Origin of the sequence: Ramlibacter monticola (genome assembly GCF_016722785.1) — a bacterium.
Taxonomy (GTDB): domain Bacteria; phylum Pseudomonadota; class Gammaproteobacteria; order Burkholderiales; family Burkholderiaceae_C; genus Ramlibacter; species Ramlibacter monticola.
This window is the reverse complement of the sequence record NZ_JAEQNE010000005.1, coordinates 54,125-275,463: the sequence shown is the minus strand read 5'-3', so window position 1 is coordinate 275,463 and position 221,339 is coordinate 54,125. Positions and strand designations below refer to the sequence as shown.

General features: G+C 69.4%; 220 protein-coding genes and 5 tRNA genes (2 of these 225 running past the window's edge). 146 read left to right on the top strand and 79 right to left on the bottom strand.

Features of this window, described 5'->3' with window-relative positions; all coding sequences use genetic code 11:
- From JJ685_RS20090 to JJ685_RS20035, 12 genes are all read right to left on the bottom strand, one after another.
- Positions 1-995: the 5' portion of an ABC transporter substrate-binding protein gene (locus tag JJ685_RS20090; protein WP_201676109.1), read on the bottom strand. The gene continues 154 nt to the left of window position 1, outside the view; 995 of the gene's 1,149 nt are visible here — the first part of the coding sequence; it begins with the start codon at positions 993-995; its stop codon lies off the left edge, out of view.
- A gap of 32 nt (positions 996-1,027) precedes the next feature.
- The gene (gene paaK, locus JJ685_RS20085; protein ID WP_201676108.1) at positions 1,028-2,362 is read right to left on the bottom strand and encodes a phenylacetate--CoA ligase PaaK; all 1,335 of its coding nucleotides are present in this window, start codon (positions 2,360-2,362) and stop codon (positions 1,028-1,030) included.
- 44 nt (positions 2,363-2,406) lie between these two features.
- A complete protein-coding gene (gene paaG, locus JJ685_RS20080) occupies positions 2,407-3,207 on the bottom strand; it encodes a 2-(1,2-epoxy-1,2-dihydrophenyl)acetyl-CoA isomerase PaaG (RefSeq protein WP_201676107.1) in 801 nt (266 codons plus the stop codon).
- Positions 3,208-3,216: 9 nt separating this feature from the next.
- Positions 3,217-4,293: a 1,2-phenylacetyl-CoA epoxidase subunit PaaE gene (gene paaE, locus JJ685_RS20075; protein ID WP_201676106.1), complete on the bottom strand. Its 1,077-nt coding sequence runs from the start codon at positions 4,291-4,293 to the stop codon at positions 3,217-3,219.
- Between the two features lie 13 nt (positions 4,294-4,306).
- Positions 4,307-4,840: a 1,2-phenylacetyl-CoA epoxidase subunit PaaD gene (gene paaD, locus JJ685_RS20070; protein WP_201676105.1), complete on the bottom strand. Its 534-nt coding sequence runs from the start codon at positions 4,838-4,840 to the stop codon at positions 4,307-4,309.
- On the bottom strand, positions 4,834-5,589 hold the full coding sequence (gene paaC / locus JJ685_RS20065; RefSeq protein ID WP_201676104.1) for a 1,2-phenylacetyl-CoA epoxidase subunit PaaC: 756 nt from the start codon (positions 5,587-5,589) through the stop codon (positions 4,834-4,836). The genes paaD and paaC overlap by 7 nt, the downstream gene beginning before the upstream one ends.
- A 7-nt stretch (positions 5,590-5,596) precedes the next feature.
- The gene (paaB, locus tag JJ685_RS20060) at positions 5,597-5,893 is read right to left on the bottom strand and encodes a 1,2-phenylacetyl-CoA epoxidase subunit PaaB (RefSeq protein ID WP_201676103.1); all 297 of its coding nucleotides are present in this window, start codon (positions 5,891-5,893) and stop codon (positions 5,597-5,599) included.
- A gap of 20 nt (positions 5,894-5,913) precedes the next feature.
- Positions 5,914-6,903: a 1,2-phenylacetyl-CoA epoxidase subunit PaaA gene (gene paaA / locus JJ685_RS20055; RefSeq protein WP_201676102.1), complete on the bottom strand. Its 990-nt coding sequence runs from the start codon at positions 6,901-6,903 to the stop codon at positions 5,914-5,916.
- Positions 6,904-7,038: 135 nt separating this feature from the next.
- Positions 7,039-7,671 carry a response regulator gene (locus JJ685_RS20050; protein ID WP_201676101.1) on the bottom strand — a complete coding sequence of 211 codons (633 nt, stop codon included), beginning with the start codon at positions 7,669-7,671 and terminating at the stop codon, positions 7,039-7,041.
- Positions 7,668-8,747 carry a sensor histidine kinase gene (locus JJ685_RS20045; RefSeq protein ID WP_201676100.1) on the bottom strand — a complete coding sequence of 360 codons (1,080 nt, stop codon included), beginning with the start codon at positions 8,745-8,747 and terminating at the stop codon, positions 7,668-7,670. Before JJ685_RS20045 ends, JJ685_RS20050 begins: the two co-directional genes overlap by 4 nt.
- Positions 8,748-8,865: 118 nt before the next feature.
- Positions 8,866-8,942, bottom strand: a tRNA-Met gene (locus JJ685_RS20040).
- Between the two features lie 52 nt (positions 8,943-8,994).
- The gene (locus tag JJ685_RS20035) at positions 8,995-9,774 is read right to left on the bottom strand and encodes an enoyl-CoA hydratase (protein WP_201676099.1); all 780 of its coding nucleotides are present in this window, start codon (positions 9,772-9,774) and stop codon (positions 8,995-8,997) included.
- A 99-nt stretch (positions 9,775-9,873) separates the two neighbouring features.
- Between JJ685_RS20035 and JJ685_RS20030 the strand changes: the two genes are divergently transcribed.
- The 3 genes from JJ685_RS20030 to paaK (JJ685_RS20020) are packed head-to-tail and all read left to right on the top strand — an operon-like array spanning position 9,874 to position 12,427.
- Complete coding sequence (locus JJ685_RS20030) at positions 9,874-10,677, top strand: enoyl-CoA hydratase-related protein (RefSeq protein ID WP_201676098.1); 804 nt, start codon at positions 9,874-9,876, stop codon at positions 10,675-10,677.
- A 6-nt stretch (positions 10,678-10,683) separates the two neighbouring features.
- Entirely contained in the window at positions 10,684-11,121 is a 438-nt protein-coding gene (gene paaI / locus JJ685_RS20025; RefSeq protein ID WP_201676097.1) for a hydroxyphenylacetyl-CoA thioesterase PaaI, read from the top strand.
- Between the two features lie 10 nt (positions 11,122-11,131).
- Positions 11,132-12,427, top strand: coding sequence for a phenylacetate--CoA ligase PaaK (gene paaK / locus JJ685_RS20020; protein WP_201676096.1), 1,296 nt, complete (start codon positions 11,132-11,134; stop codon positions 12,425-12,427).
- Between the two features lie 135 nt (positions 12,428-12,562).
- On the opposite strand, the gene JJ685_RS20015 is transcribed toward paaK (JJ685_RS20020), so the two are convergent.
- From JJ685_RS20015 to JJ685_RS20000, 4 genes are read right to left on the bottom strand one after another with little or no spacing between them, the layout of a single operon-like run.
- On the bottom strand, positions 12,563-13,681 hold the full coding sequence (locus JJ685_RS20015; RefSeq protein WP_201676095.1) for a DUF3108 domain-containing protein: 1,119 nt from the start codon (positions 13,679-13,681) through the stop codon (positions 12,563-12,565).
- Positions 13,660-15,417 carry a M61 family metallopeptidase gene (locus tag JJ685_RS20010; protein ID WP_201676094.1) on the bottom strand — a complete coding sequence of 586 codons (1,758 nt, stop codon included), beginning with the start codon at positions 15,415-15,417 and terminating at the stop codon, positions 13,660-13,662. The genes JJ685_RS20015 and JJ685_RS20010 overlap by 22 nt, the downstream gene beginning before the upstream one ends.
- On the bottom strand, positions 15,414-16,190 hold the full coding sequence (locus tag JJ685_RS20005) for a DsbC family protein (RefSeq protein WP_201676093.1): 777 nt from the start codon (positions 16,188-16,190) through the stop codon (positions 15,414-15,416). The genes JJ685_RS20010 and JJ685_RS20005 overlap by 4 nt, the downstream gene beginning before the upstream one ends.
- A complete protein-coding gene (locus JJ685_RS20000) occupies positions 16,187-17,317 on the bottom strand; it encodes an FAD-dependent monooxygenase (RefSeq protein ID WP_201676092.1) in 1,131 nt (376 codons plus the stop codon). The genes JJ685_RS20005 and JJ685_RS20000 overlap by 4 nt, the downstream gene beginning before the upstream one ends.
- A 66-nt stretch (positions 17,318-17,383) precedes the next feature.
- On the opposite strand from JJ685_RS20000, the gene JJ685_RS19995 reads away from it, so the two are divergent.
- The 4 genes from JJ685_RS19995 (at position 17,384) to JJ685_RS19980 (ending at position 20,395) form a co-directional block, all read left to right on the top strand.
- Entirely contained in the window at positions 17,384-18,244 is an 861-nt protein-coding gene (locus JJ685_RS19995; protein ID WP_201676091.1) for an MOSC domain-containing protein, read from the top strand.
- Between the two features lie 64 nt (positions 18,245-18,308).
- The gene (gene ychF, locus JJ685_RS19990; RefSeq protein WP_201676090.1) at positions 18,309-19,403 is read left to right on the top strand and encodes a redox-regulated ATPase YchF; all 1,095 of its coding nucleotides are present in this window, start codon (positions 18,309-18,311) and stop codon (positions 19,401-19,403) included.
- A 246-nt stretch (positions 19,404-19,649) separates the two neighbouring features.
- Entirely contained in the window at positions 19,650-19,952 is a 303-nt protein-coding gene (locus JJ685_RS19985; protein ID WP_236599132.1) for a hypothetical protein, read from the top strand.
- Positions 19,949-20,395, top strand: coding sequence for a DUF2846 domain-containing protein (locus JJ685_RS19980; protein WP_201676088.1), 447 nt, complete (start codon positions 19,949-19,951; stop codon positions 20,393-20,395). The genes JJ685_RS19985 and JJ685_RS19980 overlap by 4 nt, the downstream gene beginning before the upstream one ends.
- 638 nt (positions 20,396-21,033) lie before the next feature.
- On the opposite strand, the gene JJ685_RS19975 is transcribed toward JJ685_RS19980, so the two are convergent.
- On the bottom strand, positions 21,034-22,374 hold the full coding sequence (locus JJ685_RS19975) for an anaerobic C4-dicarboxylate transporter (protein ID WP_201676087.1): 1,341 nt from the start codon (positions 22,372-22,374) through the stop codon (positions 21,034-21,036).
- Positions 22,375-22,772: 398 nt separating this feature from the next.
- Here JJ685_RS19975 and JJ685_RS19970 point away from each other — a divergent pair, with 398 nt between their 5' ends.
- Positions 22,773-22,961: a hypothetical protein gene (locus JJ685_RS19970; RefSeq protein WP_201676086.1), complete on the top strand. Its 189-nt coding sequence runs from the start codon at positions 22,773-22,775 to the stop codon at positions 22,959-22,961.
- Here JJ685_RS19970 and JJ685_RS19965 read toward each other — a convergent pair.
- Positions 22,916-23,386 (bottom strand): YqaA family protein, encoded by a 471-nt coding sequence (locus JJ685_RS19965; protein WP_201676085.1) that lies wholly within the window; start codon positions 23,384-23,386, stop codon positions 22,916-22,918. The two genes, JJ685_RS19970 and JJ685_RS19965, sit on opposite strands and share 46 nt — an antisense overlap.
- A gap of 118 nt (positions 23,387-23,504) precedes the next feature.
- On the opposite strand from JJ685_RS19965, the gene dusB reads away from it, so the two are divergent.
- Genes dusB through purH form a run of 3 tightly spaced genes read left to right on the top strand, consistent with a single transcriptional unit; the run spans position 23,505 to position 26,400 of the window.
- Complete coding sequence (gene dusB / locus JJ685_RS19960) at positions 23,505-24,545, top strand: tRNA dihydrouridine synthase DusB (protein ID WP_201676084.1); 1,041 nt, start codon at positions 23,505-23,507, stop codon at positions 24,543-24,545.
- A 50-nt stretch (positions 24,546-24,595) separates the two neighbouring features.
- Positions 24,596-24,832, top strand: coding sequence for a Fis family transcriptional regulator (locus tag JJ685_RS19955; RefSeq protein WP_201676083.1), 237 nt, complete (start codon positions 24,596-24,598; stop codon positions 24,830-24,832).
- Entirely contained in the window at positions 24,829-26,400 is a 1,572-nt protein-coding gene (gene purH, locus JJ685_RS19950; protein WP_201676082.1) for a bifunctional phosphoribosylaminoimidazolecarboxamide formyltransferase/IMP cyclohydrolase, read from the top strand. Before JJ685_RS19955 ends, purH begins: the two co-directional genes overlap by 4 nt.
- A 169-nt stretch (positions 26,401-26,569) precedes the next feature.
- On the opposite strand, the gene hemL is transcribed toward purH, so the two are convergent.
- Positions 26,570-27,877, bottom strand: coding sequence for a glutamate-1-semialdehyde 2,1-aminomutase (gene hemL / locus JJ685_RS19945; protein ID WP_201676081.1), 1,308 nt, complete (start codon positions 27,875-27,877; stop codon positions 26,570-26,572).
- A gap of 12 nt (positions 27,878-27,889) precedes the next feature.
- Positions 27,890-28,810 (bottom strand): bifunctional hydroxymethylpyrimidine kinase/phosphomethylpyrimidine kinase, encoded by a 921-nt coding sequence (gene thiD / locus JJ685_RS19940; RefSeq protein WP_201676080.1) that lies wholly within the window; start codon positions 28,808-28,810, stop codon positions 27,890-27,892.
- Positions 28,811-28,902: 92 nt separating this feature from the next.
- Here thiD and JJ685_RS19935 point away from each other — a divergent pair, with 92 nt between their 5' ends.
- The 12 genes from JJ685_RS19935 (at position 28,903) to JJ685_RS19880 (ending at position 43,540) form a co-directional block, all read left to right on the top strand.
- Positions 28,903-29,076 carry a rubredoxin gene (locus tag JJ685_RS19935; RefSeq protein ID WP_201676079.1) on the top strand — a complete coding sequence of 58 codons (174 nt, stop codon included), beginning with the start codon at positions 28,903-28,905 and terminating at the stop codon, positions 29,074-29,076.
- A 70-nt stretch (positions 29,077-29,146) separates the two neighbouring features.
- On the top strand, positions 29,147-29,527 hold the full coding sequence (locus tag JJ685_RS19930) for a response regulator (protein WP_201676078.1): 381 nt from the start codon (positions 29,147-29,149) through the stop codon (positions 29,525-29,527).
- A 20-nt stretch (positions 29,528-29,547) separates the two neighbouring features.
- The gene (locus tag JJ685_RS19925) at positions 29,548-29,913 is read left to right on the top strand and encodes a response regulator transcription factor (RefSeq protein WP_201676077.1); all 366 of its coding nucleotides are present in this window, start codon (positions 29,548-29,550) and stop codon (positions 29,911-29,913) included.
- A 26-nt stretch (positions 29,914-29,939) separates the two neighbouring features.
- Positions 29,940-30,470, top strand: coding sequence for a chemotaxis protein CheW (locus tag JJ685_RS19920; RefSeq protein ID WP_201676076.1), 531 nt, complete (start codon positions 29,940-29,942; stop codon positions 30,468-30,470).
- Positions 30,471-30,491: 21 nt separating this feature from the next.
- Positions 30,492-32,747: a methyl-accepting chemotaxis protein gene (locus tag JJ685_RS19915; protein WP_201676075.1), complete on the top strand. Its 2,256-nt coding sequence runs from the start codon at positions 30,492-30,494 to the stop codon at positions 32,745-32,747.
- A gap of 100 nt (positions 32,748-32,847) precedes the next feature.
- A complete protein-coding gene (locus JJ685_RS19910) occupies positions 32,848-38,862 on the top strand; it encodes a hybrid sensor histidine kinase/response regulator (RefSeq protein ID WP_201676074.1) in 6,015 nt (2,004 codons plus the stop codon).
- A 122-nt stretch (positions 38,863-38,984) separates the two neighbouring features.
- Positions 38,985-39,581 carry a YqgE/AlgH family protein gene (locus JJ685_RS19905; protein WP_201676073.1) on the top strand — a complete coding sequence of 199 codons (597 nt, stop codon included), beginning with the start codon at positions 38,985-38,987 and terminating at the stop codon, positions 39,579-39,581.
- On the top strand, positions 39,574-39,996 hold the full coding sequence (gene ruvX, locus JJ685_RS19900) for a Holliday junction resolvase RuvX (RefSeq protein WP_201676072.1): 423 nt from the start codon (positions 39,574-39,576) through the stop codon (positions 39,994-39,996). The genes JJ685_RS19905 and ruvX overlap by 8 nt, the downstream gene beginning before the upstream one ends.
- On the top strand, positions 39,993-40,514 hold the full coding sequence (gene pyrR / locus JJ685_RS19895; protein WP_201676071.1) for a bifunctional pyr operon transcriptional regulator/uracil phosphoribosyltransferase PyrR: 522 nt from the start codon (positions 39,993-39,995) through the stop codon (positions 40,512-40,514). Before ruvX ends, pyrR begins: the two co-directional genes overlap by 4 nt.
- 10 nt (positions 40,515-40,524) lie before the next feature.
- On the top strand, positions 40,525-41,496 hold the full coding sequence (locus JJ685_RS19890; RefSeq protein ID WP_201676070.1) for an aspartate carbamoyltransferase catalytic subunit: 972 nt from the start codon (positions 40,525-40,527) through the stop codon (positions 41,494-41,496).
- Complete coding sequence (locus tag JJ685_RS19885) at positions 41,493-42,794, top strand: dihydroorotase (RefSeq protein WP_201676069.1); 1,302 nt, start codon at positions 41,493-41,495, stop codon at positions 42,792-42,794. Before JJ685_RS19890 ends, JJ685_RS19885 begins: the two co-directional genes overlap by 4 nt.
- The gene (locus JJ685_RS19880) at positions 42,791-43,540 is read left to right on the top strand and encodes a lysophospholipid acyltransferase family protein (protein WP_201676068.1); all 750 of its coding nucleotides are present in this window, start codon (positions 42,791-42,793) and stop codon (positions 43,538-43,540) included. The genes JJ685_RS19885 and JJ685_RS19880 overlap by 4 nt, the downstream gene beginning before the upstream one ends.
- A gap of 3 nt (positions 43,541-43,543) precedes the next feature.
- On the opposite strand, the gene JJ685_RS19875 is transcribed toward JJ685_RS19880, so the two are convergent.
- Positions 43,544-44,650, bottom strand: coding sequence for an ABC transporter ATP-binding protein (locus JJ685_RS19875; protein WP_201676067.1), 1,107 nt, complete (start codon positions 44,648-44,650; stop codon positions 43,544-43,546).
- A gap of 85 nt (positions 44,651-44,735) precedes the next feature.
- On the opposite strand from JJ685_RS19875, the gene JJ685_RS19870 reads away from it, so the two are divergent.
- Positions 44,736-46,370, top strand: a complete 1,635-nt coding sequence (locus JJ685_RS19870) for an ABC transporter permease (RefSeq protein WP_201676066.1) — start codon at positions 44,736-44,738, stop codon at positions 46,368-46,370.
- Here the strand turns inward: JJ685_RS19870 and JJ685_RS19865 are convergent, their stop codons facing one another.
- The 3 genes from JJ685_RS19865 to JJ685_RS19855 all read right to left on the bottom strand — a co-directional run bounded on the left by JJ685_RS19865 (position 46,371) and on the right by JJ685_RS19855 (position 49,126).
- Entirely contained in the window at positions 46,371-46,601 is a 231-nt protein-coding gene (locus JJ685_RS19865; RefSeq protein ID WP_201676065.1) for a hypothetical protein, read from the bottom strand.
- A 274-nt stretch (positions 46,602-46,875) separates the two neighbouring features.
- A complete protein-coding gene (locus tag JJ685_RS19860; protein WP_201676064.1) occupies positions 46,876-48,396 on the bottom strand; it encodes an aldehyde dehydrogenase in 1,521 nt (506 codons plus the stop codon).
- A 28-nt stretch (positions 48,397-48,424) separates the two neighbouring features.
- Positions 48,425-49,126: a GntR family transcriptional regulator gene (locus JJ685_RS19855; RefSeq protein ID WP_236599130.1), complete on the bottom strand. Its 702-nt coding sequence runs from the start codon at positions 49,124-49,126 to the stop codon at positions 48,425-48,427.
- 201 nt (positions 49,127-49,327) lie between these two features.
- Here JJ685_RS19855 and JJ685_RS19850 point away from each other — a divergent pair, with 201 nt between their 5' ends.
- From JJ685_RS19850 to JJ685_RS19815, 8 genes are all read left to right on the top strand, one after another.
- The gene (locus JJ685_RS19850) at positions 49,328-50,572 is read left to right on the top strand and encodes an ABC transporter substrate-binding protein (protein ID WP_236599129.1); all 1,245 of its coding nucleotides are present in this window, start codon (positions 49,328-49,330) and stop codon (positions 50,570-50,572) included.
- A gap of 27 nt (positions 50,573-50,599) precedes the next feature.
- Complete coding sequence (locus JJ685_RS19845) at positions 50,600-51,460, top strand: branched-chain amino acid ABC transporter permease (RefSeq protein WP_201676062.1); 861 nt, start codon at positions 50,600-50,602, stop codon at positions 51,458-51,460.
- Entirely contained in the window at positions 51,457-52,449 is a 993-nt protein-coding gene (locus tag JJ685_RS19840; RefSeq protein WP_330901807.1) for a branched-chain amino acid ABC transporter permease, read from the top strand. The genes JJ685_RS19845 and JJ685_RS19840 overlap by 4 nt, the downstream gene beginning before the upstream one ends.
- A 142-nt stretch (positions 52,450-52,591) precedes the next feature.
- A complete protein-coding gene (locus tag JJ685_RS19835) occupies positions 52,592-53,332 on the top strand; it encodes an ABC transporter ATP-binding protein (protein ID WP_201676061.1) in 741 nt (246 codons plus the stop codon).
- The gene (locus JJ685_RS19830) at positions 53,322-54,041 is read left to right on the top strand and encodes an ABC transporter ATP-binding protein (RefSeq protein ID WP_236599128.1); all 720 of its coding nucleotides are present in this window, start codon (positions 53,322-53,324) and stop codon (positions 54,039-54,041) included. Before JJ685_RS19835 ends, JJ685_RS19830 begins: the two co-directional genes overlap by 11 nt.
- Before the next feature lie 11 nt (positions 54,042-54,052).
- Positions 54,053-54,868 carry an alpha/beta fold hydrolase gene (locus tag JJ685_RS19825; RefSeq protein ID WP_201676060.1) on the top strand — a complete coding sequence of 272 codons (816 nt, stop codon included), beginning with the start codon at positions 54,053-54,055 and terminating at the stop codon, positions 54,866-54,868.
- Positions 54,869-54,900: 32 nt separating this feature from the next.
- The gene (locus tag JJ685_RS19820; RefSeq protein ID WP_201676059.1) at positions 54,901-55,719 is read left to right on the top strand and encodes an alpha/beta fold hydrolase; all 819 of its coding nucleotides are present in this window, start codon (positions 54,901-54,903) and stop codon (positions 55,717-55,719) included.
- Positions 55,720-55,879: 160 nt separating this feature from the next.
- Positions 55,880-56,092 (top strand): hypothetical protein, encoded by a 213-nt coding sequence (locus JJ685_RS19815; RefSeq protein WP_201676058.1) that lies wholly within the window; start codon positions 55,880-55,882, stop codon positions 56,090-56,092.
- 152 nt (positions 56,093-56,244) lie between these two features.
- Here JJ685_RS19815 and JJ685_RS19810 read toward each other — a convergent pair.
- Positions 56,245-56,319, bottom strand: a tRNA-Arg gene (locus JJ685_RS19810).
- Positions 56,320-56,572: 253 nt separating this feature from the next.
- Here JJ685_RS19810 and JJ685_RS19805 point away from each other — a divergent pair.
- Positions 56,573-57,268 (top strand): GntR family transcriptional regulator, encoded by a 696-nt coding sequence (locus JJ685_RS19805; RefSeq protein WP_201676243.1) that lies wholly within the window; start codon positions 56,573-56,575, stop codon positions 57,266-57,268.
- 25 nt (positions 57,269-57,293) lie between these two features.
- On the opposite strand, the gene JJ685_RS19800 is transcribed toward JJ685_RS19805, so the two are convergent.
- From JJ685_RS19800 to JJ685_RS19780, 4 genes are read right to left on the bottom strand one after another with little or no spacing between them, the layout of a single operon-like run.
- Positions 57,294-58,208, bottom strand: coding sequence for an ornithine cyclodeaminase family protein (locus JJ685_RS19800; RefSeq protein ID WP_201676057.1), 915 nt, complete (start codon positions 58,206-58,208; stop codon positions 57,294-57,296).
- A gap of 4 nt (positions 58,209-58,212) precedes the next feature.
- Complete coding sequence (locus JJ685_RS19795; RefSeq protein ID WP_330901806.1) at positions 58,213-58,983, bottom strand: sulfite exporter TauE/SafE family protein; 771 nt, start codon at positions 58,981-58,983, stop codon at positions 58,213-58,215.
- The gene (locus JJ685_RS30460) at positions 58,980-59,588 is read right to left on the bottom strand and encodes a 2Fe-2S iron-sulfur cluster-binding protein (protein WP_408015482.1); all 609 of its coding nucleotides are present in this window, start codon (positions 59,586-59,588) and stop codon (positions 58,980-58,982) included. The genes JJ685_RS19795 and JJ685_RS30460 overlap by 4 nt, the downstream gene beginning before the upstream one ends.
- Positions 59,589-59,600: 12 nt before the next feature.
- Entirely contained in the window at positions 59,601-59,909 is a 309-nt protein-coding gene (locus JJ685_RS19780; protein WP_201676056.1) for a 2Fe-2S iron-sulfur cluster-binding protein, read from the bottom strand.
- Between the two features lie 158 nt (positions 59,910-60,067).
- Between JJ685_RS19780 and JJ685_RS19775 the strand changes: the two genes are divergently transcribed.
- From JJ685_RS19775 to JJ685_RS19755, 5 genes are all read left to right on the top strand, one after another.
- A complete protein-coding gene (locus JJ685_RS19775) occupies positions 60,068-60,826 on the top strand; it encodes a TenA family transcriptional regulator (RefSeq protein WP_201676055.1) in 759 nt (252 codons plus the stop codon).
- Positions 60,823-62,271 carry an aldehyde dehydrogenase family protein gene (locus tag JJ685_RS19770; protein ID WP_201676054.1) on the top strand — a complete coding sequence of 483 codons (1,449 nt, stop codon included), beginning with the start codon at positions 60,823-60,825 and terminating at the stop codon, positions 62,269-62,271. Before JJ685_RS19775 ends, JJ685_RS19770 begins: the two co-directional genes overlap by 4 nt.
- An 18-nt stretch (positions 62,272-62,289) precedes the next feature.
- Positions 62,290-62,769, top strand: a complete 480-nt coding sequence (locus JJ685_RS19765; RefSeq protein WP_201676053.1) for a GlcG/HbpS family heme-binding protein — start codon at positions 62,290-62,292, stop codon at positions 62,767-62,769.
- Positions 62,766-63,767, top strand: a complete 1,002-nt coding sequence (locus tag JJ685_RS19760) for a 2Fe-2S iron-sulfur cluster-binding protein (RefSeq protein WP_201676052.1) — start codon at positions 62,766-62,768, stop codon at positions 63,765-63,767. The genes JJ685_RS19765 and JJ685_RS19760 overlap by 4 nt, the downstream gene beginning before the upstream one ends.
- 107 nt (positions 63,768-63,874) lie before the next feature.
- Positions 63,875-64,828 carry a Bug family tripartite tricarboxylate transporter substrate binding protein gene (locus JJ685_RS19755; protein ID WP_236599153.1) on the top strand — a complete coding sequence of 318 codons (954 nt, stop codon included), beginning with the start codon at positions 63,875-63,877 and terminating at the stop codon, positions 64,826-64,828.
- 63 nt (positions 64,829-64,891) lie between these two features.
- On the opposite strand, the gene JJ685_RS19750 is transcribed toward JJ685_RS19755, so the two are convergent.
- From JJ685_RS19750 to JJ685_RS19735, 4 genes are read right to left on the bottom strand one after another with little or no spacing between them, the layout of a single operon-like run.
- A complete protein-coding gene (locus JJ685_RS19750) occupies positions 64,892-66,082 on the bottom strand; it encodes a vWA domain-containing protein (protein WP_201676050.1) in 1,191 nt (396 codons plus the stop codon).
- 1 nt (position 66,083) lies between these two features.
- Positions 66,084-66,683, bottom strand: coding sequence for a GNAT family N-acetyltransferase (locus JJ685_RS19745; protein ID WP_201676049.1), 600 nt, complete (start codon positions 66,681-66,683; stop codon positions 66,084-66,086).
- Between the two features lie 10 nt (positions 66,684-66,693).
- Complete coding sequence (locus JJ685_RS19740; protein ID WP_201676048.1) at positions 66,694-67,602, bottom strand: hypothetical protein; 909 nt, start codon at positions 67,600-67,602, stop codon at positions 66,694-66,696.
- 5 nt (positions 67,603-67,607) lie between these two features.
- A complete protein-coding gene (locus JJ685_RS19735) occupies positions 67,608-68,450 on the bottom strand; it encodes an AAA family ATPase (protein WP_201676047.1) in 843 nt (280 codons plus the stop codon).
- 94 nt (positions 68,451-68,544) lie between these two features.
- On the opposite strand from JJ685_RS19735, the gene JJ685_RS19730 reads away from it, so the two are divergent.
- Complete coding sequence (locus tag JJ685_RS19730; protein ID WP_201676046.1) at positions 68,545-69,288, top strand: c-type cytochrome; 744 nt, start codon at positions 68,545-68,547, stop codon at positions 69,286-69,288.
- 154 nt (positions 69,289-69,442) lie between these two features.
- Here JJ685_RS19730 and JJ685_RS19725 read toward each other — a convergent pair whose 3' ends face one another.
- Positions 69,443-69,874: a DUF1841 family protein gene (locus tag JJ685_RS19725; protein ID WP_201676045.1), complete on the bottom strand. Its 432-nt coding sequence runs from the start codon at positions 69,872-69,874 to the stop codon at positions 69,443-69,445.
- A 137-nt stretch (positions 69,875-70,011) separates the two neighbouring features.
- On the opposite strand from JJ685_RS19725, the gene JJ685_RS19720 reads away from it, so the two are divergent.
- From JJ685_RS19720 to JJ685_RS19660, 13 genes are all read left to right on the top strand, one after another.
- Entirely contained in the window at positions 70,012-70,971 is a 960-nt protein-coding gene (locus JJ685_RS19720) for a TAXI family TRAP transporter solute-binding subunit (protein ID WP_201676044.1), read from the top strand.
- A 7-nt stretch (positions 70,972-70,978) separates the two neighbouring features.
- Complete coding sequence (locus JJ685_RS19715; protein ID WP_201676043.1) at positions 70,979-73,003, top strand: TRAP transporter permease; 2,025 nt, start codon at positions 70,979-70,981, stop codon at positions 73,001-73,003.
- A gap of 61 nt (positions 73,004-73,064) precedes the next feature.
- Complete coding sequence (locus JJ685_RS19710) at positions 73,065-74,000, top strand: dihydrodipicolinate synthase family protein (RefSeq protein WP_330901805.1); 936 nt, start codon at positions 73,065-73,067, stop codon at positions 73,998-74,000.
- A 43-nt stretch (positions 74,001-74,043) separates the two neighbouring features.
- On the top strand, positions 74,044-74,991 hold the full coding sequence (locus JJ685_RS19705) for a LysR family transcriptional regulator (protein WP_201676041.1): 948 nt from the start codon (positions 74,044-74,046) through the stop codon (positions 74,989-74,991).
- A 124-nt stretch (positions 74,992-75,115) separates the two neighbouring features.
- Positions 75,116-75,622, top strand: coding sequence for a cupin domain-containing protein (locus JJ685_RS19700; RefSeq protein WP_201676040.1), 507 nt, complete (start codon positions 75,116-75,118; stop codon positions 75,620-75,622).
- Between the two features lie 17 nt (positions 75,623-75,639).
- Positions 75,640-76,647 (top strand): hydroxyquinol 1,2-dioxygenase, encoded by a 1,008-nt coding sequence (locus JJ685_RS19695; RefSeq protein WP_201676039.1) that lies wholly within the window; start codon positions 75,640-75,642, stop codon positions 76,645-76,647.
- Positions 76,648-76,759: 112 nt separating this feature from the next.
- Positions 76,760-78,232 (top strand): aldehyde dehydrogenase family protein, encoded by a 1,473-nt coding sequence (locus tag JJ685_RS19690; RefSeq protein ID WP_201676038.1) that lies wholly within the window; start codon positions 76,760-76,762, stop codon positions 78,230-78,232.
- 19 nt (positions 78,233-78,251) lie between these two features.
- Entirely contained in the window at positions 78,252-79,508 is a 1,257-nt protein-coding gene (locus tag JJ685_RS19685; protein WP_201676037.1) for an ABC transporter substrate-binding protein, read from the top strand.
- Positions 79,508-80,227 carry an ABC transporter ATP-binding protein gene (locus JJ685_RS19680; protein WP_201676036.1) on the top strand — a complete coding sequence of 240 codons (720 nt, stop codon included), beginning with the start codon at positions 79,508-79,510 and terminating at the stop codon, positions 80,225-80,227. Before JJ685_RS19685 ends, JJ685_RS19680 begins: the two co-directional genes overlap by 1 nt.
- 4 nt (positions 80,228-80,231) lie before the next feature.
- The gene (locus JJ685_RS19675; protein ID WP_201676035.1) at positions 80,232-80,933 is read left to right on the top strand and encodes an ABC transporter ATP-binding protein; all 702 of its coding nucleotides are present in this window, start codon (positions 80,232-80,234) and stop codon (positions 80,931-80,933) included.
- Between the two features lies 1 nt (position 80,934).
- Positions 80,935-81,804: a branched-chain amino acid ABC transporter permease gene (locus JJ685_RS19670; RefSeq protein WP_201676034.1), complete on the top strand. Its 870-nt coding sequence runs from the start codon at positions 80,935-80,937 to the stop codon at positions 81,802-81,804.
- A 31-nt stretch (positions 81,805-81,835) separates the two neighbouring features.
- On the top strand, positions 81,836-82,876 hold the full coding sequence (locus JJ685_RS19665; protein ID WP_236599127.1) for a branched-chain amino acid ABC transporter permease: 1,041 nt from the start codon (positions 81,836-81,838) through the stop codon (positions 82,874-82,876).
- Positions 82,873-83,271, top strand: coding sequence for an OsmC family protein (locus JJ685_RS19660; protein ID WP_201676033.1), 399 nt, complete (start codon positions 82,873-82,875; stop codon positions 83,269-83,271). The genes JJ685_RS19665 and JJ685_RS19660 overlap by 4 nt, the downstream gene beginning before the upstream one ends.
- Here the strand turns inward: JJ685_RS19660 and JJ685_RS19655 are convergent.
- Positions 83,268-84,068, bottom strand: a complete 801-nt coding sequence (locus tag JJ685_RS19655) for an IclR family transcriptional regulator domain-containing protein (protein ID WP_201676032.1) — start codon at positions 84,066-84,068, stop codon at positions 83,268-83,270. The two genes, JJ685_RS19660 and JJ685_RS19655, sit on opposite strands and share 4 nt — an antisense overlap.
- An 88-nt stretch (positions 84,069-84,156) precedes the next feature.
- Here JJ685_RS19655 and JJ685_RS19650 point away from each other — a divergent pair, with 88 nt between their 5' ends.
- From JJ685_RS19650 to JJ685_RS19605, 10 genes are all read left to right on the top strand, one after another.
- Positions 84,157-84,858 (top strand): 3-oxoacid CoA-transferase subunit A, encoded by a 702-nt coding sequence (locus tag JJ685_RS19650; protein ID WP_201676031.1) that lies wholly within the window; start codon positions 84,157-84,159, stop codon positions 84,856-84,858.
- A 1-nt stretch (position 84,859) separates the two neighbouring features.
- Entirely contained in the window at positions 84,860-85,501 is a 642-nt protein-coding gene (locus JJ685_RS19645; RefSeq protein WP_201676030.1) for a 3-oxoacid CoA-transferase subunit B, read from the top strand.
- A 22-nt stretch (positions 85,502-85,523) separates the two neighbouring features.
- Positions 85,524-86,729, top strand: a complete 1,206-nt coding sequence (gene pcaF / locus JJ685_RS19640; RefSeq protein WP_201676029.1) for a 3-oxoadipyl-CoA thiolase — start codon at positions 85,524-85,526, stop codon at positions 86,727-86,729.
- 121 nt (positions 86,730-86,850) lie between these two features.
- Positions 86,851-87,579: an SDR family NAD(P)-dependent oxidoreductase gene (locus JJ685_RS19635; protein ID WP_201676028.1), complete on the top strand. Its 729-nt coding sequence runs from the start codon at positions 86,851-86,853 to the stop codon at positions 87,577-87,579.
- A gap of 32 nt (positions 87,580-87,611) precedes the next feature.
- Positions 87,612-88,604, top strand: a complete 993-nt coding sequence (locus JJ685_RS19630) for a Bug family tripartite tricarboxylate transporter substrate binding protein (RefSeq protein WP_201676027.1) — start codon at positions 87,612-87,614, stop codon at positions 88,602-88,604.
- 46 nt (positions 88,605-88,650) lie between these two features.
- The gene (locus JJ685_RS19625) at positions 88,651-89,667 is read left to right on the top strand and encodes an NAD(P)-dependent oxidoreductase (RefSeq protein WP_269117427.1); all 1,017 of its coding nucleotides are present in this window, start codon (positions 88,651-88,653) and stop codon (positions 89,665-89,667) included.
- Positions 89,668-89,702: 35 nt separating this feature from the next.
- Positions 89,703-90,662, top strand: coding sequence for a tripartite tricarboxylate transporter substrate binding protein (locus JJ685_RS19620; RefSeq protein ID WP_201676025.1), 960 nt, complete (start codon positions 89,703-89,705; stop codon positions 90,660-90,662).
- Positions 90,663-90,667: 5 nt separating this feature from the next.
- Positions 90,668-91,729: a maleylacetate reductase gene (locus JJ685_RS19615; protein WP_201676024.1), complete on the top strand. Its 1,062-nt coding sequence runs from the start codon at positions 90,668-90,670 to the stop codon at positions 91,727-91,729.
- 143 nt (positions 91,730-91,872) lie between these two features.
- On the top strand, positions 91,873-93,060 hold the full coding sequence (locus tag JJ685_RS19610) for an SGNH/GDSL hydrolase family protein (protein WP_201676023.1): 1,188 nt from the start codon (positions 91,873-91,875) through the stop codon (positions 93,058-93,060).
- A gap of 26 nt (positions 93,061-93,086) precedes the next feature.
- Positions 93,087-93,770: an OmpW/AlkL family protein gene (locus JJ685_RS19605; protein WP_201676022.1), complete on the top strand. Its 684-nt coding sequence runs from the start codon at positions 93,087-93,089 to the stop codon at positions 93,768-93,770.
- 13 nt (positions 93,771-93,783) lie between these two features.
- Here the strand turns inward: JJ685_RS19605 and JJ685_RS19600 are convergent, their stop codons facing one another.
- From JJ685_RS19600 to JJ685_RS19590, 3 genes are read right to left on the bottom strand one after another with little or no spacing between them, the layout of a single operon-like run.
- Positions 93,784-94,431: a dihydrofolate reductase family protein gene (locus tag JJ685_RS19600; protein ID WP_201676021.1), complete on the bottom strand. Its 648-nt coding sequence runs from the start codon at positions 94,429-94,431 to the stop codon at positions 93,784-93,786.
- Positions 94,432-94,448: 17 nt separating this feature from the next.
- Positions 94,449-96,125 carry an FAD-dependent oxidoreductase gene (locus tag JJ685_RS19595; RefSeq protein WP_201676020.1) on the bottom strand — a complete coding sequence of 559 codons (1,677 nt, stop codon included), beginning with the start codon at positions 96,123-96,125 and terminating at the stop codon, positions 94,449-94,451.
- Between the two features lie 4 nt (positions 96,126-96,129).
- On the bottom strand, positions 96,130-97,056 hold the full coding sequence (locus JJ685_RS19590; protein WP_201676019.1) for a LysR family transcriptional regulator: 927 nt from the start codon (positions 97,054-97,056) through the stop codon (positions 96,130-96,132).
- 105 nt (positions 97,057-97,161) lie between these two features.
- Here JJ685_RS19590 and JJ685_RS19585 point away from each other — a divergent pair, with 105 nt between their 5' ends.
- The 4 genes from JJ685_RS19585 (at position 97,162) to JJ685_RS19570 (ending at position 100,310) form a co-directional block, all read left to right on the top strand.
- Positions 97,162-98,001: an intradiol ring-cleavage dioxygenase gene (locus tag JJ685_RS19585; RefSeq protein ID WP_201676018.1), complete on the top strand. Its 840-nt coding sequence runs from the start codon at positions 97,162-97,164 to the stop codon at positions 97,999-98,001.
- Positions 97,998-98,342, top strand: coding sequence for a Dabb family protein (locus tag JJ685_RS19580; protein WP_201676017.1), 345 nt, complete (start codon positions 97,998-98,000; stop codon positions 98,340-98,342). The genes JJ685_RS19585 and JJ685_RS19580 overlap by 4 nt, the downstream gene beginning before the upstream one ends.
- The gene (locus JJ685_RS19575) at positions 98,339-99,682 is read left to right on the top strand and encodes an amidohydrolase family protein (protein WP_201676016.1); all 1,344 of its coding nucleotides are present in this window, start codon (positions 98,339-98,341) and stop codon (positions 99,680-99,682) included. The genes JJ685_RS19580 and JJ685_RS19575 overlap by 4 nt, the downstream gene beginning before the upstream one ends.
- Before the next feature lie 61 nt (positions 99,683-99,743).
- Positions 99,744-100,310 (top strand): DUF1439 domain-containing protein, encoded by a 567-nt coding sequence (locus JJ685_RS19570; protein ID WP_201676015.1) that lies wholly within the window; start codon positions 99,744-99,746, stop codon positions 100,308-100,310.
- Here JJ685_RS19570 and JJ685_RS19565 read toward each other — a convergent pair.
- The 3 genes from JJ685_RS19565 to JJ685_RS19555 form a co-directional block, all read right to left on the bottom strand.
- Complete coding sequence (locus JJ685_RS19565) at positions 100,282-100,446, bottom strand: hypothetical protein (protein WP_201676014.1); 165 nt, start codon at positions 100,444-100,446, stop codon at positions 100,282-100,284. The genes JJ685_RS19570 and JJ685_RS19565 overlap by 29 nt on opposite strands.
- 371 nt (positions 100,447-100,817) lie before the next feature.
- Entirely contained in the window at positions 100,818-101,636 is an 819-nt protein-coding gene (locus JJ685_RS19560) for a GntR family transcriptional regulator (RefSeq protein WP_201676013.1), read from the bottom strand.
- Between the two features lie 45 nt (positions 101,637-101,681).
- Positions 101,682-102,800: a CaiB/BaiF CoA transferase family protein gene (locus tag JJ685_RS19555; RefSeq protein WP_201676012.1), complete on the bottom strand. Its 1,119-nt coding sequence runs from the start codon at positions 102,798-102,800 to the stop codon at positions 101,682-101,684.
- An 86-nt stretch (positions 102,801-102,886) separates the two neighbouring features.
- Here JJ685_RS19555 and JJ685_RS19550 point away from each other — a divergent pair, with 86 nt between their 5' ends.
- Positions 102,887-104,137, top strand: a complete 1,251-nt coding sequence (locus tag JJ685_RS19550; RefSeq protein WP_201676011.1) for an acetyl-CoA hydrolase/transferase family protein — start codon at positions 102,887-102,889, stop codon at positions 104,135-104,137.
- Here JJ685_RS19550 and JJ685_RS19545 read toward each other — a convergent pair.
- The gene (locus tag JJ685_RS19545; protein ID WP_201676010.1) at positions 104,127-104,837 is read right to left on the bottom strand and encodes a class I SAM-dependent methyltransferase; all 711 of its coding nucleotides are present in this window, start codon (positions 104,835-104,837) and stop codon (positions 104,127-104,129) included. The genes JJ685_RS19550 and JJ685_RS19545 overlap by 11 nt on opposite strands.
- 139 nt (positions 104,838-104,976) lie before the next feature.
- On the opposite strand from JJ685_RS19545, the gene JJ685_RS19540 reads away from it, so the two are divergent.
- Both JJ685_RS19540 and JJ685_RS19535 read left to right on the top strand, forming a co-directional pair.
- Positions 104,977-105,939: a tripartite tricarboxylate transporter substrate binding protein gene (locus tag JJ685_RS19540; protein WP_201676009.1), complete on the top strand. Its 963-nt coding sequence runs from the start codon at positions 104,977-104,979 to the stop codon at positions 105,937-105,939.
- 42 nt (positions 105,940-105,981) lie between these two features.
- Positions 105,982-106,602, top strand: coding sequence for a DUF938 domain-containing protein (locus tag JJ685_RS19535; RefSeq protein ID WP_201676008.1), 621 nt, complete (start codon positions 105,982-105,984; stop codon positions 106,600-106,602).
- Here the strand turns inward: JJ685_RS19535 and JJ685_RS19530 are convergent.
- The 3 genes from JJ685_RS19530 to JJ685_RS19520 all read right to left on the bottom strand — a co-directional run bounded on the left by JJ685_RS19530 (position 106,599) and on the right by JJ685_RS19520 (position 109,041).
- The gene (locus tag JJ685_RS19530; protein WP_201676007.1) at positions 106,599-107,273 is read right to left on the bottom strand and encodes a helix-turn-helix domain-containing protein; all 675 of its coding nucleotides are present in this window, start codon (positions 107,271-107,273) and stop codon (positions 106,599-106,601) included. The genes JJ685_RS19535 and JJ685_RS19530 overlap by 4 nt on opposite strands.
- A complete protein-coding gene (locus JJ685_RS19525) occupies positions 107,261-107,692 on the bottom strand; it encodes a hemerythrin domain-containing protein (protein WP_201676006.1) in 432 nt (143 codons plus the stop codon). Before JJ685_RS19525 ends, JJ685_RS19530 begins: the two co-directional genes overlap by 13 nt.
- Positions 107,693-107,766: 74 nt before the next feature.
- Positions 107,767-109,041 (bottom strand): MBL fold metallo-hydrolase, encoded by a 1,275-nt coding sequence (locus tag JJ685_RS19520; protein WP_201676005.1) that lies wholly within the window; start codon positions 109,039-109,041, stop codon positions 107,767-107,769.
- A gap of 236 nt (positions 109,042-109,277) precedes the next feature.
- On the opposite strand from JJ685_RS19520, the gene JJ685_RS19515 reads away from it, so the two are divergent.
- Together JJ685_RS19515 and JJ685_RS19510 are read left to right on the top strand one after the other, a co-directional pair.
- The gene (locus tag JJ685_RS19515; RefSeq protein WP_201676004.1) at positions 109,278-109,526 is read left to right on the top strand and encodes a hypothetical protein; all 249 of its coding nucleotides are present in this window, start codon (positions 109,278-109,280) and stop codon (positions 109,524-109,526) included.
- Between the two features lie 16 nt (positions 109,527-109,542).
- The gene (locus JJ685_RS19510) at positions 109,543-110,214 is read left to right on the top strand and encodes a phosphoribosyltransferase (protein WP_201676003.1); all 672 of its coding nucleotides are present in this window, start codon (positions 109,543-109,545) and stop codon (positions 110,212-110,214) included.
- On the opposite strand, the gene JJ685_RS19505 is transcribed toward JJ685_RS19510, so the two are convergent.
- Positions 110,211-111,101: a polysaccharide deacetylase family protein gene (locus JJ685_RS19505; RefSeq protein ID WP_201676002.1), complete on the bottom strand. Its 891-nt coding sequence runs from the start codon at positions 111,099-111,101 to the stop codon at positions 110,211-110,213. The genes JJ685_RS19510 and JJ685_RS19505 overlap by 4 nt on opposite strands.
- A gap of 198 nt (positions 111,102-111,299) precedes the next feature.
- On the opposite strand from JJ685_RS19505, the gene JJ685_RS19500 reads away from it, so the two are divergent.
- Both JJ685_RS19500 and JJ685_RS19495 read left to right on the top strand, forming a co-directional pair.
- Entirely contained in the window at positions 111,300-112,094 is a 795-nt protein-coding gene (locus JJ685_RS19500) for a class I SAM-dependent methyltransferase (protein ID WP_201676001.1), read from the top strand.
- Between the two features lie 256 nt (positions 112,095-112,350).
- On the top strand, positions 112,351-112,737 hold the full coding sequence (locus JJ685_RS19495; RefSeq protein ID WP_201676000.1) for a hypothetical protein: 387 nt from the start codon (positions 112,351-112,353) through the stop codon (positions 112,735-112,737).
- Here the strand turns inward: JJ685_RS19495 and JJ685_RS19490 are convergent.
- Positions 112,734-113,618, bottom strand: coding sequence for a LysR substrate-binding domain-containing protein (locus tag JJ685_RS19490; RefSeq protein ID WP_201675999.1), 885 nt, complete (start codon positions 113,616-113,618; stop codon positions 112,734-112,736). The genes JJ685_RS19495 and JJ685_RS19490 overlap by 4 nt on opposite strands.
- A 10-nt stretch (positions 113,619-113,628) precedes the next feature.
- A complete protein-coding gene (locus tag JJ685_RS19485) occupies positions 113,629-114,201 on the bottom strand; it encodes a hypothetical protein (protein ID WP_201675998.1) in 573 nt (190 codons plus the stop codon).
- A 219-nt stretch (positions 114,202-114,420) separates the two neighbouring features.
- Here JJ685_RS19485 and JJ685_RS19480 point away from each other — a divergent pair, with 219 nt between their 5' ends.
- The 11 genes from JJ685_RS19480 (at position 114,421) to JJ685_RS19430 (ending at position 124,871) form a co-directional block, all read left to right on the top strand.
- The gene (locus tag JJ685_RS19480) at positions 114,421-115,308 is read left to right on the top strand and encodes a dioxygenase family protein (protein WP_201675997.1); all 888 of its coding nucleotides are present in this window, start codon (positions 114,421-114,423) and stop codon (positions 115,306-115,308) included.
- A 12-nt stretch (positions 115,309-115,320) separates the two neighbouring features.
- On the top strand, positions 115,321-116,112 hold the full coding sequence (locus JJ685_RS19475) for a citryl-CoA lyase (RefSeq protein WP_201675996.1): 792 nt from the start codon (positions 115,321-115,323) through the stop codon (positions 116,110-116,112).
- A gap of 10 nt (positions 116,113-116,122) precedes the next feature.
- Positions 116,123-117,271 (top strand): CaiB/BaiF CoA transferase family protein, encoded by a 1,149-nt coding sequence (locus JJ685_RS19470; RefSeq protein ID WP_201675995.1) that lies wholly within the window; start codon positions 116,123-116,125, stop codon positions 117,269-117,271.
- Positions 117,268-118,455, top strand: coding sequence for an amino acid ABC transporter substrate-binding protein (locus JJ685_RS19465; protein ID WP_201675994.1), 1,188 nt, complete (start codon positions 117,268-117,270; stop codon positions 118,453-118,455). The genes JJ685_RS19470 and JJ685_RS19465 overlap by 4 nt, the downstream gene beginning before the upstream one ends.
- A 13-nt stretch (positions 118,456-118,468) precedes the next feature.
- Positions 118,469-119,329, top strand: coding sequence for a branched-chain amino acid ABC transporter permease (locus JJ685_RS19460; protein ID WP_201675993.1), 861 nt, complete (start codon positions 118,469-118,471; stop codon positions 119,327-119,329).
- Positions 119,326-121,095, top strand: a complete 1,770-nt coding sequence (locus tag JJ685_RS19455; RefSeq protein ID WP_201675992.1) for a branched-chain amino acid ABC transporter ATP-binding protein/permease — start codon at positions 119,326-119,328, stop codon at positions 121,093-121,095. Before JJ685_RS19460 ends, JJ685_RS19455 begins: the two co-directional genes overlap by 4 nt.
- Complete coding sequence (locus JJ685_RS19450) at positions 121,088-121,801, top strand: ABC transporter ATP-binding protein (RefSeq protein ID WP_201675991.1); 714 nt, start codon at positions 121,088-121,090, stop codon at positions 121,799-121,801. The genes JJ685_RS19455 and JJ685_RS19450 overlap by 8 nt, the downstream gene beginning before the upstream one ends.
- Positions 121,802-121,925: 124 nt before the next feature.
- The gene (locus tag JJ685_RS19445) at positions 121,926-122,543 is read left to right on the top strand and encodes a nuclear transport factor 2 family protein (protein ID WP_201675990.1); all 618 of its coding nucleotides are present in this window, start codon (positions 121,926-121,928) and stop codon (positions 122,541-122,543) included.
- Between the two features lie 2 nt (positions 122,544-122,545).
- Positions 122,546-123,529 carry a Bug family tripartite tricarboxylate transporter substrate binding protein gene (locus JJ685_RS19440; RefSeq protein ID WP_201675989.1) on the top strand — a complete coding sequence of 328 codons (984 nt, stop codon included), beginning with the start codon at positions 122,546-122,548 and terminating at the stop codon, positions 123,527-123,529.
- Between the two features lie 25 nt (positions 123,530-123,554).
- A complete protein-coding gene (locus JJ685_RS19435; RefSeq protein ID WP_201675988.1) occupies positions 123,555-124,106 on the top strand; it encodes an NADPH-dependent FMN reductase in 552 nt (183 codons plus the stop codon).
- Positions 124,107-124,871, top strand: a complete 765-nt coding sequence (locus tag JJ685_RS19430; protein ID WP_201675987.1) for a sulfite exporter TauE/SafE family protein — start codon at positions 124,107-124,109, stop codon at positions 124,869-124,871.
- Between the two features lie 15 nt (positions 124,872-124,886).
- Here the strand turns inward: JJ685_RS19430 and JJ685_RS19425 are convergent, their stop codons facing one another.
- The 3 genes from JJ685_RS19425 to kefF all read right to left on the bottom strand — a co-directional run bounded on the left by JJ685_RS19425 (position 124,887) and on the right by kefF (position 129,388).
- Positions 124,887-126,821 (bottom strand): FTR1 family protein, encoded by a 1,935-nt coding sequence (locus tag JJ685_RS19425; RefSeq protein WP_201675986.1) that lies wholly within the window; start codon positions 126,819-126,821, stop codon positions 124,887-124,889.
- 92 nt (positions 126,822-126,913) lie between these two features.
- Positions 126,914-128,755 (bottom strand): glutathione-regulated potassium-efflux system protein KefC, encoded by a 1,842-nt coding sequence (gene kefC / locus JJ685_RS19420; protein WP_201675985.1) that lies wholly within the window; start codon positions 128,753-128,755, stop codon positions 126,914-126,916.
- Positions 128,756-129,388, bottom strand: coding sequence for a glutathione-regulated potassium-efflux system oxidoreductase KefF (gene kefF / locus JJ685_RS19415; protein ID WP_201675984.1), 633 nt, complete (start codon positions 129,386-129,388; stop codon positions 128,756-128,758).
- A gap of 58 nt (positions 129,389-129,446) precedes the next feature.
- On the opposite strand from kefF, the gene JJ685_RS19410 reads away from it, so the two are divergent.
- A complete protein-coding gene (locus JJ685_RS19410) occupies positions 129,447-130,067 on the top strand; it encodes a ParA family protein (protein WP_201675983.1) in 621 nt (206 codons plus the stop codon).
- Between the two features lie 13 nt (positions 130,068-130,080).
- Positions 130,081-130,536 carry a MaoC family dehydratase gene (locus JJ685_RS19405; protein ID WP_201675982.1) on the top strand — a complete coding sequence of 152 codons (456 nt, stop codon included), beginning with the start codon at positions 130,081-130,083 and terminating at the stop codon, positions 130,534-130,536.
- 192 nt (positions 130,537-130,728) lie between these two features.
- On the opposite strand, the gene trmL is transcribed toward JJ685_RS19405, so the two are convergent.
- Entirely contained in the window at positions 130,729-131,199 is a 471-nt protein-coding gene (trmL, locus tag JJ685_RS19400) for a tRNA (uridine(34)/cytosine(34)/5-carboxymethylaminomethyluridine(34)-2'-O)-methyltransferase TrmL (RefSeq protein WP_201676239.1), read from the bottom strand.
- A gap of 17 nt (positions 131,200-131,216) precedes the next feature.
- A complete protein-coding gene (locus tag JJ685_RS19395; RefSeq protein WP_201675981.1) occupies positions 131,217-131,921 on the bottom strand; it encodes a ComF family protein in 705 nt (234 codons plus the stop codon).
- 28 nt (positions 131,922-131,949) lie between these two features.
- Between JJ685_RS19395 and JJ685_RS19390 the strand changes: the two genes are divergently transcribed.
- The 8 genes from JJ685_RS19390 (at position 131,950) to JJ685_RS19360 (ending at position 138,168) form a co-directional block, all read left to right on the top strand.
- On the top strand, positions 131,950-132,846 hold the full coding sequence (locus JJ685_RS19390; RefSeq protein ID WP_201675980.1) for a methyltransferase domain-containing protein: 897 nt from the start codon (positions 131,950-131,952) through the stop codon (positions 132,844-132,846).
- A gap of 126 nt (positions 132,847-132,972) precedes the next feature.
- The gene (locus JJ685_RS19385) at positions 132,973-133,449 is read left to right on the top strand and encodes a DUF2244 domain-containing protein (protein ID WP_330901811.1); all 477 of its coding nucleotides are present in this window, start codon (positions 132,973-132,975) and stop codon (positions 133,447-133,449) included.
- Positions 133,450-133,496: 47 nt separating this feature from the next.
- Entirely contained in the window at positions 133,497-134,660 is a 1,164-nt protein-coding gene (gene coxB / locus JJ685_RS19380) for a cytochrome c oxidase subunit II (protein WP_201675979.1), read from the top strand.
- A 25-nt stretch (positions 134,661-134,685) separates the two neighbouring features.
- Positions 134,686-136,359, top strand: a complete 1,674-nt coding sequence (ctaD, locus tag JJ685_RS19375; protein ID WP_201675978.1) for a cytochrome c oxidase subunit I — start codon at positions 134,686-134,688, stop codon at positions 136,357-136,359.
- Between the two features lie 11 nt (positions 136,360-136,370).
- Positions 136,371-136,490: a cytochrome oxidase small assembly protein gene (locus JJ685_RS29885; protein ID WP_236599126.1), complete on the top strand. Its 120-nt coding sequence runs from the start codon at positions 136,371-136,373 to the stop codon at positions 136,488-136,490.
- A gap of 13 nt (positions 136,491-136,503) precedes the next feature.
- Positions 136,504-137,088: a cytochrome c oxidase assembly protein gene (locus tag JJ685_RS19370; protein ID WP_408015484.1), complete on the top strand. Its 585-nt coding sequence runs from the start codon at positions 136,504-136,506 to the stop codon at positions 137,086-137,088.
- Positions 137,085-137,267: a DUF2970 domain-containing protein gene (locus tag JJ685_RS19365; protein ID WP_201675976.1), complete on the top strand. Its 183-nt coding sequence runs from the start codon at positions 137,085-137,087 to the stop codon at positions 137,265-137,267. The genes JJ685_RS19370 and JJ685_RS19365 overlap by 4 nt, the downstream gene beginning before the upstream one ends.
- 19 nt (positions 137,268-137,286) lie before the next feature.
- Complete coding sequence (locus tag JJ685_RS19360; RefSeq protein WP_201675975.1) at positions 137,287-138,168, top strand: cytochrome c oxidase subunit 3; 882 nt, start codon at positions 137,287-137,289, stop codon at positions 138,166-138,168.
- Between the two features lie 73 nt (positions 138,169-138,241).
- On the opposite strand, the gene JJ685_RS19355 is transcribed toward JJ685_RS19360, so the two are convergent.
- Positions 138,242-138,460 (bottom strand): twin transmembrane helix small protein, encoded by a 219-nt coding sequence (locus tag JJ685_RS19355; protein WP_201675974.1) that lies wholly within the window; start codon positions 138,458-138,460, stop codon positions 138,242-138,244.
- A gap of 30 nt (positions 138,461-138,490) precedes the next feature.
- Between JJ685_RS19355 and JJ685_RS19350 the strand changes: the two genes are divergently transcribed.
- Genes JJ685_RS19350 through JJ685_RS19325 form a run of 6 tightly spaced genes read left to right on the top strand, consistent with a single transcriptional unit; the run spans position 138,491 to position 143,401 of the window.
- Positions 138,491-139,207 (top strand): SURF1 family protein, encoded by a 717-nt coding sequence (locus JJ685_RS19350; protein WP_201675973.1) that lies wholly within the window; start codon positions 138,491-138,493, stop codon positions 139,205-139,207.
- Complete coding sequence (locus JJ685_RS19345; protein ID WP_201675972.1) at positions 139,158-139,877, top strand: SCO family protein; 720 nt, start codon at positions 139,158-139,160, stop codon at positions 139,875-139,877. The genes JJ685_RS19350 and JJ685_RS19345 overlap by 50 nt, the downstream gene beginning before the upstream one ends.
- Positions 139,878-139,881: 4 nt before the next feature.
- Positions 139,882-141,030: a COX15/CtaA family protein gene (locus tag JJ685_RS19340; protein WP_201675971.1), complete on the top strand. Its 1,149-nt coding sequence runs from the start codon at positions 139,882-139,884 to the stop codon at positions 141,028-141,030.
- Positions 141,027-141,902: a heme o synthase gene (gene cyoE / locus JJ685_RS19335; RefSeq protein WP_201675970.1), complete on the top strand. Its 876-nt coding sequence runs from the start codon at positions 141,027-141,029 to the stop codon at positions 141,900-141,902. The genes JJ685_RS19340 and cyoE overlap by 4 nt, the downstream gene beginning before the upstream one ends.
- 2 nt (positions 141,903-141,904) lie before the next feature.
- Positions 141,905-142,492, top strand: coding sequence for an SCO family protein (locus tag JJ685_RS19330; RefSeq protein WP_201675969.1), 588 nt, complete (start codon positions 141,905-141,907; stop codon positions 142,490-142,492).
- The gene (locus tag JJ685_RS19325; protein WP_236599125.1) at positions 142,493-143,401 is read left to right on the top strand and encodes a DNA alkylation repair protein; all 909 of its coding nucleotides are present in this window, start codon (positions 142,493-142,495) and stop codon (positions 143,399-143,401) included.
- Here JJ685_RS19325 and JJ685_RS19320 read toward each other — a convergent pair.
- Entirely contained in the window at positions 143,398-145,140 is a 1,743-nt protein-coding gene (locus JJ685_RS19320; RefSeq protein WP_201675968.1) for a sensor domain-containing diguanylate cyclase, read from the bottom strand. The genes JJ685_RS19325 and JJ685_RS19320 overlap by 4 nt on opposite strands.
- 132 nt (positions 145,141-145,272) lie before the next feature.
- Positions 145,273-146,208, bottom strand: coding sequence for an RNA polymerase sigma factor RpoH (rpoH, locus tag JJ685_RS19315; protein ID WP_201675967.1), 936 nt, complete (start codon positions 146,206-146,208; stop codon positions 145,273-145,275).
- A gap of 257 nt (positions 146,209-146,465) precedes the next feature.
- Between rpoH and cutA the strand changes: the two genes are divergently transcribed.
- Complete coding sequence (cutA, locus tag JJ685_RS19310) at positions 146,466-146,828, top strand: divalent-cation tolerance protein CutA (protein ID WP_201675966.1); 363 nt, start codon at positions 146,466-146,468, stop codon at positions 146,826-146,828.
- A gap of 7 nt (positions 146,829-146,835) precedes the next feature.
- Here cutA and ftsY read toward each other — a convergent pair whose 3' ends face one another.
- Complete coding sequence (gene ftsY, locus JJ685_RS19305; RefSeq protein WP_201675965.1) at positions 146,836-148,005, bottom strand: signal recognition particle-docking protein FtsY; 1,170 nt, start codon at positions 148,003-148,005, stop codon at positions 146,836-146,838.
- Positions 148,006-148,034: 29 nt separating this feature from the next.
- Here ftsY and JJ685_RS19300 point away from each other — a divergent pair, with 29 nt between their 5' ends.
- From JJ685_RS19300 to JJ685_RS19280, 5 genes are all read left to right on the top strand, one after another.
- Positions 148,035-149,453, top strand: a complete 1,419-nt coding sequence (locus JJ685_RS19300; protein WP_201675964.1) for a M16 family metallopeptidase — start codon at positions 148,035-148,037, stop codon at positions 149,451-149,453.
- Positions 149,454-149,462: 9 nt separating this feature from the next.
- Positions 149,463-150,815, top strand: coding sequence for a M16 family metallopeptidase (locus JJ685_RS19295; RefSeq protein ID WP_201675963.1), 1,353 nt, complete (start codon positions 149,463-149,465; stop codon positions 150,813-150,815).
- A gap of 195 nt (positions 150,816-151,010) precedes the next feature.
- Positions 151,011-151,601: a 16S rRNA (guanine(966)-N(2))-methyltransferase RsmD gene (gene rsmD, locus JJ685_RS19290; RefSeq protein ID WP_201675962.1), complete on the top strand. Its 591-nt coding sequence runs from the start codon at positions 151,011-151,013 to the stop codon at positions 151,599-151,601.
- Positions 151,602-151,647: 46 nt separating this feature from the next.
- On the top strand, positions 151,648-152,148 hold the full coding sequence (gene coaD / locus JJ685_RS19285) for a pantetheine-phosphate adenylyltransferase (RefSeq protein WP_201675961.1): 501 nt from the start codon (positions 151,648-151,650) through the stop codon (positions 152,146-152,148).
- A gap of 197 nt (positions 152,149-152,345) precedes the next feature.
- On the top strand, positions 152,346-153,026 hold the full coding sequence (locus JJ685_RS19280) for a histidine phosphatase family protein (protein ID WP_201675960.1): 681 nt from the start codon (positions 152,346-152,348) through the stop codon (positions 153,024-153,026).
- Here JJ685_RS19280 and JJ685_RS19275 read toward each other — a convergent pair.
- The 7 genes from JJ685_RS19275 to JJ685_RS19245 form a co-directional block, all read right to left on the bottom strand.
- Positions 152,975-154,318, bottom strand: coding sequence for a tetratricopeptide repeat protein (locus tag JJ685_RS19275; RefSeq protein WP_201675959.1), 1,344 nt, complete (start codon positions 154,316-154,318; stop codon positions 152,975-152,977). The two genes, JJ685_RS19280 and JJ685_RS19275, sit on opposite strands and share 52 nt — an antisense overlap.
- Positions 154,308-155,735, bottom strand: a complete 1,428-nt coding sequence (locus JJ685_RS19270; protein ID WP_201675958.1) for an amidase — start codon at positions 155,733-155,735, stop codon at positions 154,308-154,310. The genes JJ685_RS19275 and JJ685_RS19270 overlap by 11 nt, the downstream gene beginning before the upstream one ends.
- Positions 155,736-155,829: 94 nt before the next feature.
- A complete protein-coding gene (locus tag JJ685_RS19265; RefSeq protein ID WP_201675957.1) occupies positions 155,830-157,323 on the bottom strand; it encodes an ABC transporter substrate-binding protein in 1,494 nt (497 codons plus the stop codon).
- Between the two features lie 43 nt (positions 157,324-157,366).
- A complete protein-coding gene (locus JJ685_RS19260; protein WP_201675956.1) occupies positions 157,367-158,206 on the bottom strand; it encodes an ATP-binding cassette domain-containing protein in 840 nt (279 codons plus the stop codon).
- Positions 158,203-159,240, bottom strand: coding sequence for an ABC transporter ATP-binding protein (locus tag JJ685_RS19255; protein ID WP_201675955.1), 1,038 nt, complete (start codon positions 159,238-159,240; stop codon positions 158,203-158,205). The genes JJ685_RS19260 and JJ685_RS19255 overlap by 4 nt, the downstream gene beginning before the upstream one ends.
- A gap of 85 nt (positions 159,241-159,325) precedes the next feature.
- The gene (locus JJ685_RS19250; protein WP_201675954.1) at positions 159,326-160,204 is read right to left on the bottom strand and encodes an ABC transporter permease; all 879 of its coding nucleotides are present in this window, start codon (positions 160,202-160,204) and stop codon (positions 159,326-159,328) included.
- 100 nt (positions 160,205-160,304) lie between these two features.
- Complete coding sequence (locus tag JJ685_RS19245; RefSeq protein ID WP_201675953.1) at positions 160,305-161,255, bottom strand: ABC transporter permease; 951 nt, start codon at positions 161,253-161,255, stop codon at positions 160,305-160,307.
- Between the two features lie 53 nt (positions 161,256-161,308).
- Between JJ685_RS19245 and JJ685_RS19240 the strand changes: the two genes are divergently transcribed.
- Positions 161,309-161,629: a YfhL family 4Fe-4S dicluster ferredoxin gene (locus JJ685_RS19240; protein WP_201675952.1), complete on the top strand. Its 321-nt coding sequence runs from the start codon at positions 161,309-161,311 to the stop codon at positions 161,627-161,629.
- Here the strand turns inward: JJ685_RS19240 and JJ685_RS19235 are convergent.
- From JJ685_RS19235 to JJ685_RS19200, 8 genes are all read right to left on the bottom strand, one after another.
- Entirely contained in the window at positions 161,626-162,009 is a 384-nt protein-coding gene (locus JJ685_RS19235; protein ID WP_201675951.1) for a hypothetical protein, read from the bottom strand. The two genes, JJ685_RS19240 and JJ685_RS19235, sit on opposite strands and share 4 nt — an antisense overlap.
- Before the next feature lie 29 nt (positions 162,010-162,038).
- Positions 162,039-162,647, bottom strand: coding sequence for an aminoacyl-tRNA hydrolase (pth, locus tag JJ685_RS19230; protein WP_201675950.1), 609 nt, complete (start codon positions 162,645-162,647; stop codon positions 162,039-162,041).
- A gap of 130 nt (positions 162,648-162,777) precedes the next feature.
- The gene (locus JJ685_RS19225; RefSeq protein WP_201675949.1) at positions 162,778-163,455 is read right to left on the bottom strand and encodes a 50S ribosomal protein L25/general stress protein Ctc; all 678 of its coding nucleotides are present in this window, start codon (positions 163,453-163,455) and stop codon (positions 162,778-162,780) included.
- An 81-nt stretch (positions 163,456-163,536) separates the two neighbouring features.
- Complete coding sequence (locus JJ685_RS19220) at positions 163,537-164,520, bottom strand: ribose-phosphate pyrophosphokinase (RefSeq protein ID WP_201675948.1); 984 nt, start codon at positions 164,518-164,520, stop codon at positions 163,537-163,539.
- A gap of 65 nt (positions 164,521-164,585) precedes the next feature.
- Positions 164,586-164,662 (bottom strand) — tRNA-Gln (locus JJ685_RS19215).
- A gap of 19 nt (positions 164,663-164,681) precedes the next feature.
- Entirely contained in the window at positions 164,682-165,554 is an 873-nt protein-coding gene (gene ispE, locus JJ685_RS19210; RefSeq protein WP_201675947.1) for a 4-(cytidine 5'-diphospho)-2-C-methyl-D-erythritol kinase, read from the bottom strand.
- A 174-nt stretch (positions 165,555-165,728) separates the two neighbouring features.
- Entirely contained in the window at positions 165,729-166,223 is a 495-nt protein-coding gene (locus JJ685_RS19205) for a lipoprotein insertase outer membrane protein LolB (RefSeq protein WP_201675946.1), read from the bottom strand.
- Positions 166,220-167,953: a tetratricopeptide repeat protein gene (locus tag JJ685_RS19200; RefSeq protein ID WP_201675945.1), complete on the bottom strand. Its 1,734-nt coding sequence runs from the start codon at positions 167,951-167,953 to the stop codon at positions 166,220-166,222. The genes JJ685_RS19205 and JJ685_RS19200 overlap by 4 nt, the downstream gene beginning before the upstream one ends.
- Positions 167,954-168,047: 94 nt before the next feature.
- Between JJ685_RS19200 and mutM the strand changes: the two genes are divergently transcribed.
- The 4 genes from mutM to JJ685_RS19180 all read left to right on the top strand — a co-directional run bounded on the left by mutM (position 168,048) and on the right by JJ685_RS19180 (position 173,320).
- A complete protein-coding gene (mutM, locus tag JJ685_RS19195; RefSeq protein WP_201675944.1) occupies positions 168,048-168,863 on the top strand; it encodes a bifunctional DNA-formamidopyrimidine glycosylase/DNA-(apurinic or apyrimidinic site) lyase in 816 nt (271 codons plus the stop codon).
- A gap of 49 nt (positions 168,864-168,912) precedes the next feature.
- Positions 168,913-170,877 carry a dynamin family protein gene (locus tag JJ685_RS19190; protein ID WP_201675943.1) on the top strand — a complete coding sequence of 655 codons (1,965 nt, stop codon included), beginning with the start codon at positions 168,913-168,915 and terminating at the stop codon, positions 170,875-170,877.
- Positions 170,874-171,974: an A/G-specific adenine glycosylase gene (gene mutY / locus JJ685_RS19185; RefSeq protein ID WP_201675942.1), complete on the top strand. Its 1,101-nt coding sequence runs from the start codon at positions 170,874-170,876 to the stop codon at positions 171,972-171,974. Before JJ685_RS19190 ends, mutY begins: the two co-directional genes overlap by 4 nt.
- Before the next feature lie 365 nt (positions 171,975-172,339).
- Positions 172,340-173,320: an IS110 family RNA-guided transposase gene (locus JJ685_RS19180; protein ID WP_201675941.1), complete on the top strand. Its 981-nt coding sequence runs from the start codon at positions 172,340-172,342 to the stop codon at positions 173,318-173,320.
- A 133-nt stretch (positions 173,321-173,453) separates the two neighbouring features.
- Here JJ685_RS19180 and rapZ read toward each other — a convergent pair whose 3' ends face one another.
- From rapZ to JJ685_RS19165, 3 genes are read right to left on the bottom strand one after another with little or no spacing between them, the layout of a single operon-like run.
- Complete coding sequence (gene rapZ, locus JJ685_RS19175; RefSeq protein WP_201675940.1) at positions 173,454-174,350, bottom strand: RNase adapter RapZ; 897 nt, start codon at positions 174,348-174,350, stop codon at positions 173,454-173,456.
- A 7-nt stretch (positions 174,351-174,357) separates the two neighbouring features.
- Positions 174,358-176,025: a DNA repair protein RecN gene (recN, locus tag JJ685_RS19170; protein ID WP_201675939.1), complete on the bottom strand. Its 1,668-nt coding sequence runs from the start codon at positions 176,023-176,025 to the stop codon at positions 174,358-174,360.
- Positions 176,026-176,044: 19 nt separating this feature from the next.
- The gene (locus JJ685_RS19165; protein WP_201675938.1) at positions 176,045-176,938 is read right to left on the bottom strand and encodes an NAD kinase; all 894 of its coding nucleotides are present in this window, start codon (positions 176,936-176,938) and stop codon (positions 176,045-176,047) included.
- Positions 176,939-176,988: 50 nt separating this feature from the next.
- On the opposite strand from JJ685_RS19165, the gene hrcA reads away from it, so the two are divergent.
- The 16 genes from hrcA (at position 176,989) to JJ685_RS19085 (ending at position 193,509) form a co-directional block, all read left to right on the top strand.
- Positions 176,989-178,044, top strand: coding sequence for a heat-inducible transcriptional repressor HrcA (gene hrcA / locus JJ685_RS19160; RefSeq protein WP_201676236.1), 1,056 nt, complete (start codon positions 176,989-176,991; stop codon positions 178,042-178,044).
- Positions 178,035-178,111, top strand: a tRNA-Ile gene (locus JJ685_RS19155). Before hrcA ends, JJ685_RS19155 begins: the two co-directional genes overlap by 10 nt.
- Before the next feature lie 421 nt (positions 178,112-178,532).
- Complete coding sequence (locus JJ685_RS30545) at positions 178,533-178,916, top strand: gas vesicle protein (protein WP_201675937.1); 384 nt, start codon at positions 178,533-178,535, stop codon at positions 178,914-178,916.
- 288 nt (positions 178,917-179,204) lie between these two features.
- Positions 179,205-179,636 carry a gas vesicle structural protein GvpA gene (gene gvpA, locus JJ685_RS30540; protein ID WP_201675936.1) on the top strand — a complete coding sequence of 144 codons (432 nt, stop codon included), beginning with the start codon at positions 179,205-179,207 and terminating at the stop codon, positions 179,634-179,636.
- A gap of 25 nt (positions 179,637-179,661) precedes the next feature.
- Positions 179,662-180,303, top strand: coding sequence for a GvpL/GvpF family gas vesicle protein (locus tag JJ685_RS19140; protein ID WP_201675935.1), 642 nt, complete (start codon positions 179,662-179,664; stop codon positions 180,301-180,303).
- A gap of 22 nt (positions 180,304-180,325) precedes the next feature.
- Positions 180,326-180,685 (top strand): gas vesicle protein GvpG, encoded by a 360-nt coding sequence (locus tag JJ685_RS19135; protein ID WP_201675934.1) that lies wholly within the window; start codon positions 180,326-180,328, stop codon positions 180,683-180,685.
- Positions 180,682-181,446 carry a GvpL/GvpF family gas vesicle protein gene (locus tag JJ685_RS19130; protein ID WP_201675933.1) on the top strand — a complete coding sequence of 255 codons (765 nt, stop codon included), beginning with the start codon at positions 180,682-180,684 and terminating at the stop codon, positions 181,444-181,446. Before JJ685_RS19135 ends, JJ685_RS19130 begins: the two co-directional genes overlap by 4 nt.
- The gene (gene gvpJ / locus JJ685_RS19125) at positions 181,446-181,712 is read left to right on the top strand and encodes a gas vesicle protein GvpJ (RefSeq protein WP_201675932.1); all 267 of its coding nucleotides are present in this window, start codon (positions 181,446-181,448) and stop codon (positions 181,710-181,712) included. The genes JJ685_RS19130 and gvpJ overlap by 1 nt, the downstream gene beginning before the upstream one ends.
- Before the next feature lie 12 nt (positions 181,713-181,724).
- Positions 181,725-182,393: a GvpL/GvpF family gas vesicle protein gene (locus JJ685_RS19120; RefSeq protein WP_201675931.1), complete on the top strand. Its 669-nt coding sequence runs from the start codon at positions 181,725-181,727 to the stop codon at positions 182,391-182,393.
- A 2-nt stretch (positions 182,394-182,395) separates the two neighbouring features.
- On the top strand, positions 182,396-182,815 hold the full coding sequence (locus JJ685_RS19115; RefSeq protein WP_201675930.1) for a gas vesicle protein K: 420 nt from the start codon (positions 182,396-182,398) through the stop codon (positions 182,813-182,815).
- A 169-nt stretch (positions 182,816-182,984) separates the two neighbouring features.
- A complete protein-coding gene (locus tag JJ685_RS19110) occupies positions 182,985-183,248 on the top strand; it encodes a hypothetical protein (RefSeq protein WP_201675929.1) in 264 nt (87 codons plus the stop codon).
- A 40-nt stretch (positions 183,249-183,288) separates the two neighbouring features.
- The gene (locus tag JJ685_RS19105; protein ID WP_201675928.1) at positions 183,289-183,597 is read left to right on the top strand and encodes a hypothetical protein; all 309 of its coding nucleotides are present in this window, start codon (positions 183,289-183,291) and stop codon (positions 183,595-183,597) included.
- Between the two features lie 102 nt (positions 183,598-183,699).
- Positions 183,700-187,176: an exodeoxyribonuclease V subunit gamma gene (recC, locus tag JJ685_RS19100; RefSeq protein ID WP_201675927.1), complete on the top strand. Its 3,477-nt coding sequence runs from the start codon at positions 183,700-183,702 to the stop codon at positions 187,174-187,176.
- Positions 187,173-190,814: an exodeoxyribonuclease V subunit beta gene (gene recB / locus JJ685_RS19095; protein ID WP_201675926.1), complete on the top strand. Its 3,642-nt coding sequence runs from the start codon at positions 187,173-187,175 to the stop codon at positions 190,812-190,814. The genes recC and recB overlap by 4 nt, the downstream gene beginning before the upstream one ends.
- Entirely contained in the window at positions 190,811-192,832 is a 2,022-nt protein-coding gene (gene recD / locus JJ685_RS19090) for an exodeoxyribonuclease V subunit alpha (protein WP_201675925.1), read from the top strand. The genes recB and recD overlap by 4 nt, the downstream gene beginning before the upstream one ends.
- Positions 192,829-193,509, top strand: a complete 681-nt coding sequence (locus JJ685_RS19085) for a nitroreductase (RefSeq protein ID WP_201675924.1) — start codon at positions 192,829-192,831, stop codon at positions 193,507-193,509. Before recD ends, JJ685_RS19085 begins: the two co-directional genes overlap by 4 nt.
- 6 nt (positions 193,510-193,515) lie before the next feature.
- Here the strand turns inward: JJ685_RS19085 and JJ685_RS19080 are convergent, their stop codons facing one another.
- Positions 193,516-194,772, bottom strand: coding sequence for an MFS transporter (locus tag JJ685_RS19080; protein ID WP_236599124.1), 1,257 nt, complete (start codon positions 194,770-194,772; stop codon positions 193,516-193,518).
- A 58-nt stretch (positions 194,773-194,830) separates the two neighbouring features.
- Entirely contained in the window at positions 194,831-196,093 is a 1,263-nt protein-coding gene (locus tag JJ685_RS19075; RefSeq protein WP_201675923.1) for an MFS transporter, read from the bottom strand.
- Positions 196,094-196,263: 170 nt separating this feature from the next.
- Here JJ685_RS19075 and JJ685_RS19070 point away from each other — a divergent pair, with 170 nt between their 5' ends.
- The 5 genes from JJ685_RS19070 (at position 196,264) to JJ685_RS19050 (ending at position 201,196) form a co-directional block, all read left to right on the top strand.
- Positions 196,264-197,136: an FAS1-like dehydratase domain-containing protein gene (locus JJ685_RS19070; protein WP_201675922.1), complete on the top strand. Its 873-nt coding sequence runs from the start codon at positions 196,264-196,266 to the stop codon at positions 197,134-197,136.
- A 68-nt stretch (positions 197,137-197,204) separates the two neighbouring features.
- Positions 197,205-198,404 (top strand): CaiB/BaiF CoA transferase family protein, encoded by a 1,200-nt coding sequence (locus tag JJ685_RS19065; RefSeq protein WP_201675921.1) that lies wholly within the window; start codon positions 197,205-197,207, stop codon positions 198,402-198,404.
- A 62-nt stretch (positions 198,405-198,466) separates the two neighbouring features.
- A tRNA-Arg gene (locus JJ685_RS19060) sits at positions 198,467-198,543 on the top strand.
- A gap of 296 nt (positions 198,544-198,839) precedes the next feature.
- Entirely contained in the window at positions 198,840-199,757 is a 918-nt protein-coding gene (gene speB / locus JJ685_RS19055) for an agmatinase (RefSeq protein ID WP_201676234.1), read from the top strand.
- A 41-nt stretch (positions 199,758-199,798) separates the two neighbouring features.
- Positions 199,799-201,196 carry a glutamine synthetase family protein gene (locus tag JJ685_RS19050; RefSeq protein WP_201675920.1) on the top strand — a complete coding sequence of 466 codons (1,398 nt, stop codon included), beginning with the start codon at positions 199,799-199,801 and terminating at the stop codon, positions 201,194-201,196.
- A 3-nt stretch (positions 201,197-201,199) separates the two neighbouring features.
- Here the strand turns inward: JJ685_RS19050 and pdxR are convergent, their stop codons facing one another.
- The gene (pdxR, locus tag JJ685_RS19045; RefSeq protein ID WP_201675919.1) at positions 201,200-202,723 is read right to left on the bottom strand and encodes a MocR-like pyridoxine biosynthesis transcription factor PdxR; all 1,524 of its coding nucleotides are present in this window, start codon (positions 202,721-202,723) and stop codon (positions 201,200-201,202) included.
- Positions 202,724-202,888: 165 nt separating this feature from the next.
- Here pdxR and ald point away from each other — a divergent pair, with 165 nt between their 5' ends.
- From ald to JJ685_RS18975, 14 genes are all read left to right on the top strand, one after another.
- A complete protein-coding gene (gene ald, locus JJ685_RS19040) occupies positions 202,889-203,998 on the top strand; it encodes an alanine dehydrogenase (protein ID WP_201675918.1) in 1,110 nt (369 codons plus the stop codon).
- 2 nt (positions 203,999-204,000) lie between these two features.
- Complete coding sequence (locus tag JJ685_RS19035) at positions 204,001-204,777, top strand: gamma-glutamyl-gamma-aminobutyrate hydrolase family protein (RefSeq protein WP_201675917.1); 777 nt, start codon at positions 204,001-204,003, stop codon at positions 204,775-204,777.
- Positions 204,778-204,830: 53 nt separating this feature from the next.
- Positions 204,831-206,219 carry a glutamine synthetase family protein gene (locus JJ685_RS19030; protein WP_201675916.1) on the top strand — a complete coding sequence of 463 codons (1,389 nt, stop codon included), beginning with the start codon at positions 204,831-204,833 and terminating at the stop codon, positions 206,217-206,219.
- A gap of 24 nt (positions 206,220-206,243) precedes the next feature.
- The gene (locus tag JJ685_RS19025; RefSeq protein WP_201675915.1) at positions 206,244-207,638 is read left to right on the top strand and encodes an aspartate aminotransferase family protein; all 1,395 of its coding nucleotides are present in this window, start codon (positions 206,244-206,246) and stop codon (positions 207,636-207,638) included.
- 72 nt (positions 207,639-207,710) lie between these two features.
- Positions 207,711-208,853 (top strand): extracellular solute-binding protein, encoded by a 1,143-nt coding sequence (locus JJ685_RS19020; RefSeq protein ID WP_236599123.1) that lies wholly within the window; start codon positions 207,711-207,713, stop codon positions 208,851-208,853.
- Between the two features lie 140 nt (positions 208,854-208,993).
- Complete coding sequence (locus JJ685_RS19015) at positions 208,994-210,100, top strand: ABC transporter ATP-binding protein (protein ID WP_408015483.1); 1,107 nt, start codon at positions 208,994-208,996, stop codon at positions 210,098-210,100.
- A gap of 10 nt (positions 210,101-210,110) precedes the next feature.
- Positions 210,111-211,028: an ABC transporter permease subunit gene (locus tag JJ685_RS19010; RefSeq protein WP_201675913.1), complete on the top strand. Its 918-nt coding sequence runs from the start codon at positions 210,111-210,113 to the stop codon at positions 211,026-211,028.
- A gap of 1 nt (position 211,029) precedes the next feature.
- The gene (locus JJ685_RS19005) at positions 211,030-211,878 is read left to right on the top strand and encodes an ABC transporter permease subunit (protein WP_201675912.1); all 849 of its coding nucleotides are present in this window, start codon (positions 211,030-211,032) and stop codon (positions 211,876-211,878) included.
- A gap of 60 nt (positions 211,879-211,938) precedes the next feature.
- Complete coding sequence (locus tag JJ685_RS19000) at positions 211,939-213,336, top strand: DUF3138 family protein (RefSeq protein ID WP_201675911.1); 1,398 nt, start codon at positions 211,939-211,941, stop codon at positions 213,334-213,336.
- Positions 213,337-213,368: 32 nt separating this feature from the next.
- Entirely contained in the window at positions 213,369-214,856 is a 1,488-nt protein-coding gene (locus tag JJ685_RS18995; protein ID WP_201675910.1) for an aldehyde dehydrogenase, read from the top strand.
- A gap of 2 nt (positions 214,857-214,858) precedes the next feature.
- Entirely contained in the window at positions 214,859-216,166 is a 1,308-nt protein-coding gene (locus tag JJ685_RS18990; protein ID WP_201675909.1) for an NAD(P)/FAD-dependent oxidoreductase, read from the top strand.
- Positions 216,167-216,201: 35 nt separating this feature from the next.
- Complete coding sequence (gene gabT, locus JJ685_RS18985) at positions 216,202-217,500, top strand: 4-aminobutyrate--2-oxoglutarate transaminase (RefSeq protein WP_201675908.1); 1,299 nt, start codon at positions 216,202-216,204, stop codon at positions 217,498-217,500.
- Positions 217,500-218,681 (top strand): CaiB/BaiF CoA transferase family protein, encoded by a 1,182-nt coding sequence (locus tag JJ685_RS18980; RefSeq protein ID WP_201675907.1) that lies wholly within the window; start codon positions 217,500-217,502, stop codon positions 218,679-218,681. The genes gabT and JJ685_RS18980 overlap by 1 nt, the downstream gene beginning before the upstream one ends.
- Positions 218,682-218,721: 40 nt before the next feature.
- Positions 218,722-220,200 (top strand): NAD-dependent succinate-semialdehyde dehydrogenase, encoded by a 1,479-nt coding sequence (locus JJ685_RS18975; RefSeq protein WP_201675906.1) that lies wholly within the window; start codon positions 218,722-218,724, stop codon positions 220,198-220,200.
- A 146-nt stretch (positions 220,201-220,346) separates the two neighbouring features.
- Here the strand turns inward: JJ685_RS18975 and JJ685_RS18970 are convergent, their stop codons facing one another.
- A protein-coding gene (locus tag JJ685_RS18970; RefSeq protein ID WP_236599122.1) for a methyl-accepting chemotaxis protein crosses the window boundary here: on the bottom strand, positions 220,347-221,339 show its 3' portion. Its footprint extends 684 nt past the window's final position; only the last 993 of its 1,677 coding nucleotides appear in the window; the start codon falls outside the window, past its right edge; it ends in the stop codon at positions 220,347-220,349.

Sequence of the window (221,339 nt, the reverse complement as noted above, 5' to 3'; positions counted from 1 at the left end):
TCGGTGCCGCCCGCCTTGCGGATCGCCTCCACGGAGAGCATCAGCGCATCCAGGGCATGGCCGCCGAAGGTGGACACGTCCTCCTTGTACTTCTCCTTGTAGGCCTTGGCATAGCCGGTCACGACCGGCTTCTGCGGATCGTTCGCCGGCAGGGTGTCCGCGACCAGCAGCGAAGCCGCCGGCAGGCGCGCGCCCTCGGCGGCCTTGCCCGCCAGCTTGATGAATTCCTCGGAAGCGACGCCGTGCGACTGGTACAGCGGCAGCTTGATGCCCAGTTGCGCGTAGTTCCGCGTCACGACGGCGGGGCCCTGGCCCAGTCCGAAGACGAGCACCGCCTGCACGCCGGGCACGGCCTTGATCTTCGTGAGCTGCGCCGTCATGTCGGCGTCCCTGGCGCCGTAGGTCTCGTCGGCGACCAGCTCGATGCCCATCTTCTGGGCCACGGCCTGCGTCTCCTTGCGGCCCGACTGGCCGAATCCGCTGGTTTCGGACAGCAGCGCCACCTTGGACAAGCCGCGCTTCTTCATGTCGGCGAAGATCTTTTCCGCCGCCATGCGGTCGGTGTGCGGCGTCTTGAATACCCAGCGCTTCACCGGCTCGACGACCGCGACGGCGCCGGCCAGCGAGATGAACGGGACGCCCGCCTTCTCCACCAGGGGCGCCATCGCCATGGTGGCGCCGGTGGTCGTGCCTCCGATGATCAGGTCGACCTGGTCCGACTCGATCAGCCGCTTGCCGAAGCCGTTGGCCTTGTTCGCGTCGCTGGCGTCGTCGTAGTGCACCAGGGCCAGCTTGCGGCCCTGCACGCCGCCGGCGGCATTGATCCTCTCCACGTACATCTGCAGCGTCTTCAGCTCGGGGTCGCCGAGGAAGGCCGCGGGCCCGGTGACGGACAGCACGGCGCCGATGCGGATGTCGCTGGCCTGGGCGACGGCGGGCAGGGTGGCGGACAGCAGCAGGGCCGCCGCCGCCTGCAGCAGGTGGCGTTTGTTCATGGAAGTCTCCTTGGAGTTGGACGGGCGGAAATTCAGGCGGGCTGCGCGATCTTGGGTCGCTTGTCCACGACGCGGCGGGCCTTGCCGGTGGCGGTGCGTTCGATGCTGTGGCTGGCCAGCACGCGGACCTTGGTGCTGACGCCCACATAGGTCTTGACGGCGTGCTCCAGCGCGCGGCCGATGCCTTCCGACTCGGTCGTGGTGAGCTGGTTCGACACCTCCGGGCGGGCTTCCACCAGCACGTCGAGCTTGTCCAGGTGGCCGTCGCGCGTCACCACGAGCTGGTAGATCGGGGCGAGCTTGTCGTTCTTCAGGATCAGTTCCTCGATCTGCGTCGGGAACACGTTGACCCCGCGGATGATCAGCATGTCGTCGCTGCGGCCGGTGATCTTGCCGATGCGGCGCATGGAGCGGGACGTCGGCGGCAGCAGGCGGGTGAGGTCGCGCGTGCGGTAGCGGATCACCGGCATCGCCTCCTTGGTCAGGGAGGTGAACACCAGCTCGCCCTCCTCGCCGTCCGGCAGCACCTCGCCCGTTTCGGGGTCGATGATCTCGGGGTAGAAGTGGTCTTCCCAGATCACCGGGCCGTCCTTGGACTCCACGCATTCGCTCGCCACGCCGGGGCCCATCACTTCGGACAGGCCGTAGATGTCCACCGCGTCGATGCCGGCGCGCGCCTCGATCTCTCCGCGCATGGCATCCGTCCAGGGCTCGGCGCCGAAGATGCCGATGCGCAGCGAGCTCTCGACCGGGTCGAGTCCCTGGCGCAGGAATTCCTCGATCAGGTTCAGCATGTAGCTGGGCGTCACCATGATGATGTCGGGCTTGAAGTCGCAGATCAGCTGGACCTGCTTCTCCGTCTGGCCGCCCGACATCGGCACCACCGTGCAGCCCAGCTTCTCGGCGCCGTAGTGCGCACCGAGGCCGCCGGTGAACAGGCCGTAACCGTAGGCCACGTGGACGATGTCGCCCGGGCGGCCGCCGGCGGCCCGGATCGAGCGCGCCACCACGGTGGCCCAGGTCTCGATGTCGTTGCGGGTGTAGCCCACCACGGTGGGCTTGCCGGTGGTGCCGGAGGAGGCGTGCACCCGCGCCACCTGCTCGCGCGGAACGGCGAACATGCCGTAGGGATAGTTGTCGCGCAGGTCCTTCTTGGTGGTGAAGGGGAAGCGGGCGAGGTCCGCCAGTGAGCGGCAGTCCTCGGGCCGCACGCCGGCGGCGTCGAAGGCGGCGCGGTAGTGGGGAACGTTCTCGTAGGCGCGGCGCAGCGTGGTCCGCAGGCGTTCGAGCTGCAGGGCCTGGATTTCGTCGCGGCTGGCGACTTCGATCGGGTCGAGCCGGCTGCGGAGCGGCGTGGGAGCGAGCATGGGGTTTCCTCTCGGGAATGAATCGGGGTGGGAGTGGCCGGGCCTCAGGCGCCGGTGAAGCGCGGCGGCCGTTTTTCCAGGAAGGCGCTGACGCCTTCGCGGTAGTCGTTGCTGCGCCCGAGTTCGCGCATGAAGTCGCGCTCGAGATCCAGCTGCGCCTCCAGCGTGTTCAGGCCGCTGGCCTGGAGCGCCTGGCGCGTGCGCAGCACGCCCAGGGTGGGCGCTGCGGCGAGGCGGCGCGCCAGCGCATCCGCTTCGGCCGCGAGCTGGGCGTCGTCGACGCATTTCCAGATCAGGCCCCAGGCGGCGGCCTGTTCGGCGCTCAGCTTGTCGCCCAGCATGGCCAGCGCCGTGGCGCGGGCCGGCCCGAGCAGCCGCGGCAGGAAGTACGTCCCGCCGGTATCCGGGATCAGGCCGAGGTTGCAGAAGGCCTCGATGAAATGGGCCGAACGCGCGGCGATGACGATGTCGCAGGCGAGCGGCAGGTTCGCCCCGGCGCCGGCCGCGACGCCGTTGACGACGCACAGCACCGGGACGCTCAGGCGGCGCAGGGCCAGCACCAGGGGGCCGTAGTACAGCTCGATGGAAGCGCCCAGGTCGGGCGCGGCCGCACCCGGGTCCACCGAGCGGTCGGCGAGGTCCTGGCCGGCGCAGAACGCGCGCCCGGCCCCGGTGAGGACCAGCACGCGCACGGTGCGCTCCGCGGCCGCGCTTTCGACGCGCTGCAGCGCGTGGCGCAGTTCTTCGTGCATCGCGACGTTGAACGCATTCAGCCGCTCGGGTCGGTTCAGCGTGATGCGGGCGATCCCGTCCGCGACCGAAAAGAGGATGTTGCGGTAGTCCATGGCCGGGCCTCAGGAGTCCTGGTCGAAGTCGATCACCAGGCGGTCGCTGACCGGGAACGACTGGCAGGAGAGGACGAAGCCGCGGGCGATCTCGTAGTCTTCCAGCGCGAAGTTCGCGTCCATGTCGACCTTGCCCTCGACCACCTTGCAGCGGCAGGTGGCGCACACGCCGCCCTTGCACGAGTAGCGCATGTCGATGCCCTGCGCCAGCGCCGCGTCCAGCACCGAGGTCTTGTCCTTCTCCATGGTGAACTGGCGCTCGGCGCCGTCCATCACCACCACGACCTCGCATTCCTGGCGGCCGACGACGGGCCGCGGGTGCGCCTCCTTGCGGGCCTTCGGGATGCTCGCGGCGAAGAGTTCCATCTTCACCGCTTCCCTGGGCATGCCGTGGGCCTGCAGGGCCTCGCTCACGGCGCGCATCATCGGCTCCGGGCCGCAGATGTAGGCGGCGTCGTGGTCCGCGACGTCGATCCAGCGGGCGAAGAGCGCCTCGCACTTCTCGCGGTCGATGCGGCCGTTGAACAGGTCGGTGTCCTGCTGCTCCCGGCTCATCACGTGGACGAGGTTGAGGCGCTCCGGGAACAGGTCCTTCAGTTCCGCGAGTTCCTCGCGAAAGATCACCGAGGAGGTCGAGCGGTTGCCGTAGACCAGGGTGAAGCTGGACTGCGGCTCGCGCACCAGCGTGGTCTTGAGGATCGACAGGATCGGGGTGATGCCGCTGCCGGCCGCGAACGCCAGGTAGCGCTTGGCCTGCGCGGGATCCAGGGGCAGGTGGAAGTGGCCCATCGGCGGCATCACCTCCAGGGTGACGCCCGGCTTCAGGGTGTCGTTGGCCCAGGTGGAGAACTGGCCGCCGGGCGTGCGCTTGATCGCGATGCGCAGCTCGGGATCGTCCACGGCCGAACAGATCGAATAGGAACGGCGCAGGTCTTCGCCGTTGACCTGGGCGCGCAGCGTCAGGTGCTGGCCCTGCGTGAAGGCGAAGCGTTCGCGCAGCGATTCGGGCACGGCCAGGGTGGCGACGATGGTGTCGCGCGTTTCCTGGCGCACCTGCGCGATCGTGATCGGATGGAACTTGCTCATGGGGGACTCGCCTTCAGTGGCACTTGAAGAGGTCGAAGGGCTCGAGGCAGCTGCGGCACCGGTACAGCGCCTTGCAGGGCGTGGAGCCGAACTGGCTGGTGAGCGCGACATCGGTGGAGTCGCAGTTGGGGCATTGCACGCCCGGAGCGGCGCAGACCCGTCCCCGCCCGATGTCCTCGGGCCGGATGAACTGTTCCGCCGCCGAACCGATGGGCGGGGCGATGCCGTAGGCGCGCAGCTTGCGACGCCCGTCCTCGCTCATCCAGTCGGTCGTCCAGGGCGGAGCGATCCGGCTTTCCAGCCGCACGTGTTCCACGCCGCGGTCCCGCAGGGCGGTCTTCACGCTGTCCGCGATGACGTGCGTCGCGGGGCAGCCGGAGTAGGTGGGGGTGATCGTCACCACGCACTCGCGGCGATCGCCCTCGTCGGCCCACGCGACCTCGCGCACGATCCCGAGGTCGACGATCGAGATCACCGGGATCTCGGGATCCTCCACCTCGGCCAGCCAGGCCCAGACCTCGGCGGTGGTGGGCTCGACGCTCACCATTGCTGCCCCGGATAGGCGCGCTGCAGGAACTGCATCTCGGCCAGCAGGTAGCCCATGTGCTCCGAGTGCCGGCCCTGCTTGCCGCCCTTGTGCATCCAGGCGTTGGCGGGCGGGAGGACGAGCGTGGCGGCCGCCAGTGTGCGGCGCACCTGCGCCAGCCACGGTTCGCGCAGTTCGCAGACGCTGTCGGCGATGCCCTGGGCCGCCATGACCTCGTCGACCGCGTCGGCGACGAACAGCTCGCCGGTGTAGGGCCACAGTTCGTCCAGGGCCTCCTGCATGCGGGCGTGGCTCTCCTGCGTGCCGTCGCCGAGCCGCACGACCAGGTCGGCGCTGCGGCGCAGGTGGTACGTCACCTCCTTGCGCGCCTTCGCCGCGATGGCGGCGATCCGGCCATCCGCGGAGCGTTCGAGTTGCCCGAGCAGCAGCAGGTGCCAGCTGTCGAACAGGTACTGGCGCATGAGCGTGTCGGCGTAGCTGCCGTTGGGGCGCTCCACCAGCAGCAGGTTGCGGAATTGGTGGGCGTCGCGCAGGAAGGCGAGCTGGTCCTCGCCGCGGCCCTGCTCCTCCACCTCCCCCGCATACGCCAGCCACAGCCGCGCCTGCCCCATCAGGTCCAGCGCGGTGTTGGCCAGGGCCATGTCTTCTTCCAGCGCCGGGCCCTTGCCCACCCAGCCGCACAGCCTCTGGCTGAGGACGAGGGCGTTGTCGCCCAGGCGCAGGAGCAGTTCGAACTTGTCGTCCAGCATGGCCGCCTCAGAGGTTCTTCACTTCTTCCGGCATGGGGAAGAAGGTCGGGTGGCGGTACACCTTGCTGTTGGATGGCTCGAACAGCGGCCCCTTGTCCGAGGGACTGCTCGAAACGATCTCCGAGGCCCGCACCACCCAGATGCCGGTGCCTTCGTTGCGGCGCGTGTAGACGTCGCGGGCGTTGGCCACGGCCATTTCCGCGTCCGGCGCGTGCAGGCTGCCGACGTGCTTGTGCGCCAGGCCGTGCTGGCTGCGGACAAAGACTTCCCACAGGGGCCAGTCGCGCCCCTTGCTCTTGCTCATGTTGGCTCCTCGGTGGTGATTCAGGCGGCGCGCGCCTGCTGCTCCTGCTTGTCGGCGTGCGCGACCAGCGCGTCGCGGAACCAGCGGCCGTCCTCGTAGGCCTGCACTCGGGTGCGCAGGCGTTCGCGGTTGCAGGGTCCGTTGCCCTTCAGGACCTCATGGAACTCGGTCCAGTCGATCGCGCCGAAGTCGTAGTGGCCGCGCTCCTCGTTCCAGCGCAGGTCCGGGTCGGGGACGGTGAGGCCCAGGTGCTCGGCCTGGGGGACCGTCTGGTCCACCATGCGCTGGCGCAGTTCGTCGTTCGAGAACAGCTTGATGCGCCACCGGGCGCTCTGGGCGCTGTTGACCGAGTCCGCGTCCGGCGGGCCGAACATCATCAGGGCCGGCCACCACCAGCGGTTCAGGGCGTCCTGCGCCATCTGCTTCTGTTCGGCGCTGCCGCGGCACAGTGCCAGCAGGATGTCGTAGCCCTGGCGGGCGTGGAAGGACTCCTCCTTGCACACGCGGATCATCGCCCGCGAGTACGGGCCGTAGGAGCAGCGGCACAAGGGGATCTGGTTGATGATCGCGGCGCCGTCCACGAGCCAGCCGATCGCGCCCATGTCGGCCCAGGACAGGGTGGGGTAGTTGAAGATGCTCGAATACTTGGCCTTGCCGGCGTGCAGCGCGTCGAGCAGGTCGTCGCGCGAGACGCCCAGCGTCTCGGCCGCGCTGTACAGGTAGAGGCCGTGGCCGGCTTCGTCCTGGATCTTGGCCAGCAGGATGGACTTGCGCTGCAGCGTCGGCGCGCGGGTGACCCAGTTGCCCTCCGGCAGCTGGCCGACGATCTCCGAATGGGCGTGCTGCGAAATCTGGCGGATCAGGGTGCGGCGGTACGCCTCCGGCATCCAGTCCTTGGGTTCGATCTTGATCCCCGCGTCGATGCGCTCCTGGAACGCCCGCTCCTCCTCGGGCATCTCGTCCAGCGCCCGGACCCTCTGCGCGCCGGTGTCGACCAGTTGTGCGTACACGTTGCCGTCTCCTGATGCGATCGCGGATTGCGATCGGTTCGGGAATACTAGGAATCGGCGCGTGTTTGCGGCAGGTGCGGTCTTCTGACAGCGAGTCCGGGTTAGTACTAGGTCCGTGCGTCGGGACTGCGGGATTCAGTCGAGCAGGCCATGGCGCACCGCGTACTGCACGAGTTCCGCGTTGCTCCCGAGGGCCAGCTTCTCCAGGATGCGGCTGCGATGGGTGGCGATGGTCTTGACGCTGACGCACATCTGCACGCCGATCTCGGTGAGCGGCACGCCCCGGGCGATCTTGAGCATCACCTGCATCTCGCGCGGCGAGAGCTGCTCGTGCGCGGGCGCATCGCGGTCGCCGCCCTGGGCGGCAAAGGTTTCGGCGGCGTAGCTGGCCGTGACGTAGACGTTGCCGCGCGCGACGTGTCGGATCGCCCGCAGCAGCTCCTCGTGGCTCACGTCCTTCGACAGGTAGGCGTTGGCGCTCGCCTTGAGCGCGCGGCGTGCGTACTGCGACTCCACGTACATCGACAGCATGATCACGGGCAGGCGCGGCTGCTCGGCGCGAATGGCGGACAAGGTGTCCAGCCCGCTGCGGGCCCCCATGTTGATGTCCAGCAGCACGACGTCGTAGCGATGGGAGCGGATCAGCGCCAGCGCGGTGGGGCCGTCGCTCGCTTCGCCCGTAACGCGGATGTCGTCTTCGTCCTCCATCAGGCGCGCGATGCCCCGGCGGAAGATGGTGTGGTCGTCGACGACGAGCAGTTCGATCATGGCTGCGCGGGCGCCGGGAAGGACAGGACGACTTCGGTGCCGCCTTCGGCGCCGGGGCGCATCTCGAGGCTGGCTCCGATTTCCCGCGCCCGTTCGGCCATGCTGAACAGCCCGATCGAGCCCGGGCGGCGCGGCGCGGCGTCGGGGCCGACGCCGTCGTCGGCGACCTTGAGCTCGAGAACCGGCCCGACGCGCGCGAGCTGCAGCGTCACCCGCGAGGCTTGCGCATGCCGGGAGACGTTGGTGAGCGCCTCCTGCACGATCCGGTAGACCTGCACGGAGACGGCCTGCGGCAACTCGGGCCAATCACCCGCCCCGCCGAAGTGCGTCGCGATCCCGTGCCGGTCCCCGAAGCGCTGCAGGCCGATGGCCAGGGCCGTGCCGAGCCCGAGCACGTCGAGGCTCGCGGGCCGCAGGTCGTCGGAGATGGAGCGCGCCGTATCGATCGTTTCCTGCAGCAGGACCAGGAGCTCCCGGGCCACGCGCTGCAGGTCTTCCTGCCCCGGCTCGCCGGTGCGGCGCAGGATGCGCGCGACTTCGAACTTGGCGGAAGTCAGCATGCCGCCCAGGACATCGTGCACTTCGCGCGCGAGGCGGGCCCGTTCGATCTCGCGCATCTTGTTGATGTGCTGGGCCAGCTCCCGCAGGCTCTCGCGCGAGCTCCGCAATTCCTCCTGCGCCTCGATCCGTTCGGTCACGTCGAGCGCGACGCCCGCCAGCGCCGGCCGGCCGCGGCACTCCACGCGCGAAGCGTGGAGTTCCAGGTGCACGATGCGGCCGTCCTTGCGCACGCCCTTGGTGAAGTAGTGGATGGCCTGCACCTCGCCGTCGATGCGCTTGCGGTAGTTCTCCATTACCTGCGCCGCCGAATCGGGGGTGACGCAGTCGACCATCCGCCGGCCGATGAACTCCTCGCGGGGATAGCCGAACATGGCCGCGAAGGTGTCGTTGGCGTACATGAAGCGCTCGTCCAGCACCACGTAGATCCCGGCCAGCGACTGCTCCACGATGCCCCGGAAAGGAACATCGTCCAGGTCGACGGCTGCGGCTGCGAAAGGTGGGGGCGGCGACGTCATGGGGGGGGTGCCAGGCACAGGCAGGCATTGTGCTCCGGCCGAGATGGCGCCGCGGCGCCGTGCCCGGCCCAAGCGGAGAAGCCTTGCAGGTCGTGGACCGGCAAGGCTTCGTGCGTTCTGGTGGCGCTTCAGGGATTCGAACCCCGGACCTGCGGATTATGATTCCGTCGCTCTAACCGGCTGAGCTAAAGCGCCAAAGGAAAGAGATTATAGAGGATTCCGGAGCCCCTCTGCCGAGCACCGGGCCTCAGCGGTTCCTGAACTGCGCCTTGCGCTTGTTCACGAAGGCGTCCATGCCTTCCTTTTGGTCCTCGGTGGCGAACAGGGCGTGGAACATGCGCCGCTCGAACATCACGCCGTCGGCGAGGCCGCCCTCGTAGGAGCGGTTCACCGATTCCTTGGCCGCGTACACCGCCAGGCGCGAGTATTCGCAGATTTGCAGCGCGGCCCCGAGGACTTCCTCCATCAGCTTGTCCAGCGCCACGACGCGGCTGACCAGGCCGGAGCGCTCCGCCTCGGCGGCGTCCATCATGCGGCCGGTCAGCACCATGTCCATGGCCTTGGCCTTGCCGAGCGCGCGCGGCAGGCGCTGCGTGCCGCCGGCGCCGGGGATGATCCCGAGCTTGATCTCGGGCTGGCCGAACTTCGCGTTGTCCGCCGCGATGATGAAGTCGCACATCATCGCGAGCTCGCAGCCGCCGCCCAGGGCGAAGCCGCTCACGGCGGCGATCACCGGCTTGCGGATGCTGCGGATCGTCTCCCAGTTGCGCGTGATGTAGTCGCCGCCGTAGACGTCGGCGAAACCGTACTTGGCCATCGCGGCGATGTCGGCGCCGGCGGCGAAGGCCTTCTCGCTGCCGGTGATCACCATACAGCCGATCGCGTCGTCGGCGTCGAAGGACTTCAGCGCGGCGCCGAGCTCGTCCATCAGCTGGTTGTTCAGGGCATTGAGCTGCTTGGGGCGGTTCAGCGTGATCACGCCCACCTTGCCCGCTTCGGTGCGTACTTCGATCATTTCGTAGGCCATCGCGATCTCCTCACGTTGCGCGCAACTATAACCAAGGGAAACCGTGCTCCGGCCGCGCGCCGGCCGGATGCTAGATTCGGGCGCCGGGAAGGAGACCCCATGAGCGAAGCCACCGTCCTGTTCGAGGCGCGCGCCAGCGTCGCCCTCGTCACCCTGAACCGCCCGCAGGCGCTCAACAGCTTCACGCGCCAGATGCACGAGGAACTGCGCGCCGCGCTCGATCGCATCGCCGGCGACAAGGGCATCCGCGCCGCGGTGATCACGGGGGCAGGCCGCGGCTTCTGCGCCGGCGCCGACCTCGCGGAGTTCGACGTCAGCCCCGGACCGAACCGCGTGGAGCGGGCCGACCCCGGGCCGGTCATCGACAAGCTGTTCAACCCCACCGTGCGCAAGCTGATGGAGCTGCGCGTGCCGACCATCGCCGCCGTCAACGGCGTGGCGGCCGGCGCGGGCGCCTCGCTGGCCATGACCTGCGACCTCGCCGTGGCGGCCTCGTCCGCGGTGTTCATCCAGGCCTTCAGCCGGATCGGCCTGATTCCCGACGCCGGCGGCTCCTGGTTCCTGGTGAAGAAGCTGGGGCTGGCGCGCGCCATGGGCTGCGCGATGCTGGGCGACAAGGTGGGGGCCCAGGACGCGAAGGAATGGGGAATGATCTGGGACGTTGCGCCCGAGGGCCAGGACTGCGTCGAGGCCGCCATGAAGCTGGCGGAGCGCCTGGCCACGATGCCCACCGCGGCGCTGGTGCAGACGCGCAAGCTGCTGCGCGCGGCCGCCAGCAACGAACTGGACCGGCAGCTCGATCTGGAACGCGACACGCAGTCGGCCCTCGGCCGCACGCACGATTACCTCGAAGGCGTCACCGCCTTCCTCGAAAAACGACCCGCCCAGTTCAAAGGTGAATAGAGAAAGATGCTGACTCCCGCCGCCCTGGCCGCCCGCGTGGGCGAGGCCATGTTCGCCGTCGATACGGCCACCAAGGATTTCCTGCAGATGGAGCTGCTCGCCTGCGAGCCCGGCCGGGCGCGCATGCGCATGACGGTGCGCGAGCCCATGCTCAACGGCCACAAGATCTGCCATGGCGGCCTGATCTTCACGCTGGCCGATTCCACCTTCGCCTACGCCTGCAACAGCCACAACAAGGTGACGGTGGCCGCCGGCTGCAGCATCGAGTTCCTCAAGCCCGCGCACCTGGGCGACGTGCTCACCTGCGAGGGCGTGGAGCAGGTCCTGCAGGGTCGCCACGGCATCTACGACATGCGCGTGAGCAACCAGCGCGGCGAGGTGATCGCGGTGTTCCGGGGCAAGAGCACGAGCATCCAGGGAACGGTGATCCCGGAGGGGACCTGACGGAGGGAACATGGCTTCATTTCCGCTCGAACCGATCGAGAAGGCCAGCGTCGACGAACTGCGCTCGCTGCAGTTCAAGCGGCTGAAGTCCTCCCTGCAGCACGCCTACCGGAACGCGCCCGCCTACCGGCGCAAGTTCGACTCCGCCGGCGTGCATCCGGACGACCTGAAGAGCCTGGCGGACCTGCGCCGGTTCCCCTTCACCACCAAGGCGGACCTGCGCGAGAACTATCCCTTCGGCATGTTCGCGGTGCCGCGCGAGCGCTGCGTGCGCATCCACGCCTCCAGCGGCACCACCGGCAAGCCCACGGTGGTGGGTTACACGCACAACGACATCGAGATGTGGTCGCACGTGATGGCCCGCAGCATCCGGGCGGCCGGCGCGCGCCCGGGCGAGCTGGTGCACGTGAGCTACGGATACGGCCTGTTCACCGGCGGGCTGGGCGCGCACTACGGCGCCGAGAAGCTGGGGCTCACGGTGGTGCCCTTCGGCGGCGGCCAGACCGAGCGCCAGGTGCAGCTCATTCACGACTTCCGGCCCGACATCATCATGGTGACGCCCAGCTACGCGCTGGCGATCGCCGACGAATTCGAGCGCCAGGGGCTGGACCCGCGCGAGTGCAGCCTGCGCCTGGGCATCTTCGGCGCCGAGCCCTGGACCAACGACATGCGGCAGAAGATCCAGCAGCGGCTGGCCATCGACGCCGTCGACATCTACGGCCTGTCGGAGGTGATCGGCCCGGGCGTGGCCAACGAGTGCGTCGAGACCAAGGACGGCCCGACGATCTGGGAGGACCACTTCTACCCCGAGATCGTCGATCCCGAGACGGGCGAGCCGCTGCCGGACGGCGAGTTCGGCGAGCTGGTGTTCACCACGCTCACCAAGGAGGCGCTCCCGGTCATCCGCTACCGCACGCGCGACCTCACGCGCCTGCTGCCCGGCACCGCGCGCACGATGCGGCGCATGGAGAAGATCACCGGCCGCAGCGACGACATGATGATCGTGCGCGGCGTCAACGTGTTCCCGACCCAGATCGAGGAGCTGATCCTGAAGCAGCCGGTGCTGGCGCCGCACTACCAGTGCATCCTCACGCGCGAGGGCCCGCTGGACCACCTGACGGTGGCGGTGGAAGCCGGCGCGGGCCTCCCGCCGGAACACGACGACGTGCGCTCCGCCGCCGACCGCCTGGCGCACGAAATCAAGGTCTACATCGGCACCACGGCCCGCATCGACGTGCGGCCGTCGGGAGGCATCGAGCGGAGCATGGGGAAGGCGAAGCGGGTGGTGGATCAGCGGAGGCTGTAGAAGACCAAAACCAGACAGCCGAACGCAGAGGGCGCAAAGGATTCGCAGAAGACGCAGGAGAAAATCCTTAAGAGGGGATGTCCTTCCGCGCCCTTTGCGAATCCTTTGCGCCCTCTGCGTTCGGTACCTGGTTTACTAGCGCTGCTCGATCTGGTCCACCACCAGGTCCAGCCACGCTTCCGTCCCCATGATCACCCTGATCTTCGCCGGCAGGTACTGCAGGCTCGGCGCGAACCACATTTCGGCGGTGATGTTGCCCCGCGGGTTCGCGATCGGGCGCGGCTTCAGGTGGAAGGTCTCGACCGGGCCCAGCCGCGGCAGGTGCAGCGTCTCGCGTTCCGCCACGTCGTAGGTCCATTCGTCCATGCCGCCCGGGCGCGCCAGCCAGAACTTGACCGTGCGGCCGACCGCCAGCACCTCCTTGCCGGTGGCGAAGCGCTGCGACAGCTCGACGAACTGGCTGGCCGTGTCCTGCACGCCCGGCGGGCGCGGCAGGGTGCCTTTCTCCGTGATCACCACCTCGTCGCCGAATTGCGTGGTGCGGCGCTTGCCGCCGGTGCGCAGCTCCTCGTAGGCGCGCGGAAGCAGTCCGGCCGGCGTGACCTCGCCCTGGCTGGTGAGCGTCTGCGTGATCGGCACGACGATGCGGATCGTGACGTCCAGCCGCACCTGGTAGCGGTTGCCCTCGCGCTGCCACTGCACGTGCGCTTCGCCGTGCACGCGATCCCGGTACTCGCCGGTCACTTCGTAGGTGAGGCGGGTGTCGGTGGGCCATTGGTCCAGCGACGCGGTGTCGGTGGCGGGCGCACTGGCAGCGCCGGCCGGTGCGCTCGCGGCCGCGACCGGTTCCGATGCAGCCGTCAGGGCCGCGGAGGCGGCGGCCAGGGGCTCGGAGGCGGCGGGCTCCGGCGCCTGCGCCACGGCTTCCTCCGGTGGGGGCGGCAGCTCGGGCGGGGGCTCGGCCTGCGCGACGGGCTCCGGCGGTTTCTCCTCTACTTCCTTTGCGCTCGATGCCGGCGGCTTGGGCTTGGGCGCGGCCCGCGCGGGCGGTTTCGCCGGCGCCACCGGCGCCGCGGCGGCGACCACCGGCGACGGGGCCGCCGGCTGCAGCAGGCGCGTGTACATCGGCGGCGTCATCAAGGTCAGGCCGGAGAGCGCATCGGCCTGGCGCGCGAGCCACTCCAGCGAGGCGAAGTGCCCCAGCACGACCAGCACCGCGAGCAGTGCCAGCTTCAGCTTTGGGGGCCGAACCACGCCTGCGCCTGCGCCGGATCGCGCAGCACCAACCGCCAGGTGGTGATGCCCGACGGAATCGTGAGGTCCAGCCGCAGCAGCCGCCGGTCGCGCGCGACGATCGCGGTCACCTTGCGGTGGCTGCCCGCGTACAGCAGGAGGTCGTCCAGCTTGCCCATGCGCCAGCCGGTGCCCGCGACTTCCACCGCGAGCCACTCGTCGTTGGCGGCGAAGCCGGCCTGTTCCGCCGCGCCGCCGCGCAGCACGTTCTTCAGGACGACCGCGCCCTGCGACTCGCCGACGCGCACGCCCAGGCGCTGCTGCATCGGCGCGGGCTCCTCCATCACCGTGATGCCGTGCTGCTCCAGCAGTTCGCGCAGCGGCAGCTCGCGCGTGCCGTGCACCCAGGAGGCGAGCTCGCGGTTGAAGGCGCGGCCGCCGAGTTCCTTCAGCACCGCGGCGAAGTCGGCCTCCGCCATCGGCCCCGCCTTGCAGCGCTGCCACAGGGCGCGCATGACCTCGTCGAGGTTGGCGTGCCCTTCCAGCCGCAGCGTGAGGTCGAAGCACAGGGCCACCAGCGAGCCCTTGGTGTAGTAGCTGACCGTGGCGTTGGCCGTGTTCTCGTCCTGCCGGTAGTACTTGATCCAGGCATCGAAGCTCGCCTGCGCCACGGACTGCACCTCGCGCCCCGGCGTCTGCAACACCTGGTTGGCGGTCTTGGTGAGCAGCTTCAGGTAGGTGGCGTCGTCGATCAGCCCGGCGCGGCGCAGGAACAGGTCGTCGTAGTAGCTGGTGAAGCCCTCGAAGAACCAGAGCAGCTGGGTGTAGTTCTCGCCGCTGTACTCGTAGTGCGCGAACTCCGCCGGCCGCAGGCGCTTGACGTTCCAGGTGTGGAAGTACTCGTGGCTGATCAGCCCCAGCAAGGTCACGTAGCCTTCGGCCGTGCGCGCCTCGCCCTTGCGCGGCAGGTCGCGGCGCGAGCAGATCAGGGCGGTGGAGTTGCGGTGTTCCAGGCCGCCGTAGCCGTCGTCCACCGCGTTGAGCATGAACAGGTAGCTCTTGAAGGGCGGCTTCCGGCGTTCGTGCCAGAAGCGGATCTCGGCTTCGCAGATCTTCTGCGTGTCGGCCACCAGGCGCTCGGCGTCGAGGGACTCGGTGGCGCCGGCGATCACGATGCGGTGCGGCACGCCGGAGGCGCGGAACTCGGCGCTGTAGAAGGGCCCGAGCTCCACCGGGCAGTCCACCAGCTCGTCGTAGTTCTCCGCCGCGTAGGTGCCGAAGCCGCGCTTGCCGGTCTTCAGGGGCTCCAGGCCCGTGGCCGCCTCCCAGTGCGGGTAGGCGCGCGGGGCCACCAGCTCCAGCTGGTGCGGCTCCTGCGCCTGGCCATGCACGCGCAGGCACAGGCTGGTGCCGTTGAAGAAGCCCCGCTGCGTATCGAGCCAGGCCGCCCGCACCGAGTTGTCGAAGGCGTAGACCTCGTAGCTCAGGACCAGCGGGATCGAGGGCACGCAGTCGACCTGCCAGCTGGCCTTGTCGACCTGCTGCACCGGCACCGGCCTGCCGTCCTGGCGCGCGCTGACCTTCTGCAGGTGGCGCGCGAACTCGCGCACCAGGTAACTCCCCGGGATCCAGGCCGGCAGCGAAACCCGCTGCCCCGCCTGGGGCTGCGACACCGTCAGCGTGACGTGGAACAGGTGGGCGGCGGGATCCACCGCCTCGACCCGGTAATGCGGGCCGTCCGCGCGCGCTGCGATCACTTGGCCGCCAGCATCCTCTCGATGTCGGCGGTGCCGATCGCGCCCGGCACCCGCGTGCCGTCGGTGAAGATCAGCGTCGGCGTGCCCGTGATCTTGTGCTTCTTGCCGAATTCGATGTTGCGGCTCAGCGCCTGCAGGTCGCAGCCGGCCTCCGCCTTGGACGGCGCCTCGTTGCGCAGCATGTAGTCCTGCCAGGCCTTCGCCTTGTCCTTCGCGCACCAGATGTTGCGCGACTTGTCGGTCGAATCCGGGCCGAGGATCGGGTACAGGTACATGTAGACCGTGACGTTGTCGACCTTCTGCAGGTCGCGCTCGAACTTCTTGCAGTAGGGGCAGTTCGGGTCCTCGAACACGGCCAGCTTGCGCTTGCCGTTGCCGCGCACCATCACGAAGGCGTCCTTCGTGGGCAGCGTGTCGAAGTCCACCGCCAGCAGCTTGTCCAGGCGCTCCTCGGTGAGGTTCTTGCGCGCCTTGGTGTCGATCAGCTGGCCCTGCAGCAGGTAGGCGCCGTCGGCGTCCGTGTAGAACAGGTCGGTGCCGATGCGGACTTCGAACAGGCCGGGCATGGGCGTGCGGCTGATCTCGTCGATCCTGCCGATGCTGGGCAGGCGCTCGGCCAGGTTCTTGCGCAGCAACTGGTCCTGCTCCTTGCTGACCTGGAGGGCGGCGTTGGCCACCGTGGGGGCCTTGTCGCTGGGCCCGGCGGCGCCGGCGACGAGCGCCAGCGTGGCCAGGACGGCGGCCAGCACGCCGTGGATCGCATTCGGTTTCATGTTCTTCCCGTTCTCAAGAGATTTCCGGCCCGGCCCATGGCCTGCCGCACCACCCAGCGTTTCACGGGCCCGCTGTGGTCGAAGCCCCGCATTCCCCAGTTGCGCAGCAGGGCCCAGGGCTCCGTCGGCTGCGCGAACAATTGCTGCAGCCCGTCCGTCGTCCAGGCCATGGCCAGCACGTCCATCTTGCGCGCCCGCTCGTAGCGGCGCAGCAGCTTCGCGTCGCCCAGGGAGCGCCAGTACTCGCGCTCGTGCAGCACCTGCGCGAGCTTCTCGGCGTCCGCCAGCCCCAGGTTCAGGCCCTGGCCGGCCAGCGGATGCACGTTGTGCGCGGCATCCCCGGCCAGCACCCAGCCCGGGCCGCACCAGCGGTCGGCCTGCGCCCGCTGCAGCGGCCACGCCGTGCGCTCGCTGGTGAGCGTCATGCGCCCCAGCTCGTGGCCCGAGCAGGTCGACAGCCGCGCGGCGAAATCGTCCGGTGTCATCCCCAGAAGCTCGTCCGCACGGGGTTCCTGCACAGACCACACCAGGGCCACCGAGTTCCCCTGCGGTCCGCCGAGCGGCAGCAGCGCCAGCACGTTGCCGGATTCGAACCACTGGTGCGCCACACCGCCATGCGGTTTTTCACAGTCCAGGCGGGCGGCGATGGCGCGCTGCGGATAGGAGGCGACCTCGAAATGGACGCCGAATTCCTCGCGGGTGGCGCTGGCGCGGCCCTCGCACACGACCGTGAGCGCGGCCGGCTGCGGCGCGGGCAGCAGTTCCACCTGGGGCTGGAAGCGGACCGCCTCGTACAGGCGGGCCAGCAGCGGCTCGACGTCGACGATCCAGGCCAGGGCCTCCACGCCCTCGTCGCCGGCGGAGAAGCGGACCCGCCCGCCGTCGTCGCCGCGGATGTCCATGGCGGCGACCGGGGTGGCGTGCTGTTCGTCCGGCCAGGCGCGCAGGCGCAGCAGCAGGTCGCGCGCGGCGGCGTTGAGCGCATAGGCGCGGTTGTCCCGCTGGGGTGTCGCGGCGGGGGCGCCGTTGACCAGCCCCACGCGCAGGCGGTCGCGCGCCAGCAGCAGGGCCAGCGTGCGGCCCACCATGCCCGCGCCGCGGATACAGACATCGAGAGGAGCGGCCATAAGAGGGGATTGTAGGAGGCGGGCACAATCCGGGGCTGCGACGCATCCCACCCGCCATCCCAGCCCATGAGCACCGCCCCCGACCTGAGCGCCACGATCGCCCGCCTGTTCGTCTATCCCGTCAAGTCCTGTGCCGGCGTGGAGCTGCGCGAGGCGCTGCTGACCGAGACCGGGCTGGACCTGGACCGGGCCTGGATGGTGGTGGACGAAAAAGGCGAGTTCGTCAGCCAGCGCGAGCTGCCGCGCATGGCCCTGATCCGGCCGACCATCCGCGTGAACGACGTGGTGCTGCGGGCCCCGGGCATGCTGGCGCTGCACCTGCAGATCGACACGGTGGAGGAGCCGGTGAAGGTGCGGGTCTGGGACGACGAGGTGCAGGCCTACGACATGGGCGCGGTGGCGGCCCAGTGGTTCACGGACTTCCTCGGCCGCCCGCTGCGGCTGGTGCGCTTCGACCCCGAGCACCGGCGCCTCGCCAGCCTGCAGTGGACCGGCGGCGTCGAGGCGCCGACCCAGTTCGCCGACGGCTACCCGCTGCTGCTGGCGAGCACCGCCTCGCTGGACCTGCTGAACGCGAAGCTCGCGGCCGCCGGCCATGCGGCGGTGGGCATCGAGCGCTTCCGGCCCAACATCGTGCTGGCCGGCCTGGAGGCGCACGACGAAGACCGGCTGGAGCTGGTGCGCATCGCGACCGACGACGGCGAGGTCCAGCTGCGGCCGGTCAAGCCGTGCTCCCGCTGCACCATCCCGAACGTGGACCCGGCCACCGCCCAGGTCGACCCGGCCGTCGGCGACGCCCTGCAGGCCTACCGGCGGGACCCGGTGCTGGACGGCGCGGTCAGCTTTGCCATGAACGCGATCGTGGTCGAAGGGGTCGATCGCACCCTGCGCATCGGGCAGCCGGTGGCCGCCGCGATCCGGTTCTAGCCGGGCGATCGGCCGGGTTTCGGTCCACCGAATACAATTTCCGGCTTCGTTTGCGGGAACTGACATGAGTTTGAAGTGCGGGATCGTGGGCTTGCCCAACGTCGGGAAGTCCACCTTGTTCAATGCCTTGACCAAGGCCGGGATCGCCGCCGAGAACTATCCGTTCTGCACGATCGAGCCGAACGTGGGCGTGGTCGAACTGCCGGACCCGCGCCTCTCGGCGCTGGCCGAGATCGTGCAGCCGGAGCGGATCGTCCCGGCCATCGTCGAATTCGTCGACATTGCCGGCCTGGTCGCCGGCGCCAGCAAGGGCGAGGGCCTAGGCAACCAGTTCCTGGCCCACATCCGCGAGACGGACGCGGTGGTGAACGTGGTGCGCTGCTTCGAGGATCCGAACGTGATCCACGTCTCCGGCCGGGTCGACCCGGTTTCCGACATCGAGGTGATCCAGACCGAGCTGTGCCTGGCCGACCTGGGCACGGTGGAGAAGACGCTGGCCCGCTACAGCAAAGCCGCGAAGTCGGGCAACGACAAGGAAGCGGCCCGCATGGTGCAGTTGCTGCCCAAGGTGCAGCAGGCCCTGGACCAGGGCCAACCGGTGCGCACGCTGCAGCTCACCGACGAGGAAAAGGCGCTGCTCCGGCCGCTGTTCCTGATCACCGCCAAGCCCGCCATGTTCGTCGGCAACGTCGACGAGAACGGCTATCACGACAACCCCCACCTCGATCGCCTGCGCGAATACGCGGCGACGCAGAACGCGCCGGTGGTGGTGATCTGCGCCAAGATCGAGTCCGAGATCGCCGACATGGGCGAAGAGGACAAGAAGATGTTCCTGGCCGAGATCGGCCAGGACGAACCGGGCCTCAACCGCCTGATCCGCGCGGCCTTCACGCTGCTGGGGCTGCAGACCTACTTCACGGCGGGCGTGAAGGAAGTGCGCGCCTGGACCGTCCCGATCGGCGCCACCGCGCCGCAGGCCGCCGGCGTGATCCACACCGACTTCGAGCGCGGCTTCATCCGCGCGCAGACCATCGCGTTCGGCGACTTCATCGCCTTCAAGGGCGAGCAGGGCGCCAAGGACGCGGGCAAGATGCGCAGCGAAGGGAAGGAATACGTCGTGAAGGATGGCGACGTGATGAACTTCCTGTTCAACGTTTGACGCACGGCAAGAAACGCGCGCGACGGACCCTGCGTCCGTAGGTCGCGCGCGACGCTTCCCCCATTCGGTGGTTGAGCGCTCGCGCCCCGCTGCCTAAAGTCGCGCGAGCCTGCGCTATCCGGGTGCGGCATGAGAAGGTGGGGGGGGAATATGGGATTGCGCGGCTTCCGCGCGGCGGGCGCGCTCGTCGTCGTTCTGTTTTTCGCGGCGTGCGCTGCCCGGGTTCCGGTTGCGCCCGCATCCCTGATGCCATTGGCCGGCGAAGCGCCGGACTTCGTGGTCCAGAGCGACCTCCCGATCAGCCTGTCCACCGGTTACACGCGCACCGTGCCCGCGAAGAGCCGCTGGCGCGCCGTCGGCGCGCTGCCCCAGGGCACCGTCTACCGGCCCGTCGATTCGGTCTTCGCCATCGAGGGCCGCCAGATCCACGAGGCCTACCTCGTGGTGCGCGGGGCCACGCTGCAGGGCTTCTACCTGCCGGGCGAGGGCAACTACTCGGCGCTCGTGACCACCCTCCAGATACCCATTCACCAAGGAGTCCAACGATGAGAAGAACGATCCTGAAACTCGCATGCGCCGCCGCGGCGGCCGTCCTCGTGAGCGGCTGCGCCACGGGGCCGAAGCACGACGAGATCGCCTCCAGCATCCCGAGCCTGAAGGCCGGCCAGTCGCGGATCTATTTCTTCCGCTCGTCCACCTTCGGCGCCGCCGTGCAGCCCGACATCCGCCTCAATGGGGAGGTGGTCGGCCAATCCAAGCCGAACGGCTTCTTCTTCGTGGACCGGCCCGCCGGCAACTTCCTGGCGAGCGCCTCCACCGAAACCGAAAAGACGCTGTCCTTCGTGACGCAGCCCGGCGAAACGAAGTACATCCGGTCCTTCGTGAGCTTCGGCCTGATGGTGGGGCGCGTCAACCTGGAGCCGGAGACGCCGGAGAAGGCGAAAGCCGACCTCGCCACCCTGAGCTTCACGGGCAAGCTCGCGGGCAAGTGACCCGCGTAGCGCACCCACGCGGCGCTTAGCATGTAGAAAGCGGGGACTGGCGCTGCACCGGTCCCCGCTTTTTTTGGGTTCTTCGCCGATCTGCGGGAGGGGTGAAGCGCGTACGGCGGAGAGCGGTGGTTCGAATTGGCGCGGTCAGCCGCTGGCTCGATTCGTTGCCAGTGGGCCGGACCAGGACGGGCCTGCCCGCCTCGGCGACTGTCCCCCGGCGCGGATGAGAGCCCAGGCCCGTAAGCTCGCCGCGCCCGCGCCTCCTCCTTTATGTCGCCGAGGCGGACAGGCCCGCCCTGGTCCTACGCACTGCGCGAATCAGGCAGTTCCCCTCGCGCACCTGCTTCTGCGGGCGACGGCTTGCGGCACGCGTCAACGGAGCTGCTGCACGCGAACCTGGCGCGGCGCAGGACCAGAGCGGGGCTGTCCGGCTCGGCGACATAAAGGAGGAGGCGCGGGCGCGGCGCTCACCCGGGGCGCGGTTCTCACCCGCGCCGGGGGACAGTCGCAGAGACGGACAGCCCCGCTCTGGTCCGGCAAGAAAGCCACGGCGCACCCGTGGATTTCCCTCACCCGGCGGAAATGAACCTAAGTCCAGCAGCCTCCCCGGAGATCGGCGAAGAACCTTTTCTTCCCCTTCACACCAGCCCGCGCACCGTCGCCAGCAGCAGCCCGAACACGCACGAAGTGAACACGCCGATCAGCCCCGGCAGGATGAAGCTGTGGTTCACCACGAAGCGGCCGATGTGCGTGGTGCCGGAGCGGTCGAACTGGATGGTCGCCAGGTCGCTCGGGTAGGTGGGCAGGATGTAGTAGCCGTAGGCCGCCGCGCCGAAGGCGACCACGTAGCCGGGCGGCACGCCGATCGCCAGCGCCACCGGCACCAGCGCGCTGATCGCCGCGGCCTGCGAGTTGACGAACTTCGACACCAGCAGCAGGGCCAGCGCATAGGCCCAGGGGTGCGCCTTCACGACGTCGGCCAGCGCGGCCTTGAGCTGCGGCAGGTTGCTCTCGAAGACGGTGTCGGCCATCCACGCGATGCCGAACACCGCGATGACGGCGATCATGCCGGCGCGGAACACCTCGCTCCTGCCGATCGCCGCGGGGTCGGTCTTCGTGAACACCACCATCAGCGCGCCGGCCATCAGCATGAACATCTGGATGGTCAGGATCATGGAGATCGGCTTGCCGTTGGCGAGCGGGCGCAGCGATTCGAAGGCGCCGAGCAGCGCGACGACGGCGATGCCGCCCAGGAAGATCCACATCGCGGTCCACTGGTCCCGGGTGAGCTTCTTCTGGAGCAGCGTGGCGGTGTCGCCGTAGACGCGCTTGCGGTTCTCGGGGTCGGCGATGAGGGCCTGGAAGTCGGGATCCTTGTCCAGGTCCTTGCCGCGGAACCAGCTGAAGATGCCGATGGCGAGCACGCCGGCCAGCGTGGCCGGGATCGAGATCGACAGCAGCGTGACGAAGGTGATCACCTGCCCGTCCACTGGCGCCTTGGCGAGGAAGGCGGCGAGCGAGACGATCGCCACCGAGACCGGGCTGGCCATGATGCCCATCTGGCTGGCGATCGAGGCCGCAGCCATGGGGCGCTCGGGCCGGATGTCGTTCTTGATCGCCACGTCGTAGATGATCGGCAGCATCGTGTAGACCACGTGGCCCGTGCCGCACAGCATGGTCAGGATGCAGGTGGTGAAGGGCGCGAGGATCGAGACGTAGCGCGGATTGCGCCGCAGCAGTTTCTCCGCGTACTGCAGCATCACGTCGAGTCCGCCGGAGGCCTGCAGGGTGGCCGACGCGGCCACCACCGCCACGATCGTGAGCATCACGTCGACCGGCGGCTTGCCGGGCGGCAGCTTGAACGCGAAGGCGAGGATGACGAGGCCGAGGCCGCCGAGCAGGCCCAGGGCGATGCCGCCCTTGCGCGCGCCGTAGAACAGGCAGGCCAGGACGATGGCGAGTTCAAGTGTGAAGAGCATGGCGATGCCCACCTCCCGGCTGTGGCCGGAAGGACCTCCGTTGTGGTCGGTTCTTCGGTCCGGCCAGCCCGCGGACCGGGGCAGGTAGCTGCCCGCTTCCGCCGGACGCGCCGGGCGTCCGGTTGGCCGGGAGAACATCGGCGCTGACTTCGGGTCTGCAGCCCGTCAGGGCGGCGTCGACGTGCTGGTCGGCGGCAGGGGCCGCCAGCCAGCGATTTCATTCTGGACCTGCCTAGGGTAATCCCGGTTGACACGTATCAACAGGGCCCGAGGTATCGCTCGCCGGCGGTCGCGCGACGGGATGCACAGCGGCGCGGTGGACCAATTCACTGCAAGTGCGCGCCGGGCCACGCACCATGCGCGCTTCACGCCATGGATGCGTGCCCGCGGAGTTGCCCATGACCCACCCTCCCGGCCTTGCCTGGCGCCTGCGCCGCGGCCTCCTGCGTTCGTACGAGGTCACCCTGTACGTGCTGCTGCTTGCCCTCGGCCTCGCGGTGGCGCTGCCGCCATTCCCCGGCGAAGCCGAGGAGGCGCCCCTTCAGTGCGGGAACATCCAGAGCAGGGCGGTGGTCATCACCAGGTAGCGCAGGAACTTGCCCACCAGCATGTAGCAGGTGCAGGGCCAGAAGGGCAGGCGCAGCCAGCCCGCCACGGCGCACAGCGGGTCGCCGACGATCGGCAGCCACGCCAGCAGGCAGGCCTTGGGGCCCAGCCGCTCCAGGAAATCGAGCGCCTTCATGTGGTGCTTCGACTTGCGGTACTTGTCGACGACGTGGTGCGCCTCGTAGCCCATCCACCAGTCGACCATGCCGCCCAGCGTGTTGCCCGCCGTGGCGACGAAGAGGGCGCTCCAGAACAGCTCGGGATTGAGCTTGAGCAGGCCGAACAACGCCGGCTCCGATCCCATGGGCAACAAGGTCGCCGAGACGAAGGCGGCGACGAAGAGCGTGCTCAGCCCGTACTGCGGCAGCGCGAGCAGCGCCAGCAGTGATTCCAGCCAGGGTTGCATGCGGGCGCATCTTAGCGACTCGAGCGCGACCGGAGCCGCCTGGCCCTGCAATTCGATTTCAAGCGGTGGAACGGCCGGGGCCTACAATCGTGCCTCTTTTTTCGGCAGCACCCTTTCCATGCGCATCGGCTCCCACACCCTGGCGAACAACGTGTTCGTGGCGCCGATGGCAGGCGTCACGGACCGGCCGTTCCGCCAGTTGTGCCGCGCCTTCGGGGCCGGCCATGCGGTGAGCGAGATGGTCACCTCGCGCAGGGACCTGTGGAGCAGCCTCAAGACTTCGCGCCGCGCCGATCACCGGGGCGAGCCGGGGCCGATCGCCGTGCAGATCGCCGGCACCGACGCGCAGATGATGGCGGAGGCCGCCGTCTACAACGTCGAACGCGGCGCGCAGATCATCGACATCAACATGGGCTGCCCGGCCAAGAAGGTGTGCAACAAGTGGGCGGGTTCGGCGCTGATGCAGGACGAGCCGCTCGCCGTCGCCATCGCCGATGCCGTGGTGCGCGCCTGCGAGCCGCTGGGCGTGCCGGTCACGCTGAAGATGCGCACGGGCTGGTCGCGGGAGCACCGCAACGCCGTGGCGCTGGCGCGGGCCTTCGAGGACTGCGGCGTGCGCATGCTCACCGTGCACGGCCGCACGCGCGAGCAGGGCTACCAGGGCGAGGCCGAATACGACACCATCGCCGCGGTGAAATCCGCCGTGCGCGTGCCCGTGGTGGCCAACGGGGACATCGTCTCGCCGCGCAAGGCGCGCGACGTGCTCGCGGCCACCGGCGCCGACGCCATCATGATCGGCCGCGCGGCCCAGGGGCGGCCCTGGATCTTCCGCGAGATCGTGCACTTCCTGGCCACCGGCAGCGAACTCGCGCCGCCGCTGGTGGCCGAGGTGCAACGGGCGCTGCTGGCGCACCTGCAGGACCACTACGCGCTGTACGGCGAATACACCGGCGTGCGCAGCGCGCGCAAGCACATCGGCTGGTACGTCCGCGCGCTGCCGGGCGGCGAGGCGTTCCGCGCCGCCATGAACGGCATCGAGGACAGTGCCAGCCAGCTGGCGGCGGTGACCGGCTTCTTCGAAGCGCTGGGCGCCCGCATGGACCGTTTGCCACCCGGGGGGGAATCAGAAAAGGAGACATTCGCCGACAGCGACGCCTGAGAAACGCTGCGGCGGGCGTGCACCCGAGTGCGCGCCTTGGAGGAACACGAATGAGCAAGAAACAAATCGAGGACTGCGTCCGGCAGAGCCTGGAGGGCTACTTCCGGGACCTGCGGGGCACCGAACCCGACGGGATGTACGAGATGCTGCTGAAGGTGGTGGAGAAACCGCTGCTGGAGGTGGTGATGGCGAAAGCCGAGAACAACCAGTCGCGCGCGGCCGAATGGCTGGGCCTGAACCGCAACACGCTGCGCAAGAAGCTGATCGAACACAAGTTACTGAAATGAACGCCCTGATCTCAGTCTCCGACAAGAGTGGCATCGTCGAACTCGCCCGCGCGCTGCATGACGCGGGCGTGCGCCTCATCTCCACCGGCGGCACCGCGAAGCTGCTGGCCGAACAGGGCCTGCCCGTCACCGAGGTGGCCGAAGTGACCGGCTTCCCCGAGATGCTGGACGGCCGCGTGAAGACGCTGCACCCGAAGATCCATGGCGGCCTGCTGGCGCGCCGCGACCACCCGGACCACGTGGCGGCGCTGAAGCGCCACATGATCAGCACGATCGACATCCTGGTGGTGAACCTCTACCCCTTCGAGAGCACGGTGGCCCGCGCGGACTGCACGCTGGAAGAGGCGATCGAAAACATCGACATCGGCGGGCCCGCGATGGTCCGCAGCGGCGCGAAGAACTGGAAGGACGTGGCCGTGCTCACCGACGCGTCGCAGTACGGGCCGGTGGTCGCGGAGCTGAAGGCCTCGGGCCAGGTCTCGCAGAAGACGAAGTTCGCGCTGGCGGTCGCCGCCTTCAACCGCATCAGCAACTACGACGCGGCGATCAGCGACCACCTGTCGGCGCTGCAGGAAGACGGCTCGCTGTCGCCCTTCCCCGCGCAGGCCAACGGCCGCTTCGTGAAGCTCCAGGACCTGCGCTACGGCGAGAACCCGCACCAGCAGGCCGCGTTCTACCGCGACCTGTATCCCGCGCCGGGCTCGCTGGCGGTGGCGCAGCAGTTGCAGGGCAAGGAGCTCTCGTACAACAACATCGCCGACGCCGATGCGGCCTGGGAGTGCGTCAAGAGCTTCGACACGCCGGCCTGCGTGATCGTGAAGCACGCCAACCCGTGCGGCGTCGCCATCGGCAAGGACCCGCTGGAGGCCTACTCCAAGGCCTTCCAGACCGATCCGACCTCCGCCTTCGGCGGCATCATCGCCTTCAACCGGCCGCTCGATGGCGCCGGCGCGCAGGCGGTGTCCAAGCAGTTCGTCGAGGTGCTGATGGCGCCCGACTTCTCGCCCGAGGCGCTGCAGGTCTTCGCCGGCAAGGCCAACGTGCGGCTGCTGAAGATCGCGCTGCCGCCGGGCGGCGAGCGGGCCTGGGACAAGGGCCAGAACCTGATGGACGTGAAGCGCGTCGGCTCGGGCCTGCTGATGCAGACCGCGGACAACCGCGGCCTCACGCTGGACGAGCTGAAGTGCGTGACCAAGAAGAAGCCGAGCGCCGACGAGCTCGAGGACTTGCTGTTCGCCTGGAAGGTCGCGAAGTTCGTGAAGTCGAACGCCATCGTGTTCTGCAAGGGCGGCATGACCATGGGCGTCGGCGCGGGCCAGATGAGCCGGCTGGACTCGGCCCGCATCGCCAGCATCAAGGCGCAGCATGCCAAGCTGACGCTGCAGGGCACGGCGGTGGCGAGCGACGCCTTCTTCCCGTTCCGCGACGGCCTCGACGTGGTGGTGGACGCCGGCGCAACCTGCGTGATCCAGCCGGGGGGCTCGATGCGCGACCAGGAAGTGATCGCCGCGGCGGACGAGCGCGGCGTGGCGATGGTGTTCACCGGGGTGCGGCACTTCCGGCATTGAGCGTGGCGGCCTGTTGGGGCCGCAAAAACAAGACAGCCGAACGCAGAGGGCGCAGAAGAACGCAGAGGGCGCAGAAAATACCTTGAAAGGATTTTTCTGCGCCCTCTGCGAACCTTTGCGCCCTCTGCGTTCAGCTGTTTGGTTTAGCAGCCGGTTCCGGCCGCAGCCGTCACCCCAGCGTCTTGAACACCTCGCGCGCGGCCTGCACGGTCTGGGCGATGTCGTCTTCGCTGTGCGCCGCGCTCACGAAGCCCGCTTCGTACAGCGCCGGCGCGATGTACACGCCGCGATCGAGCAGGCCGTGGAACAGGCGGCCGAACCTCGGCGAGTCGCTCTGCATCACGCTCGGATAGTTCCGCGGCAGCTCCGGCAGCAGGAAGAAGCCGAACATGCCGCCCTCGCAATCCGCCGCGAAAGGGATGCCCGCTTCGGCCGCGGCGCCCTTCAGGCCGTCGACCAGCGTGCGCGTCTTCTGCGCCAGGGCGGGGAAGAAGGCCGGGTCGGCGATCTCCTTGAGGGTCGCCAGGCCGCAGGCCGTGGCCACCGGGTTGCCCGAGAGCGTACCGGCCTGGTAGACCGGGCCCAGCGGCGCGAGCCGCTCCATGATCGCGCGCGGGCCGCCGAAGGCCGCCAGCGGCATGCCGCCGCCGATCACCTTGCCCAGCACCGTCAGGTCCGGCTGGAAGCCGGGGAGGGACTTCGCGTAGACGCTCTGCGCGCTGCCGAGGGCCACGCGGAAGCCGGTCATCACCTCGTCCAGCACCAGCAGGGCGCCGTGCTGAGTGCACAGCTCGCGGCAGCGCTTCATGAAGGGCACGCTGGCGCGCACGAAGTTCATGTTGCCGGCGATCGGCTCGATGATGATGCAGGCGATCTCCTTGCCGTGGGTGGCGAAGGCTTCCTCGATCTGCGCGATGTTGTTGTACTCGAGGACCATCGTGTGCTGCACCACCTCGGGCGGCACGCCGGCGCTGGTCGGGTGGCCGAAGGTGGCGAGCCCCGAGCCGGCCTTCACCAGCAGGGCGTCGGCGTGGCCGTGGTAGCAGCCCTCGAACTTGACGATGCGGCTGCGGCCGGTGGCGCCGCGCGCCAGCCGGATCGCGCTCATGGCGGCCTCGGTCCCCGAGCTCACCAGGCGCACCATCTCCACGGAGGGCAGGTGCTTCGCGATCTCCTCGGCCAGTTCGATCTCGCGCTCGGTCGGCGCGCCGTAGGAGAAGCCTTCCATGACCGCGCGCTGCACCGCCTCCAGCACCCGCGGGTGCCCGTGGCCCAGGATCATCGGGCCCCAGGAGCCGATGTAGTCGATGTATCGGGCGCCATTGGCGTCCCAGAAGTAGGCGCCCTGGGCGCGCTGCACGAAGCGGGGCGTGCCGCCCACGGCGCGGAAGGCGCGCACGGGCGAGTTCACCCCGCCGGGGATCAGCGCGCGGGCGCGGTCGAAGAGTTGCTGGTTGCGGTCCGTCGTGGGGTTCATTGTTGTTCTCCCTCAGTGTTTCGTATCGTGGGCAGGCAGGTCGAAGGCGGCGGAAGTCCCGGGTTCGTCGTCGTCATCGGCCTCGGGCTGGGCCCAGAAGAGGCGGTCCGGCACGACGTGGCCCATGCCGGGGCGGAAGCCGCCGTCCAGGCAGCGATCCAGGTAGGCCAGGGCCTCGGTGGCCGCCGCCGCCAGGTCGGAGCCGCCGGCGATCAATGCCGCCAGCGCCGCCGACAGGGTGTCGCCGGCGCCGGCGAAGACGGCGTCGAAGCGTTCGAACTTCTCGCTGGCCAGCACCGCCTGCGGCGTGGCCAGCACGTTCTCGACGAACTGCTCGGGCAGCGGAACGCCCGTCACCAGCGTGTAGGGCACGCCCATCTCGGAAGCGGCCTTGGCGAGGTCGCGCGCGGTCGGACTGCGCTCGTTGCTCCATTCCGGCAACAGCCAGCGCCACAGGGTGCTGTGGTTTCCAACCAACACGGTTGTCTGCGGCAGCATCAATTCGCGAAAGGCATCTTCGTAGAGATCGGCGGGGCCTTCGTCCCACCAGGACAACGCCGGCATGTACGAGATCACGGGAACGTCGGGATAGTCCGCGGCGATCTCCGCGATGGTGCTCAGGGCCTCGGGGCTGCCCGCGAAACCGACCTTGATCACCTGCACCGGCACGTCCTCGAGGATGGTGCGCGCCTGCTCCGCGACGGCCTCTTCGTCGAAGGCGAAATGGTCGAAGATCTCGCCCGTATCGCGAACATACGCGCCGCAGACGATGGGAAGCGGATGCGCGCCCACCGATGCGATCGCGGCGATGTCGGCGGCGAGGCCGCCGGCGCCGCTCGGGTCGTTCGCGTTGAACACCATCACGCAGGACGGGCCGGCCTCTTCGCCTTCGGGTTCGGCGGGGCGGGTTTCGATGGGTGTGGAATTAGTCATGGCCCAGTGGATTTCCGTGCCGGCAGCGCGCCTGAGCTTAGTCAACTGGCCTAGCTAGAATCGTTGCATTCTATTCGAACCCCCTATAAGCTGTGACTGAAAGCAAAACGTGGATGTGTCTGATCTGCGGTTGGATCTACGACGAAGCCGCAGGTGCCCCCGAACATGGCATCGCCCCCGGAACCCCGTGGGGCCAGGTGCCGATGAACTGGACTTGTCCGGAGTGCGGGGCCCGCAAGGAAGACTTCGAAATGGTCCAGATCTGAGATCGGGGCCAGCGGCTGGGGACGTCCCGGAGGAAGCCGCGAGGGAGCAGTTGGACATGAGGAGCAGCGTTTGAGCACCACTGGACTGAAGGTGCTGGTGATCGATGACAGCAACACGATCCGGCGCAGCGCGGAGATCTTCCTGAAGCAGGGCGGCCACGAGGTGATGCTGGCCGAGGACGGGTTCGATGCGCTGGCCAAGGTCAATGACTACCAGCCGAACCTGATCTTCTGCGACATCCTGATGCCGCGCCTCGATGGCTACCAGACCTGCGCCATCATCAAGCGCAACGCCAAGTTCGCGAACACCCCCGTCGTCATGCTCTCGTCCAAGGACGGCGTGTTCGACAAGGCGCGCGGGCGCATGGTCGGCTCGCAGGACTACCTGACCAAACCCTTTACGAAAGACCAGCTGCTGCAGACCGTGCAGCAGTTCGGCCAGCCGAAGTAGACAACAAGGAGAGATGACCCATGGCCATCCGCAAAGTGCTCGTTGTGGACGACTCGAAGACGGAACTGATGTTCATGACGGACCTGCTGCAGAAGAACGGCTTCTCGGTCCGCACCGCCGAAAACGCCGATGACGCCTTCCGCCGCCTCGGCGAGGAAAAGCCCGACCTGATCCTGATGGACGTGGTGATGCCGGGCCAGAACGGCTTCCAGCTCACGCGCGCCATCACCCGCGATCCGAATTTCGCCGACGTGCCCATCATCATGTGCACGAGCAAGAACCAGGAAACCGACCGCGTCTGGGGCATGCGCCAGGGCGCCCGCGACTACATCACCAAACCGGTGGACGCCGCCGAACTCATGGCCAAGATCAAGGCCCTGGGTTGAGGCGCTAGCGAAGCAGTCCCCCTCCCATGTCCAACCGCGAAGCCCTCCGCGAGCTGCAAAGCCGGCTCGCCAGCCGGCTGCAGGCCGCCCGTTCCGAGGGTGTGCAAGCCGGTTGGCTCGCGGTCGAAGCCGCGGGCCGCAAGTACCTGTTCCCGCTGAGCCAGGCGGGCGAGATCTTCCCCTTCGCCGCCACGCAGCCCGTGCCGTACACGCAGCCGTGGTTCCTGGGCGTCGCCAACCTCCGGGGTGGCCTGTTCGGCGTCGTGGACCTGGCCAGCTACATCGGCGGCCAGCCGCCGGCGCAGCGCTCGGACGCGGCGCGCGCGGAGTCGCGCGTGATCGCGCTGAATTCGCTGCTCGAGATCAATTGCGCGCTGCTGGTCGACCGCCTCGCCGGCCTGCGCAACACGGACGCCTTCACCGCCTCGAGCGACGCCCCGCCCGGCTCTCCCGACTATTTCAGCAGCGGCTACACCGATGCCAGCGGCGTGTTCTGGCAGGAACTGAACCTGCAGGCACTCTCGCAGCAAACCCAATTCCTGAGCATCAGCGCTTAGCCCTTTGTCGAAGGCAGCACCATGTCCGCTTTTTCCCTGAAAAACCTCTTCGCAAAGAAGCAGCCCGACGAGGCCGATCCCTCGGTCACGCAGGAGCTCAGCCTCGGCGCGCCCGACGCCACGACGGCCGCCATCGAAGCCGGCAGCACGGTGCACGACGATTCCGATTCCATCGATGACGATTCGATCATCGAGCACGTCGACGAAGCGGAACTGGTCTCCATTCCCCTGCTGGGACGCCGCCCCGCGGCCAGCCACCAGCGCGTGCTGTTCGGGGCCCTGGCCGTGTCGCTGGCCGCCCTCGGCACGATCGCCTTCATCGCGGTGCGCGAATCGGACCGCGTCGCCCAGCAGGTGGCCGGTACCGGCCAGTCGCTGATGCAGTCGCAGCGTCTCGCCAAGTCGGTGTCGCAGGCCCTGATCGGCAGCCCGCAGGCCTTCCCCGACGTGAAGGAGTCCTCCGAGGTGCTGGCGCAGACGGTGCGCGGCCTCAAGGACGGCAACGACGAGATCCGCCTGGCCGCCGTCGGCTCCGACCTGCAGGCGGACATCGTGAAGATCGTGCCGCTGATGGAGCGCGCCGAGAAGAACGCCAAGACCGTGATGGGGCAGCAGAAGATCCTGACCCAGGTGGGCGCGGCCCTTCGCACCATCAACCGCCAGTCGTCGGACCTGCTGGAAATCGCCGAGACGGTGTCCTCGCTGAAGCTGCAGCAGGGCGCGCCCGCCGCCGAGATCTCCGCCGCCGGCCAGCTCGTGATGTTGACGCAGCGGATCGGCAAGTCGGCCAACGAGTTCCTGACGATGGAAGGCGTGTCGCCGGAAGCCGTGTTCCTGCTGGGCAAGGACCTGAACTCGTTCAAGGAGATCGCGCTCGGCATGCTGGAGGGCAGCCCCGAACTGCGCCTGGCCGCCGCCAAGGACGAACAGACCAAGGAACGCCTGAGGGCGCTGCTGGACCTGTACGAGCAGACCCGCACGCAGGCCGGCGCCATCCTGGGCAACCTGCAGGGCCTGGTCTCCGCCCGCGAAGCGCAGGCCTCCATCATCCAGGACAGCGAACCGCTGCGGAAGAACCTGCAGGAACTGCAGGATCGCCTGTCCGCGCAGACCGGCCTGAACTTCTACGCGCTGCTGTCGCTGGTGATCGCCGCCCTGATCGCGATCGGCTGCGCCGTCGGCCTCGCCTACGTGCAGCTGCTCGATAGCCGCCGCCGCCAGGAGCGCGCCGAATCGCAGCGCCAGGAAGCCGAGCGCCAGGAGCAGGAAGCCAAGCGCGTCAACGACGCCAACCAGGCGGCCATTCTGCGGCTGATGAACGAACTGCAGTCGGTCGCCGAAGGCGACCTGACGCAGGAAGCGACCGTGACCGAGGACATCACCGGCGCCATCGCCGACTCGGTGAACTACACGGTGGAAGAACTCCGCCAGCTGGTGGGCGCCGTGCAGAACACGGCCACCAGGGTGGCGCAGACGACGGCGCAGGTGGAATCCACCTCCACCGAGCTGCTCGCGGCCTCCACCGAGCAGCTGCGCGAGATCCGCGAAACCGGCCAGTCGGTGCTCGACATGGCCATGCGAATCAACCACGTGTCCGGGCAGGCGCAGGAGTCGGCCCAGGTGGCGCGCCAGTCGCTGAAGGCCGCCGAACAGGGCCTGCAGGCCGTGCAGAACGCGATCGGCGGCATGAACGCCATCCGCGACCAGATCCAGGAAACGTCCAAGCGGATCAAGCGCCTGGGCGAATCCTCGCAGGAGATCGGCGAAATCACCGAACTGATTTCCGACATTACCGAACAGACGAACGTGCTGGCCCTGAACGCCGCCATCCAGGCCGCGTCGGCCGGTGAAGCGGGTCGCGGCTTCTCGGTGGTGGCGGAAGAAGTGCAGCGGCTGGCCGAACGCTCGGCGGACGCGACGCGCCAGATCTCGGCGCTGGTGAAGGCCATTCAGACCGACACGCAGGACGCCGTGGCCGCCATGGAGCGCTCGACGCAGGGCGTGGTGGAAGGGGCCAAGCTGTCCGACAACGCCGGTACCGCCCTGACCGAGATCGACCAGGTGTCGCGCCGCCTCGCCGAACTGATCGAACAGATCTCGATGTCGGCCTCCCGTGAAGCCGAATCGGCCAACGTGGTGGCCGGCAACATCCAGCACATCTTCGCCGTGACGGAACAGACGGGTGAAGGCACCCGCTCGACGGCGCAGCAGGTGCGCGAACTGACCCGGATGGCCGAGGAACTGCGCCAGTCGGTGTCGCGATTCAAGATCGCATGACGAAATGACTTCGTCGCTTCGCGGCTCCATGACGAAGTGATTTCGTCATGCGCGAAGCGCGTCATTGAAGCGAAGCGAAGTCATTAGCGAAGCGAGTCATATGCAAGCTGCCCAAGAACTCGATCTGGCGAACAACGACCTGGGTCCGCTGGCCTGGGTGCTGGACGAACTGCGCAAGTCGCTCGAGTCCGCGTCGTCGGCGCTGCGCCGCTTCGTGCGCGACGCGGCGCAGGCGCGCGGCCAGGACATGGCGTCCATCGACGCCGGCCAGTTGCGCATCGCGCGCCAGCACATGCACCAGGCCGTCGGCGCGCTGGAGATGGTGGGCCTCGCGGCCCCCGCGCACATGCTGCGCAGCATGGAGGCAGCGGCGCAGAAGTTCATCGAGCGCCCCGAACTGTGCACCGAAGCCGCCGCCGCCAAGGTGGAGCGCGCCGGCTACGCGCTGACCGAATACCTCGAGGCCCTGCTGGGGGGCAAGGACGTGTCGCCGCTGTCGCTGTTCGTCCAGTACAAGGACGTGCAGGACCTCACCGGCGCCGACCGCGTGCACCCTGCCGACCTGTGGGGCATGGACTGGCGCTGGAACGACTTCCAGACGCCCGTCGCCACGACGCTGGGCTACGAGCCGGCCGTGCGCGCGCGCATGGACCAGGCGGTGCTCAAGATCGTCAAGGCGGCCGACCCTGCCGCCGGCCGCGAACTCACGCAGGTGAGCCTGGGCCTGGCCGCCGGCCAGGGCGCGCGCCAGCCGAAGGTGTTCTGGAAGGCGGCCGCCGGCTACTTCGAGGCGATCGCGCTGGGCCTGCTGCCCGCCGACGTCTACGTGAAGCGCGCGGCTTCGCGCGTGCTGCTGCAGTACGCCTCGCTGGCCAAGGGCGACACCAGCGTGTCCGAGCGGCTGGCGCAGGACCTCGTGTTCTTCTGCGCGCAGGCCCTGCCGGCCCGTCCCGCCGATGCGCCGGCCCTGATCGCCGTTCGCCAGGCCTACGGTCTCGCCGAGGCGAAGCCGGTGGACTACACCAGCAGCCCCTTCGGCCGCTTCGATCCCGCGCTGCTGAGCCAGCTGCGCAAGCGCATCGCCACGGCCAAGGACACCTGGTCGGGCCTGGCCGGCGGCGACGCCCACAAGCTCAAGGGGGTGAGGGACCAGTTCGCCGCCCTGGGCGAAACGCTGATGAAGCTCTATCCGGGCAGCGAGCCGCTGGCCCGCGCCATGAGCGCCGGCGTCGAGACCGTGGTCAGCACGTCCCGCGCACCCAGCCCGGAACTGGGCATGGAAGTCGCCACCGCGATCCTGTACCTGGAAGCCGCCTTCCAGGACCTGGACCCCAACGACCAGCAACTGGCCGAGCGCACGGCGCGCCTGGCCGAGCGGCTGATGAAGGTGGTGAAGGGCGGCCACCCCGAGCCGCTGGAGCACTGGGTCGAGGACCTGTATCGCCGCGTGAGCGACAAGCAGACCATGGGCAGCGTGGTCGGCGAACTGCGCGGCACCATGGGCGAGCTCGAGAAACTGCTCGACCAGTTCTTCCGCAATCCGGCCGACAAGGGGCCCCTGCGCGACGCACCGAACTTCCTCGCGCAGATGCGCGGCGTGCTGTCGGTGCTGGGCCTGGACCACGCTTCGCAGGCCGTGCTGCGCATGCGCGACACGGTCGAGAACATCATCGTGACCGAGGTCGACGAGGAGCAGGCGCGCGGCGCCGGTACCTTCGAGAAGCTGGGCAACAACCTGGGCGCGCTGGGCTTCCTGATCGACATGCTGAATTACCAGCCGTCGCTCGCGAAGAAGCTGTTCCTGTGGGACGACGAGCACGGTGAACTGCGGCCGCTGATGGGCCGCGAGGCCGAGCCGATCGTGCCGCTGCCGACGCCGCATGCGGCACTCGCTGCGCACCATGCGCCGGCGCCCGCCGTGGCGGCTCCCGTGCCCGCGGCGCCGGTCGCCGCGCCGGCCCCGGCGGAGGATGACGACGGCGACGCCGAACTGCGCGAGATCTTCCTGGAGGAAGCGCGCGAGGTGGCGGGCAACGGCCTGGCCGCCATCGCGGCGCTGGCGGAGGACCCGCGCAACCTGGCGGACCTGACCACCCTGCGACGCGCCTTCCATACGCTCAAGGGCAGCTCGCGGATGGTCAAGCTGAACGAGTTCGGCGAGGCCGCGTGGGCCATGGAGCAGGTGCTCAATACCTGGCTGGCCGACCAGAAGTCGGCCACCGACGAACTGCGCAAGCTCTCCACGCAGGCGCTGGAAGGCTTCGGCCGCTGGATCGACGCCATCGCCGGCGGCACCGACGCCGCCTGGAAGTCCTCGGCCTTCCGCACGGCCGCCGATGCGCTGCGGACCCAGGGGCAACTGCAGACCATCGTGCTGCCCGAAGCAGATGCAGTGGAAGCGGCCGCACCGCCCATGGAAGCGCCTGCCGCCGCCGAATTCGTGCTGGAGCTGCCCGCGGCCGCCGAAGCGCCGGCCCTCGAAGCACCGGTCGTCGAAGAGATCGCGCTCGAAGCCACCGTGCCCGAAGCGCCGGCCGCCGAAGCCGCGCCCGCCCTCGCGGACCTGGGCTTCACGCTGGATCTCGATCCGCCCGCCGCGCCCGCGCACAGCGAAGCGCAGGAGATCGAAGGCGCGCCGGTGTTCGATTTCGACTTCGCCCCGGCGGGCTCCCCGCCCGAGCTGGTGCCGGCCGCGACCGAAGTCGTCGTGGAGGAACTGAGCGCCGACGAACTGCCGCCCGAATTCGCGGCGCTCGGCGCGACGATGATCCTGCAGAAGCAGGACGCGCCGGCCGCGTTCGAGGAATCGCCCGAGCTGGCGACGACCGCGATCCTGCCGAAGCTGGAGCTCGGCTCCGCGCCCGCCGCCGCGCCGACCGAGGAGCCGTCGCTGGAGATCGAGGGCATCGACTTCTCCAGCCTGTCGGCGGTGGCCGGTCCGGCCCCCGAGCCCGTCGCGCAGGCGAGCGACACCTTCGTGGACGGCGAATTCATCCTCGACCTGGATCCGGAGCCGGAGCCCGCGTCGGTCGCGCCGGCGCCGGTGCTGCAGCCCGAATCGGAACCCGAACCCGAACCCGAACCCGTCGCCAAGGTCGACGAGCAGGTGAAGGTGATCGGCGACCTGCGCATCGGCATTCCGCTGTACAACGTCTACCTCAACGAGGCGGACGAGTGGTCGCGCCGCCTGGTCACCGAAGTCAGCGAATGGACGCTGCAGATGTCCGAGCGCGTGCCCGACTCCACCGTCGGCTGGGCCCACTCCCTGGCAGGCAGCTCCGCCACCGTGGGCTTCCAGGCGCTGTCCGACATCGCCCGCGCGCTCGAAGGCGCGCTGCAGCACACGCAGTCGCTGGCCGACGGCACGCCGCAGCATGCGCAAAGCTTCACCCTGGCGGCCGAGGAAGTCCGGCGCCTGCTGCACCAGTTCGCCGCCGGCTTCCTGAAGGAACCGGATCCGCGCCTGCTGCACGCGCTGCACGAACTGAAGGAATTCGAAGGCGAACCGCGCTTCGACGTCAGCAGCCGCTTCGACGAGGACGACGACTTCGACTTCGTCGACTCCACGCCCGCGCCGCAGGCGGTCGAGCCGGTGCCGGCCTTCGTGCAGGCGCCTGTGGTGGTGCCCCTGCACGCGCCGATCCAGCCCCTCGCGGCCCTTGTCAGCACCGCCCGCGCGCCGCTGGTGAAGGTGGAAGGCGAGGAAGAACTCGACGTCGTCGACGCGATCGATCCCGACCTGTTCCCGATCTTCGAGGAAGAGGGCGCGGAGCTGATGCCCAAGCTGGCGAGCGGACTGCGTGCCTGGTCGGCCCATCCCGGCCAGCGCGAGCCGCGCGACCAGGTGCTGCGCGCGCTGCACACGCTCAAGGGCAGTGCGCGCCTGGCGGGCGCCCTGCAGCTCGGCGAGCTGGCCCACCGCCTGGAGTCCGAGGTCGAATTCCTCGGCCACGAGAACATCGCCGCGGTGGACATCGAGGCGCTGCTCCAGCGCTTCGACACGATGCAGGCGCGCTTCGACACGCTGCGCGCCACCGGCGGTTTCGCGCCGCCGGAGCCGCAGGCCGAGGAGCCCGCGCCGGTCGTGCAGGCGCTCGCGCCGGCCCCGGTGCAGCCTGACGCACCGGTTGACGCCCCCGCGCAGATCACGCCGGTGGAGCAGCCCGAGGCCCCGCCCGTGGCCGCGCAAGCCGCCGCGCCGCTGGTGCGGGCGCCCATCGCGCCGCCGGTGCAGACCAGCCTGACGTCCTCGCGCCAGGCCGCCAACCAGGCGGTGCGGGTGCGCTCGCAACTGCTGGACCGCCTCGTCAGCCAGGCCGGCGAGGTGATGATCACCCGCTCGCGCCTCGAATCCGAGCTGCGCCAGCTGCGCGGCTCGCTGGCCGACCTCACGGGCAACCTCGACCGCCTGCGCGCGCAGCTGCGCGAGATCGAGGTGCAGGCCGAGTCGCAGATGCAGTCGCGCATGGCGCAGGCCAAGGACACCGCGAGCGGCTTCGACCCGCTGGAATTCGACCGCTTCACCCGCGTGCAGGAACTGACGCGCCTGATGGCCGAATCGGTGAACGACGTGGCCACCGTGCAGCGGAACATCCAGCGCGTGGTGGAAGCGACCGAAGACGACCTGATCGCGCAGGCCCGCCAGACGCGCGAGCTGCAGCGCGACCTGCTGCGCACGCGCATGGTGGAATTCGACGGCATCTCCGAGCGCCTCTACCGCGTGGTGCGGCTGGCCGCCAAGGAATCCGCCAAGCAGGTGAAGCTGGACATCGTCGGCGCCTCGATCGAGATGGACCGCGGCGTGCTGGACCGCATGACGCCCGCCTTCGAGCACCTGCTGCGCAACTGCGTGGCGCACGGCATCGAAGCGCCGGAGCAGCGCGCCGGCGCCGGCAAGGACGCGACCGGCCAGATCGTGGTGCACGTGCGGCAGGAGGGCAATGACGTCTCGGTGGAATTCCACGACGACGGCGCCGGCCTGGACCTGGCGCGGATCCGCGAGAAGGCGCTGCAACAGGGCCTGATCGGCGCCGACCAGCAGATCGGCGAACAGGAAGCCGCCAACCTGATCTTCCTGCCCGGGTTCTCGACCGCCACGCAGGTCACGGAGCTGTCCGGCCGCGGCGTCGGCATGGACGTGGTGCGCAACGAAGTGAACGCGCTCGGTGGCCGCATCGAAACGACCACCGAAGCGGGCCGCGGCAGCCGCTTCAAGCTGGTGCTGCCCCTGACCACCGCCGTGACGCAGGTGGTGATGGTGCGCTCCGGCAAGCTGTCGATCGGCGTGCCGGCCCACCTGGTGGAGATCGTGCGCCGCGCCACGCAGGAAGAGGTGCAGAAGGCCTACGACGGCGGCGGCTTCGAGTTCGGCGGCGAGCAGCTCCCCTTCTTCTGGTCGGGCGCGCTGCTGCAGTCCTCGGCGCGCAGCAGCGAGCCGCAGGGCAAGACGCTGCCGGTGGTGATCTTCCGCTCGGCGGCGCAGCGCGTCGCGGTGCACGTCGACGAAGTGCTGGGCAACCAGGAAGTGGTGGTGAAGAACCTCGGGCCGCAGCTGTCCCGGCTGCCCGGCCTGGCCGGTATGACCGTGCTGGCCTCGGGCGCCGTGGTGCTCATCTACAACCCGGTGGCGCTGGTGCAGGTGTATGGCGAGCTGGCCCGCCAGATGGGCGTGCCGCACGCCGCGGCGGTCGCCGCTGGCGGCCAGCCGGCCAAGCCGGCCGCTCCCGCCGCGCCGGCGGTGCCGCTGGTGCTGGTGGTGGACGACTCGATCACGGTGCGCCGCGTGACCCAGCGCCTGCTGGTGCGCGAAGGCTACCGGGTCGCGTTGGCGGCCGACGGCCTGCAGGCCCTGGAACGCCTGGCGGAGGAACTGCCCTCGGTCGTGCTCTCGGACATCGAGATGCCGCGCATGGACGGCTTCGACCTCGCGCGCAACATCCGCGCCGACGAGCGGCTGAGGCAGCTGCCGATCGTGATGATCACCTCGCGCATCGCCGAGAAGCACCGCGAGCACGCCAAGGAGCTGGGCGTGAACCACTACCTCGGCAAGCCGTACTCGGAGGACGAACTGCTGCGGCTGGTCAAGGAGTATTCGCAGGCGACGGCGGCGGCGTAAGGGCCTTCACCCCTCGAAAAAGCGGCCGCCGGCCGCTTTTTCTTTTGGGGAGGCCCCGGATGCCCGCCTCCGCGGGCATGACGTTCAAGGGGCCGATAGGCATCGCCCGTAAAATACCCGCCATGAGCCACGACGCTCCGATGAATCTGACGCACCACTTCCTGATCGCCATGCCCGGGCTGCAGGACGCGTCGTTCGCGCGTTCGGTGGTGTACCTGTGCGAGCACAGCTCCAAGGGCGCCCTCGGACTCGTGATCAACAAGCCCACCGACATCAACCTCAAGAACCTGTTCGACAAGGTCGACCTGCCGCTGGGCCGCCAGGACCTCGCCAGCACCCCCGTGCTGCAGGGCGGCCCGGTGCAGACCGAGCGCGGCTTCGTGCTGCACGAGGCCGTCCACGCCGAAGGCGCGGATGCGAACGAGTCGGTCTATGCCTCGACGATGACCATCCCCGGCGGCCTCGAGATGACGACGTCCAAGGACGTGCTCGAGGCGATCTCCACCGGCGCCGGTCCGCGCAAACTGCTGGTTACGCTGGGCTACTCCGCCTGGGGCGAAGGCCAGCTGGAATCCGAACTGGCCGAGAACAGCTGGCTCACGGTCGGCGCCGATCCCCGCGTGATCTTCGACACTCCCATCGAAGAGCGCTACGACAAGGCCCTGGCGCTGCTGGGCCTGCAGTCGTGGATGCTGTCCCCGGGCGCGGGGCATGCCTGAGAGCACGCCCGCGCCCGCCGTCCCCGCGCACTTCCAGAGCTTTCTCGCTTTCGATTTCGGCCTCAAGCGCACCGGGGTCGCGGTGGGCAACCGCCTGCTGCGCACGGCCACCGGCCAGCCGACGATCCGCGCCGAGGGCAGCGACGCGCGCCTCGCCGCCGCCGAGGCGCGCGTGCGCGAATGGCAGCCCGATGCCCTTGTCGTCGGCGTGCCGTTCCACCCCGACGGGGCGAGCCACGAAAATACCGCCCGGGCGCGCAAGTTCGCGCGGCAGCTGCGGGCGCGCTGCGGCAAGCCGGTGTACGAAGTGGACGAACGCTACAGCACGACCGAGGCCCACGCCTTGGGCGCGCGCGACGCCGACGCGGGCGCGGCCTGCGTCATCCTGGAACAATTCCTGAGGAGCCTGCCTTGAACCCCGCCTCCGCCGCCTCCGGCGTGCTGTTCCTCGACGCCGAGGCCCTCTACCGCGAACTGCTGCACGGTGTGCAGCGCCTGCTGCAGCCCCATTCGCAGCTGGTCGGCATCACCTCCGGCGGCGCCTGGATGGCCGAGCGCCTGCAGAAGGACCTGGGCCGCCCCGGCGACGCGGGCGTGATCTCCTCCGCCATGCACCGCGACGACTACGCCAGCCGCGGCCTGTCGCCCACCGCGCAGACGAAGCTGGACTTCGACGTCAACGGCGCCCACATCGTGCTGCTCGACGACGTGCTGTATACCGGCCGCACCATCCGCGCCGTCCTCAACGAACTGTTCGACTACGGCCGGCCCTCCCACGTCACCCTGGCGGTGCTGGTGGACCGCGGCGGCCGCGAGCTGCCGGTGCAGGCCGACTATGCCGCCGCGCGCGTGAGCCTGCCGGCCGCCCAGTCGCTGGCGCTCGCGCGCGATGCCGGCGGCCTCTTCACGTTCCAGGTCCAGAGCGCCAGCTGAGCCCCAAGACATGCTCTACAAAAGAAACCCGCAACTGAACAAGAACGGAGAGCTGATCCACCTGCTCTCCATCGAGGGATTGCCGAAGGACATCCTGACGCACATCCTGGACACGGCCTCCAACTTCGTCAGCATCAGCGACCGCGAAGTGAAGAAAGTGCCCCTGCTGCGGGGCAAGAGCGTGTTCAACCTGTTCTTCGAGAACAGCACCCGCACCCGCACGACCTTCGAGATCGCGGCGACGCGCCTGTCGGCCGACGTGATCAACCTGGACATCGCGCGCTCCTCGGCGAGCAAGGGCGAGTCGCTGCTGGACACGATCGCCAACCTGTCCGCGATGGCGGCCGACATCTTCGTCGTGCGCCACAGCGAGTCGGGTGCGCCCTACCTGATCGCGCAGCACGTCGCTCCGCACGTGCACGTGGTGAACGCCGGCGACGGCCGCCACTCGCACCCCACGCAGGGGCTGCTCGACATGTACACGATCCGCCACTACAAGAAGGACTTCAGCAACCTCACGGTGGCGATCGTGGGCGACGTGCTGCATTCGCGCGTGGCCCGCTCGGACATCCACGCGCTCACCACGCTCGGCTGCGCCGAGGTGCGCGTGGTCGGCCCCAAGACCCTGGTGCCCGGCGACATGGCGCAGATGGGCGTGCGCGTCTTCCACTCGCTGGAAGAGGGCATCAAGGGCTGCGACGTGATCATCATGCTGCGGCTGCAGAACGAGCGCATGAGCGGCGCGCTGCTGCCGTCCTCGCAGGAGTTCTTCAAGCGCTACGGCCTCACGCCGGAGCGGCTGACGCTCGCCAGGCCGGACGCGATCGTGATGCACCCGGGGCCGATCAACCGCGGCGTCGAGATCGATTCGGCGGTGGTCGACGGCAAGCAGAGCGTGATCCTGCCGCAGGTGACCTTCGGCATCGCGGTGCGGATGGCGGTGATGGGCATCGTCGCGGGCAACGTCCGGGAGGCGGCATGAAGATCCTGATCAAGGGCGGCCGCGTGATCGACCCGGCGCGCAATTTCGACGAGACCTGCGACGTCGCGGTGGCCGCGGGCCGCGTGCTGGGCGTGCGCCACGTCCCCGAGGGGTTCAGTCCCAACCGCGTGATCGATGCGAAGGGCTGCATCGTGGCGCCGGGCCTGGTGGACCTGGCGGTGCGGCTGCGCGAGCCGGGCCACGAACACGAGGGCATGCTGGAAAGCGAGATGGCCGCGGCGGTGGCCGGCGGCGTCACCAGCGTCGTCTGCCCGCCCGACACGGACCCGGTGCTCGACGAGCCGGGCCTGGTCGACATGCTCAAGTTCCGCGCCGAGAAGCTGCACCAGGCGCGCGTGTTCCCGCTCGGCGCGCTCACGCGCGGGCTCGCCGGCGAGGTGCTGACCGAGATGGCGGAGCTGACCGAATCCGGCTGCGTCGGCTTCAGCCAGGCCGAGGTGCCGCTGCAGAACACGCAGGTGCTGCAGCGCGCGATGCAGTACGCCGCCACCTACGACTACGCCGTGTGGCTGCGGCCGCAGGAGTACCACCTGGGCAAGGGCGTGGCGGCCAGCGGCCCGCTCGCCACCCGCCTGGGCCTGCCGGGCGTGCCGGTCGCGGCCGAGACGATCGCGCTGCACGTGATCTTCGAGCTGATGCGCCTGACCGGCGCGCGCGTGCACCTGTGCCGCATCAGCAGCGCCGCCGGCGTCGCCCTGGTGCGCGCGGCCAGGCAGGAAGGGCTGAAAGTCACCTGCGACGTCAGCATCAACTCGCTGCACCTGACCGACGTCGACATCGGCTACTTCGATTCGCGCATGCGCCTTAACCCGCCGCTGCGGCAGCAGCGCGACCGCGAAGCGCTGCGCGCGGCGCTGGTCGACGGCACGATCGACGCGCTGGTCTCGGACCACACGCCCGTCGACGAGGACGCGAAGACGCTGCCCTTCGCGGAGGCGGAGCCGGGGGCGACCGGGCTGGAACTGCTGCTGGGGCTGGCGCTGAAGTGGAGCCAGCAGGACGGCGTGGACCTCGTGCGCGCGCTCGCCGTGCTGACCAGCGCGCCTGCGCGCGTGCTCGGCGCCTCGCTGGGCACGCTGCAGGCCAGCACCGGCCAGCTGCTCGATGGCGCCGTGGCCGACCTCTGCATCTTCGATCCACAGGCGCCGTGGAGCGTCGAGCCGGCCGCGCTGCGCAGCCAGGGGCGCAACACGCCGTTCGCCGGGCACGAGCTGCCGGCTTCGGTGCGCTGCACGATCGTCGGCGGCCAGCTCGCGTACGAAAACCGGCCGGCTTGAGTCCGCTGCGTGCCCTCTGGCGGCTCTGGCGCGTGCTGCTGCACGCGCTGCGCGGCTGGTTCATCATCGTCTTGCGATTCCCGCGCTGGCCCCAGCAGCGGCGCGACGCGACCGTGCAGGCCTGGTCGCTCGGCATGCTGCGCATCCTGGGGATCGGCCTGCGCGTGGAGGGCAGTCCGCCGCTGCGCGGGCCGATGCTGCTGGTGGCGAACCATCTCTCGTGGCTGGACATCCTGGTGATGCACGCGGCGCGGCACTGCCGCTTCGTCTCGAAGGCGGACGTGAAGCACTGGCCCCTGGTCGGTACGCTGGCCACGGGCGGCGGCACGCTCTACATCGAACGCGAGAAGCGGCGCGATGCGATGCGGGTGGTGCACCACATGGCGGAGAGCCTCGCGGCGGGGGAGATCGTCGCGGTGTTTCCCGAGGGCACGACCGGCGACGGGAAGAAGCTGCTGCCCTTCCACGCCAACCTGATCCAGGCGGCGATCTCGGCGCAGGCGCCGGTGCAGCCGGTGGGGCTGCGCTTCGTGGACGAGCGCACCGGCGAAGACGCGAAGGGTCCGCTCTATCTCGGCGACGACACCCTGGTGGGCTCGCTGTGGCGCACGCTGGCAGGGCCGCCGTTCGCGGCGCGGCTGCGCTTCGGGGAGCCGCAGGGCGCGGCGGGGCGGGATCGGCGGCAGTGGGCGAAGGACCTGCACGCGGCGGTCGATGCGCTGCGCGATGCCACTCCGGGGGAATGACGGCTACGCCGGGAACGACGCGATCGGCGGCGCCGCCGCGGCGGCTTCGCGCTGGAAGGTGACCACGTGGTCCACCTGCGCGCGGATGCCGATCCACTCCCCGATGCGGTGGTCGTGGTGGCTCGGCACGTGCGCCAGCAGCGTGTCGCCCGAGGCCAGTCGCAGCGTGTAGAGGAATTCGGAGCCGCGGAAGGCCTTGCGCATGATCTCCGCCTTCACCGGCGCGTCGTCGTCGTGGATGATGTCGTCGGCGCGCAGCAGCACCTCGCACTGCCCATAGCCGAAGGCCGAAGGCAGCACGCATTCGGCGCCGTCGCACAGCGGCCCCAGCGCCGTGTGCACCACGACCTGGTCGCCCACCCGCTTGAGCGTGGCCGGCGCGAACACGCCGTGGCCGATGAAGTCGGCGACGAAGCGCGTGGCCGGACGGTGGTACAGCGTGTACGCGTCGTCCCACTGGTGCAGCCGGCCTTCGTGCATGACGCCGATCACGTCGCCGATGGCGAAGGCCTCCAGCTGGTCGTGCGTGACGAACAGCGCCGTCGCGCCGGCCGCCTTGAGGATGCCGCGGACCTCGTGCGCGAGCCGCTCGCGCAGGTCCACGTCGAGATTCGAGAAGGGCTCGTCCAGCAACAGCAGCTGCGGCCGCGGGGCCAGGGCCCGGGCCAGCGCCACGCGCTGCTGCTGCCCGCCCGAGAGTTCGTGCGGCATGCACGCCTCGGTGCCTTCGAGGCCGACGAGGCCCAGCACTTCTGCGACACGTGCCTTGCGCTCGGCGCGCCCCATGCGCCGGTCCAGCCCGAAGGCGATGTTGCGCTGCACGTCGAGGTGCGGAAAGAGCGCGTAATCCTGGAACACCATGCCGACCTGGCGCCGCTCCGGCGGCACGTTCACCCCGGCGGCCGCGACCGGCTGGCCCGAGATCAGGATCTGTCCGCCGCTGGCCGGCTCCAGCCCGGCGACGGCGCGCAGCAGGGTGGTCTTGCCGCAGCCGGAGGGCCCGATCAGCACGCCGATCTCGCCGGCGTGCAGGCCCAGCGACGCGCCGTCGACGGCGGGACGCGGCCGGCCTGGATAGCGGACGCTCAGCAGGCGCAGTTCGATGTGCATGAGCAAAATTCTAAGTGCATACAATTCTCATTCAGTTGATTCACCACAAGCGCCCTCACGTCCCGTCGGCGTAAGCTGCCGAACCATGAACCTGCGTCGGCTGGCCGACCTGCCCCTCTTGTTGGTCGCCGGCCTGCTGGTCCTGCCGGTGCTGGCCGTGTTCGCTTCCTGGCTGTCGTGGAACGCCGCCAGCGGGCAGATCCTGCGCGAGATGGGCGCCACGGTGCTGCCCGACTATGCGCTGACCAGCCTCGTGCTCTGCCTGGCCGTCGGCATCGGCGCGGCCGCCGTCGGCACGGCCACCGCGGCGGCCGTCACCCTGTTCGACTTCCCCGGCCGGCGCGCCTTCGAGTGGGCGCTGCTGCTGCCGCTGGCCATGCCGGCCTACGTGGTCGCCTACGCGTACACGGACTTCCTGCAGTTCAGCGGGCCGTTGCAGACCTGGATGCGCTCGCAATTCGGGCTGGAAGGCCGCGTGTTCCCGGAGGTCCGCAACCTGCCCGGCGCGATCTGCGTGTTCGTGTTCTCGCTCTACCCCTACGTCTACCTGCTGGTGCGCACCGCGCTGGCGGAGCGCGCGGCCCAGCTCATGGAAGCGGCCCGGCTGCTGGGCGCCCCGCTGGCGCGCCGCATCCGCACGGTGGCCCTGCCGCTGGCGCGTCCGGCGATCATGGCCGGGGTCGCGCTGGCGCTGATGGAGACGCTGGCCGACTTCGGCGTGGCGAGCTACTTCGGCATCCAGACCTTCAGCGCCGGGATCTACAAGGCCTGGCTGGCCATGGACAACCGCATCGCGGCCGCCCAACTCGCCACGGTGCTGCTGCTGGTGGTCGCGGTGCTGCTGGCATTGGAGACGCGGGCACAGAAGCGGCTGCGCTTCACCGCGGGTCGCGCGCGCGGCGGCGCCGAAGCGCAGCCGGTGCTGCTGCGCGGCGGCAGGCGCCTGGCGGCCTGGGCACTCTGTGCCGCGCCCATCCTGTTCGGCTTCGTGCTGCCGGTGGTCTTCATGCTGCGCCCGCTCGCGGCGGACTGGACCGTCCTGCCCTGGGACCGCTTCCTGCAGTGGTCCCTCAACAGCCTGCGCCTCGGCGCCCTCAGCGCGGCGCTGGCGGTCGCCACGGCGGTGCTGCTGGCTTATCGCCTGCGCCGCTCGCCGCGCGGCATCACGCGCGGCGTCGTGCAGATCGCGGCGCTCGGCTACGCCGTGCCCGGCGCGGTGCTCGTGGTCGGCCTGCTGCTGCCGGTCGGCTGGCTGCAGCAGGCGTGGCCGCAGAGCGGCGTGGGCTACTGGATGACGGCGACGGTCCTCGGCATCGTGTGGGCCTATCTCGTGCGTTTCGTGTCGGTCGCGCTGCAGTCGGTGCAGAGCGGCTACGCGCGCATCCCCGGCAGCCTCGACGACTCGGCCCGCATGCTCGGCACGAGCGGCCCGGCGCTGCTGGCGCGCGTGCACTGGCCGCTGCTGAAGCGGTCCACGGCCGCCGCCGCGCTGCTGGTCTTCGTCGACGTGATGAAGGAGTTGCCCGCCACGCTGGTACTGCGGCCCTTCAACAGCGACACGCTGGCCGTGGTCGCCTACCAGCTCGCGCGCGACGAGCGCCTGGGCGAAGCGGCGCTGCCTTCGCTGGCGCTGGTATTGGTCGGGCTGGTCCCGGTGGTCCTGCTCAGTCGCACCTTGCGGGCCGCGCCGGTGACGGCGCTGGAGCTCGCGCACCCCTGATCAGAGGTCGTCGCTGCTGCTCCACTCGCGCCGGCTCGCCGGCTTGCGGAACACGACTTCCCCGGTGGGCACGTGCACCACGCGGATTTCGTCGGCGGAGGTGAAACTCTTCGCGGCGAGGCTCACGGCCAGGGCGCGATCACTCACGGCGTAGTGCCGCGATCCGTTGGCGGGCCAGAAACGGCCGGCGATGGGTTGGCTGCTTTCGATCCGGTATTCGGCAGATGTCATCCAGGGTCTCTCCTGCGTCGCGCGTCTGCTGGTTCTTCGTGCAATCGAAGCCATGCTAGGACGCCTTCGTGACATTGCGAAGACCGTTCGTAGCGAGAAGGGGCTTTACGTGGTAACGGATCGAAATGCTGCGACGCAACAGCCAGCAACGCAGTGAACCACGGTTCCGCAGAGGAGAAAGACGCTCATCGCTGCATAGGAGATTCGCGTCTTTATGTTGCAGTGCGAAAGCTTCCGCACGGATGGCCCATGGAGAAACCTTCGCGGCAATGGCCTAGTTGAGCCGGCGCTGGCTGGCCGTGTCGCGGTACCAGTCGAAGGGCGCATCGTCGAGCCGGATCATCACGCTCTTGGTCTCGAAGTGCTGGTCGAAGGACTCGGTGCCGCACTCGCGTCCGATGCCCGAGTCCTTCACGCCGCCCCATGGCGACGCCGGGTCCAGGCGGTGGTGATCGTTGACCCACACGATGCCGCATTTCAGCCGCGCGGCGACGCGATGCGCGCGCGTGACGTTGCTCGTGCGGATCGCGCCGGCCAGCCCGAAGTCGGAATCGTTCGCCATCGCGATCGCTTCGTCCTCGGTGGCGAAGCGGCTCACCGAAACGAAGGGGCCGAACACCTCCTCCTGGAAGATGCGCATGCGCGGCGTGACGTCGGCGAACACGGTGGGCTCCACGAAGAAGCCGTTGGCGAGCGCGGGGTCCGCGGGCACGCGGCCGCCCGCGACCAGCCGCGCCTGGTCTTCCTCCAGGCCGATGCGGATGTATTCGAGCACGCGGTTCTGCTGGCGCCTCGACACCACCGGGCCGAGCTGCACCGAAGGATCGACGGGGTTGCCGATGCGGATCGTCTTCGCCTTGGCCGCGAGCTTCTCGACGAACTCGTCGTACACGCGCTCGTGCACGATCTGCCGGCTGCCGCAGATGCAGGTCTGGCCCGCGCCGATGAAGGCGCCGAAGGCGGCGTAGTTCACCGCCTGGTCGACGTCGAAATCGTCGAAGACCAGCACCGGCGTCTTGCCACCGAGCTCCAGGGTCTGGTGGGCGAAGTTGCGGCCGGCCAGCGAGCCGGTGATGCGTCCGGCCTCCGTGCCGCCGGTGAGCACCCACTTGGCGATGCCGCGGTGCTCGGCCAGCGCTTTGCCGGTGGTGGGGCCGAGGCCCGTGACCACGTTGAACGCGCCGGGCGGCAGGCCCGCCTCCACGAACAGCTGCGCCAGCCGCAGGGTGGTGAGCGGCGTGTACTCCGAGGGCTTGACCACCGTGGTGCAGCCCGAAGCCAGCGTGGGCGCGAGCGACTTCACCATGATCATCAGCGGATGGTTGAAGGGCGTGGAATTGCCGACGACCCCCACCGGCGTGCGGACGGTGTAGTTCAGGTAGTTGCCGTCCACCGGGATGACGGCGTCCCGGCGCGCGATCGCGAGACCGGCGTTGTAGCGAAAGAAGTCCGGCAGGCGCGAGATCTGCGCCCGCGTCTCGTTGACCGAGCGGCCGTTGTTGGCTGTCTCCAGCGTGAACATCTCCTCGAGGTGCGCCTCGAACACGTCGGCCAGCTTGTTGATCAATCTGGCGCGGGTGCGGTTGGACATCGAGGCCCATTCCTTCGCCTCGAACGCCGCGCGGGCGCTGCGCACCGCGCGGTCGACGTCGGCGTCCGTCGCGTGGCTGATGCGCGCCAGCAGTTCGCCGGTGGCGGGGTTGAGCACGTCCAGGTGCTCGTCGCTCGCGGCGGGCACCTCCGTGCCGTCGATGAACAGTCCGTGGACCTTCACGCGCGCGTCGGCTGCAGTCATTCGGAAGCCTCTCTTTCGGATCTGGGAATCAGGTTCGCCCCGGCACCACCAGGCGCGACAGGGCGGTCTGCACCCGCTTGCCGGCGGTGGCGATGTGGCGTTCGGCGAGGCGCTCGGCCCGGCGTCCGTCGCGCGCCTGCAGCGCGTCGATCATCGCGCCGTGCTCGCGCACGACCGTCTGCGGATCGCCTTCCTTCACGTTGGCCACGCTGACGCGCACCACCCGCTCCATCTGGTCGATCAGGTCGGTGAGGTGGTCGCGCATGCGCGCGTTGCGGGCCAGTTCGGCCAGCGTGCGGTGGAAGGCGCGGTTGTAGGCGATGAAGCCGCCCGACCACTCGGCCGGCTCGAAGCGGCGGAAGCGGTCCAGCGTGCGGAGCTGCTCGTCGTCGGCGTGGCGCACGATGCGCTCCATGCAGGCGCGCTCCAGCGCCGCGCGCAGGTGGAACATGTCGTCCACGTCGGCCAGCGACACGGAGGCCACGCGGTAGCCCTGGCGCGGCAGCGTCTGGACCAGGCCCTCGCGCTGCAGGTGCATCAGGGCGTCGCGCACCGGCGACTTGCTGACCCCGAAGCGCAGGGCCAGTTCGCCCTCGCGGATCTCGGCGCCGGGCGCGATCCGGCAATTCAGGATGTCCGCGCGCAGCTGCTCGTAGATCTGCTCCCGCAGCAGGCGGCTGGCGGGTTCGGGGGCGGCGGGGACGGGAACAGGGACGGACATCAGGCTCATGCGGAACTGTGACTTCGTGAGATATCACGAGCGCCGCATCTTAACCAGCGCGGCAGCCCGCGGCGAGCCTTTCTCCTCTCATGGAATTCCCGCATTGGACGCGGACGGGCGGACTAGTAAGGTGCCTGCCTCGCGAGCCTGAGATATCAGGCGGGCGTCCAACAAGCAGTGCGCAAGCACCCAGGAGACATCAGGATGTTCATGTTTCAGCTTTCCAGGAGGTCCGCGGCGATGCTGATGGCGGCCTCGGCCTTCAGCCTGGGCGCGTCCGCGCAGGGCGACGAGCCGATCCGGCTCGGCTTCCTCACCATCAAGTCCGGGGCGCTGGCCGCCGGCGGCAAGCAGATGGAGGACGGCCTGCGGCTGTTCCTGAAGGAGCGCAACAACACCATCGCCGGGCGCAAGGTCGAACTGTTCGTCGCCGACACCGGCGGCCAGCCCGCCGTGACCAAGACCAAGGCCCAGGAACTGGTGGAGAAGAACAAGGTCGACGTGATCATCGGCCCGCTGGCGGCGTTCGAGGCCCTGGCCGTGGACGACTACATCCGCAAGGTGCAGATCCCGGTGATCTCGCCCTCGGCGGCCGCCGAGGACCTGACGCAGCGCAAGCCCAACCCGTGGTTCGTGCGCGCGGTGGGCACGTCGGCGCAGCCGAACCATCCCCTGGGCGAGTACGCCGCCAGGGACCTGAAGTACAAGCGCATCGCCATCGTCGCCGACGACTTCGCGTTCGGCCACGAGATCGCGGCCGGCTTCCAGCGGACCTTCGAGGAGAACGGCGGCAAGGTGGTGCAGAAGCTGTGGTCGCCCCTGAACGTCGCGGACTACGGCAGCTACATCAGCCAGATCGACCCGAAGGTCGACGCCGTGTTCGCCGCGTTCGCGGGCAGCAACGGCGTGAAGTTCCTGAAGCAGTACAACGAGTACGGCCTCAAGGGCAAGATCCCCGTGCTGGGCGCGATGACGACCGTCGACGAAGGCGTGCTCAAGATGATGGGCGACGAGGCGCTGAACATCGTCTCCTCCGGCTGGTACTCCGCCGGCGTGCAGAACGCCAGCAACAGGCACTTCGTGGACGCGATGCGCAAGGAATACAAGGACGACCCGGGCTACTACTCGATCGGCGCCTACGGCGCGGCCCTGATGCTGGAGGAGGCCGCCAAGGCCGTGAAGGGGAAGGTGGAGGACAGGCAGGCGCTGATGGACGCGCTGCGCAAGGTGGAGCTCACCAACGACCCGCGCGGCACGCTCAAGCTCGACGCGCTGGGCAACCCGGTGATGGACGTCTACATCCGCAAGGTCGAGCGCAAGGACGGCAAGCTGGTGAACACGGTGATCAAGACCTATCCCGACGTGAGCCAGTTCTGGCACTACGACCGCAAGGAGTTCCTCGCCAATCCGGTGTACTCGCGCGACTGGCCGCCGGCGAAGAACCTCGAGAAGTAAACCCCGCACGCCGACGGCCGCAAGCGCATGAACCTCTGGCTCATCCAAAGCCTGAACAGCCTTGCCCTCGGCGGGGTGCTGTTCATCCTGGCGGCGGGCTTCTCGCTGATCTTCGGGCTGATGCGCATCGCCAACCTCTCGCACGGCGCCTACTTCATGCTGGGCGCCTACGTGGGGCTGAGCGTGCTGCGCAGCGGCGCGTCCTTCGTGGTGGCGATGCTGGTGGCCGGCCTCGCGGTCGGCTGCCTCGGCGCCGTCGTCGAGCGCGTCGTGCTGCGGCGCCTGGCCGGCAACCCGCTGTCGCAGGTGCTGGCCACGCTGGGCATCGCCTTCGTGATCGCGGATTTCTGCCTCTGGTTCTGGGGCGGCGACCCGCAGCCGGTCTCGCCGCCCGCCGCGCTGCAGGGCGCGGTGCGCGTGTTCGGCCTGGCCTTCCCGCTCTACCGGCTGGCCGTGCTGCTGTTCGCCATCGCGGTGGCGATCGCCTTGTGGCTGCTGCTGGAGAAGACGCGCATCGGCATGATGATCCGCGCCAGCGTGGACGACATGCAGATGGCGCGCAGCGTCGGGATCCCCGCACCCTGGCTGTACGTGCTGGTGTTCTCGCTGGGCACCGCGCTGGCCGGCATCGGCGGCGTGGTCGCCGCGCCCATCCTCTCGGTCTACCCCGGCATGGAGGCCGACACGCTGCCGCTCGCGCTGGTGGTGGTGATCCTCGGCGGCCTCGGCAGCCTGTTCGGCGCCTTCGTCGGCAGCTTCGTGGTCGGCTTCATCTACACCTTCGGCCAGGTGCTGCTGCCCGACCTGGCGTACATCATCCTGTTCCTGCCGATGGTGGTCATCCTGGCGGCGCGCCCGCGCGGGCTGTTCGGGAGGATCAGCGCGTGAAGCCGCTCGCCGCGATCGCGCTGGCGGCGCTGGCGCTGGGGAGCGCGCCCTTCTGGCTGGGCGGCGATTACTACGTGAACCTCGCCAGCCAGGTCCTGATCGCGGCCCTGTTCGCCCTGAGCCTCAACCTGCTGGTGGGCTATGCGGGACTCACCTCGCTGGGCCACGCGGGCTACCTGGGGCTGTCGGCGTACGCCAGCGCCTGGCTGGTGCTGAACCTGAAGTGGGGCCATCTCGCCGCGGCGCTGGCCGCGCTGGGCTTCACCGGCGTGATGGCGGCCGTCTTCGGGCTGGTGGCCTTGCGGGCCTCGGGGCTCAGCTTCCTGATGATCACCCTGGCGCTGGGCCAGGTGCTGTGGGGCCTCGCCTATCGCTGGGCGAGCGTGACCGGCGGCGACAACGGCCTGTCGGGCCTGAAGCGACCCGCCCCCTTCGGCTGGGACCTCAACGAGGCGCGCGCCTTCTACTGGTTCGCGCTGATCGTGTTCGCGCTGGTGTGCCTGCTGCTGCACGTGCTGGTGCGCTCGCCCTTCGGCGCCACGATCCGCGGCACGCGCGACCAGCCGCGCCGCATGAGCACTCTCGGCTACGACGTGTGGCGCATCCGCTGGTTCACTTTCACCGCCAGTGGCTTCCTCGGCGGGGTGGCGGGCCTGATGTACGTCTACTACCAGCAGTTCATCAGCCCGCACAGCCTGTCGATCGCGAGTTCCGCCGAGATGCTGCTGATGGTGATCGCCGGCGGGCCCGGCACGCTCGCCGGGCCGGTCGCGGGCGCGGCGCTGGTCGTGCTGCTGAAGAACGTGGCCAGCGCCTACATCGACCGCTGGATCATGCTGCTGGGCGTGGTGTTCGTGCTGATCGTGCTGTTCGTGCCGGGGGGCATCGTGCCCGGCCTGCAGCGCTTGGGGAAGCGCCTGCGCGCGCGGCGGCCGCGGCCGGAGCCCGCGGGCGCGGTCGCCGACATGACCCTGAAGGAAGTGCCGTGAGCGCCGCACGGCCGCCCGAAGGCGCTCGCCCCCTCCGCTTGCGGAGGGGGGACTCTGGGGTCCCCACAAAAATGCTTCCGCATTTTTGTGGGGTGAGAGGTGTGGCGGAGCACGCAGTGCGGAGCCTGGGGGAGGTTACCCCGTGACCGCGGTGCTGGAAGTCGAGGCGCTCACGCGGTCCTTCGGCGGCCTCAAGGTCACGCGCGGAGTGAACCTGCGGCTCGAGCCCGGCGAGCGCCACCTGATCATCGGCCCCAACGGCGCCGGCAAGACGACGCTGTTTCACCTGATCGCCGGCGACCTGCGCCCCGACAGCGGCAGCATCCGGCTCGCGGGCCGGGACGTGACGCCGTCGCCCACCGCCGCGCGGGCCCAGCAGGGCATCGCCCGCACCTTCCAGATCCTCACCCTGTTCGGCCGCGACACGCTGCTGCACAACGTGATGCTTGCGCTGATGGGCAAGTCGCCCATGCGCTGGCGTCCCTGGGGCGGCTTCGGCGGGCACCGGCCGCTGCGCGAGCGCGCGCTGCGCCAGCTGGAAGCCGTGGGCCTGGCCGACAAGGCGGAGCTGCCGCTGGAGCAGACCTCCTACGGGGAGAAGCGCCGCCTCGAGATCGCGATGGCGCTGGCGCAGGACCCGCTGCTGCTGCTGCTCGACGAGCCCTTCGCCGGCCTCTCGGCGGAGGAGCGCGGCACCGTGCACGCGCTGCTGGGATCGATCGCGCGCGACATCACCGTGCTGATGATCGAGCACGACATGGACGTGGCGCTGGCGCTGGCCGACCGCATCACGCTGCTGCACTACGGCGAGGTGATCACCGCCGGCACGCGGCAGCAGGTCGTCGACGATCCGCGCACGCGGGAGATCTACCTTGGCCACTAGCATCCTCTCGCTGGAGCGCGTCAACGCCTTCTACGGCGACAGCCACGTGCTGCACGACGTGTCGCTGGCGCTGTCGCCGGGCCGGCTGCTGGCGCTGCTGGGGCGCAACGGCGCCGGCAAGAGCACCTGCATGCACGCAGTGGTGGGCTTCCTGCCGCCGCGCTCAGGCCGCATCCGCATCGGCGAGCGCGAGCTGCAGGGCGCTGCGCCGGAAGCGATCTGCCGCCACGGCGTGGGCTTCGTGCCGCAGGGCCGGCGCATCTTCCCGACGCTCACCGTGCGCGAGAACCTGGAGGTCGCGGCGCGCCGCCACGCGCCAGCCGGCGGCGGCAGGCGCTGGACCCGCGAGGACGTGCAGCAGATCTTTCCCCGCCTCAAGGAGCGCGAGAAGCAGCTGGCGGGCAGTCTCTCCGGCGGCGAGCAGCAGATGCTGGCGGTGGGGCGCGCGCTCATGACCAGCCCGCGCGTGCTGCTGCTGGACGAGCCCTCCGAAGGCCTCGCGCCGCAGATCGTGCGCGAGCTGGGCAACGTGCTGGCGGACCTGAAGAAGGAGATCTCGATCCTGCTGGTGGAGCAGAACCTGGGCCTGGCGATGAAGCTGGCCGACGACGTGGTGCTGCTCAACACGGGCCGCGTCGTTTTCTCCGGCAGCCGCGACGCATTCGAGCAGCAGCAGGACGTGCTGCAGCGGCACCTCGGCGTGCATTGAAGGAGCGCGAGATGAAGGAAGGCGAAGCCCGCATCGGCCGCTATACGCTGCGCTACGTGGAAGCCGGGCAGGGTCCGGCCATCGTCCTGATCCACGGGCTGGCGGGCGACCTCCATGCCTGGGGCGCGCAACTCGCGCTGCTGAAGCCTCACTTCCGCGTCGTCGCTTTCGACAACCGCGGCGCCGGCCGCAGCACCCAGGTCGACGAGCCGGTCGGCACCCGCGATCTCGCGGTCGACACGCTGGGCCTCATGGACCACCTCGGCATCGCGCACGCGCAGGTGGTCGGGCGCTCCATGGGCGGCGCGATCGCGCAGCACATGGCGCTGATGGCGCCGCAGCGGATCGACAGCCTGGTGCTGTGCGCCTCCTTCGCCCGGCTCGACCCGCTCGGGCGCCGGGTGCTGTCCAACATGCGCGAGGCGCTCGAATGGCGGGGCAGCTGGGCCGACCACGCGCGCCATTCGGTGCAGAACTTCGTCTCGGCGGAGTTCTTCAACTCGCGGCCGGAGCAGGTCGCGGCGATCGAGCGGCTGATCGGCGGCGAGACGAGGCTGCCCGCGTGCTACACGCGGCAGAACGAAGCCTGCCAGGCGCACGACACCAGCGGCGACCTGGCGCGCATCCGGCAGCCCACGCTGGTGATGGCGGGCGCGGCCGACCCGATCTGCTCGCCCGCCGCCACCCGCATCCTGAGCGAAGGGCTGCCGAACGCGCGCACCGAGATCTTCGACGGCGCCAGCCACTTCTTCCTGATGGAGCAGCCGGAGCGCTTCAACCGCCTGCTGTTCCAATGGCTGCAGGGGCATGCGAAGGCGCAGGCCTGAAGCGACACTCCACGCAAACAGAAAGGTCCCAGATGCCCAACGCTTTCCCATCCGCAGGCCCGCACGGCGAGGACGTGTGCCTCGCCGTGGGCGACGAGGCCGTCACCGCGCGGGTGCTGGGCGCCGGCCGGCCCGTCGTGCTGCTGCATTCGCTGCTGGCCGACCGCAGCAGCTTCGACCCGCTGGCGGCGCTGCTCGCGACCACGCACCGCGTGATCCTGCTGGACCTGCCCGGTTTCGGTGGTTCGCGCTCCGTGGCCGGCGGCCTCGAGGCGGTGGCCGACCGCGTCGCGGAGGCGATCCGCGCCCTGCGGCTGGAGCAATCGCCGGTTCTCCTGGGCAACGGCTACGGCGGCTTCGTCGCGCTGCTCACCGCGATCCGCCACCCTTCCATCGCGGCGCGCCTGGTGCTCGCCGATTGCGGGGCGGCGTTCTCCGAGCCCGGGCGGCAGGCCTTCCGCAACATGTCCGCGGCGGCTTCCGCCAAGGGGCTCGCCGCGATCGCCGACGTGGCGATGCGGCGCCTGTTCGCACCGGCCTTCCAGGAGGCCCATCCCGCGCTGGTGGAGCAGCGCCGGGCGCGCTTCCTCGCCGTGCACCCCGAGACCTTCCATGCGGCCTGCGCCGCGCTCGCCGCGCTGGACCTGCGCGCGCAGGTGCCCGGCGTCGCCGTGCCCGTGCTGGTGCTGGTGGGCGAGCAGGACGAGGCCACGCCGCCGGAGATGGCGCGCGAGCTCGCCTCGCTGTTGCCCGACGCGCGCTTCGTGCTGCTGCCCGGGTGCGCCCACGTGCCGCAGTTGCAGGCACCGCAGCAGTTCCTGGCCGCCATCTCCGAATTCGTGGCGCGCTGAAGCAAGAAGAAGGGATGCGGCGCTGCAGCAAGAGGGCCCGGATGCGGCGAGGGGCCTCAAACGGTCGCCTTCCCACGCCGCCTGTACCCCTCCTCCTACAAAAGACGAGCCAGGCCCTTGCGAACCTTGCAGCTTGGTCGCAGCATTCGATCCCAAGGCCATGCACGTTCCCTTCGCGTCCCGTCGAACGCCCCTGCTCCGGGGCGCGAACGTGGCGTCGACCCGCGAAGGCCGCGACTGCGAACCGTGCCGCCGGCTGACCCGGCTCCTGCTGTTCCCCCGCCTCGATGCTCGCCCCGGTCCGTGGCTGCTGTTCCTGGCCGCGGTCTGCAGCTTCGTTGCGATCCGGGCCCTGGAGATGGCGCGCTTCTGAGCGCGCAGCTCAATCGCCTGCGCGCGGCGGCGATCCGGCGCGAAACCGAGCTGGCGTGGGCAAGGGAGGATCGCGCGACCCTGGAGCCGGCCATCCCCGCCGACCCGGCGGGCCTGGAGGCCAGCCTGCGCGTGGCGGACCTGACCACCGGCTGGCGCCCCCGACAGGAATCGAACCTGTATCTAGCGCTTAGGAGGCGCTCGTTCTATCCATTGAACTACGGCGGCGGGATGGCCATTCTAAGGGCCCGCCGCGCTCCCCCTGTGGCTGCGCGACATGCAGGCGCATGCGCGCTTCCTGCGCGAGCGCGGCGGCTTCGCGGAAGTGAAGGTGCTCACGCACCGCAACGACGCGCCGGCGCCGGTGAAGACCGAGGCGCGCACGGCATTCCGGCGCGAGGTGGCTCAAGCCGCGCGGCAGGGGCGAGGTGGGCGTGGTGCGCAAGGGCCGCGCGTCGAATCGCGGGATACAATATCCAGCATGAGTGACGACACCGAGGCCACGAGGCCGCTGCTGGAAGCGATCGACCTGCCCCAGCGCAGGCTGGGCGAAAGCCATTCGCCCCTCACGCGCCTCATCGTCGACCAGCTGCGCGAGCGCATCCTGTCCGGCACCATCGCCGGCGGCGAACGCCTCGTGGAGGCGCGGCTTTCCGAGGAGCTCGGGGTCTCGCGGATGCCGGTGCGCGAGGCGCTGCGCCAGCTCGCTTCCGAAGGCATCGTCACCATCGAGCCGCGCCGCGGCGCCACCGTCACGCAGTTCACCGAGGAGCAGGTACGCGAGCTGGTGGAGGTGCGCGCGACCCTGGAAGGGCTCAACGCCAGGCTGGCCGCGCGCCGGCACGATCCGGCCAAGATCGCCGAACTGCAGGCCATCCTGTCGGAAGGCGTGCGGCTCTCGGAAGGCGGCGATCCCATGGTGCTGATCCGGCTGAACGAACGCTTCCACGATGCGCTGGCCAACATCGCCTCGAACTCGATCCTGCGCGACATCATGCGTTCGCTGCGCGATCGCACCGCGCTGCTGTTCGCGCCCCTGAATCGCAACCACGGCACCAGGATCTGGGAAGAGCACGCCGCCATCCTGCGCGCCGTGATCGCCGGCGACTCCGAACTGGCCGCGCTGCTCGCCACCCGCCACGTCTACAGCGCGGCGCAGATGCCGCCCACGCCCTGAGGCCGCGGGCGGCGAGCCGCGGCCGCTAACGCGCTGCCGCGACGCGCTCGTACGCCAGGCCGGCCAGCGCGATGTCCTGCAGGCCCACGCCCACCGCCTTGTAGATGGTGATGTCGTCCGGCCCGGTGCGGCCGGGTTTCCGGCCGCTCACCACGTCGGCGAACTCCACCAGCTTGCCGTCCAGGCAGCCGGGCGCGGCGCGCTGCAGGTCGCCCGCTTCGCGCAGGGTCTGCGGCCCCCAGTCCACCATGATGGAGGCGGCGCGCGCCAGCGCCGCGTCGTCCAGCTCGCGCGTGTGCGGCAGGCTGGAGCCGATCGCGGCCACGAAGCAGCCGGCCGGCAACTGCGTGCCGGCGAACAGGGGCTCGGTGGCCCGCGACGCGGTCACCACCACGTCCGCATCGTCCAGTGCGCCGGCCGCGTCCGTCATGCGCACGGGCACGCCGCACTGCGCCTGCAGTTGCGCGGCGGTGTCGGCGGGCGCGAACGGGTCCACGACGCGGATCTCCTCGAGGTCGTGCGCCTCGGCGAACTGGCAGGCGTGCGCGCGGCCCTGCACGCCCGCGCCGAAGATCGCCAGCCGGCGCACCCGCGGCCTGGCGAGATGGCGGGCCGCGATCACCGAGCAGGCCGCGGTGCGCAACCGCGTGATCGCATTGGCCTCCAGCGTGGCGAGTGGGCGACCGTCGCGGGTCGAGAAGAGCTGGATCACGAAGTTGAACTGCCCCGCGATCGTGCTGTAGACCTTGGCGCCCGCATGGCCCTGGTCGGGCAGCACGGCGCCCATCGTGGAGATCTTGACGCCGCCCGCCTCGGTGCGGATGCGCTCCTGCATGGAGGCACGGCCTTCGGCAAGGCTGCGGAAGGCCTCGAACAGCACTTGCTGCGCGTCCGTCGGCGTGACGGCGCTGTCGATCATGGCGTCGGTGATGTGGAGCATGGATTCAGTTTTTGGCATGGAAGAGGGCTTGTGCCAGCACGGCCAGCGCGCCCAGGGTGGCGAGCGTCAGCAGCACCCCGCGCAGGCCTTGCGCCGAGAGGCGCCGCGAGAGCGGCCCGGAGGCGGCGAAGCCCGCCACCATCCAGGGCGTGAGCAGAACGCCCACCAGGAGTTCGTCGCCGCTCGCGCGGCCGGCGGCATGCAGCGCCGCGAGGGAGATCACGGAACCGGCGAAGAAGACGAAACCGAGCGTCGCGCGCAGCGGCGCGGGCGGCAGGTTCTGCAGCGCGATCGCGAGCGGCGGCGCGCCGGCGGAGGTGATGGTGCCCATGAGGCCGGAGGCGAAGCCCGCGGTGCCGCTGGTCGCCGGCGTCGGCCGCACCTGCCAGCCGCGCACGCTCAGGGCCACGCCCGTGAGGATCAGCAGCGCGAACAGCACCGAGAGCGTGGAAGGCGAGGCGAAGCGCAGCACCGCGGTCGCCAGCAGCGCGCCGCCCAGGCGTCCGACCAGGGCATAGCCCGCGGTGGACCACTCGATGGCGCGGAACTCGCGCAGCATCGCGAGCAGGGCCAGCGGGCAGCTGAGCGCCAGCAGCGGTCCCGGGACCAGCTCCGGGAACAGCAGCAGCGCCAGCGGGGCGCAGAACATCGCGAAGCCCAGCCCGCCGATGCCCTGCAGGCAGGCGCCGCCGAACACCATGGCGCCCATCGCGGCGTAGCGGCCGGCGCCCAGGTCCGCCGGCCACAGGCTCCCGAGCCAGGCGGCGGCGTTCACCACGCCACCGCGATGTCGCCGTGGACGAAGGTCTGGCAGGCCAGCCGGTAGCCCTGCGCCAGCTGTGCCTCGTCCAGGATCTTGCGTTCCTTGGGCTTGACGGCGTCCGTGTTCTCGCGCCCCAGGACGATGCGGCACTTGCAGGTGCCGCACACGCCGCCGCCGCACTTGAAGGGGATGCCGCCCTGCTCGCGCAGCGATACCCGTAGCAGGTTGCTGTTGGCGGGCGCGCTCACCTGGCGCTCCTTGTTGTTGATGAAGGTGATGCGCGGCGTGGCGGGCGCCGCAGGCGCCACCGGCGCGGCCGGCGGCTCGTGCCGCACCAGCTGCGCGTCGAGGTCGCCGAAACGCACGAGGGTCTCGAGTTCGCCGCGCGCCTGCTCCAGTCGCTCGAAGGAGGGGAGGAACTTGCTGGGCACTTCGTTCACCGCGGCGGGATCGGCTTCGTCCACGATGCGCACGCGCGACGCGGCCTGCAGTTCCGCCACGACGAAGCGGGCCCGCACGCGCCCGCACAGCACGTAGTCGTAGTGTTCGCGCGGCTCCATGCCGGCGCCCGGCTCGCTGCGGAACTGCCCGGGCTTGCTGGTGAGGATGACGTACATGGCGCTTTCCTTTCAGGCGGCGGCCGCCGCGGGTTCCTGCAGCAGTTCGATGTCGTGTTCCAGCCAGAGCTGGCACAGCAGCCGGTAGCCCTGTTCCAGCCGCTCGCCCAGCTGCTTCTTCTCCTTCCAGTTGGGCGGCGGCAGGTGTTCGGCTCCGGCCAGCACCTTGCAGGCACAGGTGGCGCACTTGCCCATGCCGCACTGGTACGCGAGGTTGGGGTAGGGGAACTGCTTGATGCCGGCCCGGACCACGAGGTTGGTGCTGGGCTTGACCTCGTCGCGGTAGGTGGAGCCGTTCTTGTGCAGGGTGACGATGGGCATGGAAAGGCCTTTGCTGGCAGATTTGGGATACTGTATTCCTGATTGTTGAGGGTTCTGGGGGCCGATTCTCTAGGGGTTTACGCCGATTCTTTGATCCAAATCAAGGAATACAGTATCCCAACGCGCTCGATTGCTAGCGCCACCTGGAGAGAAGACGCATGCCTGCACTCATGGACCGCGACCAGTTCCGCACCGCCCTCGAACAAGCCATTCAGGGCAAGAGCGCCAACAAGTCGCCTTTCAGCATCGCCTGGGCCACCGGCAAGCTGAGCCGCGCGCACCTGGCGCGCTGGGCCGAGAACCACTACCACTACGTCGGTCCGTTCGCGGACTACCTGGCCTACATCTACGCCCGCACCCCGGACACGATGACGGAGGCCAAGGACTTCCTGCTGTCCAACATGTACGAGGAGGAGATCGGCGGCGACCGCCACACCGACCTGCTGATCCGCTTCGCCGAGGCCTGCGGCACCACCCGCGCCCGCGTCACGGACCCGGACAACATGTCGGCCACCACGCGCGGCCTGCAAAGCTGGTGCTACGCCGTCGCCATGCGCGAGGACCCGGTGGTCGCGGTCGCCGGCCTGGTGGTGGGCCTGGAATCGCAGGTGCCCTCCATCTACCGCAAGCAGACCCCGACGCTGCGCGAGAAGTACAAGTTCACCGACGAGGAAGTCGAGTTCTTCGACCTGCACATCGTCTCCGACGAGATCCACGGCGAGCGCGGCTACCAGATCGTGCTGCAGCACGCCAACACCGTGGAACTGCAACAGCGCTGCCTGAAGATCTGCGAGGTCGGCGCCCAGATGCGCCTGCTGTACACCACCGCCCTGTACAACGACTACGTCGCGCAGGAACTGCCGCTGTCCGAACTGGTGGCGACCGAAACCAAGAAGGCCGAGCCGGCGCTGGCATGAGCGACACGCACCGCATCCTGATCGGCGGCGAATGGGTCGCCGCCGCGTCGGGCCAGACCTTCGAGACCCGCAACCCGGCCGACCGCCGCGAAGTGGTGGGCCGCTTCACGGCCGCCGGCGCAGAGGACGCGCGGGCCGCGGTGGCCGCGGCCGCCAAGGCCTTCCCCGCCTGGCGGGCCATGGCGCCCGGCAAGCGGGCCCAGGTGCTGAACAAGGCGGCGGCCTACCTGGAGCAGCACGCGGCGCAGTTCGCCCGGGAACTCACCCGCGAGATGGGCAAGCCGCTCGCGCTGGCGCAGGACGAGATCGCTCGCACCGCGCAGACGCTGCGCTTCTACGCGGTGGAAGGCCAGACCTACAGCGGCGAGACCTTCCCCTGCGACGATCCCGACATGGTCGTCTACACGCAGCGCGAGGCGCTGGGCGTGGTCGCCGTGATCGCGCCCTGGAACTTTCCGGCCTCCATCCCGGCGCGCAAGATCGCGCCGGCGCTCATCACCGGCAACACGGTGGTGTTCAAGCCTTCCTCGGACGCGCCGCTCACCGGGCTGCGCCTGGTCGAGGCCCTGGTGGCGGGCGGCCTGCCGCCCGGCGTGCTGAACTTCGTGACCGGCCGCGCAGGCGAAGTCGGGGCGGTGCTGACCGGCTCGCCCGAAGTGCGCGCCGTCACCTTCACCGGCTCCACGGCGGCGGGCGAGCAGATCCACCGCAGCGTGGCCATGACGACCCGCACGCAGATGGAACTGGGCGGCAAGAACCCGCTGATCGTGATGGAGGACGCCAACCTGGATGCGGCAGCCGACCTCGCGGTCAAGGGCGGGCTGTCGCTGACCGGCCAGGCCTGCACCGGCACCAGCCGCGTGCTGGTGATGACGCAGGTGCGCGAGGCCTTCCTGGCGAAACTGCTGGCCCGCGTGCAGGCGCTGAAGATCGGCAACGGCCTGGAGCCGGGCATCGACCTGGGCCCGCTGGCCACCGCGAAGCAGTTCGAGACCGTGCTGTCGTACATCGGGATCGGCAAGCAGGAAGCGAAGCTGCAGTACGGCGGCCGCGCGCTCACCGGCCCGGCGCACGAGCACGGCTGGTTCGTCGAACCCGCGGTGTTCACCGACGTGTCGCCGCGCGCCCGCATCGCGCAGGAGGAGATCTTCGGACCGGTGCTGGCGGTGATCGACGTGGAGAGCTACGCGCAGGCGATCGCCATCGCCAACGACACGCCCTACGGCCTGTCGGCGGCCATCGCCACGCGCAACCCGCGCTACGTCCACGACTTCTGCCGCGACATCGAGTCGGGCACGGTGAAGGTGAACCGCACCACCACCGGCAACCTCACCAACGCCCCGTTCGGCGGCTACAAGGCCTCGACCGGATCGGGCTTCCGCGAATCCGGGCGGGTCGGCCTGGAGTTCTTCACCCAGACCAAGACGGTGTACCGCGCCGTCTGAGAGAGAAAGAGACCGAGCATGAAGAAAGCGATCAAGCTGGAACTGGCGGAAGCCAGGCACATGGCGCGTGCGGCGCTGAAGAAGGCCGAGGAGATCGGGGTGAAGGAGACGGTGTGCGTCGTCGACGAGGGCGGCTATCCCCTGGTGCTCGAACGCATGGACGGCGGCCGCATCACCGGCCCGCAGATCGCCTGGAACAAGGCCTTCACCGCGAGCGGCCACAAGCGCTCGACCCACCTGTTCACCCGTGCGCCGGACGGCCCGGCGCTGCCCGGCAACGAGGCCTTCGGCATCCAGCTCAGTTTCGAAGGCCGCTTCGCCGCCTTCGTCGGCGGCTACCCGATCGTGGTGAACGGCGAGGTGGTCGGCGGCATCGGCCTGTCCGGCGGCAACGGCGAGCAGGACACGCAGTGCGGCGTGGCCGGCCTGCAGGCGCTCGGCGAACTGCTGCAGGCGCAGGGCTACGACGTCACCGTGCAGGCGGACATCAAGAAATGAAGCACCGCGTGTTCGTGCTCGAGACCGGCTGCGCCTTCGAGGCGGGCGGCGACGAGTCCCTGCTGGACGCCGCGACGCGCCAGGGCGTGCGGCTGCCGCACGAATGCACCTTCGGCGGCTGCGGCACGTGCCGCATCCGGCTGGTGGCAGGCAACGTCGCCTACGAGGAGATGCCGATGGCGCTCTCCGACGAGGAAGCGCAGGCCGGCTTCGCGCTGGCCTGCCAGGCCCGCGCCTGCAGCGACCTGTCGATCAGCGTGCCGGCGACCACGGCCCCGGAGTCCCAGCGACGCAGCAGCGTGGTGCGCGGCCTGCGGCAGCTCGCGCCGGACGTCGTCAACCTGGAACTGGAGGTCGAGGCGGAGTCCCTGGACTACCGGCCGGGCCAGTACATGAACGTGCTGCTGCCCGGAGGCGGACACCGCAGCTTCTCGATGGCGTCGCGGCCCGCCGGCAACCGTGTCGACTTCCACGTGCGCCGGGTGCCGGGGGGGCGCTTCACCGACGGCGCGCTGCGCCAGTTGCGCGCCGGCGACCGCCTCGAGGTGGAAATCCCGCTGGGCGGCTTCCGCCTGCACGAGGAGGACTACCGGCCGCTGCTGATGGTGGCGACGGGGACGGGCCTGGCGCCGCTCAAGAGCATGCTGGAAACCCTGATGGACGACGAGGACTGCCCGCCCGTGTCCCTGTACTGGGGCATGCGCACGGAGAGCGATCTCTACCTGGCCGACGAGATCCGCCGCTGGGGCGAGCGGCTGTACGACTTCAGCTTCGTGCCGGTGCTTTCGCGCGGGAGTGACACGTGGAATGGCCGGCGGGGCTACGTGCAGGACGCCGTGGAGCGGGACCTGCCGGACCTGTCGGAACACGCGGTCTACCTCTGCGGTTCGCCGGCCATGATTTCCGACGCCAAGCGGCGCTTCCTGGCGCGGGGCGCCAGCGCGGAGCACGTCTACGCGGACGGCTTCAGCTTCCAGCACGAGGGGGCGTTGGCATGAACTTATACGGTCTATCTGCGGGACGCATGTCGTCCGCGAACTTTTGTGGCAATCTGGCCGATTCTGGCCGCCAATTGGGAAGTGGAAAGGAACAGGTCGTGAAACTGATGAAGATGGTGGCCGGTGCGGTGGCCGCAGCGGCGGTGATGACGACGGGCTCCGCGCTCGCGCAGCAATACCCCGACCGCCCGATCAAGGTGGTGGTCACCACGGTGCCCGGTCCGCTGGACGCATTCGCGCGCGCCGTGGTCAACCAGATGTCGCAGCGGCTGAAGCAGCCGATGGTGGTGGAGAACAAGCCGGGCGCGGGCGGCAACGTCGGCACCGACTTCGTCGCCAAGGCGCCGGCCGACGGCTACACGCTGCTCTTCGCGCTGGACTCCACCTTCACGGTGAATCCCTCGCTGTACGAGAAGATGCCCTTCGACGTGAACAAGGACTTCGCCGTGATCGGCGTGCCGGTGACCTACAGCCAGATGCTGGCGGTGGGCCCGAACGTGAAGGCCAACAACCTCGCCGAATTCCTGAAGCTCGCGAAGTCCAGCAAGATGGCCTATGCCTCCGGCGGCAACGGCTCGCCCAGCCACCTGACGATGGCCGCCTTCCTGGGCACCACCGGGACCGAGATGGTGCACGTCCCCTACAAGGGCACCGGCGCCTCGGTGGTCGACGTCATGAGCGGCCAGGTCGACAGCGTGTTCGCCGTCACCAGCGGCATCTGGCCGCAGGCCAAGGCGGGCAAGCTCAAGGCGCTGGCGGTGTCCGGCAGCCAGCGCTCGGCCTCCGCGCCCGATGTGCCCACGGTGGCGGAGCTCGGCTACCCGCAGTTCAACGCCACCTTCGCCTACGTGGTGGCGGTGCCTGCGAACACGCCCAAGGAGATCCAGCACCTGCTGGCGCGTGAACTGGCAGCCGCGATGAAGACGCCGGAGGTGATGGAGTTCAATCGCACGGCCGACTACGCGGCCACCGACCTGAACCCCGAAGCCTCGGCCGCCTGGCTGCGCGACACGCGCAAGCGCTGGAACCAGGTGGTGGTGCAGGCGAAGATCACCAACTGACGCTCCTTTCGCGCCAAGAGCAACGGCCCCTCGCGGGGCCGTTCTCGTTGGGGGCGCCGCAGGCTATTTGCTCAGGAGCCGCATCGCCTCTTCCAGCCCCTTGATCGTCAGCGGATACATGCGCTGGTTCATCAGCTGCTGGATCACGGCAATGCTCTGGCGGTACTGCCAGACGCCCTGCGGCTCCGGGTTGATCCAGGCGAACTTGGGAAAGGCGTGGGTCAGGCGCTGCAGCCACTCGGCGCCGGCCTCCTCGTTGTTGTATTCGACGCTGCCGCCCGGCTGCAGGATCTCGTACGGGCTCATCGTCGCGTCGCCGACGAAGACCAGCTTGTAGTCCTTGTTGTACTTGCGGATGATGTCCCAGGTCGGGAACTTCTCCGAGAAGCGCCGCCGGTTGTTCTTCCACATGAAGTCGTAGACGCAGTTGTGGAAGTAGTAGAACTCGAGATGCTTGAACTCCGCCTTCGCCGCGGAGAACATCTCCTCGACGCGGTGGATGTGTTCGTCCATGGTGCCGCCCACGTCCATCAGCAGCAGCACCTTCACGTTGTTGTGCCGCTCCGGCACCATCTTGATGTCGAGCCAGCCCGCGTTGGCGGCCGTCGAACGGATGGTGTCGTCGAGGTCCAGCTCCTCCTCGGCGCCCTCGCGCGCGAACTTGCGCAGCCGGCGCAGCGCCACCTTGATGTTGCGCGTGCCCAGTTCCTGGCTGTCGTCGTAGTCCTTGTAGGCGCGCTGGTCCCACACCTTCACGGCGCTCTTGTTGCGGCCCTTGTCCTGCCCGATGCGGATGCCCTGCGGGTTGTAGCCGTAGGCACCGAAGGGCGAGGTGCCGCCGGTGCCAATCATCTTGCTGCCGCCCTCGTGGCGTTCCTTCTGCTCCTCGAAGCGCTTCTTCAGCGTCTCCATGAGCTCGTCCCAGCCCATCTTCTCGATCTTCGCCTTCTCCTCGGGCGAGAGCTCGAGCTCCAGGTTCTTGCGCAGCCACTCCAGCGGGACGTCCTTGGTGAAGTCGGCGATCAGCTCCACGCCCTTGAAGTAGGCGGCGAAGGCGCGGTCGAACTTGTCGTAGTGCTTCTCGTCCTTCACCAGCGCGGTGCGGGCGAGATAGTAGAAGTCGTCGATGCTGAAGGCGCCATCGCTGGTCGGGCCGACCACGCCTTCCTTGAGCGCCTCGACGAGCGTCAGGTATTCCTTGACCGAGACCGGCAGCTTGGCGCTGCGCAGAGTGTAGAAGAAGTCGATCAGCATTTCAGGCCTCCCTCGGTCGGGTGAGCTGGTACCGCAGGTGCGCCTTCACCTCCGGCCACTCGCCCGCCGCCAGGCTGTACATCACCGTGTCGCGCACCGTGCCGTCGCGCCGCAGCGCGTGGTGGCGCAGCACGCCGTCCTTCTTCGCGCCGAGGCGCTCGATCGCGCGCTGGCTCGCGAAGTTGTAGTTGTCGGTGCGCCAACCCACCAGCTGCGCGCCGAGGGTCTCGAACGCGTGCTGCATCAGCAGCAGCTTGGCGGTGGTGTTCACGTGCGTGCGCTGCCAGGACCGGCCGTACCAGGTGTAGCCGATCTCCAGCCGCTCCACCGCCGGCACGATGTCGTGGTAGCGGGTGGTGCCGATGAGGCGGCCGCTGGCGGGGTCGACCACCACGAAGGGCAGCATGTGGCCTTCGTCGTAGCCCTTCAGGGCGGCCGCGACGTAGGCCGCGGTTTCGCCTGGCGCGGGCACGGAGGTCACGCGCAGGTTCCACAGTTCGCCGTCGCGCGCCGCCGTTTCGAGTGCCGCAGCATGGTCGGCCGTCATCGGCTCCAGCCGCAGCCGCGCATCGGCGAGGACGACGGGTTCCGGCTTCCTCATGCGACCCTCCTCAGGCGCCCTTGTGGAAGCCCGCGGAGGAGGTGCCGCCGCCCCAGCCGTCCGCCTCGAACCGGACCTTCACCGGCACCGACTGGGCGCAGGCCGAGAAGGTCCAGGTTTCCGTCCAGTGGCCGCGCACCAGGTAACTCTCGGCGACGAGCGTCCCCGCCAGCGGCAGGAACTGGGCGTCCTGGAGCTCGCCGGCCTCCACCGACTTGAGTTGCGGGGCCTCGCAGGTCTTTCCGCCCGACAGCTCGCGATATCCCTGCTTCGCGGCCGCGGCCGCATCGCCGTAGGCCCCGAAGAAGGCGCGCGCCGAGGCCTTGGTGCCGGCGGCTTCGCGCGCCACGGCATCGGCTTCGCGCGCGAAGCGCTCGATCACCGCGTCGCGCTCGCCGGTGCGCAGCAACACGCCCGTGATCGCGCCCAGGCGCGAGACGTTGCGCGGTGCGAGCGTGTCGTGGAAGTAGGCGGCCAGCAGGGTGCCGGCGGCGCGATTGCCCTTGCCGGCCGCGAAGCCCAGGCCTTCGATCGCCTCGATCTGCTCGCGGCGCTCCGGCACGGTGCGCGCGGCCAGCCGGCGGTAGGCCTCGGCGTCGGCCTTGCCGTCGCGCGCGGGCTGGTTGGCGGGGTCGTTCTGGAAGGCCAGGTAGAGCATCAGCCCGCCCGTGGGCTCGCCCTTGGACAGGGCCCAGCGCGCGAGCACGCGGGCCTCCTCGTAGCGGTTGGAGCTCGGAAGCGTGCCGGTCAGGATGCACTCGGCGCGGCGGGCGGCCTCGCGCGCATCGATGGGGTTCATGCCGACCGTGGCGCAGAGGCGCTTCAATTCCTCCCCTGCCGTGGGAGCGGGCGTCTGCGCGCGCGCGGCGCCGCCGGCCCCGAGGACGGCGGCCATCAGGAAAAACGCAAGGGGACGCATGGCCTTCAGCGGTTGTGCCGCTGCATGAACACGAGCTTCTCGAACAGGGTCACGTCCTGTTCGTTCTTCAGCAGCGCACCCACCAGCGGCGGCACGGCGACCTTGTCGTCCTTGCTTTGCAGCGCCTCCACCGGGATGTCCTCGGCCAGGAGCAGCTTCAGCCAGTCCAGCAGCTCGGAGGTGCTGGGCTTCTTCTTCAGGCCCGGCAGGTTGCGCACGTCGTAGAAGGTCTTCAGCGCGCCGGTCAGCAGCTCCTTCTTGAGGCCCGGGAAGTGCACGTCCACGATCTGCTTCATCGTGTCGGCATCGGGGAACTTGATGTAGTGGAAGAAGCAGCGGCGCAGGAAGGCGTCGGGCAGTTCCTTCTCGTTGTTGGAGGTGATGAACACCAGCGGCCGGTGCTTCGCCTTGACCAGCTCGCGCGTCTCGTAGACGTAGAACTCCATCCGGTCCAGTTCGCGCAGCAGGTCGTTGGGGAACTCGATGTCGGCCTTGTCGATCTCGTCGATCAGCAGCGCCACCGGCTGGTCTGCGGTGAAGGCCTGCCACAGCACGCCCTTGACGATGTAGTTGTGGATGTCCATCACGCGCTGGTCGCCGAGCTGCGAATCGCGCAGCCGGCTCACCGCGTCGTATTCGTACAGGCCCTGCTGCGCCTTCGTGGTGGACTTGATGTGCCATTGCAGCAAGGGCATCTGCAGGGCCTCGGCCACCTCCTCGGCCAGCATCGTCTTGCCCGTGCCCGGCTCGCCCTTGACCAGCAGCGGGCGCTTCAGGGTGATGGATGCGTTCACCGCCAGCATCAGGTCCTGCGTGGCGACGTAGTTCTGGGAGCCTTGGAACTTCATTGGGGAAAGTAGGTGGGAGGGGCGCGGGGGAAGGGCCCCTTATAATCTCAGGTTGATTTAAAGAGACTGACCTCCGTCAGATTGTGCGCGCAAAATGAAGAATCTGTTGATCACGGTTTTCGCCCTGTCTGTCGCTTGCGTGACCGCGCCGGCCCAGTCGCAGGCAACGAACGCGGGGAGCACTCCCGCGGTGCCTGCCGCTCCCGGCGCCACCGGCCCCGGCCCGGCGAAGGCGGTGGCCACGCCCGCCAGCCCGAAGTCGCTGGAAGCCAAGACGGCCATGTGCTTCGGCTGCCACAACATCAAGGGCTACCAGGCGAGCTTCCCCGAGGTGTACAAGGTCCCGATGATCGCGGGCCAGAACGCCAGGTACATCGCCGCGGCGCTGAACGCGTACAAGACGGGCGACCGCCGGCACCCCACGATGCGCAGCATCGCCGAGAGCCTGACCGAGCAGGACATCGCCGACATCGCCGCCTTCTACGAGAACCTCGGGAAGGAAGAGCGCAAGCCCGCCGGCGAGAAGCCGAACCGCGAACCGGAGGCCCAGGTCGCCGGCCTGCTGCAGAAGGCCAACTGCGCCTCCTGCCACGGCGCCAACCTGTCCAAGCCGATCGACCCGAGCTACCCGAAGATCGCCGGCCAGCACACGGACTACCTGTTCCAGGCACTCAAGTCGTACAAGACCACCGACAACCACGCCGTGGGCCGCAACAACGGCATCATGGGCGCGATCGCGAAGCAGTTCTCGACCGCGGAACTGAAGGCCATCGCGCAGTACGTGGGCTCGCTCGACGGCGAGGTCGCCACGGTGCCGGAGTCGCGCTTCAAGCACTGAGCGAGTTCAAGACCAGACAGCCGAACGCAGAGGGCGCAAAGGCTACGCAGAGGACGCAGAAGGACAGCCAACCTTATTGGCTTTTCTTCTGCGTCCTCTGCGTTTTCTCTGCGCCCTCTGCGTTCGGCTGTCTGGTTTCGGGAAGCCGGAAGCCTCAGCGCGTCGCGCGCCGCTGCACGCACGCCACGTACGACTGCCCGTCCGGCGGACGCCCCGCCCGCTGGCTTTCCCACAGCATCTGCCCGAGGCATTCCATCGCCTCGTGGTGCGCTTCGTGCAGCGAGTTGCGCCGGGCCGCGAGCAGTTCCACCGCCTGCCGGATCCCGCTCGGCTGGTCGATCGAGCACTGCTCGCTGATCGACAGGTGCATGGACAGGTGCAGGAAGGGATTGGACTGGCCGCCCGACCCGTCGTACACCCGCGCCACGGCGGCCTCGGTGTCCTCCAGGTCCGGGTCGTATTCCGGATGTTCCCTGAGCCACTCGCTGGCGAGCGTCTCCAGCGCGTCCAGCAGCTGGCCGGCGCGCGCCTTGGCGTGCACGCCGCAGAAGAATCGGCGGACGTCTTCCTGGGACGGGTTGAACATCCCGGCAGGTTAGCACGCCAACGCGGCCGGGCTGCCCGTGGACTGCTGGAAAGTCCGCAGACACGCAGCGAAGCCCCGCCGGCAGAATGGTCCGCGCCCGGCTGGCCGCCGGAGCGCCAACCACTTCGGAGACAAGCATGAAGTTCCTCAGGACCGTCCTCCTCGGCCTGCTCGCCAGCCTCGCGGTCGTGCTGGGCGCGCAGGCACAGAACATCTCCATCGCGACCGGCGGCACCGGCGGGGTCTACTACCCCATGGGCGGCGGGCTCGCGGCCGTGCTGTCCAAGTACGTCCCGGGCATGCAGGCCACCGCCGAAGTCACTGGCGGCTCGATCGACAACCTGAAGCTGATCGGCAGCGGCAAGCCCTACGTGGCCTTCAGCATGAGCGACGCCGCCCAGGACGCCTACAAGGGCGAGGACAAGTTCAAGAGCGGCAAGGTGGCGGTGCGCACGCTGGTGGTGCTGTATCCCAACCGCATGCACGTCGTCACCGTCGACGGCAAGGGCATCTCGAAGTTCGCCGACCTGAAGGGCAAGCGCGTTTCCACCGGCTCCCCGGGCAGCGCCACCGAGGTGATGGCCTTCCGCCTGATCGAGGCGGCCGGCATGGACAAGGACAAGGACATGAAGCGCGAGCGCCTCAGCGTCGCCGAATCCGTCAACGCGCTGAAGGACGGCAAGATCGACGCCTTCTTCTGGGTCGGCGGCCTGCCGACGGCGTCCGTTTCCGACCTGGCCAACACGCCCAATACGAAGATCAGGATGATCGACCACGCCGACCTGGTGGCGGCCATGAACAAGAAGTACGGCGACCTCTATGTGCAGGACGTGATCCCGAAGAGCGTCTACAAGGGCATGGACACCGACAACCACCAGGCCACCGTGCAGAACATCCTGGTCGTCAACGAGAACATGGACGACAAGACGGCCTACAACATCGTCAAGGCGGTGTTCGACCACAAGCCGGACATCGTCGCGGTGCACAAGGAGGCCGAGAACATCAAGCTGGAGAACCAGAAGAAGGAAGCCAGCCCCGTTCCGTGGCATCCGGGCGCGGTCAAGTACTTCGCCGAAAAGGGCATCAAGCTCAATTGATGCACCCATGAGCGAACACCAGGCGGAGCGCGCCCAGCTCAGCGCCGACATCGACGCGGCGGCGCTGCAGAAGGCGGAGGAGTACATCGAGCAGGAGGAGGGCGCGGCCAACCGGCTGAAGGGCTGGCTGGCCGTGTTCGTCACGCTGACGGCCGTCGCCATGTCGGCCTTCCACCTGTACACGGCGTACGCGATCGTGCCCACGCAGACGCTGCGGCCGGTGCACGTGGCCTTCGTGCTGTTCCTGTCCTTCCTGGTGTTCCCGGTGGCGGCCCGCTACCGCCACCGCGTGATGTGGTGGGACTGGGTCGCGGCCCTGCTGGCGGTGGCCGTCGCCTTCTACCTGGTGCAGGGCGGCGACGACCTCACGGACCGCAACACCTCGCCCCTGCCCTGGGACATCTTCTTCGGCGTCTGCCTGATCGCGCTGGTGCTGGAGGCCATGCGGCGCACCGCGGGCTGGGTGATGCCGGTGATCTGCCTCGCCTTCATCGCCTATGCGCTCGCCGGGCCGCTGCTGCCGGCGCCGTGGACCCACAAGGGCTACGAGGTCGGGCGGCTGGTCGGCGTGATGTACCTGACGCTGGAAGGCATCTACGGCACGGCCGTGGACGTGTCGTCCTCGCTGATCATCCTGTTCACCATCTTCGGCGCCTTCCTGCAGTACTCGGGCGCCGGGCGCTTCTACATCGACTTCTCCTTCTCCGCCATGGGCGGCAAGCCCACCGGCGCGGGCCGCACCGTGGTGCTCGCGTCCTTCCTGCTGGGCGGCCCCTCCGGCTCGGGCGTGGCGACCACCGTCACGCTGGGCTCGGTGGCCTACCCGATGCTGGCCAAGGTCGGCTACGAGAAGAACGCCGCCGGCGGCCTGCTGGCCGCGGGCGGGCTGGGCGCGATCATCTCGCCGCCGGTGCTGGGCGCGGCCGCCTTCCTGATCGCCGAGTTCCTGAAGATCTCCTACCTCGACGTGCTGCTGATGGCGGTGATCCCGACCATCCTCTTCTACTTCGCGCTGTTCCTCATGGTGGAGATCGACGCGCGCAAGTACGGCATGGGCAACACCACCTTCGAGAAGGTGGACACGGTGTGGAACCTCACGCGCCACTACTGGTTCCACTTCCTGTCGCTGGTGTCCATCATCGCCTTCATGCTGTGGGGCTTCTCGCCCGTGCTGTCGGTGTTCTGGGCCACGGTCGTGTCCTTCCTCACCAGCTTCCTGCGCGCGGACACGGCGCTGCTGCCGCGCGACCTGTTCCGCGGCGGCGTTCTGAGGAAGTTCTCCGACTCCGGCTTCATGAAGGCGATGGAGGGCGGCTCCATCGGCGTGCTGAACGTGGCGGCCACCTGCGCCGGCGCCGGCGTCATCGTGGGCGTGGTCACGCTCACCGGCCTGGGCCTGAAGTTCAGCACCATCGTGATCGATTACGCCGGCGGCTCGCTGCTGCTGACGGCGATCTTCACCTCGCTGGTGGTGTGGATCGTGGGGCTCGCGGTGCCGGTGACGGCCTCGTACATCATCTGCGCGGTGATCGCGGCGCCGGCCCTCACCAAGCTGGGCGTGCCCGATTTCGCGGCCCACATGTTCATCTTCTATTACGCGGTGCTGTCCGAGGTGTCGCCGCCGACGGCGCTGTCGCCCTTCGCCGCCGCCGCGATCACCGGCGGCGACCCGTACAAGACGACCCTGCAGTGCTGGAAGTACACCATGCCGGCCTTCCTGGTGCCCTTCATGTTCGTGCTGGATCCGAGCGGGCAGGGCCTGCTGCTGATGGGGTCCACCAAGGCGCTGGCGCATGCGAACTGGTGGTCCATCGCCGAAGTGACGCTCACCTGCGCGCTCGGCATCGCGGCGCTGGCGGCCGGCTTCCAGGGCTGGGCGCTGAGGCGGGCCACGCGCCTGGAGCGGGCGCTGCTGATCGTCGCGGGCATCCTGCTGGCGTACCCGGGCTGGATCGCCGACCTGGTCGGGATCGCGCTGGTGATCGCCGTGCTGGCGATCCAGGTGCTGCGGCCGCTGCCCCAGCCGGCCTGAGAGAATGTCTCCCGGCCTCCCCGCCCGGGCGGGGAGGGACGATTCAACCGAGAGACAAGCAGTGAACCAACTCGACCGCAACGCCAGGGGCGTCTACCTCATCACCGTCACCCCGTTCACCGACAGCGGTGCGCTGGACCTCGCCAGCACCGACCGCATGGTGGACTTCTGCCTGGACGCCGGCGTCACCGGCCTCACCGTGCTGGGCATCATGGGCGAGGCGACCAAGCTCACCATCGAGGAGTCGCGCGTGTTCGTCAGGCAGGTGCTGGCGCGCGTGAACGGCCGGGTGCCCGTGGTGGTCGGCGCATCCGCGCCGGGCTTCGCCGCGATGAAGGAACTGACCGACTCCGTCATGGACCTGGGCGCCTCGGGCGTGATGGTGGCGCCGCCCTCCACGGTGCGCACCGACGACCAGATCGTGTCGTACTTCCAGATGGTCGGCGAGACGCTCGGCGCCAGCGTGCCCTGGGTGCTGCAGGACCATCCCGTGTCCACGGGCGTGCAGATGTCGACCTCGGTGGTCCTGCGCATCCTGAAGAACTCGCCGACCTGCGTGATGCTGAAGCACGAGGACTGGCCGGGGCTCGCCAAGCTCTCCGCCATCCGCGCGGCGAGCGAGAAAGGCGAGTTGCAGCGCGTGTCCATCCTCACCGGCAACGGCGGCGGCCTGTTCCTGCCCGAGGAACTCACGCGCGGCGCCGACGGCGCCATGACCGGCTTCGCCTGGCCCGAAATGATGGTGGACGTCTTGGCGGCGCACGCACGCGGCGAGCGCGAGCGCGCGCACGACCTCTTCGATGCCTACCTGCCGCTGGCCAAGTACGAGCAGCAGGCCGGCGTGGGCCTGGCCGTGCGCAAGTTCCTGCTGAAGGAACGCGGCGTGATCGCGTCGGACTTCGTGCGCAAGCCCGGCCCGAAGCTGTCGGCGCAGGACGTCGACGACATCCGCTTCCTGGTCAAGCGCCAGGAGAAGCGCCTGCGCGAGATCGGCTGAGCCGGCTCTTCCACGCGGCCATCCCCCACGCTAGAGTGGCCGCGTGGACCGCCTCCAGAACATCGAGACCTTCGTCCGCGTCGCCCAGACGCAAAGCTTCGCCGAGGCGGCGCGGCAACTGCGCGTGGCCAAGTCGGTGGTCACCACCCGCATCAAGCAGTTGGAGGACTACCTCGGCGGTCCGCTGTTCCACCGCAGCACGCGCGTCGTGCGCCTGTCGGAGCTGGGCCAGGCTTTCCTGCGCGATTGCACCGAGCTGGTCGGCCGCGCCAACGACATCGTCGACCAGATGCGCGACGTGCGCGGCAAGCCGGCCGGCAAGCTGCGCGTGCACGCGCTCACGGGCCTGGTGCTGGGCCACTTCGGTTCGCTGCTGCGCGAGTTCCAGGGCACCTACCCCGACATCCACCTGGAGCTGATCGTGAGCGATGCCGTGGTCGATCCGGTCCAGGCCGGCGTCGACTGCGCGCTCCAGATCTTCCCCGCCGCCTCCACCGAGCTGGTGTCGCGGCCGCTGTTCCCGGTGCGGCGCGTGTTCTGCGCCACCCCGCAGTACCTTGCCGCGCACCGCGAGCCGGAGGACCCGCGCGACCTCCACCACCATCCGCTGGGCCTCTATTCCGGGTATCCCACGCGCGACCGCTGGACCTTCCACAAGGACGGCAGCCAGCTCACGACCTATCTCTCCGCCACGCTCCTGACCAACAGCGTGCACCTGCTGCGCGAATACGCGCTGGAGCATGCAGGCATCGTCTGCCTGCCGACGCTCGTGGCCGGCGATCCGATCCGCGACGGCCGGCTCAAAGTGGTGCTGCCGGCTTACCAGCTCTCTTCCTTCTGGTTGAGCGCGGTCTATGCCGGCACCTCGCGCAATGCCTTCAAGCTGCGCCTCTTCATCGAGCACATCACCCAGGCCTTCGGCCGCGTGCCGCCCTGGGACGCGGCGCTGATCGAGCGCGGCGTGCTTCCTGCCGGGCTCATCGAAACCTGAGGGATAACCCGCAGGATCGTTCGCAAGCCCCGAACAATCCAGCCGCGATCTGGCCTCTACCCGCCGGGCCGGCAGCTTCCTAAAGTTTGCGCCACCGCAGCGGCGGCTGCACCAGGAGACGACCATGGCCGTGGCTTACCAGACCCGATTCGGCTCGCTCGCGAGCTACGACAAGGGGCGCGTCGAACCGATCACGGACGACGTGCGCAACTACGCCTTCTCCAACTGCTTCGAGGTGGCTTCCAATAGCCGGCCCTACGAACGGGTGGTGGGCGCGCAGAACCAGATCTACGTGCTGGAGGTGGTGCGTGCCGAGGGCGAGTCGCCCTGGTACACCTGCGCCCACGACGAGTTCGCGCTGTGCATGGACGGCGAGGTGGAGGTCCACCTGCTCCAGCTGGATGCGGCGCAGCACGTGCCCGACCCCGAGCACAACGGGGCCATCCTGGTCGAAGGCAAGCCCCAGGGAACGCCGATGGGCTGGATGAAGCTGAGGCGGGGCCACCAGGGCTTGCTGCCGAGGAACACGGCCTACCAGTTTCGCGCGGCGAAGCCGGCGGTGCTGGTGCTGCAGACCTGCAAGGGCCCCCTCTCGATGGAGAGGTGGGCCGAGATCTGCCAGATGAAGTGAAGGACGAGGAGACGAGCATGAGCACGACCGCATCCACCGCCGACGTCATCGCCTCGCAGCCGCACCCGACCCACGGCTACCGCGACTTCCGGCTGGGCAGCTTCTCGTTCGCGCGCGACGAATATTTCGCGCACATCCGCTGGACCACGCGCGACGGCCGGCCGCTGTCGCACACCATGGACATCGGCAACTACCTGCGCGCGCTGATGCGCGACGTGGCCTGGGGCTTCTTCTACGGCTGGGTCAACTTCGATGGCGTCGTGGGGACGGTCAACCACTACAAGTCGGTCGACCTCTACGCGGGCAGCTACAACGGCACCCTGAAGGAGGCCGGCGTCGACCTGCTGGAGAACTTCCCCACCGCACAGATCCGCGCCACCTTCGAGCAAATGCTGGACGACTGGACCAACGAGGGCTTCGATCCCTTCGCGGCGCCGCAGGAGACCGGAACCCCCTACGGCCGCAAGCGTGGCGACAACCGCAAGGCCATCACGCGCGAGCGCGAACTCGCCACCCGCTGCGTGGGGCTGAAGGGCGACCTGCCGCTGCGCACCGACGAACGCGGCGCCCCGATCAACCGGGCCTTCGCCGACGTGCCGCAGGATGCGCCGGAACTGCATCCCGAGCCGGGCTTCGAGAACGAGGTGCACGCCTTCAACCTGTTCGCCTTCCTCTCGCGCAGCCAGGTGACGTGGAACCCCTCCTTCACCAGCGTGGTGAAGTACAGCTACATGTGCCCGACGACCGAGGAGCACATCCTGCCGATCATCCACGGCAACGATCGCGTGGAGTGGTTCTTCCAGATGTGCGACGAGATCCACTGGGACTGCGCCGACAAGAACACCGGCAAGCCGCTCGCCCGCGTGATCATGAAGGCCGGCGACATGGCCGCCATGCCGGCGTACTGCCGCCACCAGGGCTACAGCCCCAAGCGCTCGATGCTGCTGGTGTGGGAGAACGGCTCGCCGAACCTGGTGTACGAGATCCAGCGGGGCGAGGCGCCGGAAGTGCCGGTGAAGTTCTGATTCGGCGTCGTCCCCGCGCGGGGATCCCGGGCTGGCGCATTCACGCGCTGCGCGCGTGCCCTGGGCCCCCGCCCGCGCGGGGGTGTCGGTCTCACTTTCTCGGAGCCTGCCCATGAACCTCCGCCGCCAGCTGTTCATCAACGGCGAATTCACCGACGCCCTCTCCGGCGAGACGCTGCCCACGCTGAATCCGCACGACAACAGCGTGATCGCCGAAGTCGCTTTGGCGGGCCGCGAGGACGTCGACCGCGCCGTGGCCGCCGCGCGCAAGGCCTTCCCGGCCTGGAGCCGCATGGCGGCCGCGGACCGGGGCCGCATCCTGCTCAGGCTCGCCGACCTGATCGAAGCGAACGCGGAGGAACTCGCGCGCCTGGAGTCGCTCGACACCGGCCACCCGCTGCGCGACGCGCGCAAGCTCGACGTGCCCCGCACCGCCGGGTGCTTCCGCTACTTCGGCGGCATGGCCGACAAGTTCCAGGGCGAGACCATCCCCGTCGAAGAGGGCTTCCTGAACTACACGTTGCGCGAACCCGTCGGCGTGGTCGGCCAGGTCGTGCCCTGGAACTTCCCCCTCATGTTCACGAGCTGGAAGATGGCACCGGCGCTGGCAGCCGGCAACTGCGTGGTGCTCAAGCCCGCGGAGATCACGCCGCTCACGACGCTGAAGATCGCGGAGCTGATGGCGCAGGCCGGCCTGCCGCCGGGCGTGGTCAACATCGTGCCGGGCCTGGGCAGCGTGGCCGGCCAGGCGATCGCCGAGCATCCCGGCATTGCCAAGATCGCCTTCACCGGCAGCACGGCCACCGGCCGGCGCATCGTGCAGGCCTCCGCCGGCAACCTGAAGAAGGTGCAGCTGGAGCTCGGAGGCAAGGGGCCCAACATCGTGTTCGAGGATGCGAAGCTCACCGCCGCCGTCAACGGCGCCGCCTGGGCCATCTTCCACAACCAGGGGCAGGCCTGCATCGCGGGCTCGCGCCTGCTGCTGCACGAGGCCGTCGCGGACGCTTTCCTCGAGAAGTTCATCGCCCTGGCGCAGTCGATCCGCCTGGGCAATCCGCTCGACGAGTCGACCGAGATGGGCCCGCTCACCAGCCTCGAGCACCAGCGCCGGGTGCTGGCCTACGTGGAGACCGCGCGTGCAGAGGGCGGCGACGTGCTCGCCGGGGGAATGGCCCCGGCGGCCCCGGAGCTGGCGAAGGGCTGCTACGTCGTGCCGACCATCGTGCGCGCGAAGACCCCGAACGACCGCGTCGCGCAGGAGGAAGTGTTCGGGCCCTTCGTCACCGTGCTCACCTTCCGCGACGACGCCGAGGCGCTGCGGCTCGCCAACGGCACCGACTACGGCCTGGGCAGCGGCCTGTGGACCGCCGACCTGCAGCGCGCCCACCGCTTCGCGCGCGACCTGCAGGCCGGCATGGTCTGGATCAACAGCTACAAGCGCGTGAATCCCGGCTCGCCCTTCGGCGGCACGGGGCTCAGCGGCTACGGCCGCGAGATGGGATTCGACGCCATGCGCGAGTACACGCAGGTCAAGAGCGTGTGGGTCAACGTCGATGCGCAGATCCCGCCGCATTACCCCCGCTGAGAAGCCCCAGGAGACGACCATGGCATGCACCCGCAGGCAGTTCACCACCGCGTTCGGCGCGCTCGCCGCGACCGGCGCCGTCCCCGCCGCCTTCGCCGCCGACACGCTGAAGATCGGCTACGTGTCGCCGCAGACCGGTCCGCTCGCGCCTTTCGGAGAAGCCGACAAGTGGGTGATCGAGCAGATGAAGGCGGCGCTGAAGAACGGCGTCACGGTCGGGGGGAAGAAGTACGACGTGCAGGTCGTGCTGAAGGACAGCCAGTCCAGCCCCAATCGGGCGGGCGAGGTGGCCAACGACCTGATCCTGAAGGAGAAGGTCGCTCTGATCCTCACGGCCGGGACGCCCGAGACCGCCAATCCGGTCAGCGACGCCTGCGAGCTGAACGAGGTGCCCTGCATCTCCAGCGTGGTGCCGTGGCAGCCCTGGTTCTTCGGCCGCAAGGGCGACCCGGCCAAGGGCTTCCAGTGGACCTACCACGTGTTCTGGGGCCTGGAGGACGTCATCGCCAACTTCACCAACGGCTGGAAGAGCGTGCCCACCAACAGGAAGGTGGGCGGCCTGTTCCCCAACGACGGCGACGGCAATGCCTGGGGCGACAAGGAACTGGGTTTCCCGAAGCCGCTGTCGCAGATGGGGTTCACGCTCACGGACCCCGGCCGGTTCCAGAACGGCACGCAGGACTTCAGCGCGCAGATCGCGAAGTTCAAGGCCGAAGGCGTGGAGATCGTCACCGGCGTGGTGATCCCGCCCGATGCCAAGACCTTCCTGACCCAGGCGCGCCAGCAGGGCTTCCGGCCGAAAGTGATCACGCTCGGCAAGGCGCTGCTGTTCCCCGGTGCGATCGAGGCGCTGGGCGACCTGGGCGACGGCCTCACCACCGAAGTGTGGTGGAGCCCCTCGCACCCCTTCACGTCCTCGCTGACGAAGCAGAGCGCGAAGCAGCTCGCCGACGCCTACGAGGCCGGGACCAAGCGGCAATGGACGCAGCCGATCGGCTTCGCCCATGCGCTGTTCGAGCTGGCGGCCAGTGCGCTCGCCCGCAGCAAGTCGCTCAAGAACACCGACGTGCGCGATGCCATCGCCGCCACCGACCTGCAGACCGTGGTGGGCCAGGTGAAGTGGGGCGGCCAGGGGCCGTTCCGCAACGTCAGCAAGACGCCGCTCGTGCTGGGTCAGTGGGTGAAGGGCAAGGGCAAGTACAGGTACGAGCTCGTGATCGTCAACAACGAGGCCTTCAAGCAGATCCCCGCCACTGCCGCCCTCAAGCCAATCTGATGGCACTGCTCGCCCTGCACGCGGTCAGCAAGTCCTACGGTGCGCTCAAGGTCACCGACGGGATCAGCCTGGCCGTGGAGGAAGGCGAGACGCTGGGCATCCTCGGCCCCAACGGCGCCGGCAAGACCACCCTGTTCAACCTGGTCTCCGGCGACCTGCGGCTCGATGCGGGGCGCATCGAGTACGCCGGCCGCGATGTCACCGGGCTGGCGCCGCACCAGCGCTGCCGCGCCGGGATCGGGCGCAGCTACCAGGTGCCGCAACCCTTCGGCGCCATGACCGTGTTCGAGAACGTGGTGACGGCCGCCTGCTTCGGCGGCGGCCAGTCCGAACGGCAGGCGTGGCGCAGTGCCTGCGAGGTGCTCGAGGAGACCGGTCTGCTGGCCCAGGCCAACCGGCTTGCCGGCGCGCTCACCCTGCTGGATCGCAAGCGGCTGGAACTGGCGCGCGCCCTGGCCACGCAGCCGCGGTTGCTGCTGCTGGACGAGATCGCCGGGGGACTCACGGAACACGAGGCAGGGCAGCTGGTGGCGGAGTTGCGGCGCATCCGCGCGCGCGGGATCACGATGGTGTGGATCGAGCACGTCGTGCACGCGCTGCTGGCGATCGCCGACCGGCTGTTCGTGATCGACTTCGGCCGCCGCCTCGCCGACGGGCCCCCGCAGGCGGTGATGAGCGACCCGCAGGTGCAGCGCGTGTACCTCGGCATGGAGGGGTGAGCCGATGGAGCCGCTGTTGTCCACCCACGGGCTGCAGGCCTTCTATGGCGACGCCCAGGCCTTGTTCGGCATCGACTTCGTGCTGGCGCGCGGGGAGATCGTGGCGGTGATCGGGGCCAATGGTGCGGGCAAGTCCACCTTCCTGAAGGCGCTGACGGGGCTGGTGAAGGCGCCGCGCGCGGCGGTCCGCTTCCATGGCGAGGTCATCGGCGGCCTCGCGCCCGCCGAGATCGTGCGGCGCGGGCTCGCCCTGGTGCCGGAAGGGCGCCGGCTCTTTTCCAGCCTGTCGGTGGAAGAGAACCTGCAGATGGGGGCCGCCGCGCGCCGCCCCGGCGCCTGGAGCCTGCGCCGCGTCTACGAGCTGTTTCCCGCGCTGCTGAAACGGCGGCGCAGTCCCGCGCCCTCCCTTTCCGGCGGCGAGCAGCAGATGGTGGCGATCGGCCGCGCGCTCATGGGCAATCCGCAAGTGCTGCTGTGCGACGAGCTCTCCCTGGGCCTGGCGCCGATCGTGATCCGCGAGGTCTACCAGGCGCTGCCGCGCATCACGGCCGAAGGCATGACGGTGGTGGTCGTGGAGCAGGACGTGCAGACGGCGCAGCGCGTCTCGCAGCGGCTCTATTGCCTGCAGGAAGGCCGGGTGTCGCTGACCGGTGCCTCCGGCCAGCTCACGCGCGAGCAGATCTCGCGCGCGTACTTCGGGGTGTGACATGCTCGATCTGCTGGCGCAGGCCGTGTTGCTCGGGGGGCTCTACACGCTGTTCGCGCTGGGCCAGTCGCTGATGTTCGGCGTGATGCGGCTCACCAACACGGCGCATGGCGACTTCATCGTGCTGGCGGCCTTCGCCGCGGTCGCGGGGCTGATGGTGGTGGGCAGTTCGGGACTGGCGCTCGCCGCCGTCGCGCTGCTCCTGCTGCCGCTTGCCTTCGGGTTCGGCTGGGCGCTGCAGCGTTACGTGCTGAACGGCACCCTGGGCCGCGATCCCTTGCCCTCGCTGGTCGTCACCTTCGGGCTGGCCGTCGTGATCCAGAACCTGCTGCTCGAACTGTTCTCGGCCGACCCGCGCTCGATCGAGACCGGAGGCTTCGCGACGCGCAGCCTCGCCCTGGGTGCGGACTTGCGCGTGGGGGCCCTGCCGCTGCTGGTCCTGTTGCTGGCAGTGGCGGCGACGGCGGCGCTGCAGTGGCTGTTCTCGTCCACGGCGCTGGGCCGCTCCTTTCGTGCCGTGTCGGACGATCGAGAGATCGCGGAGCTGATGGGGCTGCATGCGGACCGGGTCTACGCGCTGGCCACCGGCATCGCCTTCGTGCTGGTCGCGCTCGCCGGCGTACTGCAGGCCATGCGCACGACCGTGTCGCCGTCGGACGGGCCGCTGCTGCTTCTGTTCGCGTTCGAGGCCGTGATCATCGGCGGCATGGGTTCCTTCTGGGGCACGCTGGCCGGCGGGATGCTGCTGGGGCTGGCGCAGCAGGTCGGGTTCCGGCTGGACCCGGGCTGGGGGATCTGGTTCGGCCACCTGGTGTTCCTGGCGGTGCTGGTGCTGCGGCCGCAGGGCCTGTGGCCGAAGACGAGGGGGTGAGATGAGTGCGGTATTCCATGGGGAGCCCTGGATGCGCGGTTCCGCGGCGATGACGGAGGTGATGGTGGAACGCGGTTCTCGCGCCCACCGGGCGACCTTGGGAGTGGGCGTCGCGCTGGTCGCATTGGCTGCGACCGTCCCCCTCTGGGCCGACTCCAGCTGGATGCGCGAGTTCGTCGAGATCGCCTGCTACTTCGTGTTCGCGATGATGTGGAACCTGCTGGCCGGCTACGGCGGCATGGTCAGCATCGGCCAGCAGGCCTTCTTCGGGCTGGGCGGCTACGCCATGCTGGCGCTCGGCAACTTCGCGGGCTTCGATCCCTTCCTGGCCGTCCCGGTGGCCGCGCTGGCGGTCGCCTTGCTTGCGCTGCCCGTCTCCTGGATCGCCTTCCGGCTGCAGGGCGGCTACTTCGCCATCGGCACCTGGGTCATCGCCGAGGTGTTCCGCCTGTCCATTGCCAACGTGTCGGCCGTGGGCGGCGGCTCCGGTACCACGCTCACCGCCCTGCGCGGCATTCCCAGGGCCACACGCGAGAGCCTCACCTACTGGCTCGCCCTGTCCGCGGTCGTGGCGTGCATCGCCGGCGTGTACCTGTTCCTGCGCAGCAAGCAGGGCCTGGCGCTGCAGGCGATCCGCGACAACGAGACCGCGGCGGAGTCGCAGGGCATCGCCGTGCGCCGCATGAAGCTGGCCGTCTATGCGGTCGCGGCCTTTGGCGCCGGGCTCGCGGGCGCGCTGTACTTTCTCGGCAACCTGCGCATCAGCCCGGACGCGGCCTTCAGCGTCAACTGGACGGCGTTCGCGATCTTCATGGTGGTGATCGGCGGCATCGGCCGCATCGAAGGGCCCATCGTCGGCGCGCTGGTGTTCTGGGCGCTCAGCCGCTTCTTCAGCGACTTGGGGACCTGGTACCTGCTGGGCCTGGGCCTGCTCGCGATCGTGGTGACGCTCTTCTTCAAGCAGGGACTGTGGGGCTACGCCCAGCAGCACTGGGGCTGGGCCCTGTTTCCGACCCAACGCCGGCTCGTCGCGCCGCAGAATGGGGCCATCACTTCCCGGAATCCGCCATGAGCAAGTCTTCCGCTCCCGTCCAGGGCCGCAGCATCGCGGGCAGCACCGCGGTCGAACTCTCGCTGAAGGACGCGCGCTGGCGCGCCGACCTGACGCCGCAGTTGGGCGGCAGCGGCAAGGATCCCGATCCGCACGACCTGCTGGATTCCGCCCTCGTCGCCTGCACCATCCTCACGGTGCAGATCTACGCGAAGCGCAAGCAATATCCGCTGGAGAGCGTGCAGGTGAGCCTGGTGCACGACGAGGACGATGCGGTGTACCGCATGACGCGCGAGGTCACCTTCGGCGGCGCGCTGTCGGAGCAGCAGAAGCAGGACCTGCTGCGCGTGGCGAACGCCTGTCCCCTGCACAAGGTGCTGCACAAGAAGTTCGAGATCGCGACGGAACTGCGCTAGCGTCCCAGGCGCTGCGACACCTCGCGCGCCGCGTCGCGCAGCGCCGGCAGCATCGCCTCCTGCATCTGCCGCGGCGGAGTGCGGTTCACCTGGCCGCTGATGTTCAGCGCGGCGATGGTGGCGCCCGTGCGGTCGACGATGGGCGCGGCCATCGACACCAGGCCTTCCTCCAGTTCCTGGTTGACCAGGCACCAGCCTTGCCGGCGCGCCTGCTGCACCTTGGCGAGCAGCGCGTCGACCTCGGTGATCGTGTGCCGTGTGCGCGCCTCGATGGGCGAGGCGCGCAACAGATTGAGCACCTGCTCGTCGGGCAGCCCCGCCAGCAGCATGCGGCCGAGCGAGGTGCAGTACGCGGGCAGGCGCGAGCCCACGCCGAGCGTGTTGCGCATGATCTTGCGCGTCGACACGCGCAGCACGTAGACGATGTCCGTGCCTTCCAGCACGCCGGCCGAACACGATTCCTTCACCTGCTCCACCAGCGCTTCCATCGCCGGCTCGGCCACGTTCCAGATCGGCATCGAGGACAGGTAGGCGAAGCCGAGGTCCAGGATGCGCGGCGTCAGCGCGAACAGCTTGCCGTCGCTCGCGACGTAGCCCAGCGTCTGCAAGGTCAGCAGGATGCGGCGCGCTCCGGCGCGCGTGAGCCCGGTGCGGGTGGCGACCTCCGTCAGCGTCTGGCGCGGCGCGCTGGCGCTGAAGGACCGGATCACCTCCAGCCCGCGTGCGAACGATTGCACGTACGAGTCCCCCGGACGCAGGTCGGCCGTAGGGTCTTGGTGCGGCGCGGCATTTGGCATAGAATTCATTATACGAACAGTTGTTCGATTAGCGAACTAAGATCGAACGAATCGCCTTCTCCCCGGATCCCCTTCCCAAGGACCCCGCATGATCAACAAGATCGTGGCCTCGATCGCCGAGGCCCTGCAGGACGTGCGCGACGGCAGCACCGTCCTGATCGCCGGCTTCGGCACGTCCGGCATCCCGGCCGAACTGATCGACGGCCTCATCGAGCAAGGCGCCAAGGACCTGGTCGTCGTCAACAACAACGCGGGCAACGCCGACTACGGCCTGGCCGCGCTGCTGAAGGCCGGCCGCGTGCGCAAGATCGTCTGCAGCTTCCCCCGCCAGGTGGACAGCTGGGTGTTCGACGAGCTGTACCGCAGCGGCAAGCTGGAACTCGAGCTGGTGCCGCAGGGCAACCTGGCCGAGCGCATCCGCGCCGCCGGCGCCGGCATCGGCGCCTTCTTCTGCCCCACGGCCTACGGCACCGACCTGGCCAAGGGCAAGGAGACCCGCGAGATCGACGGCAAGCAGTACGTGCTGGAATACCCGATCCACGGCGACGTGGCCCTGGTCAAGGCCGAAGCGGGCGACCGCTGGGGCAACCTGGTGTACCGCAAGGCGGCGCGCAACTTCGGCCCGGTGATGGCTTCGGCCGCAAAGATGACCGTGGCCACGGTGCACGAGATCAAGGAACTGGGCGAGCTCGATCCGGAAGCGATCGTCACGCCCGGGATCTTCGTCAACCGGATCGTGAAGATCCCCCGCGTCGCCACCCAGGCGGCCGGTTTCAGGAAGGCGGCGTGACATGCCCTACGAGAAGCGAACCAAGGACCAGCTGGCGAAACGCGTCGCGCAGGACATCTTCGACGGCGCCTACGTGAACCTCGGCATCGGCATGCCGACCACGGTGGCCAACCACATCCCCGCCGGCCGCGAAGTGATCCTGCACAGCGAGAACGGCATCCTCGGCATGGGCCCGGCGCCCGCCGAAGGCGACGAGGACTACGACCTGATCAACGCCGGCAAGCAGCCCGTCACGCTGCTGGCGGGCGGCGCCTACTTCCACCACGCCGACTCGTTCGCGATGATGCGGGGCGGCCATCTCGACATCTGCGTGCTGGGCGCCTTCCAGGTCTCGGCCACGGGCGACCTGGCCAACTGGAGCACCGGCGAACCCGGCGCGATCCCGGCGGTCGGCGGCGCGATGGACCTCGCCATCGGCGCCAAGGAAACCTGGGTGATGATGGACCTGCTGACCAAGAAGGGCGAGAGCAAGGTCGTCGAACGCTGCACCTATCCGCTCACGGGTATCGGTTGCGTCAAGAAAATCTATACCGAAGTCTGTACGCTCGCCTGCACGCCGCAGGGCCTGAAGCTGGTCGACATGGTCGATGGCCTCTCGCACGCGGAACTGGAGCGACTCGTGGGCCTGCCGATCGCGGCCTGATTGATCACCGGAGAACCCTGACATGACGAGACAAGCCTTCATCTGCGATGCGATCCGCACGCCCTTCGGCCGCTACGGCGGCGCCCTGTCCTCGGTGCGCACCGACGACCTCGCGGCCATCCCGCTCAAGGCGCTGATGGCGCGCAACCCCAAGGTCGACTGGCAGGCCGTCACCGACCTCCTCTACGGCTGCGCCAACCAGGCCGGCGAGGACAACCGCAACGTCGCCCACATGGCCAGCCTGCTGGCGGGCCTGCCGCTGGACGTGCCGGGTGCCACGATCAACCGCCTGTGCGGCTCCGGCCTCGATGCGCTCGGCACCGCGGCGCGCGCGATCAAGGCCGGCGAGGCCTCGCTGATGATCGCCGGCGGCGTGGAGAGCATGAGCCGCGCGCCCTTCGTGATGCCCAAGGCCGACTCGGCCTTCTCGCGCACGAACGCGGTGTACGACACCACCATCGGCTGGCGCTTCGTCAACAAGCTGATGAAGGAGCAGTACGGCGTCGACTCCATGCCCGAGACGGCGGAGAACGTGGCGACCGACTACAAGATCGAGCGCGAAGCGCAGGACCGCATGGCGCTGGCCTCGCAGCTGAAGGCGGTGGCGGCGCAGAAGCGCGGCTTCTTCGACGCCGAGATCACGCCCGTGACCATCCCGCAGAAGAAGGGCGAGGCGATCGTCGTCAGCAAGGACGAACATCCCCGCGAGACTTCGCTGGAGGCGCTGGGCAAGCTCAAGGGCGTGGTCAGGCCCGATGGCACGGTGACCGCCGGCAATGCCAGCGGCGTCAACGACGGCTCCTGCGCACTGCTGCTGGCCGACGAAGCCACGGCCGCGAAGAACGGCCTGACGCCGCGCGCCCGCGTGGTGGGCATGGCCACCGCCGGCGTGCCGCCGCGCGTGATGGGCATCGGCCCGGCCCCCGCGACGCAGAAGGTGCTGGCGCTGACCGGCCTGAAGCTGGAACAGATCGACGTGATCGAACTGAACGAAGCCTTCGCCGCCCAGGGCCTCGCCGTGCTGCGCACGCTGGGCCTGAAGGACGACGACGCGCGCGTGAACCCGAACGGCGGCGCGATCGCGCTCGGCCACCCGCTGGGAGCGTCCGGGGCGCGGCTGGCGACGACGGCGGTGAACCAGCTGCATGCGAGCGGTGGAAGGTATGCGCTGTGCACGATGTGCATCGGCGTCGGCCAGGGCATCGCGGTCATCCTCGAGAGGGTCTAACTCCCTCTCGCCCGTGGGGTAGAGGGTGGGGGTGAGGGGCAAGCCCGCACCGACACCACCCTCACCCCGACCCTCTCCCGCCAGCGGCAGAGGGAGCCTCCCTCCCCAAGCTTTCCCCCGAATGTCCAAGCCCCAAGCAACCCTCGTCACCGGCGGCAGCTCCGGCATCGGCCGCGCCATCTGCGAAGCGCTGCTCGCGCAGGGCCGCACCGTCGTCAATCTCGACTACAAGCTGCCCGACTGGTCGCATCCGAAGCTGGCGAACTTCCAGGCGGACCTCACGCGCGCGGACGCCACCCGCGAGCGCGCCGCGCAGATCGCCAACGAGTTCGACATCGTCGCGCTCGTCAACAACGCCGGCGCCACCCGCCCCGGCACCATCGATAGCCAAACCGCGGAAGACCTGGCGTACGTCAACGCCCTGACGCTCCAGGCCACCCTGCTGCTCACGCAGGCCTTCCTGCCCGCGCTGCGCGCCTGCGGCCAGGGGCGCGTCGTCAACATGGCCTCACGCGCCGCGCTGGGCAAGACCGAGCGCATCGCCTATTCGGCGGCCAAGGCGGGCCTCGTGGGCATGACCCGCACCCTGGCCATGGAACTGGGCGGCGACGGCATCACGGTCAACGCGATCGCCCCCGGGCCGATCGCCACCGAGCTGTTCCGCCAGAGCAACCCGGAGGGTGCGCCACGCACCCAGCGCATCCTCGACAGCATCGTGGTCAAGCGCATGGGCACGCCGGACGACGTGGCCCGCGCCGCGCTGTTCTTCCTCTCGCCGGACAACGGCTTCGTCACCGGCCAGGTGCTGTACGTCTGCGGCGGCACGACGCTGGGGCTCGCTCCCGTCTGATCCCGACTTCCCTCTTCCTCCCCCTACTGAACATGAAAAGCATCCAAGCCTCCCGCCGCCAGATCGTGCTGGCCGGCCTCGCCCTCGCGGCCTCCGTCGCGGCGCCCCTGGACGCCGCCGCCCAGGCCTATCCCAACAAGCCCATCACCATCGTCGTGCCCTTCGCCGCCGGCGGCACGACCGACATCCTGGCCCGCGTGGTCGGCCAGGCCCTCACCAAGGAACTCGGCCAGCCGGTGATCATCGACAACCGCGCCGGCGCGGGCGGCAACATCGGCGGCGCGCTGGCGGCCAAGGCCGCGCCCGACGGCTACACCCTGTTCATGGGCACGGTCGGCACGCACGCCATCAACCAGAGCCTGTACAAGAAGATGCCCTTCGACCCGATCAAGGACTTCGTCCCGCTCACCCGCGTGGCCATGGTCCCGAACCTGCTGGTCGCGAATCCGGGCAAGCCGTACAAGAACGTGAAGGAGCTGATCGCCTACGCCAAGGCCAATCCGGGCAAGGTGAACTTCGGCTCCTCCGGCAGCGGCAGCTCGATCCACCTGTCGGGCGAGCTGTTCAACGCGATGGCCAAGGTGGACATGGTGCACGTGCCCTACAAGGGCAGCGCGCCGGCCGTGTCCGACCTGATCGGCGGGCAGATCGACGTCATGTTCGACAACATGCCCTCGGCCATCCAGCACGTGCGTGCCGGCAAGCTGCGCGCCCTGGCGGTGACCACGGCCAAGCGCTCGCCCGAGCTGCCCGACGTGCCGACCATCGCCGAAGCCGGCGTGCCCGGCTACGAGGCCACGTCCTGGTTCGGCATGTTCGCGCCGGCCGGCACGCCGGCCCCGGTGCTCGCCAAGCTCAACGGTGCGCTGGTGAAGGTGCTGGCCGAACCGGAAGTGAAGAAGAAACTGGCGGAGCAGGGCGCCGAGCCCTACGGCGAGAAGCCGGAGCAGTTCGCCGAGTTCATCCGCAAGGAGACGGCGAAGTGGAGCAAGGTGGTGAAGGACTCGGGCGCCACCGCCGACTGAACGTCCACCGAGCGAGCCAAAGGCGGCCTGCGGGCCGCCTTTTTCTTTGGCAGGAAAACTGAATTCCGCCGCCCGTCTTGCCACGACCCGGGCCCACGCAAGACACTGCCGCCAATCCTCACACAAGGAACGGCAGGCAATGGCGAACCAGATCGGATGGATCGGCCTCGGGCGCATGGGCGAGGCGATGGTGAAAAGGCTGCTCGCGGCCGGCCACGGCGCCACGGTGTGGAACCGCACGCGCAGCAAGGCCGAGCCGCTGCGCGAGTACGGCGCCGAACTCGCCGGCCACAAGACGGAGCTGGCCGGCTGCGCGGTGGTCTTCACCATGGTGTCCACCACCGACGACCTCAAGGAAGTGCTGTTCGCCGAAGGCGGCCTCGTCACGGGTGCGAAGAAGCCCCAGGTGGTGGTCGACAGCTCCTCGATCTCGCAGGAGGGCTCGGCCGAGATCCGCGCCCGGCTCGAAGCCATGGGCGTGGCCTACCTCTGCGCCCCCGTCTCCGGCAATGCCAAGGTGGCCAAGGCCGGCAAGCTGCTGATCGTCGCTTCCGGCCCCCGGGCCCTCTACGATAAGGTCGAGCCCTACCTGCAGGCGATGGGCCGCAAGGCCATGTGGGTGGGCGAGGGCGAGCTGGCGCGCATCTGGAAGATCGCCCACAACACCATGTTCGGCGTGGTGATCCAGAACCTGTGCGAGATCACCGTGCTGGCCGAGAAGGCCGGCATCCCGCGCCACGTGTTCCTGGAAAGCATCAACGACTCGGTGCTGGGCTCGATGTACACGCGCTACAAGACGCCGGTGCTCACGAACCTCGGCTTCGACCAGGTGACCTTCACGCCCAAGCTGCTGCTGAAGGACATGGACCTCGGCATGGGCGCCGCCAGGGCGCACGGCGTGGCGATGCCCGCGGCAGCGGCGACGCGCGAGTCGGTCGCGCGGCTGGTCGGCCGCGGCTACGACCACATCGACTTCGCCGTGCTGCTGCAGGAGCTGGCGCGCGACGCCGGCCTGGAGCTCCAGCCCGAGAACGTGCAGGTGAGCGACGGCCTGCAATCCTGAGCCGTCCAGCCAATCCCCACCCCAGGAGACAAGCCATGAAGCGCATCCTCACCCTGCTGGCCTCCACGCTGTTCGCGGCCGCCGTCGCCGCGCAGGGCGCGTGGCCCGGCAAGCCGATCCGGATGGTCGTGCCCTTCACGGCGGGCAGCGGCACCGACATCATCGCCCGCACGGTCGGCGACGTGATGGCGAAGAACCTGGGGCAGCCGGTGGTGATCGAGAACAAACCCGGCGCCGGCGGCACGATCGGCGCCGCGCAGGTGGCCAAGAGCGATCCCGATGGCTACACGATCCTGATCCACTCCTCGGGGCACGCGCTCAATCCGGCCATCTATCCCGCGCTGCAGTACGACACGCTGAAGGACCTGACCGGCGTCACGCCCCTGGCGGCCCTGCCCAACGTGCTGGTGGTCTCGCCGGCGAGGGGATGGAAGTCGGTCGCCGACCTGGTGGCGGCCGCCAAGGCGAAGCCCGGCCAGCTGAACTACGCGTCCGCCGGCATGGGCAGCGCGACCCACATGAACGCGGAGAAGTTCAAGCTGCGGGCCGGCATCGAGGCGCAGCACGTCCCCTTCAAGGGCACTCCGGAGGCGCTCACCGACGTCATCGGCGGCCGCAACGACTGGTTCTTCGCGCCGCTGTCCTCGGCCCTGCCGCTGATCCGCGACGGCAAGCTGCAGGCGCTGGCCGTCAGCACCTCGCAGCGTTCGCCCGTGCTGCCGGAGGTGCCGACCACCGTGGAGGCCGGCATCGCGGATTCCGACTACACGTTCTGGGTCGGCATGATCGTGCCGGCGGCGACGCCCGCCCCGGTGGTGCAGCGCCTGCACGACGAGGCGCTCAAGGCCCTGAACAGCCCCGAGGTGAAGGAGCGCCTCGTGAAGCTCGGCGCCGAGCCCTTCACGATGGCGCCGGAACAGTTCAACGCCTACATCCGCACCGAGATGGGCGCGGCTGCGCAGATCGCGAAGGCCGCCAACCTCAAGGCGCAGTGACGCGCATGCGAAGCTTCGTCTACAACGGCCAGCCCGGGCGCGTGGTGTTCGGCGCCGGCGCGCTGTCGCAACTGGGCAAGGAGATCGAGACCCTGGGCGCGCGGCGCGCGCTGGTGCTGTCCACGCCGGAGCAGCGCGCGTCGGCCGAGCGTGTCGCGGACATGCTGGGCGACAAGGCCGCCGGCGTGTTCGACCGCGCGGTCATGCACGTGCCGATCGAGACGGCGCGCGAGGCGCGCGAGCTGGCGCGCAAGCTCGATGCCGACTGCGCGGTGGCCGTGGGCGGCGGCTCCACCACCGGCCTGGGCAAGGCCATCGCCCTCGATTCGGGCCTGCCCATCCTGGCCATTCCCACCACCTACGCGGGCAGCGAGATGACGCCGATCTACGGCATCACCGAGGCCGGCCTGAAGAAGACGGGCCGCGATGCGAAGGTCCTGCCCCGCACCGTGATCTACGACCCCGAGCTCACGCTCACGCTGCCGGTGGGCCTCAGCGTCACCAGCGGCATCAACGCGATCGCGCACGCCGCCGAGGGCCTCTACGCCGTCGACGCCAACCCGGTGATGGACCTGATGGCGGAAGAGGGCATCCGCGCGCTGGGTGGCGCGCTGCCCGGCCTCCGGGCCGACCCGCAGGACCTGGAGGCGCGCTCCGCGGCGCTGTATGGGGCCTGGCTGTGCGGCATCGTGCTGGGCAACGTCGGCATGGCCTTGCACCACAAGCTGTGCCATACGCTGGGCGGCAGCTTCAACCTGCCGCATGCCGAGACGCACACCATCGTCCTGCCGCACGCGCTGGCCTACAACGCCAAGGCGGCGCCGCGGGCCATGGAGCGCATCGCCCGCGCGCTCGAAGGCCGCAGCGCCGCGCAGGCGGTGTACGAGCTGGCGCAGCACAACGGCGCGCCGGTGGCGCTGCGCGAGATCGGCATGAAGGCCGACGACCTGGACCGGGCCTGCGCCATCGCGCTGCAGAACCAGTATCCCAACCCGCGCCCGCTGGAGGCCGAGGCCCTGCGCCAGCTGCTGCAGGACGCCTTCGAGGGCCGCAGGCCTTCCGCCTGAGTGCCCGCCGGGCGGCCGCGCAGCGGGCGGCCACGCAGCGTTTACCCGCCTTCACGCGCAAACCCTGATGGGTGGCCGGGATCTCCGCCGGTAAGCTTTGCCGTTCCAAATCGAACGGTCGTTCTATTTTTGTGGAGACAAGCATGCAAACAGGAAGAAGTCCGCTGCTCGCGGTCCTCGCTGCAGCGGTCGCGCTGCTGGCCGGCTGCGGCGGTGGCGACGATCCCGCCGGTCCCAAGGTCGCCATCTCGCGCGTGGTGGTGGCCGGCGACAGCCTCGCCGACGTCGGCACCTTCGGCGGCGTCAAGTTCACCGTGCAGAACTCGGCCGACCCGGCGAACGGTTTCCCGGTGTTCCCGCAGATCGTGGCGCAGAACTTCGGCGTGAACAGCCAGTGCAACTTTTTCGTCTTCACCGGCGCCACCTTCGCTCCCAACAGCCGCGCCGGCTGCACGAACTTCGCGATCGGCGGCGGCCGGATCCGGAACCCGGATGCCGGGGGGGGACAAGCGTCGCCGCAATCGGTCGTGTTCCAGCTCGGCGCCGCGGCCCAGGCCGTGGGCGGGACCTACAGCGCCACCGACCTGGTGCTGGTGGATGGCGGGGGCAACGATTCGGGCGACCTGCTGACGGCCTTCCTCGGCGCCGCCGCCGATCCGCAGGGCCAGGGCGGCCAGCGCTACGCGGCCTTCCTCGCGCAGCAGCTCGATCCCGCGACCATCGCCGCCACGCTCCCGCAGCCGAACGGCGCGGCCACGGCGGCCGTGCTCTACATGCAGAAGCTGGCCGATACCTACTCCGGCGCCGTCAAGGCGAACGCGCTGGACCGGGGCGCCACCCACGTGGCCGTGCTCGACATGCCCGACATCACCCTGACGCCCCGCATCCAGGCCGTCTTCACGCAGGTGGTCGCGCCCGCCAACGGAGGCGGTGCCGCCGGCGCGGCGGCCGCGGCCCAGGTGCAGGCCCTGATGCGGCAATGGACCGATGCGTTCAACGCCAGGCTGCGCGCCGACGTCGGGGCCGATGCGCGCGTGATGGTGGTGCCGTTCAACGCTGACTTCACCGAGGAGGTCACGCATCCGGTGGACTTCGCGCTGAGCAACGTGACCACGCCGGCCTGCGCGGTGGTCGGCGTCACCTTCTTCGACAGCCCGGCGCAGGCCGCCCGCTGCACGTCGGCCGCGCTGGACGCCAATCCGCCCGCCGGTCTCGCACCCGGCTGGTGGCAGTCGTGGACCTTCTCCGACGGCTTCCATCCCACGCCCTACGGCCATCGCCTGCTGGCCGCGTCGACCAGCCGCGCGCTGGCGCGGGCGGGCTGGCTCTGAACGCAACGCGAGCAAGGAACGAAACCATGCACAACAACGAAATCCTGTGCCGCCTTCTCGCGGCGGCCACGCTGGCGCTGGGCGCTGCCGGCGCCCATGCCCAGGGCGCCGCCGGCAGCTGGTTCGGCGGCATCGGCGTGACGCACATCGCGCCGGACGTCTCCAGCGGCAACCTGTCGCCGCCGTCGGCGCCGGGCACGCAGATCGACGTGGACTCCGACACGCAGCCCACCATCTTCATCGGCCGCATGATCACGGACAACTGGTCGGTGGAGGTACCGATCGGGCTGGGCTTCAAGCAGAAGATCCAGGGCGCCGGCGCGATCGCCGGGGTCGGGCAGATCGCCACCGTGCGCACGCTGCCGATCACCGTGTTCGCGCAGTACCGCTTCTTCGAGCCGACGCAGCGCATCCGGCCCTATGTGATGCTGGGCCTGACCTACACGTACAACCACGACGAACAGGGCAGCGCCACGCTGAACGCCGTCAACCCGATCAACCCGCCGGGCGGGACGCAGATCGACGTGGAGAACCGCTTCAGCCTGACGCCGGGGCTGGGCGTCACGGCCATGATCAACGAGCGCTGGTTCGTCGATGCCCAGTACGCGAAGTCCTTCCTGAAGACGAAGACGACGCTGAACACCGGACAGACGATCGAGGCGAAGATCGACCCGAACGTGTTCCGGCTGGCGGTGGGGATGCGCTTCTGAGCGGGCGGGCGCCTCAGGCGCCCTTCGCGAGCACCACGTGCAGCGCCTCGTCGGCGCCCACGTGGCGCGTGCACCGGAAGCCGAGCGCCGGCAGGTCGATGCCGGCCAGCAGCGCCTCGCCGCGCCCGAGCAGCGTGGGCGACACCGCGAGGTGCATCTCGTCGACCAGCCCCGCCTGCAGGTACTGGCGGACCGTCGCCACGCCGCCGCCGATGCGGATGTCCTTGCCCCGGGCCGCGTCCCGCGCGCGCTCCAGCGCCTCGTGGATCCCGCCGGTGACGAAGTGAAAGGTGGTGCCGCCCTCCATGGGCAGCGGGGCGCGCGGGTGGTGCGTCAGCACGAACACCGGCACGTGATAGGGCGGACTGGCGCCCCACCAGCCTTTCCACTCGTCGTCGGGCCAGGGGCCGCGCACCGGCCCGAACATGTTGCGGCCCAGGATCCAGGCGCCCATGCCTTCCATGGAACGGCGGGCGAAGTCGTCGTTCACGCCGCCCGTGCCGCCCTCCTGCCCCGTCATGCGGCGGAAGGTCTGGGTCGGAACGAACCACTGGTGCAGCGTCTCGCCGCCGATGCCCAGCGGAGCCTGCAGGCTCTGGTGGGGGCCGGCGCCGTAGCCGTCGATGGAAATCGAGAAGGCCTGGACTTTCACTTTGGACATGGGCACCTCCGGGAGGCTCACCAGGAAAAGCCGGTCGACTTGCGCAGGATACGCTCGGCACCGCGCGCATGCGAGCCGCGCCACGCCACGATCTGGTCGGGCCGCACCAGCGCGAGCGGCGCTTCGTAGAGTTCGCATAGCGCCGGCGCCGGATGCCGCACGACGCGCAGGTCCATCCCGAGCGCCTGCGCCGCGTGTTCGAAAGCCGCGGTGGACGGCACCTGCGGACCGAGCGCGAGCAGGGTCCATTCGGGATGGAAGCTGTCGAAGAGGGAACGCCCGTCCTCCAGCCACGCGTGCGGCGGGCGGCCGCCGGGGCGTGCCGTGGGGACGTACTGGTTGGCCTCGTCCGCGGGGGGCAGCCCGGCTTCCGCCACGATCAGCGGCGAGCGCTCGTAGCGGCCGCCGAAGGTCACCCCCGGAATGTTGAACTCCAGCCGCACGTGCGCGTTGAGGTGCAGCGAGGCCTCGCGCCGCGCTGCCTCGCCCGCGGGACCCTCGAGCTCCAGATCCGGCCGCGCCGGGAACAGGCCCACCGAATCGGCGAAGTGCCGCGCATAGCCCGTATTGCGCACGGCGAGCGGCTTGCGCTCGATCTCGTAGCTGTCCAGCAGCGCGGGCGGATTGCGGCCGCGCACGGCGCTGGCGAGCTTCCACGCGAGGTTCACCGCGTCCTCGACCGCGGTGTTGTAGCCCAGTCCACCGGTCGGGGTGAACAGGTGGGCGGCATCGCCGGCGATGAACACGCGGCCGCGGTGGAAGGTCTGCGCGACCAACGAATGGCCCGCCGTCCAGGTCCCGAAGGACAGCACCTCGATCGGGATCTCGCGCCCGAGCGCCTGCGCGAACACCCGCCGCGCATCGCCCTCGGTCCAGCGCTCCGGGTCCTCGCCCTCGTGCACGGCCGCGTGGAACGCGAACTCCGACTGCCCGTCCACCGAGGCCATGAAGGCGCGCCGTTGCGCATTCACGGTCACGTACATCCAGGCCTGCGCGTGCGGGAACACCGCGTAGAACCGGGGAGCGCGCAGGTACACGGCGAACATCACCCCGCCCATGAAGTCGCGCCGCACCCCGGTCCCACCACCCCAGGCGATGCCCAACGTGCTGCGAACGAAGCTGCGCGGCCCGTCGGCGCCGACCAGGTACTTCGCCCGGACCCGCTGGCTTCCTCCCTGCCCGTCCGGGAGAGGGTTGAGGTGTGGGCACACGACGGCCCGCACCTCCTCGCCGGTGTCCTCGAATTCCTCCAGCCTCCACCCATACCGGATGTCGTTGCTTGCATGCCCTTGCGCATGCCGCCGGAGAATCGCCTCCACGAACTTCTGCGACACCCGATGCGGCAGTTCCGCCGCGCTCCACGAGCCGCCCATGCCGCGCACGTTCCGCACCGCCTGCCCCGCCGTCGGCAGCGACAGCCGCGCCAGCTCCCGCCCCGTGTAGCGCGTGAAATAGGCGATGTCGGTGGGATGGTCCGCCGGCAGGCCCTGGGCCCGCACCTCGTGCGCGAAGCCGAGCCGGCGGAAGTGCTCCATGGTGCGCGCCTGCGTCGCATTGGCCTGCGGGTTGAAGGCCGTGCCGGGCTTCGTGTCGACCAGCAGCGTGCGGATGCCGCGCCGGCCCAGTTCGTTGGCCAGCATCAGCCCGCAGGGTCCCCCGCCGGCGATCAGGACGTCGGTCTCGAGTTCCTGCATGGCTTCAGTAGCCGAAGCGCGCGGTCCACTTGCGCTCGTAGTCCATGCGGTCGAAGTGTTCGGCGAGGAAGTCGATGAAGGTGCGGACCTTGGCGCTCAGGTGCTTGCGGCTGGGATAGGCGAGGTTGACGGTGAGCCGCGGCAGGTCCCAGGCGTCGAGCACCGGCACCAGCCGGCCGGCCACGATGTCGTCGTAGAGGATGTAGGTCGGCTGCACCAGGATGCCGTGGTCCTTCAGGGCCGCGGCGCGCAGCACCTGGCCGTCGTTGGACTCCAGCACGCCCTTGATGGCGACGGCGCTCGTCTCGCCATCGCGCGTGAAACGCAGCTCGTGCGGGTTGTTGGCGTAGGTATAGACCAGCAGCGAATGCTGCGCCAGGTCTTCCAGCCTGCGCGGCGTGCCGGCGCGGCCGAGGTACCCGGGCGAGGCGGCGAGGATGCGGCGCGTCTCCGCCAGCCGGCGGATCGTGATGTTGGAGTCCGGCTCGAATTCGCGCGTGCGGATCGCGACGTCGATGTTGTTGTCGATCAGGTCCAGGTAGCGGTTGGCCGTCTCGACGTGCACCGTCACCTCGGGGTAGCGCCTGCTGTACTCCGGCAGCAGCGGAGCGATGTGGTGCATCGCGAAGGACAGCGAGGCCGTGACGCGCAGCGTCCCCGTGGGCTTGAGCGTGGCGGCGTTGACTGCCGACTCGGCATCCTGCAGGTCGGCCAGGAGGGACTTGCTGCGACGCAGGAACTCCTGCCCCGTCTCCGTGAGGTAGAGGCGCCGCGTGTTGCGCTCCACCAGCCGCGCGCCCAGTCTTTCCTCCAGGGCCGACAGGTGCCGGCTGGCCGCGGCATTGGACAGGCCCAGTTCCTCGGCCGCACGGCTCAGGCTGCCGGTTTCGGCCACTTGCACGAACAGCGCCATCTCGGTCCAGCGATCCAAAGGCTCGTCTCCTGCTTTCTTGCGCGCGGCGGAAAACTCATTTGCCGCGGCGGTCTTTCGCAAATTATGGCCCCGCCCTAGAGTCCCGCCCAAGGAGAAAGCCGCATGCGCAACCTCACCCAGGACAACATCACCCAGGCCGTGATCGCCCGCTTCGCGGACACGCCCGATCCGCGCCTGAAGGAGATCATGACCAGCCTGGTGCAGCACCTGCATGCCTTCGCCCGCGAGGTGAAGCTGACCGAGCAGGAGTGGTTCCAGGGCATCGAATTCCTCACGCGGGTGGGGCACATCACCGACGACCGGCGCCAGGAATTCATCCTGCTGTCGGACACGCTGGGCCTGTCGATGCTGACCGTGGCGATGAACCAGGACAAGCCGGCCGGCTGCACCGAGGCGACGGTGTTCGGCCCCTTCTACGTCGAGGGCGCGCCGCACTACGACCTGGGCGAGGACGTCGCGAACGGCGCCGCCGGCATCCCCTGCCAGGTACGGGGCACCGTGCGTGGCCTGAACGGCGAACCCGTGCCCGGCGCGGAGATCCACGTCTGGCAGGCCGACGCCGAAGGCAAGTACGACGTCCAGCGCGAGGACCTGCCGCAGCACCAGGCGCGCGGCGTGCTGCACGCCAACGGCCGCGGCGAATACCACTTCCGCTCGGTCCTGGCCGAGGCCTATCCGATCCCCGACGACGGCCCGGTGGGCGACATGCTGAAGGCGACGAAGCGCCACCCCTGGCGGCCCGCGCACCTGCACTTCATGATCCGGGCGCCGGGCTACGAGACGCTGATCACGCACGTGTTCCGCGACGGCGACCCGTACCTGGATTCGGACGCGGTGTTCGGCGTGCGCCAGTCGCTGATCGCCGACTGGGTGCGCCAGCCGGATGGCACGTACCTGGTCGCCTACGACTTCGCGCTGAACCCCGCGAAGGAATCGGCATGATCCGCCACATCGTCATGTGGAACGTGCGGGGCGACACGCGCGAGGAGAAGGCCGCCAACGTCGAGCGCCTGAAACGCAGCTTCGACAGCCTGCGCGGCCGCGTGCCGGGCCTGTTGCACCTGGAGATCGGCGTGGATGCGAGCCGCGTCGACTACGCCTGCGACGTGGTCCTGGTGAGCGAGTTCGAATCGCAGGCGGCGCTGGACGCCTATGCCACGCATCCGGAACACCTGCGGGTGAAGCGCGAGATCGGCGAGATCCGCACGCACCGCCACCAGGTCGACTACGAAGTCTCGCTGCCTGCCCCTCCGGGGGAGGGCCGGGATGGGGACGCTCCATGAAACGAACCCTCCTGCGCGGCGCCACCCTCCTCACGATGGATCGCCAGGGCGACCTGCCCACCGGCGACCTCCTGGTCGAAGACGACCGCATCGCGGCGATCGCTCCCACGCTCGCCGTCGACGACGCCGAAGTCGTGGACCTCCCCGGCCACATCGTCATTCCCGGCCTCGTCAACGCCCACATGCACACCTGGCAGACCGCGCTGCGCGGCGTGGCGGCCAACTGGACGCTCCTCGAGTACTTCCAGAAGATGCACGCCGGCCTCGCCACTGCCTTCCAGCCGGAGGACCTCTACATCGCCACGCGCGTGGGCGCGCTGAACCAGCTGGATTGCGGCACGACCACGCTGGCCGACTGGTGCCACAACAACCCGACGCCGGCGCACAACGACGCCGCGATCGAAGGCCTGCTCTCCAGCGGGATCCGCGCCGCCTTCTTCCACGGCACGCCCAAGCCCGAGCCCAGGCCGGGCCAGACGCCGTTCTGGGAAGTGCCGCATCCGCGCCACGAGGTCGAGCGCCTGCTGAAGAAGCATCAGGGGCATCCCCTGCTGTCGATCCAGGTGGCCGTGCTGGGCCCGCATTACGCCACGCTGGACGTGGCGATGCACGACTTCCGGATGGCGCGCGAGCTGGGCCTGATCGCGTCGCTGCACCAGGGCGGCGGCCCCGCGCGCACGCCGGAGGGCTGGCAGCGGCTGGAGGCCGCGGGCCTGCTCGGCCCCAGCATCAACATCGTGCACGGCCACGCGCTGTCCGACGAACAGCTGCAGCGCTTCTGCGAGCTGGGCATGAGCTTCTCGGCGGCGGCGGAGAACGAGATGTCGCAGGGCCACGGCCATCCCCTGACGGGCCGCCTGCGGCGCTTCGGCCGCGCGCCTTCGCTCGGCGTCGACCTGGAAAGCGTGCTCTCCGGCGACATGCTGACGCAGGCGCGCGTGGCGCTCGGCATGCAGCGCAGCCTGGACAACGTGGCGTACCGCGAGCAGCACGGCACCATCCCGCCCACCTCCACGATCACGACGCGCGAGGCGCTGTCGTGGGTGACGGTGGAAGGCGCGCGGATGCTGCAGCAGCTCGATCGCATCGGCACGCTGGCGCCCGGCAAGCAGGCCGACCTGGTGGTGATCCGCGCGACCGACCTCAACATGCAGCCGGTGCACGACCCGGTGAGCAGCGTGGTGTTCCAGGCCTCGCTGGCCAACATCGACAGCGTGATGCTCGCCGGGCAATGGAAGAAGCGCGGCGGTCGGCTGCTGGCGGGGGATTTGTCCCGCGACGTGGAACGGCTGCGCGCCTCCGGCCGCAGGATCACGCGGGCCATGGGCCTGTCCGCCTGAGCCGGGCCACCCTCCGCCGGTTTGCACGCGCGACACGATCGCGCGCCACAATGGGCCGACGATGGATCGAAGGCTGCTCATGGTCGCGCTCGCCTGCTGGTCGGCGGGGCGTCTGCTCGCGGCCGAAGAGGCACCGCCCCGGCCGCGACACCGCATTTCCGCCGCGGAACTGTACGAGGCGCTCTCGGCGCGCTTTCCCCAGCGCCTGCCCCTGGCCGGGCTGCTGCAGGTGCAGGTCAGCGCGCCGCGCCTGCTGCTGCTGCCGGCGCGCAACAAGCTGGGTGCCGCTCTCCAGGTCGAGATCGCGGGGCTGCCGGCGGCGCAGGGCATGGCCGCCGAACTGGAAGTCGTGTTCGGCCTGCGCTACGAAGCGACGGACCGGACGGTGCGCGGCCGCGAGCCGGAGTTCCTGGACTTCCGCTGGCCGGGCATGGACCGGGAGTCGCTGCGGGCCCTCCAGGGCCTGCTGCCCGCGCTGGCGCAGCAGCTCGGCGAGGTGGTCCTGCACCGGATGTCGGAGCGCGAGCTCGCCCTGCCGGAGACGATGGGGTTCGAGCCCGGCGAACTGCTGGTGACCGACGAGGGCGTGACGGTCTTCTTCAGGCCGAAGACGGCGCCACCGGGCTGACGCACGCCAGCTGGTCCCCGGCGAGCGCCAGCGGTGCCGCGAGCGCCGCGATCACGAGCAGCGCCACGATCGCCGCATGTGCCAGCCGCGGTACCGACGCGATGGAGCGGGATCCTCGATGCACGATGGTGGGCATGGCCAGCCTCCTTGGATCGGGCGCGCCGATCCGGTCCTTCAGCGATGGCCAAGCATAGGCACTGCGGGCGGCGTCGGTCAACGCGAAAAATGCCGGGGGCTAGGAGCCTGGGCGGCAGAGAAACGGGCCTGCGTTGGGCCTGCAAGGGGCTGGATGCTAGGCGCGGGAACGGGTCAAGCCCGGGTGGCTTGACCCGTTCCTGCAACGACGCAGCCGGCCCCTTGCAGGCCCAACCCTCCGGGCCGGGGCCTGGGAGCCCGCCAGCCGTCGTTGCGGTCTCCTTGCGTACGTAAAGTACGCGGCCTCGACCGCGCCTAGGCTGTCAGGCTCCCAGGCCCCGGCGCAGGCCCGTTTCTCTGCCGCCCAGGCTCCTAGGCGCGGCGCAGCTTCATGCTGAAGCGGAACTTCTCGCCCGGATACAGGTTCACCGACACTTCCGCGACCTTGTCCGCGGTCGTCTTGTAGGTGCGGCGCACCTCGACGACCGTCGAGTTCGGCTCCACGTGCAGGGGCCCGGCGATCTCCGCGGGCACGGGGCGCACGCGCAGCGTCTGCTCCACCTCCACCAGCCGTTCGCCGTAGAGGTCCTCGATCAGGCGCCAGATCGGGCCGCGCTGGCGGCCGATGAGGCGCTCCACGCCGGCGTACTCGCCCGCCACGAACACCTCGGTCCAGCACACGGGCGGGCTCGCCGGCTCGTCGCCGAGGCGGAAGCCCTGCAGGCGCAGCCACCGGCGGCCGGGCGGCAGGTCCAGCTCCGCTTGCGACACGTCCTCGCTGGCGACCACGTCGGTGCGCTCCACCTCGTAGCGGCTCTCGACGGCATAGGCCATCAGTTCGTCGATCGACGCGACCCGGTGCACGTTGAAGGGCGTACTGGGCGGCGGCGGCATCACCGTGGTGCCGGAGCCCTGGCGCGAAGAGACCAGGCCGTCGGTGCGCAACTGCCGCAGCGCCTCGCGCACCGTGTGGCGGCTGACGGCGAAGCGCTCCGCCAGTCCCTCTTCGGCCGGGAGCTGCGAGCCCACGGGAAACACGCCGCGCAGGATGTCGTTGCGCAGCGACTGCACCAGCTGCTTGTAGAGGGGTTCCCCAGTGGCCAGCGAGAGCCGCGGCAGCACCCGCTTGCGCGGCTGCGCCGGCTTGCTGCGGGCCGGTGCCGGCGGGACCTTCTTCGCTGTTCGGGGCATGGTCGGATTCTGCATCAGCGCCACTGCGGCAAGCCGCGCGGCGACTCAGGGCCGCGAGCCGCGCACGAGGTCCCGGTGCTCGTCGAGCCCGGGCGAGCGCAGGCTGGGCGTGCCCGGTTCGTTCAGGAAGCGGATCGGGCTGGCGATGTGCGGGAGCCCGGCCTCGTCGCGCAGCACCATGCCGCGCGCCAGCACTTGCGGATCGCGGAAGGCCTCCGGCAAGGTGTTCACGCCGCCGAAGCAGACGTCCAGCTTCGCCAGTCGCTCCTCCCATTCCCCGCGCGTGTGCTCGCGGAACGCCTGGGCCAGGAAGTCCATGACCGGCTTCTGGTGGGCCCCCGGCCCCTGCAGGCAAAGGGGGGCGAAGTCGGGTCGCCCGAGCTCCCGGAGCAGCGCGTGGACGAACTTCGGCTCCTGCCCCGCCAGCGCGATGCGGCCGCCATCGCGCGTCTCGTAGATGCGGTAGAACGCCCCGCCGCCGGTGGTGCGCTCCTGCTTCGGGTCGGGCTGGCGCCCCTCGGCGAAGGTCGGGCCCACCACGTTGCGCAGGGCGGCCACCATGCTGTCCATCATGGAGATGTCGATGCAGTCGCCTTCGCCCGTGGCCTGGCGGCGCAGCAAGGCCATGAGCACGGCGGCCAACCCGTTCATCCCGCTCAGGAGATCCGCGAGCGGCAGGCCGGGGATGGCGGGCTTGCCGTCGTCGGTGCCGACGTTGAGGCTCAGCGCGCCCGTGAGCGCCTCCAGGGCGAGGTCGTGCGCGGGCCGGTCGCGGTAGGGGCCGTCCTGGCCGAAGGCGCTGATCGAGCAGTACACGATGCGCGGATTGCGTGCGCGCAGCGCCGCGTAGTCCACGCCGAGCCGCTTCGCCACGCCGGGGCGGAAGGATTCCACGAACACGTCGGCGGTCGCGGCCAGTTCCAGCAGCGCGGCGCGGTCGGCGTCTTTCTTCAGGTCCAGCACGAGGCTCTTCTTGCCGCGGTTGTGGTTGCGGAAGAAGACCGTGTGCGGGCCGTCCGAGAGCCCGATGTGGCGGCCCGGGTCGCCTTCGCCGGGCTGCTCGATCTTGATCACCTCGGCGCCGTGGTCCGCCATCGTCAGCGACAGCAGCGGGCCGGGGAGGAAGTTGGAGAGGTCGAGGACCCGGATGCCTTCGAGCTTCATATGTACGTACAACTATACCAAGCTATACTGGAAAGCGACCGCTGGGGTATGTACGTACAACTTCTGGCGGCCGACGGAATCCCTCGATGAAACCCCTGGCGACCCTGGCGGAACTGATCGCCCGCCTTCCCGCGGACCGCGGAATCGTGCTGCATTCCGCCGCGGCTCACCCGACCGTGCTGGCGCGCAAGCTGGCCGAGGAGGCCGAAGCGCTGCGCGGCCGCCGCGTCTATACGCTGATGCCGCTGGGCCTCGTGCCCTATGCCGAGCCGCCCGCGCGCGATGCGCTGGAGATCGCCACCTTCCTGCCCGGCGCGGGGCTGCGTGCCGCGCTCGATGCGGGCCGCGTAACGCCCCTGCGGCAGCCGCTGTCGACGGTGCCCGACGGATTCGCGCGCGGCGACTACCCCGTCGGCGCGGTGCTGCTGCGCGTGTCGCCGCCGGACGCCGGCGGCCGCGTGAGCCTGGGCGTGTCCGTCGACTACATGAAGGCGGCGGTCGAGGCCGCCCCGCTCGTGATCGCCGAGATCGACCCGCGCATGCCGGTCGTGCAGGGCGACGCCTGGATCCCGGCGAGCCGCATCGCCGCCTGGGTGGACGCCGTCGATGCGCCCCACGCGGTGAAGCCGCAGCCGGCGGACGCGATCGAGGAGGCGATCGCGTCCCATGTGGCCTCGCTGGTGGAGGACGGCGCGGTGCTCCAGCTCGGCGTGGGTTCGCTGCCGGACCAGGTGCTGGGACGACTGGGGCACCTGCGCCACCTGGGCCTGCACACCGGCATCGTGGCCGATTCCGCGCGGCCCCTGATCGAGCGCGGCGTGATCGACAACAGCACCAAGGAGGTGTTCGCCGGCGCCAGCATCGCCACCATGGCGCTTGGCAGCGCGGAGTTCTACGCCTGGCTGGATCGCAATGCGGCGGTCGAACTGCACCCTTGCACCGTCACGCATTCCGGCGGACTGCTGCGCCGGCTGACGCGCCTGTGCGCCATCAATTCCGCCCTGCAGGTGGACCTGCAGGGGCGCGTGAACGCGGAGTGGGCCGGCCGGCGCCGGATCGCGGTCCCCGGCGGCCTGCCGGACTTCGCCCGGGCCGCGTCCTCGCTGGAAGGCGGGCGCAGCATCATCGCCCTGCGGTCGACCGATCGCAGCAGCGCCAGCACGATCCTGGATAGCCTGCCGGCGGAGGTGCCCGCCTCGCTGGAGCCGCACGAGGTGGACTTCTTCGTCACCGAGCACGGCGTGGCCGCCGTGCGCGGCTGCCCGCCCGCCGAGCGCAGGAAGGCGATGGCGGCCATCGCGCATCCCGCGCACCGGGAGGCCTTGGCTAGGGCTTGAGCAGCAGGTCCACCCGCATCGGGCGCAGGAAGTGCGCCCCGCCCGGGGTCTGGTGAGCCTCGAAGGCGCCGCGCACCGCTTCCTCCAGGGCGGGGGAAATGGCGAACTGGCTGTGCGTGGGCTGCATCAGGCGCCGGCGGAAGTCCTCGAAGTCGCTGAAGGTGACGGGTGCCATGAACTGCACGCGGCGTGCGTGGTGGAAGAGGCCGCGCTCCACCGCGCGTCCCGTCGCCTGGATCGCCTCGCGGCGCACCACGCCCTCGTCGTGGAACATGCGCACGATGTCGTTGAAGGGGCCTTCGTAGACCGGTTCCGAAATGAACAGCCATCCGCCCGGCCGCAGCACGCGCTGCATCTCGCGGAAGGCCTCGTCCATCGCCGCCACCGGCACGTGGTGCAGCGACTTGAAGAGGGTGATGCCGTCGATGCTGGCAGCGCCGAACGGCAGCGCCTCGGCGCCGCACTGCTGGAATTCCACCCCCGCCGGCCAGGAACGGGCGCGGTTCTTTTCCAGCTGGCGCTCGTCGACTTCGAGGCCGATGACCTTGCGCGCCCCGCCCTCCGATGCCATGCGCGCGCTCATCGCCGCCGTGCCGCAGCCCACGTCGAGGATGTCGCGCCCGGACAGGCCGACGAGTTCCTGCAGGAGCCGGAATTCGTCCTCGACCAGCAGCGGGAAGGTGGCAGAGAGGTCTGGCATGGCGGCGGCTTTGTTTGTACGGACAACATTCGCATCCTAGCGCAAGCGCGGCGGCAGTCCCGAGGGTTTCCCCGTATCAGCCTTGACCGAGGGTCGCTCCGCCCGATAGCATAGTTGTTCGTACAACTTGAGAGCCGCCATGCGCCCCCTGAGCCGCCGCAGTTTCGCGCTGCTGTCCCTCGCCGCCGCCCTGCCGCTGGCGGCCGAGGCCGCCTTCCCCGACAAGCAGGTCCGCCTGGTCGTGCCGTATTCGGCCGGCGGCGGCACCGACACCATCGCCCGCCACCTCGCCGAACGCCTGCGCCCGCGGCTGGGCCAGAACGTGATCGTGGAGAACAAGCCCGGTGCCGACGGCATCATCGGCACCGACCTGGTCGCCAAGGCGCCGGCGGACGGGCACACCTTCGTGCTGGTCGTCACCTCGCACCTGGTGAACCCCGCCGTGAAGAAGAAGCTGCCCTACGACACGCTGAAGGACTTCGTGGGCGTGACCAAGGTGGCGGTCTCGCCCATGGTGTTCCTGGTGAATTCGGATTTCCCCGCCAACAACCCGCGCGAACTGGCGGCGCTGCTGAAGAAGGATCCCTCGAAGGCGACCTACGGCGCCTCGGAGAACATGACCCGCCTCGTCGGCGCCATGTTCAACCAGCGCATGCAGCTGAACGTGACCTACGCGGCCTACAAGGGCGGCGCCCCGCTGATGACCGACATCGCCGGCAACAACGTGGGCTTCGGCGTCGGCACGCTGCTCACCGCCAAGCCGCTGATCCAGGCCGGCAAGATCAAGGCCATCGGCGTCACCAGCGGCAAGCGCTCGCCCATGCTGCCCAACACCCCGACGATGGTCGAGTCGGGCCTGCAGGACATGGAGGTCTACATCTCCTACAGCCTGTACGCGCCGGCGAAGACGCCGCGCGAGGCACTGGAGCGCATGCAGCAGGAAGTGCGCGCCGTGATCCACACCCCCGAGATGGAGGAGATCCTGGCCGCGCAGGCGGCCACGCCGGTGGGCAACGGCGTTGCCGAGTTCAACAAGGAAGTCCTCAGCGAAGCCCGCCTGTGGGAGCGGCTCGTGAAAGACACCGGCCTCGAGCAGGAATGAAGCCTCCGGTCCGGGGCGAAGGCGCGCATACTCGCCTGCGCCATGGACCTCCCCCATAGCCCCGCCGCCGACCGCAACAAGGAGCCGATCCTCCAGGTGCTGCGCGGCCTCCTGCCCGAACGCGGCCGGGCGCTGGAAATCGCGTCCGGCACGGGCCAGCACGTCGCGTGGTTCGCGGCGGCACTTCCGGGCTGGAGCTGGCAGCCGAGCGAGGCGGACGGCGCGATGCTCCCAGCGATCGCGGGCCGCATCGCGGAGTCCGGGCTGGCCAACGTGCGCCCGCCCTTGCGGCTCGACGTGATGGCGCCTCAGTGGCCGTCCGCGGCAGATCCTTTCCGCGAGCCTTTCGACGCGATCTATTGCGCGAACATGCTGCACATCTCGCCCTGGGAGACCTGCGCCGCCCTGATGCAGGGGGCCGCCCGGCACCTCGTGGACGAGGGCGTGCTCGTGACCTACGGTCCCTACTTCGAGCAGGGCGTGCCGGCGGCGTCCAGCAACGAAGCCTTCGACCAGGACCTGCGCTCGCGCGATCCCGCATGGGGGATCCGCCGGCTGCAGGACGTCGAGGCGCAGGCGCAGCGGGCGGGCCTCGTGCTGCGCCAGCGGCACGCGATGCCGGCGAACAACCTGCTGGTCGTCTTCGGCCGGAGCGGAAGCTAGGCCGACGCCCCGCAGGCCGCGGCGAGCGCGGCGGGATCGAGCACGCGCACGTGCCGACCCTCGGCGCGCAGCACCCGCTGCCGCTGCAGGCGGCCGAACACGCGGCTGACCGTTTCCAGCTTCAACCCCAGGTAGCTGCCGATCTCCCCGCGCGACAGCCGCAGGTGGAATTCGCGCGGCGAGTAGCCCCGCGCGTGCATGCGCTGCGTGATGTCCTGCACGAAGGTGGCCACGCGCGCTTCGGCGCTGCGGCCCATCAGCAGCTGCAGGCGTTCGCGCTGGCGCACCAGCTCGCGGCTCATGAGCCGGGGCAGCAGCGGGTCCAGGCCGGCGTCGCAGGAGGGGAGGACCAGCACCTCGGCGTCCTCCAGGGCCACCGCGGTGGACGCGTGCCGCAGGCGCGCCATTCCGTCGAGGCCGAGGATGTCGCCGTCGACGTGGAAACCGGTGACCTGCTCGAGCCCGTCCTCGTCGTGCACCGTGGACTTGAAGGAGCCGGCGCGCACGGCATAGATCGCGCCGTACGCCGAACCCTGGCGATAGAGGGGCTCGCCCCGCGGCACGCGCCGCTGCGACAGCCGCGCCCCCTCCGGCGTGCCGGCCAGCCGCGCGAGGCCGCAGGGCAGGCAGAGGTCGTCTCCCTGCAGGCTGGCGCAGGCTAGGTCGTGCATGGTGTTCCTTCGGTCCGCCGCAGGCGGGGTTGCAGGAGGTGGAGGTCCAGCACGCGTTCGGCCAGCGGGAAGAGCTCGCGCTCCTCCCACTGCACGTGCGCCCGCATGGCGTCGCCCCATTCGGGCAGGCAGGCGAGTTCGCCCTCGCGCAGGCGCACGGCGAGTGCCCTGAGCCGCGCGTGCTCCACGCGACCCCGGACCGCGGCCTCGCCGCAGCCAGCCCGCTCGAGCGCGGGCAGCAGCACCTGCTCCTCGGCCGCGAAGTGCGGCTCGAAGTGCGCATCCCAGCGCTGCAGCAGGTGCTGCCGCAAGACGGCGGGTTCGGCGCCGGGACGGTGCGGCTCGCAGGCACGGCGCGCGAGCACGAGCGCCTCGTGGTGCTCGCGGGACAGCGGCTTCAGGGCCGCGGCCCGCTTCATGGCGCGACCCTCCCGCGCCGCGCGCGTTCACTGTTCTTCCTGCTCACCCCCGGATTGTGGAGTGTCCGAGCAATTTACTCAACAATGCCCGGACGCGGCATCAGGCCTTCTCGGCCGGAGGTTTCGCGCAGCGCTTCCATCACCGCGAAGACATGGGCCCACTTCGACGGCGGCGCGAAGCCTTCGCCGCAGTCGTCGCCGATGCTGGTCGAATCGACCATCGCCACCGCATCGCGCAGGGCCTGGCTGAATTTCTGCTCGGGCGCGAAGCCCAGCTTCTGCTTCAGCACCGCGTTGGCGTCGGGCTGCACGCCGGCCTTGGTCAGGATGAACTTGTCGAAGTACTGCTTCTGCGGATACAGGGCGATGTTCTGTTCGCGCAGGTAGGCCTGCAGGTTGTCGTCCTTGAACGGAAAGGGCAGGCCGGGCCAGAACGCGTTGAACAGGCCGTCCCAGTGGTTGGGGATGTAGTGCTTCGGCCGCAGGATGGGCACGATCTGTTCGGCCACGGGCTTGCCGCCGGTGCCGATCCAGGCGTCGACCTGCGTCAGGCCCGCATCGCGCAGGGCGGCGCGCAGGTTGTTCAGGGGCGAGCCGTGGTTCACGCCGTCGACGATGATGTCCTTGTCGAGGTCGAAGGGGCTGGCCGAGTTGTTGATGAAGAACGAGAGCTGCTCGCCGCCGCGGTCGATGGTGAAGAGGAAGGCGCGGTTGCCGCCGCCGTTCGGATAGTCCTCGCCGACGCCCGCGCGGAAGCCGCCGGTGGCGGCGTCGGGGATCGGCGGGCGATAGAGCTCGCGCGCGAAGTGCTGGATCGGATTGCTGGCGTCTCCGCTGTGGTTGAAGCGCACGACGCGCATCGTGATGCCATCGCCGAGGTCGAACTTCTCGCCGCCGCTCACGCTGCGGCAGCCCGCGGCGGGCACGCCTTGCGCCTGAGCCTGCAGGCAGGAGGACACGCCGCCGATCATCGGGGCGCCGGTCAGCTTGGCCCAGCTCGGCGAGTCCCAGCTGTGGTCCCAGTGGCTGTGGCCGACCAGCAGCAGGTCGAGCTTCTCGCTCCCGAGCGCGGCGTCGCGCACCTTGCGGATCGCATCCATGTCGATGCCCTGCGGTGAGCGCGTGTAGGCGTACTGGTCGCCCGGCAGGGTGGGCGGCGCATAGAAGCTGGCCTGCGGCAGGCGCGAGAAGTAGGCGTCCATCCAGATGCGCTTGGCGCCGATCTTGAGCTCCCAGTTGGCGATGGACATCCAGGTCAGCTCGACCCTGGGAGTCTGCGCCTGGACGGGCGGGGCGCCGAGGGCGGAAACGACGAGGGCCAGGGCGAGCGCGGTGATTCTGCGGGTCATGTGCACTCCGGTTGTGGCGTGGGGGACCGGAGCGTAGGAGTGCCTTCGCCGACCTGCGCTGGAGGAAACCCTAGGCCGTGCTCTTCAACGGCGCCATGGCTCCCCGTGCGCCGCTTCCTACGCGGCGACGCCGATGGTCCGACCGACAGCGCGCCGCGCGCCGCGCAGACTGGAACGGGCGGTCCGGCACGCGGCCGCCGCGAGGCTCGGGCATTCGGAGCCCGAAGGAGCGAACGATGAACAAGCAACCCCTTTCCTTCCTCGGCGGCCTGGCGCTCGGCGTGGGCGCCATGTACTGCCTGTACACCCAGCGGTGGCGCCTGCGCCGCACCTGGGCGCGCTGGAAAGTGAGCTCCACCGGCCGCAGCATGGCGCGCGAGGTCGAGGCCAAGGCGAGGCAGGCGGCCGACTTCGCGCGCGACCTGGTCGCACCGGGTCGCGCCGGCGCGGAGCCGAAGTCACCGGCCGGAACGGACTGGCACTGAGGCCGCACGGGAGGCGATGAGTTTCACATTCACGGGCCCGGGCTTCCGCGACCGCCGCGACGCGGGCAGGGCGCTCGGCCAGGCTTTGCGGGAGCACCGCGACTGGCGGGATCCGGTGGTGCTGGCACTGCCGCGCGGCGGGGTTCCCGTGGGCGCCGAGGTCGCCAGGCTGCTCGAAGCGCCGCTGGACATCCTGGTGGTGCGCAAGATCGGCCACCCGAACCACGAGGAGTTCGCGATCGGCGCGATCGCCAGCGGGGTGACCGTGATGAATCCGGAGTCGCAGGGCATGCTGGGCCCCGCCGAGCAGGCGGAGGTCGAGCGCATCCTGGCGCGCGAGCGCGCCGAGCTGCGGCGGCGCGAAGAGGTCTACCGCAGCGGCCATCCCGCCGAGGCGCTGGAGGGCCGCGAGCTGATCGTGGTCGACGATGGCCTGGCCACCGGCGCTACCATGCGCGCCGGCGTGCAGGCGCTGCGCGCGCGCAAGCCGGCGCGGATCACGGTGGCGGTGCCGCTGGGGCCGCGCGAGACCTGCGATGCGCTGGCGCAGGTGGCGGACAGCGTGGTGTGCGTGTGCACACCCGAGCCGTTCCGCGCGGTGGGTCTCTGGTACGCGGAATTCGCGCAGGTCGGCGACGAGGAAGTGCGCGAGATCCTGCGCTCGGCGCACCGGCACGCGGCGCACTAGGCGGTCTGCGCGCGATACCAGTCGAGGATCTGTTCCCCGGTCCACGTCACCACCCCTGGGTGCGCCAGGATGTGGTCGTAGAGCATTTCGAGGTACTTGATCCGGTGCGGCACCCCGGTGAGATACGGGTGGATCGAGATCGCCATCACGCGCGGGGCCCTCGCTCCGTCCTGGTACAGGCGATCGAACTGGTCGCGGCCGCGGCGGAAGATCTCGTCGGAAGGCTGCTGCTGCACGGCGCTGATCACGACGTCGTTCACTTCGACGGTGTAGGGCACGGAGACCACGGTGCCTGCCCGCGTGCGAATCGGCACCGGCTGCTCGTCCAGCACCCAGTCGGCGACGTACTCGATGCCGGCTTCGGCCAGCAGGTCGATGGTTTCGTCCGTCTCCGCCAGGCCCGGGCTCTCCCAGCCGCGCGGCTGGCGGCCGGTGAAGTCGGCGATGGCCTTCATCGTGTCCGCGATCGCGGCGGCCTGGTCTTCCACGCGGTGCATCGGCCGCTGCACGAAACCGTGCCCCATGAACTCCCAGCCGGCCTCGCGGGCCGCGGCGCAGGCCTCGCGGTACACCGAGCAGGCGGAGCCGTTGACGGCGAAGGTAGCCTTCAGCGACCTCGCCTGCAACGTTTCGAGGAAGCGCCAGAAGCCCACGCGCATGCCATATTCGTGCCAGGACCAGTTGGGCACGTCCGGCAGCAGCGGCTGCCCCATGGGCGGCGGCAGCACCGCGCGCGGCATCGCGGCGAGCGGGCTCCAGTTCTCCACGTTCACGATGGTCCACAGCGCCACCCGGGCATCGCCCGGCAGCTTCAGCGCCGGCCGCCGGTGGATCGGTTCGTAGGAGACGCGATCGCGCACGCTGGCGCCGGGTTCCTTCACGCTCATGGTTTGCTCCCCATGTCACTCGGGCGACCGAAAACGCGCCCCCCGGATCGGGGGGACGAACGCAGATTCGGACGAATCCTAGCGCGCTCCGCGCGGCGGCGCGCCCGAATCGGAATACTCCGAGCCTTTACTCAGTGGCCGCCGATGTTGCGCGGCGCGCGATCGGAGCAAAGTACTCCCATCGGAAAAGGAGGGAGTATGAGTACCCTGACAACAAACGCCTTGATCGCCGTCCTGGTGGTGCTGGCCTGCACCGGCATGTTCTTCTTCGCGACCACCCGCGGCACTCTGATCGTGCGCGACCTCACCGGCGGCCGGCGCACGCCGGAATCGCACGTCTATCCGATCTACTCCCGCATGGGGCTGATCAAGCTGGTGGACTTCCAGCCGATCATCTCCGCGATCCTGCTGTTCCAGTACCCGCGCCTGGTGAGCAAGATCGTCAACGGCCTGCGCGCCACCGACCTGAGGGGCAAGCAGGTCCTCATCACCTCCTGTGCCTTCGGCAACGTGATGCCGCGGACCATCGAGGCTTCGCTCGCTTCGGGGGCCAGGAAGATCGTGGTGGCCGACATCATCCGCAACGAGCTGCAGCACGCCCGCAGCAAGCTGGAAACCCAGTTCGGCAGCCGCGTCGAGTACGTGGAGGACGACGCCACCTCCATGAAGCTGAAGGAAGGCTTCGCCGATGCCAACATCATGTTCTTCCTGCTGCACGAACTGCCGCACGAACTGAAGATCAAGGCGCTGCAGGAGGCCGGCCGCATGCTGGCGCAGGGCGGCAAGCTCTACCTGGGCGAATTCCACAAGCCCGGCAATCTGCTGTTCCAGGTCCTGAGCTGGACCTACTTCAAGGTCTTCGAGCCCCTGGGCCTGGCGCTGTGGGACAGCCACGACCCGGTGCGGCTGCTGCAGGACATGGGCGGCTGGAGCGTGGAGCGCCAGACCTTCTTCTTCGGCAATTTCCAGATCGTCACGGCGACCAAGTTGTAGTTCAAACCGCCAATCGATGACAAAGGGCGCCCGCGGGGCGCCCTTTCTTCTTGCATCCGGCTCGGCGTGGGGGCCCGCCTACGGCTCTTGTCGGACCCGTCCGGCGGGGCAGGTGCATGACACTTGCGATCCGGCAGGCGCGTCTCCGGCGCGCCTTCGAGCCGGGCCAGCTTGGCTTGGGTGGCCGCGTTCCCACCTCGCGGATGTCGCTGGCGCAGTACCTTGTGCGCAGTGAATCCAGGGAGCGATCCAATCCATGCAGATGCTGTCCCAGTTCGAGACGTCCGTGCGTGACCGGCTGGCTGCCCGGCCCGGCGACGAAGCCGCGGCGGCCAGGCCCGCCAAGCCGGCCAGCCCGGAATTGCGGAGCCCGGCCAGGCCGGCGGGCGGTGCCGAGTCCGGGAGCGAGGACAGCTGGCACACCATCAGCCTCACCACCGCCTATGGCGACCCGGTCGCGGCGGAAGACGTCACCCAGGCCGAATTCGGCGCCGCCCTGCGCCGCATCCACGACGAGGCGATCCCGCGCGCCAGCGCGGTGATCGTGCTCGATGGGGTCACGCACACGCGCAACTCCTTCCTCGAGTTCGTGCGCGAATTCAACGACTGGGAGGCGCGGCAGCGGGTGCCGCACGAAGCCTAGGCGGCCGTCCCGGCCGCGCGCCGGATGATTTCCGCGAAGTGCTTCAGCACCGGCGGATGCGTCGCCCCCTTGGGCCACAGCATGCCCGGCGTGCGGACCGGCGTCGGGTCCTCCAGCGGGATCACGCGCAGGTCCGCCGTCTGCGAGACCGCCGTTTCGGTGATGATCCCGGCCAGCTCGGTCTGGCGGATCAGCTCGATCATGGGCGCCACCGAATTGAGCTGCGCCACCACCACCGGCTGGGCCGAAGCCTGCGCGAAGCAGTCGTCGAGCAGCTTGCGGGTCAGGAACTGCGAAGGCAGCAGCACCATGCGCACGTTGTGCAGTTCGGCCATGCGCACCCTCCGGCGCCGCGCCAGCGGATGGCGGATGCCGACGACCAGGCGCAGTTCCTCCTTGTAGAGCGGCTCGAACCACAGCTCGCTGCCTTCGCCCGGCGGGTAGGCCACGGCGAGGTCGAGGTGGCCGCTGCGCAGGCGCTTCAGGATCTGGCCGGCGGCCAGTTCCTCCACGCACACCTGGATCCCCGGATAGGAGTTCAGCAGGGTCGCGACGCACTGCGGCACCATCCGCGTGTTGAAGCTCGGCGTCGTGCCCAGGCGGATGCAGCCGGTGATCGCCCCGGCGGGCCCGCGCAGCGCCTGCAGGCCGAGGTCGATGCGCTCCAGCGCGGGCGTCATGTGGCTGCGCAGGATCTCGCCGGCTTCCGTCATGCGCACCTGCTTGCCGCCGCGGTCGAACAGCGGCGTGCCGAGTTCATCCTCCAGCTGCCTGATCTGGTGCGACAGCGTGGACTGCGTGATGTGCAGGCGTTCGGCCGCCCGCGTGAAGTTCAGGGTCTCGGCGACGGCGTCGAAGTAGCGGAGGTGGCGGAGTTCCATCGAACCCCGGTCAGCGGCCGCGGACCGAGGGCGGGGGCGGCTCCACGGGCTGCGGCGTGAACCCCGGGTTGGCACCGGTGAAGCCGGGGAAATTCCCCGAGAAGCCCGGCGAGGACTGCGTGACGGGCGGCACCGGGGTCGGCAGCGGGATCGCGGCGAGGCCCGTGCCCGCGTCGGCTTCCGTGGTCGGCGTCTGCGCCAGCGCCGCCAGCGTGTCGAGCAGCGGGCGCTTCTGTTCCTCCAGCTCGCGGTAGCGCGCGTACAGGCGGTCGACTTCGACCTGCAGCTCGTTCATGCGCTGCACCCGGGCGTCCTCGTCGCGCTGGACATCCTCGACATTGAGCGGCGGCGCGAGCGTGGACAGGCGGTAGATCGGCATGCGCTGCAGCGCGAGCCGCTCCTCGCTGCGCCGCATCTCCTGCACGATCTGGAACTGCTGGTAGACGGCGACCTGCTCCTGCGAGAGACGATTGAGCGTCGCTTCCACGCGCTGCATCTGCTGCAGGACCGGGTTCGGTGCCTGGCCGAAGGCGACCGGGGCGGCGGCCACCGCGACGGCCAGTGCAAGCCAGCGCAAGTTCATGAGGGATCCCTTCATGCCGGACGGGAAGCCCAATTTAGCACGGCGGCGGCATCTGGAGCGTAGGCCGCCGCCGCCCGGCGCGGACGCGCGAACCCAGCCCATCCACCCTCAGGGTCGGCCCGGATTGTGATCGACAGCATCGATCACGACAGTCGAAATTCATCACTTTCGCAGCACGGCCGTCCTGCCTAGACTGCCCCCGCACACAGGAGACACACCATGGCCCAACCCGAAGTCAGTGATTTCGCGCAGGCGGTGATCGAGCGCATGGCGGACTGCAAGGACCCCCGCTTCCACCAGATCATGAGCTCCCTGGTCCGGCATGCGCATGCCTTCATGCGCGAGGTGGACCTGACGCCGGCGGAATGGATGGCGGGCATCGAGTTCCTCACCGCCACGGGCAAGAAGTGCGACGAGAAGCGGCAGGAATTCATCCTGCTGTCGGACACGCTGGGCCTGTCGATGCTGGTCGTCGCGCTCGACCAGGCCCGCGGCGCGAAGGCCCTCGCCGGCGCGCCCGGCGACAAGCCGACCGAAGCCACGGTGCAGGGGCCGTTCTTCTGGCCCGGCGCGCCCCAGCTGGAACTGGGCGCCGACATCGGCGAGGGCCATCCGGGCGAGCCGACCTATTACCACGGGCGCGTCACCGACACGGCCGGGCGGCCCATCGCCGGGTGCGAGCTCGACGTCTGGTCCGGCGACGCCGACGGCCTCTACGACATGCAGAAGGGCGACGCCATGAGCCTGCGCGCCCAGTTCCGGACCGACGAGCACGGCAACTACCGCTTCTGGTCGATCCGGCCCACCTTCTACCCCGTGCCCGGCGACGGCCCGGTCGGCAGGATGCTGGACAAGATGGGCCGGCACCTCAATCGCCCCGGCCACATGCACATGATGCTGAACGCGCCGGGCCACGAGCGGCTGGTCACGCACATCTTCGTCAAGGACAGCCCCTACCTCGATTCGGATGCGGTCTTCGGGGTGCGCAACAGCCTGGTCGTGGAGTTCCCGCAGCATGCGCCGGGGCGCGCGCCCGACGGGCGCCACATGAACAAGCCGTACTACACGGCGCAGTTCGACCTCCGACTCGTGCCCTCCGCCGCCTGAAGGGAGGTCCCCTTGAAGATCGGCAAGGCCACGGTGCCGCGCTCCGCCATCGCCACCTCCGACGCGGACCGGATCGTCGTGCGGGGGCAGGACCTCGCGCGCGACCTGATCGGGCAGGTGAACTTCGCGGACTACTTCGTCTTCCTGCTCACCGGCCGCAAGCCGGATGCCGCCACCAGCGCGGTGGTCAACGCGACGCTGGTCGCCATCGCCGACCACGGGCTGGTGCCCAGCGTGCAGGCGGCGCGCATGACCTACGCCGCCGCGCCCGAGGCGCTGCAGGGCGCCGTCGCGGCCGGCATCCTCGGTTGCGGTTCGGTGATCCTCGGCGCCTCGGAAACCGCCGGCCGCATGTTCGTCGAGATCGACGAGGAGGCGCAGCGGCACGGCGGCGACCTGCGCGCCGCCGCCTCCGCCGTGGTCGCTGCGCGGCGCGAGAAGAAGCAGGCCATCCCCGGCTACGGCCACCCCGAACACAAGCAGCGTGACCGCCGCGTCGACGCCCTGTTCGGCGTGGCCCGGCGCGCGGGCGCCAGCCAGCACTTCATCGGAATCGCGCAGACCGTGGAGGAGGTCCTCCCCGGCATCCTCGGCAAGGATCTGAAGCTCAACGTCTCCGCCGCGATCCCCGCCGTGCTGCTGGGCGTGGGCTTCCCGGTGGGCGCGCTGAAGGGCGTGCCGATCCTGGCCCGCACGGCGAGCCTGATCGCGCACCTCCACGAGGAGCAGAACGATCCGGTCGGCTTCGCCCTGTCGTACCAGGCGATGCGCGAGTTCGAATACACCGGCGAACTGCCGAAGTGAGGGACGGCGCATGATCAAGGTCCTCGACGGAGTGCGCGTCCTGGAGCACGGCACCTTCATCACCGGCCCGGCCGCCTCCATGCTGCTGGCCGACCTGGGCGCCGACGTCGTGAAGGTGGAACTGCCCGGCACGGGCGATCCCTTCCGCGCCTTCAAGGGCGGGCTCTATTCGCCGCACTACCAGACGGTCAACCGCAACAAGCGCAGCGTCGCCCTCAACACCAAACAGCCGGCCGACCTGGAGAAGTTCGACGCGCTGGTGAAGGAGGCGGACGTCTACATCCAGAACTTCCGTCCCGGCTTCGCCGAGCAGATCGGGGCCGGCTTCGAGCGGCTGCGCGCGCTCAACCCGAGGCTGATCTATTGCGCGATCAGCGGCTTCGGCGAGAGCGGGCCCTACGCGCACCGGCCCACCTACGACAGCGTGGCGCAGGCCGCCAGCGGCTACCTGCGGCTGCTGGTGAACCCGGCCAACCCGCGCGTGGTGGGGCCGGCGATCGCCGACCTCGTCACCGGCTTCTATGCCGCCTATGGCATCCTGGGCGCGCTGCACGAGCGCGAGAAGACCGGCACCGCGCGGCGGGTGGAGCTCTCGATGTTCGAGGCGATGGCGCACTTCAACCTCGACGCCTTCACGCACCTGTTCTCGGTGGGCGAGGTGATGGGGCCGTACAGCCGGCCGAGCGTGTCGCAGTCCTACGTGCTGGAGTGCAGCGACGGCAAGTGGGTGGCGCTGCACATGTCCTCGCCGGAGAAGTTCTGGCAGGGGCTGGCCACGGCGATGGAGCGGCCCGACATCTTCCAGGACGAGCGTTTCGCCAGCCGGCAGGGCCGCATCGAGCACCAGGAGGAATTGATCCAGGTGCTGCGGCCGATCTTCCTGCGGCACGACCGCCCCGAATGGTGCCGCCGGCTCGAGGCCAACGACGTGCCGCATTCCCCTATGTACACCACCGCGGAAGTTCCTGACGATCCCCAGGCCCGCCACCTGCAGCTGTTCGTGGAGACCGAGCACCCGGTGGTGGGCACCTTCCGCACGGTGCGCTCCCCGGTGTCCTTCGACGGCCAGCGGCCGCTGGAGGTCACGGCGCCGCCGCTGCTGGGGGAGCACAACGAAGAACTGGACCAGGGCTGGACACCACCGAGGAGACAAGCATGACATTCACCCGTCGCCGCATCCTTACCGCCGCCGGGGCCGCGTGCGCGCTGCCCGTGCTGGCCCAGGGCCAGCCGGTCCGCATCGGCAGCACGCTGGCGCTCACCGGCCCGCTCTCCGCCACCGCGCTCACGCACAAGCTGGTCGGCGAGATCTACGTGGAGCAGTTGAACAAGCGCGGCGGCCTGCTGGGGCGCAAGGTCGAATGGATCGTGAAGGACGACCAGTCCAAGCCGGACCTCGCGCGCACGCTCTACGAGCAGTTGGTGACCAGCGACAAGGTGGACCTGCTGATGGGCCCCTACGCCACCGGCGCGATCCTGTCGGCCATGGGCGTGGCCCAGCGCTACAACAAGGTGCTGGTCCACCACACCTTCGGCATTCCCTCGCTGGCCAAGTACGAGATGCAGTTCCCCGCCTGGGCGCTCGGCCCCGACCCGGGGCAGACGGTGCCGAACACCGTGTTCGACATGCTGGCGGCCTCGAAGAAGCCGCCGAAGACCATCGCCGTCGTCACCAGCAAGTTCCCCTCGGTGCACTTCATGTCGCTGGGCGGCCGCGAGGTGGCGAAGAAGCGCGGCCTGAAGGAAGTGCTGTTCCTGGAATGGGACTTCGGCAACCGCGACTTCGGCCCGATCGCGGCGCGCGTCAAGGATGCGAAGCCCGACTTCGTGTGGGTCGGCGACATCGGCCTCGAGGGCAACATGCTGCTCGACGCGATGAAGAAGATCGACTACACGCCGCCCCTGCACTTCCACACCTACCCGGCGCCCGGGCCGATGACCAAGTCGGCCGAAGGCGACGGCGCGCTGGCGCTCACGATCTTCGAGGAGCACGTGCCCTTCATCAACCAGGGCGAGGCGGCCGCCTTCGTCAAGACCTTCAACGAGCGCGCCGCCGCGGCCAACCTGCCCGACACGCACGTGGAAGTGCAGGCCGCCGCCTCGTACACCGCCTGGCAGATCCTGGAAGCGGGCGTGCGCGGCACCAACAGCCTCGACGACAAGAAGATCGCGGAGTACCTGCGCAAGAACCGCATCGACACCATCCAGGGCCGCCTGCGCTTCGACGGGCCCAACAACTACGGCGACGACCTCATGAAGATCAAGCAGGTGCAGGGCGGCACCTGGAAGGTGGTGTGGCCGGAATCCTTCGCCGCCCCGGGCGCGAAGCTGCAGATGCGCTGAGCCCGGCGCGGCGATGCAGCTTCCCAGCTTCAACCTCCTCGCCCAGGCCATCCTCTCCGGGATCTTCATCGGGGCGCTGTATGGCCTGATCGGGCTGGGGCTGGGGCTCGCCTGGGGCCTGCTGCGGCAGATCAACCTGTCGCACTTCGGCCTGGTGTTCCTGGGCGGCTACCTCAGCTACCAGATGGCGGCATCCTGGCACGTGGATCCGCTGCTCGCGCTGCTGCTGGTGCCGCCGCTGTTCTTCCTGCTCGGCGCCGGCATGCAGTGGGCGCTCTCGCGCTTCGCGATCACGCCCTTCAATTCGCTGCTGGTCACCTTCGGCATCACGGTGGTGATCGAGGCCGCGATCCAGGGCGTGTGGACCGCGGACTACCGGAAGCTGGAGTCGCACTACGCCGCGATGAAGTTCACGGTCGGCAGCCTCTACGTGCCGGTGCCGGAACTGCTCACGCTGCTGCTGGCGCTGGGCATCTCCCTGGCGGTCTGGGCCGGCATGCGCTACACGGACCTGGGCAAGGCCCTGCGCGCGATGGCCGAGGACGGCCCCATCGCCGCCGCCTTCGGCATCGACGCGCGCCTGCTGTCGCTGCTGCTGGCCGGCGCCTGCGCGGCGCTGGCGGGCGTGGCGGGCGTGTGCCTGGCGCTCACCTTCACGCTGACGCCGTCGCAGATCTTCGCCTGGGTCGGCGTGGTGTTCGCCGCCGTGATGCTCGGCGGCCTGGGCAGCGCGCTGGGCCCGCTGGTGGCGGGCGTGATCATCGGCGTGAGCGAGGCCGTGACGATGGCCGTGGCCTCCCCGTCCTGGGCGCCCATCGTGTCCTTCTCGCTGCTGATCCTGATGCTGCTGTTGCGCCCCGGAGCCGCGCGATGAGCCGCAGCGCGCTGGCGATCCTCGGCGCCGGCGGGCTGCTGGCGTGCATCCCCTGGCTGGGAGTGCCCTCCTTCTACGAATCGATCCTGTACCTGGTGTTCCACTGGATGGTGCTGGCGCTGTCGTGGAACATCCTTTCGGGCTATTCGGGCTACTTCTCCTTCGGGCACGGCGCCTTCTTCGGCATCGGCATGTACGCCACGGCGGTGCTGGCCGGCAAGTGGAACTGGCCCTTCCTCGCGACGCTCCCGTTCGCGGCCCTGCTGCCGGCGCTGCTGGGGCTGCTGCTCGGCTTCGTGGTGTTCCGGGTCAAGGCGGTGCGCGGCGAGCTGTTCGCGCTGCTGACGCTGGCGGTCACCTTCGTGGTGGCGACCATCATCCTCAACACGCCGATCGATGGCGGCCCGGGCGTGTACCTCAATGCCGTGGAGGTGCCCAAGCTCGGCCCGTCGCCGGCTTCCTCGATCTACCTCCTGGTGCTGGCCGCGGCGGTGGCGACGCTGCTGGTGGCCTACCGCGTCTTCGCCTCGCGGCTCGGGACCGGCCTGTTCGCGATCCACGACGACGAGGACGTGGCGGAGGTGATGGGCGTGCCGACCTTCCGCTACAAGCTGCTCGCGTTCGCGCTCTCCTGCGCGCTGGCGGGCGTGGCGGGCGGCATCCACGCGCTGTTCGTGCAGTACGTGACCACGGGCGAGACCTTCAACATCACCGTGCCGCTGACGGTGGTGCTCATGAGCGTGCTGGGTGGCACGCGGCACTGGGCGGGGCCCGCGATCGGCGCGACGGCGATCACGGGGCTGCTGTACTTCTTCACCGCCGGCGACCACGCCGTCGCGGGCCGGGCGGCGGTCGGGGCGATCCTGGTGCTGGTGATCCTGTTCATGCCGGAGGGGATCCTCGGCACGCTGTTGCGGCGCAAGCCGGGCAGGGCGGCGAGGGGCGAAGCCCTCATCCCCGCCGCGAACGCGGTCCCGGCAGCGGCGGCTGCGGAACCGGCGCCCGCGGCGCCGGCCCCGCGCCGGCACCCGATTGGCGCTCCCCTGCTGGAAGTGCGCGGACTTTCGAAGTCCTTCAAGGGCGTCCAGGCCCTCGACCGCGTCAACCTGCAGGTGCGCCAGGGCGAGATCCTCGGCCTGCTGGGGCCGAACGGCTCCGGCAAGTCCACGCTGATCAACGTGGTCAGCGGCCACTACCCGCTTTCGGCCGGCGAGATCCTGTTCGACGGCCGCGATCTCACCGGCGCGCCCGCGCACCGCATGGCGCATGCCGGCATCGCGCGCACCTACCAGATCCCGCGGCCCTTCGCGCACATGACGGTGCTGCAGAACGTCTCCATGGTGGCGATGTTCGGCTGCGCCTCGCTGGGCCGGCGCGAGGCGGTGCGCGAGGCCTGGAAGTGGCTCGAGTTCACCGGCCTGCAGGCGCGCGCGCACGCCCTGCCCGAGGACCTGAACCTGCACCAGCGCAAGTTCCTGGAACTGGCGCGCGCCCTGGCGGCACGGCCGCGCCTCGTGCTGCTGGACGAGGTGCTGTCCGGCCTCACGCCGGGCGAGATCGACGAGGCGATCGACCTGATCCGCCGCATCCGCGACCAGGGCGCCACCATCGTGTTCGTGGAGCACGTGATGCGCGCGGTGATGGCGCTCACCGACCGCATCGTGGTCCTGAACCACGGCAAGCTGATCGCGCAGGGCGAGGCCGCCGACGTCATGAAGGACGCCGAGGTGGTGAACGCCTACCTCGGGAAGCCGGCCTATGCTTGACGTGAGCGGGCTGCAGGCGAGCTACGGCGCGGCGCCGGCGCTGTGGGACGTGTCGCTCCACGTGGGGCGCGGCGAACTGGTGTGCGTGGTCGGGCCGAACGGCGCCGGCAAGAGCACGCTGATCAACGTGATCGCCGGCCTGCACCGCGCCCGCGCCGGCCGGCTGGTGTTCGAGGGCGAGGAGATCACGCGGCTGGCCAGCCACCGGTTCTGCGCCCGGGGCATCGCCATCGTGCCGGAGGGCCGTCGCCTCTTCACCGGCATGACGGTCGAAGAGAACCTGGCGCTGGGCAGCTTCCTGCCGCAGGCGCGGGCACAGCGCGCGGCCTCGCTGGCGCAGGTGCTGGCGCTGTTTCCCGCGCTGGCGCAGAAGCTGGCGAGTCCTGCCGGCGCGCTCTCGGGCGGGCAGCAGCAGATGGTGGCGATCGGCCGCGCGCTCATGAGCCGTCCGCGGCTGCTCCTGCTGGACGAGCCTTCGCTCGGGCTGGCGCCGACGGTGGTGCTCGACATGTTCCAGGCGATCCGCGACATCAACCGCCAGGGCACCTCGGTGCTGCTGGTGGAGCAGAACGTGGCGATGGCCATGCAGATCGCGCGGCGCGCCTACGTGATGGAAGAGGGCCGCATGGTGGCCGAAGGGCTGGCGCAGGACCTGGTGAACCGGCCGGAGATCCAGAAGGCCTACCTGGGTCTGGAGGCCGTTTAGTCCCCGCCTGCGCCGGGATGACGCAGGTGCCGGTCTTCCGCCGCGCGGAAAAGTCATTTGCCGTCCCCTGCCTTTTCCCGCGCTCCCGGGGCCTCTACAGTCCCGGCGACAAGGAGACATTCCAATGGACAGCAATCTCACCGACAAGCTCCTGATCCGCGAACTGGTCGAGCGCTGGGCGGTCTGGCGCGATGCCGGCGACTGGGAGCGCTTCGCCACCGTCTGGCACCCGGACGGCGTGATGATGGCGACCTGGTTCCAGGGCCCGTTCCGCGACTTCATCCGCGTGACGCAGGAAGGCTGGGACAAGGGCGTCAGCATCCTGCACTTCCTGGGCGGCTCCGCCATCGAGGTGAACGGCGACCGCGCCATCGCCCAGACCAAGATGACCATCTCCCAGCGCGGCATGGTCGAAGGCGCCGACGGCCCCGTGCTGTGCGACGTGGTCTGCACCGGCCGCTTCCACGACTTCATCACCAAGCACGACGGCCAGTGGAAGGTGCTGCACCGCCAGCCGATCTACGAGAAGGATCGCATCGACCCGGTCGACCCGAGCGCGCAGCTGAAGCTCGACCAGCAGCTGCTCGCCTCCATGCCCGAAGGCTACCGGCACCTCGCCTACATCCAGACGCGCATCGGCTACAAGGTGAAGATGGACATGCCCATGCTCAAGGGCCCGCAGGTGCAGGACCTGTACCGGCGCGGGGCGGCCTGGCTCGCCGGCGGTCCGCTGGAGCGCTGAGGATGCGCCGCCGCGCGTGGCTGGCCGCCGCCGCGTTCGCGTGCGCATCCGTGCACGTGCAGGCGCAAGCGCAAACGCAAGCGCAGGCGTTTCCCTCGAAGACGGTGCGCATCATCGTGCCGCAGCCGCCCGGCGGGGGCTTCGACACCGTGGGCCGCCTGCTGGCGGAACGCCTGGGCCGCGTCACCGGCCAGAGCTTCGTCGTGGAGAACCGCACCGGCTCCGGCACCCTCGTGGGCACGGACGCCGCGGCCAAGTCGCCGGCCGACGGCTACACGCTGGTCGTGGGCTCGATCTCCAACCTCGCGCTGAACCCCGGCCTCTACGCGAACCTGCCCTACGACAGCCTGCGCGACTTCGAGCCGGTCGGCCTGCTCGTGAGCTACAGCTACACGCTGGTCGCGCGCAAGGACCTGCCCTTCCACACCCTGCAGGACGTGCTGGCCTACGCCAGGGCGAATCCCGGCAAGCTCCACTACGCCTCCGCCGGCGTCGGCTCCGGCCAGCATGTGCTCGGCGCGGCCCTGTGGCACCTGGCCGGGGTGGACATCGGGCACGTGCCCTACCGCGGCGCGCAGCCGGCCTACCAGGACCTGCTGGGCGGACGGGTGGACCTGTTCTTCGACCTCTCGCCCACCGCGCGCGTGCAGGTGGACGCCGGCAACACCCGGGCGCTGGCCGTGTCGGGCGCGGCGCGCAACCCCATGCACCCGCAGGTGCCGACGGTGCTGGAGACCGGTGCGGCGCAGCTCGAACTGGAGTCCTGGTTCGGCCTGTTCGCGCCCGCGAAGACGCCGCCCGAAGTGCTGCAGAAGCTGCGGGCCGACTTCGCCAAGGTCGCTGCGCTTCCCGACGTGCAGGAGACGCTGGTGAAGACCGGCGGCAAGCCCATGGCGCTGATCGGCGATGATGCGCGGGCCGTGGTGCGCCGCGACGTCGAACACTGGTCGAAGCTGGTGAAGACCCTGGGCATCCGCGCCGAATGACTTTTCCAACCCCGACGAAAGAACCATGAACGTTCTCGGCATCTCCGGCAGCCTGCGCCAGGGCTCCTACAACACCATGGCCTTGCGCGCCGCCCGGAAGCTGGCGCCCGCGGGCATCAACATCGACATCGCCGACATCGCCGACATCGCGGCCATCCCTCTGTTCAACGACGACGTGCGGCTGGCGGGCGAGCCCGCGCCGGTGGCGGAGCTGAAGGCGAAGGTGCGCGCGGCCGACGCCGTGCTGATCGTGACGCCCGAGTACAACTTCTCCATCCCCGGCGTGCTGAAGAACACGCTCGACTGGCTCTCGCGCCCGCCGGAGCCGCCCTTTGCCGGCAAGCCGGTTGCCATCATGGGCGCGAGTCCGGGCCCGGTGGGCACCGCGCGGGTGCAGTACGACCTGCGCAAGGTGCTGGTCTTCCTCGACGCCTTCACCGTCAACAAGCCCGAGGTGTTCATCTCCTTCGCGCAGAACAAGTTCGACGCGCAGGGCGAGCTGACCGACGAGCCGACTGCGAAGTTCATCACGGACCTGCTGCTGTCCCTGCAGAAGCTCGCGACGCGACTGGGCTGATTGGCGCTTCCCCTCATCACCGACGGCCTGTTCTACGCCGTCTCCATCCCCGCGGTCATCCTGCTGGGCGTCAGCAAGAGCGGCTTCGGCGCGGGCTTCGGCTCACTGGCCGTGCCGCTGATGGCGCTGGCCGTGACCGTGCCCCAGGCCGCGGCCATCCTGATGCCCGTGCTGTTCGTGCTGGATTGCATGGGCATCGCGGTGTACCGGCGCGACTTCGACGGGCGGCTGCTGAAGTTCCTGCTGCCCTTCGGCCTGCTCGGCACGGTCGTGGGCACGCTGCTGTTCCGCCTGCTCGATGCGAAGCTGGTGGCCGGCATCGTCGGCATCTTCACGCTGGTCTTCCTCGCGCAGCGGGTGCTGTTCCCGCCGCGTTCCGACAGCCCGCCGCCGCCGAAGTGGCTGGGCGCGCTCCTCACCACCACCTCGGGCTTCACCAGCTTCGTCTCGCACACCGGCGGGCCGCCGCTGACCGCCTACGTGCTGCCCCTGCGCCTCCCGCCCGTGGTGTTCACGGGGACGATGGCGGTGTTCTTCTTCTTCATCAACCTCGCCAAGTGGATTCCCTACGGCTGGCTCGGCCTGCTGGACCTGCGCAACATGGCCACCTCGCTCGCGCTGCTGCCTTTCGCGCCGGTCGGCGTCTTCATCGGCGTGAAAGTCGCGCGCCGGATCCCGCCGGTGCTGTTCTACCGCTTCATCACGCTGGGCATGCTGCTCACGGGATTGAAGCTGGTGTGGGACGGCTTCCTGTCCGGCCGCTGATCGGGCGGGCCAGCCCTAACGCTGCCTTCGCCGCAGCAGGAAGCGGGTAGCGATCAGCGCGAGCACCAGCGCCTGGGCGGCGAGGCCTTGCAGGGTCGGGTGGATGCCCAGCAGCGGCAGCGTCACGAAGCGCACCGAGGTCGCCGGCAGCGCCTGGGCCTCCTGCAGGGCCGAGATGCCGTGGCCCACGAACACCAGCGCCGCCCCGGCCAGCAGCAGGGAGGTCGCGGCATGGAAGCGCGCGACCGGCAGCCGCGTGCCGTACCTGACGATGAACCACGCCAGCACCGCCAGCAGCACCGCCGCGGTCGCGAGTCCGGCGGCCACCGCGCGCTGGCCCTGCTCGCCGGCCTGCGTCCACAGCACCTGGTACAGCAGCACCATCTCGAACAGCTCGCGATAGACGGCGAGGAAGGCCACGCCCGTCACCGCCCAGAGCTTGCGGCCTGCCAGCGCGGCGCTCGCCTGCTGGCGGAGGAAGGTCTCCCAGGCATCCAGGTGGGTTTGCTTGTGCAGCCAGGGCCCCACGTACAGCAGCATCGCGGCGGCCAGCAGGTTGGTGACGCCCTCGGCGAGCTCGTGCTCCACGCCGGCGAACGCCAGCAGTCCGGCGGCGGCGAACCAGGTGAGCAGCCCCAGCAACAGGGCCCCGAACCAGCCGGCATGGAGGTAGCGCATGGCGCCGGGGCGGCCGGTCCTGCGCACCAGTGCGCCCATCGTCGCCAGCACCAGGATGGTCTCGGACCCTTCGCGCAGCAGGATCAGCAGCGAGCTCGCGAAGATGGCCTTCGCCGCCCGCGCATCGCGGGCGAGCAGGTCGGCGGCGCGATCGAGCAGCAGCTCGATGCGGGCGGCGTGGGCGACGACCGTGCCGGCGTGCTGGCGCGCCTCGATCGCCGCGCGCAGCGCCAGCAGCTCGCGCGCGATCTCGCTGCGCAGCGCCGGGTCCGCCTGGTCCAGCCGGGATGCGACGGGCGCGAGCCCCTCGGCGTGCGCTACGACCGCGAGCCGGCGCGCCTGGTCGATGTCGCCCCGCGCGTACGCCGACACCAGCTCGCGCAGCGCGCCGCGCGCCAGCACCAGTTCCGCGGGACGCGAAGTCTCCAGCGCCTCGGGATGCAGCGTGAGAAAGGCGCGCACCGCATCGAGCGCATCGCCTCCCTGGCGTTCGATCTCGGCGGGCGACTGCAGGACCAGCGTGCGCAGGTCGGGCAACTCCGCGTGGCCCTGGCCTTCGCGCCACAGGGCCTCGCCGCGGCGGACCGCCTCCAGCGGGTCCCGCAGGCCGCTCACCAGGAAGGCCAGCGCCCAGCGATCCGCGAAGGGCAGGTGGGCGCCGTGTCCCGGCTGTCCCTTCAGGCCGGTGGTGATCGCGTCGTACAGCGCCAGGATGCTTTGCTGCCCCATGCGCGCCGGGTCGAGGAAGTCGCCCGGCGGCGGCTGCAGCCCCCGGGCCACCGGACCGTCGCCGCGTCCGTCCTGGCCGTGGCAGACGGCGCATTCCAGCTGGTACAGCGCCTGCGCACGGTGCAGGTTGGGCGTCTGCCGGGGCGCCGCGGAGAGGCGGTAGATCCGCATCAGCTCCCTGCCCAGGCCGCGGGCTGGACCCACCACCTCGGACGCGCCCGCGCGCGCATCGATGCCGGCCTGCACGTGCCGGGCCTGCGCCAGCAGGGCGTCCTGTTCGGGGCGCGGGGGCAACTGCGCCAGCAGGGCCACCGACTCGGCGGCGAAGTCGTGCAGGCCCTGGTATTCCGCGGTATCGACCGTCTCGCCGCCGCGCACGACGTAGGGATAGTCGACGGCGACGTGCTCCATCCGGGCGATCACGCCCTGCGCGATCTCCTGCTCCGGCGGCGGCGCCGCGCCGACCGCGCCAGGCAGGCCGAGGGCGAGCAGGACCGCGAGCAGGCGCAGCAGGGTTGCGTGGATCGCGCCGAAAGTATTCATGGCTGGGATGAGGCCGCAGCATAGCGAGCGCATGCGCCGCTGCCATCCTGTCATTTCTGACACTGAAGGCCGCGGCGCGGGGCTCGCGGCTCCTAAACGCGGGGCTCGTCCCAGCCTGGCATCCGTTCGTCGCCCCGCTTGCGCCGGGCTTCGTTCTCGGCCCGTTCGCGCGCCATCTGTTCCTCCAGCTGCTGGCGCCCTTCCTTGACGACCGCGATCATGCGCGCGCGGTCGCGGTGGTGCGGGTACATCTTCTCGAACAGCTCCAGGTTGTGGCGGCGGAAGCGCATGGCCTGGCGGCGCGCCTCGTGCGGCGTGTGGCCCAGGACCTCCAGCACCGTGCGGCCGCTGCGCAGGCTGGATTCGAACAGCTCGCGCTCCACCCGCATCACGCCGCGGTCGCGCAGGGCGTTCCAGTGCGGCACGTCGCGCGCGCGGGCCACGAGTTCCAGGCTGGGGAAGTGCTCGCGCACCAGGTCGACGATCCGCAGCGACTGCTCCTTGTCGTCGACCGCCACCACCAGCACGCGCGCCTTCTCCGCGCCGGCCGTGCGCAGCAGGTCCAGCCGCGTGGCGTCGCCGTAGTGCACCGTGTAGCCGAAGGCGCGCGCCGCCTCCACCATGTCGGCGTCGTGATCGAGCACGGTGGAGGCGATGCCCTCCGCATTCAGCATCCGGCCGATGATCTGGCCGTAGCGGCCGAAACCCGCGATGATGACCGGAGCGGTCTGCGGCTCGACCAGCTCCGGCAACTCCCGGCGGCCGTCCGCGAAGCGGGGCAGCACGAGGCGGTCGATCGCCAGCAGCAGCAGCGGCGCCAGCAGCATCGTCACCGCCACCGCGCCGATCAGCAGCGATGCCACTTCGCCGGAGATCACCTGCGCGCCGGCGGCGGCCTGGAACACCACGAACGCGAATTCGCCCCCCTGCGCCAGCAGCAGCGTGAAGACCGGTCGCTCCGCCAGGGGAATGCCCATGGGCCCCGCGATGGACCAGATCACGACGGCCTTCAGCGCCAGCAGCATGACCACCACCAGCGCCATCCAGCCGGGCGAGCGCGCCAGCACGGCGAAATCGATGCTCATGCCCACCGCCATGAAGAACAGCCCCAGCAGCAGGCCCTTGAAGGGTTCGAGGTCGGTCTCGAGCTCGCGCTTGTATTCGCTTTCCGCCAGCAGCACGCCGGCGAGGAAGGCGCCCAGCGCCATCGACAGCCCCACCATCTGCATCAGCGCGGCGATCGCCACCACCAGCAGCAGCGCGGCGGCGGTGAAGATCTCCGGCGTGCGGCTCTTGGCGATCCAGCGCAGGAGCGGGCGCAGGGCGAGCCGGCCGCCGAGGATGATGCCGCCGATCACCGCCAGGATGCGCAGCGCCTCCAGCCCGCCGTCGCCGCCGGCTTGCGCGTCTTTCGCGCCCGCCAGCAGGGGCAGCAGCGCCAGGATCGGGATCGCCGCCACGTCCTGAAACAGGAGGATGGAGAAACCCGCGCGGCCGCTGCTGGTGGGCAGCAGGTTGCGCTCGCCCAGCACCTGCAGCGCGATGGCCGTCGACGACAGCGCGAGGCCCAGCGCCGCCACCAGCGCGGTGCGCCACTGGGCGCCGGCGAGCACGCCGACGGCGAACAGCAGCGCCGCGCACCCGAGCACCTGCGCGCTGCCCCAGCCGAAGATCGGCCGGCGCAGGCTCCACAGGCGCCGCGGCTCCAGCTCGAGGCCGATCAGGAACAGCATCAGCACCACGCCGAACTCGGCGAAGTGCAGGATGTCCTCCACGTTGGTGACCAGCCCGAAGCCCCACGGGCCGATGGCGATGCCGGCGGCGAGGTAGCCGAGGATGGAGCCGAGGCCGATCGCGCGCGACAGGGGCACGGCGATCACCGCCGCGGCGAGGTAGATCAGGCTGTTGGTGAGCCAGGCCGGTGCGTGTTCCATTCAGTCGTGGGCGGGGGGCGCGGGGCGGTCGGTGGCCGGGACGTCCGTGATCGGGCAGGCGCCGAGCTCCGCGATCTCCGGCCAGTCGGGATAGGTGGCGAGGCGATCCCGGAACACCTCGGCGTGCGCCTCCACTTCCTCGTGGCTGGCGCGGTGCGCCGCGTGCAGCACCAGCGGCGGCAGGAAGCGCATGCCGCAGAGGGCCGCGGTCTGTTCGTAGGGCGGCAGGAAGGCGTCGAAGAAATAGCGGTTGTACCCCTGCGGGTGGTAGGACGCCTCGGGCCCGCCGGTGGTGGCGACCAGCCACAGGTCCTTGCCGTGCAGCGCGGTGCCGGCGCGGCCGTAGGCCCAGCCGTAGCTGAGCACTTCGTCGAGCCACAGCTTCAGGAGCGCCGGCATCGAGTACCACTGCACCGGGTGCAGCAGCACCAGCAACTGCGCGGCGCCGGTGTTCGCCTGTTCCGCGGCGACGTCGATGTCGTAGTCGGGATAGCGCGCATAGAGGTCCTGCACCTTCACGCCGGCGACGCCGCGCGCCCGTTGCAGCAGCAGGCGGTTGACGCGCGACTCGCGCCAGTTGGGATGCGCGGCCAGCACGTAGGCGCCGCGCGCGCTGTTTGCGAACTCATCCATGCCCTGTAACATAGCCCAAAGCGGCCAATGAGGGGCCGCGCAACAGAGGAGCCCGTGGATGCCGGTCGTCGTCGTTGCGAACCCGAAGGGCGGGGTGGGCAAGTCCACCATCGCCACGAATCTCGCAGGATATCTTGCCAGCCGCGGCCACGGCGTGATGCTCGGCGATGCCGACCGCCAGCAGTCCTCGCACCTCTGGCTGCGGCTGCGCCCCGCCGAAGCCCGCGGGATCGCCGGCTGGGACGTCGGCGAAGGCAAGCTGGCCAAACCGCCGAAGGGCACCACCCACGTGGTGCTCGACACGCCCGCGGGCGTGCACGGCAAGCTGCTGCGCAAGGCCCTGGACATGGCGGACAGGGTGCTGGTGCCGCTGCAACCGAGCATCTTCGACATGTACGCCACCCGTGCCTTCCTCGACGAACTGGCGCATTCGCGCGCGGCCGGCCAGCCGAAGGTCGGGATCGTCGGGGTGCGCGTCGATCCGCGCACGATCGCCGCCGACAAGCTGCAGGAGTTCGTGGCGAGCCTCGGCCTGCCGGTGCTGGCCTTCCTGCGGCCGACGCAGAACTACGTCTACCTGGCCGCGCGCGGGCTCACGCTGTGGGACGTCGGGCCCGGGAAGGTGGAGCGGGACCTGGAGCAGTGGCAGGGCATCACCCGCTGGCTCGAAGCCCGGTGATCTAATCGGGCGCATGAAGATCTTCGACTCCCTTGCCGAACTGCCGCCGCTGGTGGGCCAGGAACTCGCGGTCAGCGACTGGATCACCGTCACACAGCGCCAGATCGACCTGTTCGCCGACGCGACCGGCGACCACCAGTGGATCCACGTCGACCCGGAGCGGGCGAAGGCCGGCCCCTACGGCGGCACCATCGCGCACGGTTTCCTCACCCTCTCGCTGATCCCGAAGATGGTGGAGTCCGCGCTGGACATCCGCAACCAGCGCATGAGCGTCAACTACGGCCTCAACCGCGTGCGCTTCCCGGCCCCGGTGCCGGCAGGCAGCCGGCTGCGCTCGCGCGTCCGGCTGCTGGAGTGTCAGGCCCTGCCGGACGACGGGCTGCAGATCATCTGGCAGATCACGGTCGAACGCGAAGGCAGCGACAAGCCCGTGTGCGTGGCCGAATCGGTGACGCGGCGCTACGGTTGAGACCTGTATCTCGTAACCGCTTTCCACCCAGCCAAAAAAGTGCCCGCACGAAGCGGGCGAGGAAGAAAGGAGTCTGGGTTGCCTGGCCTGCCCTGATCGGGCCGGTTAGAGCGCAGATGCAGGACCGTGCGCCGTCTTTCAAACACAGCGGGGTGAAACGGAATATTGCTTGTGTGCCGGGGTGCGCAAGGATCAGGCAGCGCCCCCGAAGCCCTGCTGGCGCCACGCCTCGAACACGGTGACGGCCACCGCATTGGAAAGGTTGAGGCTGCGCTGGCCCGCGCGCATGGGCAGGCGCAGGCGCTGCGTGGGCGCCAGGCTTTCCAGCAGCTCGGGAGGCAGCCCGCGCGTCTCCGAACCGAAGACCAGCCAGTCCCCCGCCGCGAAGGCCACGTCGTGCACGGGCCGCGTCGCGCGCGTGGTGAGCGCGAACAGCCGTTGCGGGTCGGGCTGTTCGGCTGCCAGCAGGGCCGGCCAGCTGGCGTGCCTCCGCACCTGCGCGTACTCGTGGTAGTCGAGGCCGGCGCGCCGCATCTGGCGGTCTTCCATGGAGAAGCCCAGCGGCTCGACCAGGTGCAGGGTGCAGCCCGTGTTGGCCGCGAGGCGGATGACGTTGCCGGTGTTCGGCGGGATCTCGGGCGTGACGAGCACGATGTGGAACATGCCCGGATTGTCGCGGTTCATCCGGGCGCGTCGGTCCGCGCCAGCACCACCGCGGCGACGCGCGCCGTTCCGGCCTGCCTCAGCACCCGCGCGACGGCGTGCAGGGAGGCGCCGCTGGTCATCACGTCGTCCACCAGCAGCACGCGCTTGCCGCGCACCGCATCCGCTCGCAGCGGCTCCAGGCCGAACGCGCCTTCGACATTACGCCGCCGCGCCGCGCGATCCAGCGCGGCCTGCGCGCCGGTCTCGCGCAAGCGCAGCAGCAGCGTGCCGTCGACCTTGCGCCCGCCCAGCCGGCGCGCCAGCAGCAGCGCCTGGTTGAAGCCCCGTTCGGCCAGCCGGCCGCGTGCCAGCGGCATCGGCAGCAGGAGATCGGCTTGCGCGATCTCCTCCGCGACGCCGGGGATGGCGGCCATGTGCCGGGCCAGGGTCGCGGCCCAGCCGGGTTCGCCGCGGAACTTGAAGCGGTGGACCAGCCCGGACCAGGGGAAGGCGTAGTCGACGGCGGCGAAGCAGGCGTCCAGCGGCGGCGGTTCGCGCACGCAGGCGCCGCAGGTGCGCACGCCTTCCGGCAGGACGAGGGCGCAGCGCCCGCAGCGGTGGCGCGCGGTGCCGAAGCGCGCCGTGCAGCCCGCGCACAGCGGCCGCGCGGGCCAGGCGCCGCACACCGCGCACCGGCCCGGCGGTGCGACGACCCATGGCGGCAGCCAGCCGATGCGCATCGGCTCAATATACTGGCGGCCCTGCGCGATGGCATCCTCAGAACGACCCCCCACGATCGACCCCGTCGCCGCGACGCGATGGGAACGCACCGCACCCGCGGCCAGCCCCTGGCTGCACGAAGAGGTGGGCCGCCGCATGGAGGAACGCCTGCAGTGGATCAAGCGCGCTCCCCCCGCCTGGGCCGACTGGGAGCCGGTGCGCGGAGGCCTGGAGGCGCACGCGCTGGTCGCGCAGCGTTACCCGCAGGCGCGCTCTTACGCGGTCGAGCCGCAGCCGGCGCGGGCCGCCGTCGCCAAGGAGCGGCTGGGCAAGCCCTGGTGGAAACGCCTTGCGGGCGGCGGGGCCGTGGAGATCGGACCGGTGCCGGCCGGCGCGGTGCAGATGCTCTGGTCCAACATGCAGCTGCACATGGCGGCCGACCCGGAGGCGCTGATGCGGCAATGGCAGGAGGCGCTCGCGGTCGACGGCTTCCTGATGTTTTCCTGTCTCGGACCGGACACCTTGAGGGAACTGCGGAGCCTCTATGCGGCGCTGGGCTGGCCCGCACCCGGCCACGAATTCACCGACATGCACGACTGGGGCGACATGCTGGTGCACGGTGGCTTCGCGGAGCCGGTGATGGACATGGAGCGCATCACCCTGGCCTTCGACACGCCCGAGCGCGTGCTGCGGGAACTTCGCGAGCTCGGCGCCAATCTGCATCCGAAGCGCTTCGCTGCCTTGCGCGGGCGCGGCTGGCACGCGCGCCTGCTGCAGGAACTTTCGCAGCACTTGCGCGGGCCGGACGGCAAGCTCACGCTGACCTTCGAAATCATCTACGGCCACGCGATCAAGCCGCTGCCCCGCGCGCGCGTGGGCGAGCACAGCGCGGTGCCCTTGTCCGACATGCGCGCCATGTTGCGTGGAGGCCGCAGTCGCGAATGAGATCGTCGTTTGATCGTTGTCATGACGCCAAATCCGTCGGCGTTGCGCCAGATCAATCCGGGTATTGGAGAAGAGTGGCAGAGCAGGGCCGGCTACAATCCGCGCGTGATTCTGGTGCGCCGCGCCGTGTCGAACCTCGTATTCCGTTTCGCCACCGTCCAGGGGCAGGCCATCCACTGGTTCCTGCGTCGTAACTGCTCCGTGACGCCGGCGCAGCTGGGTTGGCTGTACGTGTCGCTGTGCGTCGTGTCGTTGGGAATAGGGGCGTTCTTCTGGGTCCAGGGCGCGGTCCTGGTCCTGCCTTTCACGTGGGTCGAGCTGGCGGCCGTCGGCGTCGCTTTCCTGGCCTACGCCCGGCATGCGGCGGACCGCGAGCACATCCTGCTGCAGGGCCGCAGGCTGGTGGTGGAACTGGAAAGCGCGGGCCGCCTGGAGCGCGCGGAATTCAACCGCGACTGGGTGCGCGTCGAACCGGCGGCGGACGACCGATCGCTGATCGAGGTGTCGGGCCAGGGGCGGCGGGTGAACATCGGGCGCTACCTGCGGCCGGAGCTGCGGCCGGCGCTGGCGCGCGAGCTGCGCCAGGCCCTGCGCGAGGCGTGACCGGAAACGAACAAAACGGCTATTTGGAAGGTTTGAGGCTGAGAACGATGAAGAGACAAACCAATCTCGCGACGCTGCTGGCCCTGGGGGGCGGACTGGCCGGCACGGCAAGCGCGGCGGTGCAGGACCTGCCCGGAGGCCCCGCCGTCCGGCAGCTGAACCTGCATGCGGCGGCGACGCGCATCGCGGTCGAACAATCCTGGCTGCACTGGTTCATGCTGATCACCTGCACCGTGATCTTCGTGCTGGTGTTCGCCGTGATGTTCTATTCCATCTGGAAGCACCGCAAGTCGGTCGGCCACAAGGCCGCCAACTTCCACGAGTCCGTGACGGTGGAAGTGGTGTGGACGGCGATCCCCTTCATCATCGTGATCCTGATGGCGCTGCCGGCCACCAAGGTGCTGGTCGCGGCCAAGGACACCTCCAACGCCGACGTGACCATCAAGGCCACCGGCTACCAGTGGAAGTGGGGCTACGACTACCTGACCGGCGACGCCCAGGGCGTGAGCTTCATGTCCACCATCGACAGCACGCACCGCGAGATCTCCAACGCCGGCGCGAAGGGCAGCGACATCCCCAACGACTACCTGCTGAAGGTCGACAACCCGATGGTCGTGCCGGTCAACCGCAAGATCCGCGTCATCACCACCGCCAACGACGTGATCCACGCTTGGGGCGTGCCTTCGTTCGGCGTCAAGCAGGACGCCATCCCCGGCTTCGTGCGCGACACCTGGTTCCGCAGCGAGAAGGTGGGCGACTTCTACGGGCAGTGCTACGAGCTGTGCGGCAAGGAACACGCCTACATGCCCATCCACGTGAAGGTGGTGAGCCAGGAGGACTACGTGAAGTGGGCCGGCGAGCAGCGGAAGGCCCAGCAGGCCAAGGCCGACGACCCGGCCAAGGTCTGGACCCTGCCCGACATCGTGGCGCGCGGCGAGAAGGTCTACGCCGCCAACTGCGCGGCCTGCCACCAGCCGAACGGCAAGGGCGCCGGCCCGATCAAGCCGCTGGACGGCTCGCCCGTGGTGCTCGACGCGGACAAGACCAAGCAGATCCAGGTGGTGCTGAACGGCCGCGCCGCGATGCCGCCGTGGAAGCAACTGGGCGACACGGACCTCGCGGCCGTGATCAGCTACACCAAGAACCACTGGAGCAACAAGACCGGCCAGGTCGTGCAGCCCGCCGAAGTGCTGGCGCAGCGTGGCAAGTGAGCCAGGGCAGGAAAAAGAGGAAAACATGAGCGCAGTTCTCGACCCCCACGGCCACGTTGCCGGACACGACGAGCACCACCACGCGCCCGCCGGCTGGCAGCGCTGGGTCTACGCCACGAACCACAAGGACATCGGCACGCTGTACCTGCTGTTCGCCTTCTTCATGCTGATGTTCGGCGGCGTGCTGGCCCTGGGCATCCGCGCCGAGCTGTTCCAGCCCGGCCTGCAGCTGGTGAACCCCGAGCTGTTCAACCAGTTCACCACCATGCACGGCCTGATCATGGTGTTCGGCGCGATCATGCCGGCCTTCGTGGGCTTCGCGAACTGGATGATCCCGCTGCAGATCGGCGCGCCCGACATGGCCTTCGCGCGCATGAACAACTTCAGCTTCTGGCTGATGGTTCCCGCGGGCATCATGCTGGTGCTGTCCTTCTTCATGCCGGGCGGCGCCCCCGCCGCCGGCTGGACGCTCTACGCGCCGCTGACGCTGCAGATGGGCCCCTCGATGGACGCCGGCATCTTCGCGATGCACATCCTGGGCGCCTCCTCGATCATGGGCTCGATCAACATCATCGTGACCATCCTCAACATGCGCGCGCCCGGCATGACGCTGATGAAGATGCCGATGTTCGCCTGGACCTGGCTGATCACGGCCTACCTGCTGATCGCGGTGATGCCCGTGCTGGCCGGCGCCATCACGATGACGCTGACCGACCGCCACTTCGGCACGACCTTCTTCAACCCGGCCGGCGGCGGCGACCCGGTGATGTACCAGCACATCTTCTGGTTCTTCGGCCACCCCGAGGTCTACATCATGATCCTGCCGGCCTTCGGCATCATCAGCCAGGTCGTGCCCGCCTTCTCGCGCAAGCGCCTGTTCGGCTACGCCTCGATGGTGTACGCGACCAGCTCGATCGCGATCCTGTCCTTCATCGTGTGGGCGCACCACATGTTCACCACCGGCATGCCGGTGACGGGCCAGCTGTTCTTCATGTACGCGACCATGCTGATCGCGGTGCCCACGGCCGTGAAGATCTTCAACTGGATCGCCACGATGTGGCAGGGCTCGATGACCTTCGAGACCCCGATGCTGTTCGCGGTGGGCTTCATCTTCGTGTTCACCATCGGCGGCTTCACCGGCCTGATCCTGGCCATGGCGCCGATCGACCTGCTGCTGCAGGACACCTACTACGTGGTGGCGCACTTCCACTACGTGCTGGTGGCCGGCTCGCTGTTCGCGCTGTTCGCCGGGGTCTACTACTGGGGCCCGAAGTGGACGGGCACGATGTACAACGAGTCGCGCGGCAAGATCCACTTCTGGTGGTCGATCATCTCGTTCAACGTCACCTTCTTCCCGATGCACTTCCTGGGGCTGGCGGGCATGCCGCGCCGTTACGCCGACTACCCCATGCAGTTCGCCGACTTCAACGCGCTGGCCTCCGTCGGCGCCCTGTTCTTCGGCCTGGCCCAGGTGTACTTCTTCTTCTTCGTGGTCCTGCCCATGATGCGCGGACAGGGCGCCGCCGCCCCGCAGCGCCCGTGGAACGACCCCGACGGCAAGGGCGCCGAAGGCCTGGAGTGGGAAGTGCCGTCGCCGGCGCCTTTCCACACCTTCGAAGTGCCCCCGCGCCTGGACCCGACCGCCACCCGCGTGCTGGACGCACGCGTGCAGCCGGAAAACCCCGGCGCGGTGCATTGATGGCGGACGCGATGGCCAAGGACGACGAGGACCGCAAGAAGAGCAACCTGCGCCTGGCGCTGATCCTGGCGTCGATCGCGCTGGTGTTCTTCCTCGGCTTCATCGCCAAGATGACGCTGCTCGGGAAGTAGTCTGATGGCGCGCATGGCTGGCGAGAACCGCAGGATGGTGGGCAAGCTGGCCGTCGTGGCGGCCGGCATGTTCGCCTTCGGCTACGCGCTGATCCCGATCTACCGGCACGTCTGCGAGGCGCTGGGCATCAACATCCTGGCGGTGGGCGAGCGGCAGGTGCCGGGCTCTTCCAGCGCGAAGCCCAACACCCAGGTCGACACCAGCCGCACGATCACCGTGGAGTTCGACGCCAATGCGCGCGGCCCCTGGCACTTCAAGCCGGCGCAGGCCTCGATCCGGGTGCACCCCGGCGAGCTGGCCACCGTCGTCTACGAGTTCCAGAACGTGCAGGACCGGCGCATGGCCGCCCAGGCGATCCCCAGCTACGCGCCGCGCAACGCCGCCGCGCACTTCAACAAGCTCGAGTGCTTCTGCTTCAACCAGTACACGCTGGAGCCGGGCGAAAAGAAACAATGGCCGGTGGCTTTCGTGATCGATCCGAGGCTGCCGAAGGACGTGACGACCATCACCCTGTCCTATACCTTCTTCGAGGTGGGCGGCAAGACGCCGCCGGCGCCGCAGGCCGTGGCGCCGCTGGGGGCGGGAGGCCGCGGATGAGTTTCCTGCGCACCGTGAAGACGGTGTTGTGGTCGTTCGTGGGGATCCGAAAAAGAAGTGGCTTCGAGGAGGACCTGGGCAAGGCCAATCCCTTCCACATCATCGCGGTGGCGCTGGTCGCCGTCGGATTGTTCGTGGGAGGGCTGATCGCCCTGGTCCACTGGGTCGTGAAGAATTGAGACAAGAGGAATCGACAGAATGAGTACTACCGCACCGGGGACCCGGCCCCATTACTTCGTGCCGCAGCCGTCGCGCCACCCGGCGTTCGCGGCGTTCGGCCTGTTCTTCGTCATCTTCGGCGCGGCCAACTGGATCAACGGCGCCGGCTGGGGCAAGTTCTCGCTCTTCTTCGGCCTCCTGTGGCTGTTCTGGGTCCTGTTCGGGTGGTTCGGCGACGCCATCCGCGAGAGCGAGACCGGCCAGTACGGCCGCAAGATCGACCTGTCCTTCCGCTGGAGCATGAGCTGGTTCATCTTCTCGGAGGTGATGTTCTTCGGCGCCTTCTTCACCGCGCTGTGGTGGATGCGCTCGCACTCGGTGCCCGCCCTCGGCGGCGTCGACAACGCGCTGCTGTGGCCCGACTTCAAGGCCGTCTGGCCCAGCACGACGCCCGGCGCCACGGCCTCCCCGGCCGGCGTGATCGAGCCCTTCCAGACGATGACGCCGTTCTGGCTGCCGACCATCAACACCGCGCTGCTGCTGTCCTCGGGCATCACGCTGACCATCGCCCACCACGCGCTGCGCGCCGGCCATCGCGGCACCACCGTGCTGTGGATGTGGCTCACCGTGTTGCTGGGCGCGACCTTCGTCTGCGTGCAGGGCTACGAGTACTTCCACGCCTACACCGAACTGAACCTGAAGCTCAGCTCCGGCGCCTACGGCTCGACCTTCTTCATGCTGACCGGCTTCCACGGCTTCCACGTGCTCGTCGGCATGCTGATGCTGCTGTTCATCACGATCCGCCTGATGAAGGGCCACTTCACGCCCGAGCGCCATTTCGGCTTCGAAGGCGCGGCCTGGTACTGGCACTTCGTGGACGTGGTCTGGCTGTTCCTCTACACGCTGGTCTACTGGACGTGACGCGCCCGGCCCGTCGTTCCGCGCAGGCGTGACGAAATTCGAAGGGCCGCAGTGCGGCCCTTTCGTTTTGCAGTCACTTCAGCGGAATCCCCGTCGGGTGGATATACCCGAGCTTCCACGCCCCCAGGATGCACACGAACAGCAGGACGGAAAATCCGACCCGGAACGCCAGCGCGCGGGCCATGTTGTTCGTCTTGGGCTTGCCGTCCTGCCCGTCGCGCATCATGAAGAACAGCGCGGACCCCAGGCTGGCGATGATGGCGAGGAAAGCCAGGATGACGAAATACTTCATGTGTCCGATTATGGGTACGCGGGCGACAGCATGCTGAAGCGTATCGTGATCGCCGCCGCCGCGCTCCTCGGGATTGCGCTCACCCTGAACCTGGGCTTCTGGCAATGGAGCCGCGGCCAGCAGCGCACCGCGATGCACGACGCCATCGAGGCGCGCGCCCGCCTGGCCCCGCTGGCCTCCCCCGACCTGCCGGCGCAAATGCGCCCCGACGACCCGTTGCTGCACCGCCCCGCGGTGCTGGAGGGCGAATGGCTGCCGGCCCACACCGTGTTCCTGGACAACCGCCAGATGAACGGGGTGCCCGGCTTCTACGTCGTCACGCCGCTGCGGCTCCAGGGCCGCAAGGACGTGGTCCTGGTGCAGCGAGGCTGGGTGCCGCGCAACTTCGCCCGACGCGACGCGCTGCCGCCGGTGGAAACGCCCGCCGGGGTCGTGCAGGTACGCGGCCGCCTTGCCCCACCGCCCGCGAGGCTGTACGACTTCGACCAGGAAGAGACGGGGCCGATCCGGCAGAATCTCGACCTGTCCCGGTTCCGCACGGAAACCGGCCTGCCGCTGCTGCCCTGGTCGCTGCAGCAGGCGGGTCCGGCGTCCGAGGGCCTGTTGCGCCAGTGGCCGCAGGCCGGCAGCGGCGCGGAAAAGAACTACGGCTACGCCTTCCAGTGGTGGGCCCTTGCCGCGCTCATCGCGATCCTCTATGTCTGGTTCCAACTCGTCCTCCCCCGCCGCCAAGTCCGCGCTGCTTGACCAGCCGCTCGGCCTGACGGTGCACTCGCTGCCGCTGCCGCAGGAGGCCGCGCTGGCCGACGCGCAGCGCACCCGCTCCGGCCGCTGGAAGATGCTGCTGGTGGCGATCGTGTGCGCGGCCCCGGTGCTCGCTTCCTACTTCACCTACTACGTGGTCCGGCCCGAGGGGCGACGCAGCTACGGCGAGCTGATCGAGCCGCAGCGCCCGATTCCTTCGATCACCGGCACCGACCTGGCCGGCCAGGCCGTGAGCCTGCCCACGCTGCAGGGCCAGTGGCTGCTGGTGAGCGTGGCCGGCGGCGGCTGCGAGGACGCCTGCGAGCGCCACCTGTACCTGCAGCGCCAGCTGCGGGAAGGCCTCGGCAAGGACAAGGACCGGCTCGACTGGGTCTGGCTCATCCCGGACGGCGCGCCGGTCCGCGAGAGCCTGCGGCCCGCGCTGGCGCAGGCGACGGTGCTGCGCGTCGATGGCGCGCAGCTGGCGCAATGGCTCGCGCCGGCGCACGGCCGGCAGCTGACGGAGCATCTCTACCTCGTCGACCCGATGGGCCACTGGATGATGCGCTTCCCGCCCACGCAGGACGTGGCTGGCGCGACGAAGATCCGCAAGGACCTGGAGCGCCTCATGCGCGCCTCCGCGGGCTGGGACCAGGCCGGCCGGGGCAAGTGACGCGATGGCCGACGTAGCGCTGTACGACTTCAGCCCCGTCCTGCGGATGGCCCTGCTGGGCATCGCCGTGGCGCTCGGGCCGCTCGCCTGGGTGTGGGTTCGCAACAAGAATGCGGCGCCGGGCCGGCGCCTCGCGGCGCTGACGCTGCTGACCCTGTTCCTCACCTTCGACCTGGTGCTGTTCGGCGCCTTCACGCGCCTGACCGATTCCGGCCTCGGCTGCCCCGACTGGCCAGGCTGCTACGGCAACGCCAGCCCCACCGGCGCGATCGAGCAGATCCGCGCCGAGGAGGCGCGCATGCCCACCGGGCCGGTCACGCACGGCAAGGCCTGGGTCGAGATGATCCACCGCTACCTCGCCACCGGCGTGGGCGTGCTGATCACGACGCTGGCGATCGCGACCTGGCTGCAGCGCAAGAAGGGCCTGCCGGTGTCGCCGCGCTGGCCCGCGTTCACGCTGGCCTGGGTCTGCCTGCAAGGGGCCTTCGGCGCGTGGACGGTCACGATGAAGCTGTTTCCGGCCATCGTCACCCTGCACCTGCTTGGCGGCATGGTGCTGCTGGCGCTGCTGACGATGCAGGAGGTGGCGTACCGGCAGGCGCAGCGCGGCACGGGCGCGTTCGGCATTCCGGTGCCTGCGCGCCGCTGGCTGCTGGCCGCGTACGCGCTGCTGTGGCTGCAGGTCGCGCTGGGCGGCTGGGTCAGCACCAATTACGCGGTGCTGGCCTGCAGCGAATTCCCGGCCTGCCAGGGCAGCTGGTGGCCGGCGATGGACTTCCGCCAGGGCTTCGAGCCGTGGCGCGAACTGGGTCGGACGGGGACGGGCGAGATCATCCACTTCGCGGCCTTGACCGCGATCCACTACACCCACCGTCTCGTGGCCTACGCGGTGTTCGTGGTGCTTGGCGTGCTGGCCTGGCGCCTGCGCGGCGGCCCGCTGCACCAAGCCGCCCGGGCCGTCGCCCTGCTGGCGCTGTGGCAGTTCGCCACCGGCCTGTCGAACGTGGTGCTCGGCTGGCCGCTGCTCGCCGCCGTCGCCCACACGGGCGGGGCCGCCGCGCTGGTCGTGACGCTCACCTGGGCGCTGCGCGAGAGCCGGGCCGCGTCCGCGCCCGTGCCGCTGGCCGCGGCGGGGCAGGAGGTGTCCGCATGAACGCCGCCGTCGCGCGCCAGTTCTACGCGCTGATGAAGCCGCGCGTGATCCAGCTGATCGTCTTCTGCGCCGTCATCGGCATGGTGCTGGCCGTGCCGGGGCTGCCGTCGCTGGAGGAGGTGCGCGTCGGCGCCATCGCCTCTTTCGGCATCTGGTTGGTCGCGGGCGCGGCCGCCGCCTTCAACTGCCTGGTCGAGAAAGGCATCGACGCCAAGATGCGGCGCACTGCCTGGCGCCCCACCGCCAAGGGCGAGCTGAGCGACCGGCAGACGCTCGTCTTCTCCGCCGTGCTGTGCACGATCGGTTCCTGGCTGCTGTATGCGTGGGTCAACCCGCTGACCATGTGGCTCACGCTGGCGACCTTCATCGGCTACGCCGTGATCTACACCGTGATCCTCAAGCCGCTGACGCCGCAGAACATCGTGATCGGCGGCGCGTCCGGCGCGATGCCGCCGGTGCTCGGCTGGGCCGCGCTGCGCGGCGACGTCGGGCCCGAGGCGCTGATCCTGTTCCTGATCATCTTCCTGTGGACCCCGCCGCACTTCTGGGCGCTGGCGCTGTACCGCGTCGAGGACTACCGCCGCTCCGGCCTGCCGATGCTGCCGGTCACGCACGGCAACGAGTTCACGCGGCTGCAGATCCTGCTCTACACCATCGTGCTGTTCGCGGCCTGCCTGATGCCTTTCGCCTACGGGATGAGCTCGTGGGTCTACCTCGCGGCGGCGCTGGTGCTCAGCATCGGCTTCACGTGGTACGGTTTCCGGCTGTGGCGCGAATATTCGGACGCCCTGGCGCGAAAGACCTTCCGGTTTTCCCTGATCCACCTGAGCGTGCTGTTCGCGGCACTGCTGGTGGATCATTACCTGCTGTGACCATGCTGCGACGCGATTTCATCACCCTGGGCGGCACTGCCACCCTGCTGGCGGCCTGCGGCGTCGAGACCAAGCCGCCCTACAAGGGGGTCGACATCACCGGCGCCGACTACGGACGGGACTTCAAGCTGCCCGACACCGACGGCAGGATGCGCAGCGTGCAGGACTTCGCGGGCAAGGCCGTGGTCGTGTTCTTCGGCTACACGCAATGCCCGGACGCCTGCCCGACCACGCTGGCCGAGATCGCGGGTGCGAAGAAGCTGCTGGGCGCCGACGGCGCCAGGGTGCAGCCGGTGTTGATCTCGCTCGATCCCGAGCGCGACCAGCCGGACGTGCTGAAGTCCTATGCCACCGCCTTCGGCCCCGACTTCATCGCGCTGCGCGGGACCCCGGAACAGACCGCCGCGGTCGCCAAGGACTTCAAGGTGTTCTACCGCAAGGTTCCCGGCAGCACGCACGGCAGCTACACCCTGGACCACACGGCGGCGAGCTACGTCTACGATCCCAAGGGACGGCTGCGCCTCTACGTGCGCTACGGCAGCGGGCCGCAGGCCCTGGCCGACGACCTCCGGCTGATCCTGCAGGGCTGAATGATCAGCGCCCCCACGCTTGTCACTTCGTGTACTGCGCTGCCCCCCGAGGGGGCTGGCCCGCCTTGGAGCGGCCCGGCGGCGAGCCCGGAGCACCTCCTGGGACGCAAGGGCGCCGCCCGCATCGCGCTGATCCCGCCGGAGGTGCTCGAAGCCCTCAACGCGGGGCAGGTCGCGACCGTCAACCTCAACGAGTTCCTCGCCATTGACCTGGGCCGGCTGGCCTGCAACGTGGCGCGCCAGGTCGGCCTCGATCCCGGGGCGGAGCGGCTGCAGGACACCCTGGGCATGCTCGCGGCCTTCCCGCCGATGAAGCGCCACCTGCACGTCGCGCGCGCCTTCTACGACCTGACCGAGCCGCGGGCCGACCGCGATGCGGTCGCCCAGGCGCTGGCATCGCACCCCAGCGACGTCGCGCGGTCCTGGGCGGCGCAGTGGCTCGCGTTTTCCAGCCTTCCGCTCGCCGACAAGCTGCGCTCGGTGTTCCGCTTTGCCGCCGATCCGCACTTCGGGGTGCGGGAGATGGCCTGGATGGCGGTGCGCGACGAGATCGCGGGCGACGTGGACGCGGCGCTGCGCCTGCTGCAGCCCTGGGCCACGCATCCGGACGCCAACATCCGCCGCTTCGCCAGCGAGGCGACGCGCCCGCGCGGCGTCTGGTGCGCGCAGATCGACGCGCTGAAGGCGGAGCCCTGGCGCGGCCTGGCGCTGCTGCAGCCGCTGCGCGCCGACGCCAGCCGCTACGTGCAGAACTCCGTGGCCAACTGGCTCAACGACGCCGCCAAGTCGCAGCCCGCATGGGTGCGCGACGTGTGCGCGCAGTGGTCGCGCGGCCGGCTCGCCCCCGAGACGGCCTACATCGTCAGGCGCGCGCAGCGCAGCCTGCGCGGGGAAGCCGAGGCTTCCTAGCGCAGGACGCCTTCGTCGGGAGCGCTGTCGAGGGAGCGGATCGCCTTGCGCGTGTCGGGGGTGATCTGGTCGAGGGCGTCCACCGCCCATTGCAGGGTCGCCGCGCCATCGAGGTGCGGCAGCGGCAGCACTGCCTCCGTGACGTGGAAGCGCAGGGTGGCGCCGGGCAGGGCCGGCACGTCGCGCAGGCCGCTCGCCACGAGCTGCTGGGCGCGCGAGATCGCGGCGTCGCGCGTGGAGGGCGCTTCCAGCAGCAGCGCGAATTCGCGCGGACCGACCCGCGCCGTCATGTCGTAGCCCCCGGTCAGGCGGCGCAGGTGCGATGCCGTGATCACCAGCGCCTTCTCCATCGCATCGCGGCCGTAGTGGTCGCCGATGGCGTCCAGGTTGGAGAGGCGGATGCACAGCAGCGCGCAGTTCTGCCGCTGGTTGCGGGCGTGCGTCAGGCTGCTGGCCAGGCGTTCGACCATGGCCTGGCGGTGCGGCAGCCCCGTCAGCGGGTCCGCGCGCTGCAGGCTGCTGGCCCGCAGTTCGGCCTCGCGCCGCGCCATCAGGCGCTGGCTCACCGCATAGGACAGGAGCGGCAGCGCCACCAGGGTGCCGATGTAGACGCCGAAGCGCGTGAGCAGGTTGGACGGCAGGATTCCCAGATCGCGCCCGAGCGGGAAGGCCGCCAGCAGCACGATGGGGACGAAGGCTACGGCCACCAGGCGCAGGTGGGGATCGCGTCCGCCGAGCCAGCCCCAGAGCACCATGCTCAGGACGGCGACCAGCGCCACTCCCGTCAGCGCCAGCACCAGCGTGAGGCTGCCCGAGCTGTCGACGACCATGTGCACGGCGGTCGCGCCGAGCAGCGCCGCGATCAGGGTCCACACGCCGAGGTCGAGCCACCGCGACAGCCGGGCCGGATCGGACAGTATCTTCACCAGCCACAGGCCGGCGGCCACGCCGGCGCCGGGCCAGAGCTCCAGCAGGGCGTCGTTCCAGGCGCTCCATTCCGGCCACAGGTGCTGGCCGCCGACGCCGCTGCGGGCCAGCTGGCCCAGTCCCAGCAGCAGGACGCTGACGCCGAACACGGTCGAAGCCCGGTCGCGCAAGGCCAGACCGTTGGACAGGGCGGCGAAGGCCACCAGCGCCAGCACCCCGAAGTAGATGCCGAGCATGAACTCCTCGCGCTCGCGCTGCACTTGCAGCGCATCCTGGCGCAGCAGCGTGAGCGGGGCCGAGAAGTCGCCGTGGGCGTCGTCCACCCGCATCCAGTACCGCACGCGACGGCCCGGGTCCCTGGCCAGCTCGAAGGTGGGGAGCCGGCCTGGCACCCGCCACTGCGCCACGGGCAGCCCGGTGCCGGCCTGCTGCGTGACCCACTTGCCTGCGGCATCGCGGTAGAGGAACTCGATGTGGTCGTTGACCGAAGAGCCCACCTCCACGAGCCAGGGCTGGCCGGCGGGCACCGTCGCCTCGAACATGATCCACAAGGCAATGGCGTTGTTGGACCGCTGGTTCTCGCGCCGCCGCAGGCGCCAGGGGAGCTCCTGGGCCGCTGCCTCGACCTGGTCCGCCTGCATGGCGCCGCTGTGGTCGATCCAGTAGACGCTGCGCTCGCTCAGGGGGACGGACACGTCCTCACCGAGGACCACGTTGGACGGGAAGGTCTGCGCCGCCGCACCGCCGAGAAGGGCGCACGACAGTGCGGCCCCGATCCAGAAGGCCCACCATCCGCGCAAGGTTCCAACCATCCCCCTCATCTCGCGCATTTTGGCCGGACAAGGATGAGCTCGCACCAGTCCTCCGTGAAAAACTGTCCGAAACGCGTGGATACAACAAAAAAGCCCGGCGGTGCCGGGCTTTTTTCAATCAGGACGATGGCGTCAGGCGTAGGAGGCCAGCGCCTTCTTCATCTTCTTCATCGCCGCCACCTCGATCTGGCGGATCCGCTCCGCCGAGACGCCGTATTCGGCTGCCAGTTCGTGCAGCGTCATGCCGCCGGAGCCGTCGTCGTTCACCTTCAGCCAGCGCTCCTCCACGATGCGGCGGCTGCGCGGGTCGAGCTGTTCCAGCGCTGCCCGGATGCCGTCCGTGGCCATCACGTCGCGCTGGCGGTTTTCCAGTTCCGCCGTCGGCTCGTGGGTCGCATCGGCGAGGTAGGCGATCGGGCCGAAGGCTTCCTCGCCGTCGTCCGCCGGCGCCGGGTCGAGCACCACGTCGCCGCCCGACATGCGGGTTTCCATCTCGATCACTTCCTCGCGCTTGACGTTCAGCTCGCGCGCCATCACTTCGATCTGCGCGTCCGTGAGCGTGTCGCGGTGGGTTTCCGCGTCCGCCTCGTCCTTGAACCCCTGCTTCATGGAACGCAGGTTGAAGAACAGCTTGCGCTGGGCCTTGGTGGTCGCCACCTTCACCATGCGCCAGTTCTTCAGGATGTACTCGTGGATCTCCGCCTTGATCCAGTGCAGCGCGTAGCTCACCAGCCGCACGCCCTGGTTCGGGTCGAAGCGCTTCACCGCCTTCATGAGGCCGATGTTGCCTTCCTGGATCAGGTCGCCGTGGGGCAGGCCGTAGCCCAGGTACTTGCGCGAAACCGAGACCACCAGGCGCAGGTGCGACAGCACCAGCTTCCCGGCGGCTTCCAGGTCGTTGTGTTCCTGGAACTTCTTCGCGTATTCGAGTTCTTCCTCCGCCGTCAGCATCGGCAGGCGGTTGACCGCCGAGATGTACGCATCCAGGTTGCCCAGCGACGGAACGACGGCCCAGGGGTTGGACAGCGCCAACGCCGTGGTACCCGAGGCTCCAATGGTTGAGGACATTCCGGAAACTCCTTTTTGCTCGTTGAATATTAGCACTCTGTTAGACAGAGTGCTAAGGCCTTGGTTCCGTAGGCATGAGCGCCGACCGGAGGTCGGCAAGGGCTTCCAGGGAGAACGTGTGCTGCCCTGGGGGCGCCGCCAACCAGCGGAGGCCGAGCGTCAGGAACAGCTTGCTCAAGAACCTACATGGGGCCAGCCCAAGGGGACTGCAAGGGGGCGCCGGAAGGACAATGCGCGGAACCTGGAGGCCGCACCCCATGGAAAACAGTCAAGGCCGCGACATTCTGGTCGTCACGACGACCGTCGGCTCGCCCGCCGACGCGCACAAGCTCGCCCGCACCATCCTGCAGCGCCGGCTGGCCGCCTGCGTACAGCTGGAGGAAGGGCTCACCTCATTTTACCGCTGGGAGGGCCGGGAGCTGGAAGACCCGGAAGTGCGGCTCACGATCAAGACGCTGCCTGGCTGCGCCGGGGCGCTGCAGGCGCTGTTCGGGGAACAGCACCCGTACGAGCTGCCGCAGTTCCTCGCCCAGCGCATGCAGGCGAGCGAGGCTTACTACGACTGGGCGCGCGGCGAGGTGAGCCTGCCGGAGGACCCCCGGGACACCCTGGGCCTGTGACCCCTGGTCAGGACAGCAGCGCCAGCGCGAACTCCCGCGCGCTGAAGGTCTCCAGGTCCTCCAGCTTCTCGCCCACGCCGATGAAATAGACCGGCACCGGCTTTTCCTGCGCGATCGCCGCCAGGACACCGCCCTTGGCCGTGCCATCGAGCTTGGTCACGACCAGGCCGGTGAGCTGCAGCGCGCCGTCGAAGGCCTTGACCTGCTGCAGGGCGTTCTGGCCGGTGTTGCCGTCGATCACCAGCAGCACCTCGTGCGGCGCCGTCGCGTCCGCCTTGGTGACCACCCTGCGGATCTTCTTCAACTCCTCCATCAGGTGCAGCTGCGTGGGCAGGCGGCCGGCGGTGTCGACGATCACGACGTCCTTGCCGCGCGCCTTGCCGGCCGAGACGGCGTCGAAGCTCACGGCGGCCGGGTCGCCGCCTTCCTGGCTGACGATCTCCACCTTGTTGCGGTCGGCCCAGATGGCGAGCTGCTCGCGCGCCGCCGCCCGGAAGGTGTCGGCCGCCGCCAGCAGCACTGTCTCGCCGTCGTCGGCCAGGTGCTTGGTCAGCTTGCCGATGGAGGTCGTCTTGCCGGCGCCGTTGACGCCCGCGACCATGATCACGGTCGGCTGGAATTCGCCGATCGTGAGCTCCTTCTCCAGCGGCCTGAGTAGCTGGGTGAGGGCGTCGACCAGGATGTTCTTGGCCTGCACGGGGCGCGTCGCGCCGGTGGCCGCGACCTTGCGCCGCACCTCGGTGAGCAGGTATTCGGTGGCCGGCACGCCGGTGTCGGCGAGCAGCAGGGCGGTTTCCAGCTCCTCGTAGAGTGCCTCGTCGATCTGGGCCCCGGTGAAGACCTGCGAGATGCTGGAGCCGGTCTTCTTGAGGCCCTCGGTCAGGCGGGTCATCCAGCCCTGGCGCTCGGCCGGCACGGCGGCCGGGACGGGGATTTCGATCGCCTGGACCAGCGCGCTGCCGATCAGGCCGCCGCTGCGGGCCGGGGCGGCGGGGGCGGGCGCCGGGACGACCGGAGCCGGGGTGCCGACGAACGGCGCCGGAGCGGCCACCACGGGCGCCGCAGCGGCCACGGGCGCCGGAGCAGGCGCGGCCACCGGGGGGGCGGCCGGCACGGGGGCGGGCGCGGCGACGGGGGCGGGCGTCGCGGGGGGCTTTTTCCGGAAGAAGCTGAACATCGGGGAGGTTTCTAGAATCACACGATTCTATGAAACGACTCCTGCGCTCCCTCCTCCCCCTGGCGGCCGCGCTGCCGCTGGCCCTCTTTCCTGCCGCCCAAGCCCAGATCGCGGGTCCGGCGCCGGCCCAGGAAAAGCCCCTGCAATACCAGCTCGCCAACGGCATGACGGTCATCATCAAGCCCGACCGCCGCGCCCCCACCGCCGTGCACATGGTGTACGTGCGCGTAGGCGCCATGGACGAAGTGGACGGCACGACGGGCGTCGCCCACGTGCTGGAGCACATGATGTTCAAGGGCACGCCCACCATCAAGCCGGGCGAGTTCTCGCGCCGGGTGGCCGCGCTCGGCGGCCGCGAGAACGCCTTCACCACCCGGGACCAGACCGGCTATTTCCAGCAGATCCCCGCCAGCCGGCTGGAGGACGTGATGCGGCTGGAAGCCGACCGCTTCGCCAACAACCAGTGGCCCGACGACGAGTTCAAGCGCGAGCTGGAAGTGGTGAAGGAGGAGCGCCGCACCCGCACCGAAGACAATCCGCGCGGCCTGCTCTACGAACAGCTCAGCGCCACCGTCTACCAGGCCAACCCGTACCGGCGCCCGGTCGTCGGCTGGATGAGCGACCTCGACGCCATGACGCCCCAGGACGCCCGCGAGTTCTTCCGCCGCTGGTACGTGCCGGCCAATGCCGCCGTGATCATCGCCGGCGACGTCGACCCGGCGAAGGTGCGCGCGCTGGTCGACAAGTACTACGGCAGCATCCCCTCCCGGACCTTGCCGCCGCGCAAGCCGCGCGAGGAGCCGGCGCAGAACGGCATGCGCCGCGTCGAATTCAAGGCGCCGGCGGAACAGTCGTACGTGGCGCTCGCCTTCAAGGTGCCGCAGCTGCGCTCCTTCGAGAAGACTCCCGAGAACGACGACGCGCTCGCGCTCACCGTGCTGTCCGGCGTGCTCGATGGCTACGAGGGCGCGCGCCTGGACCGCGCCCTGACGCAGGGGCCGGACCGCGTGGCCGACAGCGTCGACGCGGGCAACGGGCTCTGGGGCCGCGGCCCGCAGCTCTTCACGCTGTCCGGCGTGCCCGCCGCCGGCAAGACGCCCGAGCAGGTCGAAGCGGGCCTGCGCGCCCAGGTAGCCCGCGTGGCGCGCGAAGGCGTGAGCGAGGCGGAACTGCAGCGCGTGAAGACCCGCTGGATCGCGGGCGAGATCTACAAGCTGGACTCGGTGATGAACCAGGCCCGCGAACTGGGCAGCGCCTGGGTGATGGGCCTGCCGATCGATGCCGACGAACGCCTGATGGCCCGCCTGCGCGAAGTCACGCCGGAGCAGGTCAAGTCGGTGGCGGCGCGCTACTTCGGCGACGAGCAGCTCACCGTGGGCATCCTGCGCCCGCTGCCGGTCGACCCGAACCGCAAGCCCCGCACCCCCGCCGTCCAACTGCGCCACTGAGAGGTCCCCATGCGCATCCTGAATTTCCTCGCGCGCGGCGCGCTGGCCGGCCTGTTCGCCTGCGCCTTCGTCGCCCCGGCCGCCGCGGCGCTGCCGATCCAGAAATGGCAGCAGGCCAGCGGCGCGCAGGTCTTGCTGATCGAAAGCCCCGGCCTGCCGATGGTGGACGTCGAGATCGACTTCGACGCCGGCGAGCGCCGCGACCCGGCCGGCAAGGCGGGCCTGGCCGGCATCACCGCCGACATGACTTCCAAGGGCATCGCGGCGCGCAACGGCGAACCGGCCCTGGACGAGAACCAGCTCGGCGAAGCCTGGGCCGACCTGGGCGCCTCCTTCGGCGGCGGCGCGGGCCTGGACCGCATGAGCTTCAACCTGCGCTCGCTCACCTATCCCGACCTCCTGGACAAGGCCGTGAAGCTGGCCGCGCGCGAGCTGGGCGAGCCGTCCTTCCCCGACACGGTCTGGCAGCGCGACCGCCAGCGCATGATCGCCTCCATCCGCGAAGCCAACACCCGACCCGCCACGGTCGCGGCCCGGGCCTTCGGCCAGGCGGTCTACGGCGGGCATCCCTACGGCAACGACACGACCGAGGAATCGGTCTCGCGCATCGCGGTGCAGGACATGCAGGACTTCTACCGCGCGATCCTGCCCTGCCGCGCCAAGGTGAGCATCGTGGGCGCCGTGAGCCGGGCGCAGGCGGACCAGATCGCCACCACCCTGCTGTCGCGGCTGCCGAATGGCCGCTGCGAGCCACTGCCGCCGGTGGCCGAAGTGCCGGCGCTCAGCGCCGCGGCCGAACGCAACATCCCCTTCGCCTCGGCCCAGGCGCACGTCCTGATCGGCCAGCCGGGCTACAAGCGCTCGGACCCCGACTACTTCCCGCTGCTCCTGGGCAACTACGTCCTGGGTGGCGGCGGCTTCGTCTCGCGCCTGTCGGAGGAAGTGCGGCAGAAGCGCGGACTGAGCTACAGCGTCTACAGCTACTTCTCGCCGGGGATGCACGCGGGCGCCTTCACCGTGGGCCTGCAGACGCGCCCCGACCAGGCGGCGCAGGCGGTGCAGGTGTCGCGCGACGTGGTGCGGCGCTTCGTGGCCGAAGGCCCCACCGAGGCCGAACTGAAGGCCGCCAAGGACTTCATGATCGGCGGCTTCGCGCTGCGCATCGACAGCAACCGCAAGCTGGTGGACAACCTGGCCAACATCGCCTGGTACGACCTGCCGCTCGATTACCTGGACACCTGGACGAAGCAGGTCGAGAAGGTCACGGCGGCGGACATCAAGGCGGCTTTCGCCCGCAAACTGCAGCCGGATCGCATGGTGACGGTCGTGGTTGGCGCCGACGTGGCGTCCGCCCGACAGTGATGGCGGCGGAGTGGCCGCCCACCTGTCAACTTTGACAGGGGATCGCCAGCGCGAAATCGCGAGACCCTCAACAATTCGATTGCGCTGTCACGCATCCACTTGCGAGCACGCGAGCGAGTTTCACAGGGAGAAAGTAGGGCACGGCCGCAAGGCCGTGCCCATTTTTTTGGGCGCCCGCAAAGGTAAGCTCGCGCGATGCCCCGCCCCGCCAGCCCTCCCGTCCGCCGCAGCCTTCCCAACCAGGTCCGCATCATCGGCGGCCATTGGAAGCGCACCCGGCTGGACGTGCCGGACCGCCCCGGGCTGCGGCCCACGCCGGACCGCGTGCGCGAAACCCTGTTCAACTGGCTCGGGCAGGACCTGGCCGGCTGGCGCTGCGTCGACGCCTTCGCGGGGACCGGTGCCCTGGGCCTGGAAGCGGCTTCGCGCGGCGCGGCCGACGTCCTGCTGGTCGAAGCGGACGCCGGGCTGGTCGATGCCTTGCGGGCCGTGGTCAAGCGCCTGGAAGCGGCCAACGTGCGCGTGCAGCGAGGCAATGCCCTGACGGTGCTCGCCGGGCTGCCGGCCGGCAGCGTGGACCTGGTCTTCCTGGACCCGCCCTTCGAGGCCGACCTGTTCGACAAGGCGCTGGCCGCGGCCCTGCCGGCCGTGGCGCCGCAGGGCTTCGTCTACCTCGAGGCCCCGAGCCCCTGGCAGGGCGAGGCGCTGGCGCGGCACGGCCTCGAAGCACTGCGCCACCTGAAGGCCGGCGCGGTGCACGGGCACCTGCTGCGCCGCACTGCATAATTCGCGCACACCGCTTGCCGGCGCGGCCGGCCTCCAGGAGATTCCCATGGCCACCGACGTCCTCGCCGTCTACCCCGGCACCTTCGATCCCATGACGCTGGGCCACGAGGACGTGGTGCACCGCGCCTGCCAGCTGTTCGGCCGCCTGATCGTGGCGGTGGCGGCGGGGCACCACAAGAAGTCGCTGTTCACGATGCAGGAGCGCATCGACATGGCGCGCGAGGCCCTCAAGGACTACCCGCAGGTCACGGTGGAAGGCTTCAGCGGCCTGGTGCGCGACTTCGTCGTGGCGCGCGGCGGCAAGGCGATGGTGCGAGGCGTGCGGGCGGTGACGGACTTCGACTACGAGTTCCAGCTCGCCGGAATGAACCGCCACCTGATGCCCGAAGTGGAGACGGTGTTCCTCACCCCCAGCGACAAGTACCAGTTCATCAGCGGCACCTTCGTGCGCGAGATCGCGATCCTGGGCGGCGAGGTGCACCAGTTCGTCTCGCCGACGGTGCAGCAGCGGCTGGTCGAGAAAGTGCGCAGCTTGGGGCGGGAGTAAAACCAGACGGCCGAACGCAGAGGGCGCAGAGGATACGCAGAGGACGCAGAAAAATCCTTTTTCACTGGCTGTCCTTCTGCGTCCTCTGCGTACCTTTGCGACCTCTGCGTTCGGCGGTCAGGTTTTAAGGCGTAAATAGACCCACTGCGTGGGTTTGTGCGCACCCCGCATCTCGCAATGGAGGAGATAATTTCGCCATGCGAACTACCGAACTGGTGCTGGTGCGGCACGGCGAGACCGAGATGAACCGCGAGCTGCGGTTCCAGGGACAGGTCGATGTCGCGCTCAACGCCATCGGACTCGAACAGGCCCGCCGCCTCGCCACGCGCCTGGCCGGCGAGAAGGCCGACGCGGTCTACGCGAGCGACCTGCTGCGCGCCCGCCAGACCGCCGAACCCATCGCCGGTGAGCTCGCCCTGCGGCCGGTGGCCGACAGCGGCCTGCGCGAGCAGGCCTTCGGCCGCGTGGACGGCATGCGCGTGGACGACATCCAGCGCGAGCACCCGCAGGCCTGGGAGGGCTGGCTGCGCTTCGAGGAAGACTTCGCCATGCCCGAGGGCGAGTCCACCCGCCGGTTCCACACGCGGGTGATGGAGGCCGTGCAGCGCGTGGTCGCCGCGCACCCGGCGCAGACGGTGGTGGTGGTCACGCACGGCGGCGTGCTGGACATGGTCTACCGCACCGCGCGCTCGCTGGGTCTGAAAGGGCCGCGCCAGAGCGAGATCCCCAACGCGGGCGTGAACCGCATCCGCGTGACCGGAGGGGTATTCGAGATCCTGAGCTGGGCCGACACGCGCCACCTGGCGGACCTGCCGCCGCAGCCGGTCTACGACCAGCGCAAGCTGGTGGCCACCGAAGGCAGCTCCAGCGCGGCATAGAGCCGCGCCGCCTGGCGCTGCAGGCGCTTCGATTCGGGTTGCGCGCGCACCAGCGGCTGCAGCAGGTTCTGCGCGCCGGCGAGGTGTCCCGCCTTCACCAGGGCATCGAGGTGGACCTGCGCGAACAGGTCGCGCTGGGCGTGGCTGCCGCCGATCTCCACCAGGCGGGGCAGCGCGTGCCCCAGCGCTTCCACCGTCGTCTTCCAGTCCCCCTGCGCGTGGGCCAGCAGGCCGCGCGCCGCCGGCACGCACACGCGCTGCCACACCACGGCCTCGTCGCCGCTGCAGGCGAGCGCGTGGCGCCCGATCGATTCCATCAGGGCCTGCGCGGCCTCCTGGCGGCCGGCGCGGGCGAGGCCGTACAGGTACTGCAGGTCAAGGAAGGGCAGCACGTGGTCGTGCCCGCGCCGCGCGAGGTAGTCGCCGACCTCCTGCCAGCGCGGGCCGACGTCGATGCCGGCCAGCTCCGCGCGCGCCAGCAGCGACACCGCGTTGATCTGGTCCTGGCTGTATTCCCTGACCTCGGTCCACACGCGGCGGTCGAACAGGGCGAGGACTTCTTCCGGGCGATCCAGTTCCAGCGCGAACAGCGCCTGGTGCCACCAGTTGTGCGTGACCATGAAGGAGTTGAGGCCCGTCCACGTGGGGCTCACGTCCTGGAGGAAGGCGTGGCCCTCGGCCAGGCGGCCCTGCGTGAGCATCACGTGCGCGAGCGCGTGGTGCGCCCACGGCTCCTTGTGCCGCAGCGCGATCGCGCGCCGCGCGGCGGCCTCGGCCTGCTCGAGGAAGTGGCACTGCTCCCAGGCGAAGGCGAGCATGCCGTGCAGCCAGGGCACCTCGCCCGCGGCCGGCAGCGCCTGCAGCGCGAGGCGTAGCATGCCGGGCGAGTCGCCGCGGTTGAAGAGGTGGTATTGGCCGAGCTTCAGCGAGGCGAGATCGCGCGGATGCTCGCGAGCCTGCTCCTCGTGCAGGCGGATGGCCCGGGGCAGGTCGCCCTCGACCCAGGCGGCCACGGCTTCGATGAAGCGCTGCTCGCGGGCCGTCACGGACGCTGCGCCCGCCCGCGCGCGTTCCACGAACGGCCGCGCGTGGGCCGGCGCATCGCCCGTCTCCGCGAACATGTGCAGCGCCGCGCAGTACGCCTGCACGATCGGGCTCTCGTCCCGCTGCGCCTGCAGGATGTTGGCGACGCGCGCCTCGCTGGCCAGGAAGCCCTCGACGAAGTCCTGGACCCCGGCCAGGCTCGCCCCGTCGCGCAGGGTGAGCCCGTTGCCGAGGACGTCAGTCCACATGGTGGATGGCTTCGGAGGGCGGCTGCGGCCACGGCCGCTGCGGCTCGCGCACCAGTTCGAAGGCGCGCGCGACCTGCAGCACGCCGAGGTCGTCGAAGCGCTTGCCGATGATCTGCAGCCCGATCGGCAGACCCGCGGCCGTGTAGCCGCAGTTGATCGAGGCGGCCGGCTGCTCCGACATATTGAAGGGCACCGTGAATCCGATGTGCTCCAGCGGCCGCAGCGGGTCGTTGGTGGGCGAGGGCAGTTCCGCCGCGAAGGCCGGCAGCGGCGAGACCGGCGCGAGCACGTAGTCGAAGGGCCGGCAGGCGTTGACCGCGGCGACGCGGGTCAGGTGGAACTGGTGGAAGGCGCGGAACACGGCCTCGCCGGTGAGGCCGGCGGCGCTGTCGGCCCACTGCTGGATGTAGGGCAGCACGCGCGCCTTCACGTCCGGCGGCAGGCTGCGCATGTCGACGTGCGAGCGCATGCGCCAGAAGTGGTCCATGCCGTCCAGCATGGCCTGCGTCATGAAGGGCTTCATCGGCGCGACCACCGCGCCGGCGCGCTCGAACGCCCGCGCAGCCTTCTGCACCGCAGCCCGGACCTCCGGGTCCACGGCGAGGCCGCAGCCGGCCTCCAGCAGCAGGCCGACGCGCAGGCCGCGCAGGCGATCCGAGCCGGCATCGAAGGACGACCAGGCGATGTCCTGCGCCGGCAGGCTCATGCTGTCGCGCTCGTCGGGATGGGCCAGCACCCGCATCAGCAGCGCGGCGTCCTGCACCGTGCGCGTCATGGGCCCGGCCGCGCGGCCCATGTAGGGCGGGTCGATCGGCACGCGGCCGAGGCTGGGCTTCAAGGTGAAGATGCCGCACCAGCCCGCCGGCAGCCGCAGCGAGCCGCCGATGTCGGTGCCGAGGTGCAGCGGGCCGTAGCCGGCCGCGGCTGCGGCGCCGGCCCCGGCGCTGGATCCGCCGGGGGTCTTCGTCAGGTCCCAGGGGTTGCGCGCGAGCTTGTGGAAGGAAGACAGGCCCGAGGACAGCATGCCGTAGTCCGGCATCGTGGTCTTGGCCAGCAGCACGGCGCCCTGTTCGCGCACGCGCGCGGCGGGCGGGGCGTCGGCCGACGCCGGGATCAGTTCGCTGGCCGCGGTGCCGAGCGGCGTCGGGTCGCCGCGGGTGGCGATGTTGTCCTTGATCGTCACCGGCACGCCATCGAGCAGGCCCAGGGGCTCGCCCTTCAGCCAGCGCGCCTCGCTCGCGCGCGCCTGCTCCAGCACCTGCTCGGGGCGCAGCAGGTAGAGCGCGTGCAGGTACTGTTCCCAGCGCTCGACGTGCCCGAGCACGCTGCGCGCCACTTCAACCGGCGAGACCTCGCGCCGCCGATAGAGCTCGACGAGCGCCGGCGCGGAGAGTTCGTGCAGCGCCTCCCGCGTCATGGGAGCCTCCCCGCTTTCCCACCGCGCGTGGGTCGCTGCCCCTCGAGGGGGCGCTGGCGTCCTGGGGCGGCCCGGCGACGCTGGTTCATCATCTTCAACCCCAGGAGAGGGAGGACAGGTCGTTGGCGAAGATCGGCATGTCCTTCCACAAGCCCTTCACGTTCTTGTTGGCCACCGTGACCCACTGCGGCTGGTACAGGAATGCGTGCACCGAGTCCTCCGCGATCAGCTTCTGCAGGTCGGCCTGCAGCTTCAGGCGGTCCTTGGCGCTGGCGGTGGTCTTGTACTTGCCGTACAGCTGGTCGAACTTGTCGGAGTGGTAGTTCCAGTAGTAGTCCGGCTTGGCGAAGTTGCCGAGGTCGAAGGGCTCGACGTGCGAGATGATCGTCATGTCGTAGTTCTTGTTGCCGTACACGTTGGACAGCCACTGCGCCCACTCGACGTTCTGCAGCTTGGCCTGGATGCCGATCTTGGAAAGCTGCGAGGCGATCACCTCGCCGCCCTGGCGCGCATAAGGGGGCGGCGGCAGCGTGATGGTGACTTCCAGCGGACCGTTGACGCCCGCTTCCTTCAGCAGCGCCTTCGCCTTCTCGGGGTTGTAGGGGTTCACGCCGGTCATGTCGACGTAGCCCGGCGCGCTGGGCGGATAGTGGCTGCCGATCGGGGCGCCGAAGCCGTCGCCCGCGCCCTGGATCACCGCCTTGCGGTCGATGGCCATCGCCACCGCGCGGCGCACGCGGATGTCGTCGAACGGCTTCTTCTTGTTGTTGATCGCCAGGATGGTCTTGGCGCGCGAGCCGGACACGACGACCTGGAAGCGGCCGTTGCCCTTGAACTGCTCCACGCTGCGCGGCGTGACGCGCGGAAAGGCATCGACGTCGCCCGCGAGCAGCGCCGCCACCTGCGCGGCGGGGTCGGAGATGAAGCGGAAGGTGGCGCGCTGCAGCTTGATGGCCCCGGCGTTGCGGTAGCCGTCCCACTTCTTCAGCGTGATCGAGGAGCCCTTGACCCAGTTCTCCAGCACGAAGGGGCCGGTGCCCACCGGCTTCGTCATGTTGGTGTCGGCGCTCTTCGGCTCCACGATCACGGCGGTGGCCTGCCCGAGCAGGAAGGGGAAGTCGGGATCCACTTCCTTGGTGAGGATCACCACCGTGTGCTCGTCCACCGCGCGGGTGGTGAGGTTGGCGAAGGTGCGCTTGTCCTTGTTGGTGCTCTTCTCGCCGCCGGCGCGGTCGAACGAGAACTTCACGGCCTGGGCGTCGAAGGGCTCGCCGTTCTGGAACTTCACGCCCTTGCGCAGCCTGAAGGTGTAGGTGGTGAGGTCGGGCGAGACCTCCCAGCCTTCCGCCAGCAGCGGGGTGACCGAGCCATCCGGGTGGATCTTGGTGAGCGTCTCGAAGATGTTGTACAGCGTGACCTCGCCGATGGCCGAGGCGGCGCCGCCGGTGGGATCGAGGCCGGGGCTGGGCTCGAGGGCCATGGCCATCACGATCGAGTCCTTGCGGCCCTGGGCCAGCGCCGCGGGGGGCAGGGTGGCGAGGGCGGCGAGCGAGGCGCTGTGCGCGAGGACGCTGCGGCGATTCAACATTCTTCGAACTCCAGGAGCGAGAGCTGAGGTTGGAACGTGGGGATCATCCCCGACTTTGGAACGGGGTGGCAAGGGGGCTGGGCCGGGGTGGCGGCTCGGGCTCGGGCACCGCCTCCACGAGGGTGCGCGTGTAGTCGTGCTGCGGCCGCGCGAACAGGCGTTCGGGCGGACCCTGTTCCACGATGCGGCCCTGCCACAGCACGGCGACGTCGTCGCAGAGGTGCTGGACCACCGCGAGGTCGTGGCTGATCAGCATGTAGGTGATGCCGAACTCCGCCTGCAGGTCCTGCATCAGGTTCAGGACCTGCGCCTGCACCGAGACGTCCAGCGCGCTGACCGGCTCGTCGGCCACGATCAGCCGCGGCCGGGTGACGAGCGCGCGGGCGATGGCGATGCGCTGGCGCTGGCCGCCGGAGAACTCGTGCGGGTACTTGCGCAGGTCGCTGGGGCGCAGCCCCACGGCCTGCAGCACCTCGCTGGCGCGACGGTGCTGCTCCTCGCGCGGCGTGCCGCCCTGGGCCGCGAGCGGCTCGGTGACGATGCGTTCCACGGTGCGGCGGGGGTCGAGCGAGCCGTAGGGATCCTGGAACACCATCTGGAAGTCGCGCCGCGCCCGCCGCAGTTCCTCGCGCGGCAGCGCGTGCAGGTCCTTTCCCAGCAGCCGCACGCGGCCCGACGTCGGTCGGTCCAGCGCCATGACCAGCCGCGCCAGGGTGGACTTGCCCGACCCCGACTCCCCCACCACGCCGAGGCTGCGCCCGGCCTGGATCGTGAAGCTCACCCCGCGCAGGGCGTGCACCTTGCCTGGTGCCTCGAACAGCTTCTCGCGCGGCAATGCGTAGTCCTTGACGAGGTCCTCGACCTCCAGCAGCGGCGCCGTCATGGCTGTTGCTCCCTCCCCCTCTGCGAGAGGGCAGGGGTGAGGGCGGGCGCGGCCAGGTCCCGCTCCTTCGCCACCAACTCCAGCCGGATGCAGCGCGCCCCATGCCCTTCGGCCACCTCCCGCACCCCGGGCAAGGCCGCATTGCACTCGCCGACCGTCCACCGGCACCTTCCCGCGAACGGACAGCCCTTCGGCAGGTCCACCAGCTCCGGTACCGTCCCCGGGATCGTCACCAGCCGCTGGCCCTTCATGCCGCGCAGGCCCGGCCGCGCCGCGAACAGGCCCAGCGTGTACGGATGCATGCGGTTGGCGAACACCGAGTCCGTGGGCCCGTTCTCCACCACGCTGCCGCCGTACATCACCAGCATGCGGCGCACGTTCTGCGCGATCACCCCGAGGTCGTGCGAGATCAGGATCAAGGCCATGCGCCGTTCGGCCACCAGTTCGCGGATCAGGTCCAGGATCTGCCGCTGGATGGTGACGTCCAGCGCCGTGGTGGGCTCGTCCGCGATCAGCAGGTCGGGCCCGCAGGCGAGCGCCATCGCGATGGTGATGCGCTGGCGCTGGCCGCCGGAGAACTGGTGCGGGTAGGCGTCGATGCGGCGCGCGGCGTCCGGGATGCCGACGCGGTCCAGCAGGGCGATCGCCTCCTTGCGGGCGGTGGCCGCGGCGAGCCGGCGGTGCAGCCGCAGCGGCTCGGCCACCTGGTCGCCCACGGTGTGGACCGGGTTCAGCGCCGTCATCGGCTCCTGGAAGACCATGCCGATGCGGTCGCCGCGCAGCGCGCGCAGCGCGCGCTCGGGCAGGCCCACCAGGTCCCGGCCCTCGAACACGATGCTGCCCGTCACGCGGGCGTTCTCCGGCAGCAGGCCCAGGAGCGCCAGCGCGGTGATCGACTTGCCGCAGCCCGACTCGCCGACCAGGCCCAGCGTCTCGCCCGGCTCCAGGGAGAAGCTCACGTCGCGCACGGCGTACGCGGGCCCGCGGTGCGTTTGCAGTTCGACCGAGAGGTCCCTGACTTCGAGCAGTGCCATCAAGCCTCCCGCCGGGCCGCCCCGAGGGAGGCTTGCGCCCCTTCGGTGGGCAGCGACGACACGAAGTGCGGAGCGTGGGGGCTCATTACCTTTTGCGGGCCAGGCGCGGGTCGAACAGATCGCGCAAGCCGTCGCCCAGGAGATTGAGGCCCAGCACCGCCATGGCGATTGCGAGGCCGGGGAACACGCCCAGCCGCGGCGCCTGGAACAGGAGGCTCTGTGCCTCGCTCAGCATGCGGCCCCAGGAGGGCTGCGGCGGCTGCGTGCCCAGCCCCAGGTAGGACAGCGCGGCCTCGGCGAGGATCGCGATGGCGAAGCGGATGGTCGCCTGCACGATCAGCACCGACAGGATGTTGGGCAGCACGTGCTCCATCGTGATCGTGAAGGGGCCCTTGCCGCTGGCGCGCGCGGCCAGCACGAACTCGCGCGCCCACACCGCGTTGGCCGAGGCCCGCGTGATGCGCGCGAAGGTCGGGATGTTGTAGATGCCGATCGCGACGATCGCGTTGACCATGCCCGGGCCGAACACCGCCGTGAGCATGATGGCCGAGAGGATGGCGGGGAAGGCGAAGCCGAAGTCCGACAGGCGCATGATCGCCTCCTCGACCCAGCCGCGCTTCGCCGAGGCGAGCAGGCCCAGCGCCGTGCCGATCACCAGCCCGATGCCGACGGCGACGATCCCGACCACGATGGAAGCGCGCGCGCCGACCAGCAGCAGGGAGGCGATGTCGCGGCCGAAGGGATCGGTGCCCAGCCAGTAGCGCGCGTCGGGCGCCCTGAGCTTCAGCGCCATGTCGATCTCGTACGGGTCGTGCGGCGTCCAGGCGAAGGACAGTCCCGCCGCCAGCACCACCAGCAGGCTCAGCACCAGCCCGATCACGAAGCTGGGGTGGCGCAGGGCGCGGTGCCAGAAGCCGGGGCCGGCCGGCGGCACGAACGGTGCGGTTTCCAGTACGGCGCTCATGGGGGGCTCCCGCTCCAGTGCCACCGCGGAACCGGCTTTGCCGGGCCGCTGGTGGCGCCCCCTCGAGGCGAAGGCGGCCGCAGGCCGCTTCGGGGCGCAGTCATATGTCGCTCGCCTTCACGCGCGGGTCGATCACGGCGTACAGCACGTCCACCACGAAGTTCACGATCACCACCATCGCCGCCAGCAGCATCACGCAGTTGCGCACGACGATCAGGTCGCGGTTGGCGATCGACTGGAAGATCAGCCGGCCCAGCCCGGGCAGGTAGAACACGCTCTCCACCACGATGGTGCCGGCCAGCAGCTCCGCGAACTGCAGGCCCATGACGGTGATGACCGGGATCAGCGCGTTGCGCAGCACGTGGCCCCACAGCGCGCCGCGCTGCGACACGCCCTTGGCGCGGGCGGTGCGCACGAAGTCCTCGCGCAGCACCTCCAGCACCGAGGAGCGCGTGATGCGCGCGAGGATCGCCGCCTGCACCACCGCCAGCGACAGCGCCGGCAGCATCAGCGCGCGCAGGCCCGGCAGCAGGCCTTCCTCCCAGCCGGGGAAGCCGCCGGCGGAGAACCAGCCCAGGTGCACCGAGAACAGCAGGATCAGCAGGATCGCGAACCAGAAGTTGGGGATGGCGATGCCGATCTGCGTGAGCCCCATGATGCCCACGTCGCCCAGCTTGTTGTGGCGCGAGGCGGCGTAGATGCCGGCGGCGAGCGCCAGGACTGTCGTGAACGCCATGGCCAGCAACGCGAGCGGCACGGTCAGCGCCAGCCGTTCGAGCACCAGTTCGCCGACCGGCGTGCTGTAGGCATAGCTCAGCCCCAGGTCGCCGTGCAGCATGCCGGTGGCCCATTCCCAGTAGCGCACCGGGGCGGGCCGGTCCAGGCCCAGCTTGCGGGCCAGTGCGACGACCGCTTCGGGCGAGGCGTCGGGCCCCATCAGCACCTGCGCCGCGTTCCCCGGTAGGACTTCGAGGATGAGGAACACGACGACCGAGGTGCCTACCAGCGTCGCGATGAGGGTGATCAGCCGCTTGACCAGGAACAGGCTCATGCAGCCGGCGATAATGCCAGAAGTAGTAAGCCAGCCCCTGGAGTCCGCGCGTCATGGCATTGATGATTACCGACGAGTGCATCAACTGCGATGTGTGCGAGCCGGAGTGCCCGAACGAAGCCATTTCGCTCGGTCCCGAGATCTACCAGATCGCTCCCGAACGCTGCACGGAGTGCGTGGGGCACTTCGACGAGCCCCAGTGCGTGCAGGTGTGCCCGGTGGCGTGCATTCCGGTGGACCCGAAGAGGGTGGAGAGCCGGGAGACGCTGTGGGCGAAGTACCGCAGGCTGGTGGCGGAGGCGAAGGGTGCAGCGGCTGCAAGCGCCCCCTCCCCGGTCCTCCCCCAGGAGGGGAGCGAGAAGGAAGAAGGCTAGTCCTTCTTTTTCTTCTTTTCCTTGGGCGGCGCCGGCGAGACCGCCGTGAACTGCTCCAGCTTGCCTGACTTGGGCTTGGTGCCCTCCTTGCGCGCAGCGAGCGGGGGCGCCTCGACCGGCGCGCCGATCACGATCGCCTTCGGCGCGTTGCGCTCCTGGGTGAGCCGCGCCTTCTCCATCTCCGCCGCGAGCCGGGCGTCCGCGTTGGACACCGGGGTGGGCGCCGGCCGGCCCGTCACCGGTTCCGACAGGGGGACCGCCGTGCCGCCCGCGCAGGGCTCCTGGCTGTAGCTGTTGCCGCAGCGCCAGACCGTCTGGGCCCCGGACCAGGGGCTGGCCAGGGCCAGGGCGGCGGCGAGGATCAGGGTCTTGTCGGGCACGGTGTCTCCTCTCGGGGGTAGTGGTGCGATCAGGTCCCTTCGGGCCGCGGCGGTTTCGGGCGCGGCGCCTTGTGCGTGTGCACGATCAGCGTGGCCTTCTCCATCTCGCCGGCCAGCAGCGCGGGGAAGGCCTTGATCGTGCGGGTGACGCATTCCTCGATGGCGGTGCGCTGCTCCGGCGCCGGCTTCTTCAGCACCCAGTTGATCACTTCGGACTTGACGCCCGGGTGGCCGATGCCGAGGCGCAGCCGCCAGTAGTCCCCGGTGCCCAGCTGCGCATGGATGTCGCGCAGGCCGTTGTGGCCGGCGTGGCTGCCGCCGAACTTCAGCTTGGCCTGGCCGGGGACGACGTCGAGTTCGTCGTGGGCGACCAGGATCTCTTCCGGCTGGATCTTGTAGAAGCGCGCCAGCGCCGCGACCGAGCGGCCCGACAGGTTCATGAAGGTCTGGGGTTCCAGCAGCCAGACCGTGTGCCCGTGGATGGTGGCGCGCGCCACCAGGGCCTGGTAGCCGCGTTCGGTCACCAGGTTGACCTTCAGCTCGCGGGCCAGTTCGTCCAGCCACCAGAAGCCGGCGTTGTGGCGCGTCGCCTCGTACTCGGGGCCGGGATTGCCCAGGCCGACAAACAGCTTGATCATGGATGGAGCGAAGGTAATCGGAGGCGCGCGGGCGCCGAAGGCAATATTGTCGCCAGCCGGGCAAGAAAAAAGCCCGCTTGCGCGGGCTGATTTCGTCGTCCCCGCGCAGGCGGGGACCCAGGGCGGAAGATTACTTCTTCGCCGGGGCCTTCTTGGCGTCCTTGCCGCCCTTGGCCGGGGCGGCCTTGGCGGCCTCGGCGGCCGGGGCGGCGCCCTCGGCAGCGGCGGCGGCTTCGGCGGACTCCTCGGAGGCCGGCGTCACCACCGACACGAGCACCGGGTTCGGCTTGCCGTGCGTCACGGCCTTCACGCCCTTCGGCAGCTGGACGTCGTTCAGGTGCAGCACCGTGCCCTTCTTCAGGCCGGCCAGGTCGATCTCGATGAACTCCGGCAGGTCGGCCGGCAGGCAGGAGATGTCCAGTTCGTTCACGACCGGGTTGACCAGGCAGTGGTCCAGCTTGACCGCTTCGGATTCCTCGGCGCCCTTGTAGTGCACCGGCACCTTCATGTGCAGGCGGGTGTTGGCGTCCACGCGCTGGAAGTCGATGTGCTGGACCTGCTGGCGGAACGGGTGGTACTGCACGTCACGCAGCAGCACCTTGCCGGACTTGCCGTTCAGCTCCATGTCCAGGATGGACGAGTGGAACGCTTCCTTCTTCAGGGCGTGCCACAGGGCGTTGTGGTCCAGTTCGATCAGCTGGGGCTGGCCCTCGCCACCGTAGACGATGCCGGGCGTCTTGCCGACGTTGCGCAGGCGGCGGCTCGCACCCGTACCCTGCTTGGCGCGCTCGAAAGCGACGAATTTCATTGCAATCTCCAGTTCAGGAGCCACCGCGACCAGTGCGCCCCCGGTTCAAGAATGCCCCTTCGAAGAGGGGCGCGAAAAGCCTCAGAACAGGTCGACCTGATCCGAGAACAGACTCATGACCGATTCGCCCTTGGCGATGCGCTGCACCGTTTCGGCGATCAGCGGGGCGACGGACAGCTGGCGGATCTTGGTGCACTTGCGCGCCGCGTCCGACAGGGGAATCGTATTGGTGACCACCACCTCGTCGAGGGCCGCGCCCTTCTGGAGGCGGTCGATGGCCGGGCCCGAGAAGATCGGGTGGGTGCAGTAGGCGTAGACGTGCTTGGCGCCGCGCTCCTTCAGCACCTCGGCGGCCTTCACCAGGGTGCCGGCGGTGTCGATCATGTCGTCCATGATCACGCAGTTGCGGCCTTCGATCTCGCCGATCACGTGCATCACTTCCGACACGTTGGCCTTGGGGCGGCGCTTGTCGATGATCGCGAGATCGCATCCCATCTGCTTGGCGATCGCGCGGGCGCGCACCACGCCGCCGACGTCCGGGGAGACGACGATCAGGTCTTCGTAGTTCTTCTGCCGCAGGTCGCTCAGCAGCACCGGGGACGCGTAGATGTTGTCGACCGGGATGTCGAAGAAGCCCTGGATCTGGTCGGCGTGCAGGTCCATGGTCAGCACGCGCGCCACGCCCACCGTCTGCAGCAGGTTGGCCACCACCTTGGCCGAGATCGGCACGCGGGTGGAGCGGGGCCGGCGGTCCTGGCGGGCGTAGCCGAAGTAGGGGATCACGGCGCTGATGCGCTCGGCCGAGGCGCGCTTGAGCGCGTCGACCATGATCAGCAGTTCCATCAGGGTGTCGTTGGTCGGGGCGCAGGTGGACTGCACCACGAACACGTCACGCGCGCGGACGTTGGTGTTGATCTCCACGGTGACTTCGCCGTCGGAGAAGCGGCCGACGCTCGCGGCGCCCAGCGAGATGCCGAGATGCCCTGCGATCTCTTGCGCCAATGCCGGATTGGCATTGCCGGTGAACACCATGAAGTCGGGGGTCGGAGGAGCAGCCTGCTGCATGAGATCGGACGCCTTTATCGGTCGAGGGCGGGCCGCGCCACGCGCGACCCGACTAACGACTGGTTTGGCAGGGGAGGAAGGACTCGAACCCTCGCATGCCGGAATCAAAATCCGGTGCCTTAACCAACTTGGCGACTCCCCTACACGGGTCGACAGCCGGATCAGCTGCCAACCGAATCGTCGCTGGGTGCCCACCCCACCAGGGGATGAACCTCCAGATTGCCGCATTCCCGCACCACCCAGCCCTCAACGAGCCAGCGTGCCGGCGCCTGCGCCAGGGCGATCCCCGGCGGCAGCAGCGCGAAGACCGCGCTGCCCGAACCCGTCATCCGGGCTCGCAGACCCTGCCTGGAAAGCCATTCGAGCGCCTCGCCCACTTGGGGCTCGAGTTGCCGGGCTACCGGTTCCAGGTCGTTGTGCCCGAAACCCCAGGGATCTGCAGCAAAGCCAGAGATTGTAGCACTGTTGCGATCGCGTTTCAGGGCCGGGCTGCCAAAGATGTCTTTGGTGGCCAGGCCCCGGGGCGGCTTGACCACCGCGAAACGGGCACGCGGCAATTCTACAGGAGTGATTTCTTCGCCGATTCCTTCCACCCACGCGTTGCGTCCGCGCAGGAAGAAGGGCACGTCGGCCCCCAGCTTCAGGCCGATCGCCTCCAGCGCGGGCAGCGCCAGGCCCAGTCCCCACAGGCGATCGAGTGCCAGCAGGCAGCTCGCCGCATCGGAGGACCCGCCGCCCATGCCCGCTTCGGCGGGCAGGCGTTTGAGCACCTGGATGTGCGCGCCCTGCGTGCAGCCCGTGGCCTGCTGCAGCGCGCGGGCGGCCCGCAGCGTCAGGTCTTCTTCAGGAAGGGCGGGGCCCAGGTCCTCGCGGCTCAGCGCGCCGCCAGGGCGCCGCTCGAAATGCAGCGTGTCGTGCCAGTCCAGCAGCATGAAGACGGACTGCAGCAGGTGGTAGCCATCCCCGCGCCGCCCCGTGACGTGCAGGAACAGGTTGAGCTTCGCCGGGGCGGCGACGTCGTGCAGGGAGCGCACTCAGCCTCCGCCGAGCCGCCTCGAGGAGGCTGAAGCCCCTGAGGGGCTGAGGGCTGCGGCTCCGGGCCTGCCTGCGCAGGCCTGGACAGCCCGAAGAGGCGCTGCCTCTGGCAGCGCCGCGGCCTGCAAGGCCAGCGACCCACACGGGGTGGGGAAGCGTCGGGGCACCATTTTTCAGTGGTCGAAGGCGAGGCGCAGGTCGGCGACCGGCGGCGGATCGGTGCGCCGGGCCCGCAGGCGGCCTTCGGCCACCTGGCTCACGTCGGCCTGCCAGCCCGCCACCGGCGTGGCCTTGCCGGCCAGCCAGTCGAACAGGGCCGCGATGGGGATGGGCGCGCCCGTGGCCTCCTCGGCCAGCGCATCCAGCGAGGGGAATTCCCGGGTCTTGCCGCCGGAACGCAGCAGGGCGCTGCCGGGCGCCCAGGCGAGCACCGCCACGGTGCCGCCCAGCGGGTTGAAGAGGCTCAGCTCGCCGGTCTCGGGCGCCCCCTTCAGCTCGAAGCCGGCGGAAAAGGACTCGCCCGCGCGGCCTTCGACGTTCAGGGCGAGCCGGCCGGTCCAGACCTGCACGCCGGGCGGCACCGCCGGCCGCGGCGGCGTGGCGCAGCCGGCGAGCAGCAAGGCGAGCGCCGTGGCGAACAGCCACCCACGCAGGACGCGCAGCGTCACGGCTGCACCCTCAGCCGCTTGAGGGTCTCCAGCAGCGTCTCGTTGTCGCTGCCCAACATCATGCCTTCGCGCCAGATCTTCTCGGCGAGGTCCTTCTGGCCGAGCGTCCAGAGGACCTCGCCGAGGTGGGCGGCGATCTCGGGGTCGGGGCGGTCCTTGTAGGCGCCCTGCAGGATGCGCAGCGCCTCCGCGCGGTTGCCCAGGCGGAACTCGACCCAGCCGAGGCTGTCGGTGATGAACGGGTCGCCGGGCGCGAATTCCAGCGCCTTCTGGATCAGTTGCTTGGCCTCGGGCAGGCGCAGGTTGCGCTCGGCGAACGAGAAGCCGAGCGCGTTGTACGCATGGTGGTAGTCCGGCTTGACCGCCATCACCTGCCGCAGCAGCCGCTCCATGTCGGCGAACTCGCCGAGCTTCTCGGCCATCATGGCCTGGTCGTAGAGCAGGTCGGGATCGTTCGGCGTCTTGGCCGTGGCCTGGGCGAGCAGCTCGTAGGCGGCCTTGTACTGCTTGTTCTCGCGCAGCAGGGCCACTTCGGCCGTCATCTTCATGCGCGCATCGCCGGGCGCGCGCTCCGGCAGCGACTGGATCAGCTTGCGGGCCTCGTCCATCTTGCCCTGGCGCGCGAGGATGGAGGCGCGGCGGTTCTGCGCCGCCAGCAGGTCCTGCGAGTTCTCGATGCGGTCCAGCCAGGCGCCGGCGGCCGTGAAGTCGCGGCGCTTCTCCGCCACCTGCGCCATCGACAGGTACGCCTGCGCGAGGCCGCGGCTGCGGTCCTCGCTGGCGGGCTGCTGCTGCGCCAGGTCGATGTACTTCTTCAGGGAGGTTTCCGCCGTGGCCAGCTGGTTGTCCTGCACCAGCAGGGCGCCCTGGGCCAGCCAGGCCTCCGGGAATTCGGGGCGTTCCGTGGTCACGAGCTGCAGCTGCTGGAGCGCCTCCTGGTGGCGCTGCGCATCGAGCAGCGCCCGCGCATAGCCCATGCGGATCTCCGGCAGCGGCTGCGCCTGCAGGTAGCTGCGCACCAGCACCTCCGCCTGCGGCACCTTGGGATCCATCAGCTCCAGCGCCAGCAGCGCCGGCCCTTCGGCCCGCGCGTTGAGCGCCTGGCCGCGGCGGGCGGCATCGAGGGCGCCATTGGTGTCGCCGGCGGCCTGCCGCATGCGGCCGATGGTGCTCCAGGCGGCCGCGCCCGTCTCGGGATTCTTCAGATAGTCGGCCAGCGCCTGCTCGATCACCGTGGCGGCCTGCTTCTTGTCGCTCACGCGCGCGTAGTTGCGCGGGATCATCGAGATCACCGCCGGCCGGTCGCCCGCCTCGGAGAGGTTGATCTCGGTGCGCAGCGGCTCCGCGCTCTCCGGGATGCGATTGAGCGCGACGAGGATCTGCAGCACGTAGCGGTTCGCTTCGCGCGATTGCGGGAAGGCCTGCTTCCACGCCCGCGCCGCCTGCAGCGCGGCGTCGCCGCTGCGTGCCTGGAAGGCCAGCTCCACGGCCCGCTGGTAGAGCGCGGGATCGGTGGTCTTGCGCGCCGCATCGAGGATCAGCGCGAAGCCCGCGGCCGGCTCCGGGCCGCGCACGTTCAGCTCGCCGAGCAGCAGCTGGTAGAACAGTTCGGCATCCAAGCCGCTGTTGTCGGGCGCCGCGGCGACGATCGTGCCTGCCCCTTGCGCCAGCACGGAGCCGGCGAACGCATAGCCAAGGAGCAGCAGCCCCGCCTGACGGAATCTCTTCATCGAACCATGATAGCGGGTCACTCCGGAAAATCGCAGGCCACTTCCGCGCAGCCCCGTGCCGCGGGCCGGGGAAACCGCACAATCCGTTCCGACCATGCCCGAATTGCCGGAAGTCGAGGTCACGCGCCTCAGTTTTGCCGACCGCATCGTGGGCGCGCGGGTGCTCGACGTGCGCCTGGGCAAGCCCCTGCGCTGGCCCCTCGGCTGCGCCACCGAAGCCCTCCGGGGCCGCATCGTGACCGGCGTGCGCCGGCGCGGCAAGTACCTGCTGCTCGATTTCGACCGCGGCCTGCTGCTGGTGCACCTGGGCATGTCCGGGAGCCTGCGCTTCGACACGGGCCTGCCGGATGCGGCCCTGCACGACCACTTCGACCTCGCGACCACGCAGGGCGTGCTGCGCCTGAACGACCCGCGCCGCTTCGGGGCCGTGGTGTTCTGCGAGGACGAGGGCACGGCGCAGGCGCGCAAGCTCCTGGGCGGCCTCGGCGTCGAGCCCCTCGGCGAGGACTTCGGCCTGGCCGCGTTCCACGCCGGCCTGAAGAAGCGCAGGGCCCCGGTCAAGCAGGTGTTGCTCGCAGGCGACCTCGTCGTCGGCGTCGGCAACATCTACGCATCGGAAGCATTGTTCCTGGCCGGCATCCGGCCGACGCTGCCGGCCTTCCGCATCAGCAAGCCGCGCGCGGCGAAGCTGCGCGACGCGATCCGCGAGGTGCTCGCCAGGGCGGTGGAGAAAGGGGGCAGCACCCTGCGCGACTTCTCCAACGCGCAGGGCGAGTCGGGCTACTTCCAGCTCGAAGCCATGGTGTACGACCGCGCCGGCGAGCCGTGCCGGGTCTGCGGCTCGCCGATCCGCATGTTGAGACAAGGCCAACGCGCGACTTATTTCTGCCCGAACTGCCAGAAAGGGTGATATTCCGTACAGGGGCGGGTGCTATAGTCGGTCGAGGGGCGGGATCTCAGTGGCACTAACGTTCAACGAACAGTTCGACCAGCATGGCGCCTGGCGGCGTGAATTCGCCCTGCGCCTCAAGCTGCTGTCCGAGTGGCTGAAGGACCACGACCTCCTCGATAGCGCGGTGGAAGAACGGCTGCGCCGCCTCGAATCCCAGATCCGCACCGACAAGGTCATGGTGGCCTTCGTCGCCGAGTTCTCGCGCGGCAAGTCGGAGCTGATCAACGCCATCTTCTTCGCGGGCTACAAGCGCCGCATCATGCCAGCCAGCGCCGGGCGCACCACGATGTGCCCCACGGAGCTGGGCTACGACCCGGAAGTTCCGCCCTGCCTGCGCCTGCTGCCCATCGAAACGCGCCTGCAGACGCAGCCGCTGATGGAATGGCGCATGGTGCCGGAGAAGTGGCACCGGGTGGACCTCGACGTCAACGATCCCGACCAGCTCTCGCAGGCCATCGAGAAGGTCTCGGAAATCCGCCGCGTGACGGTGGACCAGGCCCGCGCCCTCGGCCTGTGGCACGACGACACGCCCGAGGACAACCCGATGACGGGGGCGGATGGCCTGGTCGAGATCCCCAAGTGGCGCCACGCCCTGATCAACATCGCCCACCCGCTGCTGAAGCAGGGGCTGGTGATCCTGGACACGCCGGGCCTCAACGCGATCGGCGCCGAGCCCGAACTGACGGTCAACCTGATCCCGCAGGCGCACGCCGTGGTGTTCATCCTGGCCGCCGATACGGGCGTGACCAAGTCCGACCTGCAGATCTGGCGCGAGCACCTGATCTCCGAGGACAACGCGTCGGACTCGCGCCTGGTCGTCCTGAACAAGATCGACACGCTGTGGGATGCCCTGAGCACCCCCGCGCAGGTGCAGGCGCAGATCGAGCGCCAGCGCGCCACCACCGCCGAGATCCTGGGGCTGAAGCAGCACCAGGTGATCCCGGTCTCCGGCCAGAAGGGGCTGGTGGCCAAGGTCAACGACGACCACGAACTGCTCAAGGCCAGCCGCCTGCCGGTGCTGGAGCAGGCGCTGGCCCACGGCGTGATGGGCCAGCGGCAGAAGATCCTGCGCGCCTCGGTCGCGGCCAACATCACCGAGCTGCGCATGGAGGGTACCCGCCACCTGTCGATCCGCCGCCGCGACCTCGCGGAGCAGATGATGGAGCTCAAGGGCCTGCGCGGCAAGAACATGCAGGTCATCAAGCACATGCGCGCGCGCATCGAGCAGGAGCAGGGCGAGTTCGACGCCAGCGGCGCCCGCATCCACGCCGTGCGCTCGGTGCACCTGAAGCTGCTGCGCGACGTGTTCAACCTGCTGGGCACCGCGGCGCTGAAGACCGAAATGACGGAACTCACGGATGCCCTGCGCCAGCCCGGCCTGAAGCTGGGCGTGCGCAAGGCCTACGCGAAGACCTTCGACCGCCTGCGCGAGGGCCTGCGCAAGGCCGCCAAGATCAGCGACGAGATCCAGACCATGCTGACGGGCACCTTCCGCCAGCTCAATGCGGAATACGGCTTCTCGCTGCAGGCGCCGCGCGAGCCGGACCTGGCCCGCTACGAACGCGACCTGGACCTGGTCGAACGCAGCCACAACCAGTACCTGGGCGTCAGCAACGCCCTGCGCCTGGCGCAGCCCGAGTTCGCCGATCGCCTGGTGCGCGCGCTGGCCACGCGGCTGCGCGTGATCTACGAGTCGGCGCTGGGCGAAGTGGAGCTGTGGAACAAGTCCGCGGCGGCGCAGCTCGATGCGCAGCTGCGCGAGCGGCGCCGCAACTTCGGCCGCCGGCTCGAGGCCATCGAGCGCATCCAGCAGGCCGCGAGCGGGCTGGACGACCGCATCGCCGAAATCGAGGCGCAGGAGGCGGGGCTGGACCAGCTCGATGCCAAGCTCGCCGAGCTGACGCAGCACCTGGGCAACACGCCGCTGGGCGCGCGGGCGCCGGTGGCGGAGCCTGTCCTCAAGACGGCATGACGAACGCGAGCCGGCCGGGCCGCCCGAAGGGCGAGCACCGGAAGGCGGAGCCTGAAGGTTCCTGTGTCACGGCCGGCTTCGCCGGCCGCGTGGTGCGTTGGCAGCAAACGCACGGCCGCAACGAACTCCCCTGGCAGAACACGCGAGACCCGTATCGCGTGTGGCTGTCCGAGGTCATGCTGCAGCAGACGCAGGTCGCCGCGGTGCTGGGCTACTACGAGCGTTTCCTGCAGCGCTTTCCCGATGTGGGCGCCCTGGCGGCCGCGCCGCTCGACGACGTGCTGGCGCTGTGGAGCGGGCTGGGCTACTACAGCCGCGCGCGCAACCTGCATCGCTGCGCGCAGGAGGTGGTGCTGCGGCACGGCGGCGCCTTCCCGCGCACCGCGCAGGAGCTGCAGGAACTGCCCGGGATCGGCGCTTCGACCGCGGCGGCGATCTCCTCCTTCTGTTTCGGCGAGCGCGCCGCGATCCTCGATGGCAACGTCAAGCGCGTGCTCACGCGCGTGCTGGGTTTCCGCGAAGACCTGAGCGTGGCGGCGAACGAGCGCGCGCTGTGGGAGCACGCGCGGGCGCTGCTGCCCACGCGCGAGCTGCACGAAGCCATGCCGCGGTACACGCAGGGCCTGATGGACCTCGGGGCCACGGTGTGCCAGCCGCGCAATCCGGCCTGCCTGGTCTGCCCGGTGCAGGAGCAGTGCGTCGCGTTGCGCGAAGGGCGCCCGGAGGAATATCCGGTCAAGACGCGCAGGCTCAAGCGCAGCGCGGAATCCCTGTGGCTGCTGCATGCGCGGGCGGGCGACGGCTCGGTCTGGCTGCAGAAGCGGCCGACGCCGGGCGTGTGGGCGGGGCTTTATTGCCTGCCCGTGTTCGCGAGCCGCGATGCGCTGGAGCAGGCGCTGCCCGCGGCGGCCCGGCGCCGTCTGCGGGAGGTGGCGCCGTTCGTGCACGTGCTCACGCACAAGGACCTGCATCTGCATCCGGTGCAGGCGAAGCTGCCGGCGGACTGGTCCCCGGGAGGCGGGGCCTGGTTCGCGGCAGGGGAGTGGCCGGCGCTCGGCTTGCCGGCGCCGGTGCGGCGGTTCCTGGAGAACGCGTAGGCTCGTGACCGAAGGCGGTCCAGTGGCGGGCTCTCTGGGAGCAAGTTGCTCCCGGGCCGGCCCAGGATGGGACAGTCCGCCTCTGCGACTGTCCCCCGGCGCGGATGAGAGCCCCGCCCCGGACGAGGGCCGCGCCCGCGCCTCCTCCTGATATTGTTTCCACCGCTCCCGCCGCGCTGAGGGAGCCCGGGCGGACGCCCTCGTTCTCCTCCTTCGGCGAAAAGCCTGTCATTAAGAGTGGGGGCCACCCGGATTCGACGCAGTAGCTCGAATGGTGTCTTGGGGCACCGCCGGCATTGGCCGGTGGTGACCTCGCATATCAGGACGTGCCAGTCGAATAGCGCGCTATCACGGAAAGCTCGCAGGTGAAATTGAAGCTCGGTGTGGACATCAGCAAGGCGAAGTTCGACGTTGCGTTGCTGCTGGACGGCAAGAAATATCGCTCCAAAGTGTTCAGCAACACTGGCGCCGGCTTCCGGGCGCTTCTGGAGTGGATAGCATCCAACGTGCCCGGCGGACAGGCCAACGTTCACGTGTGCATGGAAGCCACCGGCGTGTACCACGAGAGCCTGGCGCTGTTCCTGCATGAGCAGGACATCGACGTTTCGGTGGTCAATCCGATGTTGGTCAAGAGGTTTGTCGAATCTGAAGGGGCTCGCTCCAAGACCGACAGCGCCGATGCGAAGGCGCTGGCGCGGTATGCCGATCGCACCCAGCCCGAACTCTGGCAGGCGCCGTCTCCAGCAGTGAGAAAGCTGCAGGCGCTCGTGGGCCGGCTGGAGACCTTGAAGGGGATGCGGCAGGCCGAAGACAATCGTCTGGAGGTGGCCCACGAGGCTGTGCGCTCCTCGCTGCTGGAGATCATCTCGCAGCTAGACGCAAGCATCGAGGAGGTGCGCGCGCAGATCCGCCAGACGATCAACGACGATCCGGATCTGAAGTCGCGCCGCGGTCTGCTGGAGACCATTCCCGGCCTGGGGGACAAGACGATTCCGCAGCTGCTGGCGTACATCGGCCGCCCGGAGCGGTTCAAGAGCGTCAAAGCGCTCATTGCGCATGCCGGCTTGGCGCCGATGATTCAGCAGTCGGGCACTTCGCTGAACAAGAAAAGGGGCACTCATCCCATTGGCCACGAGGCGCTGCGGCAGGCCCTTTACTTCCCAGCGATGGTCGCGGGCAAATACAACCCCGTCGTCGCCAGATTCTGGCAGCGCCTGAAAGAGCAGAACAAGCCGGGCAAGGTCATCGTCGTGGCGTGCATGCACAAGCTGCTGGCCATCGCCTATGGCGTGCTGAAGTCGGGCAAGCCGTTCGACCCGGGCCGCTCGCTCGCCGCAACGGCTTGACAACCACAATGGTGTCTTTATGTCGCCGAGTCGGACTGTCCCATCCTGGTCCTGCGCTGCGCCCTCGGAAAGCGCGCGTCCTCCGCGCAGTACGCGGCAGGCGTCCGGCGATCTCGACCGGGAATGACGCTGGCTAGGACCGCCCCTGCCCCGGCCCCTTGCGCACATCCATCTCCCGGTGCCGCTTCAGCGTCGTCCAGCGCGTACCGAATTCCTCCGCCAGCTTCTCCACCAGGTACACCGAGCGGTGCTGGCCGCCCGTGCAGCCGATGCCCACCGTCACGTAGCTGCGGTGGTTGCGCGCGAGGGGCTCCAGCCAGTTGTCCAGGAAGCCCGCGATGTCCGCGAACATGTCCTGCACCTCCTGGTGCTTCTGCAGGTACTCGATCACCGGCGCGTCCATGCCGGTGAGCTCGCGCAGTTCGGGCTCGTAGTGCGGGTTGGGAAGCATCCGCACGTCGAAGATGTAGTCGGCGTCCACCGGGATGCCGCGCTTGTACGAGAAGGACTCGAACACCAGCGTCAGCTGCGCCAGCGGCGCCGACAGCAGCGACTTGACGTATTCCTGCAGCTGCGAGGCCCGCAGCACGCTGGTGTCGATCACGTGCGCGCGCTGGCGCAGGTCGGCCAGCAGCTCGCGCTCCAGCTCGATGGCCTCCACCACGGCGCGGTGCTGGTCGCCCTCGGCTTCCGTTACCGTTCTCGACAGCGGATGGCGGCGCCGCGTTTCGGAGAAGCGGCGCACCAGCGTGTCGGTGGTCGCGTCCAGGAACATGGGCCGCACGGCGATGCCGCGGTGCACCAGTTCGCGCAGGTGCCCGGGCACCAGCGGCAGCGAGGTGGCCGTGCGCACGTCCATCGCGATCGCGACGCGGCGGCGCTGGTTGCGCTCCTCCAGGTCGACGAAGGACAGCAGCAGTTCCGGCGGCAGGTTGTCGACGCAAAAGTAGCCGGCGTCCTCCAGCGCGCGCAGCGCCACCGACTTGCCCGACCCGGACATGCCCGTGATGAGGACCAGTTCGAGCGACATGGCCGCCTCAGCCCTTGCCCTCGGCCGCCGCCGCATCGCCGAGCATTTCCTTCGCGTGCGCGAGCGTCGTGCCGGACAGGCGTTCGCCGCCGAGCATGCGCGCGATCTCGGCCACGCGCTTCTCGCCCTCGACCGGGCTCACGCTGCTGGTGACCTCCTTCGCCTGGGCCTTCTTCGCGACCACGAGGTGGTGGTCGGCGCAGGCGGCCACCTGCGGCAGGTGCGTCACCGCCAGCACCTGGCGGTCGCGCCCGAGCTGCTTCATGAGGCGCCCGACCGTTTCCGCGACGGCGCCGCCGACGCCCGAATCCACCTCGTCGAAGATTAGCGTCTGGGCCTCGCCCAGGCGGCTGGTGGTGACGGCGATGGCCAGCGCGATGCGCGACAGCTCGCCGCCCGAGGCCACCTTGCCCACCGGACGCGGCGTGCTGCCCGCATGGCCGGCGACGAGGAAGCCCACCTCTTCCAGCCCGTGCGCCGAGGGCTCTCCGGTCTTTTCCAGGGCGACCTCGAAGCGGCCGCCCTGCATGCCCAGGCCCTGCATGGCCTGCGTGACCGCCTTGGCCAGCTGCGGCGCGGCCTTGGCGCGGGCCTTGGACAGGGCGCGCGCCTCCGCCAGGAAGGCCTCGAGCTCGCGCTGTTCGGCCGCTTCGAGCGCGCCCAGGTCGGCCGCCGCATCGAGCCGGGCCAGGTCTTCCTTCCAGGAGGCCAGCAGCGCCGGCAGCTCCGCCGGTGTGCGCCGGTAGCGGCGGGACAGGGACACCCACAGCGACATGCGCTCGTCCAGCTCCGCCAGCCGCTGCGGGTCGGGATCGGTCTTGCGCAGGTAGGCCTGCAGCGAGTGCGTCGCGTCTTCCAGCTGCGCGAGGCTGGAGGCCAGCACGTCGGCGATCTCGCGGAACTGCGGCTCCAGGCCTTCCTGCGCGCGCAGCGCGTCCACCGCCTGCGCCAGTGGCGCGCGGGCGCCGCCTTCGTCGCCGTCCAGCAATTCCTGGGCGACCTGGGCGGCGTCGAGCAGCGCCTGCGCGTGGGACAGCCGGGTGTGGCTGGCGTTCAGCTCGTCCCACTCGGCATCGCCGGGCGCGAGCTTGTCGACCTCGCCGATCTGCCAGGCCAGCCGCTCGCGCTCGCGCTGGAGGGAGTCCTGCGCGGCGCGCGCCTCGGCCAGGGTCTTCTGGGCCGCCCGCCAGCTTGACCACAGCTGCTGCAGCCGGTCGGTGCTCACGCCGGCATAGCCATCGAGCAGGGCGCGCACCGAGGCCGGCCGCGTGAGGCTCTGCCAGGCATGCTGGCCATGGATGTCGACCAGGTGGTCGCCCACCTCCCGCAACTGGGTGGCGGTGGCGGCGCTGCCGTTGATCCAGGCGCGGCTCTTGCCCTGGCTGTCGACGGTGCGGCGCAGCAGCAGGGTGTCGCCGGCGTCGAAGCCGGCTTCCTGCAGCCAGGGCAGCAGCGCGGGCGGCAGGTCGAACTCGGTGCTGATCTCGGCGCGGGCCGCGCCTTCGCGCACGACGGTGGCTTCGGCGCGCGCGCCGAGGGCGAGCTGCAGGGCATCGATCAGGATGGACTTGCCCGCGCCGGTCTCGCCGGTCAGCACGGAGAAGCCGTCGCCCGGGTCGAGCTCCAGCTCGCGGACGATCACGAAGTCGCGCAGGGCGATGCGTTTGAGGCTCATGGTCCGGGAGTCTCGGGGCTCACGCCCCTTCGTTCCAGTGCATTTTCTTGCGCAGGGTGTCGAAGTAGCTCCAACCCCTGGGGTGCAGGAATCGTACCTTGTGCTGCGAGCGCCGCACAGTGATGCGATCCCCATGCAGCAGGGAGGCGAGCGACTGCATGTCGAAATTGGCGCTGGCATCGCGGCCGGCCACCAGCTCGATCGCGATCTCGGATGAGTCCGGCAGCACGATGGGCCGGTTCGACAGCGTGTGCGGCGCGATCGGCACCATCAGCCAGCCCGGCGTGGACGGATGCAGCAGCGGCCCGCCGGCCGACAGCGCATAGGCGGTCGAGCCCGTGGGCGTGGACATGATCAGCCCGTCGGAGCGCTGGCGCGACACGAAATGGCCGTCGACCTCGATGCGCAGTTCGACCATGCCCGAGGTCGCCCCGCGGTTGACCACGACGTCGTTGAGCGCGAGGGCGTCGAACACCGCGTGGCCGTCGCGCACCACGATGGCATGCATCAGCGTGCGGTGGTCCTCGTCGTACTCGCCGGCCAGCATGGGCGGCAGCACGGTGCGGTAGTGTTCGATGGGGATGTCGGTGATGAAACCGAGCCGGCCCTGGTTGATGCCCACCAGCGGCGTGCCGTGGCGGGCGAGCTGGCGGCCGATGCCCAGCATGGTACCGTCGCCCCCGACCACCACGCCCAGGTCGCACTGCGTCCCGATCCCGGCCACATCGGCGGTGGGATAGCCCGTGATCTCGGTGACCGCGGCGGTGTCGCGCTCCACCACCACGTGGCAGCCCTGGGATGTCAAAAATTCCGCAATTCCTTCCAGCGCGGCGTGGGCCGATGCGGCGAGGGCCGGGGCGACGGCGGCATGGTACTTGCCGATCAGGGCCACCTGCCGGAAGATCGATTTCATCGGCAAATTACATCACTAAAATTGCCGGGCAAGACCCAACCCTCTCCATGATGCTCGAAGACCGCGCCAGGCTGCTGCTGAAAACGCTGATCGAGCGCTACATCGCCGAGGGACAGCCCGTGGGCTCGCGCACCTTGTCGCGCGCCTCGGGGCTCGAGCTGTCGCCGGCCACCATCCGCAACGTGATGTCGGACCTGGAGGAACTGGGGCTGGTCGCCAGTCCGCACACCTCCGCCGGGCGCGTGCCCACGGCGCGCGGCTACCGCCTGTTCGTGGACACCATGCTGACCGCGCGCCGCGACGAGATCGTGTCGGCGAGCTCGCTGCCGCCGGACCAGCCGCAGAAGGTGATCGCGCAGGCGGCGCAGATGCTGTCGAACCTGTCGCAGTTCGTGGGCGTGGTGGTGGCGCCGCGGCGCAGCTCCGTGTTCCGCCACATCGAATTCCTGCGGCTGTCGGAGCGCCGCTTCCTGGTGATCATCGTGTCGCCGGACGGCGACGTGCAGAACCGCGTGGTGCTCACCGCGGTGGACTACGACCAGTCGCAGCTGCAGGAGGCCGCCAACTTCCTCAACGCCAACTACTCCGGCACCACCATCGAGGACGTGCGCGAGCGGCTCAAGGGCGAGGTGGAGCAACTGCGCGGCGAGATCGTCACGCTGATGAAGACGGCGGTGGACGCGAGCTCCGAAGCCATGAAGCAGGACCAGGAGGAAGTCGTGATCTCGGGGGAGCGCAACCTGCTGGCAGTGAGCGACTTCGCCAGCGACATGACGCACCTGCGCCACGCCTTCGAGCTGTTCGAGCAGAAGGCGCAGCTGATGCGGCTGCTGGACGTCTCCAGCCAGGCCGACGGCGTGCGCATCTTCATCGGCGGCGAAAGCCAGATCGTGCCCTTCGAGGAGCTTTCGGTGGTGAGCGCGCCCTACGAGGTCGACGGCCACGTGGTGGGCACGCTGGGGGTGATCGGCCCGACGCGCATGGCCTACGACCGGATGATCCAGATCGTGGACATCACCTCCCGGCTGGTGAGCAACGCGCTCAGTCATCGCGAGACCGGAGGCAGCCCGGGCGCGCCCTACAATCCCGGCTCCCGGGGCCGTTAGCTCAGTTGGTCAGAGCAGGGGACTCATAATCCCTTGGTCGCTGGTTCAAGTCCAGCACGGCCTACCACGGGCAGTCCGCATCCGTGCAAACCCCCGCCACGGTTGAGCTTCATCCGAATGGGTGATAGGCTCCCGCGCGGAGGAGTTATGCGTTGGTCCTGGTGTGGTTGCAATATCCGATTCCTGGTCCGGCTGGATCGGCTTCCCTGGATGCGCCTGGTTCCGGGCCGCCGGCGCTACTACTGTTCGATGTGCGAGGCGGACCAGTTCCTCGCCCGCGACTCGGTGCGCAAGTCGATTCCCCTCGGGACGGCCTCGAACCTGCATTGCTCGGAAACGATGCGCGGCCCACTCGGATGAACGAGGCCGGCATGGTCGGGCCCGGGGATTAGGCCCAGGCGAGGCCTCGGACTGCGTATTCGCTTAACGCCCCATGCCGGGGCGCACTCCTATAATCCCGCCGCCATCAACCCGATGCACGGCACTCCTTGACGCCCGACGAGCGCGCTTCGCCACCCCGTGAGCTCACCGCGCCCAGCGGCCCCCGGGGCAGCGCGAGTCTCGTCGACATCCTCGACCGGGTCCTCGACAAGGGCCTCGTCGTCGCGGGGGACATCAAGGTTTCCCTCGCCGACATCGAACTCCTCACCATCCGCATCCGCCTGATGATCTGCTCGATCGACAAGGCGGAACAGATCGGCCTCGACTGGTGGAAGTTCGACCCGAACCTCTCTCCGGGCCGCCACCAGGCCCTCGTGCAGGAGAACACCGCCCTGCGCGAACAACTGCGCCTGCTCGAACGCAAGGTGGAAGCCCTGGCGGCTCCCGCGCGCAAGACCCGACCCAAGGGAGCCGGCAAGCCAAAGCGCTGAACCCTGACTGAAACAAGGGTAAGCGTCGCGGTGCAAGAGCTGCCGCGAGCCGGTAAGGACTGCAACCGCAGGAAACGACGCACAGGTCCTTCACCGCCATTGGGGCGCTCCTGTGGATAAGTGAACCTGATGGGGTCTTGCATCTCGTGGAAGTTGGCAGCTACTTCTTACGCGAGCCACACACGGCGGTCACAAACTGCTTAAGACGAATTCCGCGAACCGCCGACAACGGTGGAGCGGGGTCGCCGTCGCGTCGTTGCGGAGTTTCCGCGCCAAGGAGAGCAAAAAATGTCGGTTGAACGTGTAGTGGGTGGTTCCAGCCTCGTGGAGGTCCTGGACCGTGTCCTGGACAAGGGCATCGTCGTCGACGCCTGGATCAGGGTTTCGCTGGTCGGCATCGAGCTGGTCACGATCGAAGCGCGGGTGGTCATCGCCTCCGTCGACACTTACCTGCGCTATGCGCAGGCGATCGTCGGCACGCCGCAGGTCTCCCGCCCGCGCGGCGTGGAGGCGCCGGGACGCTACGAGGAACTCTCCGCGGAGATCGCCGCCCTGCGCGCGCAGCTCGCCGCGCCGCCGCTGCGGGCCGAGCCGCAGTTGCAGCCCGCCGGCCGCGCCCGGACGCGCAAGACCATCGTGCTCGAGGACGAGCGCCCCGCCGCGCCCGCGCCGCGCGCCCGGGTCCGCAAGGCCCGCGAGCTCGAGCCGGCCGCGGCCTGAGCACCCCGCCCGGTGAGCGATTGCCATGGCCTTGCCCCTCTACGTCTACTGCATCGTCCGCGCGGATGCGCCTTTGCGCCTGGAGGTGGCGGGCCTGGAAGAGCGCCGGCCGGTACGGGCCATCCGGCACCAGGGCCTGGCGGCCGTGGTGTCGGAGGTGTCCTGCGAGGACCCGGATCCGAGCCGCGCCAACGTGCTCGCGCACGAGCGGGTGAACGAGGCCGTCCTGCGCGACCGCACGCTGATTCCCATGGCCTTCGGCACCGTCTTCCAGTCCTCCGGGGACGTGCTGGAACTGCTTCGTTCCGCCCAGGACACCTTCGACGACGTGCTCGGGAAACTGCACGGCAGGATCGAGTTCGGCCTGAAGGTGTTCTCCCCGCCGGGGCAGAGCGCCCGGGTCGATGCGGCCCTCGCGCGACAGCACGTCGCCGGTTTCCTGCAGCGACTGCGCGACGTGTGCGTCGCTTCGCGCTGCAGCGCGACGATCGGCGACCGGATGATCCTGAACGCGGCCTTCCTCGTCGAGCGCCAGCGCGAGCGGGCTTTCGACGAACGCGTCCACGAGATCGCTGCGGAACACGAGGAGCTGACCTTCCAGTTCACCGGTCCCTGGCCGCCGTACAACTTCGTCGCGATCCGCCTGAAACGCGAAACCGCGGAATGAGCGCGGTGGCCTGTTCGACACCATGATCATCTCCGGATTGCGCTGGATTCTTTCCGCGATCGGGCAGGCCGCGACGGCCGAACTGGACGACGACACGCCGCTGCGCGAGGCCCTGCTGGAGGCCGGCCTGAGGCTCCAGCAGCGGGAGATCACCGAAGAGGAGTACGCGCAGATCGAAGCGGTCGTCCTCGCCCGCATGCGCGAGATCCGCGAGCGCCGGCAGGCGGCAGCGGGCGTGGCTGCGGGCGATGTTGCGAGCCGCGGACCCATCGCCGTGGAGGCCACGATCCTGGGTGACTTCCATCAGCCCGCGCCGCCTGTCGCGCCGCGCCGGGGCGGGGCCGCGAAGCGCCGGCGGGTCCGGCTACCATCCCGCGAGTGAGCGTGCTGACGTACGTCTATGCCCTCGTCCGGGCGGAGAAGTGCCCGCCCCTGCGCGGCACGCCCGACCCGATGCCCGGCGGCGAGCCGGTGCGGCTGCTGCCCGTGGCCGAGGGCCTGTGGCTGGTGGCCAGCACGGTGCCTGCGCAGGGTTACGACCAGGCGGCGCTCGAGGCCGGCCTGCAGGATATGGCATGGCTGGCGCCCAGGGCACTGGCGCACGAGGCGGTCGTCGAGCATTTCCTGCCGTGCCCCGCGCTGCTCCCCATGCAGATCTTCACGCTCTTCATCTCCGACGCGCGGGCGCTGGAGCACGTGTTCCTCACGCGCGAGCGCATCGAGCGCATCCTGCAGCGCATCGAGCGGCACGTCGAGTGGGGCCTGCGGCTGACGTGGGACGAGAAGGCCGCGCACGCCGCAGCCCGGCAGCGGCATCCCTCGTTCGAAGCGGCGACGGGCGCGGACTACCTCGCGCGCAAGCGTGACCTGCTCGCGTCGGACCGCAGCCAGTGGACCACGGCGCTGGAGGCCGCGGAACGCCTGTACCGCACCGCGGAGGGCGAGGCCGCCGCATCCCGTCGCCACGGAGATACCGAACAGGCCATCCCGCAATCGCGCCTGCTGCTCGATGCCGCGTTCCTGGTGCCCTCCGCGCGCGCGGGGGCGTTCCGCACGCTCCTGCAGCGCCAGGAGCGCATGCTGGGCGAGCTGGGCATCGCCCTCTCGCTCACGGGACCCTGGCCGGCCTACAACTTCGTGTGATGGCGCGCGCACGCTCCCCCGAGGCGCAGGTCGCGATGCTCGACCCCCGCGGCGGCTCGCTGCTCGACCTGGTCGACAACCTCCTGAACCAGGGCGTGGTGCTCACCGGCGAGCTCACGCTCAGCCTCGCCGGCGTCGACCTCGTGTACGCGCGGCTGTCGCTGCTGCTGTGCGTGTCCGACCGCCTGCTGGACCTGCACGGGCGCCGGTCCGGGCCGGCCGGCGCCATCCGCCGGGACGCCGCGCCCCGTATTCGCCGCCGCTAGGGTGACCACGGCATGACCGCGCGCGCCTTGCTCGTCTACGCGGTCTGCCGGCGGCCCCCAGGACGCTTCGCGCTTGCCGGCATCGCGGGGGAGCGGCTCGGCGTCGTCGAGGCCGGGCGCCTGGCCGCGATCACCGGCGAGCTGGCGCGTCCCCCGAAAGCCAGCCTCTCCGCGCTGCGCCGGTACGACCGCGTGCTGCGCGAGCTCGCCGGGAGGCTGCCCGCGGTGCTGCCGGCGCGCTTCGGAACCTGCATGGCGAGCGTAGAGGAACTCGCCTTCGTCCTGCGTTCGCGCGAGGCGTCGCTGCGCGCGGCGCTGCGCGACGTGCGCGGGCGCGTGCAGATGACGCTGCGCGGCGTGGCCCCGCTCGAAGCCGGCGCGGCGCAGGCGGAGGCCCGCGCGCCGGCCGGCGGCCCGGGCGCGGCGCATCTCCGGGCGCTCGCGCTCGCGGCGGCCCGCGAACGCGCGACGCCCGCGCTGGCGCCCGTGCGGGCCGCCGTGGCGCGCTGGGTGCGCGCCGAACGGGTCGAGCGCAGCGGCGATCTCGCGAGCGTCTACCATCTGATCCCGCGCGGCGCCGTGCCGGCCTATGTCCGGGCCGCGCAGCGGGCCGCGCAGGCCGGGGGCGTCGGGATGGTGCTCACCGGGCCGTTTCCGGCCTATGCCTTCGGGAGCTGGTAGCGATGCCGCGCGCACGGCCAGGCGAAGGCGGCACGCGGGCCCCGCGGAAGAAGGCGGCGAGTCTGCGCGAGCGCACGGTCGGCGGCCTCACCGTCGCCGAGATCGGCGAGCTGGAACTCCTGCGTTCCGAGATCGAACGCAGCTCGCGCCGCGGGGAGCCCGCGCGCTGGGATGCGAACCCCGAAGACGTGCAGCGATCCGTCCTGCGCCTCGTGCTCACGCTGGTCGAATTCATCCGCAGGCTGCTGGAGCGGCAGGCCATTCGCAGGATGGAGGCGGGCACGCTCACGGACTCGGAGACGGAGGACATCGGCCGGGCCTTGATGCTGCTGGAGGCCACGGTCCGGGACCTCACCGAAAAGTTCGGCCTGCAGGCCGAAGACCTGAACCTGGACCTCGGCCCCCTCGGGAAGATGATGTGAGAAATGCCACGGATGAAGTCGGGGTCCTCGCGTCACAAGCCCGCGTCCATGTTGGAAAGTGCTCTCCAAGCGATACCGGGCGCAACATCGCGACAGCCGGGTAAAGCTTGTTGCGCAGGCCCTGTGCGGGGCCCGGCGCCGTCCCAGAATGGGAGCCCAGGACGCCCCCATGCAAGCCGAATCCATCGTCACCCACACCGCCCATGCCCGCGACCGCGAACTCGCCGCGGCGTTGAAGGGGGCGCGAACCATGCCCGTGACCGGCAAGCCGGTGCTGGTCGCCTTCCGCAACGAGGACGGCCAGATGTACCGCTTCGCCCTCCTGTACGGGCCCATGCAGCTGCGCTACCTGCGGCAGCGCCTGGTGCAGCTGCACCTGCTGCAGGACCTGGACGACCACGACGGCATGCTCACCGTGCTGGGCACCGACTGACCCTTCCGCATGTAAGCTTCTCGCGCTATGCTGCGGGCTCATGCGGAACCCGCAGCCCACCCCTCCCGCCTCCGTCCTTCCCCTTCCCGAACTGGTCCCCTCGCTGCGCGAGGTCGCGGCGGCCCTGCGCCGCGTGAAACGGGCGACCGAGCCCGGCCCCGGCTACCGCATCGGCATCTGCGATGCCGGGGGGACGCTGGTCGCCGGCACCCGGTTCGCCAGCTTCAACCAGGTGCAGCGCTTCTCGCTCGCCATGGCGGACCTCGGCTACGGCGACGTCATCGCGGAGGATGCCGAGCAGGCGCACGGCTTCCACGTGCTGTTCGTGCGGCGCGCGCCGGGCCCCTGAATCCCGCCGGACATATTTCGCCGCGCCGCGGAACGCGTCGTGGCGGCACGCGCGGCGCCGTCGAGCCGCCCGCCGGAGCAAGTAAAGTAGCCCGTCCAGGCGATGAACGAGCGCGCGCAGTCCCTTCCTCCCGGCTTCATGGTGGTGCACGGCAACCGCCCAGAGGCCCTGCGCGACCTGCTGGTGGCGTGGACGGCGCGCCATCCGCTGGCGCCGCTCGAAGACGAAGTGGTGCTGGTGCAGAGCAACGGCGTCGCCCAGTGGCTCAAGCTTTCGCTCGCGGCGGACCGCGGCCAGGGCGGCATCGGCGTCGCCGCGGCCCTGCGCACCCAGCTGCCCGCGCACGCGCTGTGGGACGTCTACCGCGCGGTGCTCGGGCGCGATGCCGTGCCGGCCCACTCCCCCCTCGACGAGCCGCGGCTGGTCTGGCGCCTGATGCGGCTGCTGCCGGCGCTGCTGGACGGGCCTGAATTCGCCCCCCTCCGGGGCTTCCTGCAGGACGACGAGGACCGCCGCAAGCTGCACCAGCTCGCGCTGCGCGTCGCCGACCTCCTCGACCAGTACCAGGTCTACCGCGCCGACTGGCTGGCGCGCTGGGCCCGCGGCGATGCGGTGCTGACGCTCGCGGGCGGCCCGCGCGAGATCCCGGTGCCGGACAACCTGCGCTGGCAGCCGCGCCTGTGGCAGGCGCTGCTGCAGGACGTCGGCGCCGCGGGCGCCGCCGGCGGCCGCGCCGAGGTGCACAGCCGCTTTCTCGCCGCGGTGCGGGATTGGCAGGGACCGCGGCCGGCCGGCCTGCCGCGGCGCATGGCCGTGTTCGGCATCTCCTCGCTGCCGCGCCAGGCGCTCGACGCGCTGGCGGCGCTCGCCCGCTTCAGCCAGGTGCTGCTGTTCGTGCACAACCCCTGCGAGCACGACTGGTCCGGCATCGTCGCCCCGCAGGACGCGATGCGCCGCCGACGCCAGCAGGCGCGCCCCGGCCGGCGCGCCGAACCCGGCGCCGGGGCGCTGCACCTGGACACGCAGCCGCTGCTCGCCGCCTGGGGCAAGCAGGGCCGCGACTACATCGGCCTGCTGGAGGATTACGACCGGCCCGACAGCTACCGCCAGCGTTTCGGCGAGATCGGCCAGCGCATCGACCTGTTCGAGCGCAGTCCCGCGGACACCGTGCTGCGCCAGCTGCAGGACGACATCCTCGACCTGCGGCCGCTGCAGGAAACGCAGGCGGCCTGGCCCGAGGTCGACCCCGACCGCGACGCGTCGATCGCGTTCCACGTCGTGCACAGCCCGCAGCGCGAAGTGGAGGTGCTCCACGACCAGCTGGTCGCCGCCTTCGCCGCCGACGACACGCTGCGGCCGCGCGACGTGATCGTGATGGTGCCGGACGTGTCCGCCTACGCGCCGCACATCCGCGCCGTCTTCGGGCTCACCGACGTCGGGGACAGCCGCCACATCCCCTTCAACGTCGCCGACCAGGGCCAGCGCCAGCAGGACCCGCTGCTCGGCGCGCTGGAACGGCTGCTGAACCTGCCGCGCGAACGCATCGCGGTCAGCGAAGTGCTGGACCTGCTGGACGTGCCGGCGCTGCGCGCGCGCTTCGGCATCGCCGAGGACGACCTGCCGCTGCTGCGCGGCTGGATGGAGGCCGCGCGCATCCGCTGGGGCCTGCATGCGCGGCACCGCGCCTCGCTGGGGCTGCCCGAAGGCCTGGAGCAGAACAGCTGGCGCTTCGGCCTGCGCCGCATGCTGCTGGGGTATGCGGCGGGCCAGGGCGAGGCCTGGAACGGCATCGAGCCCCTGGCCGAAGTCGGCGGCCTCGACGCCGCGCTGCTCGGGCCGCTGGTGCGCCTGGTCGAGACGCTGGAGGCGCACTGGCAGACTCTGGACCAGCCGGCGCCGCCGGCGGTGTGGGTGGCGCGCCTGCAGCAGATGCTGGACGACTTCTTCGCGGCGGCCGAAGGCAGCACCGACGGCCTCACGCTGCTGCGCGCGCAGTCCGTGCTGGACGACTGGCAGCTGGCCTGCGAGGAAGCGCAGCTCGCGCAGCCCCTGCCGCTGTCCGTGGTGCGCGCGCACTGGCTGCAGAGCCTGGAGCCGCCGGGCCTGCGCCAGCCCTTCTTCGCCGGCGGCGTGACCTTCGCCTCGCTGATGCCGATGCGGGCGATCCCCTTCCGGCGCATCGCGCTGCTCGGGATGAACGACGGCGACTACCCGCGCTCGCGTCCGCCCATGGACTTCGACCTGATGGCGCTGGAGCACCGCCCCGGCGACCGCTCGCGGCGCGAGGACGACCGCTACCTGTTCCTCGAAGCGCTGCTGTCGGCGCGCGAGCACCTGCACGTCAGCTGGGTCGGCCGCAGCATCCTCGACAACGAGGAGCGCCCGCCCTCGGTGCTGGTCGCCCTGCTGCGCGACCACCTCGCGGCCGGCTGGCGCCTGAAGGCTGCGAAGGACGCGGCCAAGGCCGGGCGGGAGCTGGTCGATGCGCTCACCGTGCAGCATCGCCTGCAGCCTTTCCATCCCGCCTACTTCGACGGCAGCGACCCGCGCCTCTTCAGCTACGCCGACGAGTGGGCCGCGGGCGGGCAGGCGCCGACCGCGGCCGGGGCCGCGCTGGATCCTCCCCTGGTGCAGCCGAGGCTGACGCTGTCCGTGCTGGGCCGCTTCGTGCGCAATCCCGTGCGCGCCTTCTTCGAACACCGCCTCGCGGTGCGACTGTCCGACGAGGACGCGGCCGCGCAGGACCAGGAGCCCTTCGGCCTCGATGGGCTCGAGAACTGGAGCCTGCAGGATGAATTGATCCGGGTGCAGCGGGCGGCGGTGGACGCCGGGGCGGCGCGCGAGCCTGCGCTGCAGTCGCGGCTGGAGCGCTTCGCCGCCCGCGGCGAGCTGCCGCACGGCGCCTTCGCGCGCCAGGTCGCGGCGGAGCTCGCCGAGCCCATGGAACGGCTGTTCGACAGGTACACGCAGCTGCTGCGCGACTGGCCGCGCGCGCTGCCGGACGAGCCGCTCGCGTTCGCGCAGGAGGGCACGCCGCCGCTGCTGTTCGAGGACTGGCTGTCCGGCCTGCGCGCGAATGCCGAAGGCGCCCGTTGCCGCCTCGTGCTGGAGAGCAGCGGACTCGTCAGGGAGCGGCGCTGGCGCTACGCGCGCCTGCTCCCTCAGTGGGTGGCGCACGTGGCCGGCCACCTGCAGGGGCAGCCGCTCACGACGCTGGTGGTGAGCAAGGCCGGCGTCGCCACGCTGGCGCCGCTGGCGCCGCAGGCGGCACGCGCGTGGTGGAACGCCCTGCTGGAGGCGTGGCGCGAAGGCATGTGCCGGCCGCTCCCCTTCTGCGTGGAGGCCGCCGCCGGCTGGCTGCGCCACGCCGAGCCCGAGAAGGGCGAACCCGCGCCCGACAAGGCGCGCGAGGAGGCGCGCAAGGGGCACGAAGCCGAATGCGCCTACGACGCCTTCCTGGCGCGCGCCTTTCCCGACTTCGACGCCTTCTTCGGCGCCGACTTCGAGCACTGGGCGAGCACGCTGCTGCAGCCGCTGCGCGCCCACCTGGGCGCGGCGCCCAAGGGAGACGCCGCATGACGCCGGCCCTGCTGGACCCGCTGCGCTTTCCCCTGCGGGGCAGTGCGCTGATCGAGGCGAGCGCCGGCACCGGCAAGACCTTCACGATCGCGGCCCTGTACCTGCGACTGGTGCTGGGCCACGGCGGCGAGGCCGCCTTCCGGCAGCCCCTGACGCCGCCGGAGATCCTGGTCGTGACCTTCACGGAGGCGGCGACCAAGGAGTTGCGCGACCGCATCCGCGCACGCCTCGCCGAGGCGGCGGACGCCTTCCTGCGCGAGGATGGCGCCGCCGATTCCCTGCTGCAGGCGCTGCGTGCCGACTACCCGCCGGCCGAGTGGCCCGCCTGCGCGCAGCGCCTGCGCCTCGCCGCCGAATGGATGGACGAGGCCGCGGTCTCCACCATCCACGGCTGGTGCAACCGCATGCTGCGCGAGCACGCCTTCGACAGCGGCAGCCTGTTCAGCCAGACGCTGGAGGCCGACCAGACCGAGCTGACGCAGGAGGCGGTGCGCGACTACTGGCGCACCTTCTTCTACCCCCTGTCGCCCGAGGATGCCGACTGCGTCGGCGGCTGGTGGAGGACGCCCGACGCGTTGCGCTTCGCGCTGCGCAACCTGCTGGCGCAGGCGCGGCATCTCGAGGACGCGCCCGAGCCGGCCGTGGCCCTGCGCGACGCACGGCTCGCGCGCGAGCAGCAACTGGACGCGCTGCGCGGGCCCTGGGCCGCCTGGTGCGAGGAACTGCAGCATCTGCTGGACGCAGCGGTGGCCGCGAGGAAGGTGGACGGCCGCAAGCTGAGGAAGGCGGACTACGACCGCTGGCTGCAGAAGCTGCGCGACTGGTGCGCCGGCCCGCAGGCGGTGCCGGAGCTCACGGACACCGCGTGGGGGCGGCTCACCCGCGCGGGCCTGCGCGAGGCGTGGAAGAACCCCGAGGAGGCGCCGCAGCACGAGGCACTGGACGCGCTGGAGCAGTTGCGCGAGCAGCTCGCCTGCCTGCCCGAATGCAGGGACGCGGTGCTCGCGCATGCGGCGCGCTGGGTCGCTGCGCGCATGGCGGCGGAGCAGCATCGCCGCGCCGAGATGGGCTTCGACGACCTGCTGACGCAGTTGCACGACGCGCTGCGGCGCCCCGACAGCGGCCCGCGGCTCGCAGCCCTGATCCGGCGCCAGTTCCCGGTGGCGCTGATCGACGAGTTCCAGGACACGGACCCGGTGCAGTACGGCATCTTCAGCGCCGTGTACGCCCCGGGCGAGGCGCGCGACGACACCGCCCTGATCCTGATCGGCGACCCGAAGCAGGCGATCTATGCCTTCCGCGGCGCCGACATCCACACCTACCTGGAAGCGCGCCGCGACACCGCGGGCCGGCACGCGACGCTGGGCACGAACTACCGTTCGACGAAGGGAATGGTGGGTGCGGTCAACCACCTGTTCCTGCAGGCCGAACGTCGCCCCGCGGGCGAGGGCGCCTTCCTGTTCCGCGAGGAGGGCGGCGACAACCCGCTGCCCTTCCTGCCGGTGCAGGCGAAGGGTCGCGACCAGCGCTGGCGGGTCGCGGACGCGGAGGCGCCGGCGCTCACCTGCTGGTGGCATGACGAGGGCGCGGCGCTGCGTCCGGGCGAGTACCGCGAGGCGATGGCCGTCGCGACGGCCACCGAGATCGTGCGCCTGCTGCGCCTCGCGCAGCAGGGCCGGGCCGGCTTCGTCGACGAGCGCCGCAAGCTGCAGCGCCTGTGCCCGCGCGACATCGCCGTGCTGGTCAACGACGGCAGCGAGGCGCGCGCGGTCCGCCAGGCGCTGCAGGAGCGCGGCGTGCGCAGCGTCTACCTGTCCGACCGCGACAACGTCTTCTGCAGCCCCGCGGCCGCCGAACTGCAGCGCCTGCTGCAGGCCTGCGCCGCGCCGGAGGACGGGGGGCTGGTGCGCGCCGCGCTGGCGACGGCCCTGCTGGCGCTGGACTGGAAGGCGCTGGACCGCCTGAACCACGACGAGGTGCACTGGGAGGAGCAGCTGGAGCGCTTCCGCGCCTACTGCGACTGCTGGCAGCGCCAGGGCGTGCTGCCGATGCTGCGCCGGCTGCTGCACGACTTCCACGTGCCCGGCCGCCTGATCGCGCAGGGCGAGGAACGGCTGCTGACGGACCTGCTGCACCTGGCGGAACTGCTGCAGCAGGCCAGCATGCTGCTCGATGGCGAGCACGCGCTGGTGCGCCACCTCGCCGAGCAGCGCGCCGAAGGCCCCGTGGCCGCGGACAACCGGCAGCTGCGCCTCGAAAGCGACGCCGACCTGCTCAAGGTGGTGACCGTGCACAAGTCCAAGGGGCTGGAATACCCGCTGGTCTTCGTGCCCTTCCCCTGCGCCTGCCGGCCGGTGAAGGCCGATGACGTGCCGGTCAAGTGGCACGACGAAGAGGGCGCGCTGCACCTGTCGCTGCGCCCCGACGACGCAGTGCTGCAGCATGCCGACCGCGAGCGCCTGGGCGAGGACCTGCGCAAGCTCTACGTGGCGATGACGCGGGCGCGCTTCGCGACCTGGATCGCCGTGGCGCCCACCGGCGATCTCGAACGCACCGCGCTGGGCTACCTGCTCGCGGGCGGCGAAGCGATCGCGCCGGGACAGCTGCAGGGGGTGCTGGAGGCGACGCTCGCGCCGTGCACCGCGATCGCCGTCGCGCGGGCCCCGGAAGCCGCCGCGGACCGCTACGAAGCGGAGGCCCCGCCCCTGCAGCTCGCCCTGCCGCCGCCCCTGCCTGCGCGGCCGCCCGAGCCGTGGTGGATCGCCAGCTACTCGCGGCTGCGGCGCAGCACGGGGACCCTGCAGCACGACGCGGGTGCCGCGGAGACCGCGCAGGAGGAGACCTGGCTCGAATCCGCGCAGGAGCGGCGCCCGGAGGGCGTTGCGCCGGCCGCGGCGGGCACGCTGCACGAGTTCCCGCGCGGCCCCGCCGCGGGCAGCTTCCTGCACGACCTGCTGGAATGGGCCGGTCGGCAGGGCTTCGGCGCCACGGCGAGCGCCGACCTGGAGGCCATGCTCGCGCGCCGCTGCCGCCCCGCGCGCTGGGCGCCGCACCGCGACGCGCTGCGCGCATGGCTCACGGGCTGGCTCGCCACGCCGCTGGACCTGCGCCGCCTCACGCCCGGCGCCCTGCCGGTCGCGCCCCGCGAGCTGCCCGCGCTCCAGCCCGAGATGGAGTTCTGGCTCGCGACCACCCGCGTCCAGGCGCAGGCGCTCGACGCGCTGGTGTGCCGCTACACGCTCGAAGGGATGCCGCGCGCCGGCCTGGAGCCGGACTGCCTGAACGGGATGCTCAAGGGCTTCATCGACCTCGTGTTCGAGCACGAAGGCCGCTACTACGTCGCCGACTACAAGTCGAACTGGCTGGGGCCGGACGATGCGGCGTACACCGTCGCGGCGATGCGCGACGAGGTGCTGCACCACCGCTACGACCTGCAGTACTGCCTCTACCTGTTCGCGCTGCACCGGCTGCTGCGGGCCCGCCTGCCGGACTACGACTACGGGCGCCACGTCGGCGGCGCGGTGTACGTGTTCCTGCGCGGGCACGCCGCGCCTTCGCAGGGCCTGCACCTGGAGCGCCCGCCGGCCGCGCTGATGGACGCCATGGACCGCCTCTTCGGCGAGGAGGACGCGGCATGAACGAGGCGCTGCGCTCCCGCGAGGCCTGCCTGCGGCAGCTGGAAAGCTGGGTGGCGGCGGGCTGGCTGCGCGAACTGGATGCGGTGTTCCCCGCCTTCCTCGCCCGCGAAGTGCCCGAAGCCGATCCGCTGCTGCTGATGGCGGCGGCGCTCGCCAGCCACCAGCTCGGGCGCGGCCATGTGTGCCTGGACCTCGCGGGGCTGGTGCGCGATCCCGCCGAGACCCTCGCGATCCCGCCCGAGGAGGCCACGCCGCCACCGGTGCCGACGATCGAGCCCGCGGCCTTGCTGCGCGGCGTGGGCCTGGCGGACTGGCAGGGCGCGCTCACTCACGCAAGCCTCGTCGGCGGCGCGCAAGGAACGAGCCCGCTGGTGCTGGAAGGCACGCGCCTCTACCTGCGCCGCTTCTGGGAACACGAGCAGTCGGTGCGCGCCGGGATCCAGCAGCGGCTCGCACGCACCGAAGCCTGGAGCGACGATGCGCTGGAGCGCGCCCGTGCGGTGATCGAAGAACTGTTCCGGTCCGACCAGGAGGTTCCGCCGCCGAACTGGCAGAAGCTGGCCTGCGCCGTGGCACTGCGCTCGCACTTTGCCATCGTCACCGGTGGCCCGGGCACCGGCAAGACGACCACAGTGGTGCGACTGCTCGCGCTGCTGCAGCACCTCGCGCTGTCGGCGTCGGACGGCAGCGCGCGCCGGCTGCGCATTCGCCTCGCGGCGCCGACCGGCAAGGCCGCGGCCCGGCTCAACGCTTCCATCTCGGGCGCGATCGACAAGCTCCATCTCGGCCGGCTGGAGGGCGGCGAAGCGGTGCGGCAGGCCATCCCCCGCGAGGTGAGCACGGTGCATCGCCTGCTGGGAAGCTTCGGCGGCACGCGACGCTTCCGTCACGACGCCACCAATCCCCTGCCGCTGGACGTGCTGGTGCTCGACGAGGCCTCGATGGTGGACCTGGAGACGATGGCCGCCGTGATCGCGGCGCTGCCGGCGCGCGCGCGCCTGGTGCTGCTGGGGGACAAGGACCAGCTCGCCTCGGTAGAGGCCGGCAACGTTCTGGGCGAGCTGTGCAGCCGCGCCGACGGCGGGCACTACCTGCCGCGGACGCGCGACCGGCTCGAAGCGCTGAGCGGCGAGCGGATCCCTGCGGACTTCGTCGACGCGCGGGGCGAGGCGCTGGACCAGGGCGTGGTGAAGCTGCGCCACAGCTTCCGCTTCGGCGCGGCCAGCGGGATCGGGCAACTGGCGCAGGCCGTGAACGCGGGCGACGCGTCCCGGGCCCACGAGATCCTGCACGCGGGCCATGGCGACCTGGCCTGGATGGAGCTCGATCCGCGCGATGCCGCCTTGCGCCGGCTGGTGCTGGAGGGCCACCGTCCCTATCTCGAATGGGTGGCGCGCCGGCCACCGCCCGATGCACCTCGGGAGCTCTTCGACACCTGGGCGCGCTCGGTGCTGCAGGCCTACGCCGGCTTCCAGCTGCTTTGCGCGGTGCGTCGCGGCCCCCATGGCGTGGAAGGGCTCAACGAACGCATCGCGGCCCTGCTGCATGCCGAGAAGCTCACGCCGGCCGCGAGCGGCTGGTACGCCGGCCGCCCGGTGATGGTCACGCGCAACGACTATGCGCTGGGCCTCATGAACGGCGACGTCGGCATCGCGCTGCCGCTGCCGGTGCCCGAGGACCCGCAGCGCTTCCTGGTGCGCGTGGCCTTCGAGGGCAGCGACGGCGAGATCCGCTGGGTCCTGCCGAGCCGGCTGCCGGCGGTCGAGACGGTGTTCGCGATGACGGTGCACAAGTCGCAGGGCTCGGAGTTCGGCCACGCGGCCCTGCTGCTGCCGCAGGAAGCGAGCCGGGTGCTGACGCGCGAGCTGGTGTACACCGGCATCACGCGGGCCCGGGACCGTTTCACGCTCGCCTTGCCCGCGGGCGCCAGGCCCGTGCTGGACCTCGCGCTGCAGCGCCGCACCCGCCAGGGCGGCGTCGCGCCGCAGGTCGCCCCCGCAGGAGGAGTCCGTCCATGACCAACGAAGAACGCGCCGGCGTGCTGGCGCAACTGCTGGCCGAGCGCCACAGTTGCCGCGGCTTCCGGCCCGACCCGGTGCCGCGCGAGACCATAGAGCGCATCCTCGCGATGGCGCAGCGCACCGCTTCCTGGTGCAACGCGCAGCCGTGGCAGGTGCACGTCCTGTCGCACGAAGCGACGGCGCGCGTGCGCGAGGCGCTGGTGGCCCACGCGCGCGCGCATCCGCCGCAGCCCGATCTCGCTTTTCCCGCGGAGTACCTCGGCGTGTACCAGGAGCGCCGCCGCGCATGCGGCCTGCAGCTCTACTCGGCGACCGGCGTGCAGCGCGGCGACAAGGCCGCTTCCGAACGCCAGTGGCTGGAGAACTACCGGCTGTTCGGTGCGTCCCACGTCGCCATCGTCACGACCCACGCGCCGCTGGGCACCTACGGCGCCATCGACTGCGGCGCCTACGTCCACGGCTTCATGCTGGCCGCCTGGTCGCTGGGCGTCGCGAGCATCGCGCAAGCGGCCCAGGCCGCGGTCGCCGGCTTCTGGCGCGAGCGCCTGGCCCTGCCCGAGGACCGCCAGGTGGTGTGCGGCATCGCCTTCGGCTACGAGGACTCCGCGCATCCGGCCAACGCCTTCCGCACCGCGCGCGCGGAGCTGGCGCAGGCCGTGCAGTGGATCGAGTGACGCGCTTCAGCGCGCCGGCGCGGGCGCCATCAGCGTGAAGCCCTGGCGCGGCAACTGCAGCGCGACGACTGCGGCGGCGATCAGCAGCGCGCCCGAGGTGCCGAACGCGATCCAGTGGGTGCCGAAGCGCTCGTAGGCCCAGCCGCCGAGCCAGGAGCTGAGCGTCGCGCCGAGCTGGTGGCCGATATAGGCCATGCCGTAGAGGACGCCCACCAGGCGCACGCCGTACACGTCCGACAGGATCGCCGACGACAGGGCGATGCTGCCCGCCCACACCAGCCCGCCGATGGTGGCGGTGGCGTACAGCTCCCAATGCGTGCCGACGACCACCAGCGCGAAGAAGCCCAGTCCGCGCAGGAAGTAGATCGCGGCCAGGATGTTCCGGCGCGGCAGGCGGTCCGCCACGCGCCCCAGGATCAGCGTGCCCGCGATGGCGACGAAGCCGATCAGGCCGATGCCCATGGAACTGGTGAAGGCGTCGAAGCCGTGGTCCATCAGCATGGGCATGCCGTGGGTGCCCAGCAGGTTCATGCTGAAGCCGCAGCAGAACAGGCCGAAGCAGACCTTCCAGAACGGCGCGGTGCGCATGGCCTCGTGCAGCTTCAGGCTCTGCGGCAGCGTGCCGGCGCGGGCTTTCTGCGCCGCCGCTTCCTCGGGCAGCAGGTCGGTGTGCTCGGGCGCGGTGTCGCGGATCACGAACAGCGCCGCCGGCAGCGTCAGCGCGGCAAAGACCGCCGCGAAACCGGCCAGCGTGGCGCGCCAGCCGAAGGCCTCGATGGCCAGCGTGGTGACGGGCGTCATCACGGCCATGCCCGCCATGGAGCCGGTGGAGAGGAAGAACAGCGCCATGCCGCGCCGGCGCGTGAACCAGTGGCTGATCACCGGGGTCAGGGTCACCGGGCTGACGAAGGCGAGCCCCACCGAGAAGCCGACGCCGAAGGCCAGCAGGAAGGCGAGCGGATCGTGCGTGAGCACGGTCCACAGCACCGAGGCCACCACGATGGCCGCGCCCAGCAGCAGCACGCTGCGGGTGCCCCAGCGGGCGATCAGGTGCCCGCCGACGGGCATCGCGAGGCCGTAGCACAGCATGCCGACGGCCACGATGGTGGCCAGCAGGCTGCGGCTGAAGCCGAGGTCGTGCGCGATGGGCAGGAAGAACGGGCCGATCCCCAGCCGCATGCCCGTGGAGAGCAGGGTCAGGAAGGCGGCCGTGATGACGATGTTCCAGCCGAAGTACCAGCGGCTGCCGAATGCCGAAGCCAAACTCCACTCCTCGTGCTCCGGGGGTGAACGGCCCCGGTCGAGGCGTATTGTGGCGGCTTCAGTGCGCCGCAGCGGGGTTGGGGGCCATCAGGTGCGTCGCGCGGCGCGGCAACTGCAGCGCCACCAGGCCCGCGGCGAGCAGCAGCGCGCCGCAGCCGCCGAAGGCAGCCCAGTGCACACCGAAACTTTCGTAGGCCCAGCCACCCAGGAAGGAAGCCAGCGCGGCGCCCACTTGGTGGCCGAAATAGGCCAGCCCGTACAGGAGGCCCACCAGCCGCGGGCCGTAGGCGTCGGCCAGGATGACGGCCGACAGCGCCGCGCCGCCGGCCCACACCAGCCCCATGGCGGTCGCGGTGAGATAGAGCTCGAGGACCGAGCCCGCGAGCACCAGCGCGAAGAAGCCCAGGCCGCGCACGACGTACACCGCGGCGAGCAGGTTGCGCCGCGGGATCCTGTCCGACATGCCTCCGAGCAGCACCGTGCCCGCGATGGCGGCGACGCCGACCAGTCCGACGGTCAGCGAGCTGGTGAACGGGCCGAAGCCGTGGTCCATCAGCATGGGCATGCCGTGGGTTCCCAGCAGCTGCATGCTGAAGCCGCAGCAGAACAGGCCGAACGCGATCCTCCAGAACGTGCCGGTGCGCAGGGCTTCCATGGGCTCGAGCGGCTGGGGCAGGGTGGCCGCGTGGGTGCGCTGGGCCTGCGCTTCCTCGGGCAGCAGGTCGCTGCTGACCGGAGGCACGTCGCGGATCACGAACAGGGCCGCGGGGATGGTGCAGGCGGCCAGCAGCACGGCGAAGCCCAGCAGGGAGGCGCGCCAGCCGAAGAGGGTGACCGCCAGGGTCGCGAGCGGCGTGACCACCGCGATGCCCGCCATGGAACCGGACGCGAGGAGGAACAGGGCCATGCCGCGGCGCCGCACGAACCAGCGGCTGATCACCGGCGTGAGCGCGACCGGGCTGGTGAAGGCGAGGCCCACCGAGAGCAGGCCGCCGAAGGCCAGGAGGAAGCTCCAGGCCTCTCGGGTGTTCACGGCCCAGACGCTGGCGACGAGGACCGCGGCCGCGCCGGCCAGCAGCACCTTGCGGGTGCCGTGGCGCGCAACGAGGAAACCGGCGAGCGGCAGGGCGATGCCGTAGCACAGCATGGCGCCGGCCATGATCGCCGACAGCAGCGTGCGGCTGAACCCCAGCTCGTGTGCCATGGGCAGGAAGTAGGGGCCCATGCCCAGGCGCATGCCGGTGGACAGCAGGGTCAGCACGGCGGCGGCCGCGACGATGTTCCACCCGAAATACCAACGGGTGCCGATTTCCGAACGCATCCAGCTCCTCCAGTTCTTCTTGGGACCGCCCCCCTGGGCGACGGGACCGCGTATTGTTCGTGAGGCCTGCCGCGGAAATCCGGTTCCCCGCAAGGGTTTTGCCCTGCGTCAACATGTCGGGCGGGGCGCGCCGCGAGCAGGCCGGCCGGTAAGGCTGGTTTAATCGGCGGATGCCCGACTCCGCACTCTCCCCCGAACAGCTGGCCGAGCTGCGCGCCTGGGAAGGCCGCAGCGAGACGCTGCGCGACGAGATCACCGCCGCGCCCGTGCGCAATCTCTCGGCCACCCTGGACCGCGACGATCCGCTGCCGCAGGCCGGCACGGAACTGCCCCCGCTGTGGCACTGGCTGTACTTCCTGCCCGGCCATCGGCACGGCGAGATCGGCCCGGACGGCCACGCACGGCGCGGCGGCTTCCTGCCGCCGGTGCCGCTGCCACGCCGCATGTGGGCCGGCGGCCGCCTCAGCTGGCATGCGCCGCTGCGCGTGGGCGACAGCATCGAGCGCATCTCCCGCATCGGATCGGTGGCGCACAAGTCGGGCCGCAGCGGCGACCTGGTGTTCGTGACGGTGAGACACGAAGTGCGCAACGCGCAGGGGCTGGCGCTCTCGGAGGAACACGACATCGTCTACCGCGCGCTCGCGCAGGCCGGCGACCCGGCGCCCCCGCCGCAGGCCGCCCCGGCGGACGCGCCGTGGTCGCGCGAGATCGTGCCCGATCCGGTGCTGCTGTTCCGCTATTCCGCGCTGACCTTCAACGGCCACCGCATCCACTACGACCGCAGCTACGTCACCGAGGTGGAGGGCTACCCGGGCCTGATCGTGCACGGGCCGCTGATCGCGACCCTGCTGGTGGACCTGGCGCGCCGCCAGCGGCCGGACGCCACCCTGCGCAGCTTCGCCTTCCGCGCCGTCCGCCCCACCTTCGACCTGCATGCCTTCCGCGTGAACGGCAAGCCGTCGGAGGACGGGCGCGGCGCGCAGCTGTGGGCGCAGGACCATGAAGGCTGGCTCACCATGCAGGCGGAGGCGCAGTTCGCGTGAGCGCCGCACGGCCGCCCGAAGGCGCGAAAGCCCCCTCGGGGGGCAGCGCAGTACACGAAGTGACCAGCGTGGGGGCCGGGAAAGCGGCGCGCCGGCCGCTGGAGGGCGTGACGGTCGTGTCGCTCGAGCACGCGATCGCCGCGCCCTTCTGCACGCGGCAGCTCGCCGACCTGGGCGCGCGCGTGATCAAGGTGGAGCGTCCCGGCAGCGGCGATTTCGCGCGCGCCTACGACGACCGCGCGCAGGGCCTCTCGTCGCACTTCGTGTGGGTCAACCGCTCGAAGGAAAGCCTCACGCTGGACCTGAAGCAGCCGCAGGCCATGCAGGTGCTGCGGGAGCTGCTGGCGCGCGCCGACGTGCTGGTCCAGAACCTCGCGCCCGGCGCGGCCGAACGCATGGGCCTCTCGCATGCGCAGCTCGCGCCCTCCTGCCCGCGGCTGGTGGTGTGCGACATCTCCGGCTACGGCAACGACGGCCCGCACCGCGACCGCAAGGCCTACGACCTCCTGATCCAGAGCGAGGCGGGCTTCCTCTCCGTCACCGGCACGCCGGAGGAGCCGTGCAAGGCGGGCATCTCCATTGCGGACATCGCGGCCGGCATGTATGCGTACACCGGCGTGCTGGCCGCGCTGCTGCAGCGGCAGCAGACGGGCGAGGGCTCGCACGTCGAGGTCTCGATGCTCGAGGCGCTGGGCGAGTGGATGGGTTTTCCCATGTACTACGCCTACGAGGGCGCCACGCCGCCGCCGCGCAGCGGCGCCGCCCACGCCACCATCTATCCCTACGGCCCTTTCGCCGCCGGCGACGGCAAGACCGTGATGCTGGGGCTGCAGAACGAGCGCGAGTGGAAGGCCTTCTGCGAGCGGGTGCTGCAGCAGCCGGAGCTGGCGGTCGACCCGCGCTTCGATAGCAACTCGCAGCGCAACCGGCACCGCGACGCGCTGAAGGCGATCATCCTCGAAGCCTTCGGGCACCTGAGCGCGCAGCAGGTGATGGACCGCCTCGACGAGGCGCAGATCGCCAATGCGCGGGTCAACACGGTGGGCGAGCTGTGGGAGCATCCGCAACTGCGCGCCCGCGGCCGCATCGCGCAGGTCGATTCCCCCATGGGGCCGCTGGCGGCGTTGCTGCCGCCGGGCGTGCACAGCAGCTTCGACTACCGCATGGACGCGATCCCCGCCGTGGGACAGCACACCGAGGCGATCCTGATGGAACTCGGTCGCGACGCCCCTGCCATCGCCCGCCTCCGGGCGGCCGGCGCGGTGTGAATGCGAAGATATTTGGTACGGCCGGGAAGGGCGCCAAAAGTGCTGCTATAATCTGAGGCTTCGCGGCTGTAGCTCAGTTGGATAGAGTACTTGGCTACGAACCAAGGGGTCGTGGGTTCGAATCCTGCCAGCCGCGCCAATAAAATCAACGGGTTAGCTCTCACAAGGGGCTAGCCCGTTTTTCTTTTCGGCGCTGGGGGTGGCGCGGACGACACAGCACCCTTGTCGGTGCCGCGCGCAGGCTGGTGCGGCCGACGTCCGCTTCAGGCTCATTCGGCACGAGCGTCACCACTGGCGAGTGGTACTGGAAGACGGTGTCGAAGTGGCTCTGGCGCAAATCCCTGGCTTCTGTATCTTGGCGACTCGGGATCGAATTCCTGCTGCAATCTGGGTGTCTGCCAAGTGCACGCGTCCGGCATCTCGGCCCTTCCTGGCATGTTTCCTTACCAATCGCACAACAGTTTCCTGGGCGTACCTCGCGAGCAGCCGCGCCGTTTCGCCTTTGCCGGTATCCCCTACGACGGCGCCGTCACGAACCGCCCCGGCGCACGTTTCGCGCCCGAGGCGATCCGTCGCGCGAGCCTGATGATGTGCGATGCCACGCATCCGCATTTCGATGTCAGTCCGAGCTACACGCTGACCGATGTCGGCGACCTTCATCTGCCGAACACGAGCCTGGTCGCGGCGCAGGCGGCGATCGAGGAGCAGGCCGCTTCGCTTCTGTCGAGACATCACATGGTCTGGGTCGGAGGTGATCACTCGGTGACGCTGTCGTTGTTGCGCGCCTATGCCCGCCACCACGGCCGACCGCTCGCGATCGTCCATTTCGATGCCCACTGCGACACCTGGAGCGATCATTTCGGCGAGCCGGCAGGCCATGGCACCTGGACCTACCAGGCCTTGCAGGAAGGATTGCTGCTGCCGCAGGCCACCGTGCAGGTCGGCATCCGCTCGGCAGCGGTCAAGGATGCCCGCGAGCACGTGACCCGGCTGGGCGGACGCGTGTTTACCGCTCGCGAATTGCGGGGCTGCGAAAGCCCGAATCAACTCGCGGGGGTCTGCGATGAAATCCGGCAGCGCATGAAATCCGCCGGTCATCCGCCGGTTTACCTGACCCTCGACATCGACTGTCTCGACCCTGCCTTCGCTCCCGGCACGGGCACGCCCGAACCGGGGGGGCTCACCAGCAACCAGGTGTTGACGCTCATCGAGGAGCTGGCGGGACTCAATTGGGTCGGCATGGATTGCGTCGAGGTCTGCCCGCCTCACGACCATGGCGAGATGACGAGCGCGGCGGCAGCCACTTTCGTCTGGACCTACTTGTGCGGCCGTTTGGCGCATCGACCCGGTTGATGCGCGTGGTATCAGGACCTATGAATCAAGATCACCGTACGATGGCAGACATCGTTCCACTCACCCTGGACAGTGAAGCGCTGCGAGCTGAGCTGGAGTCGACCGGAGTTCGATCCGTCGAATGCGCGCTGGGCGACTTCACCGCCATCGCGCGCGGCAAGATCGTGCCCACCGCAGACCTGATTTCTGCCGGGGGTTGCAAAATGCCCTCGGTGCTGTTCGGGATGAGCACCACCGGCGGTGCTCCGATGGATCTTTTCGGAAGCGTCTTGCCCAAGGGCTATGGCGACATGCACGCCTTGCCCGACCTGGCAACGCTCGCACCGCGCCCGGGGCGGCGCAACGAGGCTACGGTCATTTGCGAGCCGACCGGCCGCTGGTTCTCGTCGCGCTACGAACGGGAAGTCGATGCGAGCGAACTGTCGCCGCGTGCAGCGTTGCGCCGCGTGGTGGCAGCTTACGAGAGCCAGGGGCTCGAGGCCAGTGTCGCGCCGGAGCTGGAAATGTTCCTCCTTCAGCGCGAAGAAGGGGGCGACGGGATTCGGCTTTGCGGTGCCCGCGCCCGTCCTGGCGCTCCCGCACGCGAGGCGGCCTGCGAACAATATTCGCTCGAACGTCTCGCCCACTTCGAGCCCTTCTTCGACGACTTGTATGCCGCCGCCGAGGCATTGACCATCCCGCTGGCCGGCTATCAGCACGAAGCCGCCTTCACTCAATACGAGGTGAACTTCTACCCCGGAAAACCGCTGGCCATGGCGGATGCGGTGTTCCGTTTCAAGCGCCTGGCCCGCGAGATTGCCGCGCGTCATGGATTCCTGGCCAGTTTCGCGGCAAAGCCTTTCCTGGACCAGCCGGGTACGGGCATGCACTGGCATTTCAGCGTCCAGCGCAGCGGAGAGGCGTGGCCGCATCTGTTCGCCACGCCGCAAGGCGCATCCACGTCGGCCTTGATGCACTACATCGCTGGCCTGCAGTCCCACGCGCGCGGCGCGATGGCGATCTTCGCGCCATACGACATGGCGTTCGACCGCATCGTCATGAACGACGCCTCGCCCACGCATGCCAACTGGGGCGACGACGACCGGCACGCGGCATTCCGCATTCCGGCTTCCAGTGGCCCCGGCCGCCGAGTCGAAAACCGGCTGCCCGGCGGCGATGCCAACCCTTACCTCACGGTCGCCGCGACACTGGCCATGGGACTGGCCGGGCTGAACGCCGAACGCTTGCCGCTGGCAGGCCAGCACGAAGCGAGCGCGCTGCCGCGGTCGCTGCCGGAGGCACTGGCTGCACTCGAGGCGGATGGCGCCCTGCGAAAGTGGCTGGGCGATCCCCTCGTGGATTTGTACGTCGCAGTCAAGCGCCACGAGCACGCGGAACGGCAGGCTCTGGCCGATCCGCGTCGCGAGTGGGACTTGAACCACCTGATCGAGCTTGCCTGAGCCTTAGTCGCAGGCCGCCCACGATTCTCGCGGGACGGGGTCGGCGAGGATCTTGCCTGACTTCCCTATGCTGCCATTGACCAGGTTGGCCAGGATCTTCGCGGCGGGTGCAAGCGCCTCCAGCGGCGTGTAGCCGTAGCCGACCACCAGGCCGCGCGAGGCAGGCGGCGCGAAGTAATAGCCGGAAAGGGGTTTGACGGCGAGTTTCTTCCGTCCTGCGGCAACCGCGATCTCGACGTCGTCGCAGTCGTCCGGCAAGTGGATGACCATGTGCAAGCCCGTGTCGGCCTGCGACAGTCGCGCCGCCGGGTCGAGAAACTTTTGCAGCGTGTACTGCAGGATCGCCCGGGACTGTCCGTAGCGATTGCGCAGATTGCGGATGTGGCTGGCGAAATGGCCCTCGCGGATGAAGTCCGCGAGAGCTGCCTGCACCGCGATCTGGCCAGGACGCTGCACATCGGACAAGCCGATGCGAAATCCCTCCAGCAGGTCTTCGGGTACGGCGATATAGCCGATCCGGATCCCGGGGTAGAGCACCTTGGAGAAGGTGCCCAGGTAAAGGACACGGTTCTGGTCGTCGAGTCCCTGCAGCGAGGCGAGCGGCTTTCCGTTGTAGCGGAACTCGGCGTCGTAGTCGTCTTCCAGGATCCAGGCGCCGTGGCGGGAGGCGAAATCGACCAGAAGCCGCCGCCTTGCCAGGCTCATCACGACATCGGTCGGATACTGATGCGAAGGCGTCACGTAGATCATTCTCGGCCGGGTTGCCAGGTCGGCTTCCGAGGGGTTGATCCCCTCGTCGTCGACCGCGATGGGCCGGATCTTGAATTCATTGGCCGAGAAGATGCGATGCGCTCCCCAGAAGCCCGGGTTCTCCATCCAGATCGGGTCCCCGGCATCACATAGCAAGCGGGAGCACAGGTCGAGCGATTGCTGCGTGCCGGCAGTGATCAGGATCTGCTCCGGGTCGATGCGAACCGAGCGTGCCAGGCGCAAATGGTCGGCCAGCGCCTCACGCAAGCCCGTATGGCCGCCGGTGCGCGAGTAGTCGAGAAAGCTTTGATCGGGCGCGCGCCAGTGGCGGGTTTGCAGCTTCTGCCACAGCTTGTGGGGAAACTGAAAGAAGCCATCGACTTCCGGCACCAATCCTTCGATCTCGAAATGTTGCCGCGACGGGAACTGCGTCAGCCGCTTGCCGCGCGCCGAGAGTTCGCGCGGCGTGTGCACCTTGCGTCGCGTCGCGGTGTTGCCGTGGGAGGGCCGGGTGTCTGCGACATAACTGCCGCTGCCGGTGTGGGCCTCGATGAAGCCTTCGGCACGTAACTGTTCGAAAGCCTGCAGGATCGTGTTGCGGGCGCAACCAAACTCCACGGACAGGCTGCGCGTCGAAGGCATCTTGGTGCCTGCCTGGATCGAACGATCGAGGATCGCGCGCCGCACGATCTCGAAGATGCGTCGATGCATGGGCAATTTCGCGTGGCAAGGTGCATCCAGGTTGACGAGGATCAAATCGGAAATCGGGGAATTCATTCTGGTCTCGTGACGAGAGCTGGCAGCACGGGAGTGCCGGTATCAGCATAGCCGAAAGTGGTACCACCGGGCCACGAAAAAGCGGCGCATCAAGGGAGCCAAAACCAAACCTACATTGAAGACGCCAGAGCTCGAATCGGCTCATAACTAGATAGAGGAGACATTGTGAGAGTCGGCGTCACCAAGGAAATCAAGAATCACGAGTATCGCGTTGGCATCACGCCCAATGGGGCAGCAACGCTGGTACGACACGGACATTCGGTGCTGGTCGAAGCAGGTGCCGGCGCCGGCGTCGGGTTTGCCGACGCCCAGTATGCGCAAGCGGGGGCGCGCATCGTCCCCTCGGCCGACGAAGTGTTCGACCAGGCCGAGATGATCGTCAAGGTCAAGGAGCCGCAGCCGGTCGAGTGCAAGCGCCTTCGGCCCGGTCAGGTGCTGTTCACGTACCTGCATCTGGCTCCGGACCCGGAGCAGACCCGGCTGCTGCTGGAATCCGACAGCGTCGCCATCGCCTACGAAACGGTCACGGACGGCAACGGCGGGTTGCCGCTGCTCAAGCCCATGTCGGAAGTTGCCGGCCGCATGTCCATCCAGGCGGGCGCCCATGCCCTGGAAAAGGCCCAGGGCGGGCTCGGCGTGCTGCTTCCGGGCGTTCCGGGTGTGCCGCCTGCGCGCGTCCTGGTGCTGGGCGGCGGGGTGGTCGGAATCAACGCGGCGCGCATGGCCATGGGCCTGGGCGCGCAGGTCACGGTGATGGATGTTTCCCTGCCGCGGCTCACGCAGATCGACAGCGATTTCGGTCCGCGCCTGCTGACCGAGGTTTCGACCCGAGAGAACATCATGGCGCACTTGCCGCAGACCGACCTGGTGATCGGGGGCGTGCTGATTCCGGGCGCGGCCGCACCGAAGCTCATCTCGTGCGAGATGCTTTCCGCGATGCGCCCGGGCAGCGTCATCGTCGACGTGGCCATCGACCAGGGTGGCTGCGTCGAAACCAGCAAGCCGACCACCCACCAGAATCCCACCTATGTGGTCGATGGGGTCGTGCACTACTGCGTGGCCAATATGCCCGGTGGAGTGGCGCGGACATCGACCCTGGCGCTGACCAATGCGACCCTGCCCTTTGTCGTGCAGCTGGCGAACAAGGGTTATCGCAAGGCGCTCCAGGAGGATCGCCATCTGCTGGCCGGGCTCAACGTGCATCGCGGCGAGCTGACCTACGAAGCGGTCGCCCGCGACCTCGGCCTGAAGTACACGCCCTACCAGGTGAATTGAGCATGATTCGTCGAGCCACACGTCGTCCCGTGGTCGGCATTGTCTCGTGCCTGAAAACGCCGGCAGGAGAAAACCCGTTCTATCGCGTCGACTGCAAGTATGTGGATGCGGTGGTCGATGTTGCGCAGTGCACGCCACTGGTCGTGCCGCCCATCGGGGCGCGACAGGATGTGGATGACGTGCTGTCGGTGATCGACGGCCTGCTGTTCACCGGCTCGCCGTCCAACATCGAGCCTGGCCGCTACGGCCAGGTGCTCAGCGTCGATGAGCATTTCGACACCGAGCGGGATGCGACGAGCTTGCCGCTGCTGGCGGCGGCAATCGAGCGGCAGGTCCCCTTCTTCGGCATCTGCCGCGGCATGCAGGAATTGAACGTCCATTGCGGCGGCACCCTGCACCAGGCAATTCACGACCAACCGGGCTTCGACGACCACCGTGTCCGCAAGGAGGTGTCCCTGGACGAGCAGTATGGCCAACGCCATCGCGTGAATCTGGTGGCCGGCTCGAGACTCCAGGCGATCTACGGCGGCCGGGATGCCGTGGAGGTCAATTCGCTGCATGGCCAGGGGGTCTCGCGTGTGGGTCGGGGCCTCAAGGTCGAAGCCCTGTCGCCGGATGGCGTGGTTGAAGCGCTGTGCGTCGAGACGAGCGACACGTTCCAGCGCGCGGTGCAGTGGCACCCCGAGTGGCGCGCAGGGGAGAACCCGGATTACGCCGTGCTGTTCGAAGTCTTCGGCGCTGCGTGCGGCGCGGCCAAGTTGCGCATGAACAAGAGATAACGGAGACGATGGACCGGCCGGCACACCGCGGCGGTTCAGGAAGGAAGATCACTATGGACGACATTGCCAGAATCGAGCGGGAAAACATCGGCTTCAACGAGATGGACGCCTGGCTCAACAAGAACGGCGTCACCGAGATCGAGTGCCTGGTCCCGGACCTGACGGGAGTTCCGCGCGGAAAGATCCTGCCGCGCGGAAAGTTTCGGGAAGAGCGCGGCATGCGCTTGCCGGAAGCGGTGCTCGGCATGACGGTGACCGGCGAAGTTCCCTCGAGCGACGTGTTCAACTCGATCATCAGCGAGGCCGACAGCGACCTTATTCTCAAGCCGGACCCCAATACCGTCCGGATCGTTCCCTGGGCGTCCGATCCGACCGCCGAGGTCATTCACGACTGCTTCACCGTCGACAACAAGCTGGTGTCCTACGCGCCGCGTTCGGTGCTGCGCCACGTTCTCGACCTGTACGCCCAACGCGGCTGGAAGCCGGTGGTAGCGCCGGAACTCGAGTTCTACATCCTTGCGCGCAACACCGACCCCAACCAGCCGCTGGAGCCGCCGGTCGGACGAAGCGGGCGCTCCGAATCCGGCCGCCAGGCCTACAGCATCGATGCCGTCAACGAATTCGATCCGCTGTTCGAAGACATCTACGAGTACTGCGACAAGCAGGAACTGGAGATCGACACGCTGATCCACGAGATCGGCACCGGGCAGATGGAAATCAATTTCCTGCACGGTGACCCGCTCGAACTGGCTGACAGCGTCTTCTATTTCAAGCGGACGGTGCGCGAGGCTGCCCTGCGCCACAACATGTACGCCACGTTCATGGCCAAGCCGATGGCGCACCAGCCGGGATCGGCGATGCACATCCACCAGAGCGTGGTCGACATCGATAGCGGGGAGAACCTCTTCAGCAACAGCGATGGAAGCGACAGCAGCCTGTTCCGCGGGGCCATCGGCGGGCTGCAGAAGTTCCTGCCTTCCACGATGGCGTTGCTGGCGCCCTACGTCAACTCCTATCGCCGGCTGGTCCGGGATACCGCCGCGCCTACCAATGTCCAGTGGGGACGGGACAACCGCACCGTGGGCATCCGGGTGCCCCATTCCTCGCCCAAGGCGAAACGGCTGGAAAACCGCGTGGTCGGCGCCGATGCCAATCCCTATCTTGCGATGGCCGCAACGCTTGCCTGCACTTACCTGGGCATGGTCAATCGCGTCGAGGCATCGCCCGAACTGCGCGGCAACGGCTACAACCACCCGCACGAACACGAGCTCCCCCGCAGCCTCAACGAGGCGATCGACCTGCTGCGCGAAACCAAGGCGCTGCACGACGTCCTGGGCCGGAGCTTCATTGCAGTCTATTCGTCGGTCAAGGAACTCGAGTACACGGAATTCATGCGGGTCATCAGCCCCTGGGAGCGGCAGCATCTGCTCCTGCATGTGTGAAACGAACCAACAAAGGTGTCCAACGTGTCTGCTAACGAAACAACGACCGATACGCGCGAATTGCAGCGCCGCGATTCGGCCCACTACATGCATCCCTTCACCGACACCAAGGCGCTGTCGGCCCAGGGAGCCCGCATCGTCGTGCGCGGAGAGGGGGTCCATATCTGGGATTCCGAAGGCAACCAGATCATCGACGGCATGTCCGGCCTGTGGTGCGTGAACATGGGTTATGGCCGCCACGAATTGATCCAGGCCGCCACCAAGCAGCTGCGTGAGCTGCCGTTCTACAACAGCTTCTTCAATACCTCGGTGGTTCCGGCGATCGAGCTCGCCGGGCTGCTCGCCGAAGTGACGCCGCCCGGCTTCGAGCACTTCTTCTTTACCAATTCCGGTTCGGAAGGCAACGACACCATCCTGCGCATGGTGCGCCGCTACTGGGACATCGAAGGCAAGCCGAAGAAGAAGACGATCATCGGGCGCAAGAACGGCTATCACGGCAGCACGGTTGCCGGTGCCTCGCTCGGTGGCATGAGCTACATGCACGAGCAAGGTGACCTCCCGATCCCGGGCATCGCGCACATCGAGCAACCCTATGCCTTCACGCTGGGCCGCGGCAAGGCGCCGGAAGACTTCGGGCGCGAAGCGGCGGGTTGGCTGGAGGCCAAGATCCTGGAGCTCGGCGCCGAGAATGTCGCCGCCTTCATCGGAGAGCCCGTGCAGGGGGCCGGGGGGGTCATCATCCCGCCGCCCGGCTATTGGCAGGAAATCGAGCGCATCTGCCGCAAGTACGACATCCTTCTGATCAGCGATGAAGTGATCTGCGGTTTCGGTCGCCTCGGCCGCTGGTTCGGCTGCGAGTATTTCGGGTTCAAGCCGGACTTGATGACGTTCGCCAAGGGGGTCACCTCAGGCTATCAGCCGCTCGGCGGCGTGGCCGTCGGCGAGCGCGTTGCATCGGCCTTGATCGGGAGGGGAAGCGACTTCAATCACGGCTTCACCTACTCCGGTCATCCGGTCGCCTGCGCCGTCGCCGTTGCCAATATCCGGCTGATGCAGCGGGAAGGCATCGTGGAGCGTGTCGCTGAGGATACGGGCCCCTACCTGCGCAAGCGCTTTCTCGAACTGGGCGATCACCCCCTGGTGGCCGAGCCGCAAACCTGCGGAATGACGGCCGGCCTGGTGCTGGTACGCAGCAAGTCCCACAACGAATACGCGCCGTTCGACGCGGAGGACGGCGTCGGCATGGTGTGCCGGCGCCATTGCTTCGAGGGCGGAATCATCATGCGCGCGGTGGGAGACCGAATGATCATTGCGCCGCCGCTGGTCATGAGCCACGCGGAGATCGACTTGATGTGCGGCCGCATTCGCGGCGCCCTCGACCGGACGGCGGACGAGTTGCGCCGCCTCGGGAAACTCTAGGAGCGCGCTTTCAGTCCGGGGCCGGATCCGCGCCCGTTCCTACATTCACTATATCCCGGAGGAGACTACACGATGTTCAGCAGAAAGATCGGAAGAAAAAAGAGATTCAGTTTGGCGATGTGCGGTGCGCTGGTGGGGAGTGCGCTGGCCCTCGGATTCGGCGCACCCGCCGCCCAGGCGGCCGAAGAGAAGGTCCTGAATATCTACAACTGGTCCGACTACATCGGCGAGGACACGGTTGCGAATTTCGAGAAGGAAACCGGAATCAAGGTTCGTTACGACAACTTCGATTCCAACGAAACCCTCCATGCCAAGCTGGTGGCAGGCAAGACCGGATATGACGTCGTCATGCCGTCTTCCAACTGGGGCAAGATCCAGATCGAAGGCGGCCTGTTCGCCAAGCTCGATCCAGGCAAGATCGCCAACCTGAAGAATCTCGACCCGTGGTTCATGCAGAACATCGCCACCATGGATCCTGGCAATCAGTACCTGGTGCCATGGCTGGGCGGCTTCACGACCATCGGCATCAACGTCGAAAAGCTCAAGGCGGCCCTGGGCGATCTGCCGATGCCGGATAACGCCTGGGATTTGCTGTTCAAGCCGGAGTACGTCAACAAGGCCAAGTCCTGCGGTGTCTCTCTCCTCGATACCGGCGATGAGGTCTTCCCCGCGGCGTTGCGTTACCTGGGCAAACCGGCATACAGCAAGAACCCGGCCGACTACAAGGAAGCAGCGGCCCTGCTGCAGACCATCCGCCCTGCCGTGGGCCTGTTCTCCTCGGCCGGCTACATCAACGACCTGGCCAACGGCTCGCTCTGCATGGTGCTGGGATGGAATGGCGACATCGCCATCGCGGCCGCCCGCGCCAGGGAAAACCGCACCGGAAACAACATCCAGCCGCTGGTCCCGAAGAAGGGTGCCGTGCTGTTCTTCGACACCATGGCCATTCCGGCGGATGCTCCGCATGTCGAGAACGCCTACAAGTGGATCAACTACATCCTTCGCCCCGAAGTGCAGGCCGGCATGGTGAACAAGGTGAAGTATCGCGGCCCGGTGCGTGCCGCCGATGCCCTGGTGAAGCCCGAGGTGAGCAGCAACAAGGCTGTCTTCATGTCGCCGGCGGATATGGCGGCGATGGTGCCGCCGGAAGCGCTCGGTAACGACATCCGTCGCCTGCGCACGCGGCTCTTCACGACCTTCAAGACCGGACTTTGATCTTCCGCCGGGATTGCCGCGCAAACGGCAATCCCCGGCTCCTGTCGTGCCGGATTCGGTTTGCGGTGAAAGGCGAACGGGAGACCCCTGCCCGATCCGAAATCGTCCCGCACGACAAGCAACAGGCAGAACTGATGAACATGACCTCCGCAGTAGTTGACCGCGCACCGGGTTTCCTGCGCATCGAGCAGTTGACCAAGCGATTTGATTCTGTCGCAGCCGTCGATGGCGTTTCCATCGACATCGCGCGTGGCGAGATCTTTGCCCTGCTGGGTTCCAGCGGCTGCGGCAAGTCGACGTTGCTGCGCATGCTGGCCGGCTTCGAGACACCGACTTCCGGGGCGATGTCGCTCGACGGACAGGACATCGTGACGATGCCGCCTTACCAGCGGCCGATCAACATGATGTTCCAGTCCTATGCGCTGTTTCCGCACCTGACGGTCTGGGAAAACGTCGCTTTCGGACTGAAGCGCGACGGCATGGCCAGGCACCTCCTGGACGAACGCGTCGACGAGATGCTGGGGATCGTCAAGCTCAGGCCCTACGCCAAACGCAAGCCGCACCAGCTCTCCGGTGGCCAGCAACAGCGCGTGGCGTTGGCGCGAGCGCTGGCGAAGAGCCCGAAACTGCTGTTGCTCGACGAACCGCTCGGGGCTCTCGATCGCAAGCTGCGCGAGCAGACCCAGTTCGAGCTCCACAGCATCATCAAGAAGGTCGGTGTCACCTGCGTCCTGGTCACTCACGACCAGGAGGAGGCCATGACCATGGCCGACCGCATCGCGGTCATGTCGGACGGGCGCTTCATGCAGATCGGCCAGCCCAACGAAATCTACGAAACACCCGGCTGCCGTTTCGTTGCGGACTTCATCGGCAAGGTCAACCTGCTTGACGGAGAGCTCGCCGAGGACAAGGCGGATCACTGCGTCATCAGCACGCCACAAGGCACGATCCGCGTGGGACACGGCATCACCGGCACTGTCGGCATGAAAGTCGCCGTCGCCTTGCGGCCGGAGAAGATTGTCCTGCGGCACGAGTGTTCCGCGGACTCCGACTACAACTGCCTGCCGGGAGAGGTGACCGACAGCGGCTACTACGGCAGCTTCTCGCTGTACCGCGTATTGCTGGCAAACGGCAAGAAGATCCAGGTGCAGATCGTGCATGCCGATCGCCATGACGAATTGCTGAAGCCCGGCGACCAGGTCTTCGCGGGCTTCTCGTCGGACGCCATGGTGGTGCTGACCAACTAGGGGCCGGATCATGCAAAAGATCAATAGCCTGGTTCATGCCCTGCCCGCCGCCTGGGGGCGGCGCGCCATCATCGGCGCGCCCTTCCTGATGCTGATCCTGCTGTTCTCGTTGCCCTTCATGGTGGTGATGAAGATCAGCGTCTCCGAGACCGAGGGGATCCGCTACCTCGATCTGGCGCGCTGGAATGATGGAATGCTGACGCTGTCCATCAAGTTCTCCAACTACATCTTCCTGGTCACGGATTCGCTGTACGCCGCGACCTATTGGTCGTCGGTCAAGTACGCCGCGCTCAACACGATCTGCTGCCTGCTGATCGGCTATCCCTTCGCCTATTTCATGGCGCGTTCGAGAGCGTCACTGCGCCCGGCGCTGGTGATGCTGGTCTCGCTTCCGTTCTGGACTTCCTACCTGCTGCGCGTGTATGCCTGGCGCGGGTTGCTGGACGACGCCGGCCTCATCAACAACTTCCTGATCTGGCTCGGCGTGATCGACGCGCCGATCAAGATGATGCACACGGGCTTTTCCATGACGGTGGGAATGGTCTACACGTACCTGCCCTTCATGATCCTTCCGCTGTACGGCAACCTGGTCAAGATGGACCTGCGCCTGCTGGAGGCCGCCAAGGATCTCGGTGCCACGCCGTGGCAGACGTTCTGGCTGATCACGGTGCCGCTGTCGAAGAACGGCATCATCGCCGGCGCCATGCTGGTATTCATTCCCAGCGTCGGCGAGTACGTGATTCCCGAACTGCTCGGTGGCCCATCGACGCTGATGATCGGGCGCGTTCTGTGGGACGAGTTCTTCAGCAACAACGACTGGGCCATGGCCGCCAGTGTCGCCGTCAGCATGGTCGTCCTGATCCTGATACCGCTGGTCATCTTCAACAAATACCAGACCAACAGCGGCGTGGCCGCACGGACGGAGTGACATGAACTCGAACTTCGGGCGCGTCTGGCTCGGACTGGGCTACCTGTTCCTCTACCTGCCCATCATCACCCTGATCGTCTTTTCCTTCAACGATTCCAACCTGGTGACCTTGTGGGGGGGCTTCACCTTCAAGTGGTATGGCGTCATCGCCCACGACAGCGAAATCATCAACGCGTTCCTGTTTTCCCTCAAGCTCGCTCTGGCCAGTGCCACATCGTCGGTGGTGCTCGGCACGCTGGCGGCCTTCGCACTGGTCCGGTATCGAAAGTTTGCCGGGCGCACCACCTTCACCGCGCATGTCAATGCGCCGCTGGTCGTTCCCGAAGTGATCACCGGGCTGTCGCTGCTGCTGTTCTTCGTGGTGTGCCAGAAGCAGTTCGGATTCCCGGCACAACGCGGCTTCTTCACCATCTGGGCCGGCCACACCTCGGTGGGCATGGCCTATGCGGCGGTGGTGATGCAGTCGCGCCTGCTCGAGCTCGACAAGTCGATCGAAGAGGCGGCGATGGATCTTGGCTGCAGGCCCTTGCAGGTCTTCCTCCTCATCACGTTGCCGATGATCACGCAGACACTGGCCTCGGCCTGGCTGCTGACGTTCACCATTTCGCTGGACGATGTGGTGGCCACCGCCTTCCTGTCGGGCCCTGGTTCGACGACGCTGCCGATCGTCATCCTTTCGCGCGCCAAGCTCGGCCTGAATCCAACCATCAATGCGGTTGCCACGCTGACCGTGGCCGTCGTTGCCGTCGGCGTGGTTGCCGGCAGCCTGTGGCTCGCCAACGCCGAACGCCGTCGCGCGGCCGAACAGGCGGCCGCCTATCGCGAGGGTTTGCAGATGCAAGCCGGCTGAAGCCACGTCCTGGCCATATCCAAGCATTCAAGAATTCATCAAAGAGGAGACCCGGCGCGTATGAGCCCGAAAGAGAACATTGCAATCCTGCTTGCCGCCTTGCCCTTTGCGGCGAGTGCCCAGACCAACTCCGAACTCAAGCAGCAGATCGAGGCGCTCAAGGCACAGGTGCAGGAACTGCGAAGCATGATGGCCCCGCAGCAGCCGGCCGCAGCCACTGCTGTCGATCCGGCCGAATTCAGCAAGGTGCGCGTCAAGGTCGAGGCTCTGGAAGACAACCAGGAAGCGATGGGCTTCAAGGGGATGAGGATCTCCGGATACATCGACCCGACGTACATCTACAACAAGAACATGGGCAAGGGCAGCGTCCTCTTCCTCAACAACAACTACAACCCCGCTGCCGATATCAACGATTTCACGCAGAACAACTTCTACTACGGCAACAGCTATTTCGGCAGCGTCACCGTGCGGTTCGACAAGGAGATGGAGGACGGCTTGAGGACCATGGTGGCGCTGCGTCCGCGCCGCACCGTGGCCGACGCCTACGGCTTGGGCTCCATCGTGGAAGAGGCGGGCATCTGGGTGCCGTTCCATGGCCTCGCCTGGAAGGCGTGGGCGGGCCAGGCGATTTCCTGGAACGGCTATGAATATGTGCAGTCGTACCTGAAGAAGAACATCACTTCCAACCTGCTGCTCGATTATGCGGGGCCGGGCTTCATCACGGGCGCGGGCATCGAGTACCAGGAAGGCAAGTGGTGGATCAAGACGGCCCTGGGCAATCTCAACACCACCCACGACGATCCGGGCAGCGCCAACCATGGCGCCCATTGGCGTGTGGACTACTCGAAAGGTGAATTCGACGGCTGGGGCGCGTCGGGCATGCACGGCAAGGTCTTCGATCAGCGGTACAACTATCTTGAGCTGGATGGCTATTTCATCCGCGGCCCCTGGACGCTGCAAGGGCAGATCGAAGCCAGTACGTGGAAGAACAGCGGTTTCAACGGCGGGAACACCGGCCACACGGGCATTTCCGGCCTTGCGGCGTACAAGTTCACGCCTCGGTTCGAGGGCATCGTCCGCGCCGACTGGCTGGACAACCACAAGAACGGCGGCGGTACGCCGTCGACGGTCTTCGGCACGAGCAATTGCCCGGCCGATCTCGGCGCCGATCCCACTGGCGCGACGCCCGCGGCGGTTTGCGGCGATCAACGCGGCGGCTTCGGCCCCGGGGCAGTGTTCGACCCGGCCACGGGGGTGTTTGCCCTGGGCGACCCGAGCGCGGGCGCCAAGCGAAGCGCGCTCACGCTGGGCCTGAACTATCAATACCACCTCAACGGCGTCCTGAAGTTCGAATTGCGCAGGGACTGGTCCAACGTGAACTCCTTCCGCCAGCACTCGTCGGGCAACTTCACGAAGTCCAACACGACCTTCGGCGTGCAGACCGTGGTCAGCTTCTGAGGATCGCGCCCGCAACTGCTACCCAACTGATCATGAACTCTCCACAACGCGACTGGCGCGCGCTCGCTGCATCGATCCGACCCGATGGCCGCGCATTCATCGATGGTCGCCGCGCGCCGCTGCGCGCCGCCTTCGATGTGATTTCCCCGATCAACGGCAAGAAGATCGCCGAGGCGGCGCGCGGCGACGCGCAGGATATCGATGCCGCCGTGGCGCGCGCGCGTGCCGCATTCACGGATGGGCGCTGGCGCTTGCTGGCGCCGCGCGCGCGCAAGGATATTCTCATTCGCCTGGCGCAGCTGATGCTGCAGCACGGCGACGAACTTGCCGTGCTGGAAGCGCTGGACATGGGCAAGCCCGTGGCCTATTCACTGGGTGTCGACGTGAATGCCGCCGCCCATTGCGTGCGCTGGTTCGGCGAGGCCACGGACAAGATCTATGACGAGATTGCGCCGACACCGGCCAGCGCGCTCGCGTTGATCCGCCGCGAGCCGGTGGGCGTGATCGGTGCGGTCGTGCCGTGGAACTACCCGCTGCTGATGGCCTGCTGGAAGATCGCGCCGGCGCTCGCCAGCGGCAACTCCGTGGTTCTGAAGCCGTCCGAGAAATCGCCGTTGACCGCATTGCGCCTGGCTGAACTGGCGCTGGAAGCCGGCGTGCCGGCCGGCGTATTCAACGTCGTTCCCGGATTCGGAGCCGAGGCCGGTGAGCCGCTGGCCTTGCACCCCGACGTCGATTGCATCGCCTTCACCGGATCGACGCGCATCGGCAAGCGCATCGCGGAATGCGCCGCCCGCTCGAACCTCAAGCGGGCCTGGACGGAACTCGGCGGGAAATCGCCCTTCCTCGTGTTCGCCGACGCCGACGTCGATGCCGCAGTCGATTCCTGCGTCGGGTCCATCTTCTTCAACCAGGGCGAAAGCTGCAATGCGCCCTCGCGCCTCCTGGTGCATGCCTCGCTGGCCGAGGACTTCATTGCTCGCGCCGCCGCCCGCGCTCCGCGCTATGGCCCTGGCGATCCGCTCGATCCCGCCACGGTGATGGGAGCGCTGGTCGACGAGACCCAGCTGAACACGGTGCTGCGCTACATCGAATCCGGCCGCAGCGAAGGCGCGCAACTGGTGGCAGGCGGTGCGCGCGCGCGTCAGGAGACGGGCGGGTACTACGTCGAGCCGACCATCTTCGCCGGCGTGAGGAACGACATGACGATCGCGCGCGAGGAGATCTTCGGCCCGGTGCTGTCGATATTGACCTTCCAGGACGAGAAGGAGGCCTTGCGACTGGCCAATGACACTCCGTACGGCCTGGCCGCGTCGGTCTGGTCGCGCGACATCGATCGGGCCCACCGGGTGGCCGCCGAACTTCGCGCCGGCACAGTGCATGTCAATTGCTACGACGAGGACGACATCACGGTCCCCTTTGGCGGCTACAAGCAATCCGGCAACGGCCGCGACAAGTCCCTGCACGCGTTCGACAAGTACACGGAACTCAAGACCACCTGGATCAAGCTGAGGGGCTGACCTTGCAAAATCTGGACGACGAGTCGCTTCCCCTGAGCCTTTACGAAGTCACTGCAGAGCGGGTCAATTATCCGGAGCTGACCGACGACGTGAGCTGCGACGTTTGCGTCGTCGGGGGTGGCCTGCTCGGCCTGCACACGGCGCTGGCAGCCGCCGAGAGCGGAGCGAGCGTCGTCCTGCTGGAAGCGCGGCGTGTCGGCTGGGGTGCGTCGGGGCGCAACGGCGGGCACCTCATTCCAGAGTTTTCCTGCGGCATGGCGAAGCTGGAAAGCGCGCTGGGCGACGGGGGTGCGTCGCGCGCGTGGCAAATCGTGCGTGGCGCCGCGCACGAATTGCGCTCCCGCATCGAGCGCCACCGGATCGATTGCGACCAGCGCGACGGCCACATGGAAGTCGCCATCGCGCAGCGGCACGCCGACCGCTTGCACCAATGGTATGAACACGCGCGCCGACGCTACGGGGCACAGTTTCGGTGGATCGACCGCAGCGAGATGCAGCGCCATGTCGGCTCGCAGCGCTATATCGCAGGATTGCTGGACATGGACGGCGGCCATGTGCATCCGCTCAAGCTGTGCATCGGCCTGGCCCGTGCGCTGGAGGACTCGGGCGGGCAGGTCTTCGAACGGTCCGCGGTGACCAGTTGGCAGGCGGCCGGCGAAGGTGTGTGCGTCGAAACGGAAACCGGAACCGTGCTCGCGAAGCGCCTCGTGCTGTGCGCCAACGTCGGCATTTCCAGCATTCGCGCGCCACTGGCGCAAAGGCTTGCCAAGCGAATCCTTCCGGTGGGCACCTGGATCATCGCCACCCAGCCGCTGTCCGGGCCACTGGCGCAGTCCGTGCTGCCGACCCGTGCTGCGGTTTGCGACAACCGCTTCGTGCTCGATTACTTCCGCCTCGACCGCGACAACCGGCTGGTCTTCGGCGGCGGATGCAGCTATCTCGGCATGGCAACGCCGCAGGGCTTTGCCGCGGGAATGCGCCGCGCGATGACGCGCGTGTTCCCCCAGCTGTCGGAAACCCGCATCGACTACGCGTGGGGCGGCGTCATCGACATCACGCAACAACGCATCCCCGACCTGGGCTGCGACGACACGGGCCGGGTCATTTACGCGCAGGGGTTTTCCGGCTCCGGCGTGGTCGCGACGATGGCGGTCGCCGGCATCCTCGAGCGCGCCTTGGGCGGCGACATGGCCGACTTCACGCTTTTCCAGCGCATCGACCAGAAGCCGTTTCCCGGCGGTCCATGGATGCGCGGCCCGCTCACGGCGGCGGGCATGTTCTGGTATCGCTTCCTCGACCAGGCGCTGTGATGGCGCCCTGACTCAAATACAAACTGGAGAACCCTATGAATCGCGAACCGCAAGCCACCAACGCCCTCCTGATGGCGCGCCGCCAGGCGGCCATCCCGCGCGGCGTGGGCCACAGCCACCAGATCTTCATCGCCCGCGGCGAGAACGCGGAGATCTGGGACGTGGAAGGCCGGCGCTTCATCGATTTCGCAGGCGGCATCGCGGTGCTGAACACGGGACACCGCCACCCCGCCGTGATCGAAGCCGTCAAGAACCAGCTTGACCGCTACACCCACACCTGCTTCCAGGTGCTCGCCTACGAGCCTTATGTCGAGCTGGCCGAACGCCTGAACGCCAAGGCGCCCGGCAACTTCGCGAAGAAGACCCTGTTCCTCACGACCGGTGCGGAAGCCGTGGAGAACGCGATCAAGATCGCGCGCTCCCATACCGGCCGCCCGGGCGTCATCGCATTCGGCGGCGGCTATCACGGCCGCACGCTGATGACGCTCGGCCTGACCGGCAAGGTCGTTCCGTACAAGGTGGGCTTCGGGCCCTTCCCGGCGGAGGTCTTCCACGCACGCTTCCCGAGCAAGCTGCATGGCGTCGGCGTCGACGAAGCAATCGCATCGATCGAACACATCTTCAAGAACGACATCGAGGCCAGCCGCGTCGCGGCCATCATCATCGAGCCGGTGCAGGGCGAAGGCGGCTTCAACGTGGCGCCGCCCGAACTGATGCAGCGGCTGCGGGCGCTGTGCGACCAGCACGGCATCCTGCTGATTGCCGATGAAGTGCAGACCGGCGCCGGACGCACCGGCACCTGGTTCGCCGTGGAACACAGCGGCGTGGCGCCAGACCTGATCACCATGGCCAAGTCGATGGCGGGCGGCTTCCCGATCTCCGCGGTCGTGGGCCGCGCCGAGGTGATGGATGCCCCTGCTCCTGGCGGCCTGGGCGGCACCTATGCGGGCAGTCCGCTCGCCTGCGCCGCGGCACTGGCCGTGCTGGATGCCTTCGAGAAGGAAAACCTCCTTGAGCGCAGTCGCATCGTGGGCGAGCACCTCGCGAAGGGACTGACGCGGATTGCGGCGAAGCACCGCTGCGTCGCGGAAGTGCGAGGCCTTGGGGCGATGGTCGCGATGGAACTGTGCAAGAACGGCGACCCGACCCGGCCGGATGCCGACCTGACCAAGGCACTGACCGTCGAAGCGGCGAAGCGCGGCCTGGTCCTTCTGAGCTGCGGCACCTACGGCAACGTGATCCGCATCCTGGTGCCGCTCACGGCCAGCGACGCGTTGCTCGACGAGGGGCTCGCCATCATCGCCGCATCCATGAATGCGGTGGCGGGCTCGTGATGACGCAGCCGAAGCAGACTCCCGCTCTCGCACCGCCGAGACCGCTGGCGGGCATTCGCGTGCTCGATCTGTCGCGCGTGCTGGCCGGGCCCTGGGCCGGCCAGCTGCTCGCCGACTATGGCGCCGACGTGCTCAAGGTCGAGCGGCCAGGTGCCGGCGACGACACCCGGGCCTGGGGTCCTCCCTGGTGGGGTGAAGGCGAGGCCCGCGTCGCCGCTTACTTCGTGTGCGCCAACCGGGGCAAACGCTCCATCGCGGTGGATATCGCCAGTGGCGCCGGCCAGCGCCTGGTGCGCGGACTCGCGGCCGAGGCCGACGTCGTGCTGGAGAACTACAAGGTGGGCCAACTGGCGAAGTACGGCCTGGATGCCGCCACGCTGCAGGGCCTCAACCCGCGCCTGATCTACTGCTCCATCACGGGCTACGGCCAGACGGGCCCGCTCGCGCAGAAGCCCGGATACGACTTCGCGATCCAGGCCGAAGGCGGTCTCATGAGCATCACCGGCGAGAAAGGCGGCGAACCGCAGAAGGTCGGCGTTGCAGTGACCGACGTCATGACGGGCCTCTATGCGACGACCGCCATCCTGGCGGCGCTGGTGGAGCGGCGGGAGACGGGCCTTGGCCGGACGATCGATGCGGCGCTGTTCGACGTGCAGGTCGCCATGCTCGCGAACCAGGCCAGCAACCAGCTCATCGGACGCAGGACGCCGACGCGCATGGGCAACGCGCATCCGAACATCGTGCCTTACCAGGTGTTTCCCACACGCGACGGCCACATGGTGCTCGCCATCGGCAACGACGGGCAATTCGCGCGCTTCTGCGAATCCGCAGGCCATCCCGAGCTTGCGAGCGACGAACGTTTCAGAACCAATCCGGCCCGTGTGCAACACCGTGACGTCCTGGTGTCGTTCATCGCGCAATGGACCGCGCAGCGCGACACCGCGCAATGGGTCGGGCTGCTCGAATCTGCCGGGGTGCCGTGCTCCCCCATTCTCGACATCGATCAGGTGCTGTCCCACCCGCAAGCCGCTGCGCGCGGCATGGTGTTGCCCGGCGACTCTCCCGACGCGCCGCCGATGGTCGCGGCCCCCGTACTCCTCGACGGCCGGCGCCCGGTCGCCGATCTGGCACCGCCCGCGCTTGGCGCGCACGAAGCACGGTGGTTGCATGCCTCATCGTGAGAACGCTTGCTCCTGCTGCGCATAGACAACGAGATACACCATGGATATGAAAGCTTCTCCGCTGGCCCTGCTCCAGGACCCCAGCCTGTTCAAGACCGACGCGTTGATCGACGGCGAATGGATCAAGGGCGCCGCCCGCTTCGACGTGCACGACCCCAGCACTGGCGCGAGGCTGGCCGACGTGGCCAACCTCGGTCCGAAGGAGGCCGAGCAGGCGATTGCTGCCGCCAATGCCGCCTGGCCCGCCTGGCGCAGCAAGACCGGCAAGGAGCGCAGCATCATCCTGCGCAAATGGTTCGACCTGCTCATTGCCAACCAGGAAGACCTGGGCCGCCTGATGACCGCCGAACAGGGCAAGCCCTTTGCCGAGGCCAAGGGCGAGGTGGCGTACGGCGCCAGCTTCGTCGAATGGTTCGCCGAAGAAGCGAAGCGCGTCAACGGCGAGACGCTGCCGCAATTCGACAACAACCGGCGCCTGGTGGTGATCCGCCAGCCGATCGGCGTGTGCGCGGCGATCACGCCCTGGAACTTCCCGCTGGCGATGATCACGCGCAAGGTCGCGCCCGCCCTGGCGGCGGGATGCCCGGTCGTGATCAAGCCGGCCGAACTGACGCCGCTCACCGCCCTGGCCGCCGCCGAGTTGGGTGCGCGCGCGGGCATCCCCGCCGGTGTGCTCAATGTGCTCACCGCAGACAGCGCCAACAGCATCGCGGTGGGAAAGGTGTTCTGCGCCAGCGACACGGTGCGTCACATCAGCTTCACCGGCTCGACCGAAGTCGGCCGGATCCTGATGGCGCAAAGCGCGCCGACGGTCAAGAAGCTGAGCCTGGAACTCGGCGGCAACGCGCCCTTCCTGGTGTTCGATGATGCCGACGTCGACTCCGCCGTGGAGGGCGCGATCGCCAGCAAGTACCGCAACGCCGGGCAAACGTGCGTCTGCGCCAACCGGATCTACGTCCAGGAAGGCGTCCACGACCTCTTCGTCGAGAAGTTCGCGGCCAAGGTCAAGGCCATGAAGGTCGGCAACGGCTTCGACGATGGCGTGGTGCAAGGGCCGTTGATCGAACGTGCCGCGGTCGAGAAGGTCGAGCGCCACGTGCGGGATGCAGTGGCCAAGGGTGCCAGGGTGGTGGTCGGCGGCAGGAAGCTGCAAGGCCAGTTCTTCGAGCCCACCGTCGTGTCCGGCGCCACCGGCGACATGCTGTGCGCGCGCGAGGAGACTTTCGGCCCGCTTGCGCCCATCTTCAAGTTCAAGACCGAGCAGGAAGCCGTCGCCGCAGCCAACAACACCGAATTCGGCCTGGCCAGCTACTTCTACAGCCGCGACGTCGGCCGCATCCTGCGCGTGAGCGAGGCGCTCGAGTGCGGCATGGTCGGGATCAACGTCGGCGGCTTCGGCACCGAGCACGTGCCCTTCGGCGGTGTCAAACAATCGGGACTCGGGCGTGAAGGGGCGCACCAAGGCATGGACGAGTACCTGGAAATCAAGTATCTGTGCATCGGCGACGTACTCAAGTGAGCGATTGAGCGCTCATGGGCGGCTGCGGATTCGGCCGCGGACCCGGCCTGGCCAGGAAAAGAAACTATTCGTGGGGGCTCCCGTGACGCAGGTCGCCGCCCCGGACGCCGGGTCCCAGCCCGGCAATCCGGCTTGCCGTACCCCCCTCAGGCCGGCAGCGCCAACTCCGGAACGCGGTCCACCCATCCCGCGCCGCCCGCCGTCCGCCGCACCGTCGCTTCCGGCATGCCTCCGGACCCGTGCAGCGTCTCCTGCTGCACGCCGAGATCGAACCGCCCCACGGCCTCCAGCAGCGCCTGCGCCTGCTCCTTCATGGACGCGGTCACGGCGGCCGCTTCCTCGACGAGCGCGGCGTTGTGCTGCACGACCTGGTCCATCTGCGAGATCGCGGTGTTCACCTGCTCGATGCCCGCGCTCTGTTCCTCGCTGGCCGCGGCGATCTCCGCGACCAGGCCGCTCACCTGGCGCACGGACGCGACGATGTCCTGCATGGTGCGGCCGGCGGCATCCACCAGCTTCGAGCCGGCGCCGACCTGGTCCACGGATTCGACGATCAGCGTCTTGATTTCCTTGGCCGCCGTGGCGCTGCGCTGGGCCAGGCTGCGGACTTCCGCCGCCACGACGGCGAAGCCGCGGCCCTGCTCCCCGGCCCGCGCGGCTTCCACCGCTGCATTGAGCGCCAGGATGTTGGTCTGGAAGGCGATGCCGTCGATCACGCCGATGATGTCGGCGATCCGCTTGGACGACGCGGAGATGCCGTCCATGGTGCGCACGACCCGCCCCACCACTTCGCCGCCGCGGGTGGCCTCTTCCGCGGCACGCGCCGCCAGCTCGCGCACCTGGCGCGCGTTCTCGGCGTTCTGCGAGACGGTGCTCGTGAGTTCCTCCGTCTGGCCCGCCGTCTCCTCCAGCGTGCACGCCTGTTCCTCCGTGCGCTGCGAGAGGTCCACGTTGCCTTGCGCGAGCTGCGCGCTGCTGTCGGCGACCGAGCGCGCGCGCACCGCCACGTCGAGCAGCAGTTCGCGCAGCCGGTCGGTCATGCGCGCCATGCTTTCGAGCAGGCGGCCGGTTTCGTCGCGTCCGTGCACCTCGACCGTGTGGGCGAGATCGCCCTCGGCCACCCGCGTCGCGGCGACTAT

What these genes read in the sequence shown, in the direction of transcription:
- gvpJ (WP_201675932.1), top strand. Translation starts at nt 181,446, where the DNA reads ATGGCGCGCGCACGCTCCCCCGAGGCGCAGGTCGCGATGCTCGACCCC.
- JJ685_RS19905 (WP_201676073.1), top strand. Translation starts at nt 38,985, where the DNA reads ATGAGCCACGACGCTCCGATGAATCTGACGCACCACTTCCTGATCGCC.
- JJ685_RS19320 (WP_201675968.1), bottom strand. Translation starts at nt 145,140, where the DNA reads ATGGTTGGAACCTTGCGCGGATGGTGGGCCTTCTGGATCGGGGCCGCA.
- JJ685_RS19240 (WP_201675952.1), top strand. Translation starts at nt 161,309, where the DNA reads ATGGCATTGATGATTACCGACGAGTGCATCAACTGCGATGTGTGCGAG.
- JJ685_RS19425 (WP_201675986.1), bottom strand. Translation starts at nt 126,821, where the DNA reads ATGAATACTTTCGGCGCGATCCACGCAACCCTGCTGCGCCTGCTCGCG.
- JJ685_RS19115 (WP_201675930.1), top strand. Translation starts at nt 182,396, where the DNA reads ATGCCGCGCGCACGGCCAGGCGAAGGCGGCACGCGGGCCCCGCGGAAG.
- JJ685_RS19510 (WP_201676003.1), top strand. Translation starts at nt 109,543, where the DNA reads ATGAGTTTCACATTCACGGGCCCGGGCTTCCGCGACCGCCGCGACGCG.
- JJ685_RS19665 (WP_236599127.1), top strand. Translation starts at nt 81,836, where the DNA reads ATGCGCGGTTCCGCGGCGATGACGGAGGTGATGGTGGAACGCGGTTCT.
- JJ685_RS19390 (WP_201675980.1), top strand. Translation starts at nt 131,950, where the DNA reads ATGGCATCCTCAGAACGACCCCCCACGATCGACCCCGTCGCCGCGACG.
- JJ685_RS19775 (WP_201676055.1), top strand. Translation starts at nt 60,068, where the DNA reads ATGCCTGCACTCATGGACCGCGACCAGTTCCGCACCGCCCTCGAACAA.
- JJ685_RS19480 (WP_201675997.1), top strand. Translation starts at nt 114,421, where the DNA reads ATGGCCCAACCCGAAGTCAGTGATTTCGCGCAGGCGGTGATCGAGCGC.
- JJ685_RS19615 (WP_201676024.1), top strand. Translation starts at nt 90,668, where the DNA reads ATGCGAAGCTTCGTCTACAACGGCCAGCCCGGGCGCGTGGTGTTCGGC.
- JJ685_RS19360 (WP_201675975.1), top strand. Translation starts at nt 137,287, where the DNA reads ATGAGTACTACCGCACCGGGGACCCGGCCCCATTACTTCGTGCCGCAG.
- JJ685_RS19105 (WP_201675928.1), top strand. Translation starts at nt 183,289, where the DNA reads ATGCGGAACCCGCAGCCCACCCCTCCCGCCTCCGTCCTTCCCCTTCCC.
- JJ685_RS19910 (WP_201676074.1), top strand. Translation starts at nt 32,848, where the DNA reads ATGCAAGCTGCCCAAGAACTCGATCTGGCGAACAACGACCTGGGTCCG.
- JJ685_RS19860 (WP_201676064.1), bottom strand. Translation starts at nt 48,396, where the DNA reads ATGACTGCAGCCGACGCGCGCGTGAAGGTCCACGGACTGTTCATCGAC.
- JJ685_RS19605 (WP_201676022.1), top strand. Translation starts at nt 93,087, where the DNA reads ATGCACAACAACGAAATCCTGTGCCGCCTTCTCGCGGCGGCCACGCTG.
- recC (WP_201675927.1), top strand. Translation starts at nt 183,700, where the DNA reads ATGAACGAGCGCGCGCAGTCCCTTCCTCCCGGCTTCATGGTGGTGCAC.
- JJ685_RS19820 (WP_201676059.1), top strand. Translation starts at nt 54,901, where the DNA reads ATGCCCAACGCTTTCCCATCCGCAGGCCCGCACGGCGAGGACGTGTGC.
- JJ685_RS19800 (WP_201676057.1), bottom strand. Translation starts at nt 58,208, where the DNA reads ATGCTCCACATCACCGACGCCATGATCGACAGCGCCGTCACGCCGACG.
- JJ685_RS19555 (WP_201676012.1), bottom strand. Translation starts at nt 102,800, where the DNA reads ATGAAGCTCGAAGGCATCCGGGTCCTCGACCTCTCCAACTTCCTCCCC.
- JJ685_RS19745 (WP_201676049.1), bottom strand. Translation starts at nt 66,683, where the DNA reads ATGAGGAAGCCGGAACCCGTCGTCCTCGCCGATGCGCGGCTGCGGCTG.
- recB (WP_201675926.1), top strand. Translation starts at nt 187,173, where the DNA reads ATGACGCCGGCCCTGCTGGACCCGCTGCGCTTTCCCCTGCGGGGCAGT.
- JJ685_RS19075 (WP_201675923.1), bottom strand. Translation starts at nt 196,093, where the DNA reads ATGCGTTCGGAAATCGGCACCCGTTGGTATTTCGGGTGGAACATCGTC.
- JJ685_RS19770 (WP_201676054.1), top strand. Translation starts at nt 60,823, where the DNA reads ATGAGCGACACGCACCGCATCCTGATCGGCGGCGAATGGGTCGCCGCC.
- JJ685_RS19295 (WP_201675963.1), top strand. Translation starts at nt 149,463, where the DNA reads ATGCGCATCCTGAATTTCCTCGCGCGCGGCGCGCTGGCCGGCCTGTTC.
- JJ685_RS19720 (WP_201676044.1), top strand. Translation starts at nt 70,012, where the DNA reads ATGAAGTTCCTCAGGACCGTCCTCCTCGGCCTGCTCGCCAGCCTCGCG.
- JJ685_RS19085 (WP_201675924.1), top strand. Translation starts at nt 192,829, where the DNA reads ATGACCAACGAAGAACGCGCCGGCGTGCTGGCGCAACTGCTGGCCGAG.
- JJ685_RS19805 (WP_201676243.1), top strand. Translation starts at nt 56,573, where the DNA reads ATGAGTGACGACACCGAGGCCACGAGGCCGCTGCTGGAAGCGATCGAC.
- JJ685_RS19560 (WP_201676013.1), bottom strand. Translation starts at nt 101,636, where the DNA reads ATGCCCCGAACAGCGAAGAAGGTCCCGCCGGCACCGGCCCGCAGCAAG.
- JJ685_RS19535 (WP_201676008.1), top strand. Translation starts at nt 105,982, where the DNA reads ATGGACCTCCCCCATAGCCCCGCCGCCGACCGCAACAAGGAGCCGATC.
- JJ685_RS19610 (WP_201676023.1), top strand. Translation starts at nt 91,873, where the DNA reads ATGCAAACAGGAAGAAGTCCGCTGCTCGCGGTCCTCGCTGCAGCGGTC.
- JJ685_RS19700 (WP_201676040.1), top strand. Translation starts at nt 75,116, where the DNA reads ATGGCCGTGGCTTACCAGACCCGATTCGGCTCGCTCGCGAGCTACGAC.
- JJ685_RS19970 (WP_201676086.1), top strand. Translation starts at nt 22,773, where the DNA reads ATGACCCACCCTCCCGGCCTTGCCTGGCGCCTGCGCCGCGGCCTCCTG.
- JJ685_RS19470 (WP_201675995.1), top strand. Translation starts at nt 116,123, where the DNA reads ATGATCAAGGTCCTCGACGGAGTGCGCGTCCTGGAGCACGGCACCTTC.
- gabT (WP_201675908.1), top strand. Translation starts at nt 216,202, where the DNA reads ATGAATCGCGAACCGCAAGCCACCAACGCCCTCCTGATGGCGCGCCGC.
- paaD (WP_201676105.1), bottom strand. Translation starts at nt 4,840, where the DNA reads ATGGTGAGCGTCGAGCCCACCACCGCCGAGGTCTGGGCCTGGCTGGCC.
- JJ685_RS19035 (WP_201675917.1), top strand. Translation starts at nt 204,001, where the DNA reads ATGATTCGTCGAGCCACACGTCGTCCCGTGGTCGGCATTGTCTCGTGC.
- JJ685_RS19685 (WP_201676037.1), top strand. Translation starts at nt 78,252, where the DNA reads ATGGCATGCACCCGCAGGCAGTTCACCACCGCGTTCGGCGCGCTCGCC.
- JJ685_RS19000 (WP_201675911.1), top strand. Translation starts at nt 211,939, where the DNA reads ATGAGCCCGAAAGAGAACATTGCAATCCTGCTTGCCGCCTTGCCCTTT.
- ctaD (WP_201675978.1), top strand. Translation starts at nt 134,686, where the DNA reads ATGAGCGCAGTTCTCGACCCCCACGGCCACGTTGCCGGACACGACGAG.
- trmL (WP_201676239.1), bottom strand. Translation starts at nt 131,199, where the DNA reads ATGTTCCACATCGTGCTCGTCACGCCCGAGATCCCGCCGAACACCGGC.
- JJ685_RS20045 (WP_201676100.1), bottom strand. Translation starts at nt 8,747, where the DNA reads ATGACGTCGCCGCCCCCACCTTTCGCAGCCGCAGCCGTCGACCTGGAC.
- JJ685_RS19650 (WP_201676031.1), top strand. Translation starts at nt 84,157, where the DNA reads ATGATCAACAAGATCGTGGCCTCGATCGCCGAGGCCCTGCAGGACGTG.
- JJ685_RS19870 (WP_201676066.1), top strand. Translation starts at nt 44,736, where the DNA reads ATGAACCTGCGTCGGCTGGCCGACCTGCCCCTCTTGTTGGTCGCCGGC.
- JJ685_RS19120 (WP_201675931.1), top strand. Translation starts at nt 181,725, where the DNA reads ATGACCGCGCGCGCCTTGCTCGTCTACGCGGTCTGCCGGCGGCCCCCA.
- paaB (WP_201676103.1), bottom strand. Translation starts at nt 5,893, where the DNA reads ATGAGCAAGAGCAAGGGGCGCGACTGGCCCCTGTGGGAAGTCTTTGTC.
- JJ685_RS19675 (WP_201676035.1), top strand. Translation starts at nt 80,232, where the DNA reads ATGGAGCCGCTGTTGTCCACCCACGGGCTGCAGGCCTTCTATGGCGAC.
- JJ685_RS19410 (WP_201675983.1), top strand. Translation starts at nt 129,447, where the DNA reads ATGCCGGTCGTCGTCGTTGCGAACCCGAAGGGCGGGGTGGGCAAGTCC.
- JJ685_RS19920 (WP_201676076.1), top strand. Translation starts at nt 29,940, where the DNA reads ATGTCCAACCGCGAAGCCCTCCGCGAGCTGCAAAGCCGGCTCGCCAGC.
- JJ685_RS19875 (WP_201676067.1), bottom strand. Translation starts at nt 44,650, where the DNA reads ATGCACATCGAACTGCGCCTGCTGAGCGTCCGCTATCCAGGCCGGCCG.
- recN (WP_201675939.1), bottom strand. Translation starts at nt 176,025, where the DNA reads ATGAGCCTCAAACGCATCGCCCTGCGCGACTTCGTGATCGTCCGCGAG.
- cyoE (WP_201675970.1), top strand. Translation starts at nt 141,027, where the DNA reads ATGAACGCCGCCGTCGCGCGCCAGTTCTACGCGCTGATGAAGCCGCGC.
- JJ685_RS19250 (WP_201675954.1), bottom strand. Translation starts at nt 160,204, where the DNA reads ATGAGCGCCGTACTGGAAACCGCACCGTTCGTGCCGCCGGCCGGCCCC.
- paaE (WP_201676106.1), bottom strand. Translation starts at nt 4,293, where the DNA reads ATGAGCAAGTTCCATCCGATCACGATCGCGCAGGTGCGCCAGGAAACG.
- JJ685_RS19520 (WP_201676005.1), bottom strand. Translation starts at nt 109,041, where the DNA reads ATGACCCGCAGAATCACCGCGCTCGCCCTGGCCCTCGTCGTTTCCGCC.
- mutM (WP_201675944.1), top strand. Translation starts at nt 168,048, where the DNA reads ATGCCCGAATTGCCGGAAGTCGAGGTCACGCGCCTCAGTTTTGCCGAC.
- JJ685_RS18995 (WP_201675910.1), top strand. Translation starts at nt 213,369, where the DNA reads ATGAACTCTCCACAACGCGACTGGCGCGCGCTCGCTGCATCGATCCGA.
- paaK (WP_201676096.1), top strand. Translation starts at nt 11,132, where the DNA reads ATGGCTTCATTTCCGCTCGAACCGATCGAGAAGGCCAGCGTCGACGAA.
- JJ685_RS19890 (WP_201676070.1), top strand. Translation starts at nt 40,525, where the DNA reads ATGCTCTACAAAAGAAACCCGCAACTGAACAAGAACGGAGAGCTGATC.
- JJ685_RS20035 (WP_201676099.1), bottom strand. Translation starts at nt 9,774, where the DNA reads ATGGCCTACGAAATGATCGAAGTACGCACCGAAGCGGGCAAGGTGGGC.
- JJ685_RS19405 (WP_201675982.1), top strand. Translation starts at nt 130,081, where the DNA reads ATGAAGATCTTCGACTCCCTTGCCGAACTGCCGCCGCTGGTGGGCCAG.
- JJ685_RS19985 (WP_236599132.1), top strand. Translation starts at nt 19,650, where the DNA reads ATGCCATTGGCCGGCGAAGCGCCGGACTTCGTGGTCCAGAGCGACCTC.
- JJ685_RS18980 (WP_201675907.1), top strand. Translation starts at nt 217,500, where the DNA reads ATGACGCAGCCGAAGCAGACTCCCGCTCTCGCACCGCCGAGACCGCTG.
- JJ685_RS19070 (WP_201675922.1), top strand. Translation starts at nt 196,264, where the DNA reads ATGCCCGACTCCGCACTCTCCCCCGAACAGCTGGCCGAGCTGCGCGCC.
- JJ685_RS19220 (WP_201675948.1), bottom strand. Translation starts at nt 164,520, where the DNA reads ATGCAGCAGGCTGCTCCTCCGACCCCCGACTTCATGGTGTTCACCGGC.
- JJ685_RS19245 (WP_201675953.1), bottom strand. Translation starts at nt 161,255, where the DNA reads ATGAGCCTGTTCCTGGTCAAGCGGCTGATCACCCTCATCGCGACGCTG.
- JJ685_RS19280 (WP_201675960.1), top strand. Translation starts at nt 152,346, where the DNA reads ATGCGAACTACCGAACTGGTGCTGGTGCGGCACGGCGAGACCGAGATG.
- JJ685_RS19300 (WP_201675964.1), top strand. Translation starts at nt 148,035, where the DNA reads ATGAAACGACTCCTGCGCTCCCTCCTCCCCCTGGCGGCCGCGCTGCCG.
- JJ685_RS19455 (WP_201675992.1), top strand. Translation starts at nt 119,326, where the DNA reads ATGAGCCGCAGCGCGCTGGCGATCCTCGGCGCCGGCGGGCTGCTGGCG.
- JJ685_RS19975 (WP_201676087.1), bottom strand. Translation starts at nt 22,374, where the DNA reads ATGCTCTTCACACTTGAACTCGCCATCGTCCTGGCCTGCCTGTTCTAC.
- JJ685_RS19845 (WP_201676062.1), top strand. Translation starts at nt 50,600, where the DNA reads ATGAACCTCTGGCTCATCCAAAGCCTGAACAGCCTTGCCCTCGGCGGG.
- JJ685_RS19530 (WP_201676007.1), bottom strand. Translation starts at nt 107,273, where the DNA reads ATGCACGACCTAGCCTGCGCCAGCCTGCAGGGAGACGACCTCTGCCTG.
- JJ685_RS19330 (WP_201675969.1), top strand. Translation starts at nt 141,905, where the DNA reads ATGCTGCGACGCGATTTCATCACCCTGGGCGGCACTGCCACCCTGCTG.
- JJ685_RS19695 (WP_201676039.1), top strand. Translation starts at nt 75,640, where the DNA reads ATGAGCACGACCGCATCCACCGCCGACGTCATCGCCTCGCAGCCGCAC.
- JJ685_RS19355 (WP_201675974.1), bottom strand. Translation starts at nt 138,460, where the DNA reads ATGAAGTATTTCGTCATCCTGGCTTTCCTCGCCATCATCGCCAGCCTG.
- JJ685_RS19005 (WP_201675912.1), top strand. Translation starts at nt 211,030, where the DNA reads ATGAACTCGAACTTCGGGCGCGTCTGGCTCGGACTGGGCTACCTGTTC.
- JJ685_RS19465 (WP_201675994.1), top strand. Translation starts at nt 117,268, where the DNA reads ATGACATTCACCCGTCGCCGCATCCTTACCGCCGCCGGGGCCGCGTGC.
- JJ685_RS19850 (WP_236599129.1), top strand. Translation starts at nt 49,328, where the DNA reads ATGTTTCAGCTTTCCAGGAGGTCCGCGGCGATGCTGATGGCGGCCTCG.
- JJ685_RS19670 (WP_201676034.1), top strand. Translation starts at nt 80,935, where the DNA reads ATGCTCGATCTGCTGGCGCAGGCCGTGTTGCTCGGGGGGCTCTACACG.
- thiD (WP_201676080.1), bottom strand. Translation starts at nt 28,810, where the DNA reads ATGACTAATTCCACACCCATCGAAACCCGCCCCGCCGAACCCGAAGGC.
- JJ685_RS19595 (WP_201676020.1), bottom strand. Translation starts at nt 96,125, where the DNA reads ATGCAGGAACTCGAGACCGACGTCCTGATCGCCGGCGGGGGACCCTGC.
- JJ685_RS19630 (WP_201676027.1), top strand. Translation starts at nt 87,612, where the DNA reads ATGAAAAGCATCCAAGCCTCCCGCCGCCAGATCGTGCTGGCCGGCCTC.
- JJ685_RS19140 (WP_201675935.1), top strand. Translation starts at nt 179,662, where the DNA reads ATGGCCTTGCCCCTCTACGTCTACTGCATCGTCCGCGCGGATGCGCCT.
- JJ685_RS19340 (WP_201675971.1), top strand. Translation starts at nt 139,882, where the DNA reads ATGGCCGACGTAGCGCTGTACGACTTCAGCCCCGTCCTGCGGATGGCC.
- JJ685_RS20050 (WP_201676101.1), bottom strand. Translation starts at nt 7,671, where the DNA reads ATGATCGAACTGCTCGTCGTCGACGACCACACCATCTTCCGCCGGGGC.
- JJ685_RS19440 (WP_201675989.1), top strand. Translation starts at nt 122,546, where the DNA reads ATGCGCCGCCGCGCGTGGCTGGCCGCCGCCGCGTTCGCGTGCGCATCC.
- JJ685_RS19580 (WP_201676017.1), top strand. Translation starts at nt 97,998, where the DNA reads ATGATCCGCCACATCGTCATGTGGAACGTGCGGGGCGACACGCGCGAG.
- JJ685_RS19010 (WP_201675913.1), top strand. Translation starts at nt 210,111, where the DNA reads ATGCAAAAGATCAATAGCCTGGTTCATGCCCTGCCCGCCGCCTGGGGG.
- coaD (WP_201675961.1), top strand. Translation starts at nt 151,648, where the DNA reads ATGGCCACCGACGTCCTCGCCGTCTACCCCGGCACCTTCGATCCCATG.
- hemL (WP_201676081.1), bottom strand. Translation starts at nt 27,877, where the DNA reads ATGAACCCCACGACGGACCGCAACCAGCAACTCTTCGACCGCGCCCGC.
- ychF (WP_201676090.1), top strand. Translation starts at nt 18,309, where the DNA reads ATGAGTTTGAAGTGCGGGATCGTGGGCTTGCCCAACGTCGGGAAGTCC.
- JJ685_RS19135 (WP_201675934.1), top strand. Translation starts at nt 180,326, where the DNA reads ATGATCATCTCCGGATTGCGCTGGATTCTTTCCGCGATCGGGCAGGCC.
- JJ685_RS19750 (WP_201676050.1), bottom strand. Translation starts at nt 66,082, where the DNA reads ATGCTGATCGACTTCTTCTACACTCTGCGCAGCGCCAAGCTGCCGGTC.
- JJ685_RS19925 (WP_201676077.1), top strand. Translation starts at nt 29,548, where the DNA reads ATGGCCATCCGCAAAGTGCTCGTTGTGGACGACTCGAAGACGGAACTG.
- JJ685_RS18975 (WP_201675906.1), top strand. Translation starts at nt 218,722, where the DNA reads ATGGATATGAAAGCTTCTCCGCTGGCCCTGCTCCAGGACCCCAGCCTG.
- JJ685_RS19490 (WP_201675999.1), bottom strand. Translation starts at nt 113,618, where the DNA reads ATGGAACTCCGCCACCTCCGCTACTTCGACGCCGTCGCCGAGACCCTG.
- mutY (WP_201675942.1), top strand. Translation starts at nt 170,874, where the DNA reads ATGACGAACGCGAGCCGGCCGGGCCGCCCGAAGGGCGAGCACCGGAAG.
- JJ685_RS19825 (WP_201676060.1), top strand. Translation starts at nt 54,053, where the DNA reads ATGAAGGAAGGCGAAGCCCGCATCGGCCGCTATACGCTGCGCTACGTG.
- JJ685_RS19565 (WP_201676014.1), bottom strand. Translation starts at nt 100,446, where the DNA reads ATGCCCACCATCGTGCATCGAGGATCCCGCTCCATCGCGTCGGTACCG.
- rpoH (WP_201675967.1), bottom strand. Translation starts at nt 146,208, where the DNA reads ATGTCCTCAACCATTGGAGCCTCGGGTACCACGGCGTTGGCGCTGTCC.
- JJ685_RS19395 (WP_201675981.1), bottom strand. Translation starts at nt 131,921, where the DNA reads ATGCGCATCGGCTGGCTGCCGCCATGGGTCGTCGCACCGCCGGGCCGG.
- pcaF (WP_201676029.1), top strand. Translation starts at nt 85,524, where the DNA reads ATGACGAGACAAGCCTTCATCTGCGATGCGATCCGCACGCCCTTCGGC.
- coxB (WP_201675979.1), top strand. Translation starts at nt 133,497, where the DNA reads ATGAAGAGACAAACCAATCTCGCGACGCTGCTGGCCCTGGGGGGCGGA.
- JJ685_RS19545 (WP_201676010.1), bottom strand. Translation starts at nt 104,837, where the DNA reads ATGCCAGACCTCTCTGCCACCTTCCCGCTGCTGGTCGAGGACGAATTC.
- dusB (WP_201676084.1), top strand. Translation starts at nt 23,505, where the DNA reads ATGCGCATCGGCTCCCACACCCTGGCGAACAACGTGTTCGTGGCGCCG.
- recD (WP_201675925.1), top strand. Translation starts at nt 190,811, where the DNA reads ATGAACGAGGCGCTGCGCTCCCGCGAGGCCTGCCTGCGGCAGCTGGAA.
- JJ685_RS19325 (WP_236599125.1), top strand. Translation starts at nt 142,493, where the DNA reads ATGATCAGCGCCCCCACGCTTGTCACTTCGTGTACTGCGCTGCCCCCC.
- JJ685_RS19255 (WP_201675955.1), bottom strand. Translation starts at nt 159,240, where the DNA reads ATGGCACTGCTCGAAGTCAGGGACCTCTCGGTCGAACTGCAAACGCAC.
- JJ685_RS19495 (WP_201676000.1), top strand. Translation starts at nt 112,351, where the DNA reads ATGCAGATGCTGTCCCAGTTCGAGACGTCCGTGCGTGACCGGCTGGCT.
- JJ685_RS19585 (WP_201676018.1), top strand. Translation starts at nt 97,162, where the DNA reads ATGCGCAACCTCACCCAGGACAACATCACCCAGGCCGTGATCGCCCGC.
- JJ685_RS19200 (WP_201675945.1), bottom strand. Translation starts at nt 167,953, where the DNA reads ATGAAGAGATTCCGTCAGGCGGGGCTGCTGCTCCTTGGCTATGCGTTC.
- JJ685_RS19865 (WP_201676065.1), bottom strand. Translation starts at nt 46,601, where the DNA reads ATGACATCTGCCGAATACCGGATCGAAAGCAGCCAACCCATCGCCGGC.
- JJ685_RS19885 (WP_201676069.1), top strand. Translation starts at nt 41,493, where the DNA reads ATGAAGATCCTGATCAAGGGCGGCCGCGTGATCGACCCGGCGCGCAAT.
- ruvX (WP_201676072.1), top strand. Translation starts at nt 39,574, where the DNA reads ATGCCTGAGAGCACGCCCGCGCCCGCCGTCCCCGCGCACTTCCAGAGC.
- JJ685_RS19275 (WP_201675959.1), bottom strand. Translation starts at nt 154,318, where the DNA reads ATGTGGACTGACGTCCTCGGCAACGGGCTCACCCTGCGCGACGGGGCG.
- JJ685_RS19460 (WP_201675993.1), top strand. Translation starts at nt 118,469, where the DNA reads ATGCAGCTTCCCAGCTTCAACCTCCTCGCCCAGGCCATCCTCTCCGGG.
- kefF (WP_201675984.1), bottom strand. Translation starts at nt 129,388, where the DNA reads ATGGATGAGTTCGCAAACAGCGCGCGCGGCGCCTACGTGCTGGCCGCG.
- JJ685_RS19725 (WP_201676045.1), bottom strand. Translation starts at nt 69,874, where the DNA reads ATGTTCAACCCGTCCCAGGAAGACGTCCGCCGATTCTTCTGCGGCGTG.
- JJ685_RS20030 (WP_201676098.1), top strand. Translation starts at nt 9,874, where the DNA reads ATGAGCGAAGCCACCGTCCTGTTCGAGGCGCGCGCCAGCGTCGCCCTC.
- JJ685_RS19525 (WP_201676006.1), bottom strand. Translation starts at nt 107,692, where the DNA reads ATGAAGCGGGCCGCGGCCCTGAAGCCGCTGTCCCGCGAGCACCACGAG.
- rsmD (WP_201675962.1), top strand. Translation starts at nt 151,011, where the DNA reads ATGCCCCGCCCCGCCAGCCCTCCCGTCCGCCGCAGCCTTCCCAACCAG.
- cutA (WP_201675966.1), top strand. Translation starts at nt 146,466, where the DNA reads ATGGAAAACAGTCAAGGCCGCGACATTCTGGTCGTCACGACGACCGTC.
- speB (WP_201676234.1), top strand. Translation starts at nt 198,840, where the DNA reads ATGTTTCCTTACCAATCGCACAACAGTTTCCTGGGCGTACCTCGCGAG.
- JJ685_RS19815 (WP_201676058.1), top strand. Translation starts at nt 55,880, where the DNA reads ATGCACGTTCCCTTCGCGTCCCGTCGAACGCCCCTGCTCCGGGGCGCG.
- JJ685_RS19980 (WP_201676088.1), top strand. Translation starts at nt 19,949, where the DNA reads ATGAGAAGAACGATCCTGAAACTCGCATGCGCCGCCGCGGCGGCCGTC.
- JJ685_RS19995 (WP_201676091.1), top strand. Translation starts at nt 17,384, where the DNA reads ATGAGCACCGCCCCCGACCTGAGCGCCACGATCGCCCGCCTGTTCGTC.
- JJ685_RS19645 (WP_201676030.1), top strand. Translation starts at nt 84,860, where the DNA reads ATGCCCTACGAGAAGCGAACCAAGGACCAGCTGGCGAAACGCGTCGCG.
- pdxR (WP_201675919.1), bottom strand. Translation starts at nt 202,723, where the DNA reads ATGAATTCCCCGATTTCCGATTTGATCCTCGTCAACCTGGATGCACCT.
- JJ685_RS19345 (WP_201675972.1), top strand. Translation starts at nt 139,158, where the DNA reads ATGTCTGGTTCCAACTCGTCCTCCCCCGCCGCCAAGTCCGCGCTGCTT.
- JJ685_RS19110 (WP_201675929.1), top strand. Translation starts at nt 182,985, where the DNA reads ATGCAAGCCGAATCCATCGTCACCCACACCGCCCATGCCCGCGACCGC.
- JJ685_RS19620 (WP_201676025.1), top strand. Translation starts at nt 89,703, where the DNA reads ATGAAGCGCATCCTCACCCTGCTGGCCTCCACGCTGTTCGCGGCCGCC.
- JJ685_RS19655 (WP_201676032.1), bottom strand. Translation starts at nt 84,068, where the DNA reads ATGCCAAATGCCGCGCCGCACCAAGACCCTACGGCCGACCTGCGTCCG.
- kefC (WP_201675985.1), bottom strand. Translation starts at nt 128,755, where the DNA reads ATGGAACACGCACCGGCCTGGCTCACCAACAGCCTGATCTACCTCGCC.
- JJ685_RS19600 (WP_201676021.1), bottom strand. Translation starts at nt 94,431, where the DNA reads ATGTCCAAAGTGAAAGTCCAGGCCTTCTCGATTTCCATCGACGGCTAC.
- JJ685_RS19020 (WP_236599123.1), top strand. Translation starts at nt 207,711, where the DNA reads ATGTTCAGCAGAAAGATCGGAAGAAAAAAGAGATTCAGTTTGGCGATG.
- JJ685_RS19365 (WP_201675976.1), top strand. Translation starts at nt 137,085, where the DNA reads ATGAGTTTCCTGCGCACCGTGAAGACGGTGTTGTGGTCGTTCGTGGGG.
- JJ685_RS19350 (WP_201675973.1), top strand. Translation starts at nt 138,491, where the DNA reads ATGCTGAAGCGTATCGTGATCGCCGCCGCCGCGCTCCTCGGGATTGCG.
- JJ685_RS19445 (WP_201675990.1), top strand. Translation starts at nt 121,926, where the DNA reads ATGGACAGCAATCTCACCGACAAGCTCCTGATCCGCGAACTGGTCGAG.
- JJ685_RS19050 (WP_201675920.1), top strand. Translation starts at nt 199,799, where the DNA reads ATGGCAGACATCGTTCCACTCACCCTGGACAGTGAAGCGCTGCGAGCT.
- JJ685_RS19915 (WP_201676075.1), top strand. Translation starts at nt 30,492, where the DNA reads ATGTCCGCTTTTTCCCTGAAAAACCTCTTCGCAAAGAAGCAGCCCGAC.
- paaG (WP_201676107.1), bottom strand. Translation starts at nt 3,207, where the DNA reads ATGGACTACCGCAACATCCTCTTTTCGGTCGCGGACGGGATCGCCCGC.
- hrcA (WP_201676236.1), top strand. Translation starts at nt 176,989, where the DNA reads ATGCTCGAAGACCGCGCCAGGCTGCTGCTGAAAACGCTGATCGAGCGC.
- JJ685_RS19015 (WP_408015483.1), top strand. Translation starts at nt 208,994, where the DNA reads ATGACCTCCGCAGTAGTTGACCGCGCACCGGGTTTCCTGCGCATCGAG.
- JJ685_RS19265 (WP_201675957.1), bottom strand. Translation starts at nt 157,323, where the DNA reads ATGTTGAATCGCCGCAGCGTCCTCGCGCACAGCGCCTCGCTCGCCGCC.
- JJ685_RS19715 (WP_201676043.1), top strand. Translation starts at nt 70,979, where the DNA reads ATGAGCGAACACCAGGCGGAGCGCGCCCAGCTCAGCGCCGACATCGAC.
- JJ685_RS19680 (WP_201676036.1), top strand. Translation starts at nt 79,508, where the DNA reads ATGGCACTGCTCGCCCTGCACGCGGTCAGCAAGTCCTACGGTGCGCTC.
- JJ685_RS19760 (WP_201676052.1), top strand. Translation starts at nt 62,766, where the DNA reads ATGAAGCACCGCGTGTTCGTGCTCGAGACCGGCTGCGCCTTCGAGGCG.
- JJ685_RS19505 (WP_201676002.1), bottom strand. Translation starts at nt 111,101, where the DNA reads ATGAGCGTGAAGGAACCCGGCGCCAGCGTGCGCGATCGCGTCTCCTAC.
- paaI (WP_201676097.1), top strand. Translation starts at nt 10,684, where the DNA reads ATGCTGACTCCCGCCGCCCTGGCCGCCCGCGTGGGCGAGGCCATGTTC.
- ftsY (WP_201675965.1), bottom strand. Translation starts at nt 148,005, where the DNA reads ATGTTCAGCTTCTTCCGGAAAAAGCCCCCCGCGACGCCCGCCCCCGTC.
- JJ685_RS19370 (WP_408015484.1), top strand. Translation starts at nt 136,504, where the DNA reads ATGGCTGGCGAGAACCGCAGGATGGTGGGCAAGCTGGCCGTCGTGGCG.
- JJ685_RS19570 (WP_201676015.1), top strand. Translation starts at nt 99,744, where the DNA reads ATGGATCGAAGGCTGCTCATGGTCGCGCTCGCCTGCTGGTCGGCGGGG.
- JJ685_RS19755 (WP_236599153.1), top strand. Translation starts at nt 63,875, where the DNA reads ATGAAGATGGTGGCCGGTGCGGTGGCCGCAGCGGCGGTGATGACGACG.
- JJ685_RS19260 (WP_201675956.1), bottom strand. Translation starts at nt 158,206, where the DNA reads ATGACGGCGCCGCTGCTGGAGGTCGAGGACCTCGTCAAGGACTACGCA.
- JJ685_RS19500 (WP_201676001.1), top strand. Translation starts at nt 111,300, where the DNA reads ATGAGTACCCTGACAACAAACGCCTTGATCGCCGTCCTGGTGGTGCTG.
- JJ685_RS19765 (WP_201676053.1), top strand. Translation starts at nt 62,290, where the DNA reads ATGAAGAAAGCGATCAAGCTGGAACTGGCGGAAGCCAGGCACATGGCG.
- JJ685_RS19225 (WP_201675949.1), bottom strand. Translation starts at nt 163,455, where the DNA reads ATGAAATTCGTCGCTTTCGAGCGCGCCAAGCAGGGTACGGGTGCGAGC.
- JJ685_RS19270 (WP_201675958.1), bottom strand. Translation starts at nt 155,735, where the DNA reads ATGACGCGGGAGGCGCTGCACGAACTCTCCGCGCCGGCGCTCGTCGAG.
- gvpA (WP_201675936.1), top strand. Translation starts at nt 179,205, where the DNA reads ATGTCGGTTGAACGTGTAGTGGGTGGTTCCAGCCTCGTGGAGGTCCTG.
- JJ685_RS19030 (WP_201675916.1), top strand. Translation starts at nt 204,831, where the DNA reads ATGGACGACATTGCCAGAATCGAGCGGGAAAACATCGGCTTCAACGAG.
- JJ685_RS19855 (WP_236599130.1), bottom strand. Translation starts at nt 49,126, where the DNA reads ATGAGCCTGATGTCCGTCCCTGTTCCCGTCCCCGCCGCCCCCGAACCC.
- JJ685_RS19730 (WP_201676046.1), top strand. Translation starts at nt 68,545, where the DNA reads ATGAAGAATCTGTTGATCACGGTTTTCGCCCTGTCTGTCGCTTGCGTG.
- JJ685_RS20005 (WP_201676093.1), bottom strand. Translation starts at nt 16,190, where the DNA reads ATGAAACCGAATGCGATCCACGGCGTGCTGGCCGCCGTCCTGGCCACG.
- JJ685_RS19165 (WP_201675938.1), bottom strand. Translation starts at nt 176,938, where the DNA reads ATGAAATCGATCTTCCGGCAGGTGGCCCTGATCGGCAAGTACCATGCC.
- purH (WP_201676082.1), top strand. Translation starts at nt 24,829, where the DNA reads ATGAACGCCCTGATCTCAGTCTCCGACAAGAGTGGCATCGTCGAACTC.
- JJ685_RS19450 (WP_201675991.1), top strand. Translation starts at nt 121,088, where the DNA reads ATGCTTGACGTGAGCGGGCTGCAGGCGAGCTACGGCGCGGCGCCGGCG.
- JJ685_RS19690 (WP_201676038.1), top strand. Translation starts at nt 76,760, where the DNA reads ATGAACCTCCGCCGCCAGCTGTTCATCAACGGCGAATTCACCGACGCC.
- JJ685_RS19515 (WP_201676004.1), top strand. Translation starts at nt 109,278, where the DNA reads ATGAACAAGCAACCCCTTTCCTTCCTCGGCGGCCTGGCGCTCGGCGTG.
- JJ685_RS19485 (WP_201675998.1), bottom strand. Translation starts at nt 114,201, where the DNA reads ATGAACTTGCGCTGGCTTGCACTGGCCGTCGCGGTGGCCGCCGCCCCG.
- JJ685_RS20000 (WP_201676092.1), bottom strand. Translation starts at nt 17,317, where the DNA reads ATGGCCGCTCCTCTCGATGTCTGTATCCGCGGCGCGGGCATGGTGGGC.
- pth (WP_201675950.1), bottom strand. Translation starts at nt 162,647, where the DNA reads ATGATCAAGCTGTTTGTCGGCCTGGGCAATCCCGGCCCCGAGTACGAG.
- JJ685_RS19955 (WP_201676083.1), top strand. Translation starts at nt 24,596, where the DNA reads ATGAGCAAGAAACAAATCGAGGACTGCGTCCGGCAGAGCCTGGAGGGC.
- JJ685_RS19550 (WP_201676011.1), top strand. Translation starts at nt 102,887, where the DNA reads ATGAAACCCCTGGCGACCCTGGCGGAACTGATCGCCCGCCTTCCCGCG.
- JJ685_RS19435 (WP_201675988.1), top strand. Translation starts at nt 123,555, where the DNA reads ATGAACGTTCTCGGCATCTCCGGCAGCCTGCGCCAGGGCTCCTACAAC.
- rapZ (WP_201675940.1), bottom strand. Translation starts at nt 174,350, where the DNA reads ATGTCGCTCGAACTGGTCCTCATCACGGGCATGTCCGGGTCGGGCAAG.
- JJ685_RS19780 (WP_201676056.1), bottom strand. Translation starts at nt 59,909, where the DNA reads ATGCCCATCGTCACCCTGCACAAGAACGGCTCCACCTACCGCGACGAG.
- JJ685_RS19575 (WP_201676016.1), top strand. Translation starts at nt 98,339, where the DNA reads ATGAAACGAACCCTCCTGCGCGGCGCCACCCTCCTCACGATGGATCGC.
- paaK (WP_201676108.1), bottom strand. Translation starts at nt 2,362, where the DNA reads ATGCTCGCTCCCACGCCGCTCCGCAGCCGGCTCGACCCGATCGAAGTC.
- JJ685_RS29885 (WP_236599126.1), top strand. Translation starts at nt 136,371, where the DNA reads ATGGCCAAGGACGACGAGGACCGCAAGAAGAGCAACCTGCGCCTGGCG.
- JJ685_RS30460 (WP_408015482.1), bottom strand. Translation starts at nt 59,588, where the DNA reads ATGTACGTCATCCTCACCAGCAAGCCCGGGCAGTTCCGCAGCGAGCCG.
- JJ685_RS19660 (WP_201676033.1), top strand. Translation starts at nt 82,873, where the DNA reads ATGAGCAAGTCTTCCGCTCCCGTCCAGGGCCGCAGCATCGCGGGCAGC.
- JJ685_RS19965 (WP_201676085.1), bottom strand. Translation starts at nt 23,386, where the DNA reads ATGCAACCCTGGCTGGAATCACTGCTGGCGCTGCTCGCGCTGCCGCAG.
- JJ685_RS19540 (WP_201676009.1), top strand. Translation starts at nt 104,977, where the DNA reads ATGCGCCCCCTGAGCCGCCGCAGTTTCGCGCTGCTGTCCCTCGCCGCC.
- JJ685_RS19735 (WP_201676047.1), bottom strand. Translation starts at nt 68,450, where the DNA reads ATGAAGTTCCAAGGCTCCCAGAACTACGTCGCCACGCAGGACCTGATG.
- paaC (WP_201676104.1), bottom strand. Translation starts at nt 5,589, where the DNA reads ATGCTGGACGACAAGTTCGAACTGCTCCTGCGCCTGGGCGACAACGCC.
- JJ685_RS19635 (WP_201676028.1), top strand. Translation starts at nt 86,851, where the DNA reads ATGTCCAAGCCCCAAGCAACCCTCGTCACCGGCGGCAGCTCCGGCATC.
- JJ685_RS19740 (WP_201676048.1), bottom strand. Translation starts at nt 67,602, where the DNA reads ATGCGTCCCCTTGCGTTTTTCCTGATGGCCGCCGTCCTCGGGGCCGGC.